We start from the raw sequence: 226432 nt of genomic DNA, 5'->3' as shown, positions 1-226432 counted from the left end.
TCGGGATCGACGACGAGCTTGCCGTCCACCGCCTTCAGCCGATGATGGGTGACGACCGCCATCTCCTTGGCGAAGCCTTCGACATGGCTCGCCTCCTGAGCGATGAAGCTCATGGGGATGAACAGCGGAAAATAGCAATTGTCGTGGCCGGTCTCTTTGATGCGCCGGTCGAGCGCGCCCTGGATCAGCTCCCAGACGCCGTAGCCCCAGGGCTTGACGATCATGCAGCCGCGCACCGGGCTCGTCTCGGCCATATCGGCCTCGGCGACGATGGCCTGATACCATTGCGCGAAATTTTCTTCTCTCGTGACCGACAGAGCGCGTTTCATCTTTGCCCTTGGGGATTCGATTCCGGTGTTCGAGCGCAGAGATAGCCCAAGCCCGCCGTCATGGCGAGCGAGGCCGCGCTTTTCCGCCTATTCCGGCGCTGGACGCGGGCGGGGCCGTTGCCTTGCGCCGGCGTTCCGGTCGAAACTCCGCGCCGCGGACAAGGGTCCGGGGAGGGCGCTTTGGTCTATCCATTGGGCATGATCGGCATTGGGATCGGCCTCGCCTATCTCGCCGCCTTCGCAGCGGGCGGCCTCCTCCTTCGCTACGGCTTTCCGCTTTCTTCGTCGCCCGGGCGGATCGGCCGAATAGACGGGTTGCGAGGCCTGCTCGCGCTCTCGGTGATGATGCATCATTTCGTGATCTGGATGCAGGCGACGCGGCTCGGCGGGAGCTGGGAGCGGCCGACGGTCCTGTTTCTGGAAAATCTCGGCGGCGGCAGCGTGTCGATATTCTTCATGATCACAGGTTTTCTATTTCATCGCGTCGCGCTGGAAGGATTTCATATTTCCAGAATAGCGGCGCTATGGGTCGGCCGTTTCTTTCGGCTGACGCCGCTGGTCGCCGCCTCCGTCGCGGCGACATGTCTGATCATTCTGTGGACGCAGGATTATTCCATTCGGCCGGACACGGTTTTCACGCCGCTGCTGAGCTGGGTGGCGGCTCTGGGCCAACCTCCGCTTCTCGGCCATGCCGACAGCGGCCGCATCGACGCCTATGTGCTGTGGTCGCTGAAATATGAGTGGGCCTTCTATCTTTTCGGCCTTCCGCTGATGGCGATCGCCTACGACCTGTTCCGCGGCAAAGCGCCGAATGCGGCGCTTCCGTTGGCGCTCATCATCGGCAGCCTGGCGGCGACGCGTTTCGTCGCTTTCGATTGGCTCGCGTTTCCGCCATTGTTCGCGATGGGGATGCTGGCCAGCGAGGCGGCGAAGCTCGACGAGGCGCGGATCTGGTCTTCCTCGCGCGGTGGAATGTTCACGGCCACAATATGCCTGCTCGCGGCCTTGGCTTGCGCTCCCAAGCCTTATGGGACGCCATGGGATTTTCTGCTCGGACTCTTCTTCGCCTCTGTCGCCTGCGGCAATGATATCTTCGGCCTTTTGCGGAGACGGGCGCTTCTGGCGCTCGGAGAATGCTCCTATGGAATATATCTATTCCATGGCATTGTTCTCTTCATTCTTTTCTATTTCGGCGCGCCCTCGCTCGCGGCGCTGGACACGGCCAGCCTGCCGCTGCTTCTGCCATTGGTCGCGATCATCGTCGTGGCGCTGACGGCGACGACTTTCGTCACGATCGAGAAGCCGGGGGGCGCTTACGGTCGTGCGATCGTCGCTCGATTTTCTTCTGCGCCCTCGGCGCCGTCCGAGGATAAAGTGGTCGGATGAAGCTTCGCCGAAGCTCAGCCGCCGGCGCGAGGCTTCAGCGCTTGCAGCTTCGAATGGAGGTCCAAGATCAGCTTCTCATTGTTTTGAACGAATTCCGGCGAGAGCATCAGCTGCTCCCGCAATGAGCGAGGCTCCACAAAACGGCTTGCGCTGTCCAAATTCACTTCCTTTTCCGGGTCGCGGTCGAGAATGAGACGATAACCCCAAAGCAAGTGATCTTTTGTCAATGACATGCGCGGCCTCCGACTTATTCTATCCGACCTTTCTTAGATTTGTGCAGCGCACAAGGTCAACTGCTTTTTCCCTATGGCGGCCCGCGGTCCGGGCGCGCCTTTCGCCCGTGGCGACGCGCGCATCCTCCGATCATGCGATGAATTCGCCGCGCCAAGCCTTTAGGTATATAGTTCCCCCCGCGTCCCTTTCGGGCCTTCGAGGGCGCGAAGAGGGAGTTTGGGCGCGACGTGATCGACAAGCTGGAATTCTTCATCACCGTCGCCAAGGAGCGCAGCTTTTCCCGCGCGGCGGAGCTCTGCGGCGTGACGCAGCCGACGCTCTCGGCCGGAATCAAGCAGCTCGAGGACAGTCTCGGCGTCCTACTCGTCAATCGCTCCTCCCGCTTCCACAGCCTCACCGCCGAGGGCGAGCGCGTGCTGGAATGGGCCAAGCGCATCGTCGCCGATGCGCGCGCCATGCGGCAGGAGGTGCGCACGCTGAAGGAGGGGCTCGGCGGCCAGCTCAAGATCGCCGCCATTCCCACGGCGCTGACCATGATTCCCGCGCTGACCACGCCGTTTCGCGAGAAGCATCCCGGCGTGCGCTTCACCATTCTCACCAGCTCCTCGACCGAGATTTTGTCCATGCTGGACAATCTCGAGATCGACGCCGGCCTCACCTATCTCGACAATGAGCCGCTGGGGCGGGTGCGGACAGTGCCGCTCTTTTCCGAGCGCTATCGGCTGCTGACCGCGGCCGACAATCCGCTCGGCAATCGGGACAAGGTGACTTGGGCCGACGTCGGCCGCATCCCGCTCTGCCTGCTGACGCCGGACATGCAGAATCGCCGCATCGTCGAGCGGCTGATCCGCGACGCCGGCGGCGAGCCCGAGCCCGCGCTCGAATCGAATTCGGTCATCGTCCTCTTCGCCCATGTGAAGACAGGACGTTGGGCCACCATCCTACCCGAAAAGCTGGTCGACTCGCTGCGAGTCGCCGCCCCCTTGCGCTCTATTCCCATCGTCGAGCCGGAGGCCGTCCACGAGATCGGATTGGTCGTTCCGCTGCGCGAGCCGACCATTCCGCAGGTCGCCGCGCTCGTCGCCGAGGCGAAGAAGCTCGCAAAGAATCCGATAGTTGGCGATCTATAGGATTCGCCTATCATGTAACCGTTCCAGATTATTGATCCCGCCGACTTTTTGGCGCACTGTTGGGGCAATTACCTAAAATGGGCGGCTGTCGCTCAGAAAGGCCCGCTCTTTAAGAACGGGCTCGCTCGATAAAACGGGGAAGAAATGTCTGGCGCTGTTCCGTGGAACGAAGCGCGGGCGCAGGAGATCATCGACGCCCATCTCGGGCTCGAGGGTCCTGCCCTGCCTATCTTGCATGCTATCCAGGAAGAATTCGGCTATGTGCCCGAGGCCGTCGTGCCACAATTGGCGCAATCGCTGAACATCTCCCGGGCCGAGATGCATGGCGTCGTCACTTTCTACCATGATTTCCGTCACGCGCCGGCCGGCCGCCATGTGCTGAAGCTGTGCCGGGCGGAGTCCTGCCAGTCCATGGGGTCGGAGAAGATCGCCAAGGACTTCCTCGAGCGCATCAAGCTCGAATGGGGCGGGACCGCCAATGACGGCTCGCTGACGGTCGAGGCGATCTATTGTCTCGGCCTCTGCGCCCACAGCCCCGGCGCTCTCTACGACGGCGAGCCGATCGGCCGCGTCGATGCGGAGATTCTGGACGAGCTGGCGTCGGAGGCGCAGAAATCATGACCAAGGTTTATGTGCCCCGCGATATGGCCGCGCTGGCCGTCGGCGCCAAGCGCGTCCTCGCCGCCATAGAGAAAGAGGCCGCCGCGCGCGGCGAGACCATTCAGATCATCCGCAACGGCTCGCGCGGCCTGCTCTGGCTCGAGCCTCTGGTCGAGGTCGAGACGCCGGAAGGCCGCATCGGCTACGGCAATGTGAAGCCCTCGGATGTTCCCTCGCTGTTCGATGCGGGATTCCTGAAGGGCGGGGCGCATCCGCTCTCCATCGGCAAGGTCGAGGATCATCCCTATTGGGCCAAGCAGACGCGCGTGACCTTCGAGCGCGTCGGAATCATCGATCCGGTGAATCTCGATGATTACGTCGCTCACGGCGGCGGGCAGGGCCTCGCCAAAGCCTTCGAGATCGGGCCGGCCAAGGTCATAGAGGAAGTCACCAAGTCCGGCCTGCGCGGCCGCGGCGGCGCGGGCTTCCCGGCCGGAATCAAATGGAAGACCGTCGCCGACGCTCCGGCCGACCGCCGCTATGTCGTCACCAACGCCGACGAAGGCGATTCGGGCACTTTCGCCGATCGCATGGTGATGGAGGGCGATCCCTTCGTCCTCATCGAGGGCATGACGATCTGCGGCTACGCCATCGGCGCGAGCAAGGGCTTCATCTATCTGCGCGCGGAATATCCGCAATGCGCCGAGGTGCTGACCGAGGCGCTGGAGGCCGCTCGCAAGGGCGGCTGGCTCGGTCCGAATGTGCGCGGCTCCGGCTTCGCCTTCGACATTGAGCTGCGCATCGGCGCCGGCGCCTATGTCTGCGGCGAGGAGACCTCGCTGCTGGAGAGCCTCGAAGGTCATCGCGGCATCGTGCGCGCCAAGCCGCCGCTGCCGGCGCATGTCGGCTTCATGGGCCGCCCCACGGTCGTCAACAATGTGCTGACGCTCGCCACGGCCCCGGCCATTCTCGCCAAGGGCGGCGAATATTACGCCTCTTTCGGCGTCGGCCGCTCGCGGGGCACCATGCCGCTGCAGATCGCCGGCAATGTGAAGTTCGGCGGCCTCTATGAGACGCCCTTCGGCCTGACGCTGGGCGAGATCGTCAACGACATCGGCGGCGGCACGCTCTCTGGTCGTCCGGTGCGCGCCGTGCAATGCGGCGGCCCGCTCGGCGCCTATGTGCCCCCGTCGCTGTTCGACACGCCCTTCGACTATGAGGCGTTCCAAAAGCACGACAGCCTCATCGGCCATGGCGGCCTCGTCGTTTTCGACGACACCGTGGACATGGCGCAAATGGCGCGCTTCGGCATGGAGTTCTGCGCCATAGAGAGCTGCGGCAAATGCACGCCCTGCCGCATCGGCTCCACCCGCGGCGTCGAGACGATCGACAAGATCGTCGAAGGCGTCGATGTGGAGGCGAATATCGAGCTGCTGTCCGACCTCTGCAACACGATGAAGTTCGGCTCCCTCTGCGCGCTCGGAGGTTTCGCCCCATATCCGGTCGAGAGCGCCCTTCGTCATTATCCAGAAGATTTCCGCAAAGCGACGCTTCCCGCCGCCGCCGAGTGAGGAGCAAAGCCATGAGCCTCGTCAAAGAAATCGATTACGGCACGCCCGCGTCGAAGTCCGAGAAAGAAGTCACTCTGACGATCGACGGCGTATCGGTCAGCGTGCCGGAAGGCACGTCCATCATGCGCGCCGCCATGGAGCTGGGGACGGAAATCCCCAAGCTCTGCGCCACCGACAGCCTGAAGGCCTTCGGCTCCTGCCGTCTCTGCGTCGTCGAGATCGACGGCCGCTTCGGCACGCCGGCCTCCTGCACCACGCCGGTGCTGCCGGGCATGAGCGTGCACACGCAGACGCCTCGCCTCAAGGCGATCCGCCGCGGCGTGATGGAGCTCTATATCTCCGACCATCCGCTCGACTGCCTGACTTGCGCCGCCAATGGCGATTGCGAGCTGCAGTCGATGGCGGGCGCGGTCGGCCTGCGCGACGTGCGCTACGGCTATGACGGCTCCAACCATGTGTTCGCCCGCAGCCGCGTCGACGGCAAGGCGAATTTCGATTGGATGCCGAAGGACGAGTCCAATCCCTATTTCACCTATGACCCGTCGAAATGCATCGTCTGCAATCGTTGCGTCCGCGCCTGCGAGGAGACTCAAGGCACTTTCGCGCTGACGATCGACGGCCGCGGCTTCGACAGCCGCGTCTCGCCCGGCATGGCCGAAGCCTTCATGGATTCGGAATGCGTCTCCTGCGGCGCCTGCGTGCAGGCCTGCCCGACCGCGACCTTGACCGAGAAGTCGGTGATCGCCGTGGGCCAGCCGGAGCATTCGGAAGTCACCACTTGCGCCTATTGCGGCGTCGGCTGCACCTTCAAGGCGGAAATGCGCGGCGAGGAGATCGTCCGCATGGTGCCGTGGAAGGACGGCAAGGCCAATCACGGCCACAGCTGCATCAAGGGCCGCTTCGCTTACGGCTATGCGCTGCACAAGGAGCGCGTCACCTCGCCGATGATCCGCGACAAGGCGACCGACCCCTGGCGCGTCGTGTCCTGGGACGAGGCCATCGCCTTCGCCGCCGATCGCTTCAAGAAGATCATCGAGAAGCATGGCAAGCGCTCGGTCGGCGTGATCACCTCCTCGCGTTGCTCGAATGAGGAGACCTATCTCGTCCAGAAGCTGACCCGCGCCGGCTTCGGCAACAACAACACCGACACTTGCGCGCGCGTCTGCCATTCGCCGACCGGCTATGGCCTCAACCAGGCTTTCGGCACCTCGGCCGGCACGCAGGACTTCGACTCGGTCGACGAATCGGACGTCATTCTCGTCATCGGCGCCAATCCGACCGACGCGCATCCTGTGTTCGGCTCGCGCATGAAGAAGCGCCTGCGCGAGGGCGCCAAGCTGATCGTCGTCGATCCGCGCCGCATCGATCTGGTGCGCTCGCCCCACATCTCGGCCGATCATCATCTGGCGCTGAAGCCCGGCACCAATGTCGCGATCGTCACCGCTCTGGCGCATGTGATCGTCAAGGAAGGCCTCGTCAATGAAGCCTTCGTGCGCGAGCGTTGCGATTGGGACGAGTTCCAGGATTGGGCGGCTTTCGTCTCCGACGATCGCAACAGCCCGGAAGAGGTCGAGAAGCTCTCGGGCGTCCCGGCGGAAGAGATTCGCGCCGCTGCGCGCCTCTACGCCACCGGCGGCCGCGCGGCCATCTATTACGGCCTCGGCGTCACCGAGCACAGCCAGGGCTCGACGACCGTCATGGCCATCGCCAATCTCGCAATGGCGACCGGCAATCTCGGCCGCCGCGGCGTCGGCGTGAACCCGCTGCGCGGACAGAACAATGTGCAGGGCTCCTGCGACATGGGCTCTTTCCCGCATGAGCTGCCGGGCTATCGCCACGTCTCCAACGACGAGGTGCGCCACGCCTTCGAGTCGGCCTGGGGCGTCGAGCTCGACAATGAGCCGGGCCTGCGCATCCCGAATATGTTCGACGCGGCGATCGCCGGCGAGTTCATGGGCCTCTATTGCCAGGGCGAGGACATTCTGCAGTCCGACCCGGACACCAAGCATGTCAGCCGGGCGCTCGAGGCGATGGAGTGCGTCATCGTGCAGGACCTTTTCCTGAACGAGACCGCGCATTACGCCCATGTGTTCCTGCCGGGCGCGAGCTTCCTAGAGAAGGACGGCACCTTCACCAACGCCGAGCGCCGCATTCAGCGCATCCGCAAGGTGATGAGCCCGAAGAACGGCTATGGCGATTGGGAGATCACCCAAATGCTCGCCAAGGCCTTTGGCCTCGATTGGAACTATTCGCATCCGAGCGAGATCATGGATGAGATCGCCGCTCTGACGCCGACCTTCAAGAATGTCTCTTACGAGAAGCTCGAGAAGGACGGCTCGGTGCAATGGCCGTGCAATGACGCGTCGCCGGAAGGCATGCCGATCATGCACATCGACGGCTTCACGCGCGGCAAGGGCAAGTTCGTCATCACCGAATATGTCCCCACCGATGAGAAGACCGGGCCGCGCTTCCCGCTGCTGCTGACGACGGGCCGCATCCTGTCGCAATACAATGTCGGCGCGCAGACCCGCCGCACCGAGAACAGCCGTTGGCACGAGGAGGACGTGCTCGAGATCCATCCGCATGACGCCGAGCTGCGCGGCGTGCGCGATGGGGATTGGGTGCGCATCGCGAGCCGCGCCGGCGAGATCACGCTTCACGCCAAGGTCACCGATCGTGTGGCGCCGGGCGTCGTCTACACCACCTTCCATCACCCGCTCTCGCAGGCGAATGTGGTCACCACCGATAATTCGGATTGGGCCACCAATTGCCCCGAATATAAGGTGACGGCGGTGCAGATCTCGCCCTCCAACGGTCCGACCGAGTGGCAGGAGCAATATCGCGAGCTCTCCGTGAACGCCCGTCGCATCGCGACGGCGGCGGAGTAGGGCAGGGCGGTATGGATGGGCGCGAATCCTTCTCCCGCTCGGCGGAAGAAGGTGGCCCCGCAAAGCGGGGTCGGATGAGGGCGCTCATCGTTTTGCGATTGTTTTGATCGGGCCGACGTCCAAATCGGCCGGTCATTTCCAGGGTCCCTCATCCGACCCGGCTGCGCCGGGCCACCTTCTCCCGCAAGCGGGAGAAGGGACGCGCGCTGGAGATAGATCTGGATGAACGAGGACCTCCCCGCCGCCGGCATTCGCGTTCCGTGCATCGCACGGCGCAATGACGCTCTGTCGGACAGCTCCCGCACCATCCCGGAAGAAACCCCCATCGCCTTCACCTATGGCGGCTCGACCCATGCGGTGATGATGGCGACGCCGGCCGATCTCGAGGATTTCTCCATCGGCTTCGCGCTCACCGAAGGCCTCATCGACTCGATCGACGAGGCCGGCGATTTCGAGATCGTCGCCTCCGAGGCCGGCATAGAGCTGCGCAGCTGGCTCGCCGGCGGACGGCAGGAGGTCTACGCCGCGCGCAAGCGCTCCATGGCCGGGCCGACCGGCTGCGGCCTCTGCGGCATAGAGAGCCTCGAGCAGGCGAGTCGGCCGCTGCCGGTTCTCGCCAATGCGCTGCGCGTCTCATCGACGGCGCTGATCGCCGCCATGGACCGCTTGCCCGGCGCGCAAACGCTCAATCGCGAGACGCGCGCCGTCCACGCCGCCGCCTTCTGGGCGCCGGAGTTGGACGCGCTGATCGTCCGCGAGGATGTCGGCCGGCACAATGCGCTGGACAAGCTCGCCGGCGCGCTGGCGCGCCAGGGCCTGCCCGCCTCGCAGGGCGTCGTGCTGATGACGAGCCGCATTTCCGTGGAACTCGTCCAAAAGGCCGCCCGCATCGGCGCGTCCATTATCGCCGCAGTCTCTGCGCCCACGGCTCTGGCCGTGCGCACCGCGGAGAAATGTGGCATGACCTTGGTGGCGGTCGTGCGCGGCCGCGACTTCGAAATCTTCACCCACCCCGAACGCATTCTGGAACAGGTCTCTACCCATGTCGCATAATTCGGCCGACCGGCTCGTCAAAATGGCCAATCAGATCGGCAAGTTCTTCGCCGCGCAGAGGCATTCCGACGCGGTGGCCGGCACGGCCGAGCATTTGAAGAAATTCTGGGATCCGCGCATGCGCGCCGGCATCATCGATCATGTCGCCCATGGCGGCTCTGGCCTCGACGAGGTGCCGCTGCAGGCGGTGCAGAAGCTCGCCGCGAAATAGAGCCGATCCGCGGGCTACCGCGTCTTTTCGGCGCGGAACTCTTCGGATCAGGCGCCGATATCTTCCGTCGGTCGACGCCAAGCGACGGCTTCGAGCTGCTGCGTGTTCGCTTGGCAGCGTCGAACGATCAGCCGAATGAGATAGAGCCCGAATTGCGGGTTCTGGAAATAGAGCTGCTCGAACTCCTCATAGGTGATCGACAGCAGCCGGCAATCGGTGAGCGCGCGCGCCGACGCCGTGCGCACGCCGTCCTCGGTGAAGAGCGCCATTTCGCCGAACAGCGTCCCCGGCGGCAGCCGGATTCCCACCTCCGGAAGCTCGATCTCGCCTTCGATCAGCATATAGGCGCGGTCGGCGTCCTCGCCTTTGCGAAACAAAAGCGCGTCGGCCTTCACTTTGCTTGGATGCATGAATGGCTTCAGCCATTCGACCTTCAGCTCGCCATCCGCCGCGCGCTTGACGCTGGCCACCAGCTTGCGCATCTCGCGCAGTCGCATGAGGTCGAGCGGAAACAGAATGAGGTGGCGCGCCAGCACCGCCATATTGCCGCTTGTCGCGCCGACGATGACGCCGAGAAAATTCGCGATCGTGGATGCGATCCGCAAGCGGATCATCGTCTTCGAATAGGCCGAAGCGACCGCGGCAACTGTTTGCATCCATGCGGCCGCGATCACCAGATACAGAATATGATCGCTCGTCACTCGAGATTCTCCAGGGAAGCGGAGCTTTTCTCGCCGATGACGAGCTGCTCGACGCCTCTTTGGCGTCACAGATAGCTCATTTCTCACGCTGAAGTCAGCAGCTACAGCGTTTCGCGCCCCATATCGCCGCTGCGGCTCAGCGGCGGAGCCGCTCCAGCACCTCCTTCGTCGCGAATCCATCCGCCGGCTGCACGCCTTCGCTCAGCTGAAAGGCGTGCACGGCGTTGCGGCTGGTGCGGCCCAGCTTGCCGTCTATGGCGCCGCGATAGAAGCCGCGCGCGGTGAGCAAGCGCTGCAGCTCCTTGCAGTCGGCGGTGGAGAGCGCGGCGGTCTTCTTTGGCCAGGGGACGACGGGCGCGCGCCGCCCGGCGATGCGGTCGGCGAGCAGGCCGATCGACAGCGCATAGGCGTCGGATGTGTTGTATTTGCGAATCACCTCGAAGTTGTCGGTGATGAGAAAAGCCGGGCCAGTTGCTCCGGCTGGCAGGTAGAGGCTCGCAGCCCCGCTCGCCGGCAGCGCTTCGCCATTCGCCGCGGCGACGCCTAGCGCCCGCCATTGCGCGAAGTCGAGATCGAAGTCGGCATAGTCGAAATTTTTGGGCAGGACGACCTCGACCGCCCAGGGCAGGCGCGGGTCCCAGCCCGAGAATTTCAGGAAATTGGCGATGGAGGCGAGCGAATCGAGCCGGTTCGTCCAAATGTCCGGCGCGGCGCCGCCCGCATAGCTCGCGGCGTATTTCAGATAGGCGGAGGGCAGGAATTGCGGCTGGCCCATCGCCCCCGCCCAGGAGCCGCGCAGCCGCGCGCGGGTGACGTCGCCCCTTTGCAGCATGACGAGCGCCGCGACGAATTCATCCGCGAAGATCGCGCCCCTATGACCGGCATAGGCCAGCGTCGCCAGCACGCGCAAAGTGTCGGCGGCGCCGGTCGCGGAACCGAAATTGCTTTCCACCCCGAGTATGGCGAGAGCGATCTCGGAAGGGACGCCGCTGCGCTCCTCGATCGTCGCCAGCGGCGTCGAGAGCTCGCTGGCGAGCGCGCGGCCCCTCGCGACTCGCGCTGCGCTCACCGCGCTTGCGACATAGGAGGGGATGGAAATGGTGAACTCGGCTTGAGCCTGTGGGCGCCGCAGCAATCCAGGCTCCGGCGTCAGGCCGGCGACCGCCGAATCGAAAATCTCGCGCGAGACGCCGGCGTCGCGCGCCCGTGGCCATAATTGCTGCAGGAAATGGTCGAGATCCTGGCCGGCTGCGCTTTCCTGCGCCAGCGCGCGAGGAATGAAAAAAGCCGTCAGGACAAACAGTAGGAAAATGACCGGCAATGTTTGGAACACATCGCGGCGATTGGCGCGAGCGTGGCCGAAAGCTTGTCGCAAAATTGCGCGCGAGCTTGGCCATTCTTTGGAATCTTTACACTTTTGGCCATTTTGTTTGACACTTCGCTGCGCTGCGTTTTCAATCAGCATGTCTCGACTTCCACAAGGAGCCGCGAGCAGGACAGGATCTGAGGCGAAACGGAAATGACGCATCACCCTATGATTACGAATTTTCGTGCGCCGATCCAACTCGGAAAAAAGGCGAGCACTCCCAAGGACGAGAATGAGCTGAAGGCGAAGCTGAGAGCCGCCGGCCTTCGTCCCACCTCGCAGCGCATATCGCTCAGCAAGCTGCTCTATGGCAATGGCGACCGCCATGTGAGCGCCGAGGCGCTCCACGCCGAAGCGCGCGAGGCCGGCCTGCAAATGTCGCTCTCGACCGTCTACAACACGCTCAACCAATTCGCCGACGTCGGCCTGCTGCGGGAGATCGCCGTGCAGGGACCGCGCACCTATTTCCACACACGAACCGCGCCGCACCACCATTTCATGGATGAGGTCAGCAAGCGCATGTTCGACGTGGTGGACGGCTCCATCGAATTCGCCAAGTTGCCCGCTCCGCCCGAGGGCATGGAGATCGTCGGCTGCGACGTCATCATCCGCCTGCGGCCGAAGAGGAAGGCGTGAGGCGGCTCGTCGGAGCGGCGTTTCGGCGCGATCATTGAAGACAGGCCGCCCGCCCGGGCGGCTTTTTTCATGCCTTTTTCCGCGCCTTTGCGCGCGCGCTGTCGCCCTCCCTGGCCTCTGCCTTCTTAAGCGATAGGCGCTGGCCTTCCGCGTCCAGCGCGCGGGTGGCGAGCGCGACGACGCGCGGAATCGGCTTCTCGCCCTGCTCGTAATAGGAGATCATCCGCCGGCCGATCCCGAGTGCGCGGGCGGCGGTGTCGAGCGTGTAGGCTCGCCGCTCGCGCCAGCTCTTGAACTCGCCGGCCGACATTGTGGCGCCGGCCTGCTCCTGCGCGAGCCGCCAAAGCGTATCCGCGCTCATATCGATCTCGTCGGACCAGACAATATCGCTCCCGAGGTCGCCGAGCCGAACCGCTTTGAACAATTCGGGATCTCGGCGAAGCGGCAGGTAGAGCTTGTAAGCGCCGATGTGGCCCGAAACGTCCACTCTGCTCGATTCGCCGTTGTTCCATTCGAGCCGAAGCGTCCACGGCCTGCGGCTATCGACCTTCACGTCTATGATGCGCGGCGGCGCCTTCCTCGGCATGTTCAACCCCGTTCGTTGAGCCGCGTCCATTCGGTTGCGAGCGTGTCCCCGTTCCGCTGCGCCCACTCCAGGGCCTCCGCGATCTGCGCGGGCTTCGCCCTGCCGGCAATGACTTCGAGGCCGTCCAGCGCGATCAGCACCTCGAAAGTGGTCGAGACAATGTGAAAATGCGGCGGGCTGTGATCGTCGGCGTACATTCGGATATAAACCGAACCGAATTGTTTCAGCGTCGGCACGGCGCAGCCTCGGAGCTTGGTGCAATAGTTGCACCGGCGAGCGCGGAAATCAAGGCGACAAAGGCGGCGCGGAAGAGGCGAGGCCGCCCTCTCCCGCGAAGCGTTGCGGGAGAGGGCCTTTCCGTTCAGCCGAGCAGCTTGGCGATCTCCGCCTTCAGCCCGTCGGCTATGTCGGGACGCGTCAGGCCGAAGGCGAGATTTGCGGCGAGGAAGCCGAGCTTCGATCCCGTGTCATAGGTCTTGCCGTCGAAGCGCACGCCATGGAAGGCCTGCGAAGCTGCGAGCGTCACCATGCCGTCGGTGAGCTGAATCTCCCCGCCCGCGCCCTTCTCGCCCTTGGCCAGAATGTCGAAAATCTCCGGCTGCAGAATATAGCGGCCCGAGATCATCAGATTGCTCGGCGCGGTTCCCTTCGGCGGCTTCTCCACCATTCCGGTGATCTCGAAAGCGGCGCCGAAATCCTTGCCGACCGAGACGATGCCATATTGATGCGTCTCCTCCGGCGGCACTTCCTCCACCGCGATCACATTGCCGCCATGGGCCTCATAGGCCTCCACCGCCTGGGCGAGGCAGCGGCTCTTCTTTGGGCCGTTGCCGAGCGTCACCATATCGGGCAGCAGCACGGCGAAGGGCTCGTCGCCGACGATCTCACGCGCGCACCAGACCGCATGGCCGAGGCCGAGCGGCGCCTGCTGGCGGGTGAAGCTGGCTGCGCCGGCCGGCGGCAGATCGGCGATCAGCGCGTCATATTCCTTGATCTTGCCGCGCTTCTTCAGCGTGTCCTCGAGCTCATAGGCGATGTCGAAATGATCCTCGATGACGCCTTTGTTGCGCCCGGTCACGAAAATGAAATGCTCGATCCCGGCCTCGCGCGCCTCGTCCACCACATGCTGGAGCACGGGACGATCGACGACGGTCAGCATCTCCTTCGGCACCGCTTTGGTCGCCGGGAGGAAGCGCGTGCCGAGGCCGGCCACGGGAAAAACAGCCTTGCGAATGCGTTTGCTCATGATTAGTCCATTTCGAGCGAGTGTGACCCGAGCGCGAGAGCGCGACGCCCGAGCAGGGTTTCGGAAAGAGCGCCAGCGCTTTTCCGAGAATATCCCGCAATGGCGAAAGACCAACGCCTAGTCCGAGCCGGGCCAGGATTCGTCCTTAACCATTGCCCGTTAATTTCCCGTGATGACGTCTTCAGCAGGAAGGGCGCGGAATGACCATCCTCGTGACCGGCGGCGCCGGCTATATCGGAAGCCATATGACGCTGAAGCTGCTCGACGCCGGCGAGAAGGTCGTCGTGCTCGACGATCTCTCCACGGGGTTTCGCTGGGCGGTTCCGCAAGAGGTTCCGCTCATCGTGGGCGATTTCGGCGACGCGGCGCTGCTGCGCGATATTTTCACGCGGCATGATATTCAGTCGATCATTCATTTCGCCGCCAAGATCGTGGTCCCCGAGTCCGTCGCCGATCCTCTCGGCTACTATTTGAACAATACGGCGAAAGCGCGGGCTCTGCTGGCGGCGGCGGTGGAAGCCGGCGTGAAGCGCTTCATCTTCTCCTCGACCGCGGCCGTCTATGGCGATCCCGAGCATAATCCGGTGACGGAGGACGAGAGCCTGAAGCCGGTCTCGCCCTATGGCCGCTCCAAGCTGATGGTCGAGTGGATGCTCGAGGATGTCTCGCGCGCGCATGATCTCTCCTATGTAGCGCTGCGCTACTTCAATGTCGCCGGCGCCGACCCTCTCGGCCGTTCCGGTCAATCGACGCCCAAGGCGACGCATCTCATCAAGGTGGCGGTGCAGGCGGCGCTGGGGCTGCGCCCCGGCATGCAGGTCTTCGGGACCGATTATCCGACGCCGGACGGCACCTGCCTGCGCGACTATATCCATGTCACCGATCTCGCCCGCGCCCATCTCGACGCGCTGCGCCATCTGCGCGGGGGCGGGGAGAGCCTCGTCTGCAATTGCGGCTATGCGCATGGCTTCTCGGTGCTCGAGGTGATCGAAACGGTCAATCGCGTCTCCGGCGTCGATTTCAAGGTGGATTTCGCCGCGCGCCGGCCGGGCGATCCCGCCGCCATCGTCGCCGCCAATGACCGCATTCGCTCGCGCCTCGGCTGGACGCCGCGTCACGACGATCTCGAGACGATCGTGCGTCAGGCGCTCGATTGGGAGCGCAAGCTCGCGGCCCGCAACGAAAGTGGAGCATAGCATATATATTATAGAAATATTCCGATACTCTTCGGATATAGGAAGAATGCGCCAGATTTTACAAGTATTTCCGCGCGATATAGTCTCTGGATGGCGAGCGTTGGTAAGTTTTGCGTAAGGCGGCGCGCGGACAGTCGCGCGCGTCCGCTCTCCTTCCAGGATACGCAGAATGTCCATATCGAGTCTGGCCTCCAGCGCGGTTCAAACCGCCTATCATCATCATTCCCGTCACACGAAAGACGTCGACGACACGACAGCGGCGACCGCCGCGAGCGCTTCGGCGACGACGAGTTCCACCTCCACGACGCAGACCAGCTCGGTCGATCCCAGCTCGGCGATCGATTTCCGCAGCGCGAGCTCCGGCCAGCTCGCTTCGCTGCTCTTCGCCAGCGATTCCAGCTCGACCAGCTCCAGCGACGATACCTCCTCGTCTTCGGATTCGAGTTTCGCCTCGACGGTCGCCAGTCTGCTGAAGGCGGTCGACTCCGGCGATACGGAGGCGGCCAAGACCGCCGCGTCGAGCCTTCAGAGCCTGTTGCAATCGTCGTCGACCTCGGACTCGTCGAGCTCATCGTCGTCCTCGTCGGACGGCCAATCCGGCTTCCTCTCCGATCTGCAGACGCTGGTCTCGGCGGTGCAGTCGGGCGACACGACGACCGCGCAATCGACGGCCAAGACGATCGAGAGCCATTTGCAGGCGCCGCCGCCTCCGCCGCCGCCTTCTTCCGCGTCCTCCTCCTCTTCCGACAGCTCGGATTCGACCGCTTCCACCTTCGTCTCCGATCTGGCGACGCTGCTGAGCGCGGTGCAATCGGGCGATACGACGACGCAGAAGAGTTCCGCCACGAGCCTCGAGAGCGATCTCGCTTCGCTCCTGTCCTCGTCCTCGACGGATTCCTCGTCATCGTCCTCGACGACGACAGATTCTTCCTCTTCCACTTCGACCATCGTCGACGATCTGAAGACGCTGATCACGGCCGCCAAGAGCGGCGATTCCAGCGCCGCGCAATCGAGCGTCGAGGCGCTGCTGAAGGATCTCGTCGCTCAGCAGGGCTCTCAGTCCTCGAGCGCTTCGCAGAACGCGTAAATGGGCAGGGGCGGCCTCACCAGACCACTTTGAGGCCGCCTCGTCCCGCATAGGATTGCGTGCGTCCACCATATTCGCCTTCGAAGGAGGCGAAGAGCGCGACAGAGGCGTTGACATCGAGGCGCAGGCCGCCTTTGACCTGCAGATAGTTCTCGTCGGGACGCGCGCCGGCGATGGTGAAAGCCGCCGAGGTCGTCGAGGCGAAGGAGGCGAGAAGCGCACGCGTCGGCTCGAATTCATGCACATAGGCGAGCGAGAGATCGGGCGTCAGCCGCCAGCCATTGTCGAGCGCGAAGCTGCGCTTGACGCGCGCGCCGAAATAGACGGGCAGGGACTCCGTCTCGCGCGCGGCGAAGGTCAGCGCGCCGAGGCCCGCAAAGCCGGGAAAAGCCGCCGTCGTCTCGGTGAATCCATCCGTCCAAATATGCGCCGTCTCGACAGCCGCGAAAGGCGTCGCGCGCAGCCCGAGCAGATCGACGTCGCGTCCGATCTCGACGCGCGCGCGCAGCACGCGGCTCCCGAAATTCGCATTGGCGGTCTCGCCGGTTCCGAGGCCGAAGACCGAGCGGCGAGAGTAATTGTCGAAATCGGAGAAGGCGAGCGAGGCGGAGAAATAATTGGGATCGAAGGTGAAGACGCTATAGCCGCCGATATGCCAGCCATGCGTGTCCACATGGGTCGAGCGCAGATCGGTCGAGGCTCCGCCGGCGCTATAGCCGCCCGCGAAGCCGAGCAGAAGATTGGGGAGCACGACCGCATCGAGACCGATGGCGCCGCCGCCGAGGCTGGTGCGCTGCGTCGCCGAGCCTTGCGCCGCATCGCCGCCTAGGCGCGCGCTCTGGCCGAAGCCCGAGATCCACAGCCGCCAGAGCCGCGCGGGCTCCTGCGTCGGGCGCAGGGCGATCGGACCCTTTTTCGATTCCAGCGACGCATAGCCGAGGGCCGGCGTCGTCGCGGAAATGGAGACGCCATTGGCGTCGCGCGTCTCGCCCGAGCGCCAGAATTGCCCCGCGTCTGCGAGCGTCCCGCCGAACAGGCGGTTCGATTCGAGGCCCGCATTCAGCGCGCCCGTGACGCCTTCGCCGGAGAGACCGTCGAAGGCCGCGCGCGCGCCGGCCGCCGATTTGCCGACGATGGACAGGAAGAGCGGGCTTGCCGTCGGCGTCGTGTCGAGCGCCGCGGCGACCGCGCGCTGATTGCGATTGGCCGCGACGTTCTGGAAGAACACGCCATTGCGCGAGAGCGTCAGATAGGCGTTGTTGGCGTTATAGGAGAGCGAGGGCGTCAAAAAGGCGAGATCGGTGGAGACCGAAGCGAAGGAGCCGCTGACGCCGCCCGCCGCCTGCACGATCGAATAGGTCGTGGCAGGCGCATAATTGCCGGAGGCGGCGGTCACTTGCACAGAGCCGGCGAGCGCCGCCGTTCCGCCGACGACGATCTTATCCGCCGCTCCGGCGGCGTTGGCGTCGATCTGATAGGCCGAGCCCGAGCGGAAAGAGGCGTTGCCGGCGATGGTGAGCGTGGAGATCGCGCCGGCCCCCGCGCCCGGCGAGACGACGCCCGACAGATCGAGCGCGCCCAGCGTGCCGGAGCCCGAGAGGCGGCCGCCGGCGGCGATGGCGACGAGATTGCCGATCGTGCCCGCGGCGACCAGCTCCGCGCTACTCGCGACGCTGACGCCGCTCGAATAGCTCTGCGTTCCGGTGAGCGTCCACAGGCCGTCATCGACGCTCAGCGTCTCGAAATTGATCGCCCCGGCGAAAGTCCCCATACCCGAGAGCGAGATGCGGTCGTTTCCGGCGCCGCCATCCACCGTTCCGTTGATGACGGAGCCGGTGCGAATGTTCAGTGTGTCGTCGCCGGAGCCGAAGACGATCGCCTGTCCGCCGCCGCCGGTGATGGTCCCGGAATTGGTGATCGTATTGTTCAGCGTGCTGTTGATATAGATTCCGTAGCGCGTCGTTCCCTCGATCGCGCCGGCGTTGGTGATCGTCACGGCGCCGAAGGCCGGCCCTTCCGAGCTGTTGTCGACGAGAATGCCGTCCGCCTGGCCGATGATGATCGCGCCGGCCTTATTGTCGATGACGCCGCCGCCGATGGCGACGCCCTGGCTGGTGTTGGTCTTTCCATCGGAGCCGACGCCCTTGGCGCCCGTCCCTTCGATCGTGCCGTAATTGGTGATGTTGCCGATGTAATCGATATCGACGCCATCGCCGTCGCCATTGGCGACGCCGGCTATGCTGTCGATGCGGCCGGAGATGAGGCCGTAATTGATCACGGTTCCGCCGACGTCGGAACCGAAGCCCGAGCCGTTGCGGCCGATGATCTGGCCGCCCGAGTAATTGGTGATGGTAATGGAGGAACTGGTCGTATTCGCCGTGGAATCATAGCTGATGTTGATTCCGTGGCGCCCGCCGGAGATCACGCCGCCGGCGTAATTATTGACCGTCCCGCCCGTGCTGGTTTGAAAGTCGATCGCGTCGGCGCCGGTGTTGGTCTGGAAATTATTGGAGATGATCTGGCCGTAATTATTGATCGTGGCGTTGGCGCCGGGGCGAACGCCGTCGGCGTCGGCGGTCTGCAGCACGCCCGTCGCGAAATTATTGATGGTGATCGACGCCGTGCCGGCGACGACATTGCCGAAGTCGATCGCCTGGCCATTGTTCGAGCCCGTGCCCGTCGCCTGGATCAGCCCGTAATTATTGACGGTGATGGTCCCGGATTTGACAGCGGTTCCGATCTGCAGCGCATCATTCTGCGATTGGATCGTCGCGCCCGCCTCATTGGTGAGCGTGAAGCTCATCGCGGTTCCGCTGTTGAAGCGGATCGCGCGCGTTCCCGTTCCGGTCGATTCGATCGTGCCGAAATTGTCGATGGAGACGCCGGTCGAGGTCGATGTCTGATTCAGCGTCGGATTGGCGGAGGAGGTCAGCTTGCCCCCGGCGCCGACGGTGATCTTATCGGTTCCGCCGAATGTTTTCTGGCCGGAGACGGTCGTATTGGCCGGGACATTTATGTCCGCTGCGACGGCCGCCGAGGAGAGCGAGAGAGAGGCGAGAAGCGCGAGAGGGCTGACGCGCGAGAGGAGAGGCGACATTGCGGTTCCGTTCCAGCTGGATCGGAACCCCTAATGGCGGCGGCGCATGACGGTTTGACGACGGCGCCGCAATGTCGCCTGCTTCTGTTCACCCCGTGTTGCGCAGGCCCGCGGCGACGCCATTGATGGACATCAAAATGCCCTGGCGGATGTCGTCGCCGGTCTGGCCGCCGCGAAAGCGGCGAATGAGTTCCACCTGCAGATAGTTGAGCGGCGCGATATAGGGGAAGCGATGATGCAGCGAGCGCGCCAGCGCCGGATTGTCGGCGAGCCGCTCGCTCGATCCGGTGAGATCGGCGAGCGCGGCGTTGGATCGGCTCCACTCCGCCTCTATCTCCCCATAAATGCGGTTGGCGAGCGCGTGATCCTGCACCAGCCCCGCATAGTGACGCGCGATCGAGAGATCGGTCTTCGACAGGATCATGTCGATGTTCGACAGCAGCGTGCGGAAGAAGGGCCATTCGCGATACATGCGTTTCAGCAGCTCGAGCTTGGAGCCGTCGTCGCCCTCGCGGAAGCGCGCGATCGCCGAGCCGAAGCCGTACCAGCCGGGCAGAGCGAGACGCGCCTGACCCCAGGAGAAGCTCCACGGGATGGCGCGCAAATCCTCGATCTTGCGCGACGGCTTGCGCGAGGCAGGGCGCGAGCCGATGTTGAGCGAGGCGATCTCGGAGATGGGCGTCGAGGCGAAGAAATAATCGACGAAGTCGGGCGTCTCGTAGACGAGGCCGCGATAGGCGTCCATGCCCCATTGCGCCAGTTGTTCCGCCACCTCGAGGAATTCCGGCGGCGGCGCCTTGCTGTGCGAGAGCAGCGTCGCCTCGAGCGTCGCTGCGACGAGCAGCTCGAGATTGATGCGGCCGATCTGCGGATTGGCGTATTTCGCCGCGATCACCTCGCCTTGCTCGGTGAGGCGGATTTGCCCGTTCACCGTGCCCGGCGGCTGCGCGAGAATGGCGTCATAGCTCGGTCCGCCGCCGCGTCCCACCGTGCCGCCGCGGCCGTGGAAGAGCCGCATGGCGATCGACGGCAGGCCCGAGAAGAAATCCGCGAGCGCGGTGGAGGCGCGATAAAGCTCCCAAATGCTGGCGAGAATGCCGCCGTCCTTGTTGCTGTCCGAATAGCCCAGCATGATGTCCTGCTGCGCGCCGGAATTGGTGACGAGCTTGACGATGCCGGGCAGCGCGTAGAATTCGCGCATGATGACGGCGGCGTTGCGCAGATCGCCGATCGTCTCGAACAAAGGCACGATGATGAGATCGGCGGCGACGATATTGGCGTCGCGCGGATCGAGCGTGCCGCGCATCATGCCGCATTCCTTCTGCAGCAGCAGCACCTCGAGCAGATCGCTCACCGTCTCCGTATGGCTGACGATGTAATGGCGGATCGACTCGTGGCCATAGGTCTTGCGCATCTCCGCCGCGCGCTCGAAGATCGCCAGCTCGCTCGCGACATCTTCCGAATAGGCGGCGTCGACGAGCCGCACCGGCCGCGGATCGCTCAGCAGCTTCAGCAGCAGCGCGCGCTTCTCCTCTTCCGTGAGGGCGGCGTAGTCGGGCGCGACGCGCGCCTCGCGCAGCAGCGCGGCGATGGTCTCCTCGTGACGGTCGGAGCTCTGGCGCAAATCCACGGTGGCGAGATGGAAGCCGAAGACTTCCGCCGCGCGGATCAGCGGCTCGAGACGCTGCGTCGCGATCACCTCGCTATGATGGCAGCGCAGCGAATCATCGACGATCTCGAGATCGGCGAGAAAGGCGCGCGGGCCGGAGTAGGGCGCGCCGGGCGCCCTCGCATGGCGCTGCGCCTGCTGGCCGGTCAGCTCCTCGAGCGTCGCGGCGAGGCGGGCGTAGACGCCGATCAGCGCGCGGCGATAGGGCTCGTCGTCGCGATGCGGATTGTCGTCGCCCGAGCGCGCGGCGAGCGCCTCCAGCGCCTGGCTGCAGCCGGCGTAGCGGCGCGAGATGGACAGCTCGGCGCCGAGCTCATGCACCTCGGTGAGATAGAAGCGCAGCGCCGTCTCGCTCTGCATGCGCAGCGCATTGGCGAGCGATTCGGCGCGCACATTGGGGTTGCCGTCGCGATCGCCGCCGACCCAAGTGCCCATGCGCAGAAAGGGCGGAATGCGCAAGCCGCCGAGACGCTCTTCGATGTCGGCGTAGAGCAGCGGAATCTGGCGCAGAAAGGTGCTGCGATAATAGCTCAGCGTGTTGGCGATCTCGTCGCGCACGGTGAGCCGCGCCTGCCGCAGCAGCTCCGTCTGCCACAGCTGCGAGACGCGGGCGCGCAATTGCAGCTCGTTGCGGGCGAGCTCGGCCTTGTTGCGCGCATGTGGGCGCGCTTGCAGCAGTGCGGAGATGGCGTGCTCGGCGTCGAGCAGGCTCTTGCGCCGCACCTCGGTCGGATGCGCGGTGAGCACGGGCGAGACCCAGCCATTGGAGAGCACTTGCGCCACCTTGCCGGGGCCGATCGAGGCCTTGCGCAAATGGGCGAATGTGTTGGCGAGGCTCGGCTCGCCGGAGGCCTCGTCGCCCTGCAGCGGATGCAGATCCTCGGCGATATTGGCGAGATGCGAGAAATAGCTGAAAGCGCGGATGACCGTCACCGCCTCGCTCGCCGAGAGCGAGCGCAGCAGCGCATCGAGCTTGTGATCGGCCTCCATGTCGCCATTGCGGCTGACGGCCACGGAGAGGCGGCGGATCGTCTCTATGCGCTCGAAGGCGGCGACGCCCTCCTGCTCGCGCACCGTGTCGCCCAGCAGGCGGCCGAGCAGGCGAATATCGGCGAGCAGCGACTGATCGTCGAGCAGAGCGGAGGAGCTGGAATTGGCGGCGTCTGTTTCGACTTGCATAGGGGGCGTCGATCCTCGAGCGGGGGCGCCACGCGGCGCGGTAGGTGTGGCGAGCTATAGCAGATTTTGGACCGGAGGCGATGTGGTGTGGATTCTCGGCGGAACGGCCGTGATGACCCGAGGGCCTCGGCGAATTCGACTTGCTCATCGGCGGTCGGTCCGACTATATATTCGAGTAGGCTGAAGCCACAGCCACGGCATAGAAGAGTGAGCCGGCTCATTCCGACAAGCGCATAAGCGTCGGCGTGAGCCTCGGGAGTGAGCCGGCTCCATCTAAGTCGGGATAATTTCTTTGTTTCAGCCGCTATATGCAATTTTGCTCGACGGCGGCTTCCTCACAAAAAAGCTATACGCCAAGCTGGAGCGACATCCGACGGCGGACGATATCGTGGCCGAATGCGAGCGGCTGCAAAATTTGCAGGCCGTGAAGAATTATGAATTGCTTCGGATCTATTATTACGACGCTCCGCCTTCGGCGGACTCGGTAACGAAACCCGTGTCTCGAACACGTATGAATCTCGCGACGACCGAGCGCTTTCGGTTGAGCCAATCGCTCTATGATCAATTGGTTCTGAAGCCGCATTTCGCGCTGCGCATGGGTGAGACGCGACTCTCGCCCGACAAATGGCGGATCAAGCCGCGAGTGGCGCGATCGCTCGTGTCCGAGCAGCGCGCGCTCGGCGATGACGATTTCGAGCTGGATTTGTCGCAGAAGGGAGTCGATATGCGTATCGGCCTCGACATGGCCCGTCTCGCTCTGCGCGAGACAGTGCGAGCCGTCGTCGTGGTCACCGGAGATTCGGACTTTGTTCCGGCGTTCAAATTCGCTCGTCGCGAGGGCGTCAAAGTCATTTTGGACCCGCTCGGACATAATGTTCGAACCGAATTGAGGGCTCATTCGGACGTCGTCGTGACGAATTGACCCCGAGCTTCTCGCCATCTCGGCGAGAAGACGATTGCTTCTCGCCGCTGGCCCCCTCCCTTGTCGCCTCCGCCGGTCCGACTTATAGACCTCGCTGCGGCCGTACCCTCAGTGAGCTCACGACCATGGAAGACGCGTCCTCGATTCTGATTCCCGCCGCCATCGGCGCGCTCATCGGCGTGGCTTTCGCCTTTTTCGCGCGCTGGTCGGAGCGTTATCCGCAGGCGGGCTCCCGCCGCGCGCTGGCCTATGGGCTCATCGCCACGGCCGCGCTCTATGTCGGCTTCGCCTTCGCCTCGGACAATGCAAAGGCCTGGTTCGGCATCGAGATGACCGGCCTCGCTATTTTCGGCTCCTTCGGGCTGCTGGGCCTCGTCGGCTCGCCCTGGTGGCTCGCCATCGGCTTCGCTCTGCATCCCTTCTGGCATTTGCAGTTCCATTATCTCGGCACGGGCTCGGAGTTCACGCCGGCGTGGTTCACGCTCGGCCTCACCGGTTTCGATCTGGCCGTCGCCGCTTATGTCGTCTATGCCATTCTGCGCGGCGCCGATCCGCAGCTCCAGCGTAAGCCGCGGCCCTCCGCGCCTTCCGCCGCCGCCGGCGGCGAGGAAGAGGAGCCGCAGCGTCCGCTCACGCGCAATGAGCGCCGCGCCGCCAAAAAGTCGCGCTGAAACCACGCCGCAGAGAGGCTCTGATCGATGAACGCTCCCGCCGATTTCACTCTCCGTCACGATTGGACGCTGGAGGAGATCGTCGCCATCCACGACGCGCCTCTGCTCGAGCTGATCGCGCGGGCGAGCGCGCTGCACAGCCGCTTCTTCGATCCCAATGACGTGCAGAAGGCGGCGCTGCTCAGCATCAAGACAGGCGGCTGCCCGGAGAACTGCTCTTATTGCTCGCAATCTGCGCATCACCGCGAGGTCAAGCTCGATCGCGTCGAGCTGCTGCAGGTGGACGAGGTTCTGGACGCCGCCGCGCGCGCGAAGGAGGCGGGGGCCGATCGTTTCTGCATGGGCGCGGCCTGGCGGCAGGCGCCCAAGGGCGAGCGTTTCGACTCCGTGCTGGACATGGTGCGCGGCGTGCGGGCTCTCGGCATGGAGGCCTGCGTCACGCTCGGCATGCTGGACGACGGCCAGGCCGAGCGCCTCGTGGAGGCGGGCCTCACCGCCTATAATCATAATCTCGACACGGGGCCGGAATTCTACGGCGAGATCGTCACCACCCGCACCTATGAGGATCGGCTGCAGACGCTCGCCGCGGTGCGCCGCGCCGGCATAGAAATGTGCTGCGGCGGCATTATCGGCATGGGCGAGAGCGTGCGCGACCGCGCGCATATGCTGCAGGTTCTGGCCTCCTTCGATCCGCATCCCGAGAGCGTGCCGATCAATGCGCTGGCCGCCATCGAGGGCACGCCGCTCGAGGGGCGCCCGCCGGTGGATTCGCTGGAATTGGTGCGCATGATCGCGACGACGCGCATCCTCATGCCGAAATCCCGCGTGCGCCTGTCCGCCGGCCGCTCCGGCCTCTCGCGCGAGGCGCAGATCTTGTGCCTCGTCGCCGGCGCCAACTCCATCTTCTATGGCGAGAAGCTGCTGACGGCCGGCAATCCCGGCCTCGACGCCGACGCCGCGCTCTTCTCCGCGCTTTCTGCGCAAGGGCAGGGGGCTTGCGCGGCGAAGCAATAGGCGCCGCGGGCGGGAGGAAAAGCGGGGAGAGACCGATGCATGGGCAGGACCGCTTTCTCCTCGCCGGCGTGATGGGCTGGCCGATCTCGCATTCGCGCTCGCCCAAAATCCACAATTACTGGCTCGCCCGCTATGGCCTCGCCGGCGCCTATGCGCCGCTCGCCATAGAGCCGGGGCGGCTCGCGGCGGCGCTGCGCGCTCTTCCGGCGCTGAATTTCTCGGGCTGCAATCTCACCATCCCGCATAAGGAGGCGGCGCTCGCCATCGTCGATGTTCTCGACGCGAGCGCGACGCGTATCGGCGCGGTCAATTGCGTGGTGGTGGAGGAGGACGGGGCGCTCGTCGGCCGCAATTATGACGGCTTCGGCTTCACCGCCTCGCTGCGCGCCGCCGCGCCCATGTGGCGGGCGGACGCCGGACCTGCGGTGGTGATCGGCGCCGGCGGCGCGGCGCGGGCGGTCATCGCCGGGCTCATCGATTCCGGGGCGGCGGAGGTGCGGCTGTTCAATCGCACGCTCGAGCGGGCGCAGAAGATCGCCGCGGATTTCGGCGCTCCGGTCACGGCGCATCGCTGGGAGGAGCGCGCCGAGGGCCTCGCCGGCGCCGGCCTGCTGGTGAACACGACGAATCAGGGAATGGTGGGCGAGCCGCCGCTCGATCTGCGATTGGATCGCCTGCCGACGGAAGCGCTCGTCTCCGATATCGTCTATGCGCCGCTGGAGACGCCGCTGCTGGCCGCGGCCCGCGCCCGCGGCAATGTCGCGGTCGATGGGCTCGGCATGCTGATTCATCAGGCGCGGCCGGCGTTCCGCGACTGGTTCGGCGTCATGCCCGAGGCGACGCCGGAGCTGCGCGCGCTGATCGAGGCGACGCTGTAGAAGATCAGCGCGCTCCGCCCGGCGCGTTCGGCCGGGCGAGGAGCATTTTCGCGGGGCTCACGCCACAAAGGCAGAGACGGCGAAGCGGAAGGGCGACCAGCGGCTCGACAATTCCACCAGCTCATTGGCGCGCTTGAGGAAAGTCGTGTAGCGCTCGCTCGCGAAGCGCGATTGCGCCTCCAGCGCGTCGCCCACCGAGCGCGCCTGGCCGAGGGCCAGCGCCAGATCGAGGACGGCGGCGGCGTTCTCATTCACGAGATCGAAAGTCTTCAGCGACCAGAGGCTCGGGTCGAGCGGCTCGGCCTTGGCGGGCGCGGCCTCGATTGTCGCGGCGATGATGGTCACAGGCGCGACCGGCGCTTCGGTGATCGGCTTCGCGACGACCTCGAGGACGGGCTCCGCAATTATCTCGAGGACAGGCTCCGCCACGGTCTCGAGCGCGGGCTCCGGCGCAACGTCGAAAACGGGCTCCGGCGCGGTCTCGGCTGGGGCCTCGATGGCGGCGGGCTCCGCCGGCGTCAGCGCCAGCTCGACAGGCTCCAGCGCCGCGGTCACGGCCTCGATCTCGGCGGCCTCCAGAGCGGCGGCGACAGCGTCGATCTCGACGGGCGGCGCAGCCTCCAGCGGGGCCGTCTCGGGCTCGTCGTCGTCCAGCGCGTCCTTGAGGGTGATCGGCGGCTCCTTCGGCGGCGCCGGGCGCTTGGAAGAACCTCTCGTATGGGTGGCCATCGCTTCGGGCTCCTTTCGTGCTGGTGTCGGCAGTTTGGTGTCGCGCCCGAATCGCCTTCGGCGCTCGAAGCTCCGCGGAAACGCCGCTCTACTCGACGCTGCCTCTACTCACGACGCGCCGCAGCGCGTTTCGTCGAGGCGCCGCGCGCCGAAGGCGCGGCGCCGTCGGTAAATCACTTGCCGGTCGTCGCTTTTTGCAGCGCGGCGCCGAGATCCTTGGCCTGGGTCTGAATCGCCTCGACCTGGCTCTTCACATACTCCGCTTGCAGCTGGAGCACCTCCTGGGGGTCTTTCGCGCGCAGCAGCTTTTGCGCGAGATCGAAGGCCGCGTTCACATTGGCTTCGGCGTAGCCGAGCGCCTTGGCGCTCACATCCTTGGCCCCGACCTGGAAGGTGGCGGTCGTCGTCTCGACGGAGCCGATCGCCTTTTGCGCGGCTCCGGCGAATCCCTCGAACGCCTTGCGCGCCTGCTCGACGCTCTTCTCGGCGAAGTCGCGGACTTCGTTCGGTATCTGGTAGATCGGTTCGCTCACGAATGCTTCCTTCTGGTCGGGTCGGCTGCGCCGCCCGTCGGCCGAAGAAGGGGCGCCGGCCGACCGCCTGCGGCCGTCCATCGCGCATCGCGATCGGGACAGGCGCCGCCGAGCCGAATATGGCTCAACTCATGTTGCATTGCAACATAATTATGGTCTAGGGGCGGCGCGTCCGTTCATCATGAATCGCCGAAGCTTGTTAAAATGTCCTTCGCCGCATAGACCAAGCCGTAACGAACCTTTAAGTTTCACTTAACCGATCTTTCACCTTCGATCGGCCGCGACGCGCGTTCCGCGCCGCTTTGTTCCGCGCCGCTTCCGGCGCTTGTCGCGTCTGAAGAGGCGCTGTCGATATGAGCGAGCACGACAGGATCGAGAGCGAGGCGTTCGCCGCGCAGATCGGCGCCGATCCGGCCTTCGCCGCGCTCGAGGCGTCCGGCGCGCCGATCGTCGCCGCCGCGGGCGAGCCGCTGGCGATCGTCCACGCCAATGAGTCGGCGATTTCCGTCTTTGGCGGCGATCTCGTCGCGCTCGGCGACCGGCTGTTCCGTGGGAGCGAGCCCGGCGCGCGCCGGCTGCGCGAGCTCGCCGCGGCCGAGAGTCACGCCGCCGCGCCGCGGCTCGAGCGGCTGCGCTTCTCCTTCGGTCCCATCGCGCAGACGGCGACCGTTCTGTGCCGCAGGCTCACGGCCGAGGAGACGGGGCCGATCTTTCTGGTCGCAATGCTCGGCATGCGGTCCGCCGCGAGTGAGACTCCGCTGGTTCGGCCAGAAGAAGCTTCTGTCTCCGCGGCCGTGATCGCCGCGCCGGAGGCTGTGGCCGAATCTCCGGCCGCTCCATCTCCGGCCATTCCTGCGATCGAGCCGCCGCCCGCCCGTCCGCCGCGGCCGGAGCGATTCCTCTGGCGCTCCGACGCGGAGGGGCGGGTGCTCGACGTCACCGCCGCGCTCGCCGATGTGGTCGGGCGCGAGAATGGCGACATCGCCGGACGCTCGTTTCTCGAGCTGGCGAGCCGGCTGCGGCTGGCGCCGGATGATCGTCTCGCCGACGCCTTCGCCTCGCGCCGCTCCTGGAGCGGGGTCGAGCTCGATTGGCCGCTCGACGGCGGCGGCGCGCGCGTCCCGGTGACGCTCGGCGCTCTGCCGATCTTCGACGACGGCCGCCATTTCGGCGGCTATCAGGGCTATGGCGTGCTGCATGTGGACCGGCTGCGCCACGAGCCCGAGTCCAATTCCGAGCCCGAGCCGGACATTGCTCCGCCGGCGGAGGAGCCCGCCGCCGCGCTGGAGCCGCCGGCCGAGGCCGCGCCCCTGGCCGAGGCGGAGCAGACGTCGGCGCTCATCGGCGCCAAGATCGTGCCGCTGCGGCCGCTGCCGCGCCTCGAGGAGGCCGCCGCCTCCATCGGCGAGTCGCTGTCGCCGAGCGAGCGCACCGCCTTCGACGAGATCGCCCGCGCGCTCGCCTCCGCCGCGCAAAAGCCGGCCAAGGGCTCGGTGCGCGATTTGTTCGAGACGATCGAGCAGGCGACTGGGCAGCAAGCTTCCGGCGGGCAATCCGCGGGGCAGGCGGCCGCCGTCTCGGCGGAGCCCGAAGCGGCGCCTTTCGAGGAGCATGAGCCCGCGCCAATCCACGATGCTCTGCCCTCCAATGAGAATAGCGCCTTTCCCGGCGACCTCTCGCGCGCCGCCGCTCTGCTCGATCGGCTGCCCATAGGCGTCATGGTCGCGCGCGGGGCGGAGGCGCTCTACGCCAATCGCACGCTGCTGGATTATCTCGGCTATGGCGACGCCGCCGCTTTGGCGGGCGATGGCGGCGCGACGCGGCTCTTCGCCGGCCGGCGCCCGCCCACCGCGGCGGATGGAACCGCGGCCGGCGTCGTCGAGGTGCTCGATTGCGACGGCGAGCCGCTGGAGGCGGATGTTCGGCTCGAGCCGATCCAATGGGACGGTCTGGCCGCCACTCTCGTCACGCTGCGCAGCGCGCAGCAATCTATCGCCGCGCCGGAGCGCGCGCGCGCCGGCGCCTTGCGCAAGGAGCTGGAGAGCCGCCGCCATGAGGCGGAGGAGCTGCGCGCGACGCTGGACGCAATGGGCGACGCCGTTGTGGTGGTCGACGCCGAGGGCAGGCTGCGCAGCGTCAACGCCGCGCTCGGCCGGCTCGTCGGCGGCGAGCCGCGCGCGCTGCTCGGCTCCGGCCTCGCCTCGCTGCTCTGTGACGCGGATCAAGGCGTGGTCGCTGATTTTCTCCGTCGCCCGACGAGCCGCGATCTCGGCGAGGGGCTGCCGGTGCAGGCGCGCGCGCGCAATGGTCAGCTTATCCCTGTGCTGCTGACGCTGGCGCCGCTCGGCCCGCCGCCGGAGCAGAGGCGCTGCGTCATTCTCCATGTGATCCGCCGCCGCAGCTCGGACGACGAGCTCGAGGCCGCCCGCCGCGAGGCCGAGCGCGCCAGCGCCGCCAAGACCGATTTTCTGGCCAAGGTCAGCCATGAGATTCGCACGCCGCTCAACGCCATCATCGGCTTCGCCGAGGTGATGATGGAGGAGCGCTTCGGCCCGCTCGGCAATGAGCGCTACAAGGAATATCTCAAGGACATCCACACATCGGGCGAGCATGTGCTGAGCCTCGTCAATGATCTGCTCGATCTCTCCAAGATCGAGGCGGGCAAGTTCGAGCTCGACGTCGAGCGCATAGACGCCAACGCCGTCATTTCCGAATGCGTGTCGATCATGCAGCCGCAGGCGAACCGCAGCCGTGTGGTGATCCGCCTGTCCTTGTGGCCGCGCTTGCCGCGCATCCTTGCCGACGGCAGGTCGCTGCGGCAGATATTGCTGAACCTTCTGTCCAATGCGGTGAAGTTCAACGAGGCGGGCGGACAGGTGATCGTGTCGAGCGCCTTGACCGACGCCGGATATGTGGTGATCCGCGTGAAGGACACAGGGATCGGCATGTCCGAGACCGAGATCGAGACGGCGCTCGAGCCCTTCCGCCAGATCGGCTCGTCGCGCGGCGGCACGGGCCTCGGCCTGCCGGTGACGAAAGCGCTGATCGAGGCCAATCGCGCCTCCTTCTCGATCAAGAGCCGAAAGAACCAAGGGACGCTGATCGAGGTCGCCTTTCCGCCGCCGCAGGTGCTCGCGGCGGAATAGCGAGGCCCCGCCGGCGCCGCGCCGGAAAGGGGATTTCGATGAGAGCGTCGGATATCGTCCGCATGGATGAGGCGTTTCGCTTGGCGAAGAAGAGCTTCGACGAGGGCGGCCTGCCGATCGGCTCCGTTCTCGCCGAAGGCGCGCGCATGCTCGGCCGCGGCCATAATCGGCGCGTGCAGCAGGGCGATCCTATTCTGCATGGCGAGATGGATTGCCTGCGCGACGCCGGACGCCGCGCCTCCTATCGCGAGACGACGCTCTACACGACGCTCTCGCCCTGCATGATGTGCGCGGGGACGATCGTGCAGTTCAAGATTCCGCGCGTCATCGTCGGCGAGAACAGGAATTTCGGCGGCAATGAGCAGTTTCTCCGCGACCATGGCGTCGAGGTGATCCTGCTCGACGATGCGCGCTGCCGCGAATTGATGCGAAACGATATCATGGCCAATCCGTCCGTCTGGAACGAGGATATCGCCGAGGACGCGCCGCGCGGGGGAGCCGGGGGACAGTGACAGTCGATCTCAACGCCGATCTCGGAGAAGGATTCGGAGCCTGGCGCATGGGCGACGACGAGGCCATGCTCGACCTCGTGACCTCCGCCAATGTCGCTTGCGGCTATCACGCCGGCGACCCCGACATAATGGCGCGCTGCTTCACGCTGGCGAAAGCGCGCGGCGTCGCCATTGGGGCGCATGTGTCCTTTCCCGATCTCGCGGGCTTCGGCCGCCGGCGCATTCCCTATTCCGCCGCCGAGGTGGAGCGTCTCGTCGCCTATCAGATCGGCGCGGCGCAGGCGCTCGCGCAGTACAGCGGCCATCGCCTCACTTATGTGAAATGCCATGGCGCGCTCGCCAATGTCGCGGAGGTCGAGCCGGAGATCGCGCTCGCCGTGGCGCAGGCGACGCGCGCCGTCGACGCCAGCCTCACTCTGCTGGCCATCGCCTGCAGCGAGCAGGTGGCGGCGGCCGAGCACGCCGGCGTCGCCACCGCGCATGAGGTGTTCGCCGATCGCGCCTATCTCGATGACGGACGGCTGAAGCCGCGCGGCCAGAAAGGCGCCGTGATCGAGGATCCGGACTGGGCCGCAGCGCGCGCGCTCAATATGTTGAACGAGCAGGCGATCGTCACCGAGAGCGGCAAGCGTCTGCCGACGCCGATCGACTCCATCTGCGTGCATGGCGACACGTCGCACGCCGTCGATATGACGCGGCGCCTGCGTGCGGCGCTGGAGCGCGCAGGCTATCAGCTCCTGCCTTTCGCGCCATCGGAGACATGAGGCGATGCGCTACGCCGCGCCGCGCTGTCTCGACGCCGGCGAGGCGGCGCTGGTGGTCGAGTTCGGCGACAGCGTCGATCCCGCGATCAGCGCCGAGGTGCTGGCGCTCGACGCCGCTCTGCGAGCCGCGCCGCTCACTGGAATCCTCGAGACGGTTCCGACCTATCGCTCGCTGATGATTCACTACGATCCGCTGGCGCTCGCCCGCGCCGTGCTCGTCGCTCATGTCGAGGCGCTGGAGAGAGCGGCGCAGGAGAGCGCTGCGCCGAACGTCCGCTGGATCATTCCCTGCTGCTACGCGCCGCCGCATGGCGAGGATTTGGCGGCGGCGGGCGAAGCCTTGTCGCTTTCGCCCGAGCGCATTGTGGAGCTTCATTCGGGCGCCGATTTTCGCGCCTATATGTATGGCTTCGCGCCGGGCTGGTGCTATCTCGGCGGCCTGCCTTCGGCGCTCGCCGTTCCGCGCCGCGCCTCCCCGCGCGGGCCGACGCCGCGCGGCGCGGTGCTCATCGGCGGCGGCCTCTCGCTCATCGGCGCCGATCCCATGCCGACCGGCTGGTATGTCCTCGGCCGCACGCCCGAGCGGCTCTTCGCGCCGAGTCGTGATCCCTCTTTTTTTGTCGAGGTCGGCGATGCGCTGCGTTTCGAGCCGATCGACGAAGCGACATTTCGCGCGCTCGAGGAGAAGAGCGCGCGCGGCGAGATGATCGCGCGGCGCGAGGCCTTCGCATGAGCGCGCGGCTGATCTTTCTCGCGGCGGGGCCGGGGGTGACGCTGCAGGACGCCGGGCGGCGCGGCAGCCTGCGCTTCGGCGTCACGCCGGCCGGCCCGATGGACGCCAGCGCCTTCGCCGCCGCCAATCTCGCGGCGGGCGTCGCCATGGGCGCAGCGGCGATCGAGGTCTCTCTCGGCGGAACGGAGCTGACGGCGGAAGGGGAGACAATCGGCCTCGCCATCGCCGGCGGCGAATTCGACATTCGCCTCGATGGCGCGCCGCTTCCCTTCGCCTGCGCGCTCTCGCTGGAGCCGGGCGCACGGCTCTCCATTCGCGCGGGGCGGAGCGGCGCCTGGTGCTATGTCGCCATCGCCGGCCGCATCGATCTGCCGCCGACGCTGGGCTCGCTCGCCACCCATGCGCGCTCTTTCACGGGCGGGCTCGAGGGGCGGGGCTTGCGCGCCGGCGATGTTCTGCCCCTCGCCGATCTCGCCCCGCCGCCGCGAGAATTGCAGGCGCTCGAGGCGCCGTGGTTCGCCTCTGGGGAAGAGCCGATCCGCGCCGTGCTCGGGCCGCAGGCGGATTATTTTTCAAAAGAGGCGATCGACAAATTTCTATCGGCGCGCTGGCGGGTGGGGCAGCGCAGCGACCGCATGGCCTATCGGCTGGAGGGCGCGCGCCTTTCCCATGCGAAAGGGCACGACATCGTCTCGGATGGCGTGGCGCTCGGCGCGATCCAGGTTCCGGGCGACGGCGCGCCGCTCGCGCTGATGGCCGATCGCCAGCCGACCGGCGGCTATCCGAAGATCGCCAATGTCATCGGCGCCGATATCGGCCGTCTCGCGCAGCGGCGGCCGGGGGATGCATTCTCCTTTGCCGCGGTATCGATCGAGCAGGCCGTCGCGGCGCGGCGGGCGCTGAGCGAGGCGATGGCCGCTGGCGTGCGGCTGCGCGCCGTGGGCGGGGAGATTTCGACGGAATTGCTGCTTTCGGCCAATCTCATCGGCGGCGTCACAGACGCTTATTTGTCGATGGAGAAAGAGTAGGGATTCCCATACCCTCCTTCGCTGCGCGCTATCGGATTCCTACACCCTCCTCGCCCCCGCGGCGTCCTGGCCGGGCTCGTCCCGGCCATCCACGCCACGACGCAGAAGCGTCTTTAAAAGTTTGGCGTGACGCGGAAGCTCCGGTGGCGCCCGCCATGGGGCGAATTTGTCGAAAGCGGGCGCGTTCCTTCGGTTTCTCAGCTGCTTGGCGTGGATGGCCGGGACAAGCCCGGCCATGACGGCCAGAGCGTCTCGCGAGGTGCGCATCCGATAGCCCGCTGCGCGGGAGAAGGTCGGAGAGGGGGCTCGTCCAGCGGCCGGCCTACTCTTGCAACGGCCCCCACGACGGATCGGACGCGTAGGACGGCGTCGGCACGGGGAATTCCGAGCGGCCGAAAATATCGACCATGAAAATCTTGGCGCCGCCGCTGCCGCCGGAATCGCGGAAGAACATCAGGAACAGCCCATTCGGCGCCCAGGTCGGGCCTTCGTTGTGAAAGCCCTCGGTGAGGATGCGCTCGCCGGAGCCGTCCGGCTTCATCACGCCAATGCCGAAGGAGCCGGAGGATTGCTTGGTGAAGGCGATGTAATCGCCTTTGGGCGACCACACCGGCGTCGAATAATGGCCTTGGCCGAAGGAGATGCGCCGCGCGCCGCCGCCGCCCGCGCCCATCACGTAAATCTGTTGCGAGCCGCCGCGATCGGATTCGAAGACGATCTCGCCGCCGCTCGGCGAATAGGAGGGCGAGGTGTCGATGGCGTTGGTGTCGGTGAGCCGCGTCGTCGTGCGCGAGCGCAGATCCATGGCGTAGAGATTGGTGGCGGCGCCCTGCGACAGCGACATGACGATCTTCTGCCCATCGGGCGAGAAGCGCGGCGAGAAGGTCATGCCCGGAAAATTGCCGACCACCTCGCGCTGGCCGCTTTCGATGTTCAGCAGCAGCACCTTCGGATCGGCGGAGCCGAAGGACATGTATGTGACGTCTTGCGAGGAGGGCGAGAAGCGCGGCGTGACGACGAGCTCCTCGCCACGGGTCAGATAGCGAATATTGGCGCCGTCCTGATCCATTATGGCGAGACGCTTGCGGCGATGCTCCTTCGGCCCGCTCTCGTCGACGAAGACCACGCGCGTGTCGAAGAACCCCTTCTCGCCGGTGATGCGCGTGAACACCGCGTCCGAGACGAGATGCGCGACGCGGCGCATATTGGCGGAATCGGTGACATATTGCTGGCCCGCGGCCTGCTCGCCGGTGGAGACGTCGAAGAGGCGGAACTCGGTCTTGAGCCGTCCGTCCGGGCTGCGCTGCGAGCGGCCGGTGACGACATATTGCGCATTGAGCGTGCGGAAGAGATCGAGATTGGGCGTGGCCTCGGAGCCGGCGGGCTCCGGGACGGCGCCGGGCTCGATGGGACGCAGAAAGACCGAGCGCTTGAAATTATTGACGACGACGCTCGTCACTATGCGCGCCGCCTCATCGCCGGAGAAATTCGTCACCGCGACGGAAACCGGCTGAAAGCCGCCGCCCGCGCGCAGATCGAGCACGCGCGCCGCGCGCGCCGGCGCGGCGAGGAAAGGCGAGAGGGTCGCCCCGGCGAGAATATGGACGGCCGAGCGGCGGTCGATGTGAAACGTCATGAGAGGGTGGTCCTGGGCGTTTTCGAATTTTCGAAGGCAAAGAGAATGACCGTCGCTACATATCCTCCCTCATGTCCAATTCCGTGACGCGCCAATAATCGTAATAGGGCGCAAAGGCGGCCGGAATCGGCATGGGGCTGCAACGGCGCACGGCGCCGAGCGCCTGCTCGCCGCGGCTGCGCTCGACGGGATCGGAGGAGGGGTTGAGCAGGCGCGGCGCGCCTTCGAGCGCGCCTTCCCGCGACAGGCGGAATTCCACACGCGGCACATAGGTCTGGGCGTTGATCGACAGCGACGCCTGCCAGCAGCGGCGATAGTGATCGACCGTATAGGCGTCGATCTGCGCCTGCAGAGTCGGCGACATGCGCGGCGCGCTCGCCGTCGGCGCGCCGAGCGAGGCGGTCTTGGTGAGATCGGCGCCGGTCGCGGCGCGGCGTTGCGGCGCCTCATGGCTCAAGAGATTGGCGATATTGGCCGCGTCGAATTTCGATTTGGGCGCGGCCTCGTCGCCGGATTTCGGCTTGGCCGGCGGCTTGTCGGATTTCTTCTTCTCGTCGGAGTCGCTCGGCGCGCCCTTTTCGGCGGCCTTCTTTTTCTCGAGGAGCTTGGCCACCTCATCGACCTTCAGTTGCTTGGTCGCCGGCTCCTTCGGCTTGGCCTCGTCCTTCTTGGCCTCTTCCTTCCTGGGCTCTTCCTTGGGCTTCGGCTTCTCGGGAGGCTGCGGCGTCTCCTTGGCCTCCTTCTCGGGCTTTGGACGCACGGGGGGCTTGGGCTTCACCACCTCGGCCTCTTCCGGCTCCTCGCGCTCGGGCGGCGTCGGCGCGGGCTTGGCGCGCTCGGGTTTCGGCGGCTCGGGCTTGGGAGGCTCCGCCATGGCCGGCTGCGGCTTCGGCGGCTCCGGCTTGGGCGGCTCGGCTTTGGGCGGAGTGGGACGGAGCGGCGGCTCCGGCGTCGGCGGCAGAGCGGCGAGACGCTTGGGCGGAGGCGGGGCCTCGGGCTTGTCCTCCGGCTCATCGAGCCGCGGCTTCAGCGGCGGGGGCGGGGCGGCGACGTCCTTCTTGGCCTCGGCGAGCGGCGGCAGCGGCCTGGTCTCGTGCTGCTCGGCGATTTTATCGGCGCGCTGGACAGGCTTGATCTCCTTTGCGGCCTTCTCGCCCTTCATCACCTGATTGATCTGCGCATCCGTGACGATATCGACCGGCACGGTCTCCTGCGCATCATCGAATTTCTTCGTGTCCGAAAAGGCGATGAGCGTCGCCAGCAGCAGTCCGGCATGGACGGCGGCCGATACGACGAGGCCAGGTTCGGAACGCGAGGGCTTCAACGCTTCCCCTCACTTCTTGTCCACTTCGGTCACGAGAGCGACCTTCTTGTAACCGGCGCTCGTCACCATCGACATGATCTCGGCGACGCGGCCGTAATTCACCGTCTTCGAAGCGCGCATATAGATGCGCTCGTCGAAGCCCGCTTTGGCGGTCTCCTTCAGACGGTCGAGCAGCTGGCCGATCTCGATCGGCTGATCCATCAGAAAGATCTGCCCCTTGTCGTCCACGGCGATGGACAGCGGCTTCTGATCGATATTGAGCGGCCCGGCCTTGGTCTGCGGCAGATCGACGGCGACGCCAGTGGCGAGCAAGGGCGCCGCGACCATGAAGATGATGAGCAGCACCAGCATGACGTCGATGAAGGGCGTCATATTGATCTCGGCCATGGCGCCATAGCGCGGCGTTCCGCGCCGGCGGCGTCCCGAGCCCTTGCGTCCTGCGGCGACCGACGCTCCCATTTTGCGTTTCTCCCGCTCAGGCCGCGCGATCGCGACCGGACTGGCCGGCGTGCTGATCGATCTGGCGCGACAGAATGGCGGAGAATTCGTCGGCGAAGCTCTCGAGCCGCGCCTGGGTGCGGGCGACGTCGCCCTGCAGCTTGTTATAGGCGACCAGCGCGGGAATGGCGGCGAAGAGGCCGATGGCGGTGGCGAGCAGCGCTTCCGCAATGCCCGGCGCGACCACGGCGAGCGAGGTGTTCTTGGAGGCGGCGATGGAGCGGAAGGAGGTCATAATGCCCCAGACCGTGCCGAACAGGCCGACGAAGGGGCCGGCCGAGGCGACCGTCGCCAGCACCAAAAGATTGGATTCGAGCTTCTCGACCTCGCGGGCGATGGAGACGTCCAGCACTTTGTCGATGCGCGCCTGCAAGCCCATGAAGGAGGCGCCGGCGTTCTGGAAGGAGCGCTTCCATTCGCGCATGGCGGCGATGAACAGGCTGCCCATGCCGGCGGCCGGGCGCTCCTGCAGCTTGGCGTAGAGATCCTCGAGCGAGGAGCCGGACCAGAACACTTCCTCGAAGCGGTCCATGGCGCGGCGCGTGCGCGAGAACAGCAGAACCTTGTTGACGATGATCGCCCAGCACCAGACCGAGGCCAGCAGCAGGCCGACCATCACCAGCTTGACGACGATATGCGCGCCCCAGAACATGCCCCAGATGGACACCTCGGCGGCTGCGCCGGAGAGCGGGGCGGCGATTTCGGCTGGATTCATGAAAGTCGTCCTCGGAAGTCGCGGGGTCGGCGGCGAAGCTGGATCGATCGCGGCGGAATCGTCGGCTCCCGCCCGCGCCGGGACTCACGTCGCGCTCGCTCCCGCAGCGCCGCGCCGAAGGCTGTGGAGCCCGAGCGGTATGGAGCGCGAATCCGCCGAGATTTTGTCCTGGATGCGCCGCACAATCGGAAAATATGAGTGGAAGGCTTAAGGGACCGTAAAGGTCACGCGCCGCGCGGGCTGGCGACGGAGAGGAACTTCGCCCGCACATCGGCCGGCATGCGGCGCGGCCGGCCGCCTTCCACCGCGGCGATTCTCACTTGCGCCGAAACCAGCGGCTCCTCGCCCCGCATGACGCGCTGGTCGAGATCGAAGGAGGCGCCGGACACTTCGCGGACGATCGTCTCGACGATGAGGGAATCGTCCATTTGCGCCGGCTTGCGGAAATCGATCGTCAAGGCGCGCACGACGAAGAACAGTCCGCCTTGCGCCTCCAGCAGCTCGCGCTGGCCGAGGCCGAGATCGCGCAGCAGCTCGGTGCGGCCGCGCTCCATGAAGCGCAGATAAGAGGCGTGGTAGACGAGACCGGAGAAATCCGTGTCCTCGTAATAGACGCGGACGGCGAGAGTGTGCGTATGGGTCATTTCGCGCGCGCAGGATCACTGGTGGCTCTGCTATACAGCAGGCCGCCGCGTCTCGCATCCCTTAGATCCCGAGAGATCGGCGCTGTGCGTGCGCTGCGGCAGGGCCGGTTGCACCGCAATATATAATTCTGATACATATCGATGCGTCGCAGGCGTGTCGAGGCTGAGAAGGGTCGATGAACAAAGAGCTTTGCATCCTCGTCTGCGGCGTCGGGGAAAGGGCCTCGGCGGTGGCGAGGCGTCTGATCGGCGAGGGCTACGCCACCGTGCTCCATCAGGAGCGGCCGCCGCGGGCGCTGCGGCGGCGCATGTGCTACGCCGACGCCTGGTTCGACGGCGTCGCCGCTCTGGGCGGCGTCGAGGCGCGCCGCGCCGACCGGCCGACGGAATTTCTCTGCGGCATGCAGACCCGGCAATTTCTGCCGCTTCTGCTGCGGCCTTTCGACGAGGTGGTGGAGCGCTGGCCCTGGGACGTCATCATCTCCGCGCCGGACCATGACGGCCGCCCGGCCCGATCTATCGCCAATGTGGCCGAGCTGACGATCGGCGTCGGCTCCGGCTTCGTCGCCGGCGCCGATTGCGATCTCGTCATCGCGACCGATGGTCTCGATCCGGGCGCCGTGCTGCGCGCCGGAGACGCGCCGCCGAGTCGCCGCGACGCGGATCGCCTCGCGCTCGACTATTGGGACGTGATCGCGATGGCGGAAGGCGCGCTCGCCGCGCGCAAGACGATCGGGGAGCGCGTCGAGGCGGAGGAAATTTTTGGCTTTATCGGCGAGGAGCCGGTGCGCGCCCCGGTCGCCGGCCGAATCAGCGGGCTGGCGCGGCCGGACCAGACGGCGCCGGCGGGCGCGCCGATCGCGGAGATCGCGACATCGGACCGCGCGCCCGTCGCCGGCGTTTCCGACCGCAACAAGCTGATCGCCCGCGGCGTCTCCTTCGCCGTGGAGATGGAGGCGGGCGGCTGGACGCCGGTCTCGATCGGCTCGCGCTGACGCCTTTCCTGTATTAATCTCCGGCGCATATTTTTTGGCGCCGGCGATCGACGTGGCGTTCAGCCGTCGAGAGACGGCGCGCCGCACGGAATTTTCGTCATGAGACCTTTTTTCTCGCTGACCTTGCTGGTCATCGTCACTCTCACGCTCGGCGGGGTCCCACGCCTGTGGAACTTCGCGCAGGCCGCTTTCAACGATCCGAAATGGCTGCCCGCGCTGGCCGCCGATTCGCCGGTGCATTTCGAGCCGGCGGCCGAGGGCTGCGCCACCATCGTCGGCCGCATGCTGCCGGAGGCGCTTCGCAGCGTCGAGGACGCGCATGGACGCCCTTTCGCGCAAGCGCCCATCGTCGGCGTCTATGGCTCCTACGATAATTACGCCAAGGCCAATGGCATGGGCGATCCGCGCATCGCCGCTGTCGCCTTGTCCGGCCGCGTCGTGCTCTCGCCGACCCTCTGCGGCGCGGAGAGCGCGCGCCTCGCGCCGGTGCTGACGCATGAGCTTTCGCATGCGCATTTCTTCGGCTGGCGGGGGCTATGGGCGGAGCGTCCGCCGAGCTGGTTCGTGGAAGGCCTCGCCGTCATGATCTCGGGCGGCGCCGGCGCGGAGGAGATGAGCGAGGAGGAGGCGCGGGCGCGCATTCGCGACGGCCATGCGCTCATCATGAGCGAGCAGGGCGTCTGGCGGGATTTTTCGTCCATCGCCTTCGCCGACGAGCGCGGCGGCGATTTTGCGCGATTCGATCTCGTCTATCGTCAGCGGCTGGCCTTTCGTCAGGCGGCCATGTTCGTGGCCTGGCTGAAGGCGCAGGACGAGGCGGGCTTCGCCGAGCTTTTGCGCCGGCTGGAGGAGGGGAAGGGATTCGCCGCGGCCTTTGCGGCGGCGTTCCGCGCCGATCTGCCGACGCTGTCACGAAACTATCTCGCCACCATCGGCGGATGAGGCTCGCACGGCGCGACATTCGCGGCGGCGGCCTCGCGTGGGCCGAGGCCATGGCGCGTCTCCGCCGCCAGAAGGTCCTGCCGCGTGTCGATATCGAGAAGCCGATCGGCGTCGCAATCGACAAAGCTCGCGTTGGCCAGCAGCGATCTCGCGCCGCCTTCGCCGGCGGGCGGCAAGCGCAGCAGCTCGTCGACGGGGAAAATGGCCGGAGGCCCGTGATAGGCGTCCGCCCGCGACGCGACGATCCCACCGCGCGCTTCCTTCGCGACCGAGATCAGACGCGCGAGATGATCGGTCCCGACGAAGGGCATATCCGCGAGGCAGACGAGCAGCTTCAGCCGATTCTCGACCGAGGACGCGCCGATTTTCAACGAGGCGAGCATGCCGCTTTCGGCGTCGTCATTGCGGAGGATGGAAAATCCATCGCGCGCAAAGGCGTCGCTCCAATGGGCGTCGCTCCAATGGGCGTCGCTTCTGCAAACGACGCGCTTTTGCGCGAAGGCGAACGGCCGCAGGGCGCAGAGAATATGATGCGCGACGGGCGCCCCTGCGAGCGGCGCGCTCAATTTGTCGCCGCCGCCGAAGCGAGAGCCGCGCCCCGCTGCGAGCACGAGGACGGCGATGGACGACGCATCATAGCGGCTCCGCCCGGTCACGGCGTCACCGACTTTCGCGATTCGAGGCAGGACAGAATTTCGGCGAGCACGGAGATGGCGATGGCGCGCGCGTCGCGCGCGGGGCCGAAAAGGCCGATCGGCGCGCGAATGCGGCCAATTTCCTGTTCCGTAAAGCCCTCTTGCCGAAGCCGCTCGACGCGGCGGATATGCGTCCGGCTGCTGCCGAGGCAGCCGACATAAAAGGCGTCGCTGCGCAGGGCCGCCTTCAACGTCGGCAATTCCTGATCGATATCGTGATGAAGCAGCACGACCGCGCTATCGGCGTCGGCGGACCAATCGACCGCGCCGCGCGCCGCCTCGATGACCTCGAGGCCCGCCGCCGCTGCGATGGCGGCCAATGAGCGGCTCTCCAATCCTCGCCCGGAGAGGAGAATTCGCGGCTCCGGCCGCAGCGCCGACAAAAAGGCGTCGTCTCGCCAACCCGTCGGCGCAGCGGCGACCACCGAGAGCTCGGAGCCTTTCGGGCGATAGACGAGGCCGATGGATCGGCGCTCCGTCATGGCGCGCAGAACGTCGTCGATCGGCGCCATGTCTCTCACGACATGGATCGCGAGCGAGACGCCGCCCCCACAGGGAAGCGCTATATCGAAATAGGGCGATCCCTCGCCATAGCGGCGCATGCGGTCGGCGCCCTCCCGGATCGCCTCGACGGCCTCCCGCGCGACCGCCGCCTCGACGCAGCCGCCCGAAACAAAGCCGCAATAGGCGCCATCGTCGCGAACCGCCATATGCGCGCCGAGCGCGCGCGCCGCGCCGCCGATGATCTCCACCAGAGTGACGAGCGCGCATCTCTGTCCGCTCGCCATCGCATCGCTGAGAAAGCGGAAGATGTCGACCGGCCGATCCGTCGAAAGGGCGGGCCGGATGTCGATCTCGCAGGAGAATTGATCGAGATTGCTTCGCATGCGACGCTTCGAGATTGGAGATTTCAGACCGCCCGCTCGATATGGAGCGGGATTTTGCCGCGCGTCTTCAACGGCGCGACGTCGTCGTCGAGGCGCCCGAGCCGGATCAGGCCTTTCGAATAAGGATAGCCGGCGTGGAAGAAGGCGAGATTGCCCCGGGGCGCATAATAGCAGAGATCGCCCGGCGCCTCACTCGAGAAAGGTCCCGCTCCCTCCGTGAGCTTGCGCGGGAGATAGGCGATCTTCTCATTGTCGGCTCGATGGTCGCTCCAGCGGCGGAAGCGACGCGAGGTCGCGAGCGGACGGATTGTCATAGAGCGATACGGTGAACACATGGTCGCCGAAGGCGCATCGCAGCTTCATGATCGTTTTCTCCGGCTGCGCGCGCGAGGGCGGGCCGAGGCGGCGCGACGATCGCGCGCGGCAGCTCGAGCAGCCTTCTGCGCGTCGGGCCTAGTGCTCCGAAGTGAAACGCCGTGTCCATCGTATAGGTCCTCCCTCGCGGCGCTCGTGTCCGGTACTATCCTATCCGATGTGACCAGATTACCTTCTGTCTCACGCTTCGATTAGGCGCTATAATCTGCACCTCAATATGAATGAGATTCATGAATGGCGCGGGACAATGTCAACGACCTGCTCGCCTTCCTCACCGTGGCGCGGGAACGCAGCTTCACGCGCCACGGCGGCCAAGATGTGTCCGTATCCGAGGCCGGGCGCCGACGACCAGGACCTGCCACCATCTCTGATACCCGCATCGCTGCGAATCCCCGCCCGCCTTCGCGCTATAGCTAGAGGCGCTGCGACACGAGGAGCGATATTTCTAGCCGAGTCCATGCATCGCCAAGGCATAGGCGATCCAGATAAATCCCACCGAGGACACGAGGAAGCTCAGCGCCGTATAGACCTTCCACAAAGGCTTGCTCCAGAAACTCGGATCGAAAGCCGCGATGGTGAATACGGTCGGATTGGAAAATCCGCCGATCGCCACGCACCAGCAAGCAATGACGGGAAGCTCGACGCCCGAACCATAGAATCCGACGCCGAACAGCGCCATCAACGCATAGTCGACATGGGCTCTGATCATCGTCTTATAGTCGATGACGAAGCTGTCGATGGCCTTGATCGGGAACCACTTCGCGAATGTCATCAGCCATGCCGTCGTAATGAGAGCCGTGATGCAGGCGGCGGAGCCGATCAGAAGGATTTTCATCCGAGTTCCTCGTGTGCTTTACGTGTGCAGAGGAAGCTTTTTCGTCCATCGGAGCTCCTCGCGTCTCGAGAAATTCGCCTAGGCGCCTTTAGGCAATTTTCCCGAGCGCGTGCGGCCACCGTCCTGCTCGGCTTGCGGAGCATTGTCGCGGCGCTCTGAAGTCGCGCTTCCCGGTCCCGGCGGTCTCGAGGCGCGGTTTCGGTCGTCGTGCGTGGCGGTCGTGCGCTCAGCGACGCCATGCACGATCGTGGCCGAACGCCTCGGCGCGGAATACTCGCCGACTGACGAGCTGGGGTGCGCGAGACCGAAATTCTGCGGTAACGCTCGCAGCTTCGCCTGTGAGGCGCTCGCGCCCGGCGCTGAGCGCACGCGCTATGCCACTGAAATCATGAGAAAACTTGGTCGGAGTGAGAGGATTCGAACCTCCGACCCCCTCGTCCCGAACGAGGTGCGCTACCAGGCTGCGCTACACTCCGATCTGGCGTCCGCGAAGCGGTCGCCGCTGGTCGAGGCGGTTTATAGCTTCAGGTTCTCCGACCTGCAACAGCTGTTTGCGCACTATCTGCAGCCGATCGGCCGCTCACCGGCGCTCGAGCCGAATATATTGGAAATCCGCCTCGTCCTCGGCCGTTCGCGGCGGGGTCTCGCGCGCCGTCTCGCGCCATTCCGCCGGATCGAGCGTCGGAAACAGCGCGTCGCCGGCGACGGTCAGCGCCACCTCGGTAAGGTGAATCACATCCGCCTGCGGCAGAAAGGCGGAATAGATCTCCGCGCCGCCGGCGACGATGATCTCCGGCGCTCGCATGGCTTCCGCCAGCTCCGCGGCGAGGCGTAGCGCCTCCTCGGGGTTGCGCGCCGCATGGGCGCCCTCGGGGCGAAATCGCGGGTCGCGCGACAAGGCCACGGTCTCGCGGCCGGGGAGGGGGCAGCCGATCGAATCGAATGTGCGTCGTCCCATGAGCAGCGGCTTGCCAAAGGTGATTTCGCGAAAGCGCGCGAGATCGCTCTTCAGCCGCCAGGGCGTGCGCTCTCGAGCGCCGATGACGCCATTGCGCGCCACGGCGGCGACGAAGACCAGTTTGGGCGTCACGGGCATCGACCTCCTCGAACCGAGCTTTGCGCTCGAACGCGAGCGTTCGAGAAAATTCGTTCTAAATGAAAAATTAGAAGAGTTTCCGACTACATGAGCGGCGGAAACCGATTCAGCCTTCCGGCCGCGCGGCCCTTTGCCGCAAGGTCGGAGCATTCCTATATAGATGGCGCCCGAGTGATTCCTCATCTCTGGGCGAACCGCTCGAGGATAGTCATGTCGACTTGGACATCGAACTCCAAATCTTTGCCGGCGCTCGCGCTCGCCCTGCTCATCGCCTTCGCCCCGGCGCTCGCCGAGGCCAAAATGGGCGGTGGCGCGAGCTCGGGAAGCCGCGGCTCGCGGAGCTTTTCCGCGCCGCCCGCGACGACGACGGCGCCGCGCCCGGCCGCGCCCATGGAGCGCAGCATCGCGCCGCAGCCCGCGCCGCAGCCGCAGGCGCAGCCCTCGCCGGCCGCGCCGCAGCGCCCGGCCGCCGCTCCCGCCGCCAGCCCGCTCGGCGGCTCCTTCGGCCGCGGATTGCTCGGCGGCCTCGCCGGCGGCCTGCTCGGCGCCGGCCTGTTCGGCCTTCTCTCGGGCAATGGCCTGATGGGCGGGCTCGGCGGCCTCGCCTCCATCATCGGCCTTCTGGTCCAGATCGCGATCATCGCCCTTCTGGCGCGGCTCGCCTTTCAATGGTTCGCCAATCGCCGCTTCGCCGGCGCGATGGGCGGCGCCGGCGGCGGCGCGCGCCCGGGCGCCTTCGCCTTCACCGGCGGCGGGACGGGCTTCGGCGGCGGCGGCGCGGCGCCGCGTCACCCGACGAGCGAACCTTTGAATCTGCGTCCGGAGGATTTCAGCGCCTTCGAGCGCGTGCTCGGCGACGCCCAAGCGGCCTATAGCCAGGAGGATATCGGCCGGCTGCACGATCTCGCGACGCCGGAGATGGTCTCTTATTTCTCCGACGACATTCGCGCCAATGCGCGCGAGGGCGTCATCAACCGCATCTCCGAGGTGAAGCTGCTGCAAGGCGATCTCTCCGAGGCCTGGCGCGAGGGCTCGGACGAATATGCGACCGTGGCGATGCGCTTCTCGCTGATCGATCTCTTCATCGATCGCGCGACCGGAAAGATCGTCTCGGGCGACGCGACCCAGCCGACGCAATCGACCGAAGTGTGGACCTTCCGCCGTCCCGCGGGCGAGGGACCGCAGGCCTGGAAGCTGTCGGCGATCCAGCAGACCGCGTAAATCGCGCCGCTGCGCGAATGAGAAAAAGAAAAGCGCCCCCTCGAAAGGGGCGCTTTTTTATGGGGCGCGCCTCGAATTCCACGGGCGAAGCCGTCTATCGAGCCGCACGGCATAGGTGTGGTCTCGAATTGAGACGCCGGCGCAATTTGCCAGACTTGACCGGGACATGACTTCGATGACAGAACGCTCGCGCGGCGTCGACTCTCTTTCCGAGAGGCGGCTACGCGGCGCGGGGCCGGCGGACATGCTTTCGACGGAGCCGAGTTTTTCCAAGCCGCTTCCGCGCTGATTTCCTATCGAAATGCTCGCGCCGTGAGAAGGCGGGCGTCACGCTCGCCATTCGACGTCGGGGTAGATGCGCGCTGCCAGGGTCACGCGATGAAGATACTGATTGATCTGCAATGCTGTCAGACCGAGGCGCAATCCCGAGGCATGGGGCGCTATTCTCTCTCTCTCGCGAAAGAAATCGTCAGAATTGGCCGTGAGCATGACTTCATGTTTCTGCTCAACCGGCATTATCTGGACAAGTCGGCCGATTTGATCTCGGAAATCGCGAAGATCGACGATCTCGGCAATGTGATTCTGCACGACTATCCCAGCGTGCAATTTGATTGGCGCGAGCGGCAGAGGCGCGAGCAGGTCGCCAATGTCCTGCGCAATGATCGCATCGAGACGGTCAGCCCGGATGTCTATCACATTTCGAGCGTCTTCGAAGGCGAGAGCGTCTATGGCGCGGCGGCGGCTTTTATCGATTTTCCCAAGCCGCCGATCATTCGATCCGCCACTCTCTATGATTTCATTCCGCTGCTCTATCCGGACAAATATCTCACCGAGCGCTTCGCAGAATAGCCGAGGTCTCGGCGTTTACGGTTTTTCGGCCGCAATCGACGGGCTTTGATGCGCCCGCGCGCCATCTGGCGCAATGCTCTGCGCCGTCAGCCGGTCATTTTTCGCATCCCTATCCGGTTCGAGACACACCTCTCCCCTCGCGGCGTCATGCCGCCGCTTCGAGAACCCGCGCCCGCTTCATGTTCATCGCCATGACGACGAACTGAAGATGACAATTGTTGCGCGCGAGGCTGCGGTAGCGTACTCGCGCCATCCCATACCAGTTCTTCATCGTCGCGTTGGCGCGCTCGACGCCGACGCGAACGCTCGACGCCGTCTTGTTGAACCATCTCTGCCAGTCCGGCTGTCGCGCTCCGCGCTTCGCCTTATAGGCGATCTTGTCGTCGATCTTCTTGTCGTTCAACGCCTTGCGTAGCGCTGCGCTATCATATGCCTTGTCGCCGTAATAGGCCTCTTCATCGCCCTGGATCATCGCCTCGCCGCGCTGGCTGTCGTGCAGATCGGCGCTCGTCATCTCCGCTTGGCGCACGATGCCGCTTTCTTCGTCGACCGCCAGATGCGCCTTGTAGCCGAAGTAGGTCTCGCCGTTCTTCTTGGTGAAGCTCGCGTCCGGGTCGCGCGGATTGACCTGCCCCTCGTCGTGGGGCGGCGGCTTCACGGCGGCCGCGATGATAGTGGCGTCGACCAGCGTGCCGCGCTTCACGATCAGCCCGCGCGCGTCGAGTTGTCGATTGACCTCGGCAAGTAGTTTCTCGTCGAGGCCGAGCTTGGCGAGCCGCTGACGAAACCGCCAGATCGATGAATGGTCCGGCGTCTCCTCGTCCAGCGGAACCCCGCAAAAGCGCCGAAACGACAGGCGATCGCGCACAGCCTCCTCGGCGGCGGGGTCGGACAGCCCATACCACTGCTGCAACAGCACGATCTTGAACATGGTCAGTGGCGGATAGGCCGGCGCGCCGTCGCTCGAAGAATGCAGCGGACGCAAAATAACGTCGAACGCGCTCCACTCGAACGTCTTGGCGATATCTTCCAGAAACCCACCAGGACGAGAATAGGCTTTCACGAATGCGTCGGCGAGCGAAGGTTGGCTGAAGTTGCGGCGTGACATCGGTGACTCACATCCCTCGGACGCCCCAGAGAATCACGGGTTCGCCGGTTTTGCAAAGCGCTCCTCACCGATTGGCCGGTCGCCCTCTGGTACAAGCGCACATCGAGCCTGATCCCGCAGCTCGATGTCGGCTTGGCCATATCGGATGCGACGAAGAAGGACGCCGAGCGGCTTTTTCATATGAAGCCGGAGCGCGTCGTCAATATTTTCGGCAGCGTCGCGGATCACTTCCGCATCCTCCCCGCCTCCGAGGCGCATCGCGGCGCCGTCTGGCGCCGCTTCGCTCCCGGGCAGAAATACATCCTCTATGTCGGCGGGCCGGACTTCCGCAAGAATCTCGATGGGACGCTCGAGGCTTTCGCCATCGCCAACAAGGAGCTGGCGGATAAATACAAGCTCCTGATCGTCTACGACATCAAAGGCGCCGAAGCGCTCGCTCTGCGCGAGAAGGCGGCGCGCCTCGGCGTTGCGCCGCTCGTCGTGACGACGGGCTTCGTGTCGGATGACGAGCTCGTCGAACTCTACAACGCCGCTTCGCTCTTCGTCTTCCCCCCTCTCTATGAGGGGCTCGGCCTGCCGGTGATCGAGGCGATGCGCTGCGGCGCGCCCGTGCTCGTCGGCGACAATTCCAGCCTGACGGAGATCGTCGACTCCGGCCTATCGTTTCGATGCGGAGAAGCCGGCGGATATGGCGAAATCAATGGCGCGCGCGCTCACTCGCGAGGGCGAGCTGCAGCGCATGCGCGCCTATTCTCGCGAGCGCGCCGCGCTCTTCACCTGGGAGAAGAGCGCCCGCCGCGCGCTCGACGCCTGGGAGGAGACCTTCGCCGCGCGCCGCGGGCGCAAGACGCCGAGCGCGGCGGCGCGCGTTCCGCGCATCGCCATGTTCACGCCGCTCCCCTCGGCGAAATCCGGGATCGCCGATTACAGCGCGGAGTTTCTTCCGGCGCTCTCCAAATTCGCGTCCTTCGAGATTTTCGTCGACGATGTGGCCGAGGTCGAAACCTATTTCGACGACATGCCGATCTGGCACCACTCGCAATTTCCATTCAAGGCGCATCTCTACGATGCGATCGTCTATCAGCTCGGCAATTCGCCGTTCCACCACTATATGCTCCCTTATATCGAGAGCTTTCCGGGCGTCGTCGTCATTCACGACGCCTATCTCGGCTATTTGTCCTATGACCCCGGCAATCCAGACGCCTTCATCCGTCGCATGATCCAGGAGCATGGAGGTCCGGCGCGCGCCATCGTGCTCGCCGGCGAGGGCGGCGACCGCACGGCGCGCGCGCTCGTCGACGCGCTTCCCTGCAGCGCCACGGCGACGCATCGCAGCCTCGGCGTCATCGTTCATTCGCGCTTCGCTCGCGATGTGCTGGTGAGCGCCGCTCGCCCGGGCGCCACGCCGCAAATCGCCGTGCTGCCGCAATATAGGGCGCGCCCGCCGCGGGAAACGACGCCGAGCAGGGCGCAGGCGCGCGAGACGCTCGCCATCTCGCCGGATTCTCTCGTCATCGTGTCGCTCGGCCATGTCGCTCACACAAAGGGCGTGCTCGAGCTGATCGAGGCCTTCACGCGCTCTACCGCGGCGAAATCGGGCATGGCGCAGCTGATCCTCGTCGGCGAGCTGGAAGGGGGCGCGAACCACGACTCGCCCTATGCGCGCGAGGTGCTGCGCGCCATCCGCGACAGGTCCGACATTCACATCACCGGCTATGTCGAGAAGGAGGATTACGACCTCTACATAGCCGCGGCCGATATCGGCGTTCAGTTGCGGACGCTCACGCGCGGCGAGACGTCGAGGGCGATCCTCGATCTGCTCACCAGCGGAACGCCGCTCGTCTATAATCGCATGGGGTCCTCGGCGGAGCTGCCGTCCGAGGTGGGCGTCGCGCTCGACGGCTATGCGCCCGCGGACATCGCCGATGCGCTCGATGCGCTGGCCGGCGATCCGCAGCTGCGCCAGACCTATAGAGAGGCCGCGCTGCGCTATTGCGACGAGACGCTGGACCCGGACAAGGTCGGCGCGCGCTTCGTTCAGACGGTCGTGGCGATGACCGTTCGCGCCGAGACCTGCGGGCCGAAGATCGTCAGCAAGACGATCGCGCGTCTGCTCCGCGACGCTCCGATCACCAGGGAGCTGGTGCAGGACATCGCCCGCGCCTATGTGCGCCAGGAGCGCTCCGAGATCGCGCCGCGCCTCTTGATCGACGTGACCCACATAAGGGAAGGCGACCTCGAGACGGGCGTGCAGCGCGTCGTGCGCGAGCTCACCCGCGCGGCCTATGGCTGGAGCGACGCGAAGGTGCGTCCACAGGCTTTCGCCTATACGGAGGCCGGGCTGATCTTCGCCGACGATTACGCGCAGCGCTGCGGCGCCCGCGCCGCGGTCGAGGCGGAGGACATGCGCTTCGGCGCCCTCGATTTTCGTCCCTTCGACAAGATTTTGATGGCCGATGGAACTTGGCATCTCGCCGATTGGATGCGCGAGCCGCTCGAGCGTCTCGGCGCCATCGGCGGAGAGGCGTACGGACTCGTTCACGACATTCTGCCACTGCAGCATCCCGAGCTGTTCGAGGACCATGTCACAATCTCCGTCACCAATTGGCTGACGCTGCTGCTGGAGAAAGGCTCCGGCCTGATCTGCACCTCGCAGAGCGGGGCCGATGGGCTCATCGACTGGATCACGAGCAGCAAAATAACGCCGCGGCCGGGGCTTCGGATCGGCTATGCGCGGCTCGGCGCCGATTTCACCTCGAGGGTCGACGCCGCCAAGCCAGTCACGGCGGCGACGGCCGATCTGGCGCAACGCGAGAATTTGTTTCTGGTGGTCGGCACCATAGAGCCGCGCAAGGGGCACGACTATGTGCTCGACGCTTTCGAGCGGCTATGGGCTTCGGGAGCCGATGCGACGCTCGTCTTCGTCGGCAAGGCGGGGTGGAGCGTGGACAGCCTGCTGCAGCGTTTCGAGAACCATGCGGAAAAGGGCAAGCGCTTCTTCTATCTCGGCTTCGCGCCGGAGGCGGATATGGCGTGGCTCTATCAGAGCGCTTCGGCGACCATCGTCGCCTCGATCGCGGAAGGCTTCGGCCTGCCGATCTATGAGGCGGCGCATTTCGGCTCGCCGCTGCTGCTCAGCGATCTTCCCGTTTTCCAGGAGCTCGGCGGCGAGCATGCGCGATATTTCGGGGCCGGCTCATCCAGCGAGCTCGCCGTGGCGGTGCGCGAGCAGCTCGCGCGCGGGCCTATTGCCTCGAAGGGCGTCTCGGCGCCGTCCTGGGCCGATTGCGCAGGCCGCATTTTCGAGTTCCTGGACGGGGAGCATGTCTATCGCCGGTTCTGACGGCCGCGCGCAAAATCTAACTCATTCGCCGAAAGCTATGGAGGGCGGCATGACACTGATCGAATGGCTGGGGCGCAAGATCGCCGTTCGGACTTTTCGCGACAAGGATATCGCTGCGCATAGCCTGAAATTCGGCGGCAGCGTCGCCGGCGTCGTCGATGAGGTGACGCAAAAGCGCGTCCGCGGCTGGATTTGCGACGCCAAGCGCGAAGGGCCGGTCGTGCTCGAAATCTTGCTCGACGACGAGGTGGTGCAGCGGACCAAGGCGAATCTCTATCGCGACGACATCGCCGAAAAGCTCGGCGACAATGGGCTGCATGGGTTCGACTGCGAGGTGGCCGCCTTCGCCACGCCCAGCGCGAAGACGCGCTCGGTGCGGCTGCGCGTCGCCGATCGCCCGGAATATGAGTTCGGCCCCTTCGATCTCGAGCCGAACCGATCGCCTTTGGAAATGCCGTCGCCGGACGTCCCCCAGGCGCTGCATGATCGGCTCCAGCATATTTTCAGCCATATCACGGCGACGCATGAGAACACGTTGCGCCGTTTCGACGCGATTCAGGCGTCCTTCGACCGGCTGCAGTCAACGCCACGCATCGCTGCGACAGGCGGCGGCGACGCCGACAGCGGCTCCTTGCTCTATCAATATCCGCGCAGCGCGATTTCCGGGGTGGGTCAGTTCCGTCTGCCGCTCACCGACGATGTCGAAACCACGCTGTTCCAAGCTCGGCTCGAGGTGGATTTGATGAAGGAGCGGCATTTTTCGTGAGGCGGGGGGACTCGCTCTTTTTTGCAAGCGCGCGTCCCCTCGATCATCATCTGAGGCGGCCTTCGGCAATTGCGTTATAAAGGCTTTCGGGGTCGCAGAGGTCGGCCGCTGGCAGCTGCAACATCACACCGAAGTGATGAGTATGCGTGTTGAATTCGCATCGATCGATCATCTCCGCTTGTTCCGCTGATTGCGCCAGCGTCATCAAATGGGGGTCATGCGGGACAAAGCGCGACCGTTTTTGCGAGTAGACGAATTCTCCGTACCAGGCGAACTCGTAAGGGGCGATTTGTATCAGGCCGACGAAACCATTCACGCCTCTGCTATGCGCGAATGCGTCGAGTTCGGCCGACAAATCGGAGTTGAACATGCCCGTACAAGATATATAGGCGTTCGTGCTCTCAGTGTGGTTCTCCATCACCGTACAAATTCTATTGAACGATTCTGAAATATTGACGATCGTGCCATCGAGCCAGCCGTCCTCATTGTTATTTCGAAGCTGATCAAAAAAATCAATTTTGGAGATCGGAGTCGCTGCAGTAAAGATTGAACCATCATACAAAAGAGACGAATGGTCGAATTTTTTCGTGAATAGCATTGTGCTATCCATCGTAAGATAGTTGGCGGCAATTTTTAGCTTTGAAAAGCACAGCTTTATCAGCTGCTGAATATGCCACCCGGACATTCCGGGGGAGGGTTCTATATTTGCGGACGCCAAGACCCACTCCTCAGAAAGAACATTGGGGAAGCGGGAAATCTGGCCGTTCTCCATCTCGGTGGTGAAAGCGTCGATGAATATAGATAGGTCGCTTTCCGGTACAACAATATAGAAGGGGTGCTTTATTTCTGTAAATCGGCACCAAGAGCGATAGAGCGTGACAGTCCATATCAAATCTTTTCTATACGACTTATTTAGTATAGAAAATTCGTGCATATACCTTGTTGGTTGAATTTCGATCGAGTCGATACGAATATTTGCGCCTTCGGACACGGATATGCAAATTTCTAAACCCTCCTCATATTCTGGGCTGGTATAGATGAACGAGGCAAGCGTTTTTTGATCGTGGCTGATTCCGGCTAGCAGAGACTGCTTGTATCGGCTGCGGCCGGCCGCATCGAAAATTTCAATAAAGCTGTCGTCGAGGCCGGACAGCCCGAAATTTTCACCTTGAATTTTAATGAGATGGACGCCTTTCGCTAAGCTCAATCTCGGACCGCGCGTCAGGCAACCGCTGCGGCGGGACGAAAAAATAAAATGGTCATAGGTCAGACCGGCTTCTGACCCAATCAGTTCGGTCCCGGCTCGGAAGCTCGCAACCGGGCTTTCCTGTCCGGCCTCATTCATGGACACGGATTGTCGCAAACAGACCTCCTCGTGACACGCGCTATCGTGTGCTTTTTTTGGTATTGCTACTATCGCCTTGAAGGCGGTCGCAAGAGCGACCAGCATTGAGGGAAAGACTGTCGGCAATTTCCCAGCATCGTTCATATGGCGTCCCGGAAGGGATTCGAACCCCTGACCTACGGTTTAGGAAACCGTTGCTCTATCCTGCTGAGCTACCGGGACTTCGCTAAGATATCTACAAGAGCGCGGGGCGTTTGAAAAGGCGGGGGCGTCGCTCACATGCGGCCGGCCGGCAATCCCTGCCAGCGTGCGAAGATGCGGTCGATCTTCGTCGCCATGATGACGTCGTTCTCGTGCAGGCCGCCGATCTTTTTCGTCTGCAAGGAGATCGTCGCATAGCCCCAGCCGAAGGCGATGTCCGGGTGGTGGCCTTCGGCCTCGGCCAATTCGCCGATCTGGCGCACGAATTCGGCCGCCTCGCGGAAATTGCCGAAGCGGAAGCCGCGCTCGATGCGGCGCGCCTCGTCCATCAGCGTCCAGTCCGGCGCCGCGGCGAGCAGCGCCTCGGCCTCGGCGCGTCCGAGCGGCGGAACGCCGCCGCGGCAGGGCGTGCAGCTCTTTTCTGCGAGGGGTGTCTTTTCTGCGAGGGTCGGCATTTTCATCCTCCTTCTCAGCGGTCGATTTCTCCGAAGACGATGTCCAGCGAGCCGACGATGGCGGCGACATCCGCGAGCATATGGCCGGTCGAGAGCCGGTCGGTCGCCGCGAGATGGGCGAAGGAGGGCGGGCGCAGCTTGCAGCGATAGGGCTTGTTGAGCCCATGGGAGACGAGATAGACGCCGAACTCGCCCTTGGGCGCCTCCACCGCCGCATAGACCTCGCCAGCGGGCACGTGGATTCCCTCGCTGTAGAGCTTGAACTGCTCGATCGTCGCCTCCATCGAGCGCTTCATCTGCTCGCGCCGCGGCGGCGTGATCTTGCCGTCGAGGACGGCGACGGCGCCCTGTCCGTCCGCGGCGCGCAGCTTCTGGACGCATTGCCGCATGATGCGGATCGATTGGCGCATCTCCTCCATGCGCACGCAATAGCGGTCGTAGCAATCGCCATGGCGTCCGACCGGAATGTCGAAATCCATCTCCTCGTAGCATTCATAGGGCTGCGCCTTGCGCAAATCCCATGGCGCGCCGCAAGCGCGCAGGAACACGCCGGAGAATCCGAGGCCCCAGGCCTGCTCGAGCGTCACCGCGCCGATATCGACATTGCGCTCCTTGAAGATGCGATTGTCGGTGAGCAATCCTTCGAGATCGTCGCAGGTCGCGAGGAAGGGATCGCAAAAGGCCTCTATGTCGTCGATCAGCGCCGCCGGCAAATCCTGATGCACGCCGCCGAAGCGGAAATAATTGGCGTGCATGCGCGCGCCGGACGCGCGCTCGTAGAAGACCATCAGCTTCTCGCGCTCCTCGAAGCCCCAGAGATTGGGCGTCAGCGCGCCGCAATCGGAGGCCCAGCTGGTGATGTTGAGGAGATGCGAGAGTAGCCGTCCGATCTCGCAATAGAGCACGCGGATGAGTTGCGCGCGCCGCGGCGGGATTAGGCCGAGCAGGCGCTCGGCGGCGAGGCAGAAGGCGTGCTCCTGATTGATCGGCGCGACATAATCGAGCCGGTCGAAATAGGGCAGGGCCTGCAGGTAGGTTTTGTCCTCTATGAGCTTTTCCGTGCCGCGATGCAGAAAGCCGATATGCGGATCGGCGTGGACGACGACCTCGCCGTCGAGCTCCAGCACGAGCCGCAGCACGCCATGCGCGGCCGGATGCACGGGGCCGAAATTCAGGGTGAAGCTGCGCTCCTCGCCGGGCCGGGGGCGGGGCTGCGTTCTCTGTCCGAGACTCAAATGCGCCTCCTTTCGGCGGGAAACCGGATCGGCGCGCCGGCGTTATCACCCATCATCCTCGGTTTCGGGAGAAAGAGATGAGCGATCTTCTGCGTTGGGCCGTCGTCTTTCTGGTGGTCGCGCTGATCGCGGCCTTCTTCGGCTTCGGCGGCGTCGCCGGCACGGCGATCGACGCCGCGCGCATATTGTTCTGGGTGGCGATCGTGCTCTTCATCGTCGCCCTCGTCGGCGGCGTGCTGCGGCGCGGCGTCTGAGCGAGCCGGCGGCGGCGCGGGAGCGTCGCCGCCGCTTCCCATCGTCAACGTGCCGCGGCGGTGAAAGTTGCCGCCTCGCGGATCGCGCGGCGCTATATTCCCTCGCGCGATGAGCGCGGGGAGCCGGCGCCTTGGACGATGTCGAGAAAGCCGTTTTCCAGCGCGCCCTCGGGCCGCTCGCCCCTTGGGCGGCGCGCCTGCCCGCGCTGCTGCGCGTCCCGCTCGACGCCTTCCTGCATTTCGTCGAGCGCGACGGCTTCGCCATTGCGAGCCATATTGCGCTCTCGACCTTGATGTCGCTGTTTCCCTTCCTCATCGTGGTGACGGCCTTCGCCGGCCTCATCGGCTCCAAGAGCCTTGCCGACGAGGCGGGGCGGCTGCTGCTCGACGCCTGGCCGCAGGAGGTCGCGGCGCCGATCGCACGAGAGATCAAGCGCGTCGCGACGGAGCCGCAGGGCGGCAATCTCACCTTCGGCGCGCTCTTCGCCGTCTATTTCGCCTCCAGCGGCCTCGAGAGCCTGCGCATCGGCCTCAATCGCGCCTATGAGGCGCAGGAGACGCGCAGCTGGTGGCTGCTGCGGCTCGAGTCGATCGTCTATGTCGTCGGCAGCGCGGCGGCTCTGCTGGCGCTCTCCGTTCTCGTCGTGCTCGGACCGCTCATCACCGACGCCGCGGCGCGCTATCTCGATTGGTTCGCGCCCTTCGAGCAGATGGTCACTCTGGCGCGCTATGGCGTCGCGACGCTCATTCTCGCGCTCACGCTCTTCGCCATACACGCCTGGCTGCCGGCGGGACGGCGGCGCTTTGTGGACATGCTTCCCGGCGTGCTGGCGACGCTGCTGCTGTGGCTCGTCGCGGGCGCTGCCTTCGGCCGCTATCTCGCGGCCTTCTCGGAGCGCTATGCGCTGACCTACGCCGGCCTCGCCTCGGCGATGATCGCGCTCGTCTTCCTCTATTTTTCGGGAGTCATCTTCATCTATGGCGGCGAGCTCAACGCCGCCATCGTCCGCGCGCGCCGCGGCGCTAGATGAGAGCGCGAACAGCAAAGGGTCCGACCTCATGGCTCCACGCGCGCGCGCTTATTGGCAAGGCTATCTGCGGCTTTCGCTCGTCTCCATCGGCGTCGAGCTCTATGCGGCGACATCGAGCGCCCAGGCGACGACGCTGCATCAGATCCACAAGCCATCGGGCAAGCGCGTGCGCTATGAGAAAGTCGTGCCCGGCGTCGGCCCGATCGATTCCGCCGATATCGTCAAAGGCTTCGAGATCGGCGACGATTCTTATGTCGTGCTGGAGCCGGACGAGCTGGACGAGATCAAGCTCGACAGCGGCAAGGCCATCGAGCTGGTGCAATTCGTCGGGCGCGAGGAGATCGATCCGCGTTACTTCGACCGGCCCTATTATCTCGCGCCGGAAGGCGACGTCTCGACCGAAGGCTATGCGGTGATCCGCGAGGCGCTGCGCCGCGCCGGCAAGATCGGCATCGGCCGGCTCACCATGCGCGGGCGCGAGAGCATTGTCGCGGTGACGCCGCTCGGCAAGGGCCTGCTCGTCGAGACCTTGCGCTACGCCAATGAGCTGCGCGCCTATGAGCCCTATTTCGCCGAGATCGGCGAAGGCGATAGCGACGCCGAGATGGTGGCGTTGGCGACCGAGCTGATCGAGCGTAAGAGCGCGCCTTTCGATCCGAAAGCGTTCAAGGATTCCTACGCCGAGGCGCTGCGCGATCTCGTCGAGCGCAAGCGCGAGGGACAGGCGATCGTCACCACGGGCGAGGAGGAGCGGCGCGGTCCCGGCAAGGTGATCGATCTCATCGAGGCGTTGAAGCGCAGCGTCGGCGAGAGCGCGGCGCGGCCGGCGCACAAGGCGCGCGCCGCCGAGCCGGCGAAGAAGGCGAGCCCGGCGAAGACGGCGTCGGCCAAGGCTACGGCGAAGACGGGGCCGGTCAAGAAGCGCGCGTGACCGCGAGAGGAGGAGCGCAAATTGGGTCCATCCACGCGCTCGTCATCGGCTCATCGCGCCGCAAGACCGCTCGCAGCGAAGGACGAGCGGCTCGCCGCCTATCGCGCCAAGCGCGATTTTCACCGCACCGCCGAGCCGGAAGGCGCCGCGCGCACGCGAGGGCAGGGCGCCTATGTCGTGCAGAAGCATCGCGCGCGTCGTCTGCATTTCGATCTGCGCCTCGAGCTGGACGGCGTGCTGAAGAGCTGGGCGGTCACGCGCGGCCCCAGCCTCGACCCGAGCGAGAAGCGTCTCGCCGTGCGCACAGAGGATCATCCGCTCGATTATGGAAGCTTCGAGGGAACCATCCCCAAAGGCCAATATGGCGGCGGCGAGGTGATGCTGTGGGATCGCGGCCGCTGGACGCCGAAGGGCGATCCGCGTCGCGGCCTCGACGACGGACGGCTCGAGTTCACGCTGGAAGGCGAGCGGCTGAGAGGCGGCTTCGCGCTGGTGCGCATGCCCCACCGCGCAAAAGAGCCCAAAGAAAATTGGCTGCTCGTCAAAACGAAGGACGAGCGGGCCGACGTCGATCTCGATCCGACGCGCGAATGGACGCGCAGCGTCACGACGGGCCGCAGCTTCGCGGAGATCGCCGAGGGCGAGACCCACGCGCCGCGCTTGCCGAAATTCCGTCCGCCGCAGCTCGCGACGCAGGCCGCCGAGCCGCCCGCCGGCGAGGATTGGCTGCATGAGATAAAATTCGACGGCTATCGCGCGCTCGTCGCGACGGCGGGCGGCGCGTGCCGCGTCTACACGCGCTCCGGCCTCGATTGGACCGCGAAATTCCCCGGCATAGCGGAAGCCGCCGCGCAATTGCCGATGACAAGCGCGCTCATCGATGGCGAGATCGTCGCGCTGGAGGAGAATGGCCGCAGCGATTTCGGCCTGCTGCAGAAGACGCTGGAGGCGCGCCCGCGCGCGCTCGTCTTCTACGCCTTCGATCTGCTGGAGCTCGATGGCGAGGATGTTTCCAAAGAGCCGTTGCTCGAACGCAAGAATCGTCTCGCCGCGCTGCTCGCCGAGCCGCCGGCGGCGATACGCTACAGCGGCCATGTGATCGGCGCCGGCGCGCGCTTTCTCGCCGAATGCCGACGCATGGGGCTCGAGGGCGTCGTCTCCAAGCGCGTCGATCGCCCCTATCTCTCGCGGCGCACGCGCGCTTGGATAAAGGTCAAATGCCTCGGCCGCGACGAGTTCGTCGTCGGCGGCTATCGTCCTTCGACGAAGAAGGGCCGCGACTTCGCCTCTCTGCTGCTCGGCGAATTCGTCGATGGCGAATTGCGCTATCGCGGCCGCGTCGGCGCCGGCTTTTCCGATCGCGATCTCGCGCAGATCGGCGCCGCTCTGCGCGCGCATGCGCGCAAGACCTCGCCCTTCACCGCTGTGCCGGCCGAGATCGCGCGTCATGCGCGCTATGTGGCGCCGCGGCTCGTCGTCGAGATCGATTATACGGAGCGCACCAAGGAGGGGCTGCTGCGCCATCCGACCTTCATCGGCCTGCGCGAGGACAAGCCGGCGAGTGAGGTGAGTTCTCCAACGCCCCGCGAGCAGAAGCGAGGCCGGCGATGATCCGCCTCACCAACCCGGACAAGCCGCTCTATCCGGCGGCGCTTCATGTCACCAAGCAGAGGCTGGTCGATTATTGGCGCCGCGTCGCGCCTTTCGCTCTGCCGCATATCGCCGGGCGGCCGCTGTCGCTGCTGCGCTGTCCAAATGGCGCGGCGCATGGCTGCTTCTTCCAGCGTCATCATCGGCGCGGCCTGCCCACGGGCCTCATCGCCGCCCCCATTACCGGGAGCGACGGCGAGACGGAAGAATTCCTTTTCCTCGACGATCTCTCCGGCCTCGAGGGCGCGGCGCAGATGGATGCGCTGGAGCTGCATATTTGGGGCGTGCGCTTCGATGCGCTGGAGCGCCCCGATCGTCTCGTCTTCGATCTCGATCCCGATCCGTCCGTGTCCTTCGAGGAGGTGAAGAGCGCCGCGCGCGATTTTCGCGCTCTGCTGGAGGCGGCGGGGCTCGCGAGCTTCGCGCTGCTCACCGGCGGCAAGGGGCTGCATGTCGTCGCGCCGCTGGATGACGCGCTCGACTGGCCGACCTTCACGGCCTTCGCCAGAGGCGTCGCCAGCCGTCTCGCGGCGGACGATTCGGCGCGCTTCACCGCAATGGCGACCAAGGCGCGGCGCCATGGCCGCATCTACATCGATTATCGACGCAATGATCGCGGCGCGAGCGCGGTCGCGCCTTTCTCGCCGCGTGCGCGGGAGACGCCTTCCGTGGCGACGCCCGTCTCCTGGGACGAGCTCGGCCGCATAGAGCGCGCCGACTTCTATTGCCTCGACAAGGTGGAGCGCCGCCTCGCCGCGCTGCGCGCCGATCCTTGGGCCGGCTATTTCGAACTGCGACAAGGCGTCTCGCCGGCGGCTCTGCGCATGTTCGCCGGAGCGCGAGTATAATTGTGAAGTTCCGCTATTCGGGAAGGCCGGCGCATGGAGACGACAGAATTGTTCCGCCGCCTGACGGTGGCGCTGGCGATCGGCCTTTTGATCGGCCTCGAGCGCGGCTGGCAGGCGCGCCAGGACGAGGAGGGCGAGCGCGCCGCGGGCTTTCGCACACATGCGCTGGCGGCTCTGCTCGGCGCCGTCTGGGGCGCCATCTGCAATCAGACCGGCATAGGCGGCGCCGTCTCGCTCGGCCTCGCCTTCATAGCTTTCGCCGGCGCGATCATGCTGTTTCGCTATCGCGAGATCGTCCATGACGAGACCTTCGGCGCGACCACGGTCGTCGCCGCCATGCTGGCCTTCGCGCTCGGCGCCTTCGCCGTCGTCGGCGATGTCGAGGCCGCGGCGGCGGCGGGCGTCGTCACGGCGGGGCTGCTGGCGCTGAAATCCGCGAGCCATGGCTGGTTGCGGCGCCTCAGCTGGGTGGAGCTGCGCTCCGGCCTGACGCTCGCCGCCATGACGGTCATTCTGCTGCCGCTGCTGCCGGACCGCGTCGTCGATCCGTGGAAGACGGTCAATCCGCATGAGATCTGGCTGCTGACCGTGCTGATCGCGGTCATCAACTTCCTCGGCTATGTGGCGATGAAGGCGGCCGGCGGCGCCGGCGGCGTGGCGCTGACGGGAATCGCCGGCGGCCTCGTCTCCTCCACCGCGACGACGATGACGTTGGCGCGCCTCTCGCGCGCGCAGCGGGATGCGGCGCCGCTCTTCGCCGCCGGCGCTCTTTTCGCCAACGCCACAATGGCGCTGCGCGTGCTGGCCGTCGTCGCGCTGATCGACATCGAGCTTCTCGGCGTTCTCGCGCCGCCTTTCGCAGCGGGCGGCGTCGTCATGCTCGCCTTCGCGCTCTTCTTCATGCGCCGCGCCGTCGCCTCTTCGAGCGATGTGAGCCATGCGTCGCAGAACCCTCTCGATCTCGGCGCGGTGCTCCAATTCGGCGCGCTGCTCACAGTCGTCGCGATACTGGCGCGTCTCGCCACCCGAATGGCGGGCGGGGCCGGCGCGCTGGCTGTCGCGGCGATCTCCGGCGTCGTCGATGTCGACGCCATAACTTTGTCCGTCGCGCGGCTCGATCGCGCGACGCTCGCGCTCGATATCGCTGCGGCGTCGATCGGCCTCGCCGTCGCCGTCAACACGCTCTCCAAGGCGGCGCTGACATGGTGGATCGGCGGCGCCGGCCTCGGCTTTCGCGTCATGGCCGCTTCCGCGCTCGCGCTCGCCTGCGGCCTCGCGGTCGCGCTGCTCGCGCGCTGAGCGCGGAACCTTCGCCGGCCCCGCAAGTTTCCAGGGAAAAGACGGAGTCGAACGATGAAGATCAAGGACATCATGACGCGCGAGGTCTGTCTCGTCGAGCCCGATCAGACGATCCGCGACGCCGCCAAACGAATGGCCGATCTCGACATCGGCCTGTTGCCGGTCGGCGAGAACGATCGTCTCGTCGGCATGATCAGCGATCGCGACATCGCCTTGCGCGCCATCGCGGCCGGCAAAAGCGCGGAGACGAAGATACGCGACGTCATGACCAGAGACGTTCGCTATTGCTATGAGGATCACGACGTCGAGGATGTCGCGCAGAACATGGCGGAGCAGCAGCTGCGTCGGCTGCCGGTGCTCGACCGCGGCAAGCGCCTCGTCGGCATCGTCTCGCTCGCCGATCTCGCCATGGATCGCGACGCCGGCCTCAGCGGCGCGACATTGCGCGGCGTCTCCCAGCCCGGCGGCCACCATTGCCAGAGCGCGCGCGCCGCCTGAGCGGCGAGAAAAGCAAGCCAGCCTATTGGTCGGCCGAGGTCGGGCGCAAGAGCAATGCGCTGGACCTCGAGCCCGACGTCTTCACGCAGGACGATCCCCGCGCCATCGCGCGCTCGCTGAAGCGCTCGGCGGAAAAGAGCGCGCGCCGCAAGAGCGCGCCCTTCCGCTCCGCAATGTCCATGCTGACCTTCTACATCAATCGCGCCGGCCGCGGCCTGCCGGCGGAGCGCCGCCGCATATTGGAAAAGGCCAAGACAGAGCTGCGCAAGCTCTTCGGGCGCGCCTGAAGCGTCGCCGCATTGTCGCCACGCCTTCGCTGTTAAACACATTGTAGAAAAACTTCATACACGAAACGGCAAAGTCATTGCTGGCCGAAGGGGCCGTCTCTAACCTGCCGGATCGAACGCAACAGCGTTGGAATTTGATCCATGACGGATATTCTCCAGAGCGCCGGCGACAGTCTCGCCTATCGCTCATCCGCGCAATCTCGCGCGCAATCGACGCGTCTGCGCCTGCGGGAACTCGATGGCTTGCGCGGCTGGGCGGCTTTCTCCGTTCTGCTGTTCCATTCCATCTGGCAGACCTTCGGCGAGAATTTCCCCATATTGCGCAATGGCTGGACGGCGGGGCTCATCGACGGCCCGCTCGACGTCAGCGTCTTCTTCGTCGTCTCCGGCGCTGCGCTCAGCGCGCCCTTTTTCTCGGGCGGCGGCGGCGACTATATTCTCTCGGCGGCGCTGCGCCGCTATATCCGCCTGACGACGCCGATCGTCGCGACCGTGCTCCTGCTCGTCGTCGCGGAGCGCCTCGGTCTGGCGCGGCTCGGCGAGGCCGCGCAATTCACGCCGGGCCTCACCGCCATCGCCGGCGAGACCGGGCTGAGCTTCGCTCAGGCGTTGAAATGGTCGCTCGGCAATGTCTACACCAAGCCCTCCGAATGGGGGCCGGTGCTGCCCTTTCTCTGGACGATGCCTTGGGAGATGGTCGGTTCGCTGGCGCTGTTCCTGCTGCTCGCCTGCTATCCGTCCATGAAGCGGCCGGAGCGCTCGATCGCCATCGGCGCGTCATTCCTGATGCTGCTGTTTCCCTATCTGGCGGCTTTTCTTTTCGGCGCGCTGATCGGCAAGGCGAAGCTTACCGGCGCGCTCACCGCGCCGGCGCCCGGGCGGCTGGCTCTGCTCGATTCGTCGCCGGTAAAAATAATCGCGGCCGCGGCGCTCTATGCGCTCGCCTGCTGGACGATGACGGCCGGCGCCGTGTCCCATGTCCACGTCATCCTCGCCGTGGCGATCGTCGCTCTGGCGCTGCGCTGGCGCGGGCCGTCGCGCTTCCTCGCCGAAAGCGCCGTCTCGCGCTTTCTCGCGAAAATCTCTTTTTCGCTCTATCTCGTCCATTATGTGGTGATCGTGACGGCGAGTTCCGCGGCGATCACGCTTATCGGCGACAGGCTCACGCTGCCGCTCGCTCTGGCGATCTCGGCGGCGACGATCCTGCTCTCGATCGTCGCGGCCATGCTCTTCGCGCCGGTCGAGCGCTTCGCCCATGCGGCGAGCCGGCGCTTCGCCGCGCTGGTTCTGGGGTGACGCGGCTCAGGCCGGAAACGGGCCGAGCGCGGCTCTGATCTTCTCCGCCTGCGCCTTCAGCTTCTCGCCATCGGCCATGGTTCCCGGCGGGCGCAGCGCGACGCCCTCGAAGCGCGGCAGAATATGGAAATGCAGGTGGAAGATCACCTGTCCGCCGGCGCTCTCGTTGAACTGCTGCAAGGTGAGGCCATCGGCGCCGAAGGCCTCCTTGGCCGCCTTGGCGACATGCTGAACGCGCGGAATGAGCGCCGCGAGCGTTGCAGAGTCGATGTCCAGCAGATTGCGCGCGGGAACCTTGGGGATCACCAGCACATGGCCCTCAGCGCGCGGCATGATGTCCATGATCGCGAGCGCCACATCGTCCTCATAGACCTTATGCGCCGGGATTTCTCCGCGCAGGATTTTGGCGAACACATTGTCATTGTCATAGGCTGCGGCCATAGGGCTTCTCCCGTCTGAAAATGTCCTGCTGTCCTACGGCTTTCAGGATGAGCCGTGCGGCTTCTCCTTCTCCACGCTCGCGGGGAGAGGGCCGGCTGAAATCGCGCGTCGCTAATCGCCATACTCGAAAGGACGCTTGTTCTCGAGGCGGAACCGATGCGCCGGATAGACGCCGATGATCTCCAGCTCCTTGGAGAAGAAGCGTAGCTCGTCGAGCGCGCGGGCGAGCGGCGGCTCCTCGGGATGGCCGTCGACATCGGCGAGGAAGCGCGTCGCCGCGAACTCGCCGTCGACCATATAGCTCTCGAGCTTGGTCATGTTCACGCCATTGGTGGCGAAGCCGCCGAGCGCCTTGTAGAGCGCCGCCGGAACATTGCGCACGCGGAAGACGAAGCTCGTCATCGTCGGGCCATTGCCCGGCGCCGCCCATTTCGCGGTTTTGGACAGAATGACGAAGCGCGTCGTGTTATGCGCGGCGTCCTCGACATTCTCGGCGAGAATGTCGAGCCCATATATGTCCGCGGCGAGGCGCGGCGCGAGAGCGGCTTTGCTCTTGTCGTTCCATTCGGCGACTTCCCGCGCGGCCCCGGCGGTGTCGCCCGCCGTATGGGCGGTGAGGCCGAGCTCGCGAATGATCCTGCGGCACTGGCCGAGCGCATGCACATGGCTGTAGACGCCGCGCAGCGTCTCGCGCGTCGCGCCGCGCGGCGCCATCAGCTGAAAATGGATCGGCAGAAAATATTCGCCGATGATGTACAGCCCGGCGTTGGGCAGGAAATGATGAATATCCGCCACGCGGCCGGCGATCGAATTCTCGATCGGGATCATGCCCAGCGCCGCGACGCCTTCGGTCACCGCCGCGAAAGCGTCCTCGAAGCTGGCGCAGGGCAGGGGCTCGCAGTCGGGATAGGCGTCCCGGCAGGCGATGTCGGAATTGGCGCCGGGCTCGCCCTGATAGGCGATTTTCGGCCGCTCGCTCATCGACGGCTCCGTTCGTCTTTGTCCTGCGCCGCGCGCAGTCGTTGCAGATCGGCGCTGGTATCCACCCCACGGGCGGCTTTGTCCAGAATCATGGCGTCGATGCGCATGCCGGCCTCGAGCGCCCTCAGCTGCTCCAGCCGCTCGCGCAGCTCGAGCGGGGAGGGCGGCAAGGCGATGAAGCGAGCCAGCGCCGCCCGGCGAAAAGCGTAGACGCCGATATGATGATAGTCCGGCCCCTCGCCATGCGGCGCCGGGGCGCGCGTGAAATAGAGCGCGCGCATCCGCCGCGGCGCGATCTCGGCGCCGATCAGCTTGACGACATTGGGGTCGTCGCGCTCGCCAGCCGCGGCCGGAGCCGCGAGCGTTGCGATATCGACCGAAGGGTCCGCCAGCGGCGCCAGCGCGGCCGCCAGCGCCGCCGGATCAATGTCGGGCTGGTCACCCTGCAGATTGACGATGACGTCATGCGCGCCCGCCGGATCGAGCCCGGCGAGCGCCTCGCCGATGCGGTCGCTGCCGCAGGCATGGTCTTCGGCGGTCATAACCGCGCGCCCGCCGGCCGCGGAGACGATGCGTGCGATCTCCTCCGAGTCCGTCGCCACCGCGACCGGGCCGATGGCGGCGGCGAGCGCCTTCCGCAGGACATGGAGGATCATCGGCCGGCCGGCGATCGGCGCCAGCGCCTTGCCCGGCAGGCGGGAGGAACCCATTCGGGCGGGGATGACGACGAGCGGACGGGCCATCATGAGGGGCGGCTCTCCTCGCGGTCGCGCCGCCGCTCGCGCGGACGGCTCAATAGGCGTTCTGGTCCTCGGCGACCCAGCCCTTTTCGGCGCGCACGAAATGCAGCGTGCCCTCGGCCTTCAGCACCTCGCCCTTCTGAAAGCTCTGGCTCTGAGTGAGGCCGAGATAGGCGCAGCGGCTGCGATCCGCGCAATCGGCCTCATAGGCCTCCGGGAACTGCACCTCGGCCTCGTACCACAGCTCATAGGCTTCGGCGTTCGGCGTCTTCAGCGCCCGTCCGTCGATCTTTTTGAAAGAGATCAGCTTGCCGCTGACGCCCTGCTTGGAGAGCAGATTGCGCAGCACCTTGGCGCCGACGGCGTCATTGGGCTCGCGGACGCCATTGCAGGCGGCGAGCGCCAACGCCGCCGCGCCGGCCAGCGCCAATCCGAGACCTCGAAGCTTCATCGATTTTCCTCCCGCGCCGCTGACGGCGCTCTTGCTTGGCGGCGGATGGCCCGGCTTTGGAAGGCCCCCGGCCGGGTGGGTTTGCCACAAAGCTCGATCCCGAGCAAAGGCGTCGTGGAAAACTCCGCTCACGCGTCGCTCGGTGACGGTTCGACGACATGGGGATTCTTTCGTAAGCGGCTGTTTTTAGCTGCGTATTTCGAAACTTGTAGAAAATCTTGCCAGATGGTTGCATTTTTATGCAGCTGAGCTAACCTCAGCCATGCCAAAACGTGGTGCGCGTCAGGCAGCGTCGGGGTAAGAAGAATAAAGAACCCAAGGCGTGCTTTTGCGTTGGATGCGTATCGGCAGACAACTTCGAATACCCTGCGGAGTGCTCAGGTCCGCCGCATCTCCTGGGTCCGTGGGGTTGGTCGGCTGGCGTTGGTTGGAGTGGCCTCCTTAAAGCCAGCGCCAGTCGGCCGCCTTCGTTTCGGGGGAAACGAAGGCGGCCGCAGCCGGCAGGCGTGACGATCGAGGAATAATCTTCTCTCCGCCTGAAACGAAACGAGCCCGGAACGGAGAAATCCGCTTCCGGGCTCGTTTCGTTTCAGGCGCCTTTGGTTGCGAAGGCGTCCGAGGGCGGCGAATGCCGGTCCGGCGCGTCGCCGGCGGCGGAAGAGGCGGGCTGGCCCGCCTCGCCTCACTTGATCTTGGTTTCCTTGAACTCGACATGCTTGCGCACGACGGGATCATATTTCTTGAACACGAGCTTCTCGGTCTTGGTGCGGGCGTTCTTCTTCGTCACATAGAAGGTGCCCGTGTCGGCCGTCGACAGAAGCTTGATCTTGATCATGGCGGATTTGGCCATTGCCGTCAGTCCTGAACTTGTGAGGGGACACTCTCGCTCCGGTCCCGATCCTCACGAACCCGGCGGCGAATTGGCCGGCACCATAAGGACGCGGGCGCCTTTGTCAAGGCGGGCGGCGGCGCGCGATCTCGCCAAATTCACTCGTTATGGGGCATTTCGGTTCATATTCGGCGATAATTTCGGCGTCGGAGACGCAAATGCCCGACATTTTGATTTCGACCGAAGCGCTGGACAAGCTCTTCCGAACCTTCGACGCGCTGGTCGGGATCGGGCGCGCCGATTCCGGCGGCGCCATTCCCGCCCTTCTTTGGGCGAGTCGCTGCTATTCGACGACGGCCGCTGGCGAGACCATCGAGCATGGCGCCGGATTCTATATGCATTGCGCCGAGTCGGATGATGATCGGATGGTGTTCGTCGAAACCGTGCAGGGGCGTGTCGGCGTCGGTCCGGCGCGCCTGTTCGGACAGGGCGTCCATCACATTTTCTTCATCGATGGGCGCTTCGGATGGCTTTCGGAATAATCACCGCCCCGGACAGTTGCCGCCCGCGCGCCAGCGTCTCAGGCAGGCGCTGTCCTGCCGCTGCGTGAGCGGGACGAACCATTGCGCCTGCTCGCCGGCGATCAGCTGGCTTTGATCGATCCAGGTCCCGACCGCCGGAATCTCCGTCTGATGGCGCACATCCGCAGCGCCCGGCGCGGCGGTGAGCGTCGGCGTGGAGACGACGGGCTCCGGCCCGTAGATTCCTGCGGCCGTGGCGTCGCCGGCGCGGCGGCCGCCGCTCACCAGCCACAGCTGATTCTGCTTCGCGGAGGCATAGGGGAAGAAATCCGCGCGGCTGGTCGGCGGGTCGGCGACGCCGAACAGCGCCGAATCGATCTCGACCTTCAGCGGCGAGGGCGCGCCGGCCGGGGCGGCGAGAATGTCTGTCCGCTGGACGGCGTAGAGCGCGCCCAGCTCCGGCGTCGCCAGCTCCTCCGCCGTGGCGAGGCCGATGCGGCCGAGCGGCGTCTCTATGACGGCGATCTCGTCGCCCGGCGTCGCCCAGCTGCGCGCTGCGTCCGGATGTGTCGCGCGGTAGCGGCCGAGAATGGCGCCGTCCGGTCCGGCGAGCGCGACCGTATGAAAGACGCGCTCGCCGGCGCGCTCGGGATAGCTCCCCGCCACATAGGCTTTGCGCGCGCGGGCGAGGGCGCCAAGAGCGCGCTCGAACGGGCCGTCTCGTTCTTCGGCGCGGGATTTTATCTCTTCGGGCGCGAGGCCAGAAGGAAGAGCGGACAGCTCGGGGAGAACCGTCAGCGCCCCTTTCGGCGGCTTGGTCCGCTCCATCAGCGACGGCCCCTCCGGCCATTGCGCGGCGACCAGCGCCGCCTTGCGCCGCGTCTTTGTGGCGTTGGCGTCGACGGGGCTGCGGTGCAGCGCCAGCCAGGGCGCGTAGAGCTGCGGCCGCCGCAGAGCGAGCCGCTCGGCGCGGGGCGCGTCGGCGTCGGCGGGCGTTATCTCTGTTGCGTAGACGCCGTGAAGCCCGGGCAGCAGCTCTTGCGGCGGAACGACGGGCGCTTGCGCGAGCTTATGGCCTTGCGGCGACCAAATGCTCGAGCCGCCATTGTAATAGAGCTGGCCGCCGGTGATCGGGTTGGTCTCGACGCCGCTGCGGGTAGCCGCGATGACGAAGACGCCGTTCTGCGCGCTCATATATTGGACGTTGGCGACGGTCGAGTGATCGCCCTTGGATTGCGCGGCGGGCGTTCCCGGCATCACGCGATCGGAGACGGAATGCCAGGCGATGATCTGCGCGCCCCGCAGCGCCGCGAGCCGCGCATATTGCCAATAAGTGTCGTCATAGCAGATCAGAAGCGCGATGCGGCCGATCGGCGTGTCGAAGACGGGAACGCCCGTATCGCCGGGCGCGAAGACTTTCTGATCCTGCGGATTGAGCCCGTTCTTGCGATATTTGCCGATTATGCCCTGCGGCCCCAGCAGCACGGCGGCGTTATAGGCGAGGCCGGTCTCGGCGTCGCGTTCTGCGATGCCGACGCTCATATAGAGTCCCGTTCTCGCCAGCACGGGAAGCAGCGCTTTCGTCGTGTCGCCGGGGATGGTGTCGAGATAGGGCGCGATCTGCGAGGGATCGCTGAACAAATAGCCGCTGACCGCGGTCTCGGGGAAAACCGCGAAGCCGACGCCCTGCCGCGCGACCTCCTCCGCCGCATCGGCGAGACGACGAATATTGGCGTCGAGCGAGCCCCAGGCGGGAATGAAATCCACCGCCGCGACTTTCACGGAACGCGCGGCCGTCTGCGCGGCGACGCCGCCCGCGCAGACGAGGGCCAAGAGAATAGCGACGAGAGCCTTCCACCTCATGCGCATCCCCGAAGATGCGACCGGCCGCTGCGGCCGGTCCTGCGCATGAGATATCGGGCGCTATCGGCTCACGACCGCGCTCGAGGCGAAACTTTCTCTACCGCGCCCGCTGGCTCATTTGCGGCGCTTCTGCTTCGCGCGCTCGACGCGGCCGCGGCCCGAGAGGCGGCCGCTCTTCATCGGCGCTCCGCGGCGCGAGCCGCTGGCCACCTCGAAGCGCAGGGCGCCGGCGATCGGCGTCGCCTCGACCAGCCGCGCCTCTATGATGTCGCCTAAACGAAAGCTCTCGCCCGAGCCGCTGGTCAGCGCATGGCCGGCCTCGTCATAGCGGAAATATTCGCGTCCCAGCGTCGCCGCCGGAATGAATCCGTCCGCGCCCGTGTCGAGAAGCCGCACGAAGAGTCCGGCGCGCGTCACGCCGGAAATGCGCGCCGGAAAGCGCGCGCCGATCTGCTCGGCGAGATGGGCGGCGATGAGACGATCGATGGTCTCGCGCTCCGCCGCCATGGCGCGCCGCTCGGCGCCGGAGATGCGCGCGGCGATCTCCGCCAGCTCGCCGGCGGAGATTTCGGGCATGGCGCCGGGGCCGAAGCCCAGCGCGCGAATGAGCGCGCGATGCACGACGAGATCGGCATAACGGCGAATGGGCGAGGTGAAATGCGCGTAGCGGCGCAGATTGAGGCCGAAATGGCCGTAATTCTCATGCGTATATTCGGCCTGCGCCTGCGTGCGCAGAATGATCTCATTGACGATATTCTCATGCTCCTTGCCGCGCACGCGCGCGAGGATGACGTTGAAATGCGAGGGCCGCAGCACCTGGCCCTTGGCGAGCTTCACGCCGATCGTCGCGAGAAACTCGGAGAGCGCCGCCACCTTCTCGCGCGAGGGCTCGTCATGGGCGCGATAGATGAGCTGCTGCCGGTTCTCCTCGAGGACTTCCGCCGCCGCCACATTGGCGAGAATCATGAATTCCTCGATCAAGCGGTGCGTCGAGAGGCGCGGCGGCACGACGATTCGATCGACCGTGCCGTCCGCTTTGAGCAGGATTTTGCGCTCGGGCAGCTCCAGCTCCAGCGGCGCGCGCAATTCGCGCGCCTGATCTGCTGATTTATAGGCGCGAAACAGCGGCTCCAGCACGCGTTCCATCAGCGGCGCGCATATCTCGTCCGGGCGTCCGTCGAGCGCCTCCTGCGCCTGCGCGTAATTGAGCTTGGCCTTGGAGCGCATCATCACGCGATGGAAGGAATGGGCCAGCTTATGGCCCTTGTCGCTGATGCGCATGCGCACGGCGAGCGCCGGCCGATCCTCGTTCGGCTTCAGCGAGCAGAGGTCGTTGGAGATGCGCTCGGGCAGCATGGGCACGACGCGATCCGGGAAATAGACCGAATTGCCGCGCTCCAGCGCATCCTTGTCGAGCGCCGAATGCGGGCGGACATAGTAAGCGACATCGGCGATGGCGACGGTGACGATGTGCCCGCCCGGATTGTCGGACGCGGTGTCCGGCTCGGCGAAGACGGCGTCGTCATGGTCCTTGGCGTCGGGCGGATCGATGGTGACGAGCGGCAGCTCGCGCCAATCCTCGCGATGCGCCTCGAGCCGCGCGGGCAGAGCGGCGGCGGCCTCGGCCACGGCCTCGGCGCGGAACTCGTCGGGAACGCCATGGACGCGTAGAGCGATCATGCTGATCGCCTTCTCGGTGGCGAGCGAGCCGAGCGTCTCGCGCACGCGGGCGCGCGGCGCGCCCAGCCGCGTCTTGCCGATGAGATCGACGGAGACGAGATCGCCGTCCTTGGCCTCGCCGCGGTCCTCGGCCGCTATGACCACCTCGCGGCCGGCCTGCTTCTTCTCGACGGGCTCGATATGCGCCACGCCATTGGCGGCGACGCGCAGCACGCCGACAATGCGCGCCCGCGCCTTGGACAAGAGCTTCACCACACGCCCGGCGTAGGGCGGATCATTCGGGCCGGCGTCGCGGTCCGGCTCGGCGCGCACCAGAGCGCGGTCGCCGACGCCGGGCAGCGGCTCGCCGGGCCTCGGCCGGCGCGGCGCGGAGATGCGGATGCGCGGCGGCGCGCCGAGCTCGTCGGAATCCCATTCCGCCGGCGCGGCGATCAGCTCGCCGTCGCGGTCGCGGCCCACTATGTCGGCCAGCACCACGGCGGGAAGCGCGCCCGGCTTGGCCAGCCTCTTGCCGCGCCGCTCCACCGCGCCCTCGGCTTCCAGCTCCGCCAATATGCGCTTGAGCCCGATTCGGTCGGCGCCTTTGACGCCGAAAGCGCGCGCGATCTCGCGCTTGCCGATTTTTCCCGCATTGCCGGCGCGGCTCATCGCCTCGCGCTCACGCGCGATGAAGGCGAGAATATCCTCGCGGGAGGGAAGGGCGGCGGGAGGCGAGACGAGCTCGCGGTTTTTCTTCGTCAAAGCGGATCTCGAAGGCCGCGGAATTGTCCGGGCGGCCGGCGCCGGCAAGTCGTCATATACACTCCAAAGGGCTCCGCGTCGCCGACAGCGTCTCGAGGCGCCGCCGCGGTCCATTCTGCTCCGTTTACGCTTTCTCGAGGTTATCGAACATCAATTGCAATCGTTCGGATCGGTTTAGAGCCGGATGAGAAATTTGCCGTAAGCGTAACCAATCTGATTTCCACATGAACCTCGAGAGTTTCAAATGCGGCCAACATGGACGTCGGGGCGGTCGGCGCTGTCCTTCGCGCGAGATCGGCGCGGCAATGTCGCCATCATACTTGGTCTGACCTTCGTGCCGGTGGTCATGATGATCGGCGCCGGCATCGATTATGGACGCATCGCCGCGGCGCGCGGCTCGCTGCAGCAGGCGGCGGATGCGGCCGTGCTGGCGGTCGCCAAGGGCATCGTCAGCACCACGACCGATCAGCAGGCGCGCAGCCAGGCGCAGGTCTATCTCACCACCAATTATCGCAACGCCACGGCGACGGTGACGTCGGCGTCCATCGCCACCGATCGGCTGTCGCTCTGCATCTCGGCGCAGGCGCAGGTCGCGACCACCATCATGCACATCACCGGGCAGGCCTCCATGTCGACGCAGGTGACGTCCTGCGCCGCGCTGCAAGGCGGCGTCAGCCCGACCGATACTTACGAGATATCGCTTGTGCTGGACAATTCCGGCTCGATGACTCGCAGCACCAGTGGCACGACGAAGATTCAAGCGCTGCAAACGGCCGCGACCAGCTTCGTCAACACAATGTTCACCAAGGCGCCGAACCGGGTGAAATTCGCCATCACCCCCTTCGCCGCGGCGGTCGTCGCCGTCGATCCGACGAGCCCCTCGACGCGCAATGTCGCCTGGGTCGACAAGAAAGGGGCCAATTCTCAGCATTGGATCGCCTTCGGCGGCCAGACGGCGGCCACGGCTGCAGGATTCAGCAGCCGCTTCGATATCTTCACCAAGCTCAAGGCGATCAGTTCGTATTGGGATTGGGGCGGATGCTTCGAGCAGCCGGTCTACCCGCTGAACGTCTTCGACACGACGCCCAATCCTTCGGATCCAGAGACGCTCTTCGTTCCCTATCTCGCGCCCGATGAGCCGGATGCGGGATATGACAACGATTATATCGACGACGACGGCTCGGTGACGACGACGACGCGAACCACCACCAGCAAGGGCAAGGGCAAGAAGACGACGACGACCACCACCACCTGCTCGGATGTGGCCAGCGGCGACTGGAACGAGCTCACGCATGTCTGCAAATATAAGGTGACAGCCGCCGCGGGAGGCGGCGATGGGCCGAACAGCTATTGCCCGGATTATTCGACGCAGACCATCATGCAGTTGACCTCGACGCAGTCCACCGTGACGTCGAAGATCAGCAACCTCGTCGCCAATGGCAACACCAATCTTCACGAAGGTTTCATGTGGGGCTGGCGCACGATATCGCCCAGCCAGCCTTTCGCCAGCGGACGCCCCTATTCCTCGCCCAATAATCACAAGGTCATCGTGTTCATGACCGACGGCTTCAACAATTGGGCGAGCGCGCCGGGAACCGTCACCGGCTCCGACTATGAGGCGGCGGGCTACTACAGCTACAATGGCGCGAAGAACAAGCGTTTCCCCGACGGCTCCGCTGGGGATAAGGTCGATTATCAGACCGCTCTCAACGCCGCTTCCGGCAGCTGGTCGAACTATCACGACAAATCGCGTGAGATGCAGGACGAGCTGACGCTCGAGGCCTGCGCCAACGCCAAGGCGGCGGGCATAGAGATCTTCACCATCGGCTTCTCGATCCCGAGCGATCCGATCGACGATCAGGGCCTGACGCTGTTGAAGAATTGCGCGACCAACAAGGATCATTATTTCGCGGCGACCGATGCGGCGAGCCTCAACCTCGCCTTCTCGACGATCGGCACGGGGCTCGGCTCGCTCAGGCTGACGCAGTGAGATCGGCGCGGCCGCCGTTTCGGCGGCCGCCTCCCGCTCACTTTCCCGAGGCCACCTTTTTCGCAGGCTTCTTGGCCGGCGCCTTGGCGGCGGCCGCTTTTTTCGCCGGCTTCGAATCCTCGAAGGGAACCTCGTCGCTCTCTTCAATGTCCTTCTTGGCGGCGGCTTTTTTCGCCGGAGCTTTGGAGGCGGGCGCTTTGGCCTTGGCGGCGGGGGCCTTTTTGGCCGGCGCCTTCTTGGCCTTCACCGGGCCGCCCTTCTCCTCGATCAGACGGATCGCCTCTTCCAGCGTCACATCTTCCGGGCTCATATTCTTCGGCAGAGTGGCGTTGACCTTGCCGAGATTCACATAAGGCCCATAGCGGCCGTCGCGCAGCGTGATCGCGCCGCCTTGCGGATGCTCGCCGAGCACGCGGCCGCCGCCCGCGGGCGCGCCATTGGCTTTGGCGGCCAAAAGATCGACCGCCTGCTGCACCGTCAGGCTCTCGGGATCGGTTCCCTTGGGAAGAGTGGCGTTGACCTTGCCCCAATTCACATAAGGTCCGAAGCGCCCGCTCTTCACCGAGATCGCGCCGCCCTGCGGATGGTCGCCGAGGGCGCGGCCGGGGTCGGAGGCGCGGCCGAAGCGCGAGCCGCCGCCACCGCTCTCCTTGGTGACGATGAGATCGATGGCGCGATTGCCGCCGATGGTCAGAATATCGTCGTCGCGGCCGATATTGGCGTAGGTCTTCCCGTGCTGGACATAAGGTCCAAAGCGGCCGATGCCGGCGACGATCGGCTCGCCGCTCTCGGGATGCTTGGCCACCTCGCGCGGCAGCGACAGCAGCCGGATCGCCTGCTCGAGGGTCAGCTCGTCGGGCTTTATGCTCTTGGGGATGGAGGAGCGCTTGGGCTTCTCGCCGTCCTCGGTCGCCTCGCCCTCTTGCACATAGTCGCCGAAGCGGCCGCCGCGCAGCGTGATCTCGGCGCCGCTCTCCGGGTCCTGGCCCAGCACCTTCACGCCCGGACGCGCGCCCTCGGCGGCCTCGCCGGTGGGCGGCGAGAGCGTGCGGGTGAAGCGGCATTCGGGATAGTTGGAGCAGCCGATGAAGGCGCCGTATTTGCCGAGCTTCAGCGACAATTGGCCGGCGCTGCAGGCGGGGCAGGCGCGCGGATCGGAGCCGTCGGGCTTGGCCGGGAAAATATGCGGCCCCAAGAGATCGTTGAGGCTGTCGAGCACCTGAGTGGTGCGCAGCTCCTTGGTGCCGTCGACAGCGCCGGAGAAATCGGCCCAGAAGTCGCGCAGCACCTCTTTCCAGTCGATCTCATTGTTGGAGACCTTGTCGAGCTTTTCCTCGAGGCCGGCGGTGAAGTCGAACTCCACATAGCGGGTGAAGAAGCTCTCCAGAAAGGCCGTCACGATGCGGCCCTTGTCCTCCGGCACGAGGCGCTTCTTGTCGAGACGCACATAGTCGCGCTCGCGCAGCACGGCCAGAGTCGAGGCGTAGGTGGAGGGGCGGCCGATGCCGAGCTCTTCCATGCGCTTGACCAGAGTGGCCTCCGTGTAGCGCGGCGGCGGCTCGGTGAAATGCTGGCTGGCCTCGATCTTCTCGCGCGTCGCCGGCTCGCCGGCGGCCATCGCCGGCAGGCGGCCGCCATCCTCGTCCTGATCGTCGTCGCGGCCTTCCTGATAGAGCTCGAGAAAGCCCGAGAAGCGCACCACCTGGCCGGTGGCGCGCAGCTCGAGGCTCCGCTTGCCGACGAGGGCGTCGATATCGACCGTGGTGCGCTCCAGCTCGGCGGATTCCATCTGGCTGGCGATGGTGCGCGTCCAGATCAGCTCATAGAGCTTGGCCTGCTCCGGCTCCAAATGCTTGGCGACATGCTTGGGCAGGCGCGAGAGGTCGGTCGGGCGGATCGCCTCATGCGCTTCCTGAGCGTTCTTGGCCTTCACCGTATATTTGCGCGGAACCTTCGGGACGAAGCGCTCGCCATATTCCTTGGCGATCACATTGCGCGCCGAGGCGATGGCCTCCGGCGCCATGTCGACGCCGTCGGTTCGCATATAGGTGATGAGGCCGGCGGTCTCGCCGCCTATGTCGACGCCCTCATAGAGGCGCTGGGCGATGCGCATGGTCTGCGCCGGTGCGAGGCCGAGCTTGCGCGAGGCCTCCTGCTGCAGCGTCGATGTGGTGAAGGGCGCGTAAGGGTGCCGCTTGACCGGCTTGGCCTCCACCGAGCGAATGGTGAAGGCGGCGGTCTCCAGCGCCTTTTTGAAATCCTCGGCCTCCTGGCCGGAGCCGATGTCGAGGCGGGTGATCTTCTTGCCGTCGGCGCCCGAGAGGCGGGCGGTGAAGGGCTCGCCGGCCTTGGTTTTCAGATGCGCGACCAGCGACCAATATTCGCGGGTGACGAATTTCTCGATCTCCAGCTCGCGGTCGCAGACGAGGCGCAGCGCCACCGATTGCACGCGGCCGGCCGAGCGCGCGCCCGGCAATTTGCGCCACAGCACCGGGGAGAGCGTGAAGCCGACGAGATAATCCAGCGCCCGGCGGGCGAGATAGGCGTCGACCAGCGCCTGGTCGATCTCGCGCGGATGCGCCATCGCGTGCTTGATCGCGTCCTTGGTGACGGCGTTGAAGACGACGCGCTCGACGCGCTTGCCGCCGAGCGCCTTCTTCTTCTTCAATATGTCGAGCAAATGCCAGGAGATGGCCTCGCCCTCGCGATCCGGGTCGGTCGCCAGAATGACCGTGTCGGCGCTCTTGACAGCTTCCGCTATGGCGGAGATGCGCTTGGCCGATTTGGCGTCGCTCTCCCATTTCATGGCGAAATCTTCGGCCGGATCGACGGAGCCATCCTTGGGAGGCAGGTCGCGCACATGGCCGTAGCAAGCGATCACATTGAAATCGCGGCCGAGATATTTGTTGATCGTCTGGGCCTTGGCGGCCGATTCGACGATGACGACATTCATCGAGCAGTCCTTCAGAAATCCGGTCGCGGGCCGCTCGCCTCATGGCTTCGCCGGGGGAGCCCGGCCCGCGTCGGGGCGCGAACATGGGCAAAAGGGGGGCGTCCTGTCAAATTGGGGCTGCGACGGCCATCCGGCTCGCCCTCCCGGCGGAGACGTGGGCTCCAGCATGCGGAAACGCACATTTTCGTCCCTTTCCAGGCGCTATGCAGGGGCGAATGCGGGGCGGAGCGGCTATAGTCGGGCGCGAGAAGGCGCGGCCGAGGTCGCGTTCGGCCCCGAATGATTTTCTCGGACGGAAAGAATTCGCCATGGCCCGATCGAAATTCACCACCGACGATCTCGGCGCGGCGCTGGAGGCCGGCGTCATCGACGCCGAAGCCCATCGGCGGCTCGCGCATTTCCTCGCCGAGCGCGGAAGCGCGGGGGAGGGGGCGCCGCGTTTCGATGTCGTCAATGTGCTCTGGTATATGGGCGCGCTCATCGTCATGGGCGCGATGAGCCTGTTCAGCACCACCGCCTTCGGCCTCTGGGGGCCGCGCGCGCTGATGATCACCTCGCTGGCCTATGGCGTCGGCTTCGCTACGGCGGGCGGCTGGCTGTGGCGTCGGCGCGGCCTGCGCACGCCCGCCGGCCTGCTGGTGACATGCGCCGTCTCCATGGCGCCGCTCTTCGTCTTCGCGCTCCAACTCCTCGGCGGTCATGATCCGACAGAAGCCGTCCCTTACCACGACTTTTATGTCTGGGTGCGCGCGGGCTGGCTGCCCATGGAGCTGGGGACGATCGCCGCGGCGCTGCTGGCGCTGGCGTTTTTTCCTTTTCCTTTCCTCACGATGATAATCGCCTTCACGCTGTGGTTCATGTCGATGGACCTGACGCCTTGGCTCGTCGGCCGGGAGTCTTTCACCTTCGAGCAGCGCGCCAATGTGAGCCTCGCTTTCGGCGCGGTCGTCATCGCCGTGGCCTGGCTCGTCGATCTCCAGCGCTGGCGGGGCGGGGACTTCGCCTTTTGGCTGCATCTTTCCGGGCTTCTCGCCTTTTGGGGCGGGCTGACCGCGCAGCACAGCGGCGACGAGATCGGCAAGGCGCTCTATTGCGCGATCAATCTGGGCCTTCTGCTGCTGTCGCTCGTGCTGATGCGCCGCGCCTACGCCGTCTTCGGCGCTTTCGGCGTGACGCTCTATCTCGGCCATCTGGCGTCCGAGGTGTTCAAGGACTCGATTCTCTTTCCCTTCGCCCTCTCGGGGATAGGCGTCGCCGTCATCGCCGCCGGACTGCTGTTTCATCGCCACGGGCCGCGGCTCGGCGCGGTGATCGGCGCCGCTCTGCCCGAATTTGTGAGGGGATTGCGGCCCGCCCATGCGCGGGAAAGCGCTCGATGACGCGAGGCCGGCATCGGCGATTGCGCTTCGCCGGCGGCCAGTCTATATGGAGGTCATCCCCCGCATGGTAATCCGTAAAAATCGCGGCTTCGGCCCCGCGGCGCGGGATCGGCTTATCTCGCGCATCTTAAGGAGAATCGATCGATGAGCACCGCTCCGCTCATGCCCAAGGCGACCGCCGTCTGGCTCGTCGAGAACACGTCGCTCGCCTTCGACCAGATCGCCGATTTCTGCAAGCTGCACCCGCTCGAGGTGAAGGGCATAGCCGATGGCGAGGTCGCGGCCGGCATTCGCGGGCTCGATCCCATCACCTCCGGCCAGCTCACTCGCGAGGAGATCGGCCGCGGCGAGCGCGACCCGGCCCATCGGCTGTCGCTGTCCGTCTCAAAGGTCAAGGTGCCGGAGGTCAAGCGCCAGCGCGGGCCGCGCTACACGCCGCTGTCGCGCCGCCAGGATCGGCCCAACGCCATTCTCTGGCTGGTGCGCAACCATCCCGAGCTGAAGGACGCGCAGGTCATGCGCCTCGTCGGCACCACCAAGAGCACGCTGAAGGCGGTGCGCGAGCGCACCCATTGGAATTCCGCGGCGCTCGCGCCGATGGATCCTGTGACTTTGGGCCTGTGCTCGCAGATCGATCTCGATTTCGAGGTCAATCGCGCCGCCAAGGATCGTCCCGCCGCGCTCGAGGAGCAGGGCCAGACGCTGCAGCCGGCCGAGATCACGACCGCGCCCCATCACGAGCCGACGACGACCGAGGACGTGTTCGGCAAGCGCCCGCCCGCGCCGCCCGTCGAGGAAGAAGATCATTTCGACGCCGATCGCGTCTTCGGCCGGATGAAGAACCTCGATTTCGACGATTGAGGGGGCGCGACAATCTGGCGCATTTACCGCAGGCGGCGCCCTGTGATTATGTGCCGACAGGTTCAGCCCCAGTCGGCTCGCGGATGAGCGTTCTGGAGGAGAGACCAAAAAAAGTAACGCCAGCGACTGGCGGTCACCGGCGTTACGTTTGGACGATTGGTCTGGGAACTCGCGGACAGAGACTCCCGGCTTTCTGCGTCCGATCAGGGGGATAAGTCGATCGGTTGGGCTTATTTGAAATAGAAGCCGAGAATGCCGCCCGCGAGGGCGCCGACGACGGCAGCGGAAAGCGTGTTTGCGACGCCGCCGAGGCCAGCAGCGCCGAGGCCGCCGAGCAGAAGGGCGCCGACGCCCGCGAAGATGTAGACGGTGGTGTTGAGCTCGAAGTCTTTTTCAGCCATCGATGTCACTCCTCTGGTTTCCAGAACGTCCCGCCTTATCGTTCGAGCGGTGGCGGGTACGCTCTTGCCCCTCTCTGCGGGGCTGTCTTTTCGACGATGGTCAGCCTAACATAACCTTGTCGACTGTCCAGCGCGCTCGGAGCGCGCATTTCCAGTTTTTGCGGCCTTTTTTCTCTCCTCGAGGCAAATCAAGCGCTTGGCGCGGGGCCTTCGGATACAGTCAAAATCTCGAAAAATGGCGTAGCGACGCGATGCGGCTTGGAATGTCCTCGCTCGCGCGCTTATATCCGCCCGCATGACAGCCGAATCTCCTTCACGCGACTTTCGCTCCCGGCTGCGCGCCTTCGACGCGCTGAAGCCGCTTTTTCCCTATGCCTATCGCTACAAGGGTCGAATCGCGCTCGCGCTGATCGCTCTCGGCGTGGCGGCGGTCTCCACGCTCACTCTGCCGCTCGCCGTGCGCGGCATGATCGATCACGGGTTTTCCTCCGATGACCCTTCCGCCGTGAACGCCTATTTCGGCGCGATGGTGGGCGTCGTCGCGATTCTCGCGCTCGCTTCGGGCACGCGCTATTATCTGGTGATGACGCTCGGCGAGCGAATCGTCGCCGATCTGCGCGACGATTTCTTTCGCCATCTCACATCGCTCGACGCCGGCTTCTACGACCGGACCAAGACCGGCGAGCTGACCTCTCGCCTCACCGCCGACACGACGCAGCTCAAATCCGTGTTCGGCTCCTCCGTGTCGATCGCCTTGCGCAATCTCTTCATGTTCGCCGGCGCAATCGTGATGATGGTGCTGACGAGCCCGAAGCTCACCGGCGTAGCGCTGGCGGCCATTCCCTGCATCGTGCTGCCGCTCATCGCCTCCGGGCGGGTGATGCGACGGCGCTCGCGCCATGCGCAGGACCGGCTGGCCGCGGCCAGCGCCTACGCCACGGAAAATCTCGCGGCGGTCCGCACCATGCAGGCCTGCAATGCGCAGCAAGTGGCGGCCGAGCGATTCGGCGCCGCCGCTGAGGGCGCCTATACGGCCGCGCGCGACGCCACGCAGACACGCGCAATCGTCACCTCGGTGACGATCTTCCTGGCCTTCGGCAGCGTCGTCGCAATGTTGTGGCTGGGCGCGCAGGATGTGCTGGCCGGCCGCATCACCACGGGCGTTCTCTCTCAATTCGTGCTCTACGCGGTGCTGGCGGCGAGCTCGCTCGGAGAATTGTCGCAGGTCTGGAGCGAGGTGTCCGCCGCGGCGGGCGCCGCCGGCCGCATCGGCGAGATTCTCGCGATAGCGCCCGCCGTCGCCGCGCCTTCCGTTCCTGTCCATCTGCCGAAGCCCGTTCGCGGCGGCATCGCCTTCGATGATGTCGGCTTCTCTTATCCTGCGGGCTCTGGACGGGCGGCCTTGGATGGGCTGAGCTTTTCCGTCGCGCCGGGCGAGCGCATCGCCATCGTCGGCCCATCCGGCGCCGGCAAATCGACCGTGTTTCAGCTGCTCGAGCGCTTCTATGATGTGTCGCGGGGGGCGATCACGATCGATGGCGTCGATCTTCGCGCGCTCGATCCGATCGAGCTGCGCAGCGCCATCGCGCTCGCGCCGCAGGACCCGATCGTCTTCGGCATGAGCGTCGCCGAGAACATCGCCTATGGCCGCGAGGGCGTCTCGCGCAGCGCGATCATCGAGGCGGCAAAGCGTGCGCAGGCGGCGCAATTCATCGAGGCGCTGCCGGAGGGCTATGACACGGAGATCGGCGAGCGCGGCGTCACGCTCTCCGGCGGCCAGCGCCAGCGCCTCGCCATAGCGCGCGCCATTCTCGCCGATGCGCCGATCCTGCTGCTCGACGAGGCGACTTCGGCGCTCGACGCCGAGAATGAGGCATTGGTGAAAGAGGCGCTGCATGACGTGATGCGCGGCCGCACCACGCTCGTCATCGCCCATCGGCTGGCCACAGTGCTCGAGGCCACCCGCATTCTGGTGATGAGCGAAGGCCGCATCGTGGAGCAGGGGACGCATGCGAGCCTCGTCGCCGCGGGCGGCCTCTATGCGCGGCTGGCGCGGCTGCAATTCGACACGGGCGCGGAAGCGGCGGCGCTGGAGATGGCCTGACTTTCCCGTCCGCGGGCGGCCTGGATAGAGTTTTCCACCGCGGGCGCTCGTCGATTTTGCCTTCCGTCATATTGGTGCTATGAGCACGCGCCAACCCGGAAGACGGCCCAAGTCGCCGTCTTTTCGTCGTCCGGCCTCGAGCATGGCCGGTTTTTGCGCCCCCGAGGGAGTTGGCTTCATGACATCATACGCACGACCGCCGTTGCACGAGGCTCTGACCTTCGACGATGTGTTGCTGCGTCCGAGCCATTCGCTGGTGATGCCGTCGCAGGTCGACATATCGACGCGGCTGACGCGCGACATAACTCTCAACCTGCCGATCATCTCCTCCGCCATGGACACGGTGACGGAGGCGCGCCTCGCCATCGCCATGGCGCAGGCCGGCGGATTGGGCGTCATCCACCAGAACCTCACCCCCGCCGCCCAGGCCGCCGAGGTGCGCAAGGTCAAGCGCTATGAGAGCGGCATGGTGGTCGATCCGATCACCATCTATCCCGACGAGACGCTCGCCGACGCTTTGTCGCTGATGGCGCGCTATGGCATTTCCGGCATTCCGGTGGTCGAGCGCGGCCATGGCGGGAGGCCCGGAAAGCTGGTCGGCATTCTCACCAATCGCGACGTGCGCTTCGCCGACAATATGCGCGAGCCGGTCGCCGAGCTGATGACCAAGCAGCTCATCACCGTGCGTGAGGGCGTCGATCAGGAAGAGGCGCGCCGCCTCCTGCATCATCACCGCATCGAGAAGCTGCTCGTCGTCGACGAGGATTATCATTGCGTCGGCCTCGTCACGGTGAAGGACATAGAGAAGGCGACGCTGCATCCCCATGCGGCCAAGGACGCCGAGGGGCGGCTGCGCGTCGCCGCCGCCGCCACGGTCGGCGATCGCGGCTATGAGCGCGCGCTGCAATTGATCGACGCCGGCGTCGATCTCATCGTCATCGACACGGCTCATGGCCATTCGCAGGCCGTGCTCGATCAGGTCGCCCGCATCAAGAAGATCACCAATAAGGTCTCCATCGTCGCCGGCAATATTGCGACCCGCGAGGCGACCAAGGCGCTGATCGACGCCGGCGCCGATGCGGTGAAGGTCGGCATCGGCCCCGGCTCCATCTGCACCACGCGAATCGTGGCGGGCGTCGGCGTGCCGCAGCTCACGGCGATCATGGACGCCGCCGAGGAGGCGTTCAAAGCCGGCGTGCCGGTTATCGCCGATGGCGGCGTCAAATATTCCGGCGATCTCGCCAAGGCCATCGCCGCCGGCGCTTCCGCCGTGATGATCGGCTCGCTGCTGGCGGGCGCGGAGGAGGCGCCCGGCGAGGTGTTCCTCTATCAGGGCCGCTCTTTCAAATCCTATCGCGGCATGGGCTCCGTCGGCGCGATGGAGGCGGGCTCGGCCGCCCGCTATTTCCAGCAGGATGTGAAAGAGAGCCTGAAGCTGGTGCCGGAGGGCATAGAAGGCCAGGTGCCGTATCGCGGGCCGGTCGGGCCGATCCTCTATCAGCTCGCCGGCGGATTGCGCGCCGCCATGGGCTATGTCGGCGCGCCGACGATCCCAGAGTTCCAGACCAAGGCGGAATTCGTGCGCATCACCAACGCCGGCCTACGCGAGAGCCATGTCCATGACGTGACGATCACGCGCGAGAGCCCGAACTATCCGACGGGCGGCGCCTGACATGCGTGCGCTCGTCCTCGGCGCGGGAGCCGTCGGCGGCTATTATGGCGGACGGCTCGTCGAGGCGGGCGCGGATGTGACTTTTTTCGTGCGCGAGGCGCGGGCGCGGCTCCTCGCCGAGCACGGGCTGCGGATCGAGAGCGCGCTCGGCGGCGCACGGCTCGATGTCAGAACGGTCTGTGATCCAAAGACGCTCGCGCCTTTCGATCTGGTGATCCTCTCCTGCAAGGCCTATGATCTCGACGATGCGCTGGAGACGATCGCCGGCGCCGTCGGACCGCAGACGGGCGTGCTGCCGCTGCTCAACGGGCTCGTCCATCTCGATCGCATCGCCGCGCGCTTTTCGCGGGCGACCGTCTTCGGCGGCGTGGCGCGCATCAGCGCGACGCTCGGCGGCGATGGAATCGTGCGGCATTTCGGCGTGCTGAACCGCGTGGATTTCGGCGCCCGCGACGGCGGCGCCGACGCCCGCCTCGAGGCGTTGCGCGACTTTTTCGCGCGGACGCCGGTCGATGCGCGGCTCTCCGGCGAGATAGAACAGGAGCTGTGGGACAAATTCGTGTTTCTGGCGACGCTCGCCGGAATTACCACGCTCATGCGCGCCAGCGTCGGGACCGTGCTGGCGACGCCCGCCGGCGAAACGCTGATCCTGCGCCTGCTCGCCGAATGCGAAGATATCGCGCGCGCCGAGGGCCATGCGCCGGCGCCGGAGAAATTCGCCGATTTCCGCGCCGAGCTGACGCGGCCGGGCTCGCCGCTCAAAGCCTCCATGCTGCGAGACATGGAGCGGGGCGGCCCGACCGAGGGCGAGCATATTCTCGGCGACATGCTGGCGCGAGCGCAGCGCGCCGGCGTCGCGGCCCCGGTGCTGGAGATCGCCGCGACCAATGTGCGCGCCTATGAGGCGAGCCGAGCGTCCGCCGGCTGACGGCACAAATTTCGCGTAAATCTCGGTCTCTTCGGCGAAAGGCGCCGCAGACCGGGGATTTGAGACAATGAGCGATCCGAGCGCGAGCCTCGCCAAGGCGGAAGAACAGGTGCTCGCCGCCGCGCGGCGCAATTTCGACAGCTTCTTCCGCTGGGTCGCCTTCCTCGATGAATCGATCAAAAAGGATATCGGGCCGAAATTCGGCGTCGAGCTGGCGCTGAAGGCGAGCGCCGTCGAGCAGAAGGTGATGGGCCTGCTCTTCGTCTCGCGCCCGCTGAAGGAGCCGCTGCCGCTGCCCTTCGAGATCGAGGGAAGCTCGATCCGCTTCGGCCATCCGAAATTCGAGCGCGACGACGAGGCCACCGGCGAGAAGACGACGCGCTACGACGTCTCCACCATAGATGATGTGAACCGTATTCTGGGCGATGTGGTGCAGGATTTCATCGGCTGAGCCGGACGCGTCTGGGCTGAGCCGGCCGGGGCATGGCATGTCGATTGCTATCTAATTCTGAGACAAGCAATCACGCGGGTCCTGGTCCTTTCAACGGGAACCCGGCCCTTTGTCGGAGATCGGACATGCTGCCGCAAGTCGTCCTGGTCGATGGCGTCCCCAGATGCGTTATTCGCCCGACCGATCAAAAAGCGCTCGACCGCTTCGTGCGCAATAGCAGGAAATGGCTCCAGGCCGGCAATGCCGAAGCCAAATGCACCTACCGCCCGGCCGATGACACGGAGCGGGCCGTGTGGACCGACGCGTTCGAGCTGCACAAGGCCGCCGGCTCGGATGAGGAGAGCTTTTTCGGCATTCCCCTCGTCGCCGCGGCGGCAATGGCGGCGGCGCCGTCCGAATAGCCGCCTCAGTCGACTTTGCAGCGGATCGGGGCCGGCGGTTGCGCCGGTCCGGTCGTCGCCTGCGCGGCTGCGGCCAGGGCCAGCGGACAATTGGCGCAATCGTGACCGGCGCAGCCCGCGCAAGGGGAGGGCGCGGCCGTCGCTTGAGCCGGGGTGGCGCCTGCCAAATTCTGCGCATCGGCGCCGGGCTGGTCGCTCGCGGCGGCCCAGGCGGAGCCGGCCATCAGCAGAGCGGGCAGGGCGAGAGCAAAGCTTTTTCGCATGGCGAATTTCCTAGTGCTGGCCGGGCGCGAGCTTCACGCCGCGCCGCTCGAAAGTGATGTAGGAGACGAGCGCCGTCATGCGCGGATCGTCGGGCGCGAGATTGGCGCCTTGCAACGGATTGCGAATGCACCAATTCGCCATTTCGAAAAGCTGCGCGACCTTGCCGAGCTGCTTCTGGAACTTGGGGTAGGTCTCGGGGTGCGTGTTGGCGGCGTTGGGGTGGCATTGCGCGCAGGCGACGCCATTGGTCCCGAGCGCGCCGCTCGTCCATAATTCGCGGCCCTTGGCGGCCACCTGCTCGAACTCTTTTTGATAGCGCTCGACGTCGGTCTTGGTGAATTCATCGGCGCGCGCCGTCGTCCCGCCGAAGGCGGCGAGACTGAATGCGAGGAGCAAGGTCGAGCGAAGCATGGCGAACTCCGATCAATAATGAGTCTGCGGCAGACGGCGCTGCGTCGGCTCCTGATAGGCGATATCGACCGGATGGCCGGCCTTGTGGTCGAAGGCGACGGTGCGCTGGTCATTGTCCCAGAGCTGATAGCGCGCGGTGACGCGGCCCGAGCCTATGTCGATCAGCTGCCATCCGGTGGCGTCGCGCTCGAAGAAAGGATCGGCGCGGTTCATCGGAATGGTGAGCACGGGCAGATGGCTCTCGGCCTGCGCATAGCTCTGCGGATAGGGCCAGGGCCACGCGGTGGCCATCACCGAATTGAAGCTGATGTTGCCGATCTGATTATATTGGATCTGATGGACATGGCCGTAGATGACGTTCACGCTGTCGAAAGGCGCGAGCAGCGCCTGCACATCCTCGGCGTCGTCGGTCCAGAAATTCCAGCCCTTGTAGATTTTCTGCAGCGGCGAATGGGAGAAGACGACGATCGGCGTCTTCTTGTCCAGCTTGGCGAGATCATTGGCGAGCCATTTGCGCTGCTTGTCGCCGACCATGAAGGGCGAGCCGTTGGGATTGTCGAGCCCCGCCATTTCCAGCATGCGCTGCTCGGCCGATGGCCAGCGATGGAAGGTCCATTGCTCGCTGGTCAAAATCGAGTTCAGCACGATGAAATGCACGCCCTTATGGTCGAAGCTGTAATAATGCGGGCCGTAGAGCTTGCTCCAATAATCGCCGAGATCGAGATAATAGTCGTGCTCGCCCATGACGGCGTGAAGCTTGCCCTTCAGCTTGGAGAGAATCTCGGCGCCGTGGTCCAGCTCCTCGCGCTTGCCGAGCTGGGCGAGATCGCCGCCGAAGATGACGAAATCCGATTCCGGCTTCACCAGATTGGCCTCGGCGACGGCGCGCTTCAGCCCCTGATCCCAATTGCGCACGAAGCTCGCGCCTTTGATCTGCTGGATATGCGCGTCGGAAATATAGGTGAAGGTGAAATCCTCGCGCGTGCCGCCGAAGGCGAGCGTGACCATGCTGATCGGCAGAGTGGTCAGCGCCGCGCCGGCGCCGGCTCCCGCAAGCACGCTGCGCCTGGTGATGAATTCGCTCATCTGCTCGGCTCCCTTGTCGTGACCGCGTGGCGCGGCGCGCTCATCTCGTTTTGGCGCCGAAATAGGCCGGCGTGGTGAGCGTTTCCATGAAGGCGACGAGATCGTCCATCTGCTGCTCGGAGAGATTGAGAGGACGAATGCCGCCGGAGAGATAGTCGTTGACCTGGGCCGGATCGCCCTCGCTGCGTCCGCCATTATTATAGTGCTTGACGACATCCTTCAGCGTCTTCAGCGAGCCGTCGTGCATATAGGGCGCTGTCACCGCCACATTGCGCAGGGTCGGCGTCTTGAAGGCGCCGATCACATCGAACTGATCGGTGACGGCGAAACGGCCGAGCTCGGAGGTTTTGGGATCGGTGAGCACGGCCTTGTCGACATCGACGCCTCTCGCCTTGGCGGTCAGAAATTCCGCCGAGAGGCGCGGAACCTCGAATTGCGCGCGATTGATGCCGACGCCGATATTGTGGAAGCGATTATCGGTGAACAGCGCCTGATCTTGCTCGATCACATGGCAGGAGACGCAGCGTCCCTGGCCGACGAAGACCTCGAAGCCGCGCTTGGCGGCCTCCGATATCGCATTCTCCTCATTGCCGAAGCGCCAGCGGTCGAAAGGCGAATCGCCGGAAATAATGGTGCGCTCATAGGCGGCGATGGCCTTCTTCACCTCCTCCATCGTCACGCCGTCGCCGGTCTTGCCGAAGGCCTTTTTGAACAGCTCGACATAGAAGGGGTCGGACCGCGCGATGAGCAGAATGGGCTCATGCGTCGGCAGTCCCATCTCGACCGGATTGAGGAAGGGATGCTGCGACTGATCCTCGAGCGTGGGCGAGCGGCCGTCCCAGAAAAAGGAGGTGAAATAGGCGGCGTTTATCACCGTCGGGGCGTTGCGCGTCCCGGTCTTCTTGCCGACGCCCTCGGATGTGCGCAGCGGACTGTCGGTGAAGGCGTGATCGTCCTTGTGGCAGGTGGCGCAGGCGACCGCGCCGTCCGAGGAGAAGCGTAGATCGTGGAACAGGCGATTGCCCAGCGCGATCTTGTCCGCCGTCTGCGGATTGTCCTGCGGGATCGTCACTGGGGGAAGCCCCAGCGGCTCGGCGACGCCGACTCCCGCGAAACCGAGCCCTGCGAAACCGAGCCCTGAAAGACTGAGCATTGCCGCGAGCGTCGTCGCGGCGCGCTTGCGCACGGCCATGTCTTCCTCCCCGTCGCGCCTGTCGGATAGGAGCCGCTTCTTTTCTCGGCGCGATGGCCATGATCCTGCCTGGAATTTCTCTCATCGGCAAGGCGTCATGCGGCCGAAGCCATGTTTTTGTCGCCAATGGCACGCTTTTTGTCTTGGCCTTCGCCAGTAACATCGGCTGTGCGGCGCAACAAATATTGCCCTTGCCGATTGTGAGAAAATTATCTGAGCGCCAGGGGGCGTCATCAATTCGACATGACCGGCAAAATCGTCGAGCTATAGTTGCAATTACATGATTTCTCCCATTTTGGCGCATTATCGCCTTTGCCCGTGAGCCCAGCTTGTGGTAGGCGGGCGACGGTTCGGGCCTCGGCTGTTCGCAGCGCAAGCTCGATCCCCATCGGAGGAGCCCTGGGAAAATGTCACGAGCATTCATCGCTGCGCTGAGCGCGCTGGCGCTGGTCCCTTTCGCCGCGGTCGCCGGCGATCTGCGGTCGGACGCCAACGCCGTTTTCAAGCCGATCACCCCGGCCGCGGCCACAAAGGCGGTCAAGAACAACGATGTCACACCTGCCAAGATCGAGCTCGGCAAGCAGCTGTTCTTCGATCCGCGCATATCCTCGAGCCAGCTCATCAGCTGCAACTCGTGCCATAATCTGAGCCTCGGCGGCGTCGACGCCGGCTCGACCTCCATCGGCCATGGCTGGCAGAAGGGTCCGCGCCGCGCGCCGACCGTTCTCAACGCCGTGTTCAACGCCGCCCAGTTCTGGGACGGCCGCGCCGAGGATCTGAAGGCGCAGGCCAAGGGTCCGGTGCAGGCCGGCGTGGAGATGAACAACACGCCCGCCAATGTCGAGGCGACGCTGAACAGCATTCCGGGCTATGTCGCTTCCTTCCAGAAGGCCTTCCCCGGCGACAACAAGGCCGCCAGCTTCGACAATTTCGCCAAGGCGATCGAGGCCTTCGAATCGACGCTGGTGACGCCCAATTCGCGCCTCGACAAATTCCTCGGCGGCGACGAGGCGGCGCTGGACGCGACGCAGAAGAAGGGCCTGCGCCTCTTCCTCGACAAGGGGTGTAGCGCCTGCCACGACGGCGTGAACGTCGGCGGCGGCAATTACACGCAATTCGGCGCGGTGTCGAAGCCCGCTGCGGCCATTCTGCCGGAAGCGGACAAGGGCCGTTTCAACGTCACCAAGAGCCCGGCGGACGTCTTCTCCTTCCGCGTCGCGCCGCTGCGCAATGTGGCGCTGCGCGCTCCCTACTTCCACACCGGCCAGGTGTGGACGCTGGAGGAGGCCGTCAATGTCATGGCGAAAACGCAGCTCGGCCTCGAGCTCGCGCCCGACGAGACCTCGGCCATCGTCGCCTTTCTCGGCGCGCTGACCGGCGATCAGCCCAAGGTCGAATATCCGGTCCTGCCGGGGCGCACCAATGCGACGCCTCAGCCGCAGCAGGAGATCGCCGCGAAGCACGCTCACTGAGCCGCTTCTCGCGCCGACCATCCCAGAGCCTCCGCGCATCACTGCGCGGAGGCTTTTTCTATGGCGCGCGACATTCTACCTTCGCCCATCTCGCCTTCGACGAGGCTATTGCGACTGGAGCCGCGCCATGGATCTCTCACCAATTTGGACAAACGCACGAATTTCGACCCGATCGCGCATTTTCGCCGGAGCGGCGCTCTTGCCGCTGCTCTTTAGCCTTTCCGGCCACGCGACCGCGGAGGCGCGGAACCCTTTCGCCGCCATCGGCCATATCGTCGTGATCTACACGGAAAACCGCAGCTTCGATAATGTCTTCGGCCTCTATCCCGGCGCCGATGGGCTCGGCATAGGCGCGGATCGCTTCGCCCAGGTCGATTTCGACGGCAAGCCTTTCGGCGAGCTGCCGCCGATCCGCGGCGATAAGGGCGTCGACGCCCGCTTTCCCGCCATTCTTCCCAATGCGCCTTTCGCGATTGACGCTTTTCTGCCCAATGCGGAGAAGACGCCCGATCTGACGCATGATTTCTTCCAGGAGAAGGAGCAGATCGATGGCGGGAAGATGGATCGTTTCGCCGCCGTTTCCAGCGCCGGCGGCCTGGTGATGGGCTATTACGACGGCCGCTCGCTGGCGCAATGGCGCCTCGCGCAGGAGTTCACGCTCGCCGATCATTTCTTCCACGGCTTCTTCGGCGGCTCCTTCGTCAATCACATGTTCCTCGTCTGCGCCTGCGCGCCGACCTTTCCTTCGGCGCCGCCGTCGCTGATCGCCGAGGTCGACGAGGCGACCGGCCTTCTCGCCCGCGCGGCCGACTCGCCGACGAGCGCTCGCGTCGGCCCGCCGCGCTACAAAAAGTCCGGGCCGGTGACCAGCGACGGCTTCGTGGTCAGCACGATGCAGCCGCCGACCCCGCTCTCGCCGCTCGAAGCGCCATCGGGCGTAGGCCTGCCGCCGCAGACGCAGCCGACGATCGGCGATCGCCTTTCCGAAAAGGGCGTCTCATGGGCGTGGTATGCGGGCGGCTGGAACGACATGCGGGCCGGGCGCATCCGCCAGCGCGAGGCGCCGGAATATTTCCAGACGCATCACCAGCCCTTCCTCTATTTCGCGAATTTCGCGCCTGGAACGCCGGCGCGCGAGCAGCATTTGAAGGACGCCGATGATTTCTTCGCGGCGGCGGAGGCGGGGACGCTGCCCGCGGTCTCGTTCTACAAGCCGGTCGGCAAATTCAACGAGCATCCCAATTACGCCGATCTGAAGACCGGCGACGCGCATCTCGCCGATGTCGTCGCGCGGTTGCGGCGCAGCCCCAATTGGAAGGACATGCTGGTCATCGTCACCGCCGATGAGAATGGCGGCGCCTGGGATCATGTCGCGCCGCCGCAAATCGACCGCTTCGGCCCCGGAACGCGCGTGCCCACGCTGATCCTTTCGCCCTTCGCGAAAAAGGGATTCGTCGATCACACGACCTATGACACAGCGGCGATTCTGGCGACGATCGAGACGCGCTTCGGATTGGAGCCGCTCACCGGGCGCGACAAGGGCGCCGCGGACCTGCGCAATGCGTTGGATACTGTGGCTCCGGAGCCGGCGAGAGCCGCCCGCTGACCGGCGCCGCGCCGCGGCTCAAGTCATTCTGTCACAGCCTAGGTGGGGAGGACTACCTGAGGCTGTGGCGCCTGATCTATGGGCGCTGTCGGAATTTTTAAGCAACTGAAGTAAGATGATTTATTAGTGAGGCATCGGGCGCCTGCGACAAATGCCGCGGGTGGGAGCGCCCGAAAGTGCGGCGCCACATAAACTGCCTGATAGCGTGCTGTATACCATTCTATAGATTATTTTGACCTACCCTATTGGATATTGTCATTACGAAGCGGAACGGAAATGGTTGCGGCTCGCCGAACGAGGGCGTTTTGGATGTTTTGGCGCTGGGAGGCGCCGGGGGGTCTGGGGCTTTCGTTTCGCGCGGCGGTTTCGAGAAAATTCGTCTCCGAGCAAAGAAGAAGAATGCCGTCGTCGGGTCCTTTTGAGAGGGGTCGTCGGGCGGTGAGAGCGGGAGGTCGGGACAGCGGCTCGTCGAGCACGAGGCCGCGGCTGCGACAATCAACCGTTGGAGACGAAGGCGCGTGCCGAGCAGGGAGGCGGGACGCGGCGAGATCGCTTCGAGAATCCCTGGGAGCACTTAGGAGGAATTGAGATGAGCGTAACGACAGAGACATCGGCCGGCGCAGCCGCCGGCTCAGATGCCATCGTGGACTTGAAGGGCCTGTGGATCGGCGTGTCCGTCCTCAATGTTTTCTACCTCTTCATCCGCATCTATGAGCAGATCTTCGGCTGGCGCGCGGGCCTCGACTCGTTCGCTCCGGAGTTCCAGACGTATTGGCTGACGATGCTGTGGACGGAAATTCCGCTGGAGCTCGTCGCCGGTCTCGGCCTCGCCGGCTATCTGTGGAAGACCCGCGACCGCAATGTCGACGCGGTTTCTCCGCGTGAGGAGCTTCGCCGTCACGTCGTGCTGCTGCAGTGGCTGACGGTCTACTCGGTGGCCATCTACTGGGGCGCCAGCTTCTTCACGGAGCAGGACGGCACCTGGCACATGACGGTGATTCGCGACACGGACTTCACGCCGTCGCACATCATCGAGTTCTATCTCAGCTACCCGATCTACTCGATCTTCGGCGTCGGCTCGTTCTTCTACGCCAAGACCCGCATTCCGTTCTTCGCGCACGGCTATTCGCTGGCGTTCCTGATCGTGGCCATCGGCCCGTTCATGATCATCCCGAACGTCGGCCTGAACGAGTGGGGCCACACCTTCTGGTTCATGGAAGAGCTGTTCGTCGCTCCGCTGCATTGGGGCTTCGTGTTCTTCGGCTGGATGGCTCTGGGCGTGTTCGGCGTCGTCCTGCAGATCCTGGCCGGCGTGAAGCGCCTGCTCGGCAAGGACGGCGTTGCGGCGCTGATCGGCTGATAGCGGCCTGAACTCTCGGCCGCCCGCTCTGGCGGACGGCCGCCTCCGGCGAATGAATTTTCCGAATGCTCTCGGAACGTGAGGCTTCGTCCGAGCGGCCGCCGGTCGGCGGCTCGGACGGGGTTTCGGAGAGCGGGCGGGAAGCGTGGCCGCCGGGGTGACGCATTCAAAGGACAATCCGGCGCGAGAGAGCCGGAGGCAGGTCTCGAGACGCCGGCGCGAAGACGCCGGGCGGACAGACACCAAGGAGAAGAGTGATGTCTACATCGAAGAGCGGGGGGGCTATCGGGCCTTTCCATTCTGTCGCGGAAGCGGCGGGATGCGTTAAGACCTCCGATTGGCTGATTCTGACGCTGCTGTTTCTGGCAGTGCTGGGCGGCTATCATATTCACTTCATGCTGACGGCGGGCGACTGGGACTTCTGGGTCGACTGGAAAGACCGTCGTATGTGGCCGACGGTCATCCCGATCCTGGGCGTGACCTTCGCGGCCGCCGCTCAGGCGTTCCTGTGGGAGAACTTCCGTCTCCCGTTCGGCGCGACCTTCGCGGTTCTGGGTCTGCTCATCGGCGAGTGGATCAACCGCTATGTGAACTTCTGGGGCTGGACCTACTTCCCGATCAGCCTGGTGTTCCCGTCGGCTCTGGTCGTTCCGGCCCTGTGGCTGGACATCATCCTGCTGCTGTCGGGCTCCTATGTGATCACGGCTGTGGTCGGCGCCCTGGGCTGGGGTCTGCTGTTCTACCCGAACAACTGGCCGGCGATCGCCGCCTTCCATCAGGCGACGGAGCAGCATGGTCAGCTGATGTCTCTGGCTGATCTGATCGGCCTCCACTTCGTCCGCACCTCGATGCCGGAATACATCCGCATGGTCGAGCGCGGCACGCTGCGCACCTTCGGTAAGGACGTCGTGCCGGTGGCCGCGTTCTTCTCGGGCTTCGTGTCGATGCTCGTGTACTTCCTGTGGTGGTTCGTCGGTAAGTGGTACTCCACCACGAAGGTGATCACCAAGATCTGATCGGCCGCAAGGCGACGGATCGCGATCCCTCACGCGAGGAGGGGCGGCTGCGAAGGGCTCCTTAGAAGAGAGTCCGGGAGAGCCGCTCCGGCAAGGACGACAGCGGACGATCGGCCCGACGGGCCGGTCCGCGAAGAGAAACTTGGGAGGTTGTTCCATGAAACTGTTGGAGAGAATGGCCGTGCTGGCGACGGGACGCGTCGCTCGGCTCTTCGGCCTGGGCATGGCGGCTGCGGTCGCTGCGACGATGGGCTCCGTCGCTCCGGCGTCGGCGCACGGCGAGAAGTCGCAGCAGGCGTTTCTGCGCATGCGCACGCTGAACTGGTATGACGTGAAGTGGTCGAAGACCTCGCTGAACGTCAACGAGTCGCTGGTGCTTTCGGGCAAGGTGCACGTGTTCTCGGCTTGGCCGCAGGCCGTGGCGAACCCGAAGTCGTCGTTCCTGAACGCCGGCGAGCCCGGCCCGGTTCTGGTTCGCACGGCTCAGTTCATCGGCGAGCAGTTCGCTCCGCGTTCGGTTTCGCTCGAGGTCGGCAAGGATTACGCCTTCTCGATCGAGCTGAAGGCGCGCCGCGCCGGCCGCTGGCACGTCCATGCGCAGATCAACGTCGAAGGCGGCGGCCCGATCATCGGACCCGGCCAGTGGATCGAGATCAAGGGCGACATGGCCGACTTCAAGGACCCGGTCACGCTGCTGGACGGCACGACCGTGGACCTCGAGACCTACGGCATCGACCGCATCTACGCTTGGCACTTCCCGTGGATGATCGCGGCTGCGGCCTGGATCCTCTACTGGTTCTTCAAGAAGGGCATCATCGCTTCCTACCTGCGCGTCAGCGAAGGCAAGGAAGACGAGCAGATCGGTGACGACGACCGTCGCGTCGGCGCTATCGTTCTGGCGGTGACGATCCTGGCGACGATCATCGGCTACGCTGTCACCAACAGCACCTTCCCGCGCACGATCCCGCTTCAGGCCGGCTTGCAGAAGCCGCTGACGCCGATCACCGAGGAAGGCACTGTGGGCGTCGGCACGAAGGTCGTGACGGCGGATCTCAAGGGCGGCGTCTACAAGGTGCCGGGCCGCGAGCTGACGGTTCAGGTGAAGATCACGAACAAGACGGACGAGCCGCTGAAGCTCGGCGAGTATACGGCGGCGGGTCTCCGCTTCCTGAACCCCGACGTGTTCACGACGAAGCCGGAGTTCCCCGACTATCTGCTGGCGGACCGTGGTCTGTCGACGGATCCGACGCCGATCGCGCCGGGTGAGACGAAGACGATCGAGATCAAGGTGCAGGACGCGCGTTGGGACATCGAGCGTCTCTCCGACCTCGCCTATGACACGGACAGCCAGATCGGCGGTCTGCTGTTCTTCTTCGGCCCGTCGGGCAAGCGCTACGCCACCGAAATCGGCGGCCCGGTCATTCCGAAGTTCGTCGCCGGCGACATGCCCTGATCGAGCTCTCTGAAGCCTGAAAATACCGCCGGCCGGGCCTCGCGCCCGGCCGGTTTCTTTTTGCGGAGCGGGGGGGCGGCTTCGTGTTCCGGAGCAAGAACGCCGCAGTTATATCGGAATGCGATATATGCGGCGTTTGGACGCAGGAGAAATTGTCGCGTCCGCGCCCGAACACGCATAGAATTTATCCATAGAGTCTCACGTTGGCGGTGATCTCGCAGGAGCGAGCTGCGCCGCGGCAAGTCGACGAAATAGCGATTTCAAATCGATTCCTTTTTGCACTAAGAAAAATCGGGACAAGCGAGGGCGAGGCGATCTCGCTCTCTCGAAGCTCGAAGCAAAAAAAGACGACGCGGCGACCCTCGAGGCGCGCGTGGTCGGGAGGAAGGAAAGCGATGATCGTCCGATCCGTGAGACCTTGTCTATTGGCGCTTGCGCTGTTCTTCGCGTCCTTCGCCGCTTCTCCGGCTCGCGCCGGCGGCGACGGACCGGAAGCGATGGTCATGGACAATATGTGCATGGTCATGTTCGGCTATGACATGATCCACATCACGGCCTATGAGGCCGAAGGCGCGCGCGATCAATATTGCGACCATATTCCGATCGTCGGCCGGATCATCTTCACTTTCGATATCGCCAATCCGGATTTTCGCGATCTGCCGCTCGAGCTGCGCATCATTCGCGATCCGCTGACGCCGATCTCGGCCGATGCGGATCTCGAGCCGCTCACCATCATTCATCTGCCGCCGAAGCGCTACAGGACCGGCACCTTCAATTTCGAGCACAAATTCACCGAAAAGGGTCATTTCATCGGCTATGTGACGCTCACCCGAGCGAATGGCGAGAAAGAGACCCAGCAGTTCAAATTCATGGTCGGCCAGACGCTTTGGTCCTTCGTGCCGCAGGCGCTCGGCGTCGTGCTGATCGCGCTGATGGTCGGCGCCTATTGGCGCCATAGCCACACCAAGCCGAAGGCGGCCGATCCTGCGGATGCGCTGAAGTCGTCGTGAAGGCCGCCGTCTTGAACGGATGCGGCCGACCGACCAGATCATGAGACGAAAAAGCGAATAATTTGGGAGGAGCGACGATGAAGATGAAGTTCGGAGCCGGCCTCGTGGCGGCGTTTCTATGCATGAGCGCCGGCGCGGCCTTCGCTCATTCCTTTCTGGTCGACGCCTCTCCGTCGGCCAAGGATCACGTCGCCGCTTCGCCGAAGCTCGTGAAGCTGCGTTTCGGCGGCGGCGTCGAGCCCAATTACTCGACGATCGCGATCCTCGACGCCAATGGCAAGACCGTCGTCGAAGGCGCGAAGGGCGCGCCCGACAAGCCGCGCGAGCTGACGCTCGACGCGCCAGATCTCGCGGCGGGCAAATATGTCGTGAAATATCGCGTTCTCTCCTCGGATGGCCACATCGTCGAGGGGAAATACGAGTTCACGGTGGACGCTCACTAAGTCTGGCTCAGAGCAGCTTCAAAAAATCTCGGGCGGCGCCGATCGGCGGGGCGCCGCGCCGTGCTCGCGAGCGTAACGGAAGTCGAAATCAATGGAATTGGCGACGCTTCGCTTCGTGGAGAGCGTTCTTTCCGCTCTCGCCGTCGGACTATTGCTGCTGCCGCGCCTCATAGAGGAGGACGGCGCGCGCTTCAAGAAGGTGATCGCGGGCGCCGCGGTCCTGCGCCTGCTGTTCGGCTTCGGCCTCATCGTGGCGACGGCGCGCGCCATCATCCCGGCGGGCCGTCCGGTCGATTCCGACGCGCTGCTGCAGTTCATTTCCGGCACGGTGATCGGCAAGGCCTGGGTGGCGACCCAGATTCTCGCGGCGGTCTTCACTGTCGCGACGCTGGCGCGCCTGCGGATCTCCAATGTCTGGCTCGATCGCGCGACGCTCGGGCTCGGGCTCGCCGTGCTCGCGGTCGTGTCTGTCACTGGCCATGCGGTGGACGACAGCCTGCCGATCTACACACAGCTGAGCTTTCCCTTCCACACGCTGGCGGGCCTCACCTGGATCGGCGGCCTGCTCGGCCTCGTCTATTGGATGTTCACCGGCCGCGGCAAGCCGCCGGAGGTCGCCTGGCGTCTCGCCGAGCGCTGGTCTATGATCGCCAAGGGCGCGATGCTGATCGTGCTGATCAGCGGCCTCATCCTGGCGTGGGAGACGGTCGGCAGCTTCGGCTTCATGCTGGCGACGCCCTACGGTCGGCTGCTCACGGTCAAATTGGCGCTGCTCTGCGCCGCTCTGATGCTCGCCCTTTCGCTCGCGCGCTATCTGACGCTCGCCGATTCCAAGAAGGGCTTCGATTTCGCCTGGTACGGCAAGATCGGCGGCGTCGAGGGCGCATGCGCGCTCGGCCTTTTGTTCATCGCCGGCTGGATCGCCACCATCACGCCGGCCGCGCATGAGAACAACGTTTATTGGCCGCTGCCCTTCCGCGTGACCTGGGCCGGCACCTGGGGCCTAAAGGTCACGCCCTGGATCGATCCCACTTGGCAATGGGGCGTCGCCGGAGCGGCTCTGGCGGTCGTCGCCGCCCTGGCCTGGTTCGCCCCGGCGCTCGTCGCGGCCGTGGGGTTCACGCCTTGGCCGCAGCTTCGCGATTGGCGAAAATATTCGACCTCGGCGCTGGCGCTGGCGGCGGCGGTCTGCGGCACGGTCTCACTGTCGGTGCAGGCCTATCCCGAGACCTACACCGACCCGCCCATCGCTTACACGGCCGCCTCGGTGAAGCGCGGCTTCGAGACTTACCAGGCCAATTGCATTCCGTGTCATGGCGTGACCGGCGAAGGCAATGGACCCATGGCCAAGGGTCTCAAGGTTCCGCCCGCCGATCTCACCGCCCCGCATGTCGCGACGCATACGCTCGGCGATATTTTTCACTGGCTGACCTATGGCGGACAGAGCGGCGTCATGCCGCCTTTCGCCGACGCCATCGGCGAGGACGAGCGCTGGGATCTCATCAACTATCTCACCGTTCTGTCCAACTCGAACCAGTCGCGCTTTCTGAGCCCCAAGGGTGTCATTCAATGGCTGGTCGCGCCCAATTTCGCGCTCGATGATCCCAAGGGCGAGTTCGTCGACGTCGAGAAGCTGCGCGGCGTGCCGACGCTGGTCTCCTTCGCGCGCTGCAAGCCGGAGGACGCTGATTTCGCCGATCGCGTCGCGAGCCTGAAAGCCGCCGCCGAGACGGCGAAGGCGATGGGCGCGCATCATGTCGCCGATTATTTCGGCGAATGCCCGAATGATCCGAGCGCGCTGAAGCCGAGCCATCCAGACGCCACAGAGCTCACCTATTCGATTATCAACCATTATCTCGACGAGCCGATCATCAATGAGATTCCGGAAGGACATTTTCTGATCGATCGCTCCGGCTATGTTCGAGCCCGCTTCCGCCATTTCGGGACCGACGACGGCAATCTCTCGCTGCTGAAGGCGCAGATCGCGCTGACCGCGAAGGAGCCGATCGTCTATGTCTCGCCGCATCAGCACTGAGCGGAGTTACGCGCAATTCGTCGCATTGGTCGCGATGCGGCGGAGCGGGGCCGTGAGAGCCTCGCCGAGAAAAGAGCGACGAATGCAGCCGACGAGCTTTCGTCGGGCAAGTGAGGGAGAACGCACATGATGATCAAGCGGCGTGATCTGTTGGCGGCTGGCGGCGCTCTATTGGGCGGCGCGGCGTGCGGCGTTTTGGCTCCGATGCGCGCGGCGCAGGCTCATGAATATGAGCTCGGCAAGCTGACGATCGAGCATCCCTGGGTGCGCGCGCCCAAGGACGGCGAGACCACGGCTTATTTCTACGCCTTCATCCACAATAAGGGCGGCGCGGACAAGCTCATCGCGGTGAAGTCGCCGAATATCGGCAAGGTGACTCTGCATTCGGACGCCAAGCACACCATCGCGGAAAGCGGCATCGCTATCGCAGCCGACAAGACGACGACGCTCTCGCCCGAAGGCGCGCATGTCGTGCTCGCCGAGGTCAAGAAGATCAACCCTGTCGGCTGGGGAATCGAGCTCGTTCTCGTCTTCGAGAAGGCGGGCGAGGTCACGGTCGATGCGGCTGTCGATGCGCCCGACGCGAAGCACGCCCATGACGCCGAGGCGTTGCAGCGCTGGGAAAAGGCTCATCCGGCAGGCGGCGAAGCCAAGCCGGGAGCCGAAGAGCACCACCACGATCATCATGATCACGATCATCATGATCACAAGGACGATCAAAAGAAGTGACCCTGAAGACGCGCGGTTCGGCCATTGCCGGGCCGCGCTTCTCTATGCTCAGTCGGCCGAATCCAAAGTGAGCAGGCGGCCGGAAAAATCGCTCGCGTCGGAGGAGACGGCGGGCGTCGGCGGCGAGCTGCGCGGGGCGTTGAGCGGCAGAGCGAAGCCCAGGATAAAGGCGGCGAGCGCCATTGCCGCGACCAGGAAAAGAGAAACCCTGAACTGACGCCGCGCCGATTCCGGATCGAAGCTATGCGTAAAAGCCGGCTCCATACGGTTTTCGAACTTGTCCACCAACGACATGACGCACCCTCTCCGGGACGCTCCCCCGAACGTCCGACGCGTCGCGATCGCTCCCACGACCGCTCGGCGAAGAATAAACGGCGGCGCCGCTCAAAAAGTTTCACGTCTCGAGCAGCAGGCGCCGATTTTTTTCTCGAAGTGAACTTTTTGTGTTCGTCAGGCCGTCGATCGTAGCGACGCAGTGGCGCCTGCGTGGCGAAAACATGCCTCGCGCGAATTTGAGAGAATTATCGCGAACAACGCCGCCATCGTGACCGCGCCGAGAGGCAGTGACGCCGCCGTCGCGACGGGGCGCGCCGCGAGAGGAATGATGAAAGCCGCGGCGAGAGCGCTCTTCATATAGGGGCTGAAGCCGCGTTCGAGCCCAAAGGAGACGAGCAGCGCGAAGGCGGGCGCGAGCGCCGTCATATCGTAGTCGAGACAATAGGGCGTGGTGAGGAATGTCGCGACGGTCGCGCCAGCGGCCTTGGCGCGATAATCGGCGCCGCTGCGCCACAGCCAGACGAGCGCGGCGAGAGTCGTCGCCGTGGCCAGAGTCTGTGCGCCATAGGCCATCGCTATATCGGCGCCGAGCAGGCGCGCCGCTGCGAAGACGCTCTGGATTTTCGGAAAGCCGGCCGCGCCGCGCTCGACGACGAGATCGCGCGTGACGTCGAGATTTTGCGCGAAGGCGATCCAGCTCTCCGGCCCGAAGAAGAAGAGGCTGGCGAGGGTCATCACGAGGAGCGAGGCCGCGGCCGAAGCCAGCGCGCGCCAATGCCCGCCGACGATGAGCGCGACCGGCAACGCGAGCGCGAATTGGGGCTTATAGGCGAGCAGCGCGAAGCAGAGGCCGGCGAGCGCCGGGCGGCGCGGCAGAGCCAGAAAGCCGAAGCCGAGCAGGGCCGCGGTCAAAAAGCCGTTTTGCCCATGGCCGAGATTGACGAGCGTCGCCGGAAAGGCGAGCGCCAGCAGCGCGACGCGCCAGGGCGGCGCGGCGGAGCCGCGCATCAGCGCGAGCACGGCGAGGAGATAGAGGGCGAGCGTCGCCATCTGCCAGACGGCGAGCGCCTGGAGATAGGGCAGATGCGCGAGCGCCGCCGCCGGCGCGAGGAAAAAGGGCGGGTAGTGCCAGCCATAGACGTCGCTGTCGGCGCCGAATTCGGCGCGTTGCGCGGCGATGTGGCTTGCAAGATCGAAGGGCTGTTCCGGATGGCCGCGCAAGGTCTCGAGGCCGGCGACCCACACTTGGCTGAAATCCGTGCCCAGCGGATGGCCATTGGCGTCGAAGCGGCCCTGCGCCGTCATCAGCACTGCGGCGATGCAGCCGGCCGAGAGCAGCAGCAGCATGAGCGGATAGACGCGCAGACGCTCCGCGTCGAGCCAATCGCCGCTGCGCAGCTTCTCCCACATGTCGCGCTCTCCCTGGCCCCGGCGCAAGCGGGGCGGGGCGACTCTAGAAGGGAGAGGTTAATCGCTTCGTTTCGACGCGGGCGCGGAGGCGGATTTTCGATTGCCCGGCGCCGCCGCGGCGTCTATCTTCGAGACTGCGATTGTGCAGCGCACACATGCCCAGAGGAGTTCCCCAAATGGCCTTTATCGCCGACGCTTTGTCACGCGTGAAACCTTCCGCCACGATCGCCGTGACGCAGAAGGCGCGTGACCTCAAAGCGCAGGGCAGGGAGGTCATCTCGCTCTCGGTGGGCGAGCCGGATTTCGACACGCCGACGCATATTTGCGACGCCGCCGTCGAGGCGATCCGCCGCGGCGAGACGCGCTATCCGCCGGTGCTCGGCATTCCGCAGCTGCGCGAGGCCGTGGCCAAGAAGTTCAAGCGCGAGAACGGCCTCGACTACAAGGCTTCGGACGTGATCGTCGCCACCGGCGGCAAGCACATTCTCTTCAACGCCTTTCTGGCGACGATCAATCCCGGCGACGAGGTGATCGTCCCGGCGCCCTATTGGGTCAGCTATCCCGAGATGGTCGCCATTTGCGGTGGAACCACCGTCTTCGTCGACACGACGATGGAGCATGGCTTCAAGCTGCAGGCGGCGGACCTCGAGCGCGCCATCACGCCGCGCACCAAATGGCTGGTGCTGAACTCGCCCTCCAACCCGTCCGGCGCCGCTTATACGCATGACGAGCTGAAACAGGTCGCCGAAGTGCTGCTGCGCCATCCGCAGGTGCATATTCTCACCGACGACATCTATGAGCATCTCGTCTATGGCGATTTCAAATTCGCCACCGTCGCGCAGGTGGAGCCAGGCCTCTTCGACCGCACGCTGACGATGAACGGCGTCTCCAAAGCCTATGCGATGACCGGCTGGCGCATCGGCTTCGCCGCCGGCCCGGCCGCGCTCATCAAGGCGATGGACATGCTGCAGGGCCAGCAGACCTCGGGCGCCTGCTCCATCGCGCAATGGGCGGCGCTCGCGGCGCTGGAAGGTCCGCAAGACCATCTCGCCGTGTTCCGCAAGGCGTTCCAGGAGCGGCGCGATCTCGTCGTCTCCATGCTCGGCCAGGCGAAATATCTGCAATGCCCGTCGCCCGAGGGCGCGTTCTACGTCTTCCCCTCCTGCAAGGAGGCGATCGGCCGCAAGACGCCCGAAGGCAAGGTGATCGAGAGCGACGTGGATTTCGTGACCGCTCTCTTGGAGGCGGAGGGCGTCGCCGTGGTGCAGGGCTCGGCCTTCGGCACGGGACCGAATTTCCGCGTGTCCTATGCGGCGTCCAATGCGACGCTGGAGGACGCCTGCACGAAGATTCAGAGGTTCTGCGCGAGCCTCACCTGAATTGTAGGCGTCATTTTTGAGCGCAGCGAAGCAATTCAGAGCCAAGCTCACGGCTCTGAATTGTTTCGTCGTTACGCTCTCGCGATGATGGCGTCTCGCAAAGCGGCGTGGTCCACGCTATCTTGGAAAAGAGACCTTTTCCGCCATTAGGAGCTGTAACGGTGAGCATCGCATTCGACACGCTGAAATTCGTCGAAAAGCTCGAGGCGGGTGGCTTTACGCATGAGCAGGCGAAAGCGGCGGCCGAAGCCTTCGCCGAGGCGACGAGTCAGGAACTCGCGACAAAAGCCGATTTGCGCGAGCTCGAACTGCGCATGACGGTCAAGCTCGGCGGGTTGACGATCGTTGCGACGGGCGTTCTTCTCGCGGCGATGCGGTATTTTGTCGGCGCGCATTGAGACGAGCGGCGCCATAATTCTTGAGCGAAAGCTCCCTTCGTAGCGGAGGCATCAATGGCCGACCAGGAAGCGGTTTGGCATGTGATAATTGACAATAAAGAATATGGCCCACTGACGAAGGCTCAGGTTCTCGAATATTTCAGAAATGATCAGCTCACTGGGAACGCTCTGATCTGGCGCACGGGCTTCCCTGACTGGAGGCCAGCCAGAGACGTTAGCGAGTTCTGGCAACCGCCAAAAAGAACATCCTTGGAAGCAATAGAAAGCTCGCTTCAGTCGCACCTTCCCGATCAGAACTATGGCCAAGATATAGCTACGGTCCCTTCAGCCAGCGAAGGTTGGAGCTTATGGAAGAGCGCAAACATTGGCCTTTTCGTCAGCGCGCTCATGCTGTTATTTCAGATTCTCAACGGGCGAGGTTTTGAACTTGCCAACTATGCTCACACTGCTAGCGCGGCAACAATCAGCGGTTTGCTTGGCCAAATCCTCGCTGCGCCGCTGATTTTCGTTTGGATAGCAGTTGTCCGGAATATTTTGAAAAGGCGCGAGGCGAAATCGAGAGCGAATGCATTTCGAGGAGCCATTACATTCCTGGGCTCGCTCGGGTCGATTATGGGGCTTCTATTGATCTATGGAGAGGTTTTATTTTCTCGTAATGCGATCATCTCTGGCGAAGCTCGAAAAGCAGTGATAACAGACATGATACATTCATGCGTTCAAAAACAACGTGCGCTCGGCCATAATGTCTTCCAAGGCGAGATTGAAAGGTATTGCGCATGCGTAAGCGAGAAGATAGCGGATCTTACGACCTATAAGCAATTGGGGGCGGCACCGGATGCGAGCGCGCTCGCCGATCTCAAGCAACGCGTCGAGGCGGCGGCCTTCGCGTGCCGTTAAAGTTATTTTGAGCTTCGAATGAGCGCGACTGATTGATTCCAGCCCAAAATAGAAGTTCACGGCGGCGACGCACCTCGCGCCACCGCCGTATGCAAGGCAATCAGAAAGTGGCGTCTTACTTCGTCGCGGCCTCGTAGAGCTCCTCGACATATTCCCAATTCACGAGATGCTCGAGGAAGGCCTTGAGGAAGTCGGCGCGACGATTGCGGTAGTCGATGTAATAGGCGTGCTCCCACACATCGGCGACCAGCAGCGGCTTGGCGCCGAACACCAGCGGGTTCTCGGCGTTCGGGGTCTTGCGCACGGCGAGCTTGCCGTCCTTGATCTCGAGCCACACCCAGCCCGAGCCGAACTGGCCGAGACCCTGGGTCTGGAACTCTTCCTTGAACTTGTCGACCGAGCCGAAGGACTCGACGATCGCCTTCTCGACCTTGGCGGGAATCGCGCCGCCGCCATTGGGCTTCAGCCACTTCCAATATTCGGAGTGGTTGTAGATCTGCGCCACATTGTTGAAGATCGGCACGTTCTTGCCGTAGGAGGCGACAATGATCTCCTCGATCGGCTTGCCCTCGAACTCGGTGCCTTTGATCAGATTATTGGCGTTGGTGACATAGGTCGCATGATGCTTGTCGTGGTGATACTCGAAGGATTCCTTCGACAAATAAGGCTGCAGCGCATCATAAGCGTAGGGAAGGTCGGGAAGGGTGAAGGTCATAATCCTTGCTCCTGACTGGGGTTCGCGAGCGCAGCATTCTCCGCTCGCCTCTACCTAGAACCCGGCAGGGCTCCAAGCAATCTCGCACGGCCGCAGTCTAACAATTTTCGTGCAAAGCTCGGACGACAAGCGCATTCCGGGCGCGAAAAAACCCGCCCGATCGGATCGGGCGGGCGGGAAGCCTGCTATTCGGCCTGGTGCAGCGCGGCGCCGTGCGCTGGCTCCGTCGGCCGTCGTCGCCAGGCGATCAGCCACAGGCCGGCGGAAAGCCCGAGGAAGCCGATCCCATAGAGAACATATTCGATCGTGTTCCACAGGCTGAGCACGCCGACGCGGAAGGGAAAGCGCGAGCTCCATTCATGCCCGTCGCGATCGGCGACGGTGATGATGGCCACATAATTTCCCGCCTCCTTGAAGTCGTGCTCGAAGGTCATGGTCGAGTTGTTGTGAATCTTCGGCGGCGCGTAGAATTGCGTCGCCGCCTCTCTATCGGCTCCTTCGCCGCCCTCCCTGACGATGCGCACGCCGATGGCGATGTCGCGCACATCCACGGCCGGGGCGGGCGGCGCGGAAGACGGCGCCTGATTCTGCGCCATGTAGGAATCGGGCTGACGACCCAATTCTATGGCGGTCAGCGCGATCACCGTCGGACCTGTCTGGGCGATGTCGTCGCAGAATTCCTCCGGCTCGCCCTTTCTCTGATAGCCGATGAAATGCACTTTCACCGGTCCGACCGTCGTCACGCATTCGTCCTGCTCGAGCTTTACTCCTCCATGAGCGAAGGCATTTCCCGCCATCGCCGAAGCGAGGAGAAAGGTGAGCATAAATAAGCTACGCCTCGAAGAGCGCGTATCCATGGTTTCGACTCCCCTGAATTAGGCGGATCGTCGCCGCTTTCCGTCCGAGAGACGTTTGTCTCTACTTTTGATGTTTGTATTCATATCGTCGAATTCCATGTGGCGTTACGACGCATATATGTTGTTTTCTACGGGCTTGAATATTATGTGCAGGCGCCGGTCGACGAAGGGCGTCGCGCGCCTCCACAATCGCGCCGGAATTGTCGCGCCGAATGCAGCGCGAAAACCGTCGGAGCGGCGCGCGAGCCGGCGTGCTAACAAGCGTCCGGCGGCGTGATCCTTGTCGCCATGTGAGATCGAAGAGGCGGAACATGCGGAGCGTCTGGTTCTTTCGGCTGACGCGTTGGGGCGTTTTCGGGCTCGGCGCGGCGCTCGCGGCGTGGGGCGTCGCGGCCATGTTCGAGGGCTGGGACAAAATCCAGATCGAGCGCGGCTGGAGCCTGTTCATCGCGGGCGCGGTGGCGCTCTCCGGCGGCGTGGTGACTGTGGCGATCGCCGCCGCTCTGTCGCGTCTCGACCATGCGCTCGCGACATTCTCTCTGCAGGCGCCGCGCGTCGACGCTCCGGCGCCCGCTCCCGTGATATCACAGCCGGCCCCGGCGCCGGAGATCGAGCCGCCGGAGACGGCTCCGCCGACCGCCATGGCGCCGCCGCCGGGCTTCGAAGCCTATGCGCCCAAGCGCTATGTCGAGGCGGAGCCTGTCGAGGTCGACCGCTATGAGAATGGCGGCGCGCTCTATGTGATGTTTTCCGACGGCTCGGTCGAGATTCGCGGCGAGGGCCGCGTGCGGCGCTTCGCCTCGCTCTCCGAGCTGCGGGCGCAGGTCAACGCCTGATACGGTTTCCGGCTGATTGACTCGGCGAGGGGATTCCCGGGACGAATCGAAGCAGTTAAGCTGTGTCGCTATGAACGCTGGAGGCGGGTCATGGCGACGATAGCTGCGCATTTGAGCGTCGATGCGTTGCGTGAACGGTATGTTTCGAGTTCGAACGCGCGCGAGGCGCGGCATTTCCATGCCATCTGGCTGCTCGCCAAGGGCCACACGCTCGGCGAAGTCGCCGAGATGACGTCGTTTGCGCAGCGCTGGATCGAGCAGCTCGCGGCGCGCTACAACGCAGAAGGGCCGGAGGCTCTCGGCGATTTACGCCGGGGCAACGGCTCGACGGCGACGGTGTTGAAGCCCGATCTGCTCGACGAGCTGCGCGTTCGGCTCAAGGAGCCGCCCGACGACGGAGGCTTGTGGACGAGCGCGAAAGTCGCGGCTTTTCTCGCGCGCGAATTGGGACTGGAGAAAGTTGCGGTTCAGCGCGGCTGGGAAGCGCTGAAAGCCTGCGGCATGTCGATCCAGGCTCCACGCCCCAAAAATCCGAAGTCGGCTTCGCCCGAGGAGGCGGCGGCGTTTAAAAAAACCTCGAAGAGGCCGTCGCGGAGGAAGCCGCGAAGCATCCGGAGCGATCGGTCGATGTCTTCGCCAGCGACGAGCACAGGCTCGGCCTGAAACCGGTCACGCGGCGCGTCTGGGCGCCGGTCGGCGAGCGACCGATCGCGCATGGCCATCATCGCTTCGACTGGCTCTACGTGACCGCCTTCGTCTCGCCGGCGAGCGGCGAGACCTTCTGGTATATGCACGACGGCGTCTCGAAGCCGTTTTTCGCAGCGCTGCTCGAGACATTCGCGCGTGAAGCCAAGGCCGGCGTCGATCGCACGATCGTGCTCGTCATCGACAACGCCGGCTGGCACGGCGAGGCCGGTCTGAGCGTGCCGGATGGCGTGCGACTGGTTTTTCTGCCGCCCTATACGCCGGAGCTGCAACCCGCCGAGACCTTATGGGCTCTCGTCGACGAGCCCATCGTCAACAAGCACGTCGGAACGATAGAGGAACTCGACGCGATCATCAGCGAAAGATGCGCCGCGCTCACGTGCGAGCGCGACATCATCAAAAGCCGCGCCGGCTTCCATTGGTGGCCGAAAATCGCCAAGCCGAAGTAATCAGCCGGAAACCGTATGACTCGTTTCAGACCGCCAGCGAGATCGTCACCGGCACATGGTCCGAGGGGCGCGTCCAATTGCGCGCCTCGCGCAGCACATGCATCTGCTGCAGCGTCTCGGAGAGCGCCTCGCTCGCCCAAATATGATCGAGCCGGCGGCCGCGGTCGGATTTCTCCCAATCCGAGGCGCGATAGCTCCACCACGTATAGAGCTTCTCCTCCTTGGGCACGAAGCGGCGCATCGCGTCGATCCAGCGTCCCGCGTCGATGACGCGGCCGAGCTTCTCCACCTCGATCGCCGTGTGGCTCACCACTTGGAGCAGCGCCTTATGGCTCCAGACGTCCTGCTCCAGCGGCGCGATATTGAGGTCGCCGACCAGCACCACGCGGCCCTCGGTCACGCGGTCGCGCTGAATCCATTCCGCCATCTCGTCCAGAAAATCGAGCTTATGGGCGAATTTCGGATTGATCTCGCGATTGGGCTCGTCGCCGCCGGCCGGCACGTAGAAATTATGGATCGTGACCGGCGTTCCGCCATTGGGGACGCCGACCGACACATGGCGGGCGTCGCCTTTCTCGCAGAAATCGCGCGTCTCCAGCAGCTCCAGCGGCTGCTTCGAGACGATGGCGACGCCGTGATAGCCCTTCTGGCCATTGATGGCGAAATGCTCATAGCCGAGCGCGCGAAAATCCGAATAGGGAAATTCGGCGTTGCGGCACTTGGTCTCCTGCAGGCAGATGACGTCCGGCGCGTGCTCCTTCAAGAATTGCGCGACGATCGGCATGCGCAGGCGCACGGAATTGATGTTCCAGGTGGTGATCTTCATCCGTTTGTCTTCTCGAGAGGGAAAATCCGCGCCGCCATATCGTCAGCCGCCGCCGCCACGGTCGCCGAACAAGAAAGGCGCCACATCGGCGACGCCGGGAGCCTTTTCGGCGCTGAAGGGCATGGGCCGGCAGACCGCCATGGCCGAGAGGCCGACGCGCGCGGTCAATAGGCCGTTGAGCACGCCCTCGCCGAGCTTGGCGGATAGCTTCGCGGCGATGCCATGGCCGACGACCTGCTGCAGAAGGGAATCGCCGATGGCGAGCCCGCCGGTGATGGCGAGATGCGCGCCGACCGAGCGCGCGAGCTTGAAAAAGCCCAGCATTCCCGGCCGGCCGCCATAGATTTCCGCGATGCGGCGCATCAGCCTAATCGCCTGCGCGGCGACGAACAGAACGTCGAGCAGAGCGCGCGGGCTGACCGTGGTGACGATGGAGACGCGCTTGGAGGCGTCGGCGATCTCGCGCCGCGCCTGCGCGTCCAGCGGATGCGCGATATGGCGCTCGGCGAGATCGACGAGATCGCGCCCATCGATGATCTGCTGCGAGAACTCCAGCACCAGCGCCCGCGCGCGGCCGGTCTCGGGGCGATCCTCATAGAGCTTGCACAGCTCCTTCACATGCTCGCGCGCGGCTTTGATGTCGTCGCGAAACCGCGCCTCGGCGAGGGCGATATGCAGCTTGGCGATGCGATTCTGCCGCGCGATGGCGGCGATCTCCTTGGCCAGCATCGCCGCCGCGGCGACGAGCGCCAGGCCGGCGAGCGCGAGCCCGGCGGTTCCGAGCAGCGCCGAATGCGCGAAAAGGTCCTCGACCAGATTGGTGAGCCACATGCAGCCGGCCAGCGACAGCAGCCCGGCCACGGCGGAGACGAACAATCCGCCCCAGGAGACCAGCATGCTGCGCAGCACGCCGCGCTTCTGCGCGGCCTCGATCGCCTTCTCCTCCTCGACGAAACCGCGCGGCGCCGCCTCGGCCTCGAGCGCGAAGACGTCGATCTGCGCCTCGAAGACGCTGGGCTGGACTCGCTCCGCCTCCAGCGGCTTCGCGCTCTTGGGGGGAACGATCTGCTCGCCGTCGAGGCGGAAGGCGCGCGGGCGCGGTCTGCGTTCTGGTTCCGTCATCTCTGTCGCTTCGATGGCGCTTTCGCCCCGCAGCTTTCTAGCGCATGGGGGGCGGCTCCGCCCGTAAAAATTGCCGCCCGCGCGCAGCTCTCGACAGAAATCATCGGAGGCGGGGCGTCTCGCCCCGCCGGCCGTCCGCAGAGGCGGGAGGTCTCAGGCGGGAGCCCAGGCCTGCCGCGCAGCGAGCTTCTCGTTCTGCTCGAGCGCGCGCAGCCTCGCCGGGCGATTCTCGAGGCCTGCCCAATAGGCCTCGAATTCCGGCCGCTTCTCCAGCACGCCGAAGCGCATGCCGAAGCCGATCATCGAGCCGAGATAGACATCGGCCGCGCTGAAGGCGTCGCCGGCGATATAGCGCCGTCCCGCCAGCGCTTTCGCCAGAGTGTCCAGCACGGCGGCGTAGGAGCCGTAGCCGAAGCTCTGCTGCCGGTCCGCGGCCGGGTCCCAGCCGACGGAATGATTGCTCATCGCCGGCTCCACGCAGCCGGCGGCGAAGAACAGCCAGCGATAATAGGCGCTGCGCTCGGCCGTCGGCGGCGCGAGGCCGGCTTGGGGAAAAGCGTCGGCGAGATAGGCGCAAATGGCCGCCGCCTCCGTCACCACCTTGTCGCCGTGGCGGATCGCCGGCACCTTGCCCATCGGATTGATGGCGAGGAACTCGGGCGATTTGATCGTGGTCCTAAATTCCTCGATCTCGATGGAATAGGGCGCGCCGATCTCCTCGAGCAGCCAATGCACGATCATGCCGCGCGATTGCGGATTGGTGTAGAAGACGATCTCGGACATGGAATTTCCTTTTGTGGTCGAGGACGCGACACGTCCATAAGCCGTCATGCTGTCAGATTCTGTCAGCATGGAGCGCCGCCACTCCTTTTGCAGCGTCTGGCGTCGGCGCGGCGGGCGCTCCTCCAGCATTTCCGCCGCCTCTATGCGATCCGCGCGGAAATGGCGAAAATCGCCTCTCAGCTCGCACCAGGCGACGAGCACGCGGGCCGATTCGAAAAAGCCGAGCGCCACCGGCCAGACGACGCGCCTCGTGCGCGCGCCTTTGCCATCGGCGTAGGAGATGGCGAGCTTGCGCTCCTCGCGCAGCGCGCGGCGCAGCAGCTTCAGCTCGGCGACATGCGCGCGCGACCAAGGCGGGCCGACGATCAGCGCATCGTCCGACGCGCGCGACCGCCCTTGCGGGAGCACGGCGGAAATTTTCGCCATCGCGCTCTGCGCGGCGCGGGACAGTCCGTCGTCGGTGCGCTGCGCCACCCATTTGGCGCCGAGCTCCAGCGCCTCGATCTCTTCCTCCGAGAACATCAGCGGCGGCAGCAGAAAGCCGGGCCGCAGGACATAGCCGACGCCGGGCTCGCCCTCGATCTCCGCGCCCATGGCCTGCAGCGCGGCGATGTCGCGATAGAGCGTGCGCAAGGAGACGCCGGCGGCGCGCGCGAGCTCGGCGCCGCTGACCGGGCGTCGGCGCCCGCGCAGGAGCTGCAAGAGTTCGAAGAGGCGGCCGGCGCGCGACATGGGGCGGGAAGCTAGCACGGGACGCAGAGCGGATCGCGGCTCTATTCTTTCCGCTGATAGGGCGGCTTGAGCTGGCTCGCCAGCAGAGCGACGAGGCTGGACTGCCGGCCGACGCCGGTCTTGGCGAAGACGCTCTTGAGCTGGCTGCGAACGGTCGCGGGCGTGGTGCCTTGACGACGGGCGATCTGTTCCAGCGACAGGCCCGAGACGATTCCGCTGGCGACGCAAGCCTCGGCGGCGGTGAGATCGAACAGGCCGCGGATCACCGCGGCGTCGGGCGCATGTTGGAGCGCGACGGGCGCGACCACCAGAAGCGCGCAGCCGCCGTCGAAGAGATCGCGCGATTCGCCCGCCATCGGAATGAGATGGACAACGGCGGCGTCGCCGTCGCGGCCGCGGGCCGGAAAGGAGCGCGCCGTCGTCGCCGCGAGGCTCGACACATCGGCGAGCGCGCGCCGCAGCATGCCATTGGCGGCGGAATCGGAGAGCGCGACGCGGTCGTCCGGCAGCCAAAGGACATGGGGCGTCATCGTCTCGATGAGCGAATTGGCGGCCAGGGCGCGGCCGCGCGCGTCGAGAGCGGCGGCCGGGAGGCCGATCAGCGCGAGCGCCTCGGTGGCGGCGCGCAGCCGCTCGAGCCGCCAGCGCGCCGCCAGAAATCCGGCGCGCGCGAGATGCGGACGAAACGCGTCGAGACGCGCGATATCGGCGGCCGCGAAGGCCTGCTGGCCGACGCTACGGCTGATATGGACCACCACGAAATCCCCTGTGGGCATGGGCATGGCCGTGGCGGCCGCGTGGCGCAACCCATTGGGCGTTCCCCAATGCGTCATCACTGGATCGGCGAGCCATTCCTCCGGCGTGAACACGGTCTCGGCGTCGAGGAAGCCCGCATGGTCGGCGGCGAGCAGTCGAACAGGCGCCTGGCTGCGCGCGCCGTCCGGCGACCGCAGATAATCGTCGACGCCAACCATTGCGGGGGAATGTCGCCAGCCGACCCAGGCGTCGCTGCGCCGCGTGAGAATGATTCCGCCGGCGGAGTCCGCCGAGGCGGCGAGCTCGTGCATCGCGCGCGGCCAGAGATCGGGATCGGTGGCGGCGCGATAGATGAGCTCGACGAGGCTTTCGAAATCGATCATGGCCGGGCTCGAATATGAATTTTCGAAATGAGAAAACCAAGCTTGGGCGGACGTCGAAGCAGCTTTCGCGCCAGCGCGAGGCGTCTCGCTTTTCGGCGCCGCTTCGCGCTCGGCTTGCGGCGCGCGTCGGGCTCGACTAGTTTGCGCGCCGCGTTCGGCGAATGGCGCCGGCCGCGCGGCGCGGGTCTTTCTCCTTGGCGTTTTCTTCTTTTCCAGAGCTCGGCGCGCTGGCGGTCGGCTATCTGCTCGGCTCGATCCCCTTCGGCCTTCTGCTGACGCGGCTCGCGGGGACGACCGACATTCGCTCGATCGGCTCGGGCAATATAGGCGCGACCAATGTTCTGCGCACCGGCCGCAAGGATCTCGCCGCCGCCACTCTGCTGCTCGACGCGCTCAAAGGCGTCGCCGCCGCGCTTCTCGGCGCGCAGATATCGCCGGACGGCGCCGTCATCGCCGCGGCGGCCGCCTTTGTCGGCCATATAGCGCCCGTCTGGCTGCGCTTTCGCGGCGGCAAGGGCGTCGCGACATTTTTGGGCGCGCTGTTCGGCATCAGCTGGCCGGCGGGCCTCGGCTTCGCGGCGGTGTGGCTGTCGATGGCGGCGCTGTTCCGCTACTCCTCGCTCTCCGCGCTGGCGGCGAGCCTCGCTTCGCCGCTCGTTCTCGCGGCGATGGGCCATGGTCGCGAGGCCGTCGTCTTCGCCGTCATGGCGGCGCTGCTGTGGTGGAAGCATCGCGACAATATCCGCCGGCTTCTCTCCGGCAATGAGAGCCGCATCGGGCAGAAGGCATGAGCGCTTCCTCCTCCGCGACGCGATTGACGGAGGAGCAGCTCTTTCATTGGCTGCGGCTCATTCGTTCCGAGAATGTCGGGCCGCGCACCTTTCGCCAGCTCGTCAACAAATTCGGCGGCGCGCAGGCGGCGCTGGAGGCGCTGCCCGATCTGCTCGCGCGCTCCGCCCATGGGCGCATGATCCGCATCGCCGAGCCGGACGACGTGCGCGGCGAGATGGAGCGCTCGGCGAAGCTCGGCGTGCGTTTCGTCTCGCTCGGCGACGCCGATTATCCGCAGCCGCTGCGCGCGATAGAGGCGGCGCCGCCATTGCTGGCGCTGCGCGGCTCGGCGGAAATTCTGTCGCGTCCTTGCGTCGCCATCGTCGGCTCGCGCAACGCGTCTGCAGCGGGGCTCACCTTCGCCGAGCGTCTGGCGCAGGGCCTCGCGCGGGAAAATTACGTCATCGTCTCCGGCCTCGCGCGCGGCGTCGATCTCTCCGCCCATCGCGCGAGCCTCGCGGCGGGGACCATCGCCGTGCTCGCCGGCGGCCATGCGCGACCCTATCCCAATGAGCATCGCCCCTTGATCGAGGAGATCATCGCGCGCGGCGGCGCCGTGGTGACGGAAATGCCGCTCGAATGGGAGCCGCGCGGGCGCGATTTTCCACGCCGCAATCGCATTGTCTCCGGCCTGTCGCGCGGCGTCGTGGTCGTGGAGGCGGCGCGCCGCTCCGGCTCGCTCATTACCGCGCGCTTCGCCATGGAGCAGGGCCGCGAGGTGTTCGCCGTTCCCGGCTCGCCGCTCGATCCGCGCGCCGAAGGAACCAATGATCTCCTGCGCCAGGGCGCCACTCTCTGCGCCGGGGCGGAGGATGTCACCCGCGCGCTCGCCGCCGGCGGCGGCAGGCAGGGCGATCTCTTCGGCGAAGGGGAGGGCGCGCCCGAGGAGGAGCCGTTCTGGGAAGAGATCGACGATCTCTTCTCGCTGCAGGAGCGGGCGCCGAATTTCATGCATGAGCGCGTCGCTCCCATCGCGGCGCAGGCGGAGAGCGCGCCGATCGACGCAGCGCCGGCGCGAGAGGCGGAGACGGTCGATCCGCTCGCGCGCGTCCTGACGCTGCTCGGCCCGGCGCCGGTCGCCATCGACGATCTCGTGCGCGCCGCGGGTCTCCCCGCGCGCGAGGTCAACGCCGCGCTGCTGGAACTCGATCTCGCCGGACGGCTCGCACGCCACGGCGCCAATCTCGTCTCGCTGGCATGATTTGACGCTTTACGCGCCGCCGCGCGAGTCGGCGGCGTGCTCGCGCGATTTCGCCTCGGCCTCGACGCGCGCCAGATTGAGGAAATAGGCGAGCATGGTGAGCTCGGACCGGTCCGCCATCGTCGCCAGCTCGCCCGCCATTTGCGCGATATAGACGGCGAGAGAAGCCGTCGACGCTTCATGCGCGTCCATCTCTGCAGGGGCTGCTTTCGCGCTCTTCGACATCGGCTCCTCGCATCGGCGCAATGGATGACGGCGGCGATTTGGAAGTTCAACTTACGGTCGTAAAATGCCTCGTCATCGACGGCTTGTCAACGTGACCGCAACTATGTCGTCGCGATTTTTTGCCTTGAACGCCACGCCTATAGAGGCAATTACGGACGCCTTCGCAAAGCTGCGCAATACAACTAAAAGTTTTCATATCGATGACCCTCCGGCGCGGCGGGAGCGTTAACGGAGGGTTTTTTTTGACGCTCGATGGTCTGGACGGCCGGTAAGCGCGCCTTAGTTCCCCTTCACCTGGGCCGCGCTTCTCTCAGAGGAGCGACGGCATGAACGGGAATTTTTCAAAGAGGCGCGAGTTGAGCGACCGATGAGTTGGGGGACTGATATGTGCGTTGGCTTCTCTTCACCGACCGCGCTCCTCCCTGCGCATCTGGTCGTCTGCGCCGTCGCGTCTGCCGTAACTGAATGAACGTCTGCGCCGGCGCGGATCGCGCCGTGACGAAAGGTTCCGGTCGCCCGCTGCGGGCGGCGGGAAAGGGGGGCGAGAGCCACGAGGAGGCTTGAGTCATGAGCAAGGTTGTGAAGTTGTCTCTGCTGGGCGCCGCTGGCGCCGTGATCGGCATCGCCGCGCCGGGCGTCGCTCTGGCCGGACCGGTCGGAATGGCGAATGTGGCGTCCGTGTCGCTTCCGGCGGCGACGGACGAGGTCCACTATCGTCGCATTCATGCGGGCCGTTCCGCCCATTATTGCCCGCCGCGCCGCATCGAGCACCGCACGGTCTATGTGCGTCGCATCATCGAGCGTCGCACCGCCTACTATCCGCTGTATGAGCGTCGCACCGCCTATGTCGCGGCTCCGGTGGCGACGGCTGTCGCCGTGCCGGTCGTCGCGGCCAGCTACGCCTATCCCTCCTATGGATATGGCTATGGCTATGGCGGCCCGGGCATCATCGGCGCCGGCGCCGGTCTTCTCGGCGGCGCGCTGAACATCGGCTTCGGCGGCGGCGGCTGGGGCGGCGGCTGGGGCTGGCGTCGCGGCTGGTGGTGAGCCGGCTCGTCTAGCCTCCCGTAGCGAGGCGCCCCAGCCTGTCTAGGGCGCCTTGCAGAATATAGGCCGCGGCCATTCTGTCCACGACCTCGGCCCGCTTTGCGCGCGAGACGTCCTGCGCCAGCAGCTCTCTGGTGACGGCGGCGGTGGAAAGCCGCTCGTCCCAGAAGGCGAAGGGCGTTCGGCGCATCGCGTCGAAATTGCGCATGAAGGCCCGCGTCGCTTGCGCCCGCGGGCCTTCGGACCCGTCCATGTTGAGCGGCAGGCCGACGATCAGCGCGGCGATTTCATGCTGCGCGATCAAGGCGACGAGCCGCTCGGCGTCCTTGGTGAATTTCACGCGGCGGATCGTCTCGAGCGGCGTCGCGAGGCGGCGCTCGACGTCCGACAGCGCGAGCCCCACGGTCTTCGTTCCGACATCGAGCCCGATCAGCCTGCTTTTTTGCGGCAGCAGAGCGGCGAGCTCCTCGAGCGTCTTTTGTCCGGCGGTCATGCCGATTGGCCTAGCACGACGCGCGGCTTTCTGGAAATCCGGCGCGCTCGTTGCATGACGGGCGGACGCGCGCATTGCGCCCTCGAAGCCGCGAGTGGTATAGCGCGCGGGACGAAGTCGGAACGGAGCTCCATAAAATGTCCGTCGATCAGGCGACTGTCCGCCGCATCGCCCATCTCGCGCGCATCGCCGTCGAGGACCAAGAGGTCGAGCGCCTCGGCGCGGAGCTCAACGCAATATTGGATTTCGTCGCCGAGCTGTCGAGCGTCGACGTCGAAGGCGTCGAGCCTTTGACCTCTGTTCTGCCCATGCAAATGAAAAAGCGGCAGGACGTCGTCACCGACGGCGGCTTCGCCGACGCCATTCTGGCCAATGCGCCGGAAAAGGACGACCATTATTTCGTCGTGCCCAAGGTCGTGGAATAAGCGCCTTCCGCAAAGACGAGCGACGCCCGCCACATGCGGGCCTTTGAATAAGACACGAACGAGCGAAACGCATTCATGTCCGATCCTACGCATTTGTCCCTCGCCGAGGCGCGTGACGCGCTCGTTGCGAAGAAGCTGTCGGCGACGGAGCTGACCAAGGCCCATATAGAGGCGATCGAGAAAGCGCGCGCGCTCAACGCTTTCCTCACCGAGACGCCCGAGCTCGCGCTCGCGGCCGCGCAGGACAGCGACGCGCGCATCGCGCGTGGCGAGGCGCGTCCGCTCGAGGGCCTGCCGCTCGGCATAAAGGACCTCTATTGCACCAAAGGCGTGCGCACCACGGCGGCGAGCCGCATCCTCGACGACTTCACGCCCACATATGAATCGACCGTCTCCGCCAATCTGTGGCGCGACGGCGCGCTGATGCTGGGCAAGCTCAATCTCGACGAATTCGCCATGGGCTCCTCCAATGAGACCAGCGCCTTCGGCCCTGTCGTCTCGCCCTGGCGCCGCAAGAAGGGCGAAGGGTTCGACGACGCCAAGATCGTTCCCGGCGGCTCGTCGGGCGGCTCGTCCGCCGCGGTCGCCGCGCGTCTCGCGCTCGGCGCCACGGCGACGGACACGGGCGGCTCCATTCGCCAGCCGGCGGCTTTTACCGGCACTGTGGGCATAAAGCCGACCTATGGCCGCTGCTCACGCTGGGGCATTGTCGCTTTCGCCTCCTCGCTCGATCAGGCGGGGCCGATCACGCGCACGGTGCGCGATGCGGCCATCATGCTGCGATCCATGGCCGGCCATGATCCCAAGGACACGACCAGCGTCGATGCGCCGGTTCCCGATTACGAGGCGGCGATCGGCGCCTCGGTGAAGGGACGGCGCATCGGCATTCCCAAGGAATATCGCATCGGCGGGGGCGCCGAGATCAATGCGCTCTGGGATCAGGGCGTCGCCTGGCTGCGCGACGCGGGCGCCGAGATCGTCGAGATTTCCCTGCCGCATACGCGTTTCGCGCTGCCGGCCTATTACATTATCGCGCCGGCGGAGGCCTCCTCCAATCTCGCGCGCTATGACGGCGTGCGCTACGGCCTGCGCGAGAAGGGCCGCGACATCGCCGACATGTATGAGAAGACGCGCGCCAAAGGCTTCGGGGCCGAGGTGCGCCGCCGCGTGATGATCGGCGCCTATGTGCTCTCGCATGGCTATTACGACGCCTATTATGTGCGCGCGCAGAAGATCCGCAGTCTCATCAAGCGCGATTTCGACGAGGCTTTCGCAGCCGGGGTCGACGCCGTGCTGACGCCGGCGACGCCTTCCACCGCCTTCGCGCAAGGCGAGAAGGGCGCGGCCGATCCCGTCGAAATGTATCTGAACGACATTTTCACCGTGACGGTGAACATGGCCGGCCTGCCGGGCATTGCGGTGCCGGGCGGCCTCGGCGCCGACGGATTGCCGCTCGGCCTGCAGCTCATCGGCCGCCCTTTCGACGAGGCGACCCTGTTCTCGCTCGCCGCGGCGCTGGAGAGCGCTGCGCCGAAGATCGATTTCCCGCAGCCCTGGTGGACAGAGGCGAAATGACGCGCAGAGCAGAGGCCGCAAAGCGCGAACCGCGCGACGAAATGTCGGACGTGCGCGCCACCATAGACGCGCTCGACGACGAGCTCGTCGCTCTGCTCGCCCGCCGCCAGCGCCAGATCGAGCGCGCCGCGGCGGTGAAACCCTCGCTCGGGATTCCCGCGCGCGTGCCCGAGCGCGTCGACGAAGTGCTGGCGCGCGTCGCTGCGGCGTCGCAGCGCGAGGGGCTCGAGACCGAGCTGGGCCAAGCGCTGTGGCGCGCGCTGATCGAATGGTCGATCGGCTATGAAGAGCGGCTGATGGGCGATCGCGAGCAAAGCGAGACGCCGTCCGGCGCCTGAGCCGTCATTGCTGGGAGCGGAGCGGCGACGCGCGATCGAGGGGCCATCGGCCCCTGGATTGCTTCGCCCTCGGCTCGCAATGACGAGCGTCGATCTTAGATGTAAGCTTCCCTCAACGATAGACACGGTTCGAGGACGAAAGACATGAACACGCGCGAGACGCAGCCGAGCAAGCTCCTCAAAGGCGCGACCGGCGACTGGGAAGTCGTCGTCGGCATGGAGATACACGCCCAGGTGACGAGCAAGGCCAAGCTCTTCTCCGGCGCTTCCGCGGAATATGGCGGCGAGCCCAATAATCATGTCTCGCTCGTCGACGCGGCCATGCCGGGCATGCTGCCGGTCATCAATGAGGAGTGCGTCAAACAGGCCATTCGCACCGGGCTCGGCCTGCAGGCGCAGATCAATCTGCGTTCCGTGTTCGATCGGAAAAATTATTTCTATCCCGATCTGCCGCAGGGCTATCAGATTTCCCAGTACAAGCATCCGATCGTCGGCGAGGGCGAGGTCATCGTCGATGTGACGCCCAGCGAGCGCATCACCGTCGGCATAGAGCGTCTGCATCTCGAGCAGGACGCCGGCAAGTCCATCCATGATCTCTCCGCCACCGAGAGCCATGTGGACCTCAACCGCTCCGGCGTCGCGCTGATGGAGATCGTCTCCAAGCCGGACATTCGCTCGGCGGAGGAGGCGCGCGCCTATGTCTCCAAGCTGCGCACCATTCTGCGCTATATCGGCTCCTGCGACGGCAATATGGAGCAGGGCTCGCTGCGCGCCGACGTGAACGTTTCCGTGCGCAAGCCCGGCGCGCCCTTCGGCACGCGCTGCGAGATCAAGAACGTCAACTCCATCCGCTTCATCGGCCAGGCGGTCGAGGTGGAGGCGCGCCGCCAGATCGGCATTCTCGAGGATGGCGGCGTCATCGCTCAGGAGACGCGCCTCTTCGATCCCGGCAAGGGCGAGACGCGCTCCATGCGCTCCAAGGAGGAGGCGCACGACTACCGCTATTTCCCGGACCCCGATCTGCTGCCGCTGGAATTCGATCAGGCCTATGTCGACGCGCTGAAGGTCGAACTGCCGGAGCTGCCGGACGAGAAGCGCGCGCGCTTCGTCGCCGATTACGGCCTGCCGCCCTATGACGCGGGCGTGCTCGTCGCCGAGCGCGCGAGCGCGGACTTCTTCGAGGAGGCGGCGAAGGGCCGCGACGCCAAGCTCGTCGCCAATTGGGTGATCAACGAGCTGTTCGGCCGCCTCAACAAGGAGGGGCTCGACATTACGCGCTCGCCCGTGTCCGCGCAGGCGATCGGCGCCATTGTCGATCTCATCTCCACCGGCGTCATCTCGGGCAAGATCGGCAAGGATCTGTTCGAGATCGTCTGGCAGGAGGGCGGCGATCCGCGCGAGATCGTCGAGACGCGCGGCTTGAAGCAGGTGACGGACACGGGCGCGATCGAGAAGGCGATCGATGAGATCATCGCCGCCAATCCCGACAAGGTCGCGCAAGCCAAGGCGAAGCCGACCATGCTCGGCTGGTTCGTCGGCCAGGTGATGAAGGCGACTGGCGGCAAAGCCAATCCGCAAGCCGTCAATGACTTGCTGAAGAGCCGTCTCGGCGTCTGAGACGCTTTGGGCAGAGCCGAAACTCGAATCACCGGCGGCGTCGATTCGATCGAATCGACGCCGCGTCATGGCCGCAGCGCGGCTATCGCGAGACGCGGCGCGCGCGCTGCGCACAATTTTTTTTTCACATGGTCGGCAGCGCCGCGAGAGCGCGCACGACGACATTCGCAGAGGCGGCGCCGGCGTCGTCGCGAGTGGGTCGAGACATGCGAAGCGATCGTCTTCGAGCGTCGGCGACAGCGTGAAATGCAAGCGCGAAATCTCTCATCGTCATGCGCACGGCTTCTCGCCGATGCGTTGCGCGCAATTGCGCGCATCTCCTAGTCATTGAAGGAAAACAATAGATTGAATGCTCTCGTCGAGGGTCGCGCAGTCTGCGCCGACATCTCGGCGCGGCGGCGTTCGCGATGCGAGACGCGTCCTTCGAGCGCCGCTGAAATCGCATTCGACATGCGTCTTCCGCGCTGCCTCACGCGTCGTTTTCGACATGCGTTTTTCTGTTCATCGGCGCGCGCATTCGTCGCCGTCGCGCGCTATGCGACATCGCATTCGCGAGCAATTCGTGAAAGCGCCACTTGAACGACTATTTAACCACGTTACGCTATTGCGGCCTATTGTCGGTCATAGCGACATTCCGACGATATGGATCAAGGGGACTGAAGATGGCGAAACCAACGACGAAGCGTAAGCCTGCGAAAAAGGCGACCGCGAAGAAGGGTGCTCGTAAGACTGCGACCAAGAAGGCGGCGACCAAGAAGGCCGCGACCAAGAAGGCCACCGCCAAGAAGGCTACGCGCAAGGCTGCTTCGAAGAAGGTCGCCCGCAAGACCACGCGCAAGACGGCGACGAAGAAGCGCGTTGCGACGAAGAAGCGCGTCGCTACGAAGAAGCGCGTCGCGACGAAGAAGCGCACTGCGACGAAGAAGACCGCGACGAAGAAGGCCGTGCGCAAGGCGCCCGTCAAGCGTCGCGCTCCGCGCAAGGCCAAGGAAACTCCTCCGGCTCCCGAAAGCTCGGAAGCGGTCTGACGAAAGACCCGCGGCCCGAAACGCGTTCGCCATGCGCAGCCGATCCACCTCGCATCGTGAACGCGTTTCGCAGCATTTCTCGCCCGGGCCGGCTCGGCCCGCGCTCCTTGCTCCCGCTGATCGGCTTTCTTTCTCTCGCGCTTTTCCGGCCGACCTCGACGCGAGGTCCGCGACGGCGGGCGAGACCGCTCCGTCAGGCCGTCAACGGGTGAGACATCTGGTCGCGAAATCGCGCCAGCTCGTTCCCGCCGTTCGACCTTCCTGCCTGATCTTCATCCATTGTGTGGCGCATTGGCGCATGCGCTCGCGCGAGGCGCGCGGCAGCGAGGGCGGCGGCGTCGATGTGTCGAGCGGCGGCAGCTCCTGCGGCGTCACGGGCGGCGTCTCCACTGCCGGCGGCTGCGGCGCGCGCTGCTCCGGCGGCCGCCTCGGCGGCGCAGGCGCGCGCGGCGCGCGTCGCGCGGCCGCGTGCGGCGGACGTTCGCTGGCAGACTGTGGCTGAGGCGCTGCGACGACAGCGGTCGCGCAGAGCGAGGCGACGATCGCGGCAAAGGCGCTCCGCGATGAAGAGAGAGCGCCGGAGTTCACGCGTTCCGCCATCGGCTCCCATTGCTCGTCGCGGGGCGTCCGCGGATGCGAGCGCGGCCTCGGAGGTGACGACGGCTCTAGACCGGAAGGCGGCAGGGCGTCAATGTTGGGACGTTTCGCAGTCTTCCCATTGCGGCGAGCGCCATGCTAGGCACGCTCCGCCGCCGCGTGCGCCTTTCTCGCCGCGGCCGCGCTGGAGGTCGCGCCAATGGATTCTCCCGTAAGCAAGCTCACCGCGGCGTCTGCGCGGCTCGCGCTCACCGCGCGCCCGCGCCGCAATCGCAAGAGCGATTGGGCGCGCCGCCTCGTGCGCGAGACGCGGCTCTCCGCCGACGATCTCATCTGGCCGCTGTTTCTGCTCGATGGGGCAGGGCGCTGCGAGCCGATCGCCTCCATGCCGGGCGTCTATCGCTATTCGATCGACACGGCGCTGGAGGCGATAGAGGAGGCAGCCTCGCTCGGCGTGCCGGCGGTGGCGCTGTTTCCCAACACTGATCCGGCGCTGCGCGATCCGCATGGCTCGGCCGCGCTCGATCCCGAAAATCTCGTCTGCCTCGCTTGCGGCGCGATCAAGAAGGCGGTTCCGGGCATAGGCATCATCACCGATGTCGCGCTCGATCCCTATACGAGCCATGGTCATGACGGGCTGCTCGTCGGCGATGAGATCGTCAATGACGAGACCGTCGCCGTGTTGACGGCGCAGGCGGTCAATCAAGCGCGCGCCGGCGCCGATGTCATCGCGCCCTCGGATATGATGGATGGCCGCATCGGCGCGATCCGCGCCGCGCTCGACGCCGAGGGCTTCGAGAATGTTCAGATCATGAGCTACGCGGCCAAATACGCCTCGGCCTTCTACGGACCGTTCCGCGACGCCATCGGCACCAATAAGACTCTGCGCGGCGACAAGCGCACCTATCAGATGGACCCCGCCAATAGCGACGAGGCGCTGCGCGAGGTGGCGCTCGATCTCGAGCAGGGCGCCGATATGGTGATGGTCAAGCCGGGCATGCCCTATCTCGACATCGTGCGGCGCGTCGTCGACGCTTTTCATGCGCCGACCTTCGCCTATCAGGTGTCGGGCGAATATGCGATGATCGAGGCCGCCGCCGCCAATGGCTGGCTCGACGGCGAGCGCGCGATGATGGAGAGCCTCACCGCCTTCAAGCGCGCGGGCGCGGCGGGCGTTCTCACCTATTACGCGCCGCGCGCCGCCGCCTTCCTGCGCCGCGGCTGAGGCCGCGGCGCCTTCCGGCTCTCACCATTCGGCTTTCACGAGCGGCAGCTTCTGCTTCAGACGCGTGAGAAGATCATTCAGGCTCTGGCGATTGGCCTTGTCGCAGAGCTGAGCGTCGAGATCGGCCTGCACCGATTGCGACAGCCACCAGCTCATCGACACTTTCGACATGGACAAGGTCTGGCCCTTGAAGCGCGCGCAGGTCGCGTCGAGCAGCGGATCGTCGCCGCCGTCTGCGACCAGCACGGGCGCGACGCGCACGCCGATCTGGAAGAAGCTCGCCGTCATATCGCCGGCGTAGCGGTCGGTGTCGGCGTTCATCTCGACGAGGCTGCGCTGCGCCAGCGCCGCCTGCTCGGCCGCATGGCCGGCGCGCGTCGCCAGCAGAGCGTCCACGGGCGCGGCGACGAGGCCGAAGAGATCAGAGACGAAGCTCACCCCCGGCGCGCCCAGCCGCGGCGTACCGGCCGCGCGTGGCGGCAGCGTATCGTCGGTGAGCGCGCCGACGGGATCATTCTGCACCCACAGGATCAGCGGCGTGATCCCCTGGCCCTTCAGCGCGCGCGCCACATCGAGCGCAGAGGCGAGGCCGGCATTGTCGAAATAGCCGCCGTCGACGATGCGGTCGCCATGGGAGGCGTCGTCCTTGGCGCGCAGCGTTCCCGCCGGCGAGATGACGGGGAAGCGCGCGCTGAGCAGCGCCGCGGTGGAGAGAAGAATGTCCGGCCCGTCGCGCAACGCCGCGACATCCCTATCGCCCTGCGCCGCGGCCGGGCACATGTCGCCCTGCGGCGTCTTGCAGGGCGTCGAGATCATCTCGAAGAAATCATAGGCGGCGGGATAGAGCGGCGCGCGCGAATTGGTCGCGGGCGCCGGGCGCGTCGAGATCAGATCGGTTCCGATGATGCGCGTTCCGCTGTCCACCGACGTGCCGTTGAGCAGCAGCAGCGGCGCCCATTTGCCCGCCGGCGTCGCGCGCGCATAGCCGAGGCGGCGGCACATGCCGGTCGCGGCGCCGCTCGCGCAGGGCTCGCCGGTCTGGATCAGCTCGCCGGTCCAATAGTCTTTCTTATAGGCGGGGTTGGTCACGAAGTCGTAATGACGCTCCCAGGATTTCTCGAGCAGAGCGGCGCGATCCTCCATCCAGCTCTCCTCGCCGAAGAAAAATTTGCGCGGCGAGAAATTGTCGCGAAAGCCGAGGCCGACGAAGGCCGGCGAGAGATAATCGCCGGCGACCAGCAATTGCAGGCAATCGCGCCAGCTCTTGGTCGGGTCGCGATGCTCATGCGCGCCGATCCAGACGCGCGCTGAATTGACGCAGGGCGGCGTCGGCGCATCCTTCTCCGCCGCGTCGGCGAGAGCGGCGCGGAAGATCGCCGAGCCGAAGGCGCCGCCGGAGACGCCCGAGAAGGCGAAGATGCGGCGGCCGGGCGAGCCGAGCTGCGGCGCATCGTGGAGGTCGCCGTCGCGATCGATCAAATGGCCGATGACCGTGGCCGCCATATAGGCCGCGCGGCTGGCGCCGCCTTCGGCCGCGACGATCAGCGCCGGCGGACATTCGGTCTCGGTGCAGCCATTGGCCGTCTTCCAATTGCGCACCGCCTCGGTGATGTCGATCTGCCGATCCGCCTTCGAGGGCGCGCCGGAAGCCGCGGGCAGGGCGCGCACGTCGTCGAGATGCGTGTTCGCCGCCGTTATGCCGGCCGCGAAGAGAATGGCGATCAGCAGCAGCGGGCGGCCGGTCTCATAGCCCTTGCGCACCAGCCAGCTCGCGCCGAGCACGAGGCTGCCGAGCAGGAAGGGAACCAGCAGCGCGCGCGGCGCATGGTCGGATAAGAAGAAGGGCCAGATCAGCGCCGAGACGAACACCGCCATTGTGGCGTGCAGCGAGGCGAAGGTGAGCCAGCGCAAATCCATGCTCGCGCCGATGAATTTGGCGATGCGCTGGCGCTTGGCGACGAAATAGACGAAAGCGACGGCCGTCGCCGCGTCGATCGCCAGCAGCGCATAGATCTGGTCGCGCGTCGCCGTCGCCTCGGGGAGAATGGCGGCGTTCTCGATCGATGCCTGCGCGCCCCAGAGGCCGAGCGCCACTGCGACGAAAGGGATCAGTCCGAGGAGGCGCGGCGTCCATAATATGACATGTCCGAAGCGTCGGCGCACATGGTCGCGGACCGAGCGAATGTCGTTGTCGCGCATCTCGACACGCAGCAGATAGGGGATCATCCAGGCCGAATCGGCGTCCTCGAGCACGCGGCGCGCGCCGTAATGGATGGGGAAGGCCCAGACCAGGAAGATCGCGGCGAAGACGCTGAGCCAATAATGCGCTCCGAAGAGCAGCGCGTCGAAGGAGCGATCCGCGAACAGATTCTGCGCCTGATCGACGAGGCCGAAGAGGAGAAGGCCGGCGAGGGCGCTGACGACGCTCACGCGGCAGGCCCAGAGAATGCGCAATATCCAGTAGAAGTCCGTCTTCCACTGTGGCGCGGGCGCCGTCACCTCCGCGTGAATTTCCGCTTTCGTCTCGAGCAATTGCGACATGATGCTCTCCATTGAAAAGGGCGTGTCCGGACCGTCGCGGCCCGGCGGGAAAAGCTGTCTCGAAGTTTACGCTAGGTCACGACAGTGACAAGACGGCCACGCCCGCGGCCAGATTGCGCGGCGCGAGGCGTCGTCGGGGTGGACAAAGCGGCCGTCCCGTGGTTTGGCTGTGCATCGCCGCTTCGGGCCGCCGGTCCGCGGCGCCGCTCTTCGACCCTCTCGCGACTGTTCCGCCCATGCCCGGCCGCATGACACGCTTTGTGATTATTTCGTGTTGTCTTTGCGTTATATCCGGCGCTCAAGCGGATTTTCGCCTATGCAACAACACGACGAACAGGGTGAGCGTGTCCTTGGCCTATACGGACGGACGCAATTGGCTGTCGGAAGGGTGGTGGAATTTGCGCGCCTCCGCCTGCGAGACGCTGTTGCGCGGACCGCTCGCGGCGCAGTACTACTACGTATATGCGATGGACGAGCGCGGCGGAGAGTGGAAGGGCAAGGCGTTCATGTGCACGCGCGATCGCGAGTTCCGCATCGATGGGCGAGAGGACTGCTTCGCGCGCGGCTTCGACCGCACGGGCTTCTTCGAGATCGACACGGGGCGCGACGCCAAGAACTGGACGGTGCAGCTCACAGATCCGACGCCGTCGTCGACTCAGTGACGAAGACGGCCGCGCGGCTCTGACAAAGAAGGATTGGGCGAGAAAATGAGAAGGTTGCGGCGCGTGAAGATCATCGCGACGCTCGGTCCCGCGAGCGTCGAGAAGACCGTCGTGGCCGGCCTGTCCACGGCCGGCGCCGATGTGTTTCGGATCAATATGAGCCACACCGATCATGCCGGGCTCGCCGCCTATGTGCGCATGATCCGCGAGATCGAGGCCGAGACCGGCCGCGCCATCGGCATATTGGTCGATCTGCAGGGGCCGAAGCTCCGCATCGGCGCCTTCGCCGACGGGCCGGTGCATCTGCGCAAGGGCGATCATTTCGTCCTCGACGCCGATCCGACGCCGGGCGACGCCGTCCGCGTGCAGCTTCCGCATCCCGAGATTCTGCAGGCGCTGAAGATCGGCGACGCCATTCTGATCGATGACGGCAAGGTGCGGCTGCATGTGGTCGAGACCTCGGACGACATGGCCCGCGCCGTCGTCGACATCGGCGGCCGCGTCTCCAACCGCAAGGGCGTCAGCCTGCCGGACACGGATATTCCGATCACCTCCATGACGCCCAAGGACCGCGCCGATCTCGACGCGGCGCTGATCGAGGGCGTCGATTGGGTGGCGATCTCCTTCGTGCAGCGCGCGGAGGACGTGCTCGAGGTCAAGCGCGTCGTCGGCCCGCGCGCGCTGGTCATGGCCAAGATCGAGAAGCCGCAGGCCATCGCCCGGCTGGACGAGATCATCGAGCATGCCGATGCGCTGATGGTGGCGCGCGGCGATCTCGGCGTCGAGGTGCCGCTCGAGAAGGTGCCGAGCCTGCAAAAGCGCATCACCCGCGCCGCGCGCCGGCTGGGCAAGCCGGTCGTCGTGGCGACGCAAATGCTGGAATCGATGATTCTCGCCCCGCTCCCCACCCGCGCCGAAGTGTCGGACGTCGCCACCGCCGTCTATGAGGGCGCCGACGCCGTCATGCTCTCCGCGGAGAGCGCCGCCGGCCAGTTCCCGATCGAGGCGGTCGCCACGATGAGCCGCATCGCCGAGGAGGTGGAGACCGACGGCGTCTATCGCTCCATCCTCAACGCTCAGCGCAATGCGCCGCCCAATCCCACCGCCGCCGACGCTATCGCCGTCGCCGCGCGCGACGTCGCCGAGACGCTGGACTCCATGGCCATTTGCGCCTGGACGGCCTCCGGCGCCACGGCGCTGCGCATCGCCCGCGAGCGGCCGCGTCCGCCGATTTTGGCGCTGACGCCCAATCGCGACACGGCGCGCCGGCTGGCGCTGGTCTGGGGCGTCCATGCGCTGGAGACTCAGGACGCGCGCGATGTCGAGGATATGGTCGATCGCGCCAGCGTGAATTCGCTGGGCGAGGGCTTCGCCGCGCCGGGCGACCGCATCATCATCGTCGCCGGCATGCCCTTCGGCTCGCCGGGCGCGACCAATATGGTCCGGCTCGCGCTGGTCGGCGAGAAGAGCGGCGCCTGATGTTCGGCTCGGCCTCCGCGCGGCTCAGGCCGGCGCGGTTGCCGACGACCATTCCATTATCAGCGTCGGCCGGCCCGCGAGGCTCGGCCGGCCTTCGCCGACTCTCACGAAGCCTTCCCGCTCATAAAAGGCGATCGCGCGCTCATTGTCCTGATTGACGTCGAGCCGCAGCCGCGCGGGCGAGAGGCTGCGCGCCGCCTCGATCAGCGCCTCCGCCGCGCCGGAGCCGAAACGCTCAGGATGCACGCAGAGCTGATCGAGCCAATGCGACGCCGGATCGACGGTGACGAAGCCGACGAGAATCCGCCCGGCGCCCTCGAGCAGCAGCAAAGTGCGCGCGCCGCCATGCTCCAGCTGAACGATATGATTCTTCAGCCAGTCGCGGCGCGCCTCGAAATCAATGTCCGCATAGGTCCGCCGCCAAGCCGCGACCCAGAGGTCGGTGAGCGCGGCCCAGTCCGAATCGCGGCGCGCGACGATGCGCGGGCCGGTTATCGGGCGGCCGTCTGTCACGCGCGCGCCTTGCGCACTGTGTCGAGCAGGAGGCGATGTATGGTCTCATTGCCGGCGCAGATCGCGCCCTTGGGCAGCATGTCGCCGCCGCCGTCGAGATCGCTGACGAAGCCGCCGGCCTCCCGCACCAGAACAATTCCGGCGGCGATGTCCCAGGGCTTGATGCCGCGCTCCCAATAGGCGTCGTATCGACCGGCGGCGACGCCGGCGAGATCGAGCGCGGCGGCCCCCATGCGGCGGATATTGCCGGTCTTGGCCATGACGGCGGTCAGCTCCGTCTGGAAGAGCGCGTGGCGGTCTACTGCGGCGAGAGGGGGAATTCCGCAGGCGATGAGCGAGTCGCCGAGCGACTTGCGCGAGGCGACGCGCATGCGCCGGTTGTTATGATAGGCGCCCTGGCCCTTCTCGGCGACGAACATATCGTCGGTCGCCGGATTATAGACGACGCCGGCGACCAGCTGGCCCTCCCGCTCGAGCCCGATGGACACGGCGAAAATCGGGATTCCGTGCAGGAAGTTGGAGGTGCCGTCGAGCGGATCGATATGCCAGGTGTGGGTCTTGTCGCTGCCCTCGACGGCGCCGCTCTCCTCCATGAGAAAGCCATAGCCGGGACGGGCGCGCGACAATTCCTCGAACACGACCTTTTCCGCGCGGCGGTCGGCGGCGGAGACGAAATCGCCAGGGCCTTTTACGGACACCTGCAAATTCTCGACCTCGCCGAAGTCGCGCTTCAGGCTGCGCCCGGCCTTTATGGCGGCGGCAGTCATGACGTTCATCAATGCGGATCGGATCATGGAGTCCTGAAGAATGGCGCGTGTGGGGGGAGGTGGGGCGAGGCCTCAAATGACAGGCCGGCGGCGGGCGCGTCAAGCATTCACTGACGTCCCGTCCGCATTCGCAGCGCCGCCGCCGCTCAGGCGTTAACCAGAGATAAACCCTGACGGCGGCGTCCGTCGCGGCCTTCACCGTTTCGAAAGCGCCATTTGGCCAGAGTGAGGCCCTCGGCCCCTTCGTTGGAGATCAGTCCCGTGCCGTTCGATCCTGTGGAAATCGTCGAGACGAGAGGCGGCCGGCCCGCCTTGACGCTTCGCCGGAGCGACGCTGCGCCGAAAAGCGGTCGCTCGCTCGCGGTCTCCAACCGGCCGGCGGCGCCCGACGGCGGGCAGTTGCTCCGCGTCGGACTGCTGCTGGCGATCGCCGCGCTCTGCGCCGGCGCTCTGAAGGCGGGCCTCGGCCGCTCGGTCGTCGGCGCCGAGCGCACCGCCGGAATAGAGCTTCAGCGGAACATCAAGAGCTGAGCCTAAGCAGTTTAGCTGGAACGATATTCTGCGCATCCGTGCGTCTCGGCGGCGGAATTTTTCGGCATTCTTCGAGCGATGGTTAAAGCAGACCGATAAAAGGCGGTATTTCATTTGCTTAAAGCCGATCGCTAATGCGCTGCATCAGCATTGGCCGGGCAGGGAGAGGCGAGCGCGGACCCGCGCGGCGGCGGCTCCCGAGCCGTGACCTCGGGCGTAATACGTACGGATTCAAAGATTAAGGTTAAGCAAAACCTAATAAGGCGCGCCCCGCAAATTTGCGTTACATAGGTCTCATCGGAACGGCGCGGATCGAGCGCGGCGTTCGAGCGTTCGAGAGCGTCGTATGATGGGGCAAGCGTCCGATTCGGTGGAAAGCATTCAGACTCCGGTCTCTTTCGTGGAGAAGCTGGCGGGGTCGGAAGCGTTCGGGGCCATGTTTCGCGAGGGCATGGCGCTGGTGGAGGAGGCGGCGGCCTATCTCGACGGCGATGGCCGGGATGACGCCAAATCGCTGCCGCGATCCGAGGCTCTGGCCTATGCGGCCGAGAGCATGAGGCTGACGACTCGGCTAATGCAGATCGCCTCCTGGCTGCTGCTGCAGCGGGCGGTCAATCAGGGCGAGATCACGCGCGCGCAGGCCGCCAGCGACAAGCACAAGGTGCGGCTGTCGCAGCAGGAGCTGGCGTCCAATCCAGACGTTTTCGCGCATCTGCCGCAAAAGCTGCGCGATCTCGCCATTCACTCGCTGCGCTTGCAGGCGCGGGTGATGCACCTCGATCAGCTGATCTATGGCTCGGAAGCCGGCTATCGGCAGATTCAGGCCGAGAGCCCGGTCGAGGCCCAGCTGCAGAGGCTGCGCAACGCTTTCGCCCCTGGGCTCTGAGGCGCCGGCTAGACGAGAGAAACCAAAAAAGCCGCGCTCTCGAGCGCGGCTTTTTTTGGCGCCGGTAAGGGACGCGCTTACTTCTTGCCGAAGGACAGATTGCCGAAGCGCGAGTTGAAGCGCGACAGGCGGCCGCCACGGTCGAGCAGCTGAGCGGAGCCGCCGGTCCAGGCCGGATGCGTCTTGGGGTCGATGTCGAGGTTGAGCGTGTCGCCCTCGGCGCCCCAGGTCGAGCGCGTGAAATACTCCGATCCGTCGGTCATCACGACCCTGATCGTGTGATAGTCGGGATGGATTTCCTTCTTCATCGTCATTCCTCGAAAAGAGAGCCGCGCCGACGCCGGCGTTTGGCGGCGCTCATAGCGCATGGCGCGCAAAGGAGCAAGGTCGCCCGAGCGGCGCCGCAACTCTAAACCGCGTCGCGCCGCTCTGGTCAGGCGGCGAGCAGGCGCTGCACCTCATTGACGAGGTCCTTGAGGTGGAAAGGCTTGGAGAGGATTTTCGCCTGCCGCGGGGCCTGATTGTCGGGATTGAGGGCGACCGCCGCAAAGCCCGTGATGAACATCACCTTTATGTCGGGATCGAGCTCCGTCGCGCGGCGCGCCAGCTCTATGCCGTCCATCTCCGGCATCACGATATCGGTGAGCAGCAGCTCGAAAGGCTCGACGCGGAGCTGGTCATAGGCGGAGAGCCCGTTGTCGAAGGAGGTGACGGCGAAACCGGCCGTCTGCAGCGCGCGCACCAGAAAGCGGCGCATGTCGGTATCATCCTCCGCCAGCAGGATTTTCGCGGCAATCTTGTCGGTCATATCGCTCCTCGCATGTTCTAGGACATAAGGGCGCAGTTTGGTAAAAATCGGGTGAAAATAAGGACCCGCTCACGCCCGCTCGTGAAATTCTGGCCCTTGTTTCGCATGAACCGAAATTTTCGGGAATATGCCCGCCGAAAGAGTCTATGCTGCCCCTCCGCGATATTCTCTCGAGGGGGCGATAGGAGAGTGAGAGCGATGAGGCGTCGACGATGATGGACGAGGAGCGGGCCGCGAGCCCGACGCCCGCCGATCCCGAGCTCCATGTTCCGTTCGAGCTGGTCGAGCCCGCCGAGTTCTCCTCGCCGCTCGTCTTCTCGTCTCCGCATTCGGGCGACGTCTATCCGGCCAGCTTTCTCGCCAGCTCGCGGCTCGACATCGCCAATCTGCGCCGGTCCGAAGATGCGCATGTCCACGAGCTCTTCGCTCTCGCGCCGGCGATCGGCGCGCCGCTGCTCAAGGCGCATTTCCCGCGCGCTTTTCTCGACGTGAATCGCGAGCCCTATGAGCTCGACCCGCGCATGTTCGAGGATGCGCTGCCGGAATTCGCCAACACGCGCTCGCTGCGGGTGGCGGCCGGCCTCGGCACCATTCCGCGCGTCGTGGCCGACGCCCGCGAGATCTATTCCGGCCGGCTGCGCGTCGCCGAGGCGCTGCATCGCATAGAGAGCCTGCACAAGCCCTATCACGCCGCTCTGCGCGCGCTGATGGAGCGCGCGCGCCGCAAGTTCGGCGTCGCCCTGCTGGTCGATTGCCATTCCATGCCCTCCAGCGTCGCCAAGGAGAGCGCGACCGGCCGCGGCGACAAGCGCAAGCCGGATTTCGTGCTCGGCGATCGTTTCGGCGCGAGCTGCTCGGGCGACGTCGTCGAGGCCATAGAGGCGCGGCTGCGGCAATGGGGCTATCATGTGCAGCGCAATCGCCCCTACGCCGGCGGCTATATCACCGAGCATTACGGCAGGCCGGGCGCCGGCTGGCATGCGGTGCAGATCGAAATTTCACGAAATCTCTATATGAACGAGGCCGATCTGCGTCGCAGCGTCGATTTCGATCTGCTGGCCTCCCGGCTCGGCGAGATCGTGCGGCTGCTGACGCAAATCGTCGGCCCGCGCGAGCAGCGCGCCGCGGCCGAGTGATCCAGCGCGTTTCCAGCCGAAGCCCGGAGAGGCAATGACCGCCGTCGATTTCGAGAAATTCGTCGAACGCCTCGCCGACGCCTCCGGCGAGGCGATCCTGCCCTTCTTCCGCACCAGCCTCGCGGCGGAGGACAAGGCCCCGGGCGGCGCCTTCGATCCGGTGACGGAGGCCGATCGCGCCGCCGAGATCGCCATGCGAAGGCTCATAGAGGCGACCTTTCCGAGCCATGGAATCATCGGCGAGGAATTCGGCAATCTCCGCGCCGACGCCGAATATGTCTGGGTGCTCGATCCGATCGACGGGACCAAGAGCTTCATCTGTGGCCTGCCGCTATGGGGCACGCTCATCGGCCTCCAGCATCGCGGGCGGCCCTGCTATGGGCTGATGCATCAGCCCTTCACGCGCGAGCGCTTCTCCGGCGACGGCGAGGCCGCCTATTGGCGCGGGCCGGCGCGGCATCACCATCCGCAGCCGGGCTGGAAGGCCCAGCCGGCGCCGACAGAGGAGCGTCGCAAGCTGCAGACGCGCTCCTGCGCCACGCTCGCCGAGGCGACATTGATGACCACCTCGCCGCGGCTCATCGACGAGCGCCTGCGCGACGATTTTTTCCGCGTCGAGGCGCAGACGCGGCTCTCGCGCTATGGCGGCGATTGCTACGCCTATTGCGCGCTCGCCGCCGGCCATGTCGATTTGGTCATAGAGACCAATCTCAACCCTTACGACATTGTCGCTCTGATCCCGATCGTCGAAGGCGCGGGCGGAATCGTCACCACTTGGGACGGCGGCCCGGCCGCGCAGGGCGGCGCGATCATCGCGGCAGGGGATAAGCGCGTGCATGAGGCGGCGATGCGGGCGCTCGCTGCGGGATGACCGCAGCCTCCGGCGCTCGACCGCGCCTCGCCGAGACGCTACCCTCGCAGCGTTCTTATGCGAGGCCTCGTCATGCGGAATATTTTGCGCCTTTGCCTTCTCGCCTTCCTGTCCGTCTTCGCCGCCGCCGCGCTGGCGCAGGCGCCTGCGACCTCCATCGCCAAGGCGGGCAAGAGCGCGCCCGCCAAGCAGCAGCCGGCGACGCCGGCGCAGGAATCTCCCAAGGAGCCGCCCGCCAAGGAGCAGCCCGCCAAGGAGGCCGCGCCGAAGCCGGCGGAGCTTCTCGACATAAACTCCGCGAGCAAGGAAGAGCTGGACGCGCTGCCCGGCATAGGCGAGGCGCGCTCCGTGGCGATCATCAAGGGGAGGCCCTATAAGGGCAAGGACGAGCTCTATCAAAAGAACATCCTCCCCAAAGGCGTCTATGAGAAGATCAAGGACAAGATCATCGCCAAGCAGAAGTGAGCGCGCCCCGCGCGTGAGAGCGTGGGCGCATCCTTGATCGCATTCGCCGACCGTCTGCCGATCGACGAGGTTCTGCCGCGCGTGACGGCGGCGCTCGCCGAAAAGCGCAATCTCGTCGTCGTGGCGCCGCCCGGCGCCGGCAAGACGACGCGCATTCCGCTCGCTCTGCTGGACGCCGATTGGGCGACGGGCGGCAAGATCATTCTGCTGGAGCCGCGCCGTCTCGCCGCGCGCGCCGCCGCCGCGCGCATGGCCGCGAGCCTGCGCGAATCCGTCGGCGAGACGATCGGCCTGCGCATGCGGCTCGAGTCGAAAATCTCCGCGAAGACGCGCGTCGAGGTCGTCACCGAAGGCGTTTTCGCGCGCATGATCCTCGACGATCCCATGCTCGAGGGCGTCGTCGCCGTGCTCTTCGACGAGTTTCACGAGCGCTCGCTCGACGCCGATGTCGGCCTCGCTCTGGCGCTCGACGCGCAAGCGGGGCTGCGCGACGATCTGCGCCTCGTCGCAATGTCGGCGACGCTCGATGGCGCGCGCGTCGCCGGCCTCATGGGCGGCGCGGAAATCGTCGAGAGCGAGGGCCGCGCCTTTCCTGTGGAGACGCGCTATCTCGGGCGCGACTCCAATGAGCGCCTGGAAGAGGCCGTCATCCGCGCGGTGACGCGCGCGCTGGCGGAGGAGAGGGGCTCGATCCTGGTCTTCCTGCCGGGGCAGGGAGAGATTCAGCGCGTCGCCAATTTTCTCGGCGAGCGGCGCCTTCCTGCGGATGTCGATATCGCGCCGCTGTTCGGCGCGATGGATCGCAAGGAGCAGGACCTCGCCGTCGCGCCCGCCGCGCCTGGGCGCCGCAAGGTGACGCTCGCCACGTCCATCGCCGAGACCTCGCTGACCATTGAAGGCGTCCGCGTCGTCATCGACAGCGGTCTCTCGCGTGTCGCCGTCTTCGAGCCCGATCTCGGCCTCACGCGGCTCGAGACCGTGCGCGCCGCGCGCGCCAGCGTCGATCAGCGACGGGGCAGGGCGGGGCGCACGGAGGCGGGCGTCTGCTATCGCCTGTGGGACGAGGCCGCGACCGTCTCGCTGCCGGCTTTCGCCGCGCCGGAAATCCTCGCCGCCGATCTCTCCGGCCTCGCCCTCGATCTGCGCTCCTGGGGGCTCGACGATCCGAATAAGCTCGCCTGGCTCGATCCGCCGCCGGCGCCGGCCTGGAAGGAGGCCGTCGCTCTGCTGCGCGCGCTCGGCGCTCTCGATGAAACAGGCGCGCTCACCGCGACCGGCCGCGCGATCCGCTCGCTGCCGCTGGCGCCGCGCCTCGCGCGCATGATCTTGGAAGCCGCCCGCCATGGCGAGGCCGAACGCGCCGCCGATCTCGCTCTGCTGCTCTCCGAGCGCGGACTCGGGGGAACGTCCAGCGATCTCTCCGATCGCCTCGATCGTTTCCGCTCCGACGGCTCGCGCCGCGCTCGCGACGCGCAGCGGCTTTCGGCGAGCTGGGCGAGCCAAGCGAAAGCCGCCGTCCGGCGCGAGGCGGAAGCCGATCTCTCCGATGGCGCGCTCATTTCCATGGCCTATCCCGATCGCATCGCCAAGGCGCGCGGCGCGGGCGGCGAGTTTCTGATGGCCAATGGCCGCGCCGCCGCCACGCCGCCGCATGACGTTCTCGCTAAGGCGTCTTTCCTCGCCATTGCAGAAATCACCGGCCGCGCCGCGCAGGCGCGCATTCTCGCCGCTTGCGCGCTCTCGGCCGAAGAGGTGGAGCGCATCGCCGCCGATCGCATCGAGACGCGCGACGAAACGATTTTCGACGCGCCGAGCGCGAGCTTGCGGCGACGACGGTTTCGCAGGCTCGGCGCGATCCGTCTCGCCGAGCAGAATCTCTCGGTCGAGGCCAGCGAGGAGAATGCGCGCATTCTCGCGCGCGGCGTCGCCGGGCTCGGCGTCGCGCGTCTGCCTTGGAGCAAGGCGCAGGAGCAATTGCGCGACCGCATCGCCTTTCTGCGCCGCGCCGAGGGCGACGATTGGCCGGACGTCAGCGACGAAGGCCTCGCGCAGAACGTCGAAGATTGGCTCGCGCCTTTCATCCTCGGCCGCGCCAGCGTCGTCGCCATAACGGCCGACGATCTCGGCGCCGCGCTTTCGGCGCTGCTTCCCTATGAGCTGACGCGGCGGCTCGATCAGGAGGCGCCCGCCTTTTTCGAGACGCCCGCCGGCTCTCGCCATGCGCTCGATTACGCCGCCGCCAATGGGCCGCTCTTATCTGTGCGCGTGCAGGAGCTGTTCGGTCTCTCCACGCATCCGACGCTCGCCAAGGGCCGCGTTCCCTTGACGCTGGAGCTCTTGTCGCCGGCGCATCGGCCCATTCAGACGACGCGCGATCTGCCGGGATTCTGGGCCGGCTCCTGGAGCGAGGTGAAGCGCGAGATGAAGGGCCGCTATCCGCGCCATCCATGGCCCGACGATCCCGCCGGCGCCGCGCCGACGACGCGGGCGAAGCCGCGAGGGACGTGAGCGAAGACGGCTTGATGCCGCCGGCCGGCGCGCCAGATGTACCAGCCTGCAAGGAATCTCGCCAATGACCGAGGTTCAGACGCTCGCGGAATTCGTCGATCGGGCGCGGCTCGAGGAGATGAGCGAGGCCGCGCTCGGCCAATTGAAAATCCGCGTTCTCGACACGATCGGCGTCGCCTTGGGCGCGCTCGGCGCGGCGCCGATAGAGGCGATCCGCGAGATGACTTTTGCGCTCGGCGGCGCGCCGATTTCGACGCTCATCGGCGGAGGGAAGACCGCGCCCGATCGCGCCGCCTTCTACAATGGCGCGCTGTCGCGCTATCTCGATTTCATGGACAGCTATCTCGCGCCGGGGGAGACGTGCCATCCTTCCGACAATCTCGGCGCCGTTCTCGCGGCGGCGGAAATGCGCGACGCCAGCGGCGCGGAATTTTTAGCGGCGCTCGCCGTCGCCTATCAAGTGCAGACGCGATTGAGCGATGTCGCGCCAGTGCGGGCGCGCGGCTTCGACCATACGGTGCAGGGCGCCTATGCGGCCGCCGCCGGCGTCGCCAAGGCGCTGCGTCTCTCGCCCGAACAGATCGCCAACGCCATCGCCATCAGCGGCACGGCGAACAACGCCTTGCGCGTGACGCGCACCGGCGCGCTCTCGAATTGGAAGGGGCTGGCCTATCCCAATACCGCAATGGCGGCGACGCATGCGGCGCTGCTCGCCGCGCATGGGATCACCGGGCCGCGGCAAGTCTTCGAAGGCAATAAGGGCTTTGAGGAGACGATCGCCGGACATTTCGAGATCGACTGGTCGCGCGAGGATTTGGAGAGCGTCAAGCGCACGATTCTCAAGAAGCACAATGCCGAGATTCATTCGCAATCGGCGATCGACGCGGCGCTCGACATTCGCGCGCGGCCGGGGTTTTCCGCGGCGGCCGTGCGCGAGGCGCGGCTCGAGACTTTCGCCGTGGCCTTTCAGATCATCGGCGGCGGCGAGGAGGGCGACAAGCGCCTGGTGCGCAATAAGGAGGAGGCCGATCACAGCCTTCCCTATATGCTCGCCGTCGCGCTCATCGACGGCGAGGTGCAGCCGGAACAATATGCGCCGCAGCGCATTCTCGCTGATGATGCGCAGACGCTGCTACGCAAGGTGACGATCGACCCTTCGCCGGAGCTGACCGCTCTGTTTCCGAAATTTCTGCCGGCGCGGCTCGCGATCGAGCTCGAGGATGGCCGTCTGCTCGCCTGCGCGCGCGACGATTATCACGGCTTCTATACCGATCCCTTCGATTGGGAGGCGGCGCGGCGCAAATTCGATCGCGTCACGCGCGAGAAGACGAGCGAGATCGAGCGCGACGCCATCGCCAATGTGATCGAAACGCTCGAGCGGCGGCGCGTCGCGGAACTGACGGGACTGCTCGGACGCATCGGTGGATCGACGCAGGGAGAACGACGAATGCGAGCCTGAAGGCTCGCGGTCCAGGGACTCGCACTCGAGCACGCGAGGTGAACGCCATGGCCGAGACCACATTCTCCTTCATTCCCCGCGCCGCGCGCACGGCCAAGCCGCGCCAGCGCGGGCTCACCGAAATTCGTGGGCCTTATTACAGCGCCTACGGAAAACGCCATCTCGCCGATCTCTTCGAGACCATGGGCGCATGGATCGACGGCGTGAAATATGCCGGCGGCTCCTTTGCGCTGATGCCGCCCGAGGCGGTGCGGAGCTTCAACAAGACTGCGCATGACCATGGCGCCTATATCTCGACCGGCGGCTGGCTCGAGAATGTGATGCGCTTCGGTCCCGACGCCATCGGCCGCTATATCGAGGAAGTGAAATCGCTCGGCTTCGATGTGGTGGAAATATCGGCGGGCTTCGTCAGCCTGCCGACCGACAGCCTGCTGCGGCTGGTGCGTATGGTGAAGAAGGCGGGACTGAAGGCCAAGCCCGAGGTCGGCATTCAATTCGGCGCCGGCGGCGATACGGCGGCGGCGGAATTGGAGGCGGAGGGAACGCGCGATGTTTCCTGGCTCATCGCGCAGGCCGAGCGCGCGCTCGACGCCGGCGCCGACATCATCATGATCGAGAGCGAAGGGATCACCGAGAATGTGACGCGCTGGCGCACCGATGTCGCCGCGCGCGTGATCGACAGCCTCGGGCTCGAGAAAGTGATGTTCGAGGCCGCCGATCCGCCGGTCTTCGAATGGTACGTCAAGAATTACGGCAATGAGGTCAATCTCTTCGTCGACCACTCGCAAATCGTGCAATTGGAGGCGCTGCGCCAGGGCATATGGGGCACCAAGAGCACATGGGGCCGCATTCAGAACATTGGCGGATGAGGAGGGGCCACGGCGCGGCGGAGGCGACGTAAGAGCTGCAACGGATTGATCGATTGCAACTTGCGGTTTATGAAAAGATTGAAATGAAGCTATATTTCGATTGTCGCATTTAATTCGAGGTTACGGTCGAGATAAAACTCAAAAATGCTTCGAGTTTGCAGCCGTTTTGTGTAGTGTTGTTGGCATAGTGATCAAAATTTGCGCTTATGCAGTAAATTATACAATTCCCGCGAATTTCGCTCGATCATCCGCAGCTCGCCGAATCCTTCCATCCAGAGGAGGCGGGCGATCATCGCCCTTGGCGCTGGACGCAGGGCGAGGGTCTCGCGCTGCCGCGGTCGCTCTTCTCGCAATTGAACGGCGCGCAGATCATGCTGATCGTCGCTTATAATTGCGATCAGCTGCGCGGCTGGACGCCGCCGCTGTCGCGCCGCGGCGCCTGCGCCATGGACGCGGAGCGCCGTGAGGCGGCCTGACGAGAACGGCGCCGGGCGGGTCGCTCAGGCCGGCCCGGCGCGGAAGGTCCACAGGCGATTGCCGAGAAAGGACCAGAAGAAGACGATTCCCGTGGTGACGATCTGCGCCGGCAGATAGGGCGCGCCCATGCTCTCCACGAAGAGGCGCATGAAGCCAAAGGTGAGGCAGAAGCCGACGAAGGCGACGAGGGCGAAGCGCCATGTCGTCTCCTCATGCGGCCGCACGCTCTCGAAAGTGTGTCGGCGGTTGAGGATATAGGAGACGACTCCGCCGGAGAGATAGCCGGCGAGCGCGCCGGGCACGGGCGTCCAGGCGGCGAACTCGACGAGGCCGACGAGCACCGCATAATGGAGCGCTGTCGCGATGACGCCCACCAGGGCGAAGACGGAGAGCTGGCGGGGGAGCGACATGCGCCGACAATCGCATGTTTCCCGCTCCCGCGCGAGAGGGCCGAGCCTGCGGACGTGGCCAGACGCCTACTGACGCAGAACCAGCTTTCCGTTTCCCGCCTCGATACGGGACAGACGCGACAGAAAGGTCATGCCCAGCAGGCTCGCTCCCAGAGCATTGCGCTCGGCGACATAGGCGTCGACGTCGCGCAGCGCCACCTGGCCGAGACGCGCCTCGCGCAGCTTCACGCGCGCCATGCGGGTGACGCCATTGGCGGTCTGGGCGGGATATTTGAAATCGGCGGGCGCCGGCAAATAGCCGATCGCGGCGGCGTCCTCATAGGACAGCACGACCGTGCTCGCGCCCGTGTCCACCAGCATGCGGATGCGCTGGCCCTCGATCTCGACATTGGCGGAATATTGGCCGAGCCGATCGGCGGCGATGGTCGCTTCGCCGGGCGCTGCGAGCGGCGCCGCCGGCGCGACAGGCGCGAAGGCCCGCATCGGAGCGGCGTAATCGGCCTGCTGGCGGTAGGGCGAGGTCTTGGCCTGCACCTGGGTGAGAATATGAACGAGCGACTGAGATGCGACGAGCGTGATGAACGCCCCGCCAATGGCGGTGCGGAGGATGGAGCTGGACATCGACATGGTCCCTTAATGCCGGCGACACACCGCCGGCTACGGAAGGCAGAGTAGCGAGGGGACCCTGATCAATACTTAAGGCGTTTCCTTAAACTCGGGCGTGTCAGCGCTTTTTGGAGAGGCTGCGCTGCTCCTGGGCGACATTCGGCTCGGGCGCCGGCTCGCGGACGATCGGCGCCGAGCCGAAGCCGGCGCTCACCACATGCACCAGCGCGGTCCGCACGTCCCAGCCATGATCCGTCAGCGTGATGTCGTAGCAGGCGCGCGGCTCGCCTATGTCGGATTTCTTACCCGCCTTCGCCTGCTGGGCGATCACTCTCGCCTTGATCTGCGGATTCTCGACGAGAGACGCGAGACCGCGATCCTGCAGATGATGATCGGTGCTGAAATCGTCGATCATGGAGGTCGTCGGCTTGTCGAACTCGCAGAGATTGGCCAGCAGGCCGACCTGCAGCAGCCGCAGCGCCATGCGTGGCTCCAGCGCGTTCAAATCGCGGGCGACGCGCCGACGGTCCTTGGCGTCGAGCCGCTCGAAGAGCATGGGCGGCACGCGCTGCTCGATCGTCGCCTCGCCGAAATCCAGCTTGACGCCGGCGATCTCCGCTCCGCGCAGCCCGCCGAAGCGATCCGCGAGAGCCGCGAGGCCGTCGCCGATCGCATTGGCGTTGACGATGGCGAAGCCGATCGCCAGAACGAGGCCGACAGTCGCGATCAGGCTTTTCAGCGCCGCGAGCGCCTCCTGCATCCCTTTGATGTCCATTTCGCCTCCGAAACCGCTCGCAATATTTCGCGATGATAGCGGAGGAGGGCGGGCTTCGCCATTCGGGGAGGCGGCGCGGAGGCGCTCAGGGCTCCGAATCCGGGTGAACGGGCTGAAGCCGCCCTCCATCCGGCGATTTTTCTGCGGAGGCTGATGCTCGTGTGTCTGGGCTTGGTCGCCTTTCGTTGTGGCTTCATCGGCGGCGGGCGCTCGGGCTCGGGGGCGATGCGAATGAGATTCACCGCGAAATGCCTGACGACGGCCATGTTCCGCGCGCCGTGGCCCTTGCGCATCGGCTGATTGGCTTTGACCGCGAGCAGATAATCGGCGCCCTTGTCCACGATCGCCTGCGCGATCTTGGCGTTGGCGGCGATGGCGTCGATGGAGACGAGCGCGCCTTTCAGCCCGCCGTCGTCCGACAGGCGATCGAGCAGGACGGGAATGGCGGACAGCTCGTTGCTCTTGCCTTCCACCGCCTCCTGGCCGAGCACGAGACGGCTGGCGGTGGCGAAGGCGGAGACGAGATGCAGCGGGGCCTTGTCGTCGGCGCGATCATGGCTGCGGCGCGAGGTCTTCCCGTCTATGGCGATGAGCTCGGGTCGCTCCGGCCAGGTCTCGCGCACAAAGGCGGTGAAGGCGGCCGAGAACAGCGCCGGATCGACGCGGTTCATGAGCAGGGTGAGCCAGCGCCCCGCCCGGCGCGCCGTGCTCATAGGGCAAATAGCGGCGCAGGAAGCCGATGTTCTTCTTGCCCCAGGCGGCGATGGCGTCGAAATGATCGCAATCGGCCATGGAGGCGCAGACGACGAGCAGCAACACCTCGCGCAATGGATGCGCGACGCGCCAGGGCTCGCGGGGGTCGTCGATGATCGAGAAATGGTCGAGAAGCGCCTTCAGACGCGACTTCTCTTTGAAAACGGCGAAGGCGAGGCTCATGACGGCGGCTCCAGAATCACTCCGCCGATAGGGAATCGCGCCGCGCGCAATCCGTTAACCGCCGTTAACCCGAATTCGGAGCCCTGGCATATGCGTGACTTGCATTGACAGAAAATTAAGCTAGATTACTTCCGAATATTTTCGGGGTTGACTAGTATGTGGTTGGATTTCTGCGACTCGCGGGACGTCGTGTGGTCCCGCAGATCGACTCGCAAGTCGAAACGAATTTCGCTCCATAATTTTTCCGCCGGATTTGCCGCCTTCGACATTTTCACTCTGATCGTCGCGGGCTTCGCATGTGTCGGGCTTCCCGGCGGATCGGCAGGGGCCTCGCCGCAGGAGTGGCAAATCTGGGCGATTTTCTTCGCCGCCTCCCTGCAGTTTGGATTGGCGCATATTTTCGAGGTCTATCGGACCTCGAGCGTGCTCGATCGCCGACATGTGCTGCGGCGCGCCACTCTGTCCTTCCTCGCCACTTTCGCCTTGATGATCTGCATCGCCGCGGCGACGAAATCGGCGGAGAGCTATTCGCGCCTCTGGTTCTTTTCCTGGGCGGGGACGAGCACGGCGATCGCGATCGCGGCGCGCGCTCTGATCTTGCGACGCATTCGCGAGGCGCTGGCGGAGAGCGCCTTCGTCCATCGCGCGCTTTCGGTCGGCGTGTTCTGCGATCCGTTGCATCCACGCGAGATCGAGGGCGAGACCCGCAATGAGGAGGTCGTCGTCGGCTACGCCACATACGCCGATCTCGCCGAGCTCGCGGATTTGTCGGATCGCATCGTCCAGGACGAGATCGACCATGTCTATCTCGCGGCGCCCTGGGCCGAGATTCCGAATGTTCTGCGCCATCTCGACATGCTGCGGCACCTCTCCACGCGCGTCTTCGTCCTGCCGGCGGATCGGCGCGTGATGGCGGATGTCGTCAACGTCGCGAAATTCGGCGACCGCATCTCCTTTTGCGGCATGGAGGAGCCGATCCACGGCTGGAGCCTCTGGTTCAAGCGCGTCGAGGACATCGCGCTCGCCTCCTGCGCCCTCATTCTGCTGTCGCCGCTGATGGTGGCGACCGCCCTGGCGATCCGGATCGACTCCCCGGGTCCGATCTTCTTCCGGCAGCAGCGCGTCGGCTTCAACGGCCGCATTTTCGAATTGTGGAAGTTCCGTTCCATGTTCGCCGAGAAGACCGATGCGCACGCCACGGTGCAGACGAGCCGCGGCGACCCCCGCGTCACGCGCGTCGGGCGTGTCATCCGACGCTCGAGCATCGATGAGCTGCCGCAGCTGATCAATGTGATCCTCGGCGATATGTCGATCGTCGGCCCGCGCCCGCATGCGCTGGCCACTAAGACGGACGGTCGCAACCTCGAGGAGCTGGTCGAATATTACGCCGTGCGTCACAGGGTGAAGCCGGGCATGACCGGCTGGGCGCAAGTCAAAGGCTTCCGCGGCGAGCTGGACACTTTGGATAAGCTACGCAACCGCGTGGACTGCGACCTCTATTATATCGACAATTGGACGCTGCTGCTCGACGTCGGCATCATATTCCGCACCATGATGATGGTGCTGCGCGATTCGCGCGCTTATTGAGAGAGGCGGCGCGGCGTCTGCTCGCCGAGCCTAGGGCTGCTGCGACGAGGGCCGCGCCACGGCCGGCCCTCGGACAATTCCGTGCGCTTCCCCTGCGCTTTCATATCGGCCGCGCTTGTCTCACCACTCCCGATTCGCGTCATTGATGATGACGACGCCAATCGCCTTATCGGCGTCCATGCCGCTCGACAGCCGATGCGGGCCGAGATTGTCCCTGCTGTCGGGATATCGATTGAGCATCACCAGCTCGATCATGGGCGCGCCGCAGTCATAGAGGCTGTCGTCCTCGCCGTGGACCAGGACGCGCGCGGCCGCGGGCAGCTTCTGCAAGGCCTCGATCAGCTCGCCGACCGTCTTGGGGCGCTCGCGGGTGAATTTCGGTTCCTCGGCCAAGTCGACCTCCTCTTACGCATCAGCCCTCGCCTGCGGCGCAGGGTCGTCCATGCAGAGACGCCCATGCAAGAAACGGCGCGCGAGGCCGGCCGGGCTTCATCCTGCCGGCGCAAAAAAAGCCGCCCCGCAATGGGGCGGCTCGAAAAAGGCTCAGGAGAAGGTCGAGAGAGGAATTCCACACTCTGCCGCTGTGGCTGGTCTGAGAGACGGGGGCCGGTGAGCGACCTGCTCACAATGGCCCGCGCCGGATCGCGGCGATGTGCGTGAACGCACGGGCCGGCGGCGCGGCGGCGTAGCCGCGCCCGCATATTGAAGCACGGGCGCGCGGCGATATCTGACGGTTTCGGCGCTTTGCCGAACTCCAGCCGGACGTCGCAAATGACAGCGCTGTTTTCGCTCGATCAGCTCTTGACGAGAACCATCGCAGCAGGCTCGCTGACGCTCGTCGGGCCGGACGCCGGCGTGCGCCGCTTCGGGCGCGGCGCGCCCGAGGTAACGGTCGAGATCAAGGATCGCAATCTCGCGCAAGAGCTGGCGCTGGCGCCCGATATCGCTCTCGGCGAAGCCTATATGGACGGCTCCTTCGTCATAGAGAGCGGCGATATCTATGATTTTTTCGACTTGTGCTTCGCTAATTTCGGTCATGGCTACGGCCATTGGCTGTGGCGCGCCGGCGCCATGGCGCGCCGCATGCAGAAACGTCTCGCGCGCAGCAATTCGCTGAGCGCCGCGCCGGACGAGATCAGCGCGCACTATGATCTCTCCGACGAGCTCTATGCGCTGTTTCTCGATTCCGAGCGTCAATATTCCTGCGCCTATTATCTGACGCGGGAGGACTTGGCCGAGCAGGCGCAGGAGCACAAGCTCGCCCATATCGCCGCCAAGCTGCTGCTGCGACGCGGCCAGCGCGTGCTCGATATCGGATGCGGCTGGGGCGGGCTCGCGCTCTATCTCGCGCGCGTCGCCGATTTCGAGGTGACGGGCCTCACTCTCTCGCAGGCGCAATGCGACTATGCGCAAAAGCGCGCGCGCGAGACGGGCCTCGACAATCGCGTTCGGTTCGCTGTGCGGGACTATCGCAAGGAGGCCGAGCGCTACGACCGGATCATATCGGTCGGCATGTTCGAGCATGTCGGATATGGCCGCTATAGCGAATATTTCGAGAAGCTGCGCGCGCTTCTCGTCGAGGATGGCGTCGCGCTCGTCGGCGCCACGGGTAGCGCCGCCGGGCCGGGCGCTGGCAGCCCATGGATCGAGAAATACATTTTTCCCGGCGGCCAGGCGCCTGCTCTCTCGGAGATCAGCGCGGCGGTCGAGCGCGTCGGCCTCTATGCGACCGACATAGAGATTCTTCGGCTCCATTACGCCGACACGCTGCGCATGTGGCGACGGCGCTTCAAGGACAATTGGTCGCGCATAGCGCAGATTTACGACGATCGCTTCTGCCGCATGTGGGAATTCTATCTCGCGAGCTGCGAGGCGGGGGGCCGGCATTCCGGCCTCGTGGACTTTCACATCCAGCTGGCGCGGCGCATCGACGCCGTGCCGCTCACCCGCGACGATCTGTATCGCACGAGCATATGAGGAGACAGTCATGGCGTCCGGCGAGGAGACCAGCCAAGTTCGCGAGGCGGTCGGCGTGTTCGACACGGCCGATACGCTTCAAGAGGCGATCGACGAATTGCAGACGTCCGGCTTCGATCGCGCCGACATCAGCCTCATGGCCGGCGAGCAGACCGTCGACGCCAAGCTCGGCCACGCCTATGAGAAGGCGACGGATGTGGCGGACGACGCCGATGTTCCGCGCAGCGCCTATATCTCGCCAGAGTCGATCGGCGAGGCGCAAGGCGCGCTGGTCGGCGGACTCGGCTATATCGGCGCCATTGGAGCTGCGGGGCTGATTTTCGCGAGCGGCGGAACGATGGCGGCCGCGCTCGCGGCGGCGGCTATCGCCGGCGGCGGCGGCGGGCTGGTCGGCGCGCTCTTCGCCAAGCTGATCGGTGAGAATCACGCGCAATATCTGCAAGAGCAGCTGGATCGCGGCGGCATATTGCTATGGGTGCGCACGCGCGACGCCGCGCATGAGAAAAGCGCCGTCGATATTCTCAACAAGCATTCCGGCCGCGACGTCCATGTGCATGGCGTGCCGGACGCGCCTATGTGAGCGGCGCGCGGCTTTCATGGCGTCGGCGGCGAATGCGAAGATTCGCCGCCGTTTCATATGTCGTCAGTCAGTCAGTTGTTGTCAGAAGAATACGCGCGGCTCAGCTGCACCCAGTCGTACTTCCGCAGGTCTCGCATTTCAGGCAGGTGCCATTGCGGACGAGCGTGAAATTCGCGCATTCCGGGCAGGCCTCGCCGACATAGCCCTTCATCCGCGCTTCGGCGCGCTTGTCGGCGACGCTCTCCACCGGGCGCGTCGGCGCCGTCCAGCCGAGCTCGGACAAAGGCTGCTCGACCTCTTCCGCGACGTTCTCGCGCAGCGCCGTCGCGCCGCCGCGCACCAGCATCAGCCGATCCGTCTTGGAGCGCAGCAGGCCTTTCGAGACGACCGACGATGCGCTCTCGGGCGCCTTGCCCTCATGCTCGCCCTTGCCGAGCACGTCATGGCCGATGTCGTCCGGTGACACATGGGCGAGATCATTGCGGCCGAGATAGGAGATCGCCAGCTCGCGGAACACATAGTCCAGAATGGACGTCGCATTCTTGATCGCGTCATTGCCCTGCACGAAGCCCGCGGGCTCGAAGCGCGTGAAGGTGAAGGCGTCGACATATTCCTCGAGCGGCACGCCATATTGCAGGCCGAGCGAGATGGCGATGGCGAAATTATTCATCAAGCTGCGGAAGGCGGCGCCTTCCTTGTGCATGTCGATGAAGATCTCGCCGAGGCGCCCGTCCACATATTCGCCCGTGCGCAGATAGACCTTATGGCCGCCGACGGCCGCCTTCTGCGTATAGCCTTTGCGCCGATCCGGCAGCTTCTCGCGCTCGCGCACCACTTGATGCACCACGCGCTCGACGATGCGCTCGGCGATGGCCGCCGCGCGCGCCGGCGCATTGGCGGAGATGATCTCCTCGGCGACTTCCTCCGCCTCGTCGTCGGCGTCGGAGACGAGCTGCGAGGAGAGCGGCTGCGACAGCTTGGAGCCGTCGCGATAGAGGGCGTTGGCCTTCAGCGCCAGCTTCCAGGAGAGGAGATAGGCCGCCTCGCAATCCTCGATCGTGGCGTCATTGGGCATGTTGATCGTCTTGGAGATCGCGCCCGAGATGAAGGGCTGCGCCGCCGCCATCATGCGAATATGGCTCTCGACCGAGAGATAGCGCTTGCCCGTGCGCCCGCAGGGATTGGCGCAATCGAAGACGGGATAATGCTCCGCCTTCAAATGCGGCGCGCCTTCCAGAGTCATGGCGCCGCAGATGTGGACATTGGCGGCCTCTATCTCCTGGCGCGAGAAGCCGAGATGGGTGAGCAGATCGAAGCTCGCATCTTCCAGCGCCGCCGCCGGAACCTTCAGCGCGCCGGTGAGGAAATCCGCGCCGAGCGTCCATTTGTTGAAGACGAATTTGATGTCGAAGGCGGAGGCGAGCGCCTTTTCCACCGTCTCGATCTTCTCGTCGGTGAAGCCGCGCGCACGCAGCGACGTGGTGTTGATCGCCGGGGCGTTGGAGAGCGAGGCGTGGCCGACGGCGTAGGCCTCGATCTCGGCGATCTCGGATTCTCGATAGCCGAGGGCGCGCAGCGCTTCCGGCGCGGCGCGATTGACGATCTTCAAATAGCCGCCGCCGGCGAGCTTCTTGAATTTCACCAGAGCGAAATCCGGTTCTATGCCGGTGGTGTCGCAATCCATGACGAGGCCGATCGTGCCGGTCGGCGCGACGACGGAGACTTGCGCATTGCGATAGCCATGCTCCTCGCCGAGCGCGAGCGCCTCGTCCCAGGCGCGGGTCGCGCGGGCGATGAGCGCCGCATCGGGGCAGGCGGCGTGGTCGAGCGGCACGGGCGCGGTCGCGAGGCCCTCATAGCCGGCGCGCTGGCCATGGGCGGCGCGGCGGTGATTGCGAATGACGCGCAGCATGGCTTCGCGATTGGCCTCGAAGCCCGAGAAGGGGCCGCGCTCCTTGGCCATTTCCGCCGAGGCGCGATAGGCGACGCCGGTCATGATGGCGGAGAGCGCGCCGCAGAGCGCGCGGCCGGCTTCGCTGTCATAGGCGATGCCCGAAGACATGAGCAGGCCGCCGACATTGGCGTAGCCGAGGCCGAGCGTGCGATATTCGTATGAGAGCTGCGCGATCTCCCGCGAGGGGAATTGCGCCATCAGCACGGAGATTTCCAGCACGACGGTCCATAGCCGGACGGCGTGCTCGTAAGAATCGACGTCGATGCGCTTCGTCTGCGCGTCGCGGAACTGCAGCAGGTTCAGCGAGGCGAGATTGCAGGCCGTGTCGTCGAGGAACATATATTCCGAGCACGGATTGGAGGCGCGAATGGCGCCGCCGGCCGGGCAGGTGTGCCAATCATTGATCGTCGTGTGGAACTGAATGCCGGGATCGGCGGAAGCCCAGGCGGCGTAGCCGATCTTCTCCCACAATTCGCGAGCCTTCAGCGTCTTCGACGGCTTGCCGTCGAGCCGGCGCGTCAGCGTCCAATCGCCGTCGCTCTCCACCGACTTCAGGAATTCGTCGGTGACGCGCACGGTGTTGTTGGAGTTCTGGCCGGAGACGGTGAGATAGGCCTCGCTATCCCAATCCGTGTCATAGGTGTCGAAGGAAATGTCCTTATAGCCCTGACGCGCGAATTGAATGACGCGCTTGATGTAATTGTCCGGCACCTCGGCGCGGCGCGCGGCTCTGATCTCGCGCTTCAGCGCCGGATTCTTCTCCGGGTCGAAACAGTCGAAGCCCGGCCCCTCGCAATTGACGCAGGCGCGCAGCACGGCTTTCAGATGCTTCTTGACGATCTTGGAGCCGGCGACGAGCGAGGCGACCTTCTCCTCCTCCTTCACCTTCCAATCGATGAAGGCCTCTATGTCGGGATGGTCGACGTCGACCACCACCATTTTGGCGGCGCGGCGCGTCGTGCCGCCGGATTTGATCGCGCCCGCCGCGCGGTCGCCGATCTTGAGGAAGGACATGAGGCCGGAGGAGGAGCCGCCGCCCGAGAGCTTCTCCTTCTCGCCGCGCAGCTTGGAGAAATTGGAGCCGGTGCCGGAGCCGTATTTGAACAGGCGCGCCTCGCGCACCCAGAGATCCATTATGCCGCCGTCATTGACGAGATCGTCCTCCACCGACTGGATGAAGCAGGCGTGCGGCTGCGGATGCTCATAGGCGGTCTTGGACTTGGTCAGCTTGCCGGTCTGATAATCGACGTAGAAATGGCCCTGGCTGGGGCCGTCGACGCCATAGGCCCAATGCAGGCCGGTGTTGAACCATTGCGGCGAATTGGGCGCCGCCATCTGGCGGGCCAGCATGTAGCGCAGCTCGTCCTGGAAGGCGGAGGCGTCCTCCTCCGTGTCGAAATAGCCGCCCTTCCAGCCCCAATAGGCCCAGGCGCCGGCGAGACGGTCGAACACCTCGCGCGCCGAGGTCTCGGAGGAATAGCGCTCCGCCTTGGGCAGAAGGGCGAGCGCCTCCGAATCGGGAACAGAGCGCCACAGGAAGCTCGGAACCTCATGCTCCTCGACGCGCTTCAGCCGCGCCGGCACGCCGGCCTTGCGGAAATATTTCTGCGCCAGCACGTCGATGGCGACCTGGCTCCAATCGGCCGGCGCGTCGATATTCTCGAGCGAGAACACGACCGAGCCGTCGGGGTTGCGGATCTCGCTACGCGCCGCGCGAAACTCGATATCCGCATAAGGAGACTGGCCGGCTGTCGTGTGGCGTCGCTCGATCTTCATCGTATTTCGATCCTCGAAAAATGCGCGCGGTGAATCGATCGCGGCCGATGGATCGGTCGCGACAAGCTCGTTCTGGAAGGGACTCTACGTCGGCAGGAAACGCAGATACGGGGGTCGGGCCGCGGCGCGGCGGAAAGCCGCTGCGACGAGCCGCAGCTTTGGCTGCCGAAAAGCGTCGCGCCGCCCGCCGGGGGCGCGCGAGAAACAGCTTTTTCGTTCATCCGCCGCTGCGTCATGAGACACCCGCACAGTGCGTCACTCTTCCGACGGCGTCAAGATATAGTGTGAGGAATAAATAATTGGACAATATCTTGCAAAATACCGTGGATAATGGGGAAAGCCGAGTCGCGCTCTGGACAGCGGGCTCGACGTGAGCCGCACTTTACGTAAGGGCCTCGAAAGCGCGATTCTCGAGCAGGCCCGAGGAGCGGCGCCTCATTTCTGCGACGAAAGCTTCAGGAACTTTGCCGCAGCGCAGCGGGATTTTCCGCCCGCAGAGATCGGGAGTCTTGACGCCGCAGGGCGCGGAGGAGTTAGTTGCGCGCCGGCGGCGCCGGGGCAATAGGCGCCTAAATGCCCTTCAGGAGGTAGTCATGTCATTCGTCGTCGCGCGCCGGGGGTTCCTGGCCGCCTTGTCGCTCGCGGCTCTCGCCTCGTCGGCCGCGCTCGCCCACGGCCCCTCGCGCCAGAAGGTGACGGAGACGATCGAGATCGCGGCTCCGGCCGAGAAGGTCTGGGAAATCGTCGGCAATTTCCAGGATTTGAGCTGGCTGCCCCCCGTCGCCAAGACGGAAGGAACGGGCGGCAATGCGGAGAAGGCCACGCGCCATATCACGCTGAAGAATGGCGGCGAGATCGATGAGGCGCTCACCAAATATGACGCCAAGGACTTCTCGCTCGCCTATCGCATCGAGAAGGTCGATGTGAAGATCCTGCCGGTGAACAATTATTCCTCGACGCTGACGGTGAAGCCGCAGGGCGACAAGAGCGTCGTCGAATGGCGCGGCGCCTTCTATCGCGGCTTCCCCAACAATGATCCGCCGCCGGAACTCTCCGACGAGGCGGCGCTCAAGGCGATCACCGATCTCTACAAGGCCGGCCTCGCCTCGCTGAAGGCCAAGGTCGAAGGCAAGTGATCTCTGCATCCTGGGGCAGGGCGGCGCGCGCCGCCCTTCTCGGGCTCGCTCTCGCTTCGCCCGCGGGGGCGGACGAGGCTTTCGTCACCAATCAGGGCAGCGGCGATCTCACCATCGTCGATCTTTCGACCATGGCGCCCGTCGCGACTCTGCCGATCGGCGGCAAGCCGGCCGGCGTCGCCGTTTCGGCGGATGGCGCGCGCGCCTATGTGACGAGCCCTGAAGGCAAATATCTCTCCGTCGTCGACACGCGCGAGCGTCGCGTCCTGCGCAAGATCCCGCTGGAGGGCGGTCCGCTCGGCCTCGCCGTCGCGCCGGACGGCAAGCGCGTCTATGTCGCCGACATGTATGAGCAGCGGCTCTTTGCGGTCGATCCGGAAGCCGGCGTCGTCGCCACGGCGCAGGTCGGCGTCACACCCTCCGGTGTCGCAGTGACGCCGGATGGCAAGACGATCCTCGTGGCGATTCGCGACGCCAATAAAATCGCCTTCGTCGATGCGGCGTCCTTCGAGAAGCTCGGCGAGCTCGATGTCGGCCGCCATCCTTTCGGCATCACCATCGACGCCAAGGGCGAGCGCGCCTACACGGCCAATGTCGAATCGGACGACGTCAGCGTCATCGATCTTTCGAGCCGGCGCGTCATCGCCACGGTGAAGGTCGGCAAGCGGCCCTATTGCGTGGCGCTGGCGCAGGGCAGGGGCTTCGTCACCGACCAATATGCCGAATCGGTCAGCGTCTTCGATCTCTCGACATTCGCGCCGGTGGCGCAGGTGAAGGTCGGCGAATATCCAGAAGGCATAGGCGCGAGCCGCGACGGCAAGACCGTCTATGTCGCCAATTGGTTCACCAATGAGTTCTGGTCGATCGCCGCCGACAGCCTGAAAGTGATCGCCAAGGCCAAGACCGGCGACGGGCCGCGCGCCTTCGGGGCTTTTATCCGCGCGATGAATTGACATGCTCCGGCCGCACGCCGAGGCCGATCAGCCGCGCCGGAATCTGCCGTAGCACCGGGAAGACGTCCAGAAGCCGCAGCGCCAATGGCGGCTCGAAAGGCTTGTCCGCCGCGAGCACATTGCGGATCACGCGGTTCTGAAGGAAGAGCTGCAGCCGCTGCGTCACTCGTGCGGGAAACTCGCGGCGCTTCTGCACGGCGCCGACGTCCTCGTCGCGCAGCGTCCCGTCCCGCAGCTTTTCGGCCAGCAGATTGGCGGTCGCCACAGCGTCCTGAATCGCCAGATTGATTCCGACGCCGCCGATCGGCGACATCGCATGGGCCGCGTCGCCGATGCAGAGCAGGCCCGGCCGGCTCCAATTCTTCAGCCGATCGACCTGCACGGTCAGCAGATTCACATCCTCCCAATCGCGCAAATCCTCGACGCGATCCTCGAGAAAGGGAACGCTGTCGGCGAGGGCGCGGCGAAACGCGTCGATCGGCCGGCTCCGCAGCGCCTGCGCGCCGCCTTTGGGAATCACATAGCCGATCTGCCAATAGGAGCCGCGCTCGATCATCGCCACCATGCGGCCCGGCGCGATGCGGCCGAAGGTCTCGTCGGGGTCATCCGCCTTGCGCCGCAGTTCCAGCCACAGCACATCCATGGGCGCGCCGAAATCCTCCACCGCGAGGCCCGCCGATTCGCGCATTCGCGAGGTCCGCCCATCCGCGGCGATGGTGAGATCGGCCCGGATCTCGAGCGGCCCCTCCGGCCCCTCGGCGCGCAGGCCGACGATGCGGCCGTTCTCCTCGATCACGCTCTCTGCGGCGGTCTTCATCAGCAGGCGGAAATTCGGCAGCTTCTTCGCCTCGCCGGCGATGAAGTCGAGAAAATCCCATTGCGGCATGAAGGCGACGAATTTGCACAAGGTCGGCAGGCTGCGGAAATCGGCGACGACGAATTTTCGCTCCCCCAGATCCGCCGAGACCTGAAACGCCTTGCGATGCGGCAGCTTCAGAAAATCCTCGAGCAGGCCGAGCTCGAACATCAGCTGAAGCGTCGAAGGGTGGATCGTGTCGCCGCGGAAGTCGCGCAGGAAATCGGCGTGCTTTTCGAGGACGATGGTCTCGACGCCGGCGCGAGCGAGCAGAAAACCCGCCATCAGCCCCGCCGGGCCGCCGCCGACCACGCAGCATCTCGTGGAGATCGTCTGCGTCATCGGCCGCTCCTGTGCGAATCGGCCGTGTGCGGCCGCTGCCGATCTTTATGGTCAGTTCAGCAGCGGTTTTCCATTCGCATCCTTCACATTGGCCGCCCAGCTCTTGCGGATCAGCGTGACCACAGAGGCGGGCATGGGCTCGAAATCCAGCTCCTGCGCCGCCGCCGCGCCTTTCGAGAAGGCCCAGTCGAAGAATTTCAGCGCTTCCAGCGCCGCCGCGGCGTCCTGCGGCTGCTTGGGCAGCAGAATGAAGGTCGCCGCCGCGATCGGCCAGGAGGCGGCGCCCGGCTGCTCGGTCAGCAGATGGAAAAAGCCCGGCGCGCCGGCCCAATCGGCATTGGCGGCGGCGGCCTCGAAGCTCTCCTTGCCCGGCGCAACGATCTTGCCGTCGCGATTGACCAGGCTGACGGCGGCGAGCTTGTTCTGCTTTGCGTAGGCGTATTCGACATAGCCGATCGCGCCTTTGGAGTTGGCGACATTATTGGCGACGCCCTCATTGCCCTTGGCGCCGAGGCCGAGCGGCCATTCCACGGCGACGTTCTCGCCCACCTTCTCTTTCCAATCGGCGGAGACGCGGGAGAGATAATCGGTGAAGCAGAAGGTCGTGCCCGAGCCGTCGGAGCGGTGGACGACGACGATCGACGTCGCCGGAAGCGCGATCTTCGGGTTCAGCGCGCGGATCGCCGGATCGTTCCAGAGCTTGATCTCGCCGAGAAAAATGCGCGCGAGAGTCGCGCCGTCGAGGACCAGCTCAGCGGAGGCGACGCCGTCCAGATTGACGACGGGCGTGACGCCGCCGACAACCTGCGGCCATTGGATGAGCCCGGCGGCGTCGAGCTCTTTGGCGGTCAGCGGCTGGTCCGAGGCGCCGAAAGTCACCGTCCGCGCCTTGATCTGGCGGATGCCGCCGCCCGAGCCGATCGATTGATAATTGACGCGATTGCCCGTCTCTTTCGAATAGCTCTGCGCCCATTTGGCGTAGATGGGCAGGGGAAAAGTCGCGCCGGCGCCGGAAATATCGAGGGCGCGGGCGCTCCCCACGGAAAGGATCGCCGCCAGAGCGGCGTGAAGAATGAGCCTCGAGGCTTTGGAAATCATGCGGCCTTTCCCTGGAATTTCGACGCGGCGCTCTTGTCCGCGAGAGCTGTAGCCCAATGGTTTTCAGCTCTCTGCGGCGCGCCTTGGCGGCGCGGCGGCTGTCGTCTTTCTGTCACATGCCTCCTTTTCCACGACTTCGCGCCAAAAGCAAAGCTCATGACGCGGGAGTGGCGCGCCCGACTGGACATTGCGCTGTCTTGACGCAATAAGGGGCCACGCAAACTTTCTTGGACGCTTCCGACATGTCCTACATCATTCGCTTCTTCACCTGGTGGAACCGGGCGACGCTCAGCACGGGCCTGTGGACGCTGCTCTATGGCGAGCGCGTCGGGACGGATGAGTTCGGCAACGTCTATTACCGCCGTCGCGGCGGCAAGAAGGACAAGGCGCTCGGCTTCGAGCGCCGCTGGGTCATCTATAAGGGCTATGCCGAGGGCTCGGCGACGCCGCCCGGCTGGTATGGCTGGCTGCACCACACGGTCGACACGCCGCCGACGCAGGAGAAATACGAGCCGAAGGAATGGGAGCTGACCTATCGCCCCAATCTGACCGGCACCTCCGCCGCCTATCACCCGCCGGGCTCGATCCTGGCCGAGGGCCGCCGCGCTCCCGCCGGCGGCGACTATCAGGCCTGGTCCCCCGAGGCTTGAGGCGAGGCGGTCGCGGCGTGGTCCGCGACCATCGATCCGCCACGCTCTTCCTATTCAACGACGGCGCATGAGGCGCGGGCGGCCAGCCCGAGCCAGAGATCGGAAACGAGAGCCGATATGATCTCCCGCTGCTTCCGCCTGCGTTTCGCTCTTTCTGGGGCCGCCTTGCTCGTCGGCCTCGGCGCGGCGGCCGCCGATCCCATCCGCAATCCCACCGCCATTTTCGCCGGGCTCGACAAGACCACGGGCCGAATCATCAATTTCGACGTCGCCATAGACGAGACCGTGCAATTCGGCTCGCTTCAGGTGACGCCGCGCGTCTGCAACACGCGCCCGCAAACCGAGGCGCCGCAGACGACGAGCTTCGTCGAGGTCGACGAGCAGGACACGGGGAAGAACGACGCCAAGCGGATTTTCTCCGGCTGGATGTTCGCCGCGAGTCCGGGCCTGCATGGCGTCGAGCACCCGGTCTATGACGTTTGGCTGGTCGATTGCCGCGGCGGCAAGGAAATCGTCCAGGCGCCGGCGGTCGATCCTGCGGCGGCGGCCCCCGCAGCCCCCGCGCCGGAGAAGAAGCGCTCCCGCTCTCGCAAGGTCGAGCCGGTCGCGCCCGTCCCGGTGGAGGCCGCGCCGATCGGCCCGCGCGATTCGGTTCCGCCGGAGGCCGCGAAGGCCCCGGAGAGCGCGGAGCCGGCGGGTGCGGCTCCGGCCGAAAAGTCCAAGAAGAAGAAGAAAAAGAAGCAGCCGGCGCAGGCTCCGGCCCCCGCTACGGCGCCTTCGCCTTTTCCGTTCTGAGCGTCGGCTCCGGCCGCAGAATGGCGACGATCTCGCGGCCGGGGACGGGCGCCTCGTCCGGCCAGGCGGCGAAGCGGCCCGAGACCGACAAAGCCTGCTCCAGCAGCGCGTGATAGGCGTCGCGGCTGACCTCGACCGCGCCGAGCGAAGCGAGATGCGTGGTCATGAATTGCGTGTCGAGCAGGCGGAAGCCGCCTTTGACGAGCCGCGCCACGAGATGCGCCAGCGCCACTTTCGAGGCGTCGGTCTCGGTGTGGAACATGCTCTCGCCGAAAAAGGCGGCGCGCATCGACACGCCATAGAGGCCGCCGACCAGCCGTCCCTCCCGCCAGCATTCGACCGTATGGGCGAAGCCCATGTCGAACAGCTTGCGATAGAGCCGCTTGATCTCGGAATTGATCCAAGTGTTCTCGCGCTTGGGCGCCGAGGCGGCGCAAGCCGCGATCACGGCGTCGAAATCCGTATCGACCCGCACCTCGAAACGATCCGAGCGGATCGTCTTGGCGAGCGAATGCGAGACCTTGAACGCATCCAGCGGGAAAATGGCGCGCTCCTGGGGATCGACCCAGAAGAGCTGCTCCTCTTCGGCGCTCTCCGCCATAGGGAAAAGCCCGATGGAATAGGCGCGCAGCAAAATCTGCGGCGTGATGGCGTAATCTGCGTGTGAAGGGCGCGACATTCCACAGATTGTAGCGCAATGCGCGCCGGAATCGAGAGCGTTCGTCGCCCGGGCGTGGCTCGAACGCCGAAAGGGTCGAACGGGGCGGGGCGCGCCGCGTGAGAGTGGAAACACGTAATACAGAGCGCCTTCGGCGCTCGGGAGGGAGAGCTCCTCGCGTCTCACCCCACCCCGGCTGGCTATCGCCGGCCGAGAATATCCAGCGCCATGCGGCGGATTGCCCCTATACTCATCGGCGATTCCCCTGCCTCGAGGGGGAGGTGGAAACGCCTCGTCCGGCGCGCATCTCGCTTGCTCGATCGTCCAGCAAATCCGGCCGCCGCGCGCGCGTCAGCTCGAGCGCGCGCTCATGGCGCCAGCGCGCGATCTTGGCGTGATCGCCGCAGAGCAGAATGTCGGGAATCGCACGGCCCTCGAAATCGCGCGGCCGCGTATATTGCGGATATTCGAGCAGACCGCTCTCGAAGCTCTCCTCCTCGCCCGAGGCAGTCTCTCCCATAATGCCCGGCAACAGCCGCACGCAGGCGTCGACGAGCGCCATGGCCGCAATCTCGCCGCCCGAGAGCACATAATCGCCGATCGAGACCTCCTCCAGCGCGCGCGCTTCGATGATGCGCTCGTCCACGCCCTCGAAGCGTCCGCAGAGGATGACGGCGCCCTCGCCTGCGACCAGCGCGCGCACGCGGCTCTGCGTGAGCGGCGCGCCGCGCGGGCTCATCAACAGACGCGGGCGCGCGTCGCCATCCGGCGCCGCGGCGTCGATCGCTGCGGCGAGAACATCGGCGCGCATCACCATGCCCGGACCGCCGCCGGCCGGCGTATCGTCGACGGCGCGATGACGGCCGAGGCCGTGCTCGCGAATATTGCGCGCCTCCAGCGACCAGAGCCCGCGCGCAAGCCCGTCGCCCGCGAGCGACAGGCCGAGCGGGCCGGGGAACATTTCCGGGAAGAGTGTGAGGATCGTCGCGCGCCACATGGGGCGGGTTATGGCATGGAGGCGCGGGGCGGGAAAGGCGGCGCGCTTTCGCGAGCGATGGTTACGAGCTAGAGTTCTCCCGTGGGCGCTCACCGCCGCGAAAGGCCGAGATGTCGCCGACGCTCTTTCGTCAACGAGGATATCGCTTCTATTTCTTCTCGCGTGAAGAGCCGAGAGCGCATGTTCACGTCTACCATCCAGACGGCGAAGCCAAGTTCTGGATGGAGCCGGAAATCGTGGTGGCGCGCAATCAGGGGCTGTCGGCTCAGGCCTTGCTGGAGATCGAGATCATGATCCGAGAGCATGAAAAGGAGATCAGGGATGCCTGGCGTCGACACTTCCCCGGTTGAAGTCTCGGGCGTGACGAAGCTCGGCGTCTGGCTGCGGCTGGACGATGAGCAGCTCTTCATGCCTTTCGACCAGTTTCCGTGGTTCCGCACGGCCGCGGTCTCGCAGATATTCGAGGTGGAACGGCTAAATCCGCATCATCTCTATTGGCCGGAGCTGGATGTCGATCTGCATGTCGACTCCATTCGCCACCCCGAAAATTTTCCGCTCGTGGCGCAGCCGTTGCGATAAGGGCGGCTATCCCTCTTCCCCTGACGGCGCATCGCCTTCGATCTCGAGCGGCGGCTCCACCACCACGCGGCCGCCGGCCACATCGACGATGGGGACCACGGCCTTGGTGAAGGGGAAGAGCAGCGTCTCGCCGCCGGCGGGCGGGCGCACTTCCAACAGATCGCTCGCGCCGAAATTGCGCACGGCGATCACAACGCCGAGCGTCTCGCCGGCGGGCGTTTCCGCGCGCAGCCCTTCGAGATCGGCGAGATAGAATTCATCTTCCTCCGGCTCCGGCAGCGCCGCGCGTGGAAGATAGAGCTCGACGCCGGTCAGCGCCGCCGCCGCCTCGCGGTCGCGCACGCCCTCGAGACGCGCGACGAACATGTCCTTGCCGATCGGCCGCAGCGAAGCGATGACGAAACGGCGCGCGCCGCCGGCGTCGAACAAGGGACCGTAGGTGGAGATCGCCGAAGGATCGGCGGTGAAGCTCTGCAGGCGGATTTCGCCGCGCACGCCATGCGCGGCGCCGAGCCGGCCGAGGAGAACGGCGTTTTTCATGCGCGGACGAGAGCGAGCCTGAAGGCTCGCGGTCCAAGACACGCAGAGGACCGCGAGCCTTCAGGCTCGCATCGCGAAATCGGCGAAGCGCTCCAGAGGCCGCCGCGCGGCCCCCGATCGCTTCGCTTCGCTCGCAGGGACGGCGTCATCAGGCCGAGGCGGCCTCGGCGGCGGCGGCCGCAGCGGCGGCGCGCTCCTGCGCCTTCTTCTTCGGCTGAGCCTTCTGCGGATTGCTGCGCGCCTCACGCTTGCCGACGCCGACGCTCTCGAGCAGGCGGGCGACGCGATCGGTCGCCTGCGCGCCCTTGGCGATCCACTCCTTCGCCTTCTCGGCGTCGAGCACCAGACGATCGGCGGCGTCCTTCGGCTTCAGCGGATCGAAAGTGCCGAGACGCTCGATGAAGCGGCCATCGCGGGGCGAGCGCGAATCGGCGACGACGACGCGATAGAAAGGACGCTTCTTGGCGCCGCCGCGGGAGAGTCTGATCTTCAGGGACATTTGGTTCTTCCTTTGTGTGAGCGAGTAGCGAGTAGCGAATAGAGAGAGCGAACTATTCGCTACTCGCTGTTTCATTTCTTCTTCCCGAACGGATTCAATCCGCTCAGGAAACCTCCGCCGCCGCCGAGGCCCGGAAGCGTCGGCTTGGCGGAGAATGCGGAAGCCGGCGGCGCAGCGGGAATGCTGGGGCCGGCGCCGGGCGGCAGGGCGCCGCCCATTTTCTTCTGCAATTGCGCGAGCTGCTCGGGCGAAGGCGCCTGCATGCCGCCCATGCCCATCATCTGCGCGGCCTTGGCCATCATGCCGCCGCCCTTGCCGCCGCCCATGGCTTTCATCATGTCGGCCATCTGGCGGTGCTGCTTCAAGAGCTTGTTGACCTCCTCCACCTTCGCGCCGGAGCCCGCCGCGATGCGGCGCTTGCGCGAGGCTTTGAGAATGTCGGGATTGCGCCGCTCCTTGGGCGTCATCGACAGAATGATGGCGCGCTGGCGCTTGAACATCTTGTCGTCGATGTTGGCGGAGGCGATCTGCTCCTTCATCTTGGCGACGCCGGGCAGCAGCCCCATTATGCCGCCGAAGCCGCCGACCTTCTCCATCATCGACAGCTGATCGGCCAAATCCTGCAGATCGAACTTGCCTTTCGCCATGCGCTCGGCGGCGCGCTGCGCTTGTTCCTGATCGACGGCGGAGGCGGCTTTCTCCACCAGCGCGACGATATCGCCCATGCCGAGAATGCGATTGGCGATGCGCTGCGGCGAGAATTCGTCGAGCGCATCCATCTTCTCGCCGGTGGCGATCAGCTTGATCGGCTTGCCGGTGACGGCGCGCATGGAGAGCGCCGCGCCGCCGCGGCCATCGCCGTCGACGCGCGTCAGCACAATGCCGGTGAGGCCGACGCGATCGTCGAAATTCTTGGCGAGATTGACCGCGTCCTGGCCGGTCAGCGCATCGACGACGAGCAATATCTCATGCGGCTTGGAGACGGCCTTGATCTGCGCCATCTCCTCCATCAGCGGCTCGTCGATGTGCGTGCGGCCCGCAGTGTCGAGCAGCACCACGTCATAGCCTTCGCGCCGCGCGGTCTCCTCGGCGCGCTTGGCGATCTTCACCGGGTCCTGGCCCGGCACGATCGACAGAGTGTCGACCTCCACCTGCCGGCCGAGAATGGCGAGCTGCTCCTGCGCGGCCGGGCGCTTCACGTCCAGCGAGGCCATCAGCACGCGCTTGCCATGGCGCTCTTTCAGGCGCTTGGCGATCTTGGCGGCGGTGGTCGTCTTGCCGGCGCCCTGCAGGCCGACCAGCATGATGGCGACCGGCGGGGCGGCGTCGAGATCGATCGGCTGCGCGGTCGAGCCCAGAGTCTCGACCATGACGTCATTGACGATCTTGACGACCATCTGGCCGGGCGAGACCGACTTCACCACATTGGCGCCGACGGCCTTGGCCTGCACGCTGTCGGTGAATGTGCGCACGACATCGAGCGCGACATCCGCCTCGAGCAGAGCGCGGCGCACCTCGCGCAGAGCCTCGGCGACATCGGCGTCCGAAAGGGCGCCGCGCCGCGTGAGCTTGTCGAATATGCCGGAGAGCTTGTCGGAAAGGCCCTCGAACATGCGGTTCTCCTGCGCTAGGAGCAGACGTCGCTCCAAAGCAAAGCGCGCCCGGGGGCGCATGGCGCTGCCGGGCGTTGGCCCTACGCCTCTGGGGCGAATGGGCGGGTCAAACGGTCATCTCTGACGAGATTGGCGCGTTTTTAGGCGTTGGGGGCCGGGAAGTCAACGCGGAGCGTGGAGAGTGAGCGGGGGAACGATATCCGTCGCCGCAAGAGGCGTTTCCACCTCCCCCTTCAGGGTCCCCCTGAAGGGGGAGCGTAGATAGGCCGCTCAGCCTTCGCCGATCACCTCGAGGAAGCTGTGCGCGTCCTCCTTGCGCTCGAAGACATGTGGAGCGATGCCGCGCTTGCTCAGCGCTTCCTTGAGCTTCAAGCGCAGGAAGGCGCTGGTCGTGTAGCGCGTCGTCGTCACATAATAATTCTCGAGCATATATTGGATCATCTCCGCATAGTAATCGTAGAGATGCTCGCTGATGCGGAAGTTGTCGAGATTGACGACCTGATTGACGCGCTTGCCGATCTTCTGGCAGGCGTCGATCAGCATCTTGCGCAGATCGTCGATGTCGCGCTTGGAGCGCGCGCTCCAGCCCTCGAGATTGAGGAACTGAATATTGCGATCGGCGTCATAGCTCACGCGATCCTGCAGATCGAGATTGAGCAGATCGGAGATCAGCCCCATCGGCTCGTCGATGAAGATGCGCTTGTCCATCAATATCGGATGCTTGACGATGGGCTTGAAGTCCATATGCGGGAGAATATCCCGCTCTATGTCTATGCCCGGCGCGATCTCGATCAGCTCGAGACCTTCTTTCGTCAGCTGGAAGACGCAGCGCTCGGTGACATAGATCACCGGCTGCTCGCGCTTTTGCGCATATTTGCCGCTGAACGTCACCTGCTCGACGAATTTCAGGAATTTGCGCGCGCGGCCTTCCTTGAGGATTTTCACCTCGCCGTCTTGAATCGCAATGTCGAGCCCGCCGGCGGTGAAGGTGCCGGCGAAGACGACGCTGCGCGCGTTCTGGCTGATGTTGATGAAGCCGCCGCAGCCGTTGAGGCGTCCGCCGAAACGGCTGGTGTTGACATTGCCCTGCTCGTCGCATTCGGCCATGCCGAGGCAGGTCATGTCGAGACCGCCGCCGTCATAAAAGTCGAATTGCGTGTTCTGATCGATGATCGAATCGGCGTTGGTGGCCGAGCCGAAGGAGGAGCCCGAGGCGAGCACGCCGCCTATGGCGCCGGCTTCCGTCGTCAGCGTGATGAAGGGGGTGAGCTTCTCTTCATTGGCGACGGCGGCTATGCCCTCCGGCGCGCCGACGCCGAGATTGACGACGCCATTGGGCGGCAGCTCGAAGGCGGCGCGGCGCGCGATGATCTTGCGCGCGTCGAGCGGCATTTTCGCCATGCTCTCGACCGGCACGCGAATCTCGCCGGCCAACGCCGGATTATACATCACGCCGTAGTTCATCCGGTGCAGCTCGGGCTGATCGGCGACGACGACGCAATCGACCAGAATGCCCGGAACCTTCACGTCCTTGGGACGAATCGAGCCGGCCTCGACGATGCGCTCGACCTGCGCGATGACAATGCCGCCATTATTATGCGCGGCCATCGCCTGGGCGAGCACGTCGAGCGTCAGCGCCTCCTTCTCCATGCTGATATTGCCGGAAGGATCGGCGCTGGTGCCACGGATGAAGGCCACGTCGATCTTGGTCGCCGTGTAGAACAGCCATTCTTCCTCGTCGATGACGACATGCTTGACGATCTCTTCCGTCGTCACTTCGTTGACGCGGCCGCCGCCGAAGCGCGGATCGACATAAGTATAGAGGCCGACCTTGGAGAAGAGGCCGGGCTGGCCGGCGGCGCAGGCGCGATAGAGCTGCGAGATGACGCCCTGCGGCAGGTTGTATCCGAGAATCTTGTTCTCCGCGGCGGCCTGGGCGACCTTGGGCATGCGGCCGAAATTGCCGGCGATGACCCGGCGCAGCAGGCCTTCATGATGCAGGCGGCCGGTGCCGAGCCCTTTGCTGTCGCCGGCGCCGGCGGTCATGATGAGCGTGAGGCCGCGCGGTCCGCCCGTCTCGACGAAGCGCTTCTCCAGCGCGGCGTGCAGCGCCTCGGGAATGCAGCTCTGGACGAAGCCGGTGGTGGTCAGAACGTCATTTTCGCTGATCAGCGCAATCGCTTCGTCGGCTGTAATGACCTTGTTGTTCTTGTTGTTCATTTCCCTCGGGTTTCCTCTTCGCCGCCCGGCAGGGCGAAGGCTGCGGGCGTTGTCATTCCCGCGTTCCGCAATCATAGGGCGCCGGGTTCGAACCGGCCTCGACACTAGAGTTTGCGACAGGGTTTCGCAATAGCGCCAGGAAATTGCCGCAGAGCCGCGACCGCGCAAAACGCTGCGGCTCCGCGTCGCAGCTCGGCGAGCGCGCTGCGGCGCCGCGCGGGCGCGATGCGACGCTCATTCGCATATTTATCTTATAGGCTTTAGCGACTATGCTGCGCTCATGGTCGGCGAGACGCGGCCGAACTGCGATATTTTACGACGGCGTCCATAGAGCAAACCATGACCAAGCTCAGATTTCTCCTCGCGGGCGCCGCAGCGACGGCGGTTCTCGGCCAGACCCTGCCCATTGGCGCGGAGCCGGAAAAGAGTTTCGTCTACAAGCCCGCCGACGAGGTTCAGTTCAAGAGCCCGCTCGGCGTCGGCCCCGCCCAGGCGGTGCTGTTCGGCGATCCGTCCAAGCCCGGCGTCTATGTGGTGCGCGTGCGCTTCCCGCCCGGCCATCATTCCAATCCGCATTTTCATTCGAAGGATCGCCACGCGGTGGTGGTCTCGGGCACATGGTGGAACGGCGTCGGCGAGGAGCTGGATTTCAAGAAGGCGCGGCCGGTGACGGCGGGCTCCTATGTGCTGCATCCGGCCGGCGGCGTGCATTGGGACGGCGCGGGCGAGGAGGAGGTCGTCATTCAGATCACCGGGGAAGGGCCGGTGGAGACGACCCCGGTCGGGGCGCCGGGCGCGCCGCAGGGCTATTGGCCGAAGCCGAAGTGAGGGCGGCCCATCTCCAGTGACGCGATGGCGCGCGGCTCCATCGCGTCCATGGCGTGGGCGGCCGCGTCCGAGAGCGCCGCGACCGCCATCAGCAGAAGCCCGGCCAGCGCGGCCGATGCGAGAATGCGCTGCGCCGGCGGCAGCGGCTCGTCTGCGGCCGGCCGCGGGGCCACGACGACGAGCCGGCGCGGCGCCATTATGCGCGGCGGGGCCGAGGCCGAGGCGTCCGCGCTCTCCGATCGCAGCACGCGCAGCGAGGCGCGCAGCTCTTGTCTGCGCGCTGCGTCTCCTGGGCGAAGGTCCGATTCCATCTGATCCCTCATGCGGAAATGCGTTCTTCGGATGGGGTGATCGCCAAAGGCTCCGGCGCCGTCTCCCGTCGCTGCGGCGCGCGCAGCCGGGCGAAGATCGGCGGCGGCGCGAATTCCTCCGGGACGCCGCAGAGCCCCGCCTGCGTGAACCAGGCGCCGAGACGCGGCCAAGCGCTGGCGAGCGCGAAGGGAAATGCGGCGACATAGCCGAAGGTCAGCGGCGTCGACCACAAGGCCAGCGACGGCGCGGAAAGTCCGGCGATGGCGACGACGAATGCGCCGAAAGCGAAGGCCGGCCAGAGCGCGCGCGCCGTCTCCCATGCGCCGAGGCCATGCGCGTCGCGCGCCTGTCCGCTCCAGCCCGCATCGCGCTCGAAGGGGAGTCGCGCGAGCAGCAGAGTGACGCCGAATGTCGTGACGGCGCCGATGATGAAGGAGAAGACGATCTCGAGCGCCGCGCCCGCGAGCAGGCGGACCGCGCCGCCATAGCGCCGAACGCCGCCCGGCGTCAGCGCTATATCCGCATAGCCGGCGAGCTTGGGCGCGAGATAAAAGCCGAGAAACAGCAAATAGAACGCCGCCGCCGAGCCGGACGGAAAGCGCGACACGTCCTCGACCAGCGGCAGCAGCGCGCCGAGCAAGATGATCGCTGTCCAGGCCGGCGCGCCGATGAACATGCTGATCGCCCAGACGAGCTGAAAGCGGCTCATCGGCAGCAGCCCCGGCAGAGAGAGCAACTCGACATATTGCATATTGCCGCGGCACCAGCGCAAGTCGCGGCGCATGAATTCCAGCAGCGTCGGCGGATTTTCCTCATAGCTGCCGCTCTCTATCGGCAGCACGCGCACCTCATAGCCCGCGCGTCGCATCAGCGCCGCCTCGATCTGGTCATGCGAGAGAATATGCCGTCCGCCGGACAGGCGCGGCAGCGCGCAATGCCGCGCGAAAGGCGCGATGCGCACCAGCGCATTATGGCCCCAGAAGGGTCCGCAATCGGCGCCCCACCAAGCGGCGCCCATCGTGTAGCTGCGCATTCCGGCGCGCATGCCGAATTGAAAGGCGCGCGCGAAGGCCGAGCGCGACGGCGCGCCGACCACGAGGCTCTGAATAATGCCGATGCGCGGATAGGCTTCGCCGATGCGAACGAGGCGCAGAATCGTTGCGCCATCCATCAGGCTGTCGGCGTCGAGCGGAATCATGAATTCATAGGCGCCGCCGAAACGCTCGCAGAAATCGCGGATGTTGCCGGCCTTGTATCCGATATTGTCGGAGCGTCGGCGGTAATGCAGCCGTGACGCCTCGGCGCCTTCGGCCGCGCGCCAGCGGGCGAATTCGGTCTCTTCCTGCACGGCGATGCGCGGATCGGTGGTGTCGCTCAGCACGAACCAATCGAAGAGGGCGCCTTCGCCGGTCGCGTCGAGATCGGCCTTCATGGCGGCGAGCCGCGTCAGCGCGCGGGCGGCGTCCTCATTGCGAATCGTCAGCGTGACGGCCGTGCGCGCGCGGATGCGGCGGCGCGTGTCGCCGGCGCGGGCGAAGGGCGCGACGCTGTCGAGCGGGCGCGGATGAAAATGCAGGAGCCAGAAGCCGAGAACGGCGTTGCTGACTCCGAGCACGCTCCAGGGCGCGGCGACGGCGAAGCTAAGGAGAATCGCGGCGTCGATGACGCTCCAGCCGTCTTGCCCCAGAATATCGGCGAGCCAGATCAGCAAAGCGAGATAGACGGCGGCGTCGATCGCGGCGACCAGCAGGCGTCGCCGGAAGAGTTCGGCGCGGCTCTGGAGGCCGGCGGGGGCGGCGGCGGACATTCGCGTCGTTTCCTATGCAGGGCGCAGGAAAATCGGCTGGCGCGCATCGCCGCCGTGCTCTAGCAATATCCGCGAAGCACGAGGTTTGTAAATTGGGCGAATCGGAAAAATCCTACTTTAATGGTATGAAAGAGGCGCGGTCCCTGTGGATCGAGGCGCCGCGGAGCGCGGCGTTGCGCGCTTCGCGTCTCGCGACGCCGGGGACGGAAGAGGCGCTGGTGCGGACGCTGTGGAGCGCGGTCAGCCGCGGCACGGAGCGGCTCGTCTTCGAAGGCCGCGCGCCGCGCTCGGAATGGGAGCGCATGCGCGCGCCGTTTCAGGAAGGCGCTTTCTCCTTTCCGGTGAAATACGGCTATTGCGCCGTCGGCCGTGTGGAGGAGGGGCCGGCCGATCTTCTCGGGCGCGACGTGTTCTGCCTCCATCCGCATCAGGAATTTTTCGTCGCGCCCGTCGCCATGCTGCGGCCGATTCCGCAGGAGACGCCGGCGCGCCGCGCGCCGCTCGCCGCCAATATGGAGACGGCGCTGAACGGGCTCTGGGATTCGGGCGCCGGGCCGGGCGACCGCATCGCCGTCATCGGCGCCGGCGTTCTCGGCCTGCTGGTCGCCGCGCTCGCCGCGCGCCTGCCGGGCGCCGAGGTGCTGATCCATGATCGCGAGGAGTCTCGCGCGCAGATCGCCGAGAGTCTCGGCGCGCGATTCGTCGGCGCCGACGCGCTGGAGGGGCTGGGCGCGGATGTCGTCTTCCACGCCAGCGCCTCCTCCGAAGGGCTGGCGCTGTCGCTCGCCGCGGCGGGGCTGGAGGCGACGATCGTCGAATTGAGCTGGTATGGCGAGGGGCAGGTCTCCGCGCCGCTCGGCGGCGGCTTTCACGCCAATCGGCTGCGGCTCGTCTCCTCGCAAGTGGGGCAGGTCGCGCCCTCGCGGCGGCCGCGCTGGAGCTACGCCCGCCGGCTCGACAAGGCGTTGGAGCTGCTCGCCGATCCGCGGCTCGACGCGCTCATCACCGAGGAAATTCCCTTCGCCGACGCGCCGCGGGAGCTGGAGCGCATTCTCGCGCCCGGGGCGAGCGGTCTCGCCACATTGTTTCGCTATTGAACGGAGAAGAAAATGTACGCAGTCGAAGTCCGCGACCACATCATGATCGCCCATAGCTTCAAGGGCGAGCTGTTCGGCCCGGCGCAGCGCCTTCACGGCGCGACCTTCGTCGTCGATGTGGCGTTTTTTCGCGAGACGCTGACCGTCGACGAGGTGGTGGTCGACATCGGCCGCGCCCATGACGCGCTGAAGGCGACGCTGGCGCCGCTGAACTACCAGAATCTCGACGAGATCGAGCAGTTCAAGGGCCGGCAGACGACGACCGAATTTCTCTCGCGGCATATTTTCGACGCCATGGCCGCCGCCGCCCGCACGGGCGCGCTCGGGCCGGGCGGCGAGGGCATCTCGCGCATTCGCGTGACGCTGCACGAGTCCCATGTCGCCCGCGCCTGGTTCGAGGGCGCCGTGTGAGGCGCATCGTCTTCGCCATTCCGGGAGACATAGAGGCGAGGACCGGCGGCTATGGCTATGACCGCCGCGTCCTCGCGGAATTGGCGCGGCAGCGCGTCGCGGCGGTCCATCTCGCTCTGCCGGGCGGCTTTCCGCATCCGACGGCCGCGGAGGAGCGCGCCGTCGCCGCTGCTTTCGACGGTGAATTGACGGCGGAGGACGTCGCGCTCATCGACGGCCTCGCCTATGGCGCGCTCTCCGAGACGGCGATCGCAGCCATTGCGGCGCCGATCGTGGCGCTCTGCCATCATCCGCTCTGGCTCGAGGCGGGGCTGTCACCCGCCCGCGCGGCGGCTTTGCGCGAGAACGAGCGACGGGCGCTGGCCCGTGCCGCTCATGTGATCGCCACCAGCGCGCATACGGGCGAGACGCTGATCCGCGATTTCGGCGCGTCCGAGCGCAAGCTGACCATCGCGCCGCCGGGAACCGATCCGGCGCCGCGAGCGGTGGGCTCTGGCGGCGCGCCGGCGCTGCTCACTGTGGGCTCGATCATTCCGCGCAAGGCGTTTCATCTTCTGGTCGAGGCGCTGAGCGACCTTTGCGATCTCGACTGGCGCCTCGCCATCGTGGGCGGCGCCCATCATTCTCCACAGACGGCGGCCGATCTCGCTCGGCTCATCGAGGCGAGTGGGCTCGGCGGGCGCATCGCTCTGCGCGGCGAGCTTTCCGGCGAGGCGCTGGACATGGCCTATCATGGCGCGGACGTCTTCGTCTCCGCATCGCTCCACGAGGGCTACGGCATGGCGCTCGCCGAGGCGCTGGCGCGCGGGCTGCCCATTGTCGCGACGACGGGAGGCGCCGCGGGCGACACCATCCCCGATAGCGCCGCGCTAAAAATTCCGCCGGGGGACGTCGCCGCGCTGCGCGACGCTCTGCGCGCGATCATTGCGGATTCGGCCCTGCGGGCGCGGCTCGGCGAGGCCTCCTGGCGCGCGGGGCAGGCGTTGCCGCGCTGGGAAGAGACGGCGCGCATCATCGCCGATGTGACGAGGGGGCTGACATGAGCGGTTTCTCGGCCGAATGGCTCGATCTGCGCGAGAGCGCCGACCACGCAGCGCGCAATCCCATCCTGCGCGCGAGCGTCGCGCGGGCCTTCGCGGATCGCGAATCTCTGACCGTGGTCGATCTCGCCTGCGGGGCCGGCTCCAATCTGCGCGGCCTCGCCGAATTTCTGCCGGCGCGTCAGAAATGGCTTCTCATCGATCATGATCCGGCGCTGCTCGCCGCCGCGAGAACGCGTCTCATCGCCTGGGCCGACGCCGCGGAGGAGGGCGAGACGCTGTTGCTCTCCAAGGGCGCGCGGCGCCTCGATGTCGAGTTTCTGACCGCCGATCTCTCCGGCGGGGCAGGGGCGGCGCTCGCGGGAAAGATCGATCTCGTGACCTCGGCGGCATTTTTCGATCTCGTCTCGGCGCAATGGCTCGAGGCCTTCGCGGAGCAGATCGCGGCGCGTCGCCTGCCGCTCTATGCGATATTGAGCTATTCGGGCGAGGAGCGCTGGACGCCCCGGCATGCCGACGATGGGCGAATGCTCGCCGCCTTTCACCGCCATCAGGCGCGCGACAAGGGTTTTGGACCCGCCGCCGGGCCGCGCGCGGCGGAACTGCTGGCGCGCGCGCTGGAGAGGCTCGGCTATAGCGTCGAGACGGCGTCGAGCCCCTGGCGGCTCGGCGCGGCGGAAACGGCGCTGATCGCCGCTCTGGCCGAGGGCTCGGCGGCGGCCGTGGCCGAGACTGGCGAGGTTTCGGCAGAGACGATCGAGGATTGGCGTCGCGCCCGTCGGATGGCCGAAGGGTGCGAGATCGGGCATTCGGATCTATTCGCCCGGTGGGCGGCTGGCTGAAGCGCCTATGGCGCCATCTGTGCTAGAACCAAAACGGTTCCCGACATGGGGCAATCGGGCGGAGAGTCCGCTTCGGTCTCTCGCGTCAACTCTCACCTTTCACCCGGAGCCCAGCATGGCCGCCCCCAATGACACAATGCTCGCGCTCGTCCTCTCGAAGGATGGGCTGCTTCCCGAGGGGGAGGCGCTCGGCGCCGCGATCCGGCGGCATTTCCCGCAGGCGCAGACGCCGGACAAGGAAATCCCCGGCGGAACCAGCGTGTTTCTCGCTGATGGCGCCATGGTGGCCATTGGCGGCGTGGCGGCGCCGGCGCCCATCGCCGAGGATGATCCTTGCGTCGCCTACGCTTGGCATTGGAAGGACGTCTGGCCGGCGATCGAAGGCCATGCCGGCCATTTGGTAGTGGCCGTGACCGGCGGCTCCGACGCCAAGACCCGCTCGCTCCTGCTCGGCCGCGCCATCACGGCGGTCATCGAGGCGACGCCCGCCGCTTGCGCCGTGCATTTCGCCGGCTCCGACGCTCTTTGGCCGGCCGCGCTGGTCGCCGAGGTGGTGTCGAAAAGCGGCGACCAGCCGCCCATTCCCTTCTTCGTCGCGGTGGCGCTCGGTCGCGACCCGGACGGCGGCGTTTCGGCCATCACCAAGGGGCTCACGGCTTTCGGCCTGATGGAGATCGAGACCCGAGGCTTCAAGGACGATCCCAGCGAGCTGAACGGCTTTCTGATCGATATCGCCGCTTATCTCGTCGACGCCGGCGCCGTGCTCGGCGATGGCGAGACCATCGGCCCGGACGCCGACACGAAGATCATCGTGCGGCACGAGGAATCGGTCGTGGCGCCGGGGCAGAAAGTCTACCGGCTGTATTTCCCGACGCAGGGCCACGCCTGAGGGCGCGATCGGCGGGGACGCATCGCGCGTCCCCGCGATTCACTATTTGCGCCAAGCCTCTGGAAGCATGCGCCAGACGACCTCGTCGCCGGCGATGCGATGGCGGATGACGCCGGCGATATGCAGCGCGATCAGCGCGAGCAGGACCCAGCCGAGAATCTCATGCAGCTCGAAGAGCTGTTTCGATAGCGGCTCGTCCTTGCCGAGGAGGGCCGGGAGATGGCCGAGCCAGAAGAAGCTCGGCCCGAGGCCATAGGCCGACAGCGCCAGCCAGCCGACGATCGGCGTCGCGATCAGCAGCAGATAGAGCCCGAGATGCGTCGCTTTCGAGACGAGACGCTCGGCCGGCGTCAGATCGGCGCCAGAGCCCGGCCGACGGCGCAGCCGCGCGAGAAGGCGGGGAACCATCAGAGCCAGCAAGATGACGCCGATCGATTCGTGCAGCACGAACAGATTGTCCTGCAGCGGCCCTTTATCGAGATCGGCCATCACCACGCCGGTCGGCAGGGACGTCAGCGCCAGAGCGGCGATGATCCAATGCAGCGCCTTGGCGAGAGGCGAATAGGGCTGTCGCTCGACCATGCGAATCCTCCATGCCAGTGCGGCGGCGATGATCGCCCAGCCGTCCCGAATGCGCAATCCGCCTCAGAAACAGTATTTAAATCCTATAGGAATAGTTGACTATAACGGCGGCTAGGCCTATAGCTGAACTGCGCTCCGATCTCCCCGAAAAGAGCTTTGACTCTCCCGAGTCATCGAGAGCTAGCTGGGCGCATCCCCCATGTGCGCGCCGGCGGTCGGCGCGGCGAACCACGTTGGTTCGCCGCGCTTTTTCGTCTGAGCCGCCGCGGTCGCATTGCCGCGCGACCGGCGCCCGCCGAAGACGAAGAGCGGCGACAAAGATTATTTTCGATATTTTTCCCCTCGCCGACGTAAAACCGTCACATGCCGGCGAATGCTTTTTAATCCACATGAAAATCCGCAGAATTCGTCGTCGGCCATTGCACGGCAGATGTCGCTCATCTGTGCGCCTCGACCGATTCTTTGGGTCCAAAAGGATCGGAAACCGGCGTAAAGCATCCGATATCTCGATCGATCCGCCGGCGCCGGACGGCGGATCGCGGGGAGGGGGACGTCCCATGGTTTGGCGCGGCGGCGTTTTTCCCTTATGTCCTTGCCTACCGAGGTTCGTCCTTTAGGAGATGCGATGTTTCCGACCCCCGTTTCCGATCTCGCCCCGAACACCTACGCCTATGAGACGACGCCACTCGTGAAGCCGACGGGGTTTCGCGAATATGACGCGCGCTGGCTGTTCGAGAAGGAGCTCAACCTCATGGGGGTGCAGGCGCTCGGCCTCGGATTGGGCACGCTGCTCCATGAGATGGGCGTGCCGCTCGAGCTCGCCACCGGCCACGACTATCGCGCTTATTCCGCCTCCATAAAGCTGGCGCTGATCTCCGGCCTGATGGCAGCGGGCGTGCGCGTGCACGATATCGGCCTCGCGCTTTCGCCCATGGCCTATTTCGCGCAATTCGCGCTCGATGTTCCCGCCGTCGCTATGGTCACGGCTTCGCACAATGACAATGGCTGGACCGGCGTAAAGATGGGCGCGCAGCGTCCCGTCACCTTCGGCCCCGTGGAGATGACGCGCCTCAAGGAGATCGTGCTCGCCGGCGCCTTCCGCTTCGCCGAGGGCGGTTCCTATCGCTATGTCGATAATTTCGGCGCCCGTTATCTCGACGATCTCGCCTCGGGCGTAAAGCTCACCCGCAAGCTGAAGGTCGTCGCCGCCTGTGGCAATGGCACGGCCGGGGCCTTCGCGCCCCAGTTGCTGGAGCGCATCGGCTGCGAGGTCGTGCCGCTCGACACCGAGCTCGATTATAATTTCCCGCATTACAATCCCAACCCCGAAGACCTCCATATGCTGCACGCCATGGCCGACAAGGTGCGCGAGAGCGGCGCCGATGTCGGTCTCGGCTTCGACGGCGACGGCGATCGCTGCGGCGTCGTCGACAATACGGGCGAGGAAATTTTCGCCGATAAGATCGGCGTGATGCTGGCGCGCGATCTCTCAAAGCTGCATCCCGGCGCGACCTTCGTCGTCGATGTGAAATCGACGGGATTGTTCGCGACCGATCCGGAGCTGCTCTCGCGCAATGTGAAGGCCGATTATTGGAAGACCGGCCATTCCTATATCAAGCGCCGCGTCACCGAGCTGAAGGCGCTCGCCGGCTTCGAAAAGTCCGGGCACTTCTTCTTCAACGCGCCGGTCGGCCGCGGCTATGACGACGGCCTGCTGACGGCGGTGCATGTGCTGCAGATGCTCGATCGCAATCCGGGCAAGTCCATGTCCGAGCTCTATGCCGCGCTGCCCAAGACCTGGGGCTCGCCCACTATGTCGCCGCATTGCGCCGACGAGACGAAATATGGCGTCGTCGACAAGGTGATCGCGCGCTTCCAGAAGATGGAGGCCGATGGCGTCGCCTTCACCGGACAGAAGATTCGCGATCTCGTCACCGTGAATGGCGTGCGCGTGACGACCGCCGACGGCACATGGGGCCTGGTGCGGGCCTCATCCAACAAGCCGGAGCTGGTCGTCGTCGTCGAGAGCCCGGTGTCGGAGGCGCGCATGCGCGAGATGTTCCATGCGGTGGACGCCGTGCTGCGCGAGAATCCGGAAGTCGGCGCATATAATCAGACGATCTGATCGCGCTTCATGGCGAGGTGGAGCAATTGGTTCCGCTCGTCATGTAATATTGCACATGATTGGGGCTGTAGGTGTTGCGCACCGGCGAATAGCTGGTGCGCGACATCAGCGGCGCCGCCGTCCTCAGCCAGGTGATCGTGCGGCTGAAGGAGGGCTGATAGCTGTAGGTCACATCGGCGACGATGATCGAGCCGATGGTCGGCGTCACACTGGTCGTCGTCGTGCCTCCGCTGGCGTTGGACAGCGTCACCGATTTCGCGCTCGTATAGCTCGTCGGCATGGAATTGGGATCGACAGGCGCGACATCGGCCGCGTTGAGCTTGGCGACATTATTGATCTTGCACGGGCGCAGCGTGCCGGAGTTCTTGGCGATGGTCCAATTCACGCTCGCCTTGAAGCCGCTCGTCTGCGTCGCGTCGGCGCTGACCGTGACCTCCGAGATCGTCATTTTCAGATTGGTGGTCGGCAGCGGCGACATCAGCGTCGTCGCGGCGGAAAAAATCGCCTGAATCGTATCCTCGTCCATTCCGGCCTGGCCGGAATTGGAGCCGCCTTTCAATTGCTGCGCGGCGAGATCGGAGAGCGTATGCGCGACGAGATCGAGCCTCTGGCTCGCGCGCTGCCCGAGCGCCAGCTCCGCGAGGCCGAGATAGATCACCAGCACCAGCGGCAGCATGAGCGCGAATTCCACCGCCGCGAAGGCGCGCTCCTCGCGCAGCAGGGCGCGCGCATCGCGGCGCTCGGCCGACGAAGCGCTCATGTCGGCTCCACGCGAAAAGCGGCGACGCCGAACAGCAGATGCGTCCATCGGCTGTTATATGTGACCTCTCCGCTCGTCGTCTTGCCAAGCGTTATGCCGGTCAAAATGCCGCCGGTGAGAATCGCCGTCACCGCCGGCATAGGATAGACGATGCGCACGACGGCGACATGGCCGGAGGCCGGCATCGTGATCGTCGAGCTCGCCGCCGGAGGATTGGAATAGAAGGAATTGGAGGTCGACGCGCTCGACCAGTCCTTGCCATTGCCGACATCGGCGATATCGACCAGAATCTTCGAGCAGTCGAAGGATGTGCTCAACGTGCCGGCCGCGACGACGCCGCTGGCCTGCCAAGTGCAGACATATTTGTCGATGAAATTCTGATAGGTCATGTTGGCGAGGCTGTGCGTCAGCACGGCGCGGCTCGCATGAATGGTGGCCACCTGCAGCTGCTGGCTCTTGAAATAGACGATTCCCGTCTCGAAAATCGCGCCGAGCAGCCCGAGCATCGGAACGAGCACCATGGCGAACTCGACCGCGAGCGCCCCGTTCCCGTCGCGCCCGAAGCGAATCACGCTCGCGGCGAATCGGCGCGTCGGCTGTCGCGACAAATTTTCGTCTCCGCTCATGTCTCGAACTCATGGCCCGAAAGGGCGTTTCGCAGCCGCCCCTTTTGATCTCCCATGCGCGCCTTCGGCGACGTCCGTCACCGCTTGGGCGAGGACGAGCCCTCGTGCTGCTTCACCGCCTCGAGAACGCGCGCCGTATAGTCCTTGTCGTCGCCGAGATCGACTGCGGGCGCGCAATCGGGCGAGCAGGCGTAGGACTCGCGTCGCGAGCCGCGCAGCACGACGAGCTTGTCCATCGGCTGGGTGACGGTGATGATCTCCTCCCCGACCTGATTGCCGGTCGGATCGAGAAGGATGAGATTGGTCGATCCGAAGCTTTTTCCGGTGACGACCATGAGACGATTGGTCTTCAGCATCGTCACATCGGCGATGAGCGGATTTCCGATGATCAGCGTTTGCGCGCCTTCCGGCATGCGCACCACGCGAGCGCGGTCCACGTCCACGAAAACGCCGCGTCTCTCGCCCTCGCGCGCCATAGCGACGCCGGCGGTGACGGTCGCGCCGACCAATAATGCCAAATATCCATGGAAACGCGTCGAGCGCATCACGCACCTCTGAACAATCATCGCCTTTGCGAGGCTTCGCGTCGAACAAAACCACGTAATAGTGAATCATTGCTGAAAATGAGATGGAGTCTCGCTCGCGTCCTGAATTTCATAGGTCGATGATGCGATTAACGCGTTTGCAAGAAGTTCTACGTAGGGTCTCGTCCTGTCCGGCGAACGGGCTCGATCGAGCGACGCCGCCGAACGCAGTCAATAGAGCGAGGAGCACGAGTATGAAGAGCTTGATTTCGCGGTTCGTTAAGGACGAGTCCGGCGCGACCGCCATCGAATACGGCCTGATCGGCGCGCTGATCTCCGTCATCATCATCACCGCAGTGAGGCTCGTCGGCAGCAACCTGTCCGAGACCTTCAACAAGATCGCTCAGAATCTGAGCTGAGGTCTGGCGGGCGCTGATCTCGCCGCCCGCGCGTCGAGATCATTTCAGTGCATGCATTCCCGCCGAAGGCCGGCTCGTGAACGGGGCCTGCCGGCTCGGCGCATGGGCGGCGAATCGCGACGCCCTACATCAGGAGAAGGCGATGAAATCGTCGGTTATGAAATTCCTGGACAATGAGTCCGGCGCCACGGCCATCGAATACGGTCTCATCGGCGCTTTGATTTCTATTATTATTATTACCGCTGTGAGGCTCGTCGGCAGCAATCTGTCGGAGACCTTCAACAAGATCGCTCAGAACCTCAGCTGAACGATCGCCCGAATCGTGCGCGCGCGTCGGCTCCTCGCCGCGCGACGCGCGAATCGCGCGCTCATCCGAGCGCGCCGAAACGACTTCGAGAGGCGCCTTTGTCGCAAACGAGAGAGGCGCGGCGACAGGAACGACACGGATGATCGCAGCCGCCGCCGCGCTAATTCTTTTTCCGGCCTTGATGGCGTTTTCGGCCTTCGCCGATCTTCTCACCATGACGATTCCCAATCGCGTCTCCTTGGCGCTCATTGCGCTGTTCGCGGTTCTCGCCGCATGGCTCGGCATGCCGCTCGACGCCGTGGCCTCACATGTCGCCTGCGGCACGGCGGTGCTCGTCGCGACCTTCCTGATGTTCAATCGCGGCTGGATGGGCGGCGGCGACGCCAAGCTCGCTTCCGCGACGGCGTTGTGGCTCGGCTTCGAGCAGCTCGCCGATTATGCGCTCGTCGCCTCTCTGGCGGGCGGCGCACTGACCATAGCGATTCTCGCGCTGCGGCGATTCGAGCCGCGCTTCGTCGCCCAATCGCCGCGCCTCGCGCATCTTTGCGACGCCGCCGAGGGCGTGCCTTACGGCATAGCGCTCGCGATCGCCGGAATCGCCGTCTATCCCAATTCGCAGCTCTGGGCGCTGCTCACCGCCGCGTGACGCTATTGTCCGACTCTTCTGCGAGCGCTGCGAGGTCTCTTCGCTTCGCAATTCGAAAGAGCTCGCCGTCTTACCGGCGATTAACCATAATTTGACGTTTTTCCGCTTTCATTCGGAAGGCTCCGCTCCAGGTGGGGCGATCGGACTGGAAGCAGATGAACAAGGCGCAGATCGTGGTTCTCGGCGTCGCCGTCGTGGCGGGCGGCGGGGCCTTCCTGATGATGAACGGATCGCCGCCCGAGGCGCCGAAGATCGTTCAGATGATCCCCACGCCGCCGCAGACCGACAAGGTTCTCGTGGCGACGCGCGATCTCTCCTATGGAACCGCGCTCGGCGAGCCGGACACCAATTGGATCGATTGGCCGATCGGCGCGGTGCCGCAAGGCGTGCTGCGCAAGAGCGAGGCGCCGAACGCCAAGGAAGATCTGCAGGGCTCCTATGTCCGCAATCCGATCTCCAATGGCGAGCCGGTGCGGCGTGAGCGTCTGGTCAAAGGCCCGACCGCGGGCTTGATGTCCACTCTGCTTCCCGCCGGCCATCGCGCGGTCGCGATCGACATCTCACCCAACACGACGGCGGGCGGCTTCATTCTCCCGAATGATCATGTCGATGTGATGCGCACCTATCGCGACAATGATCGCGGCCGAGAAGGCGGCGCCGCCGATCTCTCATCGGAAGTCATTCTCACCAATGTGCGCGTGATGGCGATCGGTCCGATCGTCGAGACGAAGAACGGCGAGTCTGTCGTGACCGGCGCGACCGCCACGCTCGATCTCGAGCCGCGGCAGGCCGAGCTCATCATTCTCGCTCAGCGAACCGGCCAATTGGCGCTCATGCTGCGCTCGATGGCGGATGCGCATGAGGACGACAAGCGCGCTTCGGTGGCGGACGATTCTTTGACGGTCGTGCGCTTCGGCTTCCCATCAACCATGCGCACGCGCTGAGGCGATGCGGCTCATCGAAGGACGGCGCCACATGGCGAAAATCGAACGCGGAACGACGGAAATGGGCAGGTCGGCGCGCCGGCTGCCGGGGGCGGCGGCGCTCGCGCTCCTCGCGCTCGCCGGCGCTTCGCTCGGAGCCATTCCGGCGTCCGCCCAGGAAAAATGGGGCGTCCAGTCGAGCGCGGAGGCGATGATGTCGCGACGCATCGCCATGGGCGTCGGCAAGTCGATCATCGTCGATCTTCCGGCGGAGGCCTCGGAGATCGTCGTCGGCAATCCCAAGGTCGCGAATGCGGTCGCCCGCTCGGCGCGCAAGCTCTACATAATGGGCGCGGAAACGGGCCAGACGACGATCTTCGCGCTCGATCGCGCTGGGCGGCAGATCGCCAACCTCGAGATCAGCATCGGCCGCGACGTCGGCGAGCTCGGTCCGCTGCTGCGCGTCGCGCTGCCCAAATCGAACATCACCGCGCGCACGGTCAATGACACGATCATTTTGACCGGCACGGTCGAATCTGCCTCGGAGGCGCAGCGCGCCGTCGACATCGCCAAAGGCTTCGCCGCGCGTTCGGCGTCCGCGCATGGCAATGGCGCCGGCGGCGAAGGCCTCGTCGTCAATGCGCTCACCATCAGCACACAAGATCAGGTGATGCTGAAGGTCACGGTCGCCGAGGTCCAGCGCCGTGTGATCAAGCAGCTGGGCGTCTCCGCCAAATCCGGCGGCGAGGCGATCTTGTCCGGCGGCTGGGGCAAGCTCGTTCAGGAGAATCCCTTCGCCATCAATTCCGGCCTCACTTCCAGCGCATTGAGCCTCAATGGCCCCAACAGCACGTCCGCGACGCTGCAAGCATATGAGCGCTACGGCGTCTCGCGCATTCTTGCCGAGCCGACCGTCACCGCGATCTCCGGCGAGTCGGCGAAATTCACCGTCGGCGGCGAGGTTGCTGTGCCGGGCAATGGCAATTGTATCAGCGGCTCGATCCTCTGCACCGTCGGCATCACGTTCAAGCAATATGGCGTTTCGCTGAACTTCACGCCTGTTGTGCTCGCCGAAGGCCGCATTCTTCTGCATCTCGCGACAGAAGTGACCGAGGTCGATTACCAGGGCGCGCAGACCTATAATGGCGTGACCGTTCCCGGCTTCAAGACGCGCAAGAACGAGACGAGCGTCGAGCTGCCGTCCGGCGGCTCCATCGCCACGGCGGGCCTGCTGCAGCAGAAATCCGATCAGGCCATCAACGGCCTGCCCGGCCTCATCAATCTGCCGGTGCTCGGAACGCTGTTCCGCTCGCGCGACTATCTGCGTAACGAGACCGAGCTGCTCATCATCGTCACGCCCTTCATCGCGCGCTCGATCCAGGCGCGCGATGTGGCGCGGCCCGACGACGGCTTCGCGGACGCCAGCGATCCGCAGGCGTGGCTGCTCGGCCGCGTCAATCGGCTCTACGCCAATCCCCAACATCCGCAAGCGGTTCCTCGCCTGAAGGGCCGCGTCGGCTTCATTCAGGACTGAGCGCGCGAGGAGCGGCTAAAGATGTCTATCCGACTGAACAGCGCGAAACTCAAAGCCTTCGGAACGAGGCTCGCTTGCCTCGCCGCGATGGCGCCTCTCGCCGGCTGCGGCGTGAACAGAACGCTGCCGGCGCCCGCCGTCGCGCAAGACTATCGCGACCGTCATCCGGTCGTGCTCGCGGACGCCAGCACCTCCATCGACGTGTTGCCGTCGCAGCGCCTCGACTATGCGACCACGGGCCGCATTCATGATTTCGTGCTGCGCTATCGCCGTTTCGGCCATGGCCAGATCACGCTTCTCGCGCCGACCGGAGCGAAAGATCAGCTCGCCGTGCGCGGCGGCGTCGATGCGGTGAAGCGCATATTGGCGGAGAGCGGCGTCTCCGGCGCCGTCTATGTCGCCTCCTATCCGGTGACAGATCCCAATCTGGCGGCGCCTGTGCGTCTGTCCTTCCAGGGCGTTCGCGCGAAAGTCGCGGGACGCTGCGGCCAATGGCCTGCCGATCTCGCTTCTGCGAGCTCGCTGGAGGGGTGGGACAACACCACCTATTGGAATTACGGCTGCGCGAGCCAGACGACATTCGCGGCGCAGATCGATGATCCGCGTGATCTCGTCACGCCGCGCGGCGAGACGCCCGCCGACATCGAATCGCGCATGCGCGCCATCGGAAATGTGCGCAAGGGCATCGATCCGGCGACGAAATGGAACGTCAAGGGCACGAATATCAGCTCGGTTGGAGGCGATTGATGAAAGAGCAGTCGGCAGTAGCGGATAGCGACGCGGCCGCGCAGATCGCTCCCTTGCCGCGCATTTCCGTGCAAGCGTTCTGCGAGACGCCGGACGCCGTGGCGGTGGTGAATTCCGCCGCCGTGGACCGCCGCATGGACAAGGCGCATGTCAAGGTTCACATGGGCGGCGTCGCGGCCGCGATCGAGGCGTTCCGATCGGCGCCGACGCCGAATTTGATCGTGCTCGAGGCGATCGGCGAGCGTGAGACGCTCATCGGTCAGCTGGAGACGCTGGCGGAGTCCTGCGACTCCGGCACCAAGGTCGTCGTGCTCGGCCATGTCAACGACATATCGCTCTATCGTGCGCTCATAGCGCGCGGCGTCAGCGACTACATTGTTGCGCCGATCGATGTGCTCGGCTTCATCGCCCGCGTCTCCGATCTCTACAATAATAGCGCCGAGGCGCTGGGCCGCATCGTCGCCGTTGCCGGCGCCAAGGGCGGCGTCGGCTCCTCCTGCATCGCGCATAATCTCGCCTGGTCGATCGCGCGCGCGCTGCAGATGCAGACGGTCGTCGCCGATCTCGATCTGCCCTTCGGCACTGCGGGGCTGGATTTCAATCAGGATCCGCCGCAAGGCGTCGCGGAGGCCGTGTTCGCGCCGGATCGCGTCGACGCCAATCTCATCGACCGTCTGCTCTCCAAATGCAGCGAGCAGCTCAGCCTGCTCGCCGCGCCCGCGACGGTCGATCGTCTCTATGATCTGCCGGAGACAGCTTTCGACGCGATCGTGGACACGCTGCGCGCCACCGCGCCCTGCACCGTGCTCGACGTTCCGCATCAATGGTCGGCCTGGACGAAGCGCATGCTGATCGGCGCCGATGAGGTGGCGATCGTGGCGGCGCCCGATCTCGCCAATCTGCGCAACGCCAAGACGCTCATCGATCAGCTGCGCGTCGCGCGCCAGAACGACTCGCCGCCCAAGCTCGTCTTGAATTTCGTCGGCGTGCCGAAGCGTCCGGAGATAGCGGTGGCGGATTTCGCCAAGGCGATCGAGATGGAGCCGTCGGCGATCATTCCCTTCGATCCGAAGCTGTTCGGCTCCGCGTCCAACAATGGCCAGATGATCGCCGAGGTCGACCCCGGCGCCAAGATCATCGAGCAATTCGACGCGCTCGGCCGGGAGGTGACGGGGCGCGCCGTGAGCCGCAAGGTCAAGAGCGGATTATTCGCGCCGCTGCTCGATCGTTTGTCACGAAAGCTGGCCGGCTGACGAGCGGCGACGGAGCGTAACGAGGAGATCGCATGTTCGGAAAGCGGACGAACGTCGGAACGGCGCAGACTGCGACAGCGCGTTCGACACAGCAGGCGGCGCCGGCGAGCAAGGCGCCGACGCCCGCCGCTGCGCCCGAGGCCACGAGCGTGACGATCGCGGCTCCTCCCGAGCAGAAGCGCTCGGAACAATATTACGTGACGAAGAGCATGATCTTCGGCGCGCTCATCGAGGCGATCGATCTCGCGCAGCTCTCCAAGCTGGAGCCCGAGAGCGCGCGCGACGAGATCCGAGACATTGTCAATGAGATCGTCGCGATCAAGAATGTCGTGATGTCGATCGCCGAGCAGGAAGAGCTGCTCGAGGACATCTGCAACGACGTGCTCGGCTATGGTCCGCTGGAGCCGCTGCTCATGCGCGACGATATCGCCGACATAATGGTGAATGGCGCGGCCAAGACCTATATAGAAGTCGGCGGCAAGATTCAGCTCACCAATATCCGCTTCCGCGACAATTCCCAGCTGATGAATATTTGTCAGCGCATCGTCAGCCAGGTCGGCCGCCGCGTCGACGAATCCTCGCCGATCTGCGATGCGCGCCTGCTCGACGGTTCTCGCGTCAACGTCATCGCGCCGCCGCTGGCTATCGACGGCCCCGCGCTCACCATTCGTAAGTTCCGCAAGGACAAGCTCACTCTCGATCAGCTCATCCGCTATGCATCCATCTCGCCCGAAGGCGGCGAGGTGCTGAAGATCATCGGTCGCGTGCGCTGCAATGTGCTGATCTCCGGCGGCACGGGTTCCGGCAAGACGACGCTGCTCAACTGCCTCACCAATTCCATCGACACCGACGAGCGCGTCATCACCTGCGAGGACGCGGCGGAATTGCAGCTTCAGCAGCCGCATGTGGTGCGTTTGGAGACGCGCCCGCCAAATCTCGAGGGGCAGGGCGCGGTGACAATGCGCGATCTCGTCAAGAACTGCCTGCGTATGCGTCCCGAGCGCATCATCGTCGGCGAGGTTCGCGGACCGGAGGCCTTCGATCTTCTGCAGGCGATGAACACGGGCCATGACGGCTCGATGGGCACGCTGCACGCCAACTCGCCGCGCGAGGCGCTCGGCCGTCTCGAATCGATGATCACCATGGGCGGCTTCTCGCTGCCGGCAAAGACGATCCGCGACATGATCGTCTCGTCGATCGACATTATCGTGCAGGCTGCGCGCCTGCGCGACGGCTCGCGCCGCATCACGCATATCACCGAGGTGCTCGGCCAGGAGGCGGATGTCGTCACGCTGCAGGATCTCTTCGTCTATGAGATCGTCGGCGAGGACGCCAATGGCCGCATCATCGGTCGGCATCGCTCCACCGGCGTCGGTCGGCCGCGCTTTTGGGAGCGCGCGCGCTACTACGGCGAGGAGAATCGGCTCGCCGCTGCGCTCGACGCCGCCACTGTCATCGACGACGAAAATTAGTTTCGAGGGCGAGAAAATGGATCGGCAATCGCTCCTTTCGGCGCTTCTGGTCGCCTTCGCCGTCGGCGGAGTGATGTACGCTTTCGTCTATCCCTATCTCTCCGGCGAGATTCAGGCGCAGAAGCGGACGGCCGTGCTGATGTCCTCTTCCGACCGTCGTCGCGACGCGCGGAACGGCGATCCGGCCAAGCGGCGCAAGCTGATTCAGGAGAGCCTGAAGGACGTCGAGACCAAGAAGAAAGCCAAGGTGACGCTCGAGCAGCGCATCGCTCAAGCGGGGCTGACGACGACGCGCCCGATTTTTCTTGCCGCATCGGCGGCTTTCGGCCTGCTCATCGCTTTCCTCGTCTTCGTCTTCAACTCCGATCCGCTGGTGGCGCTCGGCGCGGGCGTCGTCGCCGGCGTCGGCGCGCCGCATTGGCTGCTGGGCTTTCTGGCGCGGCGGCGCATCGCGAAATTCATCGCCGAATTTCCCGGCGCCGTCGATATCATCATTCGTGGCGTGAAGGCCGGACTGCCGGTCGCCGACTGCTTTCGCATGATCGCGGGCGAGGCCGCGGAGCCGGTGCGCAGCGAATTTCGCCAGATCGTCGAATCGCAGACGATAGGACTGTCCATCGCCGAGGCGACGGAGCGTTTCGCCGATCGCGTGCCGGTGGCGGAGGCGTCATTTTTCTCGATCGTCATCAGCCTTCAGCAAAAGGCGGGCGGCAATCTCTCCGAGGCGCTCACCAATCTCGCCGCCGTGCTGCGCGAGCGCAAGAAAATGAAGGCCAAGGTGAGAGCCATGTCCGCGGAAGCCAAGGCGTCGGCGGGCATTATCGGCAGCCTGCCGTTTCTCGTCGGCCTCGTCGTCTGGTTCACCAATCCGGCCTATATCGCCGTGCTTTTCAACACGACGATCGGAAACATCATCATCGGAGCCAGCCTGCTCTGGATGGCGATCGGCGTCTTCATCATGCAGAAGATGATCGACTTCGATATTTGAGCGTATGCGCCGCGTCGAGCGAGGGGTCACTGAAGTCATGGAGCAGATCGTCAAGCTGGCGACCAATGGGCGGCTGATGTTCAGCCTCATCGTCGCAACGGCGGTCATCGCCACCATATGGTCGCTGGGCGCGACCTTCCTGCAGAGCGACACATTGGCCAAGCGCATGAAGAGCGTCGCCAATGAGCGCGAGCGCATCAGAGCGCGCGAGCGCGCGACGGCGAAGGCGGACGGCGGCGGACTGCGCTACCAGCCCAAGCAATATATGAAGAATGTCGTCGATCGCTTCTCCTTGACGACATGGCTCAACACAGACGACGCCAAGCTGCGTCTCGCCTCGGCCGGCTATCGCGGGCCGCAGGCGGAAGTGACCTTTTTGTTCTTTCGGCTGGTGACGCCGATCGCCTTCGCGCTCTTCGCGGTCTTCTATCTCGTCGTGCTCGACGATTCCGATTGGCCCATGCTCACCAAGGCGGGCATTGTGATCTTCGCGACCTATCTGGGGGTGAAGACGCCGGAGCTGTTCATCAGCAACACCATCGCCAAGCGGCAGCAGAGCATGCGCATTGCGTTTCCCGATGCGCTCGATCTGATGCTGATCTGCGTCGAATCGGGCATGTCGGTCGATCACGCCTTTCGCAAGGTGGGGCAGGAGATCGGCGTGCGCTCGGCGGCGCTCGCCGAGGAATTCGCGCTGGCGACGGCGGAGCTCTCCTATCTGCCGGATCGTCGTCAGGCCTATCAGAATCTGACAGCGCGCACTGGCCTCGACAGCGTGAAGCAGATTTCGACCGTGCTCATTCAGGCGGAGAAATACGGCACGCCGCTCGGCCGCGCGCTGCGCGTCACGGCGCAGGAGAGCCGCGACATGCGCATGGCGGAGGCCGAGCGTAAGGCGGCGGCGCTGCCGCCCAAGCTCACCGTGCCGATGATCGTCTTCTTTTTGCCGGTGCTGATGGTCGTCGTGATGGCGCCGGCGATTATTCAGGTGATGGCGCAGAGCTGGTGAGCGCGCCGAGCTTTGCGCGCGGAGCGGGCGCTTCGGCGCTCTTTCGCTTGGTCTTCTCGCTATAGCTCTGTATCTCGCGCCAGCTGTTGGATTGCGCGATCATCTGGCGAATCGAGGCGACATTGGCCGCGGCGTCGATCGGCGAGAGATCATGGCGCGACCAATTCTCCGCCTCGTCGAACTTGCCCTGCAGCGCCAGCACGAGCGCGAGATTCTGGCGCACGCGCATGTCGGCCGTCGGCTGCGAGGCGGCGGTCAGCAATGTGCTCTCGGCCTGCGGCAGCTGCTTGGAGAGCGCATAGGAGAGCCCGAGATTAGAGAGAACCTTCGGGTCGTTGGGCTTGATCTTCAACGCGGTCTGATAATATTCGCGCGCTTCTTCGTGATTGCCGAGCTGATCGGCGATCGAGCCTTGCGCGGAGAGCACGGTCCAATCGGGCCGCTCCGGCGTATGGGCGCGCGACAAGACATCGGCGGCGTCGCGCAGGCGTCCGGCGTCGGCGAGCGATTTGCCATAGGCGCCGAGCACGGAGAGATCGTCTGGATAGCGAATGGCGAGGCCTTGCAGCACGGCGACGGCCTGGGCGTTGCGATCCAGCGCATGCAGCGCCTTGGCGTAGGTGAGCGCGACGGATTTGTTCTTGGGGTCGGCGTCGAAGCGACGACCCCATTCGTCGGCGAAGCGGCGTAGCTCGGCGTCGTCGGTCGGCAACTCGGCGCGTCGCGTCGCGCCGATCGAGCCGGTCACGTCGGTGAGCGGCTGCGCGCAGCCGCCGAGCGCGACCAGGGCGCAAATCACGAGCGCGCTCGGCGCGCCTTTGCGGCGCGTCGCGACGAAATGGGACGGGAACATCGGGCGACCCCTCTCTTGCGGTTGAACCGTCAGGGTCGAGCAATAAATCGTTAACCTTGCCGCTTCCTTAACGGGCGCGCTCGGCGATCCGGCGGTCGAGATCGTCGAGATCGCCGCGCCATTGCTCGAGCGCGAAGCCGAGCGCGAAGACATGCTCCACCTGCTCCACCGGAAGGCTGCGGAGGATTCCTTCTTCTCGGAGCGCCGAGATCTCGCGCGAATAAGCGTCGAAGGCGGCGTCCAACGTCTTGCTCGCGACTGGCGCGCGCGCGCCGGTCAGCGCGGCGCCGCTCTCGAGAAGCTGGGCGGCGGCCTCGTCGGCGATCGTCGCGAGCAAAGTCTCGAGGCGCGGACGCAGCCGCTCCGGCAAAGGCGTGACTGCGGCGCGGCCGATCATCACCAGATCATGACGCATGCGCAGCAGGGCGCGCAGCAGCGGCGCGAGATCGGGCTCGGCCTCGAGGAAGACGATGCGCTCATGACGCGCCTCCTGCTCCATCTTGTCGAGACGGGCGAAGGCGTCGCCGACGCCGCGCTGGAGATCGCGAATCGCTTCCGGGTCCTGCGCCTGCGCGAAGCCCGAGAAGAGCCGAGGCAGCGCCTCGGCCATGACGGCGAGCATTTCGGCGCCGGCCTCTAGCGCGAGAATGCGGGCGCGGGCGGGAAAGACGAGATGCGACACGACGAGGGCGACGCCGCCGCCGAGAGCCACCTCGAGCACGCGATCATAGGCCGAATGAAAGGCGGTCGCATGGGTGATCGTCGGCGCGAGCACGACGATGACGCCGGTCGCCGGCGCGACGGAAAAGCGCGGCGTGAGGGCCGAGAGTAGGGCGAGCGGCGCTATAGCGAGAGCGAGCAGAAGCAGTAACGTCAGCTCATTCGCGCCGGCCACGTAATTGGAGACGAGGCCGGCGTAGATCGCGCCGCCCAGCGTGCCGAAGGAATAGTCGATCGTCGCCTTGACCGAGCGGCCGACGCTCATCTGCGTGAGGATGACGGCCGTCAGCACGGCCCATAAGATCATCGGCGTGCCGAGGAGATGGCCGATTCCGAGCGTCGCGACTGCGGCGATCGTGATCCTTGCGCCGAGCGCGAGCTGGGCGCGATAGCGGGAGAGTGGACCGATTTCCATGGGCCGAGTCCTATAACGTCTTCGTGTCCTTCCTGTCTTGGTGCTAAAAAGCCGCAAAGACAGGAACGAACTCGAAAAGAGGGCGATATGAGCCGATTGGAGGAGTGGACGGCGGAGGCGACGCCGATCGATTTCGTCGATAAGGAGAGCTGGCCGATTCTCGCCGAGACCCTGCCGCCGCCGATCGCCGCCTTCGCGCGCGCTTGCGGTTTCGACGGCAAGGTCGGCGCGCATCTGCTCGCGCCGGGGCCGGATGGCGCGCCGGCGGTGGTTCTCTTCGGCGTCGAGGCGGCAGGGGCGCGCCATCGCGATCCTTTTCTTCCCGGCAAGCTCGCGACCTCGTTGCCGCCGGGCCTCTATCGTCTGCGCGAAGGCGTATCCGATTCCTATTCGGCCGCGCTCGCCTTTTTGCTCGGCGGCTATTCTTTCTCGCGCTATGTCGCGCCCAAGAAGGAGCGTCCGCGCCTTTGCGCGCCGCAGGACGCCGATCGCGCGCGCATAGAGCGCGTCGCCGCCGCGCTCTGCTTCGGTCGCGATCTCGTCAACACGCCGGCCAATGATCTGGGGCCGGAGGCACTGGCGGAGGCCGCGCTGGCGCTCGCCGTGCGGCATGGAGCGGAGGCGCGCGTCATCGCCGGCGATGCGCTGCTCTCGGAAAATTTCCCGCTCGTTCACGCGGTCGGCCGCGCGGCGGCGCAGGCGCCGCGGCTCGTCGACATCAGCTTCGGGCCGGAAGAGGCGATGAAGGTGACGCTGGTGGGGAAGGGCGTATGTTTCGACAGCGGCGGCCTCGACATCAAGCCGAGCAGCGCCATGCTGCTGATGAAGAAGGATATGGGCGGCGCCGCCACGGCGCTGGCGCTGGCCGATATTCTAATGGGCTCTTCCGCGCGTCTGCGCCTGCGCGTGCTGCTGCCGATCGTCGAGAACGCCATTTCGGCGGACGCCATGCGGCCGGGCGATATTTATCCGAGTCGCAAGGGCCTCTCGGTCGAGATCGGCAACACGGATGCGGAAGGGCGTCTCATTCTCGCGGACGCTCTGGCGCTCGCCGCCGAGGAGGACCCCGATCTGCTGCTCGATTTTGCGACGCTCACCGGCGCGGCGCGCGTCGCGCTCGGCCCGGAGCTCCCCGCCTTCTACACGGGAGACGATTCTCTGGCGCTGGAGATCGAGACCTATGGCCGCAAGCTCGGCGATCCGGTGTGGCGGCTGCCCTTGTGGGAGCCTTATGATTCGCAGCTCGACGGCAAAGCGTCCAACATTGTGAATGTGTCGTCGAGCGGACATGCAGGCTCGATCACGGCGGCGCTGTTTCTGCGCCGCTTCGTGACCAAGCCGGAGAAATGGGCTCATTTCGATCTCTTCGCCTGGACTCCTTTCGCCAAGCCGGGCCGGCCGGAGGGCGGCGAGATTCAGACGGCGCGGCTGCTCGCCGAGCTGATCGAGGAGCGCGCCGCCCGTTGGAGCGTGAAGACATGAGCGAGAGCTTCGACAAAAGGCTGACGCCTGCGCGGCCCGATCTCGCCGCGCGCCATCTCGAGGGCAAGGTCGAGGCGGCGCGCTTCGTCGATGGGCGGCGGATGCAGGTGAGGGAAGGCGTCGCCGATCTGAAGCGCGAGCCGCGGCCCGATGCGCGGCTCGACACGCAGGCGCTCTATGGCGAGACGGTCATCGTCTATGACGATGAGGAGGGCTGGTCCTGGGCGCAGCTCGAGCGCGATGGCTATGTCGGCTGGATCGCCGCCAATGTGCTCTGGAGCCGCATAGAAACGCCGACGCATCGCGTCAGCGTTCCCCGCACCTTTGTTTTTCCGCGAGCGGAGATCAAGGACCCGCCCTTGCTCGCTCTGCCGCTCGGCGCCGAAGTGGAGATTATCGGCGAGCGCGACAAATTCCTCATCGAGGCCGGCGGCGGCTTTATCTATCGCACGCATCTGATGCCGCGCGCGGCGCACGTCGCGGATTTCGTCGCCGTGGCGGAGAGCCTCATCGGCGCGCCTTATCTTTGGGGCGGCAAGAGCTGGCTCGGCATCGACTGTTCGGGCTTAGTGCAGACGTCTCTCGCCCTCGCCGGGATAGAGGCGCCGCGCGATACGGATATGCAGGAGAAATCGCTCGGCCGCCCGCTCGCGGAAGGCGAGCCGATGCGGTGCGGCGATCTCGTCTTTTGGAAGGGCCATGTCGGCATAATGCAGAACGAAGAGCGCCTGCTGCACGCCAACGCCTTTCATCTGCAGGTCGCCAGCGAGCCCTTCGCGCCGGCGCGAGAGCGGATCGCCGCCTCCGGCTCGGCGGTGACGAGCGTGCGGCGGCTGGAGTTTTGACAGTAAGGTATTTTTGCCTTACTTTTTCGGCTCCAGGCTCGGGAGGAGAGCGTATATGGGCGCGCTGACCGTCACCGCCAAAGGGCAGGTCACTTTGCGTAAAGATCTGATGAAGCATCTGGGCGTGCGGCCCGGCGAGCAGATCGAGGTGGAGACGCTTCCAGACGGGCGCGTCGAGCTTCGCGCTGCGAGGCCGGGCGGCAAGATTTCCGATGTATTCGGCTTGCTGAAGCGAAAGGACGCGCCGTCCTTGTCGATCGAGGAGATGAACGAAATCGCCGCGCGCGGCTGGGCCGGAAAGAGATGAGGATCACGGCGGACACGAATCTGCTCGTCCGCGCGCTCACCGGCGATGACGAGCGGCAGAGCGCTCTCGCGCGTGAGGAGCTCGAAGGCGCGGCGATCGTGGCTGTGACGTTGCCGGCTCTGTGCGAATTGGTCTGGGTGCTGTCGCGGGGTTATGAAATTCCCTCGGCGGAAATTGCGGAGGCGATACGCCGGCTCATGAATACGACGACAGTGGCGGTGAATCGACCGGCGGCCGAAGCAGGTCTCGCCATTCTCGAAGCCGGCGGCGATTTCGCCGATGGCGTTATCGCTTTCGAGGGACGCTGGCTCGGGGCGGAGTTCTTCTCGTCATTCGACAAAAAGGCGACGAAGCTGCTGAAAGAGCGCGGCGAGAAGGTCCGCCTTCTATCGTGAAGCAGAGAGCTAGCGAGTGACGACAATGCCCGAGCCGCTCTATCTCGAGGATATCTTCGTCGATCAGCGCTTTCGTGGCGGGCCGCTCGAGGTCACGACGGAGGAGATCAAAGCCTTCGCCGCCAAATTCGACCCGCAGCCCTTTCATCTCGACGAGACGGCGGCGAAGGACAGCCTGTTCGGCGGGCTGGTGGCCAGCGGCTGGCACACGGCCTCGCTCACCATGCGGCTGCTGACCCAATGCGCGTCATTTTCCGGCGGGCTGATCGGAGTCGGCGGCGAGGTCGAGTGGCTGAGGCCTGTGCTGCCGGGCGATCTTCTGAGTGTCGAGGCGACCATCCTGCGCATTGCGCCGTCGAAGTCGCGCGACGATCGCGGAATGGTGAAGATGCGCGTCGTGACGTCCAATCAGCGCGGCAAAACTGTGCAGCTGCTCGACGCCAGCGTCCTCGCCTTCCGACGGCCGGCAGGGCCGTGACGCCGCGCTCGGCCGCGTGCGGCGCATGCCTCGGCTCTATTTTGCCTTTTGATAGGCGCGCAGCAGACGTCGCAGGGCGATGACGCCGGAGGCGCGGCTCGGATCATAGGTCGGATTACCGCCGGCAAAGCCCGTCGCATAATCCGAGATGACCGCCATGGCCGCGAAAGGCAGAGCGAAACGCTTGGCGAGTATCGCCTCCGGCGCGATCGACACGCCGAGCGCGTCTGCGCCGAGCAGGCGGGCCATTTTGGCTTCCGCCGGCGTCTCATAGCTCGGGCCGGAGAACCACATGAAGACGCCTTCATGCAGCGTCACCCCGGCGCCGGCGCTAGCCTGCTTGAGGCGTCGTAGCAGCCTTTTGTCATAGGCGCCGTTCATATTCACGAAATTCTGACCCGCTGCGCCGATGAGCGGATTGAGGCCGCTGAAATTGATGTGATCGGTCACGGAGAGAATGGAGGAGGGCTGAAAATCGGCGTTGGTGGAGGTGGCGAAGCCAGTGGAGAGCAGAGCCCGCACGTTCAAAAGCGTCAATGTCTCGATCGGCGAGGACATCAGGCTCGGATCGCCGCTCTCATAGAATTCCGAGCGGCCCTTGAGGAACAGCATGGGCGCGCCTTCGACGAGGCCGATCAGAAGCTCGCCGCCCTCGATCTCGGGAAATCCCGGAAGCTCGGAATAGGGTATGGCGACCGCCTGCTCCCCGATATCGGCGGCGGTGAGAAATTCGCGTCCGAGCACGACCGCGGTTTCGATCGGCCCCAGAGGATTGCGCGCGCCGATGATATCGGCGGCGTCCCTTGCGCGCGTGCTCATGAATAGCCTCGAAAGGATTCGAATCGTCGCCGCCGAGTGTGACGAAGCGGCGGCTTCGCCGCAAGTGCGCGCGGGGCTTTTGCGCGCGCGGCTCTCATCGGCTCAATCGCCCTGATGCGGCTCGGCCTCTATGCGGAAGGCGGCGGCGAAGAGGGCGCGCGTGTAATCGCTCTTGGGCGCGGCGAAGACGTCTACCGCCGGGCCTTCCTCCACCACTTTGCCGTGACGCATGACGATGAGATGCGCCGCCAGCGACTTCACCACTTTGAGATCATGGCTGATGAAGAGATAGGCGAGGCGGTGCTTGGCTTGCAGCTCGCGCAGCAGATCGACGATCTGCGCCTGCACGGACATGTCGAGCGCCGAGGTCGGCTCGTCGAGCACGATGAATTTCGGCTTCAGCACAATGGCGCGCGCGATGGCGATGCGCTGGCGCTGGCCGCCCGAGAATTCATGCGGATAGCGGTCCATCATGGCGGGGTCGAGACCCGTCTCGGCCAGAGCCTTGGCGACGATCTCGCGCGTCTCCTCGAAGGAGAGTCCCTTCATCTGCACGCCGAGGCCCTCGGCGACGATTTCCGCGATCGACATGCGCGGCGACAGCGAGCCGTAAGGGTCCTGGAAGACGATCTGCATGTCGCGGCGCAGCGGGCGCATTTCTGCGACCGATTTCGCGTCGATGCGCTCGCCCAGATAGAGGATCGGCCCCTCCGAGCGGATGAGCCGCAGCAGCGCGAGGCCGAGCGTCGTCTTGCCGGAGCCCGATTCGCCGACGACGCCGACCGTCGAGCCGCGGCGGACCGCGAGCGTGACTCCGTCCACCGCCTTGATATGGCCGACGGTGCGGCGCAGGAAGCCGCGCTTGATCGGAAACCAGACCTTGAGATCATTGGCGGCGACGAGCACCGGCTCGTCCTCGTCCTCCACCGGCGGCGAGCCCTTGGGCTCGGCGGCGAGGAGCGCCTTGGTGTAGGGATGCTCCGGCGTGGAGAAGACTTTCTCGACATCGCCCTTCTCGACGATGCGGCCGTGCTGCATCACGCAGACATCGTCGGCGAAGCGCCGCACCAGGCCGAGATCATGGGTGATGAAGAGCATGGCCATGCCATAGGTCTTCTGCACGCGCTCCAGCAGAGCGAGAATCTGCGCTTGCACGGTCACGTCGAGCGCCGTCGTCGGCTCGTCGGCGATGAGCAGGTCCGGCCGATTGGCGAGCGCCATCGCGATCATCACGCGCTGGCGCTGGCCGCCTGACAATTGATGCGGAAAGGCGGTGAGACGCTCGGATGGATTGGGAATGCCGACCTCGCCGAGCAGCTCCACGACTCGCGCGCGGATTTTTTCCGCGCCGCGCGCGCCATGCAGCTCGAGGATTTCGCCGATCTGCTGCTCGATCGTCTGCAGCGGATTGAGCGAGGTCATCGGCTCTTGGAAGACCATGGTGATCTTCGCGCCGCGAATGGCGCGCAGCTTGGCGTCCGAGAGCTTCAGAATATCCTCGCCGGAAAAGTCGATGCTTCCCGACGGATGAATCGCCGACGGCGGCAGCAGCCGCACGATGGAGAGCGCGGTGATGGATTTGCCGGAGCCGGATTCGCCGACGAGCGCCAGCGTGCGCCCACGCTCTACGGAGAAGGAGACTTTATCGACCGCGAGCGTCTCCTTGCCGCCTTGCGCGAAGGCGATAGAGAGATCGCGGACGTCGAGGAGGGGGGCACTGGTCATGAGCGGCGGCTCGTCGCATGTGTCATTGGGAAATCGCTCGCAGCAATTCATCGACGCCCGCGCGATCGGTTCGGGCTTGGCGGAGGCCGTCCGGCAGGCGCTTTATTCTGATGTCGTTCGAGACGAAATAGGCGCAACCTGCTTCCGTCGCCGTGACGATGTGAATGGCGTCTGGCAGCTTGCAGCCGATGATGCTTCGCAGCTCGGCGGTCTTGACGAGGACTTGCCGTGAGACGGGCGTCAAATCGACCGCGAGGCTTTTTTCCAGCACATTGGAATAGAGACGACGGCGCTCGCCGACGGACAAGGCGTGGAGCCGCTGGATCGGAGCGATCAGCTCTGCGAGCGTGAGCTCGCTGGTCACGGCCGCGCCATTGCGGCTCGCGAGCGCGAGCAGCAGCTCTTGCGCAGGGCCAGCCTCGTCGGCGCATGTCTCGAATGCGGCGACGAACACATTCGCGTCGAGATAGAGGAGCGGCGACGGCACTGGATCAGTTGTCCCACTCGTCGCGGAGCGAGCGAATATGCCGCGCCGCTTCCTCCGCCGAAGAGAAGACATCGCGTCTCAGGGAGAACAGCTCGGCGAGGCTCATTCTGTCGATCGGCGAGGTCTCGGTCTCGATGGTGACGGTCACGCTCGCCTTCGGGTCGAGACCTTCGCGCAGCTCCGGCGGGAGCTTTTCCGCGGGAAAGTTTTCTCGAATGATCTTGTTCATTTCGATCGAGACTTTCTGAGCCGATGGTTCAGGCTCGGCTCATTCGGCGCGCTCGCGTCGACGCTTCCGCGAGCAGATTCTATCACTTCCGCGCCGCAAAGTCTTCCCGGCCGCCGGCGCCTCACCGGAAGGTCTTTCGCGGATCGAAGGCGTCGCGCACGGCTTCGCCGATGAACACCAGAAGCGAGAGCATCAGCGCGATGATGACGAAGCCGGTGAGGCCGAGCCAAGGCGCCTGGAGATTGGATTTGCCTTGCAGCAGAAGCTCGCCGAGCGACGGCGAGCCCGGAGGCAGGCCGAAGCCCAAAAAGTCGAGCGATGTCAGCGTCGTGATCGAGGAATTGAGCACGAAGGGCAGGAAGGTCAAGGTCGCGACCGTGGCGTTGGGCAGAAGATGGCGCGTGATGATGCGGAAATTGGAGAGGCCGAGCGCGCGCGCGGCGTTCACATATTCGAAATTGCGCGCGCGCAGAAATTCCGCGCGCACCACATGCACCAGCGACACCCAGGAGAACAGCAGCAATATGCCGAGCAGCACGAAGAAGCCCGGCGCCAGGAAGGAGGAGACGATGATGAGCAGATAGAGCTGCGGCAGCGAGGACCACACTTCGATGAAGCGCTGAAACACGAGATCGACGCGTCCGCCGAAAAAGCCCTGCACGGCGCCTGCTGCGACGCCGACGACGGAGGAGACGCCGGCCAGAATGAGGCCGAACAGCACCGAGATGCGGAAGCCATAGAGCAGGCGCGCGACGACGTCGCGGCCTTGGTCGTCGGTGCCGAGCCAGTTCCATTCGATCGCCGAGCAGCCGAGATGCGCTTTGTCGGGCCCGAGCTTTTTTGCCGCTGCGGCCTCGCATTGCGCCTTGGTGAGCAGCCATGTCGGCGGCGAGGGCGCCGGCGTCGGCAGATCGAGATTATGCGTGTCGTAGGAATAGTGTATCGGCGGCCAGATCATCCAGCCATTGGCGTCGATCTCTTTCTCGATCGTCGGATCGCGATAGTCCGTGCGCGCGAGAAAGCCGCCGAATTTCTCTTCCGGGTAATCTTTGAAGATCGGGAAGAGCAGCTCGCCCTTGTAATAGGCGAGCACGGGCTTGTCATTGGCGATGAAGTTGGACGCCAGCGAAAGCAGAAAAAGCGCCATGAATATCCAGAAGGACCAATAGCCCCTGGTATTGGCCTTGAAATTCTGCAGCCGGCGGCGATCGATCGGCCGCAGGCGCAAGAGGCCGCCGCCGGGAATTTCCGGCGCGAGCTTCGTCGTCGGGGCGGGGGCGCTGGTCTCGTTCATGGCGTCAGACCTCGCGCGTCTCGAAATCGATGCGCGGATCGATCCATGTGTAGGTGAGGTCCGAGAGCAGATTCACCACGAGGCCCAGCAGCGCGAAAATATAGAGATTGGCGAACACCACCGGATAATCGCGATTGACGATGGATTCGTAGGAGAGATAGCCGAGCCCGTCGAGCGAGAAGATCGTCTCTATGAGCACGGAGCCGGTCAGGAACGCATGCACGAAGGCGCCCGGAAAGCCGGAGACGACGATGAGCATGGCGTTGCGGAACACATGGCCGTAGAGCACGCGGTTCTCGGTGAGGCCCTTCATGCGCGCCGTCTGCACATATTGCTTGCGGATTTCGTCCAAGAAGGAGTTCTTGGTCAGAAAGGTCTGCGTCGCGAAGGCGCCGAGCGTCATGGCGAGCACGGGCAGGCAGATGTGCCAGAGATAATCGCCGACCTTGGCCGGCAGCGACAGCTCGGAGAAATTCTCCGAGACGAGGCCGCGCAATGGAAAAATCTGCCAGAAGGAGCCGCCGGCGAAGAGCACGATGAGCAGCATTGCGAAGAGGAAGCTCGGAATCGCATAGCCGATGATGATGAGATTGGACGTCCAAGAATCGAAACGCTCGCCGTCGCGCACCGCTTTGGCGATGCCGAGCGGGATGGAGACGGAATAGGAGATGAGCGTCATCCATAGGCCGAGCGACATTGACACGGGCAGCTTCTCGCCGATGAGCTTCAGCACGCTCTCGTCGCGAAAATAGCTGCGGCCGAAGTCGAAGACGGCGTAATTCTTCACCATCAGCAGGAAGCGTTCCCAGGCCGGCTTGTCGAAGCCGAACTGCTTTTCCAGCTCGGCGATGAATTTGGGATCGAGCCCCTGCGCGCCGCGATATTTGGAGGCGCCTTCCGCGCCGGCGCCGGGAGTCGCCGCGCCGCCGCGGCCGACATCGCCGCCGCCGCCGGAAAAGCGCGAGGTCGCGCCCATGTCATAGCCCTGCAGCTGCGCGATGACGCGCTCGACGGGACCGCCGGGGGCGAATTGCACAATGGCGAAGGAGATGAGCATGATGCCGAGGATCGTCGGGATCATCAGCAGCAAGCGTCGCAGAATGTAAGCCGCCATAGTGGTTCAGCGCCCCGCGTAATTGATCTTGCGCGCCTTGGCGTCGTCCCACCACCATGTCGCGGCTATGCCCGTGTCGAAGCGCGGATAGCGCTCCGGGCGGCCGAACACGTCCCAATGGGCGATCCAATGCGTCGGCTTGTAGTAATGCGGAATCCAATATTGGCCGGCGATCAGCACGCGGTCCAGCGCGCGGCAGATGGCGGCCAGCTCCTCGCGCGAATTGGCGACCAGCGCTTTCTCGATGAGCGCGTCGACGACGGGATCGGCGACGCCGATGACATTTTGCGAGCCCTTGGTGCGCGCCGCCTCGGAGCCGAACATGATGCGCAGCTCCTCGCCCGGCGAATAGGCGATGCGCACGCGCTCCATGATGACGTCGTAATCATGATCGTCGATGCGGGATTTGTATTGCGCCGCGTCCACGATGCGCATGCGGGCGTTGACGCCGATCAGCTTCAGATTCTTGATGAAGGGCTGCGTGTGCCGCTCGAACATGCTGGTGTTGTAGAGGAACTCGAACTCGAGCGGCTTGCCGTCGGGCAGGCGCAGCAGGCCGTCCTTGCGCGTGCAGCCGGCCTCGGTCAAAAGATCGACGGCCTTGCGCAAGAGATTGCGATCCTGTCCCGAGCCGTCCGACACCGGCGGCTGGAACGGCGCCTCGAAGACGTCCTTAGGCAGACGATCGCGGAATGGCTCGAGCAGAGCGAGTTCGGCAGGCGTCGGAACGCCGACGGCCTCGAGATCGGAATTCTCGAAATAGGAGCTCGTGCGCTTATACGAGTCATACATCAGATTATGATTGGTCCATTCGAAATCGAATGCGTAGCCGAGCGCCTTGCGCACGCGCGGATCGGCGAACACCGGCCGGCGTATGTTCATGAACCAGCCCTGCGTTCCCGATATGTTGTAATCGGGAATTTCCTCGCGCTTCACGCGCCCGTCGCGAAAGGCGGGGAAGTCGTAGCCCGTCGCCCATATTGCCGAGGTGAATTCCTCATGCACGGTGAAGGCGCCGGCCTTGAAGGCCTCGAAAGCGACATTGCGGTCGCCGTAATAATCGAAGCGTATCGTGTCGAAATTGGCCTGGCCGACATTGACCGGCAAATCCTTCGCCCAATAGTCCGGCACGCGCTGGAAGGAGATGAAGCGGCCCGGATCGATCGCGCCGATCTTATAGGAGGAGGAGCCGAGCGGCGGCTCGAGCGTCGTCTCGTTGAACTTGTGCTTGGTGTAATAGGCCTTGGAGAAGATCGGCTGGCTGGCGACGATGATCGGCAGATCGCGGGCGCGGCCGGGCGCCAGCTTCACCACCAGAACATCGTCGGCCTCGGCCTTGGCGCTGACGAGATCGCGCAGCGATTGCGAGATCATCGGATGGCCTTCGGCCTTCAGCAGGTCGAGCGAGAAGGCGACGTCATGCGCGGTGAGCGGCGAGCCGTCGTGAAAGCGCGCCTCCTTGCGCAGGAAGAATGTATAGGTGAGCTTGTCGGCGGAGATGCGCACCTTTTTGGCCACCAGACCATAGAGCGCATCGCGCTCGTCGAGGCTGCCGGCCAGCAGCGTGTCATAGATGAGCCCGACGCCCGCCGCCGGATTGCCGCGCAAAATATAAGGATTCAGCGAATCATAGCTGTTCTTCTCGGGCGGCGGCGGCTCCATCACCAATGTTCCACCCTTAGGCGCCTTGGGGTTCACATAGGCGAAATGCGGAAAGTCCGCCGGCTCGGCGAGCTCGCCGAAAATGGAGAGCCCATGGCTCTCGGTCTCGCCCGGCGCGGCTTCGGCGAAGGCGGGGCGCACGGCCCATCCCGGCAGGGCGACCCCGGCGAGGCTCGAGAGGGCGGCGAGCGCCCGGCGGCGCGTCACAGGAAGAAAATTGCGTGTTTCAGCCAAGGTGATCTCGCTTTCGGGGCGTCAGGGCTGGCGTGAGCGCGGCGGCTCACGCGAATCCCGCGATTATGTCGGATTTTCGGGATGAAGCCATATGAGATTGCAGTCGCTTCCCATATGACGCGCGAGCCGGGGCCGCGGTTCCGCCTTCCGCGGGAGGGCGCCGGATACGCGAGGAAAGCGCCGCTTTTCGGGCAGCGGGACCGCTGGCGAGCCGGCCCCGCGAGATTTGCGGAAGCTAAATGTTGTGTCCGCTGGCCAAGGCGCCGTATTCGATGGCCCCTTTCGTATCGCGTCGGGAGCGCAGCCGAGATGACCAGAGAGCCCCGCCCGTTCCGCCACCAGGCCTTCATCGACGGCGCCTTCGTCGCCGCCGACAATGGCGCGACCTTCGCCGTTCGCGATCCGGCCACGGGCGCGGTATTGGCCGAGGTCCCGGACCTGGGCGCGGCGGAGACGCGCCGCGCGATCGAGGCCGCCGAGCGCGCTTTGCCCGGCTGGCGCGGCAAGCTCGCCAAGGAGCGGGCGCAAATATTGCGGCGCCTGCATGATCTGCTGCTCGCCGATCAGGAGCGCCTCGCGCAGATCATCACCGCGGAGCAGGGCAAGCCGATCGCCGAGGCGCGCGGCGAGATCGCCTATGCCGCCGCCTATTTCGACTGGTTCGCGGAGGAGGGCCGCCGCGTCTATGGCGATGTGATTCCGCAGCAGGCGCGCGAGAAGCGCATTCTCGTGTTCAAGCAGGCGATCGGCGTCACCGCCGCGATCACGCCCTGGAACTTCCCTTCGGCCATGATCGCGCGCAAGGCCGGCGCAGCGCTCGCCGCCGGCTGCACGATGGTGGTGAAGCCGGCCGAGCTGACGCCGCTCTCGGCGATAGCGATGGCCGAGATCGCGCAGCGCGCCGGCGTGCCGGACGGCGTGCTCAATGTGGTGACGACCAACGACCCCGCCAGCGTCGGCGCCGAGCTCACCTCCAATCCGACCGTGCGCAAGATCAGCTTCACCGGCTCGACCGAGGTGGGGAAGATTCTTCTGCGCCAGGCGGCGGAGAATGTGCAGAAATGCTCGATGGAGCTCGGCGGCAATGCGCCTTTCATCGTCTTCGCCGACGCCGATCTCGACCTCGCGGTGAAGGGCGCGCTCGCGACCAAATATCGCAACAGCGGCCAGACCTGCGTCTGCGCCAATCGCTTCCTCGTGCAGAAAGACGTCGCCGAGGCCTTCGGCGCCAAGCTCGCCGAGGCGGCCTCCAGGCTGAAGGTCGGGCGCGGCGTCGAGCCCGGCGTCGTCATCGGCCCGCTGATCGAAGAGGCGGCGGTCGAGAAGGTCGAGCGTCTCGTCGCCGACGCCCGCGCGCGCGGCGCGAGAGTGCTGACCGGCGGCGGACGGCATGAGCTCGGCGGCAATTTCTATTCGCCGACCGTGCTCTTCGATACGCGGCCGGACATGCAGATTTTCGTGGAGGAGATCTTCGGCCCCGTCGCCGCGATCACCACTTTCGAGGATGAAGCGGAGGCGCTTCGCCTCGCCAATTCGACGCATTATGGCCTCGCCGCTTATTTCTACAGCCGCGACATAGCGCGCGTGTTCCGCGTCGCCGAGCAGCTGGAGTTCGGCATGGTCGGCGTCAACGAGTCGCTGATGTCGAGCGAGGCGGCGCCGTTCGGCGGCGTGAAGCAATCGGGCATGGGACGCGAGGGCTCCAAATACGGAATAGAGAGCTATCTCGAGATCAAATATGTCTGTCTCGGCAATATGTGAGGCGCTCAGCCTGCGCGGTTCGGCGTGCCCAGCACATGCACGTCGGGCGCGATCATCACATTGTCGAAACGCTGCGTGAACATCGGCGCCGCGAAGAAGGCGACGGCGCGCAGCGTTTCCTCGCCCGTGTTGACGAGATCATGCCTCAGCGGCGTCGGAATGACGAAGACATCGCCCGGCCGCACGTGATGGACGACGCCGCCTTCTGCGCGCAATTCGCCGCAGCCGCCGAGAATATATTGCGTCTCCTCGGTGGCGTCCGTGTGCCAGCCGAGCCGTCCGCCGGGCTCGATCTCATAGACGATGGTCGAGGATTGCGTCGCGCCATGCTCGCCGCAGGAGGCGAAGGCGCCCGCCCAGCGCACGCTCGGATCGTCCACGCCGCCAACTTGCGCGCGCGGGAGGTCATTGGTGGCGACGAGGTGAATGGCGCTCATTGATCTTCTCCGAAATTCTAATCGAATTTTCCATGGCGCGAGTTCCGGGCGCGAGTTCCGGGCGCGAGTTCCTGGGACGAGTCCCGCCGCAGTCCCAACGCGCTGCGCGCGGCTTCGTTCCGCGTGCTTGACAGGGGAGCGCTGTGCGGCTCTATTGAAAGACGATGGTTCCCTCTCGAGGGATCAAAAGGGAATGCGGTGAGCGCTGGCGACGGCGCGAAGCCGCGGCTGCCCCCGCAACTGTGAGCGGCGAGCCGAGGATCAAACGAGCCACTGGAGCAGACGCTCCGGGAAGGCGATCCGAAGGCGCTGACCCGCGAGCCAGGAGACCTGCCATCAGTCGTGGTCACGCGCGATAGCGTCGGGCGGGGTGCACCGAGGCGGCCGAGACCCTTTCGCAGAGCGCGAGAGGGTCGCGACCTTTCGCAGTGACGGCCCACGTCTGCTGCGAGTCTTCCGGCAATGTCCTCCCTGTCCCATCGGGCCGCCCTCACGGGCGCTGCTTCTCATATTGCGTTTCTTTCCGCATCGCTTCTCCTTCTCGCTTCCGCCGCAGGGCAGGAGGCGCTGCCCACGGTCGAGATCGGCGCGGCGACCATCGTCTCCGCCGATCGCGTCGAAGAGCGCGTCGACAAATCCTCCTCGGCCGTCACCGTGATCCCGTCCGCGCAGATCGAGAAGCGCGGCGCGACCGGGCTCACCGAGGCGCTGCGCGGCGCGCCGGGCCTCGATCTCTATGAGACGGGCGGTCCCGGCGCGCAGACATCCGTGTTTCTACGCGGCGCGACGCCCGGCCAGACGCTCGTCCTCGTCGATGGCGTGCGCATCGGCGATCCGTCCTCCACCGATGGCTCTGTCGATCTCGGCGGCCTCGTCGCCACGGACATAGAGCGCATAGAGGTGCTGCGCGGCCCGCAATCGGCGCTCTATGGCTCTGATGCGATGGGCGGCGTCATTCACATCGTCACGCGCAAAGGCGAGGGGCGGCCGCGCGCGTCTCTTCTGGTCGAGGGCGGCTCCTACGGAACCGGACATTTGCGCGCGCGCGTCTCGGGAAGCGAGGATCGCTTGTGGTACGCATTCGCGATCGATGCGCTCACAGTCGACGGTCATCCGCGCTATGGCTATCGCATCGCGCGTCCGCTGACGATCGGCGACGGCAAGACGCCTTTGCCGCCTCTGCCGCCCAATGATCCGACCAGAAAAGGCGGCGCCAGCGCGCGCCTCGGCTATCGCGTGAATGAGGATATCGCGGTCGAGGCCGCATTCTTCGGCTATGACAGCGCGATCCGCTTCGACAATCCTTATTCCTTCTCGGCGATCGACGTCTACGATCCGCAGAACCATCAGCACGCGACATTCGCGCAATTCTATGCGCGCGTCGACGCCGACATGTTCGATCGCGCATTGCACAATCGCTTCACTCTGTTCGGCAATGTGACGAACCGCGACGTTTGGCAGGCGCGCTCCTGCTATGATGCGAGCTTCGACGCCTATAATTGCCGGCGCGGCTATCGTGGAACGCGGCGCGGCTTCGAATATCAGGGCGATCTCACGCTCGGCGGATTCGGCCTGCTGACCTTCGGCGCCCGCAATGAGACGGAGTCTGTCCGCACGTCGCAGGATCCGGTTCCGCCGACCACATTCACGCCGATCGACGCTGCGCAGACGACGCATTCGGGCTTCGCTCAGCATAAGCTCACAATGCTCGAGCGCGTCGATCTCTCCTATGGCGGCCGCATCGACGCCGTCGATCAGAACCGCACCTTCGCGACATGGCGCGCCACCGCCGCTTATCGCCTCGAGGAGACGGGGACCAAATTGCGCGGCAGCGCCGGCACGGGCGCGCGCGTCGCCTCGCTCTATCAGCGCTTCAGCCAATATGGCGATCCGACGCTCGCGCCGGAGACGAGCGTCGGCTATGACGTCGGCGTCGATCAATCCTTGTTCGGCGAGCGTCTCTACGCCTCCGTGTCGCTGTTCGAAAATCGCTTTCGCGACCTCATCGAATTCGGCCGCGCGCCGAGCTGCGCTGCGACACAGGCTTTCGGCTGCTATTACAATGTCGGCCGCGCGCGCACGAAAGGCGTCGAATTCTCCGGCGAGGCGATCGTCGTTCCCGGCGAATGGCGCTTGCGCGCCAGCTACACGCATCTCGCCGCGGAAAATCTGACGACGCATCGTAGCTTGTACCGTCGGCCGCGCGACAAGGCGACGGGCTCCCTCATCTACACGGGAATCGCAGGGCTTGAGCTCGATGCGCGCCTCAGCTACGTCGGTCCCAATCCCGACTATGACTATATTTTCTCGCAGCGCGTGACGCTCGCGCCTTACGCCAAGCTCGATCTCTTCGCCGATTACAAGATCGACGAATGCATGTCTGTGTTCGCGCGGATCGAGAACGTCAATGATGCGCGCTACGAGGAAGTCTTCAACTACGGAACGGCGGGACGCTCCATCTATGGCGGCGTGAAATTCAGCTGGTGATGAAGCTTCAGGGAGAATGAACCAATGACGAATGCGACGCCGCAACGGCGCCTGGAGCCGGATGGAACGCCGGTCGATGTCTTCGCTCTGCCGACCGACGCGCAGAGCCTCGAAGCGCTGCTGCGCGATCTTTTTCAAAATCATTGGCGCGAGATCGTGTTCGGGCCGATCATTCAAGGCGCGGCCTTCGAGATTCATGTCGATCATGCGCCGACGCATATCGGTCTTCTCGACGGCTATCTCACCATCGCTTTCGGGCAGACGCATTTTCATGTCTGCATCGGCGAGACGAAAGGACCGCGCAGCCGGCCGACGCCGCCGGAACTCGCACGGCATAGGCGCACGGCGCGCGCGGAGCTGCATCGGCGCTTCTCAGGCACATGCGTTCCCATGTCCTGGAGCCTGCAATTGTTCAATGGCGCGGATGAGCAGCAGCTCGCCGTGCTCTTGCCCAATCCGTTTCTGCATCCAGAAACGGAGAAAGTCCTGCGTGAGCCCGATTGGTCGCGGCTTTCATTGTGGGATGCGCTGCGGGCGCGCTGGCTCGGGCTCGTCGAGGCCGATCCGCTCGATCGGGCAGCGCATTGATCTTCGGCATTGATCTTCGGCAGAGCAGGGCGTCCGCCCCGCTCGTAAATAAGGAGCATCGCATGACAAGGCTTTCACTTCCCATCATCGAAGAACGCAACCTGCTGTGGAGCGGCGCGTTCATTCTCGTCGGCGCCTTCTTCTCGCTGGCTTTCGCTTGCGCGGCGCCGCTCGCGGGCTTCGCCGCCATTGCGGCGCTTACGAGCACGCGGCGCAATGCGCTGGCGCTGACGGCGGCGATCTGGTTCGCCAATCAGCTCGTCGGCTTCACCATGCTGCATTATCCATTGGATTTCGAGACGCTCGCCTGGGGCGGCGCGCTCGGACTCATCGCGCTCATCTGCTGCGAGACCGCGCGCTTTGCGGCGCGCATGTCGATCGGCGCCGGCGCGCCCTTCGCTGCGCTCGCCGCGAGCTTTCTCGTCTATGAGGGCGCGCTCTTCGCGATCACCCGCGCGGTGGGCGGCGATGTCTCGCATTATGCGCTCGCCAGCGTCGCGCGCATCTTCGCCATCAACGCCGGCGCTTTCTTCGGGCTCTGGGCCTTTGGCATCGTCTGTGCGGCCATTGGCGCTGGGCGGCGGGTCGCGTCGCTGCGCGTTTGAAGCATGTCATTGGCGCGCGTCATTCTCTCCATGGGGAGAATGACGCGAACGTCGGTGTCCGCGTCAGATGGATCGACGTGTCTCGAGAAGCGAGCCTGAAGGCTCGCGGTCCAAGCGCGGCTGTTCGAGCGCTCTCCTGGACCGCGAGCCTTCAGGCTCGCTCTTTTAAAACCGTTCAGCTTCGAAAACGCTGGCGCCTATTTCGGCGCGTGCACCAGCAGCCGCGCGACGCGGCGCGGATCGGCTTCGACGATCTCGAACTCCCAGCCCTCGACCGGCGCCGGCACGATCTCGCCGCGCATCGGCACATGGCCGGCGAGCGATGCGACGAGCCCGCCGAGCGTCGTCACTTCGGCGCCGTCGTCCTCGGGCGTGAAATCGACGCCGAGCCGCTGCGAGACTTCCTCGAGATCGGCCTTGGCGTCGATGAGATAGACGCCGTCGGATACGGTCTCTATGCGCGGCTCCTCGTCGACGTCATGCTCGTCCTCTATGTCGCCGACGATCATCTCGACGATGTCCTCCATCGTGACGAGACCATGCGTGCCGCCATATTCGTCGATGACGAGCGCGAGATGCGTGCGCGTCGCCTGCATCTTCACCAGGAGATCGAGCGCCGGCATGGAGGGCGGCACATAGAGCACCGGCTTCAGCACGGTGACGGTGGAGAGTTCCTCGGAAAAATCGATCGCGGCGAGCGAGACGGTCGGCGCATGCTCGCTCGGCGCCGGCGCTTCCGCCGTCACGGGCTCGGCGCGCTCGGCGAGCGAGGCGAGATAATCGACGAAATCGCGAATATGGATCATGCCGCGCGGATCATCGAGCGTGTCGCCATAGACGGGCAGGCGCGAGTGGCCGGCGTTGCGGAACAGCGCCAGCGTTTCGCCGAGCGTGGCGTCCTGCGCGACGGCGACAATGTCGGCGCGCGGGATCATCGCGTCGGCGACGCGCAGATCATGCAGGGCCAGCACATTTCTCAGCAGCACGCGCTCATGCGGCGTCACATCGCCGGCGGCGCCTTCCAGCGCCTCCTCTATGTCCTCGCGCACCGAAGGCGAGCCGAGCCCGATGAGCGCGCGCAGCCGATCGACGATGCCGCTTCGCTGCTCGCGCCTCGAGGCCGCGTGCTCGCCATTATCCGTCCTAGACATCGCCGTTCGATTTTCCTTTGGATGAAGCCTCCGCCACGGGCTCGGAACCTTCGTAAGGATCATTGAGGCCGAGCGCCGCCGCTATGCGGCGCTCCAGAGCCTCCATCTCTTCGGCCTCCCGTGGAGATTGATGGTCGTAGCCGATCAGATGCAGAAATCCATGAATGAGCAAATGCGTGAGATGCGCTTCGAAGCTCTTGTCCTGCTCCGCCGCCTCGCGCGCGACCGTCTCATGCGCGATGACGATATCGCCGAGCGCCATGCGGCGCGCGAGCGGGCCGGGCGTCTCGAAGGAGAGAACATTGGTGGGCTTGTCCATGCCGCGCCATTGCGCGTTCAATTCGCGGATGGTGGCGTCATCGGTGAAGTTGACGCTCAGCTCGCAGCCCGGCGCGAGCGGCGCCGCCGTCTGGGCGACGCACTCGCGCACGGTACTCTGCGTCAGCTCGTCGAGGCCCGCCTGCTGATCCCAGCAGGGCGCGGTGACGATTATATCGATCGCGACGCTCATGGCTCTCGAAGCTTCGCCTTCTCCCGTCCGGCAGCCTCATAGGCGCCGACGATTTGCCGCACGAGGTCGTGGCGCACCACATCGCCCTCGGCGAATTTCACCCTTCCGACGCCCTCTATATTGGAAAGCAGCGCGATCGCCTCGCTCAGCCCGGATTTCTGGCCGGGCGGGAGATCGGTCTGCGAGGGGTCGCCATTGATGATCATACGCGATCCGTCGCCGAGACGGGTGAGAAACATTTTCATCTGCATGGAAGTGGCGTTCTGCGCTTCGTCTAGCAAAACGCAGGCCTTGGTGAGCGTGCGCCCGCGCATGAAGGCGAGCGGCGCCACTTCTATCATGCCGGTCTGAATGCCGCGCTCCACCATGCGCGGGTCCATGAAATCATGGAGGCCGTCATAGATGGGTCTGAGATAGGGATCGACCTTCTCGCGCATGTCGCCGGGCAGGAAGCCCAAGCGCTCGCCCGCCTCCACCGCCGGGCGCGAGAGAATGATGCGCTCGACCACGCCCTGCTCGAGCAGCGAGACGGCATGGCCGACGGCGAGCCAGGTCTTGCCCGTGCCGGCCGGCCCTTCGGCGAAGACCAGCTCATGGCGCTTCAGCGCCCGCAGATAGAGATCCTGGGCGAGGTTTCGCGCCCGCACCGGCCCGCGGCGGCGCGTCGAAATCTGCTCGAAGACCGCGCGGCCGGGCTCCGCCTCGGGAAAGAGGCTGCCCTGGCGGGCCGATTCCTGTATGGCGCCATCCACGTCGCCCAATCCCACCTTCTGGCCGAGCTGCACGCGGCCGTAGAGAATTTCCAGCACGCGGCGAGCCTGCTCGCAGGCCTCGGCGCGGCCCTTCAGCGTGACATGATTTCCATTGGCGAAGCAGGAGACGGCGAGGCGCCGCTCGATTTTGGCGAGATGCTGGTCATAGAGGCCGAAAACCAGCGAGGCGTAACGATTATCCTCGAAGGCGAGCGTGATCTCCGCCTCCGGCTCGCCCGAACGCGGCGCGTCCGGCTGTTCGAAGACCCGTCTCTCGCGGTCGAGCGTCACAGGGCGGCCTCCCTCGCAGCTTCAAGGCTCGTTCGGCCGACGATGCCGCCGGCCAGCGAATTGGAGCCGGCGGCGACGATCGTCACCGGCAGAGTCTTTCCGATGAGCTCCAGGCCGCCCATCGCATGGACGGGCTGCATATAGGGACTCTTGCCGGCGATCTGACCCTCGTGCCGGCCGGCCTTCTCGAACAAGACCTCCACCGTGCGGCCGACAGTGGCGGCGTTGAACGCCTGCCGCTGCTCCTCGACCAGCGCCTGCAGAATGGCGAGCCGCTCGGATTTGACGCTCTCGTCGACCTGATCCTCGCGCTCGGCGCCGGGCGTGCCGGGGCGCGGCGAATATTTGAACGAAAAAGTGGAAGCAAATCCGACGGCGCGAATGAGCTCCAGCGTCGCCTCGAAATCCGCGTTGGTCTCGCCGGGAAAGCCGACGATGAAATCGGAGGACAGCGCGATATCCGGCCGCGCCGCGCGCAGCCGCGCGACAATGTCCAGATAAAAGCGCGCGTCATGGCGTCGGTTCATCGCTTTCAAAATGCGATCCGAGCCGGATTGCACCGGAAGGTGCACGAAGGGCGCCAGAGTCGGCAGCTCGGCATGGGCGTCGATCAGCTCCTGCGTCATATCGATCGGATGGCTGGTGGTGTAGCGCAGCCGCGTGACGCCTTCGATACGCTCCAGCCGCGCCAGCAGGCGGGGCAGGGACCAGGGCGCGCCATTCTCGTCCGAGCCGCTATAGGCGTTGACGTTCTGGCCGATGATGGTCAGCTCGCGCACGCCGGCCGCGGCCAGCGCCTCCGCCTCCTCGACGATCTCTTCCGGGCGACGCGATATTTCGGCGCCGCGCGTGTAGGGCACCACGCAGAAGGAGCAGAATTTGTCGCATCCTTCCTGCGCCGTGACGAAGGCCGTGACGTCGCGCACGCGCTTGCCTGCGGCCGCCGCGCGGCGAAGCGCCTCGAACTTGTCGGCGACGGCGAAATCCGTCTCGGCGACGCGCTCGCCGGCCTCGGCCCGGGTCAATAGATCAGAGAGGCGGTGATAGCTCTGAGGCCCGACGACGAGATCGACCGCGCGCTGGCGGCGCAGCACTTCCTCTCCCTCCGCCTGGGCGACGCAGCCGGCGACGACGATTCGGTAGTCCCGTCCTTCGGCGCTGCGCTCGCTCTTCAGCTTGGCGAGGCGGCCGAGCTCGGAATAGACCTTTTCCGTCGCCTTCTCGCGAATATGGCAGGTGTTCAGCACGACGAGATCGGCGTCGTCCTCATCGGCGGCCTCCGCATAGCCGCGCGCCGTGAGCAGATCGGCCATGCGCGTCGCGTCATAGACGTTCATCTGGCAGCCATATGATTTCACATAGGCTTTCGCGGATCCCACGGCTCCCGGCGCTTGCTCGAGGGGCAAGGCGGGCGCAGGCTTCGATGCGGCGTCGGAAATCTCGGTTTCTCCTCAACGGGCGGCGGGGTCTCGCGCCGGGGCGATATTACTCTCGCTTTCCCGGCCCGCAACGTCCGTCGCCAGAAGTTCTCGCACGCGCGCCTCGGTGGCGGCGGCGAGAGCCTTGCGGTCGCCGGAGCCGGGGTCCACGGCCTCGCCCCACAATATATGGCATTTTGCGCCGCCGCGCTTCATCAGACTCCATAAATGTGGGAGGAAAGTCATATCCCCGTACCAGCCGACGTCCAGCCGGCCGCCGGGCGCGCTTTTTCGCTCCGTGTAGAGAATGGCGGCCGGGGCGAGCGTGGGCGCGGCCGCATTGGCGGCGGCGAGATCGCTCAGCATGGCGAAATGCGAGGCGTTGAATTTCAGCACGCCGGCGCCGTCGCTCGACGTGCCTTCCGCAAAGACGACGATATCGTCACCCTGTCGCAGTCGCTCCGCCAGAGCCGCATTGACGATGGGGATGGCCCGTCGATTGCCGCGCTCGACGAAGACGGTGCCCTGCAGCCGCGCCAGAAAGCCCAGCACAGGCCAGGCGGAGACCTCGGACTTCGCCAGAAAAACCAGCGGATAGCGGCTGGCGAGGGCGATGATGTCGGTCCAGGAGACATGATTGGCCACGACGAATCGGGGACTCGTTCCTGCGAGCCGGCCCTGCTCGCGCACATCTATGCCGATGATGGCGCACATCACGCGGCAAAAGCCTGTCTGAATATTGTGGCGCAGCTCCCAGCGCCGTCTCCGCGCCAGCCATTGGATGGGGACGAAGACGACGAAGGCCCCGGTCATCGCCAGGACGAAAGCGATCGCGCGCAGATAAGGCATGGCCCTGTCTCTAACGCGCGAACGACGGTTTCGTGACATGGTACGATTATTATCGGTCGATAAATTGCACCACTACTGGTTTGACGTAGGTTGACTGGCTGAGAATCAGTTACTGTAGCCTTTACGATTCTAAAAAATGATCGGAATGTGGATTGGCAATGAACGACCTACTAACGGACTGGCCCCACGCAAGTGTAGCAAAACTAATCGATGAGCGCCACTCACAGGAGTTGGTGATCGCTCTTGTGGGGCCTGTTGGGTCAGAGGTGTCGACGGCGGCGCAATACATTTCCGATATTCTCACTCACGATTTCAAATATAAGGTCTGTGATACTATCAAGCTTAGCAATATAATTAAAGATGAGGCGTGGCGTGTCGGTGTTCAAAAAATTCCAGATTTTACCTCTAATGATTACCTTATAGTAATGCAGGAGGCTGGAAATTCGCTACGAAAAAGATTTGGTGGCGACTATATTGTGCAGAAGGCAATACAAAAGATTGTAGATTTTCGTCGGGCGAATGGTGGGTATGCAGATGGAGGAACGCAACAGCCGCGTCGTTTTGCGTATATCCTAGACTCTTTAAAAAATATTGAGGAATTGCAGCTTCTAAGAACTTTATACGGAGAAAGCTTGTGTGTATTTGGTATTTTTGCACCAGATACGACTCGTAAAGACAGGTTGATAAATAGCGGTGCGCCAGAAAGTGCGATAGACAAAATAATGGACAGAGATCAGGGGGAGGTCGCGACATTTGGACAAAAGACAAGAAAGCTATTTGTTGATTCAGATTTTTTTATTTGTAATGATCGAAAAAAGGAGGAGTTAAGAAGTAGGGTCGATAGATTCTTAGAAATTATTTTTGATGTAAAAATTCATACACCTACAAGAGCGGAATCTGCAATGTATGAGGCTGTCGCGGCATCAGTAAATTCTGCTTGTATGTCTCGACAGGTTGGTGCTGCGATTGTTTCGCAAGATGGCGAACTTATATCAGTTGGATGGAACGATGTGCCAAAATTTGGTGGCGGCCTTTATCGAGAAGATGATCAAAACATTGTCGACACAGATAAGTCAACGTTTTCGGATAAAGATAGTAGATGCTTCAACTGGGGTGGAGCGGTTTGCCATAACGAGTTAAAGAAATCAGCAATTATCGAGAAGATGGCGAAAAATATAAAAGATGCAAATATTGTAAAGAAAAATATAAATATACAAAAAGTTAAAGATTTGCTTGGCGGTACTGATATCGATTCTATAATTGAATTCTCACGAGCAATCCATGCTGAGATGGAAGCGATATTGGCTGTAGCGAGAGAGGGAAGGCATTCTTTGTCTCGTGCAACTCTATATACGAGCACTTATCCTTGTCATAATTGTGCGCGACATATAGTTGCCTCTGGGATTGCAAAGGTCGTTTACATTGAGCCTTATTTAAAAAGTCGCGCTATTGAATTACATTGCGATGCAATAACTGAAGATCCAGATGATAGAACGCACGTCGTTTTCCGCCAATACGACGGCGTCGCGCCGAAAAACTATTTGAAACTTTTTCGTCCATTGGTCCAACGAAAATCAGACGGGCGTTTGTCACCACGGCATAAAAAGTCGGCAGTGCCTGTGATGCGTGTGCCATTGGACTCACAAACGGAGCATGAGGAAAAAGTGATGGCAGACCTCAGGCATAAGGAGGGGAGCTAAGTCTCGCTTGCCTCACAGCTCGCAGCGCATCGTCAGCGCCGCCTGACGCTCGCCATTGGGCCGCTGATAATAATTCTCGCGCCGGCCGATCGTCTTGAAGCCCAGCTTCTCATAGACTTTCAGCGCCGCGGCATTGTCCTCGCCTACCTCGAGGAAGACGAGGCGCGCCCCGCCGCGCTCGAGATTGCCGAGATGCGCCGCGAGCAGCGCCCTTCCGAGTCCGGCGCCGCGGCGGGCGGGATCGACCGCGAAGGTCAGAATCTCGGCGTCCGGCGGCAGCAGCCGGGACAGCGCCATGCCGCCCACCTCGTCCTTCAGCAGCCGCTCGTTCATCGCGCCGTCGGCCAGCACTGTGCGGTCGGTCAAAAGGCTCTCGAAATCGATCTTCGACCAGGGGAAGGCGAAGGAGCCCGCGTGAATCTTGGCGCAATCATAGGCGTGATCGGCGCCGATTGGGCGGATCACATAATGGGGCTTTGGAAAGAAGGTCGAAAACAAGCTCATGACGCTGGAGCTCATGCGCCCGCCGGGGCGTCTTGCAGCGGTCGCTCTTGCGGCTTGGCGTCCGGGGCCTTCAAATAGAGCGGACGCGCCGGCGCGGTCGCCGGATCGGCGACGAGGCCGAGCCGGGCCACAAAGGCGATATCGGGCGCCGGCGCGCGGCTGGCGACCTCCGCCTCGAGGCCGGCGAGGCGGGCCTCCTCGGCCAGCAGCGGCGCGCCGGAGCCGATCAGCCGCAGCGGGCCGGAGCCGAGCGCGCGCAGCGCCTCGTGGGCGCCGACGCGGCGCGGCGAGAGCAGTGTGCGGCCGTCCGGCCCATAGGCGGTCACATAGACTTGGCCATGGCGCGCGTCGATCGCCGCCGCCACCACGCCGTCATAGGGCAGCAGAACATAAGGCGCCGCCAACGCCGCCAGAGTGGAGACGCCGACGATGGGCGCCTTCACGGCGAGGGCGATGGCCTGTCCGGCCGCGAGACCGATTCGGATGCCGGTGAAGGAGCCCGGCCCGACCGTGACCGCCACCCGACCGATGGAGCCGAAGCCGCCGCCCGCCGCGGCGACGACGCGCTCGATGAGCGGCAGCAATTCCTCGGCGTGGCCGCGCTCCATCGGCGCCGTCTCGACGGCGAGCGGATCGGCGGCGCCCAGATCGAGCACACAGGCGGAGACGGCGGGGAGCGCCGTGTCGATGGCGAGGATTCTCATTGCCGGCGGATTATGACGGGTTTCGCGCGGCTTTCAAAGCGGCCTCTCAAACCTGCTGCACCGACGTGACCTGGGGCACGAAATGGCGCAACATATTTTCTATGCCGTTCTTGAGCGTCGCAGTGGAGGAGGGGCAGCCGGAGCAGGACCCCTTCATCGCCACATAGACGGTTCCGTCGCGAAAGCCGCGGAAGGTGATGTCGCCGCCGTCATTGGCGACCGCCGGACGCACGCGCGTCACGATCAGCTCCTTGATCTGCGCCACCGTCTCTGCGTCGGCGGGGTCGAAGAATTCCGCCGGGGCGGTCTCGGCGCCCTCGATGACGATCGGCTGGCCGGAACTGAAATGCTCCATGATCGTGCCGAGAATGGCCGGCTTCAGATGCGCCCATTCGGCGTCGGTCTTGGTGACGGAGACGAAATCGGGGCCGAACATCACTGCCTCCACTCCGTCGATGGAGAGCAGCGCGCCGGCGAGCGGCGAGGCGGCGGCGGCTTCCGGCGTGCGGAACTCGCGCGCGCCCTCGGCGAGGACCGGGCGGCCGGGCAGGAACTTCAGCGTGGAGGGATTGGGCGTGGATTCGGTCTGAATGAACATTGGTCTTCTCCGCGGCGTCCGGTTCAAGGCCGGCGTGGCGATGTTTGCGGAGCTTATGTAGCACGTAATCCGCCGCGCCGCAGCAATCGCCTCAACCGCCGCGACGGCCGGCGCGGGCGTGGGCGCGCAAAATATCGAGCAGTGTCGCGGCATGGTCCGAGCGCCGCGCGCGCGCTTCGCCGATGGGCTCGAAATCGGAGAGGTCGGGAACGAATTTGCTGGAGCCTTTGAACATCAGCAGGCCCGTGGCCGTGACCACAATGTCGCCGCGCCGCAATGTGGGGTCGTCGAGATGCGCGTCCTCGCGTTCCGCGCGACTGACGGCCATGCGGTCGAGATCGGCGACCATGAGCGATGCGAAAGCGTCATAGCGCTGGCGCGCTTCGGCGATCTGCTGCAGCCATTGCGCGCGCGCGTCATCATCGGCGCGCGGGACCTCTTGCGCTCGGGCTCCGTGCAGAGTCGCGGCCGTGATGCATGCGAGGAAGATGCGTCTCGTCGTCGCCATGGCGTGCGGAAAAGCCGCGGCGCGCGGCGCTGCATGAATAATGATCGAACATGCGTTCGTGATTCGCACCTGCGCGTTTCCCGAGTACGTGCATTCCCCAGTTTGTCAATCTCTGTAGCGCCCGAATAATGATTATAGCGCGGGTCACGCCGATCGAAAGTCGGCGCATGGGTCGAGCACAGAGCTTTTTCGCGGTTGGTTATTCCGAGGTTCTTGATGATGATCTGTCCGCCGCCACGCGATGCGCAACGATGCTTCGCGTTTCCTGCGCCGGCGCGCGAATGCGCCGCCTTTTTCTCTCGAGACGAGCGATGCACATGGTCCAGCCGCCGCTGACGAGTCCGCTCGTCGACGATATGTCTCGGCGGATGTGCTCTATTCCGCAGGAGAGGACGAGTCGAGACGCCACGATCCATATCGTCGACGATGACGACGCCGTTCGTGATTCTCTCAGCCTTCTGCTGTCGACGGACGGCTTTCGGGTCCGCCCGCATGAGAGCGCCAGCCATCTTCTGGCGTCGGTGGAGCCGGGCGACACCGGCTGCGTGGTGACGGATGCGCGCATGCCGGAGATGACCGGCATAGAGCTGCTGGAGGCGATGAAGGCGCGGCGCTTGTCCTTGCCGGTCGTCGTCATCACCGCTTACGCCGATGTGACGCTCGCCGTGCAGGCGATGAAGCAGGGCGCTTTCGACTTTCTGGAGAAGCCCTTCGACAATGAGGCGCTGATCGCCTGCGTGCGTCTCGCGCTCGCCTATGAGCGCGAGGAGCAGTTCCGCGCCGCGGAGACGCAGACCATAGAGGCGCGGCTGCAGACTCTCACCGCGCGCGAGAGCGAGGTGCTCGAGCGCCTGCTGCACGGCATGCCGAACAAGGTCATCGGCCGCGAGCTCGGCATCAGCGTCCGCACGGTGGAGGTCCACCGCGCCAATGTGATGCTGAAGATGAACGCCGGCAGCCTCTCCGAGCTGGTGCGCATGTCGCTCGCCGCCGAGCAGGCGCGCGGCAAGGGCTGACGAGCCGGCGCGCTGTCGCGTCTCACGCTCTTCTCATCAGGACGCTCCTGACCTCCGGAGCGTCCTTTTTGTTAACCATAGGCTGTAGCGAACGGGTCACAGCTGCGCGATAAAGAGCCGGCGCGGCGCGTCGGGCCTTGTCTTCGCCAAAGAGACGGGGTCATTTGGGCGCGCGGCGAAGCTTCGGGAGCGGCTCGGAGCATTGGTCGGGGGCGGCGTGGTTTTGAAGACGCTTCGTATTTTCGGGCTTGTGTCGGTTTCGGCGGCCCTGCTTTCGGGCTGCAGCCTGCTTCCGGGCAGCGGCCCTTCGGGCGATGCGGTGATGACCGCGGGCGTGCCGAGCGAATCGCAGCCGGAGACGGCTTTCGCCCTCGTCGAGATCGACGGCCAGGTGGTGGCGGCGCTGGCCAAGCATGGCGCGCCCGGCCTGCGCGGCTCCTTCGGCGATTATCGTCCGCCGGCCTCTCAGCCGATCGGCGTCGGCGACACGCTGCAGATCACTCTTTGGGAGGCGGCCGCGGGCGGCCTGTTCTCCTCGCCGGCGACGGATCGAACCAGTCCGGGCTCGCGCTCGGCGGCGATTCCCGATCAGACGGTCGGGCGCGACGGCTCGGTGACGGTTCCCTACGCCGGGCGCATACAGGTCGCCGGCCGCACCCAGCAGGAGGTGGAGGCGGTCATCATCGAGCGGCTGCGCGGCAAGGCGATCGAGCCGCAGGCGCTGGTCAATGTGTCGCGCAACATCAGCAATACGGCGACGGTGACGGGCGAGGTGACGCAGGGCGCGCGCGTGCCGCTGACGCTGCGCGGCGACCGCGTGATGGACGTCATCGCCCAGGCCGGCGGCTTTCGCTCGCCGGTGCACGAGACCTTCGTCAGCCTGACGCGCGGCGACCGCACAGCGCGCGCGCCGATCCAGGCGCTGCTCGCCAATCCGCGCGAGAATATTTTCGTGCGTCCGGGCGATGTGCTGACGGTGGAGCGCACGCCGCAGACCTTCACGGTCGCCGGCGCGACCGGCGCCAACGCCGTCGTGCCTTTCGACGCGCGGGGAATCACTCTGGAGGAGGCGATCGGCAAGGCCGGCGGCCTCTCCGATCAGCGCGCCGATCCGAGCGGCTTGTTCGTGCTGCGTTACGAGCCGACGGCGGTGATCGCCGATTACCCGACCGTGTCGCCGCTGCTGGCCTCGCAACGGCTGATTCCGGTCGCCTATCATCTCGACATGCGCAATCCGGCGTCGCTGTTCACGGCGCGGCGATTCGCGATGCGGGACAAGGATATATTGTATGTGTCCAATGCGCCTGTGACCGAGATCGCCAAGGCGTTCCAGCTCGTCTCCATGCTGACGCAGCCGGCGATTCAGGGTGCGGCGGTCGGCGCTGCGGTGAAGTGACCACTTATGCGCGAAGCCATTACTGGACCGTCCGAAATTCGGCTGGAGGCGCGGTGATAGCGATTGACGCGAAGGCCCGCCGCGGGCAAGCTGACGGTTGAGGATATTGCGGTGCAATAAGACGCGCGGCCCCGGGTGAGACTGTGTCACCGGCGCTCTGGGCTGCGAGGGCGGGCTTGGTTTTCGAGGGGGTTTCTTGGCGAACCGATTGAACACGAGCCTTTTGGCGATCGGCGAGCGGCGCGTGCTGCAGGCGCTGGCGCCGCGGCTCCCCGCCTGGACCACGCCGGATCATCTGACGGCGGCTGGGCTGGTCGGCGCGGCGATGACGGCGGCGGGCTTCGCGCTCAGCCATTGGTCGGCCGGCTTCCTCGCATTGGTGGTGGCGGGCCTGTTCCTGAACTGGTTCGGCGATTCGCTCGACGGAACGCTGGCTCGTTATCGCGGGATCGAGCGTCCGCGCTACGGCTTCCTGCTCGATCATTCGAGCGATCTGATCGCGCAGAGCCTGATCGTCGTGGGGCTCGGCGTCTCGCCCTATTTCACGCTTCCCTCGGCGCTGTTCGTGCTGTCGCTCTATCTGCTGATGAGCTCCTACACCTATCTGCGCGTGGCGACGGCGGGCGTGCATCGCCTGTCCTATGGCGGCATGGGCGCGACCGAGTTCCGCATTCTGGTCGCGGCCTGGAGCCTCTTCGCCTGCTGGCTCGGCCCGCAGGTGGTGGAGGCGCGGCTGTGGCGCTTCTCCATTCTCGACGTGACGATCGGAACGATGTCGGCCATCGCCTTCGCGCTCTTCGTTCTGATGGTGCGTCAGGATCTGTCGCGGATGGACCGCGACGACGAGCATGAATCGGCGACCATCCACCGCCTGCCGACGCGCCGCTCCGCGGCCGAGCCGGCTCCGGCCGAGCCCGCGCGCGAGCTTCCCGGCGTCTCGGCCGGCTAACGGCGACGGAACAGGACGGCAGGCTCGGTTTTGACGGCGCATCGGATTTTCCAAGGTGGCGATATTTGCCGGGGTGACGACCTGCGGCGCGAGCGCGAGCTTGCCGCCGGACTTGCTTTGGCGGGCGCGCGCCCCAAATGCCTCGTGAGAGCGGCGCCTCCGGCGCCGGCGCAACGGAGCCTGTCGACGTTTTGGCCATGACGAGCGACATGCGTGATATCGCCCTCGTCACCGGGGCGAGCGGATTCATCGGAGGGGCCGTCGCCGCCCTGCTGCACGAGCAGGGCTTTCGCGTGCGCGCTTTCGTCCGGCCGACGAGCCCGCGCGCCAATCTCCGCTCGCAATACGAGATTTTCGAAGGCGATGTGACCGAGCGCGAGAGCCTGCGCGCCGCGCTCACGGGCGTGCGCTATCTCTTCCATGTCGCCGCCGACTATCGCCTCTGGGCGCCCGATCCCCGCGTCGTCATGCGCACCAATCTCGAGGGGACGCGCATCGTCATGGAGGAGGCTCTGCGCGCCGGCGTCGAGCGAATTGTCCATACGAGCAGCGTCGCGACGCTCGCGCCCGACGCCTCCGGCCTCTGCGACGAGACGCGTCGGCTCGAGGCCTGCGACCGGCTCGGCGCCTATAAGCGCAGCAAGCTCCTCTCGGAGCGGCTGGTCGAGGATATGGTGGAGCGGCTGCAGCTGCCGGCCATTATCGTGAATCCCTCCGCGCCGCTCGGCCCCGGCGACGTCCGCCCGACGCCGACCGGCCGCATCGTCCTCGAGGCGATGCGCGGCAATATGCCGGCCTATGTCGACACCGGCCTCGCCGTGGTGCATGTGGCGGATGTCGCCGCCGGCCATCTCGCGGCTCTGCGCCAGGGCCGAATTGGCGAGCGCTATATTCTCGGCGGCGAGAATGTGGAGCTCTCCGAGCTGCTCGCCGAGGTGGCGACTCTCATCGGCGGCCGTCCTCCGCGCGTGCGGCTGCCGCGCTGGCCGCTGCTGCCGCTCGCTCACGCCAATGAGGCGTTGGCGCGCCTCACCGGCCGCGAGCCTTTCCTCAATGTCGAGAGCCTGCGCCTTTCGGCGACGACCATGTTCTTCGACGATTCCAAGGCGCGCCGCGAGCTCGGCTATCGTTCGCGCCCCTATCGGCAGGCCCTCGCCGACGCGGTGGAATGGTTCGGCGCGCGCGCCGCCGAGACGCGCGAGGCGCCGTCCGGCGCCCGCCGCGCGCCGGGTGGAGCGCCCGGCGAATAGGCGCTTGCGCGCGGCCGCGCGACGGGGCAATTCTCCGCGCGTGACAGTTTTCATGACGAGCGTCGGATGATCATCGATCGGCGTCCGCCCGAGCGCGGCGCGGGACGGCGCCTGCTGTTCCTCATGCGCCTCGCCGCATCGGCGGCGGCGCTCTCATTTCCCGAGGCGGCTTTCGCTCAGGCGGCTCCCGGCTTCAATCTCTGCGTGCAGCCGGGCGCGCCCCCTTGCGTCTTCATGCCCGGCCGGCCGGCCGAAGCCTGCGGGGCCGAGGTCCAGGCCTATATCGCCTCCGTCTTCCATTATCGCGAATGTCTCGCCAAGGAGAGCGAGCGCGTGATTCGCGAATCGAACGACATCATCGACCATTGGCGATGCCGCGAGCGCGGCGAGCGATGCCGCCAATGAAGCGGCCCGTGGTCTATGACGTCACGCGACTCGTCACGCGCGCGCTCAATCCGACGCCCAATGGCATAGATCGGGTCGATTTCGCTCTGGCGCGGCATTTTCTCGCCGCCGGCGACAGCGTTGCGCTGGCCACTGCGGCGCCGGGGCCACGGCTCGCCACTGCGAAAGAGGCGCTGCAGACACTCACCGACATAGAGACCTATTGGAACGAGTTTCTCGATCCGCGCGAGGACGCGGCGTTCGAGCGGCTCGTCGCGACGCTCGGCGAGGCGCCTTCCACCCAGCTCGGCGCGGCGCGGATTCGGCGGCGCGGATGGGGCGTCGTCCCGGAAAATTGGCGCGCTATGCGCCGCTGGGCCTTTCGCCTTGGTCGCCCGCCCTCCGAGGCGCCGAGGGACGCCATCTATGTGAACGCCAGCCAGTTCCCGGTCGACAAGAATTGGCATTTGCGCTGGCTCGAGTCACGGCCGGACGTGAAGCCTGTGTTCTTCGTGCATGATCTGCTGCCGCTCGAGGCGCCGGAGCTTTTTCGCCCGGCGGAGCGCGACAAGCATCGCGCCGCCATGGGCAATATCTCCCGGCTCGCGGCGGGGGTCGTCGTCGGCTCGCAGACGGTCGGGCGCCGCGTCGCCGATTTCGCACGCGGGCAGGGCAGGGACGATCTGCCGATCTGCCTCGCCGGCCTGCCGGTCGCGCCCACCTTCGAAACAAAGACGGCCGTCGATTCGCGTCTCGCCGACAAGACCTATTTCGTGCTCTGCGGGACGATCGAGCCGCGCAAGAATCACATGCTGCTGCTCAATGTCTGGCGCGAGCTCGCCGAGCACGAGGGGGATGCGACGCCCAAGCTCGTCCTCGTCGGCAAGCGCGGCTGGCACAATGAGAATGTGCTCGACATGCTGGAGCGCTGCACGGCGCTGCGGCCGCATGTGATCGAAGTCTCCGGCCTGTCGACGCCGGCGATGCGGCGGCTGCTGGCCGGCGCGCGGGCTGCGCTCGCACCCTCTTTCGCGGAAGGATTCGGACTGCCCATCGCCGAGGCAGCGGCCTGCGGCGCGCCGATCATCGCCTCCGACATAGAGATTTTTCGCGAGATCGCCGACGATACGCTCGATTATATCGATCCGCTCGACGGTCTCGGCTGGCGCGACGCCATTCTCGACTATAGCGCCCACGATTCCCCGCGCCGCGCCGCGGCCTCGCGTCGAATCATGGGGTTCCCACGCCGCGACGCCGCTTCTTTTTTCGAGACGATCGACGAATTCCTCCGCGCTTTGTGACCGCCGCCGCTCCTACGGCGCAGCGCGCCTTGCCGGAGCGGCGGCGGTTTCCTATTAAGGTCGAACAAAGGCCCACCAGCGAAAGAGAGGCGTCGATGACGGACCCTTCGAGCCCGCCGAAATGGAAGCGGGTCGTCGTCAAGCTCTCGGGCGAGGCGCTGATGGGCGACGCCCCGCATGGCCTGCACGCGCCGACATTGGAGCGCATCGCCAAGGATCTCGCCGCTTCCGCCGCTCTCGGCGCGCAGATCGCGGTCGTCGTCGGCGGCGGCAATTTCTTTCGCGGCATTCAAGGCGCCGACAAGGGCATAGAGCGCGCTCGCGCCGATTCGATCGGCATGCTGGCGACGGTGATGAACGGGCTCGCGCTCGAGCAGGCGATAGAGGCGCAGGGCCGCCAGGCGCGCGCGCTCTCGGCCGTGCCCATGCCCTCGCTCTGCGAATCCTATTCGCGGCGGGCGGCGCTGCATCATCTCGACAAGGGCCGCGTCGTCATCGCCGCCGGCGGCACCGGCCTGCCTTTCTTCACCACCGACACGCCCGCCGTGGTGCGCGCCGCGGAGCTTTCGGCCGACGCCGTGCTGAAGGCGACTCAGGTCGATGGCGTCTATACCGCCGATCCCAAGCGCGACCCTTCGGCGCGGCGCTATGAGCAGCTGACCCATGACGAAGCCATCGCGAAAAGCCTCGCCGTGATGGACACCGCCGCCTTCGCTCTTGCTCGCGAGAACAAGATTCCCATAATCGTCTTCTCCATCGCCGAGGCGGGCGCGATCCGCGCGGTGCTGGAAGGACGAGGGCGGGCCACCGATGTCGTTCCTTAGAGGACGACGCCCTCGGAATGCGGCGGCGATTTCCGCCTCGGCGGATTATGTTCTATGAAACGCTCCGACCCCTGAGCCGGCGCGGCCCGCTCGTTCGAACCGACAGACTTCACGAATAGGCAAAGTTTCCTATGGCTCAGACTTTCGATCTGCCCGAACTGAAACGCCGCATGCAGGGCGCGCTGGCGACGCTCAAGCACGAGCTCGGCGGGCTTCGCACCGGACGCGCCTCCGCGAGCCTGCTGGAGCCGATCCACGTCGAGGCCTATGGCCAGGCGACGCCGCTCAACCAGGTGGCCACGATCAGCGTGCCGGAGTCGCGCATGCTGGCCGTGCAGGTGTGGGACAAGGGCCTCGTCGGCGCCGTCGACAAGGCGATTCGCGATTCCAATCTCGGGCTCTCGCCGACCATCGAGGGTCAGGTGCTGCGCATTCGCACGCCCGAGCTCAATGAGCAGCGCCGCAAGGAGCTGGTGAAGGTCGCGCACAAATATGCCGAGGACGCGCGGGTCGCGGTGCGCCACGTTCGACGCGATGGCATCGACATATTGAAGAAGCTTCTGAAAGATCACGCTCTTCCCGAGGACGACTCCAAACGTCACGAGGCCGAGGTGCAAAAGGCGACCGACGAGTCGGTGCGCGAGATCGACGCCATGCTCGCGCAAAAAGAAAAAGAGATCATGCAGGTTTGATTTGTCTTTTCGATTTTCACGAGACGCCGGCCGATCCGGTCCGAGCTCTCGAGTAGGCGCGGAACAAAAAAATGGGAGATGGTGGGATATTGGAGCTGGGAGCGCCGGCCTTGGCGCCGAGATCCGCGCCGCGTCATGTCGCTTTGATCATGGACGGCAACGGTCGCTGGGCGGCCGCGCGAGGCCTGCCGCGATTCGAGGGTCATAGGCGTGGCGTCGACGCCCTGCGCAAGACAGTGCGCGCGGCGATCGAGCTCGGAGTGGATTATCTGACGGTCTATTCCTTCTCTGTGGAAAATTGGTCGCGTCCGCCCGAGGAGGTGCAGAGCCTGCTCGCGCTGCTGCATCGATTCATCCGTAACGACCTCGCAGAGCTGCAGGGCAATAATGTCCGCGTGAAGGTGATCGGCGCGCGCGAGGATCTCGCGGCCGAGATCGCTGCGCTCTTGCGCGAGGCCGAGCAGACGACCGCCGCCAACACCGGCCTCACCCTCGTCGTCGCCTTCAACTATGGCGCGCGGCAGGAGATCGCCGCGGCGGCGCGCGCTCTCGCCGAGGAGGTCGCCGCCGGCCGGCTGCGCCCGCAGGACATAGACGCCGAGGCGATCGCCCGGCGCCTCGACACGGCGGACATGCCCGATCCTGACCTCATCATCCGCACCAGCGGCGAGCAGCGCCTGTCCAATTTCATGCTGTGGCAGGCCGCCTATGCGGAATTGCTGTTCGTGCCCGTCCATTGGCCGGACTTCAGCCGGGCGGATTTCGAGGCGGCGATCGACGAATATGCGCAGCGCGATCGGCGTTTCGGGGGCCTCGCGCCGGTCGACTGCAGAGCGAAGACCGCTTCATGAGCGAGTCTTCCGAGCCGCCCGCCGCCAAAGCCGGCGCGAAGGGCGGGCAATTCTCCGATCTCGGCCCCCGCATCGGCTCGGCGGCGGCGCTGATCGTGACCGCGGTGGTCGCGCTCTATGTCGGCGGCGACGCCTTCGCGCTGTTCTGGCTGCTCGCCGGCTTCGCCGTCTCCTGGGAGTGGCAGAGCATCGTCGGCGGCAAGATGGCGCTCGCGCGCTTCGCGCTCGGCGGCGCCTCTCTCGCCGGAGCGACGGCTTTCGCCGCCCATGGCAACGGCCCGGCCGCGCTCGCCTCGCTCGTCTTCTTTTCGGCGATTCTCTCGATGCTGGCGGGGCCGGGGCGCAGGCTGTGGGCTCCGGCCGGGCTGCTCTACGCCGGCTCGCTGATCGTTTCCACCAATGTGCTGCGCCATTCGTCCGATTATGGCGCGCTCTCCATCGCCTGGCTGTTCGCCGTGGTCTGGGGCACGGATGTGATGGCCTATTTCGGCGGCCGCCTGATCGGCGGGCCGAAGCTGTGGCCGCGCGTCTCGCCCGGCAAGACTTGGTCGGGATCGCTGGTCGGCGTCGCCAGCGGCGCGCTGGCGGGCGTCGGCGTCGTCTATCTCAGCCGCTGGAGCGCGGCGGCGACCCTGCCTTTGTTTTTCGTCGGCATTGTCGCGGCGGCGCTGGCGCAGGCGGGAGATCTCTTCGAATCCTGGATCAAGCGCCGTTTCGGCGTGAAGGATTCGAGCCGGCTCATCCCCGGCCATGGCGGCGTGATGGATCGCGTCGACGGCTTCATCTTCGCCAGCGCCTTCGTGGCCTTGCTCGGCGGTTTGCGCGGTCAGGAGTCCCTGGCCGCCGGCATTTTCATCTGGTAGGCGGCGTCACATGGCGACAGGGACAGGATCTGATCAGCTCGGGACGGGATCGCGCGGCCGGCCGCCGAAGCGAATCGCGCTGCTCGGCGCGACCGGGTCGATCGGGCGCTCCACCGTCGATCTGCTGATGCGCGACCCGGAAGGCTATTCCGTTGCGGCGATCGCGGGCGGGCGCGACCATGCCGCTTTGGCGCGGACCGCGCTGGCGTTGAAGGCGGAATTCGTCGCCATTCGCGACGAGGACGCCTATGCGTCGCTGAAGGAGGCGCTTTCCGGCACCAATATTCAAGTCGCGGCCGGACGCGAGGCCGTGATCGAGGCCGCGACGCGCGAGGCCGATCTCGTCGTGTCGGCCATCGTCGGCGCCGCCGGAGTCGAGCCGACCCATGCGGCGCTCACGCTCGGCCGCGTCGTCGCCCTCGCCAATAAGGAGTGCCTCGTTTGCGCCGGCGCGCCCTTCATGCGCACGGCGCATGAGCGAAAGGCGCGGCTGCTGCCCATCGACAGCGAGCATAACGCCATTTTCCAGGCGCTCGGCGGCGAGGACGTCTCGCGAATCGAGAAAATGACCATAACCGCCTCGGGCGGCCCGTTCCGCACCTGGAGCCGGGAGGCGATCGAGGCCGCGACGGTGGAGCAGGCGCTCAACCATCCCAATTGGGCGATGGGGCCGAAGAACACGATCGATTCGGCCAGCCTGATGAACAAGGGCCTCGAGCTGATCGAGGCGCATCATATTTTCGCCGTGCCGGCGGAAAAGCTCGACGTCATCGTGCATCCGCAATCCATCGTGCATGGGCTCGTCAGCTTTTCCGACGGCTCGGTCACGGCCGGGCTCGCCCGCCCGGACATGCGCGTGCCGATCGCCCATTGCCTCGCCTATCCCGAGCGAATCGAGACGCCGGCGCCGCGGCTCGATCTCATCGCGCTCGGCGCGCTCACTTTCGAGAAGCCGGATCTAGAGCGTTTTCCAGCGCTCGGCCTCGCGCTCGACGCACTGCGCGAGGGCGGGGGCCTGCCCACAGTGCTCAACGCCGCCAATGAGATCGCTGTCGAGGCGTTCCTCTCCGGCCGCATCGGCTTCTCCGGAATCGCCCGCGAGGTCGAGAAGGCGCTGGAGGCCGCGCTCAAGGACGGCACGGCGCGTGAGCCGGCCACCGTTGAGGACGCCCTCGATATTGACCATATTGTGAGAGAAAGATCGCGCGGCGCCTTGGCGATGAACCAGGCTTCGGGCATGTTAACGCTTCAGTAACCAAGAGAGCGAGGCCGCGTGGCGGACTCTTGGTGCGTAGCGTTTGCCAGGAGTATCGCTTTGCTGGACTTGCTCATGACGATCCTCATCTATGTCGTCCCCTTCGTCTTTGTGCTGACGATGGTGGTCTTCTTCCACGAGCTCGGCCATTTCCTCGTCGGCCGCTGGTGCGGGGTCAAGATCGACGCTTTCTCGATCGGCTTCGGGCCAGAGCTCTGGGCCTTCCATGATCGCTATGGCACGCGCTGGCGCGTGGCGGCGATTCCGCTCGGCGGCTATGTGAAGTTCCACGGCGACGCCAATGGCGCCAGCGTGCCCGATCCGGAGCGCATCGAAGCCATGCCGGAGGAGGAGCGCAAGGTCACTTTCTTCGGCCAGCCGGTATGGAAGCGCGCCGCGATCGTGGTGGCCGGGCCGCTCGCCAATTTCTTGCTGGCGATCGTCATCTTCACCCTTCTCTACGCCTCCTTCGGCCGCAATGTGCTGCTGCCCAAGGTCGCCGCCGTGCAGGCGGGCGGCGCGGCCGAGCAGGCCGGCTTCCAGAAGGGCGATCTCGTCCTCACCATAGACGGCGAGCCGATCGACAGCTTCGGCAAGATGCAGGAGATCGTCTCCGCCTCCACCGGCAAGCCGCTCAGCATCGTCGTGCGCCGCGGCGGCGAGGATGTGCCGCTGCAGGCGACCCCGCAATTGCGGGAGATCGAGACCGCGCTCGGCAAGACCAAGATCGGCATGATCGGCCTGCAGGCGAGCTCGGACCCCGCCGACCTGCGCGAGGAGCGTTTCGGCGTCGGCCAGTCCTTCGTCCTCGCAGTCAATGAGACCTGGACGATCATCGGGCGCACCGCCTCCTATCTCGGCGGCCTCGTCGTCGGCCGCGAGGCGACCGACCAATTGTCCGGCCCGATCGGGATTGCGCAGGTCTCCGGCCAAATGGCCAAGGCGATCGACAAGGTGGGCGTCGGCCCGCTGTTCAATCTCATCGCGATCCTGTCGATCTCGATCGGCCTGCTCAATCTCGCGCCGGTGCCGCTCCTCGACGGCGGACATCTGCTCTTCTATCTGATCGAGGCGGCGCGCGGCCGCGCGCTGGCGGAACGTACGCAAGAATACGCGTTCCGAGTCGGGCTCGCCATGGTGTGCACCTTGATGGTGTTCTCCACCTATAATGACCTCGCCAGGTTGTTGCGCCGCTTCACCGGCGCAGGGGTCGACTGACCGGCTTCGTGTCTCGTCCTTTTCTCCCCACTGAAATTCGGGGCGAATTGGTCGAGACCAGCGGTTATGACCGCTTTTCGCCATCATTCTGGGCAGGATCGCCTCATGGGACTCGCGGCCTCACGCCGCGGGTTCCCGACGTTAACGCGACGCTGACCATAAAAAGCGGCTTCGCGGCGATGGGCCGGGCAAAACGGGAAAACTCGCGGCGTTCGGCATTTGCAGTAAACGGTAAACCTTGTAGAAGGTGAACATCGGATCGGACGGCGTGCGGTAGCGTGCGTGCGTTGTCCCAGTTCGTGAGCCGCGCCGCTTTCGGCGGGCGACGGCGCGACGAGGACTTAGGATTGACAATGCGGTCCATCGAGGCTTTTCGGAATCGTTCCTATCTCTTGGCAGCCGTGGTATCGGCGGTCCTCGGCTTCTCTCTTCCTTCCTTTGCTCAGGATATCGTCGTCGTCGGCAACGCCCGCGGCGATTCCGACGTGATCCGCTCCTATTTCTCCGGCACCAGCCCGGAGGAGGTCGAAAAGGGACTAGAGGCGCTGCGCAACAGCGGCCGCTTCGCCAATGTGAGCGCCACCCGCGAGAAGGGAAACGTGGTCATCCGTGTGTCGGAGACCAATCTCATCAATCGCGTCGTCTTCGAGGGCAACAGCAAGGTCAAGACCGACACGCTGACCTCGGAAGTGCGCACGCGCGCGCATGGCTCGTTCAATCAGGCCATCGTGCAGCAGGACATCGCGCGCCTGCTCGAGATCTACAAGCGCTCCGGCCGCGCCGCCGCCAAGATCACCTATCGCACCGTGCAACTGCCCAATGGCCGCATCGATGTGGTGTTCACGGTGGAGGAGGGCGACAAGACCGGCGTCAAGGAAATCAAGTTCGTCGGCAACACCGTCTTCTCGACCGGCCGTCTCGTCGATCTGATGGAAACGACGGAGATGAACTTCCTGTCGTTCATCAAGACGAGCGACGTCTATGATCCCGACCGCATCGCCTCCGATCTCGAATTGGTGCGCCGCTTCTATCTGAAGAACGGCTACGCCGATTTCCATGTCGTCAGCTCCGACGCCGTGTTCGATCCCGCCCAGGGCGGCTATGTCATCACGGTCGTCGTGGAGGAGGGGCCGCAGTATCGTGTCTCCAATGTCGACGTCGAATCGCATCTGCCCGATATCGATCCGGCCTCTCTGCAGCCGTATCTGCGTCTTTCCGCCGGCGACGTCTATAATGGCGACGCGGTGGAGAAGACGGTCGAATCGCTGACCCGCGAGATCGCCAAGAAGGGCTACGCCTTCTCGCAGGCGCGCCCACGCGGCGAACGCAATCCCGCCGCTCAGACGGTGGCGATCCGCTTCGTCGTCGACGAGGGTCCGCGCGTCTATATCGAGCGCATCAATATTCGCGGCAACACGCGCACGCGCGATTACGTCATTCGCCGCGAGTTCGAGATCGGCGAGGGCGACGCCTATAATCGCGTGCTGATCGATCGCGCCGAACGTCGTCTCAACGGCCTCGGCTTCTTCAAGAAGGTCCGCGTCACCAACGAGCCGGGCTCGGCTGCCGATCGCGTCGTCGTCAATGTGGACGTCGAGGATCAGGCGACCGGCAATTTCGGCGTGTCGGGCGGCTATTCGACGACGGAAGGCTTCATCGGCGAAGTTTCCGTGTCGGAGAGCAACTTCCTCGGCCGCGGCCAGGCGACGCGCCTCTCGGTGCAGGCCGGCCAGCGCGCCCGCGGCGTGTCCTTCAGCTTCACCGAGCCCTACTTCCTCGACCAGCGCTTCTCGGCGGGCTTCGATCTCTTCGCGAAGAAGTCGGACGCTTATAATTACTCCTATTATTCGACCACCTCGATCGGCGGCACGCTGCGCTTCGGCATTCCGATCACCGAGGAGATCAGCCTCTCGCCGCGCTATTCGATCTACAACACGACGATCTCCATCCCCAACGACAGCAATCGTCCCTACAACGACTGTCAGACGCCGCTGCCGGGATATACGCCGGGCTTCGGCTATATCTTCGCGCCGACGCCGGCCGATCTCAGCGTGCTGTATAATTGTCAGTCCAATGGCGAGGCCTCGCTGGCCATCAAGGAGTCGCAGGGCTCCCGCCTCACCTCGCTCGTCGGCTACACGCTGTCGTACAATTCGCTCGATAATTTCCGCAATCCGAAGAACGGCATCCATTCGCAGCTGTCGCAGGATATCGCCGGCCTCGGCGGAAACAGCCGCTACGTGCGCACGACCGGCGACCTCCGCTACTTCCACGAGATTCCTTTCGTGGACGATGTGGTCGGCATCGCGCGCGTGCAGGGCGGCAATATGTTCGCGCTCGGCGACTATCAGTTCCGGGTGATGGACAATTTCAACCTCGGCCCGACGCTGGTGCGCGGCTTTGCGCCGGGCGGCCTCGGCCCACGCGACATTTCCAACTGGACCAGCTCGCGCGGCAACTCGCTCGGCGGCTCCAATTACATCGGCGGATCGCTCGAGGTGCAGTTCCCGATCTGGGGCCTGCCGAAGGACATCGGTCTGCGCGGCGCGCTCTTCGCCGACGCCGGCACGCTCTGGGGCTATAAGGGCGCCACCAACTTCAGCAACAAGCTCTATGGCGTCACTCTGCCCTGCGTCTATCCCTATTCGGCGCCGACCTTCGGCCAGGGCACCTGTATCGTCGTCTCGGGCGACGCCGCGCAGATTCGCTCCTCGGTCGGCGCTTCGGCGCTGTGGCAATCGCCGCTCGGGCCGATCCGCTTCGACTATGCGGTGGTGCTGTCCAAGGCCTATGGCGACATCACGCAGCGCTTCCGCTTCTCCGGCGGCACCAATTTCTGAGCGCGTCGCGCTGGCGCGCGACCGACACAGCGACTAGAATTTGCGATCCCCGAGCGGCGAGACCCGCCTCTCGGGGATTGTTTTCGTCGAGGGCGCCGGATGGCCTCGGGCCGACCGGCGTTCTCTGTTGCGTTTTTCGTCCCGGCCGCGGCCGGGCGCGACGGGGAGGAGCGGGGCATGGGCGCCGCTGGTTTTTTCCGCCTCGACCGGCCGCTGACGCCGGCGGAGGTCGCCGAGATCGCGGGCGCGCGCCTTCACGAGGCCGGATCGGGTGTGCAGGAAATCATCGTCGGCGTCGCGCCGCTCGATCTGGCGCGTCCGGGCGAGCTCGCCTTCTATGACCGTCGACGTTATGCGCAGGCTCTTCGCCTCTGCCGCGCCACCGCCTGCCTGCTGCGCGCGCGCGATCTCGATTCGCTGCCGAGCGGCGTCATTCCGCTGGTGACGCCCGAGCCCCACAAGGCCATGGCGAGGGTGATGGCGCGGCTGTTTCCCGATTCGCTGCGGCCGCAGTCGCTATTTTCCGCGAGCGGCGTCTCGCCCGGCGCGATCATCCACCCGACGGCGCGGCTGGAGCCGGGCGTCTTAGTCGATCCCGGCGCCGTCGTCGGGCCGCGCGCGGAGATCGGCTCGGGCAGCGTCATCGGCCCGCAAGCCGTGATCGGCCCGGATGTCCGCATCGGGCGCGACTGCTCCATCGGCGCCAATGTCAGCGTGATTTGCGCGCTCATCGGCGACCGCGTCATCCTTCATTCTGGCGCGCGGCTCGGTCAGGATGGCTTTGGCTTCGCGCTTTCGCCGGAGGGTCATGTGAAGGCGCCGCAGATCGGCCGCGTCATCGTTCAGGACGATGTCGAGATCGGCGCCAATACGACGATCGACCGCGGCGCGACGCGCGACACCATCATCGGGGAAGGGACCAAGATCGACAATCTGGTCCAGATCGGCCACAACGTGGTGATCGGCCGCGGCTGCGTCATCGTCGCGCAATCAGGACTCGCCGGCTCTTGTGAGCTCGGCGACTTCGTCGCTCTGGGCGGCCAATCGGCGGTCGGCGGCCATATCACCATCGGCGAGGGCGCGCAGATCGCCGCCAAATCCGGCGTGACCCGCGATGTGCCGGCCGGCGCGCGCTGGAGCGGCGCGCCGGCGCGCCCGGTGCGGCGCCATTTGCGCGGCGAGCTTCTGCTCGATCGTCAATCCCGCCGTGAGGCGAGGTAAAACCGGCGCCGGACGCCGGAGGAATGAGAGACGGGCCGGCGGGAGAGAGACGCCCGGACCCGGAGGGGAGAAAAGAAAATGAACGAAGAAACAACGGCCGATGCGCCGGAAACCCTCGGCGTCCATCAGATTTTGGAGCTGCTGCCGCATCGTTATCCGTTTCTGCTCGTCGATCGCATCATCGATATTCGCGGCGACGAGAGCGGCGTCGGGCTGAAGAACGTCACCTTCAACGAGCCGCAGTTTCAGGGCCATTTCCCCGAAAATCCGGTGTTTCCGGGCGTGCTGATGGTGGAGGCCATGGCGCAGACGGCGGGCGCCATCGCCGCTCACATGCTGCCGAAGGGCTCGAATCGCAAGGTCTTCTTCACGACGATCGACAAGGCGAAATTCCGCCGTCCGGTGACGCCGGGCGATCGTCTCGAGTTTCATGTCGTCAAAAAGGCCCGCAGACGCGATATTTATTGGTACGCTTGCCGGGCGCTGGTCGATGGCGCGCTGGTCTGCGAGGCGGAGCTGAGCGTGATGATCGGCGCCTGAGCGCCGCCGCATCGCCCGGAAGGGCCTCATGACATCGAGCGCGCGCATCCATCCTTCCGCTGTCGTCGAGGTCGGCGCGCGCCTCGGCGAGGGCGTCGTCATCGGGCCATTCTGCCATATCGGCGCCGAGGTCGAGCTCGGCGCCGGGGCGCGCCTCCTCTCGCATGTGGTTCTGGCGGGGCGCACGCGCATTGGCCCGGATGCGGAAATCCACCCTTTCGCAGCGCTCGGCGCCGCGGCGCAGGATTTGAAATCCCGCGGCCTGCCGGGGGCGCTCGTCATCGGCCGCGGCTGCCTCGCGCGCGAGGGCGTCAC

The 226432-nt window shown here is 65.3% G+C and carries 223 protein-coding genes, 2 tRNA genes, 3 pseudogenes and 1 riboswitch (2 of these 229 only partly in view); of the genes and pseudogenes, 133 read left to right on the top strand and 95 right to left on the bottom strand.

What is annotated here, in order from left to right:
- Positions 1-329: the beginning of a proline--tRNA ligase gene (gene proS / locus K369_RS10735; RefSeq protein WP_036291046.1), read on the bottom strand. The gene continues 1219 nt to the left of window position 1, outside the view; 329 of the gene's 1548 nt are visible here — the first part of the coding sequence; the start codon lies at positions 327-329; its stop codon lies off the left edge, out of view.
- A gap of 180 nt (positions 330-509) precedes the next feature.
- Here proS and K369_RS10730 point away from each other — a divergent pair, with 180 nt between their 5' ends.
- Positions 510-1715 carry an acyltransferase gene (locus K369_RS10730; RefSeq protein ID WP_198033099.1) on the top strand — a complete coding sequence of 402 codons (1206 nt, stop codon included), beginning with the start codon at positions 510-512 and terminating at the stop codon, positions 1713-1715.
- Between the two features lie 14 nt (positions 1716-1729).
- On the opposite strand, the gene K369_RS10725 is transcribed toward K369_RS10730, so the two are convergent.
- On the bottom strand, positions 1730-1948 hold the full coding sequence (locus K369_RS10725) for a hypothetical protein (RefSeq protein WP_156967847.1): 219 nt from the start codon (positions 1946-1948) through the stop codon (positions 1730-1732).
- A gap of 228 nt (positions 1949-2176) precedes the next feature.
- Here K369_RS10725 and K369_RS10720 point away from each other — a divergent pair, with 228 nt between their 5' ends.
- The 6 genes from K369_RS10720 (at position 2177) to K369_RS10695 (ending at position 9402) form a co-directional block, all read left to right on the top strand.
- Entirely contained in the window at positions 2177-3079 is a 903-nt protein-coding gene (locus tag K369_RS10720) for a LysR family transcriptional regulator (protein ID WP_018265616.1), read from the top strand.
- A 144-nt stretch (positions 3080-3223) separates the two neighbouring features.
- A complete protein-coding gene (locus K369_RS10715) occupies positions 3224-3700 on the top strand; it encodes a formate dehydrogenase subunit gamma (protein ID WP_018265615.1) in 477 nt (158 codons plus the stop codon).
- Positions 3697-5250: an NADH-quinone oxidoreductase subunit NuoF gene (locus K369_RS10710; RefSeq protein WP_036291040.1), complete on the top strand. Its 1554-nt coding sequence runs from the start codon at positions 3697-3699 to the stop codon at positions 5248-5250. Before K369_RS10715 ends, K369_RS10710 begins: the two co-directional genes overlap by 4 nt.
- Before the next feature lie 11 nt (positions 5251-5261).
- A complete protein-coding gene (fdhF, locus tag K369_RS10705; RefSeq protein WP_036291039.1) occupies positions 5262-8138 on the top strand; it encodes a formate dehydrogenase subunit alpha in 2877 nt (958 codons plus the stop codon).
- A 222-nt stretch (positions 8139-8360) separates the two neighbouring features.
- The gene (gene fdhD / locus K369_RS10700; protein ID WP_036291037.1) at positions 8361-9191 is read left to right on the top strand and encodes a formate dehydrogenase accessory sulfurtransferase FdhD; all 831 of its coding nucleotides are present in this window, start codon (positions 8361-8363) and stop codon (positions 9189-9191) included.
- Positions 9181-9402, top strand: coding sequence for a formate dehydrogenase subunit delta (locus tag K369_RS10695; RefSeq protein ID WP_018265611.1), 222 nt, complete (start codon positions 9181-9183; stop codon positions 9400-9402). Before fdhD ends, K369_RS10695 begins: the two co-directional genes overlap by 11 nt.
- Before the next feature lie 47 nt (positions 9403-9449).
- On the opposite strand, the gene K369_RS10690 is transcribed toward K369_RS10695, so the two are convergent.
- Both K369_RS10690 and K369_RS10685 read right to left on the bottom strand, forming a co-directional pair.
- Positions 9450-10103, bottom strand: coding sequence for a Crp/Fnr family transcriptional regulator (locus K369_RS10690; RefSeq protein ID WP_036291034.1), 654 nt, complete (start codon positions 10101-10103; stop codon positions 9450-9452).
- 136 nt (positions 10104-10239) lie between these two features.
- A complete protein-coding gene (locus tag K369_RS10685; RefSeq protein ID WP_245278173.1) occupies positions 10240-11478 on the bottom strand; it encodes a lytic murein transglycosylase in 1239 nt (412 codons plus the stop codon).
- Between the two features lie 144 nt (positions 11479-11622).
- Here K369_RS10685 and irrA point away from each other — a divergent pair, with 144 nt between their 5' ends.
- A complete protein-coding gene (irrA, locus tag K369_RS10680; protein WP_036291030.1) occupies positions 11623-12105 on the top strand; it encodes an iron response transcriptional regulator IrrA in 483 nt (160 codons plus the stop codon).
- Between the two features lie 67 nt (positions 12106-12172).
- Here the strand turns inward: irrA and K369_RS10675 are convergent, their stop codons facing one another.
- The 3 genes from K369_RS10675 to K369_RS10665 form a co-directional block, all read right to left on the bottom strand.
- Entirely contained in the window at positions 12173-12691 is a 519-nt protein-coding gene (locus K369_RS10675) for a helix-turn-helix domain-containing protein (protein WP_051949205.1), read from the bottom strand.
- Positions 12692-12693: 2 nt separating this feature from the next.
- Complete coding sequence (locus K369_RS10670; protein WP_245278172.1) at positions 12694-12927, bottom strand: DUF4160 domain-containing protein; 234 nt, start codon at positions 12925-12927, stop codon at positions 12694-12696.
- 125 nt (positions 12928-13052) lie between these two features.
- Positions 13053-13937, bottom strand: a complete 885-nt coding sequence (locus tag K369_RS10665) for a UTP--glucose-1-phosphate uridylyltransferase (RefSeq protein WP_036291025.1) — start codon at positions 13935-13937, stop codon at positions 13053-13055.
- Between the two features lie 200 nt (positions 13938-14137).
- Here K369_RS10665 and galE point away from each other — a divergent pair, with 200 nt between their 5' ends.
- Together galE and K369_RS10655 are read left to right on the top strand one after the other, a co-directional pair.
- Positions 14138-15133, top strand: a complete 996-nt coding sequence (galE, locus tag K369_RS10660; protein ID WP_036291023.1) for a UDP-glucose 4-epimerase GalE — start codon at positions 14138-14140, stop codon at positions 15131-15133.
- 169 nt (positions 15134-15302) lie between these two features.
- Positions 15303-16220 (top strand): hypothetical protein, encoded by a 918-nt coding sequence (locus tag K369_RS10655; protein ID WP_036291020.1) that lies wholly within the window; start codon positions 15303-15305, stop codon positions 16218-16220.
- Between the two features lie 16 nt (positions 16221-16236).
- On the opposite strand, the gene K369_RS10650 is transcribed toward K369_RS10655, so the two are convergent.
- Both K369_RS10650 and ppc read right to left on the bottom strand, forming a co-directional pair.
- Positions 16237-19317, bottom strand: a complete 3081-nt coding sequence (locus K369_RS10650) for an autotransporter domain-containing protein (RefSeq protein WP_036291018.1) — start codon at positions 19315-19317, stop codon at positions 16237-16239.
- A gap of 88 nt (positions 19318-19405) precedes the next feature.
- A complete protein-coding gene (ppc, locus tag K369_RS10645) occupies positions 19406-22165 on the bottom strand; it encodes a phosphoenolpyruvate carboxylase (RefSeq protein WP_051949204.1) in 2760 nt (919 codons plus the stop codon).
- Between the two features lie 292 nt (positions 22166-22457).
- On the opposite strand from ppc, the gene K369_RS10640 reads away from it, so the two are divergent.
- The 4 genes from K369_RS10640 to K369_RS10625 all read left to right on the top strand — a co-directional run bounded on the left by K369_RS10640 (position 22458) and on the right by K369_RS10625 (position 25650).
- Positions 22458-23087 (top strand): NYN domain-containing protein, encoded by a 630-nt coding sequence (locus K369_RS10640; RefSeq protein ID WP_084570637.1) that lies wholly within the window; start codon positions 22458-22460, stop codon positions 23085-23087.
- A gap of 125 nt (positions 23088-23212) precedes the next feature.
- Positions 23213-23758, top strand: a complete 546-nt coding sequence (locus tag K369_RS10635; protein WP_036291015.1) for a hypothetical protein — start codon at positions 23213-23215, stop codon at positions 23756-23758.
- Positions 23759-23785: 27 nt separating this feature from the next.
- A complete protein-coding gene (bioB, locus tag K369_RS10630) occupies positions 23786-24772 on the top strand; it encodes a biotin synthase BioB (protein WP_036291013.1) in 987 nt (328 codons plus the stop codon).
- Between the two features lie 35 nt (positions 24773-24807).
- Positions 24808-25650: a shikimate dehydrogenase gene (locus K369_RS10625; RefSeq protein WP_036291010.1), complete on the top strand. Its 843-nt coding sequence runs from the start codon at positions 24808-24810 to the stop codon at positions 25648-25650.
- A gap of 57 nt (positions 25651-25707) precedes the next feature.
- Here the strand turns inward: K369_RS10625 and K369_RS10620 are convergent, their stop codons facing one another.
- Together K369_RS10620 and K369_RS10615 are read right to left on the bottom strand one after the other, a co-directional pair.
- Positions 25708-26379: a phasin family protein gene (locus tag K369_RS10620; protein ID WP_036291008.1), complete on the bottom strand. Its 672-nt coding sequence runs from the start codon at positions 26377-26379 to the stop codon at positions 25708-25710.
- Between the two features lie 173 nt (positions 26380-26552).
- Entirely contained in the window at positions 26553-26912 is a 360-nt protein-coding gene (locus tag K369_RS10615) for a phasin (protein WP_036294812.1), read from the bottom strand.
- Positions 26913-27265: 353 nt separating this feature from the next.
- Here K369_RS10615 and K369_RS10610 point away from each other — a divergent pair, with 353 nt between their 5' ends.
- Genes K369_RS10610 through K369_RS10590 form a run of 5 tightly spaced genes read left to right on the top strand, consistent with a single transcriptional unit; the run spans position 27266 to position 33095 of the window.
- Entirely contained in the window at positions 27266-30058 is a 2793-nt protein-coding gene (locus K369_RS10610) for a histidine kinase dimerization/phospho-acceptor domain-containing protein (protein WP_036291006.1), read from the top strand.
- Positions 30059-30096: 38 nt separating this feature from the next.
- A complete protein-coding gene (locus K369_RS10605; RefSeq protein ID WP_036291003.1) occupies positions 30097-30570 on the top strand; it encodes a nucleoside deaminase in 474 nt (157 codons plus the stop codon).
- Positions 30567-31334 carry a LamB/YcsF family protein gene (locus K369_RS10600; protein WP_036291000.1) on the top strand — a complete coding sequence of 256 codons (768 nt, stop codon included), beginning with the start codon at positions 30567-30569 and terminating at the stop codon, positions 31332-31334. The genes K369_RS10605 and K369_RS10600 overlap by 4 nt, the downstream gene beginning before the upstream one ends.
- A gap of 4 nt (positions 31335-31338) precedes the next feature.
- Complete coding sequence (locus K369_RS10595; protein ID WP_036290999.1) at positions 31339-32067, top strand: allophanate hydrolase subunit 1; 729 nt, start codon at positions 31339-31341, stop codon at positions 32065-32067.
- Positions 32064-33095, top strand: coding sequence for a biotin-dependent carboxyltransferase family protein (locus tag K369_RS10590; protein WP_036290997.1), 1032 nt, complete (start codon positions 32064-32066; stop codon positions 33093-33095). Before K369_RS10595 ends, K369_RS10590 begins: the two co-directional genes overlap by 4 nt.
- Positions 33096-33417: 322 nt before the next feature.
- On the opposite strand, the gene tolB is transcribed toward K369_RS10590, so the two are convergent.
- From tolB to ybgC, 5 genes are all read right to left on the bottom strand, one after another.
- Positions 33418-34731: a Tol-Pal system beta propeller repeat protein TolB gene (tolB, locus tag K369_RS10580; protein WP_036290992.1), complete on the bottom strand. Its 1314-nt coding sequence runs from the start codon at positions 34729-34731 to the stop codon at positions 33418-33420.
- A 55-nt stretch (positions 34732-34786) separates the two neighbouring features.
- The gene (locus tag K369_RS10575; protein ID WP_036290990.1) at positions 34787-36055 is read right to left on the bottom strand and encodes a hypothetical protein; all 1269 of its coding nucleotides are present in this window, start codon (positions 36053-36055) and stop codon (positions 34787-34789) included.
- 9 nt (positions 36056-36064) lie between these two features.
- Positions 36065-36514 (bottom strand): biopolymer transporter ExbD, encoded by a 450-nt coding sequence (locus tag K369_RS10570; protein WP_018265586.1) that lies wholly within the window; start codon positions 36512-36514, stop codon positions 36065-36067.
- 16 nt (positions 36515-36530) lie between these two features.
- The gene (gene tolQ, locus K369_RS10565) at positions 36531-37268 is read right to left on the bottom strand and encodes a protein TolQ (protein ID WP_018265585.1); all 738 of its coding nucleotides are present in this window, start codon (positions 37266-37268) and stop codon (positions 36531-36533) included.
- Between the two features lie 224 nt (positions 37269-37492).
- On the bottom strand, positions 37493-37912 hold the full coding sequence (gene ybgC, locus K369_RS10555) for a tol-pal system-associated acyl-CoA thioesterase (protein WP_018265583.1): 420 nt from the start codon (positions 37910-37912) through the stop codon (positions 37493-37495).
- A 176-nt stretch (positions 37913-38088) separates the two neighbouring features.
- Here ybgC and K369_RS10550 point away from each other — a divergent pair, with 176 nt between their 5' ends.
- Together K369_RS10550 and K369_RS10545 are read left to right on the top strand one after the other, a co-directional pair.
- Positions 38089-38907 carry a hypothetical protein gene (locus K369_RS10550; protein WP_036290984.1) on the top strand — a complete coding sequence of 273 codons (819 nt, stop codon included), beginning with the start codon at positions 38089-38091 and terminating at the stop codon, positions 38905-38907.
- 99 nt (positions 38908-39006) lie between these two features.
- Positions 39007-39849, top strand: coding sequence for a hypothetical protein (locus tag K369_RS10545; protein WP_051949202.1), 843 nt, complete (start codon positions 39007-39009; stop codon positions 39847-39849).
- On the opposite strand, the gene K369_RS10540 is transcribed toward K369_RS10545, so the two are convergent.
- The 6 genes from K369_RS10540 to K369_RS10515 form a co-directional block, all read right to left on the bottom strand.
- On the bottom strand, positions 39825-40505 hold the full coding sequence (locus K369_RS10540; RefSeq protein ID WP_036290982.1) for an NTP transferase domain-containing protein: 681 nt from the start codon (positions 40503-40505) through the stop codon (positions 39825-39827). The genes K369_RS10545 and K369_RS10540 overlap by 25 nt on opposite strands.
- Positions 40502-41431: an XdhC family protein gene (locus tag K369_RS10535; protein WP_051949201.1), complete on the bottom strand. Its 930-nt coding sequence runs from the start codon at positions 41429-41431 to the stop codon at positions 40502-40504. Before K369_RS10535 ends, K369_RS10540 begins: the two co-directional genes overlap by 4 nt.
- 23 nt (positions 41432-41454) lie before the next feature.
- Positions 41455-41745 carry a cyclophilin-like fold protein gene (locus tag K369_RS10530; RefSeq protein ID WP_245278171.1) on the bottom strand — a complete coding sequence of 97 codons (291 nt, stop codon included), beginning with the start codon at positions 41743-41745 and terminating at the stop codon, positions 41455-41457.
- A 506-nt stretch (positions 41746-42251) separates the two neighbouring features.
- Positions 42252-42641: a hypothetical protein gene (locus tag K369_RS10525; RefSeq protein ID WP_036290980.1), complete on the bottom strand. Its 390-nt coding sequence runs from the start codon at positions 42639-42641 to the stop codon at positions 42252-42254.
- A 399-nt stretch (positions 42642-43040) separates the two neighbouring features.
- A tRNA-Pro gene (locus K369_RS10520) sits at positions 43041-43117 on the bottom strand.
- A gap of 104 nt (positions 43118-43221) precedes the next feature.
- Positions 43222-43737 carry a dihydrofolate reductase gene (locus K369_RS10515; protein ID WP_036290978.1) on the bottom strand — a complete coding sequence of 172 codons (516 nt, stop codon included), beginning with the start codon at positions 43735-43737 and terminating at the stop codon, positions 43222-43224.
- 210 nt (positions 43738-43947) lie between these two features.
- Here K369_RS10515 and K369_RS10510 point away from each other — a divergent pair, with 210 nt between their 5' ends.
- Together K369_RS10510 and K369_RS10505 are read left to right on the top strand one after the other, a co-directional pair.
- Positions 43948-44958 carry a Tim44 domain-containing protein gene (locus tag K369_RS10510; RefSeq protein ID WP_036290975.1) on the top strand — a complete coding sequence of 337 codons (1011 nt, stop codon included), beginning with the start codon at positions 43948-43950 and terminating at the stop codon, positions 44956-44958.
- A 378-nt stretch (positions 44959-45336) separates the two neighbouring features.
- A complete protein-coding gene (locus tag K369_RS10505; RefSeq protein ID WP_036290974.1) occupies positions 45337-45807 on the top strand; it encodes a hypothetical protein in 471 nt (156 codons plus the stop codon).
- Positions 45808-45952: 145 nt separating this feature from the next.
- Here K369_RS10505 and K369_RS10500 read toward each other — a convergent pair whose 3' ends face one another.
- Together K369_RS10500 and K369_RS10495 are read right to left on the bottom strand one after the other, a co-directional pair.
- A complete protein-coding gene (locus tag K369_RS10500) occupies positions 45953-46915 on the bottom strand; it encodes an IS5 family transposase (RefSeq protein ID WP_051948759.1) in 963 nt (320 codons plus the stop codon).
- Positions 46916-46948: 33 nt separating this feature from the next.
- Positions 46949-47143 carry a hypothetical protein gene (locus tag K369_RS10495; RefSeq protein WP_156967846.1) on the bottom strand — a complete coding sequence of 65 codons (195 nt, stop codon included), beginning with the start codon at positions 47141-47143 and terminating at the stop codon, positions 46949-46951.
- Between K369_RS10495 and K369_RS28255 the strand changes: the two are divergent.
- From K369_RS28255 to K369_RS10485, 3 genes and pseudogenes are all read left to right on the top strand, one after another.
- A pseudogene (locus K369_RS28255) lies at positions 47096-47572 on the top strand (glycosyltransferase); the annotation flags it as partial. The gene K369_RS10495 and the pseudogene K369_RS28255 overlap by 48 nt on opposite strands.
- Before the next feature lie 31 nt (positions 47573-47603).
- Complete coding sequence (locus tag K369_RS10490; protein WP_084570635.1) at positions 47604-50258, top strand: glycosyltransferase; 2655 nt, start codon at positions 47604-47606, stop codon at positions 50256-50258.
- Positions 50259-50307: 49 nt separating this feature from the next.
- On the top strand, positions 50308-51024 hold the full coding sequence (locus K369_RS10485) for a hypothetical protein (protein ID WP_156967845.1): 717 nt from the start codon (positions 50308-50310) through the stop codon (positions 51022-51024).
- A 46-nt stretch (positions 51025-51070) separates the two neighbouring features.
- Here the strand turns inward: K369_RS10485 and K369_RS10480 are convergent, their stop codons facing one another.
- The 4 genes from K369_RS10480 to K369_RS10465 all read right to left on the bottom strand — a co-directional run bounded on the left by K369_RS10480 (position 51071) and on the right by K369_RS10465 (position 54260).
- The gene (locus K369_RS10480) at positions 51071-52513 is read right to left on the bottom strand and encodes a DUF6492 family protein (RefSeq protein ID WP_084570634.1); all 1443 of its coding nucleotides are present in this window, start codon (positions 52511-52513) and stop codon (positions 51071-51073) included.
- Position 52514: 1 nt separating this feature from the next.
- A tRNA-Arg gene (locus tag K369_RS10475) sits at positions 52515-52591 on the bottom strand.
- Between the two features lie 53 nt (positions 52592-52644).
- Positions 52645-53031 (bottom strand): 4a-hydroxytetrahydrobiopterin dehydratase, encoded by a 387-nt coding sequence (locus K369_RS10470; protein ID WP_036290963.1) that lies wholly within the window; start codon positions 53029-53031, stop codon positions 52645-52647.
- An 8-nt stretch (positions 53032-53039) separates the two neighbouring features.
- Complete coding sequence (locus K369_RS10465) at positions 53040-54260, bottom strand: NADH-quinone oxidoreductase subunit D (protein ID WP_036290960.1); 1221 nt, start codon at positions 54258-54260, stop codon at positions 53040-53042.
- 77 nt (positions 54261-54337) lie between these two features.
- On the opposite strand from K369_RS10465, the gene K369_RS25550 reads away from it, so the two are divergent.
- The 9 genes from K369_RS25550 (at position 54338) to K369_RS10420 (ending at position 62354) form a co-directional block, all read left to right on the top strand.
- Positions 54338-54514, top strand: a complete 177-nt coding sequence (locus tag K369_RS25550; protein ID WP_018265491.1) for a DUF1328 domain-containing protein — start codon at positions 54338-54340, stop codon at positions 54512-54514.
- Positions 54515-54645: 131 nt separating this feature from the next.
- Complete coding sequence (locus tag K369_RS10455; RefSeq protein ID WP_245278170.1) at positions 54646-55545, top strand: YihY/virulence factor BrkB family protein; 900 nt, start codon at positions 54646-54648, stop codon at positions 55543-55545.
- 28 nt (positions 55546-55573) lie between these two features.
- Complete coding sequence (locus tag K369_RS10450; protein WP_036294801.1) at positions 55574-56476, top strand: Ku protein; 903 nt, start codon at positions 55574-55576, stop codon at positions 56474-56476.
- A gap of 21 nt (positions 56477-56497) precedes the next feature.
- On the top strand, positions 56498-58087 hold the full coding sequence (gene ligD / locus K369_RS28250; RefSeq protein ID WP_084570632.1) for a non-homologous end-joining DNA ligase: 1590 nt from the start codon (positions 56498-56500) through the stop codon (positions 58085-58087).
- Entirely contained in the window at positions 58084-58974 is an 891-nt protein-coding gene (gene ligD, locus K369_RS28245) for a non-homologous end-joining DNA ligase (protein ID WP_036290958.1), read from the top strand. The genes ligD (K369_RS28250) and ligD (K369_RS28245) overlap by 4 nt, the downstream gene beginning before the upstream one ends.
- Before the next feature lie 33 nt (positions 58975-59007).
- Positions 59008-60273, top strand: a complete 1266-nt coding sequence (locus K369_RS10435) for an MgtC/SapB family protein (protein ID WP_036290957.1) — start codon at positions 59008-59010, stop codon at positions 60271-60273.
- 54 nt (positions 60274-60327) lie between these two features.
- Positions 60328-60771 carry a CBS domain-containing protein gene (locus K369_RS10430; RefSeq protein WP_018265485.1) on the top strand — a complete coding sequence of 148 codons (444 nt, stop codon included), beginning with the start codon at positions 60328-60330 and terminating at the stop codon, positions 60769-60771.
- The gene (locus K369_RS10425; protein WP_051949200.1) at positions 60747-61058 is read left to right on the top strand and encodes a DUF3175 domain-containing protein; all 312 of its coding nucleotides are present in this window, start codon (positions 60747-60749) and stop codon (positions 61056-61058) included. Before K369_RS10430 ends, K369_RS10425 begins: the two co-directional genes overlap by 25 nt.
- Before the next feature lie 141 nt (positions 61059-61199).
- Entirely contained in the window at positions 61200-62354 is a 1155-nt protein-coding gene (locus K369_RS10420) for an acyltransferase (protein WP_036290955.1), read from the top strand.
- 6 nt (positions 62355-62360) lie between these two features.
- Here the strand turns inward: K369_RS10420 and K369_RS10415 are convergent, their stop codons facing one another.
- The 5 genes from K369_RS10415 to rpmG form a co-directional block, all read right to left on the bottom strand.
- A complete protein-coding gene (locus K369_RS10415; protein ID WP_036290953.1) occupies positions 62361-62795 on the bottom strand; it encodes an HIT family protein in 435 nt (144 codons plus the stop codon).
- Positions 62796-62906: 111 nt separating this feature from the next.
- Positions 62907-63776 carry a prephenate dehydratase gene (locus K369_RS10410; RefSeq protein ID WP_036290951.1) on the bottom strand — a complete coding sequence of 290 codons (870 nt, stop codon included), beginning with the start codon at positions 63774-63776 and terminating at the stop codon, positions 62907-62909.
- Positions 63773-64519, bottom strand: coding sequence for a 3-deoxy-manno-octulosonate cytidylyltransferase (locus K369_RS10405; protein ID WP_036294793.1), 747 nt, complete (start codon positions 64517-64519; stop codon positions 63773-63775). The genes K369_RS10410 and K369_RS10405 overlap by 4 nt, the downstream gene beginning before the upstream one ends.
- Positions 64520-64568: 49 nt before the next feature.
- Positions 64569-64967, bottom strand: a complete 399-nt coding sequence (locus K369_RS10400) for a hypothetical protein (protein ID WP_036290949.1) — start codon at positions 64965-64967, stop codon at positions 64569-64571.
- 682 nt (positions 64968-65649) lie between these two features.
- Positions 65650-65817, bottom strand: a complete 168-nt coding sequence (gene rpmG, locus K369_RS10395) for a 50S ribosomal protein L33 (protein ID WP_003612885.1) — start codon at positions 65815-65817, stop codon at positions 65650-65652.
- Positions 65818-66014: 197 nt separating this feature from the next.
- Here rpmG and K369_RS10390 point away from each other — a divergent pair, with 197 nt between their 5' ends.
- The gene (locus K369_RS10390) at positions 66015-66338 is read left to right on the top strand and encodes a hypothetical protein (protein WP_156967844.1); all 324 of its coding nucleotides are present in this window, start codon (positions 66015-66017) and stop codon (positions 66336-66338) included.
- Here the strand turns inward: K369_RS10390 and K369_RS10385 are convergent, their stop codons facing one another.
- Together K369_RS10385 and rnr are read right to left on the bottom strand one after the other, a co-directional pair.
- The gene (locus tag K369_RS10385) at positions 66339-68180 is read right to left on the bottom strand and encodes a nitrilase-related carbon-nitrogen hydrolase (RefSeq protein WP_245278169.1); all 1842 of its coding nucleotides are present in this window, start codon (positions 68178-68180) and stop codon (positions 66339-66341) included.
- Positions 68181-68294: 114 nt separating this feature from the next.
- Positions 68295-70601 (bottom strand): ribonuclease R, encoded by a 2307-nt coding sequence (rnr, locus tag K369_RS10380; protein WP_036290942.1) that lies wholly within the window; start codon positions 70599-70601, stop codon positions 68295-68297.
- Positions 70602-70845: 244 nt separating this feature from the next.
- Between rnr and K369_RS10375 the strand changes: the two genes are divergently transcribed.
- Positions 70846-72591: a TadE/TadG family type IV pilus assembly protein gene (locus K369_RS10375; RefSeq protein ID WP_036290939.1), complete on the top strand. Its 1746-nt coding sequence runs from the start codon at positions 70846-70848 to the stop codon at positions 72589-72591.
- A 37-nt stretch (positions 72592-72628) separates the two neighbouring features.
- Here the strand turns inward: K369_RS10375 and topA are convergent, their stop codons facing one another.
- Positions 72629-75544, bottom strand: coding sequence for a type I DNA topoisomerase (gene topA / locus K369_RS10370; protein ID WP_036290936.1), 2916 nt, complete (start codon positions 75542-75544; stop codon positions 72629-72631).
- 308 nt (positions 75545-75852) lie between these two features.
- Between topA and K369_RS10365 the strand changes: the two genes are divergently transcribed.
- Together K369_RS10365 and K369_RS10360 are read left to right on the top strand one after the other, a co-directional pair.
- Complete coding sequence (locus tag K369_RS10365; RefSeq protein ID WP_036294790.1) at positions 75853-76923, top strand: hypothetical protein; 1071 nt, start codon at positions 75853-75855, stop codon at positions 76921-76923.
- A gap of 144 nt (positions 76924-77067) precedes the next feature.
- Positions 77068-77784, top strand: coding sequence for a DUF1013 domain-containing protein (locus K369_RS10360; RefSeq protein WP_036290934.1), 717 nt, complete (start codon positions 77068-77070; stop codon positions 77782-77784).
- Positions 77785-78014: 230 nt separating this feature from the next.
- Here the strand turns inward: K369_RS10360 and K369_RS27135 are convergent, their stop codons facing one another.
- Positions 78015-78185, bottom strand: coding sequence for a hypothetical protein (locus K369_RS27135; RefSeq protein WP_198033097.1), 171 nt, complete (start codon positions 78183-78185; stop codon positions 78015-78017).
- Positions 78186-78480: 295 nt separating this feature from the next.
- Between K369_RS27135 and K369_RS10350 the strand changes: the two genes are divergently transcribed.
- The 5 genes from K369_RS10350 to K369_RS10330 all read left to right on the top strand — a co-directional run bounded on the left by K369_RS10350 (position 78481) and on the right by K369_RS10330 (position 83741).
- Positions 78481-80289, top strand: a complete 1809-nt coding sequence (locus tag K369_RS10350; protein ID WP_036290931.1) for an ABC transporter transmembrane domain-containing protein — start codon at positions 78481-78483, stop codon at positions 80287-80289.
- Positions 80290-80467: 178 nt separating this feature from the next.
- Complete coding sequence (gene guaB / locus K369_RS10345) at positions 80468-81961, top strand: IMP dehydrogenase (protein ID WP_036290928.1); 1494 nt, start codon at positions 80468-80470, stop codon at positions 81959-81961.
- Position 81962: 1 nt separating this feature from the next.
- Positions 81963-82889: a 2-dehydropantoate 2-reductase gene (gene panE, locus K369_RS10340; protein WP_036290926.1), complete on the top strand. Its 927-nt coding sequence runs from the start codon at positions 81963-81965 to the stop codon at positions 82887-82889.
- Positions 82890-82956: 67 nt separating this feature from the next.
- Entirely contained in the window at positions 82957-83340 is a 384-nt protein-coding gene (locus tag K369_RS10335; protein ID WP_036290924.1) for a hypothetical protein, read from the top strand.
- A gap of 125 nt (positions 83341-83465) precedes the next feature.
- Positions 83466-83741 carry a hypothetical protein gene (locus K369_RS10330; protein ID WP_024880178.1) on the top strand — a complete coding sequence of 92 codons (276 nt, stop codon included), beginning with the start codon at positions 83466-83468 and terminating at the stop codon, positions 83739-83741.
- Positions 83742-83746: 5 nt separating this feature from the next.
- On the opposite strand, the gene K369_RS10325 is transcribed toward K369_RS10330, so the two are convergent.
- The 4 genes from K369_RS10325 to K369_RS10310 are packed head-to-tail and all read right to left on the bottom strand — an operon-like array spanning position 83747 to position 86694.
- Positions 83747-84004, bottom strand: coding sequence for a hypothetical protein (locus K369_RS10325; RefSeq protein ID WP_036290921.1), 258 nt, complete (start codon positions 84002-84004; stop codon positions 83747-83749).
- A 10-nt stretch (positions 84005-84014) separates the two neighbouring features.
- On the bottom strand, positions 84015-84416 hold the full coding sequence (locus tag K369_RS10320; RefSeq protein ID WP_036290919.1) for a cytochrome c: 402 nt from the start codon (positions 84414-84416) through the stop codon (positions 84015-84017).
- A 12-nt stretch (positions 84417-84428) separates the two neighbouring features.
- Positions 84429-85502: a metallophosphoesterase gene (locus K369_RS10315; protein ID WP_036290917.1), complete on the bottom strand. Its 1074-nt coding sequence runs from the start codon at positions 85500-85502 to the stop codon at positions 84429-84431.
- 40 nt (positions 85503-85542) lie between these two features.
- Entirely contained in the window at positions 85543-86694 is a 1152-nt protein-coding gene (locus K369_RS10310) for a cytochrome-c peroxidase (RefSeq protein WP_036290915.1), read from the bottom strand.
- Between the two features lie 53 nt (positions 86695-86747).
- Between K369_RS10310 and K369_RS26430 the strand changes: the two genes are divergently transcribed.
- The 10 genes from K369_RS26430 to K369_RS10265 all read left to right on the top strand — a co-directional run bounded on the left by K369_RS26430 (position 86748) and on the right by K369_RS10265 (position 97818).
- The gene (locus K369_RS26430; protein WP_198033096.1) at positions 86748-86978 is read left to right on the top strand and encodes a hypothetical protein; all 231 of its coding nucleotides are present in this window, start codon (positions 86748-86750) and stop codon (positions 86976-86978) included.
- 123 nt (positions 86979-87101) lie between these two features.
- Entirely contained in the window at positions 87102-88166 is a 1065-nt protein-coding gene (locus K369_RS10305) for a cytochrome-c peroxidase (RefSeq protein ID WP_036290913.1), read from the top strand.
- A 127-nt stretch (positions 88167-88293) separates the two neighbouring features.
- The gene (gene acpA, locus K369_RS10300; protein WP_036290911.1) at positions 88294-89772 is read left to right on the top strand and encodes an acid phosphatase; all 1479 of its coding nucleotides are present in this window, start codon (positions 88294-88296) and stop codon (positions 89770-89772) included.
- A gap of 589 nt (positions 89773-90361) precedes the next feature.
- A complete protein-coding gene (gene amoC / locus K369_RS10295) occupies positions 90362-91132 on the top strand; it encodes a bacterial ammonia monooxygenase, subunit AmoC (protein ID WP_084570631.1) in 771 nt (256 codons plus the stop codon).
- A 257-nt stretch (positions 91133-91389) separates the two neighbouring features.
- Positions 91390-92148, top strand: coding sequence for a bacterial ammonia monooxygenase, subunit AmoA (amoA, locus tag K369_RS10290; RefSeq protein WP_018265152.1), 759 nt, complete (start codon positions 91390-91392; stop codon positions 92146-92148).
- Positions 92149-92305: 157 nt separating this feature from the next.
- On the top strand, positions 92306-93601 hold the full coding sequence (gene amoB / locus K369_RS10285) for a bacterial ammonia monooxygenase, subunit AmoB (RefSeq protein WP_036290909.1): 1296 nt from the start codon (positions 92306-92308) through the stop codon (positions 93599-93601).
- A 395-nt stretch (positions 93602-93996) separates the two neighbouring features.
- Positions 93997-94611 carry a hypothetical protein gene (locus K369_RS10280; protein WP_036290907.1) on the top strand — a complete coding sequence of 205 codons (615 nt, stop codon included), beginning with the start codon at positions 93997-93999 and terminating at the stop codon, positions 94609-94611.
- 77 nt (positions 94612-94688) lie between these two features.
- Complete coding sequence (locus tag K369_RS10275) at positions 94689-95054, top strand: copper resistance CopC family protein (protein WP_036290905.1); 366 nt, start codon at positions 94689-94691, stop codon at positions 95052-95054.
- A 91-nt stretch (positions 95055-95145) separates the two neighbouring features.
- Positions 95146-97089 carry a c-type cytochrome gene (locus K369_RS10270; protein ID WP_036290903.1) on the top strand — a complete coding sequence of 648 codons (1944 nt, stop codon included), beginning with the start codon at positions 95146-95148 and terminating at the stop codon, positions 97087-97089.
- Positions 97090-97215: 126 nt separating this feature from the next.
- Complete coding sequence (locus tag K369_RS10265) at positions 97216-97818, top strand: copper chaperone PCu(A)C (RefSeq protein WP_036290899.1); 603 nt, start codon at positions 97216-97218, stop codon at positions 97816-97818.
- A gap of 48 nt (positions 97819-97866) precedes the next feature.
- Here the strand turns inward: K369_RS10265 and K369_RS10260 are convergent, their stop codons facing one another.
- Both K369_RS10260 and K369_RS10255 read right to left on the bottom strand, forming a co-directional pair.
- The gene (locus K369_RS10260) at positions 97867-98112 is read right to left on the bottom strand and encodes a hypothetical protein (protein WP_036290897.1); all 246 of its coding nucleotides are present in this window, start codon (positions 98110-98112) and stop codon (positions 97867-97869) included.
- 156 nt (positions 98113-98268) lie between these two features.
- Complete coding sequence (locus K369_RS10255) at positions 98269-99504, bottom strand: glycosyltransferase family 87 protein (RefSeq protein ID WP_036290895.1); 1236 nt, start codon at positions 99502-99504, stop codon at positions 98269-98271.
- A gap of 176 nt (positions 99505-99680) precedes the next feature.
- Between K369_RS10255 and K369_RS10250 the strand changes: the two genes are divergently transcribed.
- From K369_RS10250 to K369_RS10240, 3 genes are all read left to right on the top strand, one after another.
- Positions 99681-100883 carry a pyridoxal phosphate-dependent aminotransferase gene (locus K369_RS10250; RefSeq protein ID WP_036290893.1) on the top strand — a complete coding sequence of 401 codons (1203 nt, stop codon included), beginning with the start codon at positions 99681-99683 and terminating at the stop codon, positions 100881-100883.
- A 161-nt stretch (positions 100884-101044) separates the two neighbouring features.
- The gene (locus K369_RS10245) at positions 101045-101281 is read left to right on the top strand and encodes a DUF1640 domain-containing protein (protein WP_036290892.1); all 237 of its coding nucleotides are present in this window, start codon (positions 101045-101047) and stop codon (positions 101279-101281) included.
- Between the two features lie 54 nt (positions 101282-101335).
- Positions 101336-102178 carry a DUF4339 domain-containing protein gene (locus tag K369_RS10240; protein ID WP_036290889.1) on the top strand — a complete coding sequence of 281 codons (843 nt, stop codon included), beginning with the start codon at positions 101336-101338 and terminating at the stop codon, positions 102176-102178.
- 115 nt (positions 102179-102293) lie between these two features.
- On the opposite strand, the gene K369_RS10235 is transcribed toward K369_RS10240, so the two are convergent.
- Both K369_RS10235 and K369_RS10230 read right to left on the bottom strand, forming a co-directional pair.
- A complete protein-coding gene (locus tag K369_RS10235; protein ID WP_036290886.1) occupies positions 102294-102893 on the bottom strand; it encodes a superoxide dismutase in 600 nt (199 codons plus the stop codon).
- A 185-nt stretch (positions 102894-103078) separates the two neighbouring features.
- On the bottom strand, positions 103079-103717 hold the full coding sequence (locus K369_RS10230) for a hypothetical protein (protein WP_036290884.1): 639 nt from the start codon (positions 103715-103717) through the stop codon (positions 103079-103081).
- Between the two features lie 344 nt (positions 103718-104061).
- Here K369_RS10230 and K369_RS10225 point away from each other — a divergent pair, with 344 nt between their 5' ends.
- From K369_RS10225 to K369_RS10215, 3 genes and pseudogenes are all read left to right on the top strand, one after another.
- Positions 104062-104586 (top strand): hypothetical protein, encoded by a 525-nt coding sequence (locus K369_RS10225; protein WP_036290881.1) that lies wholly within the window; start codon positions 104062-104064, stop codon positions 104584-104586.
- A gap of 90 nt (positions 104587-104676) precedes the next feature.
- Entirely contained in the window at positions 104677-105249 is a 573-nt protein-coding gene (locus tag K369_RS10220) for a winged helix-turn-helix domain-containing protein (RefSeq protein ID WP_051949199.1), read from the top strand.
- Positions 105225-105740, top strand: a pseudogene (locus tag K369_RS10215) (IS630 family transposase); the annotation flags it as partial. The gene K369_RS10220 and the pseudogene K369_RS10215, both read left to right, overlap by 25 nt.
- A 25-nt stretch (positions 105741-105765) precedes the next feature.
- Here the strand turns inward: K369_RS10215 and xth are convergent.
- The 4 genes from xth to K369_RS10195 form a co-directional block, all read right to left on the bottom strand.
- Positions 105766-106566 (bottom strand): exodeoxyribonuclease III, encoded by an 801-nt coding sequence (gene xth / locus K369_RS10210; protein WP_036290876.1) that lies wholly within the window; start codon positions 106564-106566, stop codon positions 105766-105768.
- 42 nt (positions 106567-106608) lie between these two features.
- Positions 106609-107688 carry a YcjF family protein gene (locus K369_RS10205; protein ID WP_036290873.1) on the bottom strand — a complete coding sequence of 360 codons (1080 nt, stop codon included), beginning with the start codon at positions 107686-107688 and terminating at the stop codon, positions 106609-106611.
- Between the two features lie 153 nt (positions 107689-107841).
- Positions 107842-109203 (bottom strand): WYL domain-containing protein, encoded by a 1362-nt coding sequence (locus K369_RS10200; protein ID WP_036290870.1) that lies wholly within the window; start codon positions 109201-109203, stop codon positions 107842-107844.
- A 41-nt stretch (positions 109204-109244) separates the two neighbouring features.
- Complete coding sequence (locus K369_RS10195) at positions 109245-110342, bottom strand: helix-turn-helix transcriptional regulator (RefSeq protein ID WP_036290867.1); 1098 nt, start codon at positions 110340-110342, stop codon at positions 109245-109247.
- A 161-nt stretch (positions 110343-110503) separates the two neighbouring features.
- On the opposite strand from K369_RS10195, the gene plsY reads away from it, so the two are divergent.
- A complete protein-coding gene (gene plsY, locus K369_RS10190) occupies positions 110504-111133 on the top strand; it encodes a glycerol-3-phosphate 1-O-acyltransferase PlsY (RefSeq protein ID WP_051949198.1) in 630 nt (209 codons plus the stop codon).
- Positions 111130-112374, top strand: a complete 1245-nt coding sequence (gene dprA, locus K369_RS10185; RefSeq protein ID WP_036290864.1) for a DNA-processing protein DprA — start codon at positions 111130-111132, stop codon at positions 112372-112374. The genes plsY and dprA overlap by 4 nt, the downstream gene beginning before the upstream one ends.
- Before the next feature lie 9 nt (positions 112375-112383).
- On the opposite strand, the gene K369_RS10180 is transcribed toward dprA, so the two are convergent.
- Complete coding sequence (locus K369_RS10180) at positions 112384-112599, bottom strand: hypothetical protein (protein WP_084570630.1); 216 nt, start codon at positions 112597-112599, stop codon at positions 112384-112386.
- Positions 112600-113166: 567 nt separating this feature from the next.
- Here K369_RS10180 and K369_RS10175 point away from each other — a divergent pair.
- On the top strand, positions 113167-113646 hold the full coding sequence (locus K369_RS10175) for a hypothetical protein (protein WP_036290858.1): 480 nt from the start codon (positions 113167-113169) through the stop codon (positions 113644-113646).
- A 10-nt stretch (positions 113647-113656) separates the two neighbouring features.
- Here K369_RS10175 and ruvX read toward each other — a convergent pair whose 3' ends face one another.
- Entirely contained in the window at positions 113657-114139 is a 483-nt protein-coding gene (ruvX, locus tag K369_RS10170) for a Holliday junction resolvase RuvX (protein WP_036294778.1), read from the bottom strand.
- Positions 114140-114276: 137 nt separating this feature from the next.
- On the opposite strand from ruvX, the gene gatC reads away from it, so the two are divergent.
- The 7 genes from gatC (at position 114277) to hemB (ending at position 120944) form a co-directional block, all read left to right on the top strand.
- Positions 114277-114564, top strand: a complete 288-nt coding sequence (gatC, locus tag K369_RS10165) for an Asp-tRNA(Asn)/Glu-tRNA(Gln) amidotransferase subunit GatC (protein WP_026598791.1) — start codon at positions 114277-114279, stop codon at positions 114562-114564.
- A gap of 75 nt (positions 114565-114639) precedes the next feature.
- Positions 114640-116139: an Asp-tRNA(Asn)/Glu-tRNA(Gln) amidotransferase subunit GatA gene (gatA, locus tag K369_RS10160; RefSeq protein WP_036290812.1), complete on the top strand. Its 1500-nt coding sequence runs from the start codon at positions 114640-114642 to the stop codon at positions 116137-116139.
- Positions 116136-116477, top strand: a complete 342-nt coding sequence (locus tag K369_RS10155) for a chorismate mutase (RefSeq protein ID WP_051949196.1) — start codon at positions 116136-116138, stop codon at positions 116475-116477. The genes gatA and K369_RS10155 overlap by 4 nt, the downstream gene beginning before the upstream one ends.
- 144 nt (positions 116478-116621) lie before the next feature.
- A complete protein-coding gene (gatB, locus tag K369_RS10150; RefSeq protein ID WP_036290810.1) occupies positions 116622-118094 on the top strand; it encodes an Asp-tRNA(Asn)/Glu-tRNA(Gln) amidotransferase subunit GatB in 1473 nt (490 codons plus the stop codon).
- A gap of 662 nt (positions 118095-118756) precedes the next feature.
- Complete coding sequence (locus tag K369_RS10140) at positions 118757-119122, top strand: hypothetical protein (protein ID WP_036290806.1); 366 nt, start codon at positions 118757-118759, stop codon at positions 119120-119122.
- A 208-nt stretch (positions 119123-119330) separates the two neighbouring features.
- A complete protein-coding gene (locus K369_RS26425; RefSeq protein WP_156967841.1) occupies positions 119331-119624 on the top strand; it encodes a hypothetical protein in 294 nt (97 codons plus the stop codon).
- 294 nt (positions 119625-119918) lie between these two features.
- Positions 119919-120944 (top strand): porphobilinogen synthase, encoded by a 1026-nt coding sequence (gene hemB / locus K369_RS10130; RefSeq protein ID WP_036290801.1) that lies wholly within the window; start codon positions 119919-119921, stop codon positions 120942-120944.
- 21 nt (positions 120945-120965) lie between these two features.
- On the opposite strand, the gene K369_RS10125 is transcribed toward hemB, so the two are convergent.
- Positions 120966-123485, bottom strand: coding sequence for a patatin-like phospholipase family protein (locus tag K369_RS10125; RefSeq protein ID WP_156967840.1), 2520 nt, complete (start codon positions 123483-123485; stop codon positions 120966-120968).
- A gap of 236 nt (positions 123486-123721) precedes the next feature.
- On the opposite strand from K369_RS10125, the gene K369_RS10120 reads away from it, so the two are divergent.
- Together K369_RS10120 and pyk are read left to right on the top strand one after the other, a co-directional pair.
- Positions 123722-124147: a DUF1036 domain-containing protein gene (locus K369_RS10120; RefSeq protein WP_245278167.1), complete on the top strand. Its 426-nt coding sequence runs from the start codon at positions 123722-123724 to the stop codon at positions 124145-124147.
- 45 nt (positions 124148-124192) lie between these two features.
- Positions 124193-125626 (top strand): pyruvate kinase, encoded by a 1434-nt coding sequence (gene pyk / locus K369_RS10115; RefSeq protein ID WP_036294770.1) that lies wholly within the window; start codon positions 124193-124195, stop codon positions 125624-125626.
- Positions 125627-125650: 24 nt separating this feature from the next.
- On the opposite strand, the gene K369_RS10110 is transcribed toward pyk, so the two are convergent.
- Positions 125651-126139, bottom strand: coding sequence for a GNAT family N-acetyltransferase (locus K369_RS10110; RefSeq protein WP_051949195.1), 489 nt, complete (start codon positions 126137-126139; stop codon positions 125651-125653).
- Entirely contained in the window at positions 126136-126933 is a 798-nt protein-coding gene (locus K369_RS10105) for an inositol monophosphatase family protein (protein WP_026191276.1), read from the bottom strand. Before K369_RS10105 ends, K369_RS10110 begins: the two co-directional genes overlap by 4 nt.
- Positions 126934-127167: 234 nt before the next feature.
- Here K369_RS10105 and K369_RS10100 point away from each other — a divergent pair, with 234 nt between their 5' ends.
- Positions 127168-127437, top strand: coding sequence for a hypothetical protein (locus tag K369_RS10100; RefSeq protein ID WP_156967839.1), 270 nt, complete (start codon positions 127168-127170; stop codon positions 127435-127437).
- Positions 127438-127786: 349 nt separating this feature from the next.
- A complete protein-coding gene (locus K369_RS10095; protein ID WP_036290794.1) occupies positions 127787-128323 on the top strand; it encodes a DUF1465 family protein in 537 nt (178 codons plus the stop codon).
- Between the two features lie 77 nt (positions 128324-128400).
- Here the strand turns inward: K369_RS10095 and rpmE are convergent, their stop codons facing one another.
- Positions 128401-128631: a 50S ribosomal protein L31 gene (gene rpmE / locus K369_RS10090; RefSeq protein ID WP_024880132.1), complete on the bottom strand. Its 231-nt coding sequence runs from the start codon at positions 128629-128631 to the stop codon at positions 128401-128403.
- A 125-nt stretch (positions 128632-128756) separates the two neighbouring features.
- The gene (gene cpdR / locus K369_RS10085; protein WP_018265194.1) at positions 128757-129131 is read right to left on the bottom strand and encodes a cell cycle two-component system response regulator CpdR; all 375 of its coding nucleotides are present in this window, start codon (positions 129129-129131) and stop codon (positions 128757-128759) included.
- A gap of 215 nt (positions 129132-129346) precedes the next feature.
- Here cpdR and K369_RS10080 point away from each other — a divergent pair, with 215 nt between their 5' ends.
- From K369_RS10080 to K369_RS10055, 6 genes are all read left to right on the top strand, one after another.
- Entirely contained in the window at positions 129347-130267 is a 921-nt protein-coding gene (locus K369_RS10080; protein ID WP_156968035.1) for an N-formylglutamate amidohydrolase, read from the top strand.
- A gap of 34 nt (positions 130268-130301) precedes the next feature.
- Positions 130302-131138: a histidinol-phosphatase gene (hisN, locus tag K369_RS10075; RefSeq protein WP_036290791.1), complete on the top strand. Its 837-nt coding sequence runs from the start codon at positions 130302-130304 to the stop codon at positions 131136-131138.
- A gap of 72 nt (positions 131139-131210) precedes the next feature.
- Entirely contained in the window at positions 131211-131603 is a 393-nt protein-coding gene (locus K369_RS10070) for a helix-hairpin-helix domain-containing protein (RefSeq protein WP_036294763.1), read from the top strand.
- 33 nt (positions 131604-131636) lie between these two features.
- Positions 131637-134111, top strand: coding sequence for an ATP-dependent helicase HrpB (gene hrpB, locus K369_RS10065; protein WP_371033314.1), 2475 nt, complete (start codon positions 131637-131639; stop codon positions 134109-134111).
- Positions 134112-134175: 64 nt separating this feature from the next.
- Entirely contained in the window at positions 134176-135570 is a 1395-nt protein-coding gene (locus tag K369_RS10060) for an MmgE/PrpD family protein (protein ID WP_036290788.1), read from the top strand.
- Between the two features lie 47 nt (positions 135571-135617).
- Complete coding sequence (locus tag K369_RS10055; protein WP_036290785.1) at positions 135618-136439, top strand: phosphosulfolactate synthase; 822 nt, start codon at positions 135618-135620, stop codon at positions 136437-136439.
- 500 nt (positions 136440-136939) lie between these two features.
- On the opposite strand, the gene K369_RS10050 is transcribed toward K369_RS10055, so the two are convergent.
- The 4 genes and pseudogenes from K369_RS10050 to K369_RS24630 form a co-directional block, all read right to left on the bottom strand.
- Entirely contained in the window at positions 136940-137326 is a 387-nt protein-coding gene (locus tag K369_RS10050; RefSeq protein WP_036290784.1) for a GtrA family protein, read from the bottom strand.
- Positions 137327-137392: 66 nt separating this feature from the next.
- Complete coding sequence (locus tag K369_RS10045; protein WP_245278166.1) at positions 137393-137947, bottom strand: TIGR02281 family clan AA aspartic protease; 555 nt, start codon at positions 137945-137947, stop codon at positions 137393-137395.
- Positions 137948-138050: 103 nt separating this feature from the next.
- Entirely contained in the window at positions 138051-138707 is a 657-nt protein-coding gene (locus K369_RS10040; protein WP_156967838.1) for a hypothetical protein, read from the bottom strand.
- A gap of 293 nt (positions 138708-139000) precedes the next feature.
- Positions 139001-139574 (bottom strand): annotated as a pseudogene (locus tag K369_RS24630) (ISAs1 family transposase); the annotation flags it as partial.
- Here K369_RS24630 and K369_RS27665 point away from each other — a divergent pair.
- Together K369_RS27665 and K369_RS10030 are read left to right on the top strand one after the other, a co-directional pair.
- Positions 139482-139751: a hypothetical protein gene (locus K369_RS27665; protein WP_051949193.1), complete on the top strand. Its 270-nt coding sequence runs from the start codon at positions 139482-139484 to the stop codon at positions 139749-139751. The pseudogene K369_RS24630 and the gene K369_RS27665 overlap by 93 nt on opposite strands.
- An 81-nt stretch (positions 139752-139832) precedes the next feature.
- On the top strand, positions 139833-141230 hold the full coding sequence (locus K369_RS10030; RefSeq protein ID WP_245278165.1) for an exopolysaccharide biosynthesis polyprenyl glycosylphosphotransferase: 1398 nt from the start codon (positions 139833-139835) through the stop codon (positions 141228-141230).
- A gap of 120 nt (positions 141231-141350) precedes the next feature.
- On the opposite strand, the gene K369_RS10025 is transcribed toward K369_RS10030, so the two are convergent.
- On the bottom strand, positions 141351-141623 hold the full coding sequence (locus tag K369_RS10025) for a hypothetical protein (RefSeq protein WP_036290780.1): 273 nt from the start codon (positions 141621-141623) through the stop codon (positions 141351-141353).
- Positions 141624-142001: 378 nt separating this feature from the next.
- On the opposite strand from K369_RS10025, the gene K369_RS10020 reads away from it, so the two are divergent.
- The gene (locus tag K369_RS10020; protein WP_036290779.1) at positions 142002-143207 is read left to right on the top strand and encodes a cyclopropane-fatty-acyl-phospholipid synthase family protein; all 1206 of its coding nucleotides are present in this window, start codon (positions 142002-142004) and stop codon (positions 143205-143207) included.
- A gap of 10 nt (positions 143208-143217) precedes the next feature.
- Positions 143218-143787: a hypothetical protein gene (locus K369_RS10015; RefSeq protein ID WP_036290778.1), complete on the top strand. Its 570-nt coding sequence runs from the start codon at positions 143218-143220 to the stop codon at positions 143785-143787.
- A 100-nt stretch (positions 143788-143887) separates the two neighbouring features.
- Here K369_RS10015 and K369_RS10010 read toward each other — a convergent pair whose 3' ends face one another.
- On the bottom strand, positions 143888-147517 hold the full coding sequence (locus K369_RS10010; protein WP_036290777.1) for a vitamin B12-dependent ribonucleotide reductase: 3630 nt from the start codon (positions 147515-147517) through the stop codon (positions 143888-143890).
- 593 nt (positions 147518-148110) lie between these two features.
- Here K369_RS10010 and K369_RS10005 point away from each other — a divergent pair.
- On the top strand, positions 148111-148653 hold the full coding sequence (locus tag K369_RS10005; protein WP_036290776.1) for an SRPBCC family protein: 543 nt from the start codon (positions 148111-148113) through the stop codon (positions 148651-148653).
- Positions 148650-149606 carry a hypothetical protein gene (locus K369_RS10000; RefSeq protein WP_036290775.1) on the top strand — a complete coding sequence of 319 codons (957 nt, stop codon included), beginning with the start codon at positions 148650-148652 and terminating at the stop codon, positions 149604-149606. The genes K369_RS10005 and K369_RS10000 overlap by 4 nt, the downstream gene beginning before the upstream one ends.
- On the opposite strand, the gene K369_RS09995 is transcribed toward K369_RS10000, so the two are convergent.
- The gene (locus tag K369_RS09995) at positions 149587-150804 is read right to left on the bottom strand and encodes an FAD-dependent oxidoreductase (RefSeq protein ID WP_036290773.1); all 1218 of its coding nucleotides are present in this window, start codon (positions 150802-150804) and stop codon (positions 149587-149589) included. The two genes, K369_RS10000 and K369_RS09995, sit on opposite strands and share 20 nt — an antisense overlap.
- A 51-nt stretch (positions 150805-150855) precedes the next feature.
- Positions 150856-151902 carry a phosphate ABC transporter substrate-binding protein PstS gene (gene pstS, locus K369_RS09990; RefSeq protein WP_036290772.1) on the bottom strand — a complete coding sequence of 349 codons (1047 nt, stop codon included), beginning with the start codon at positions 151900-151902 and terminating at the stop codon, positions 150856-150858.
- Between the two features lie 242 nt (positions 151903-152144).
- Between pstS and K369_RS09985 the strand changes: the two genes are divergently transcribed.
- Both K369_RS09985 and K369_RS09980 read left to right on the top strand, forming a co-directional pair.
- On the top strand, positions 152145-152552 hold the full coding sequence (locus K369_RS09985) for an NADH:ubiquinone oxidoreductase subunit NDUFA12 (RefSeq protein ID WP_026191357.1): 408 nt from the start codon (positions 152145-152147) through the stop codon (positions 152550-152552).
- A gap of 117 nt (positions 152553-152669) precedes the next feature.
- A complete protein-coding gene (locus K369_RS09980) occupies positions 152670-153347 on the top strand; it encodes a DUF2155 domain-containing protein (RefSeq protein ID WP_051949192.1) in 678 nt (225 codons plus the stop codon).
- Here K369_RS09980 and aat read toward each other — a convergent pair.
- Together aat and trmD are read right to left on the bottom strand one after the other, a co-directional pair.
- Positions 153319-154026 (bottom strand): leucyl/phenylalanyl-tRNA--protein transferase, encoded by a 708-nt coding sequence (aat, locus tag K369_RS09975; RefSeq protein ID WP_036290771.1) that lies wholly within the window; start codon positions 154024-154026, stop codon positions 153319-153321. The genes K369_RS09980 and aat overlap by 29 nt on opposite strands.
- A 229-nt stretch (positions 154027-154255) precedes the next feature.
- A complete protein-coding gene (trmD, locus tag K369_RS09970) occupies positions 154256-155002 on the bottom strand; it encodes a tRNA (guanosine(37)-N1)-methyltransferase TrmD (RefSeq protein WP_051949191.1) in 747 nt (248 codons plus the stop codon).
- A 110-nt stretch (positions 155003-155112) separates the two neighbouring features.
- On the opposite strand from trmD, the gene K369_RS09965 reads away from it, so the two are divergent.
- Together K369_RS09965 and K369_RS09960 are read left to right on the top strand one after the other, a co-directional pair.
- The gene (locus tag K369_RS09965) at positions 155113-155352 is read left to right on the top strand and encodes a DUF4160 domain-containing protein (RefSeq protein ID WP_036290770.1); all 240 of its coding nucleotides are present in this window, start codon (positions 155113-155115) and stop codon (positions 155350-155352) included.
- Positions 155324-155581: a DUF2442 domain-containing protein gene (locus tag K369_RS09960; protein ID WP_036290769.1), complete on the top strand. Its 258-nt coding sequence runs from the start codon at positions 155324-155326 to the stop codon at positions 155579-155581. The genes K369_RS09965 and K369_RS09960 overlap by 29 nt, the downstream gene beginning before the upstream one ends.
- Before the next feature lie 6 nt (positions 155582-155587).
- Here the strand turns inward: K369_RS09960 and rimM are convergent, their stop codons facing one another.
- The 4 genes from rimM to K369_RS09940 all read right to left on the bottom strand — a co-directional run bounded on the left by rimM (position 155588) and on the right by K369_RS09940 (position 160453).
- Positions 155588-156121 (bottom strand): ribosome maturation factor RimM, encoded by a 534-nt coding sequence (gene rimM / locus K369_RS09955; protein ID WP_036290768.1) that lies wholly within the window; start codon positions 156119-156121, stop codon positions 155588-155590.
- Positions 156122-156269: 148 nt separating this feature from the next.
- Positions 156270-156620, bottom strand: a complete 351-nt coding sequence (rpsP, locus tag K369_RS09950) for a 30S ribosomal protein S16 (protein ID WP_018267770.1) — start codon at positions 156618-156620, stop codon at positions 156270-156272.
- Between the two features lie 71 nt (positions 156621-156691).
- Positions 156692-158233, bottom strand: a complete 1542-nt coding sequence (ffh, locus tag K369_RS09945; protein ID WP_036290767.1) for a signal recognition particle protein — start codon at positions 158231-158233, stop codon at positions 156692-156694.
- A 270-nt stretch (positions 158234-158503) separates the two neighbouring features.
- On the bottom strand, positions 158504-160453 hold the full coding sequence (locus tag K369_RS09940; RefSeq protein ID WP_036290766.1) for an acyl CoA:acetate/3-ketoacid CoA transferase: 1950 nt from the start codon (positions 160451-160453) through the stop codon (positions 158504-158506).
- 339 nt (positions 160454-160792) lie between these two features.
- Here K369_RS09940 and K369_RS09935 point away from each other — a divergent pair, with 339 nt between their 5' ends.
- Positions 160793-161281 (top strand): cupin domain-containing protein, encoded by a 489-nt coding sequence (locus K369_RS09935; RefSeq protein ID WP_036290764.1) that lies wholly within the window; start codon positions 160793-160795, stop codon positions 161279-161281.
- On the opposite strand, the gene K369_RS09930 is transcribed toward K369_RS09935, so the two are convergent.
- Both K369_RS09930 and mdoH read right to left on the bottom strand, forming a co-directional pair.
- Positions 161260-161592 carry a hypothetical protein gene (locus K369_RS09930; RefSeq protein WP_036290762.1) on the bottom strand — a complete coding sequence of 111 codons (333 nt, stop codon included), beginning with the start codon at positions 161590-161592 and terminating at the stop codon, positions 161260-161262. The genes K369_RS09935 and K369_RS09930 overlap by 22 nt on opposite strands.
- Positions 161593-161600: 8 nt before the next feature.
- Positions 161601-163400 (bottom strand): glucans biosynthesis glucosyltransferase MdoH, encoded by a 1800-nt coding sequence (gene mdoH / locus K369_RS09925; protein ID WP_036290761.1) that lies wholly within the window; start codon positions 163398-163400, stop codon positions 161601-161603.
- Between the two features lie 125 nt (positions 163401-163525).
- Between mdoH and K369_RS09920 the strand changes: the two genes are divergently transcribed.
- From K369_RS09920 to K369_RS09900, 5 genes are all read left to right on the top strand, one after another.
- Positions 163526-164497, top strand: coding sequence for a zinc-binding alcohol dehydrogenase (locus K369_RS09920; RefSeq protein ID WP_084570627.1), 972 nt, complete (start codon positions 163526-163528; stop codon positions 164495-164497).
- A 12-nt stretch (positions 164498-164509) separates the two neighbouring features.
- On the top strand, positions 164510-164908 hold the full coding sequence (locus K369_RS09915) for a 6-carboxytetrahydropterin synthase (protein ID WP_036290759.1): 399 nt from the start codon (positions 164510-164512) through the stop codon (positions 164906-164908).
- On the top strand, positions 164905-165951 hold the full coding sequence (locus tag K369_RS09910) for a glycosyltransferase family 4 protein (protein ID WP_036290756.1): 1047 nt from the start codon (positions 164905-164907) through the stop codon (positions 165949-165951). The genes K369_RS09915 and K369_RS09910 overlap by 4 nt, the downstream gene beginning before the upstream one ends.
- Complete coding sequence (locus K369_RS09905; RefSeq protein ID WP_036290754.1) at positions 165948-166790, top strand: class I SAM-dependent methyltransferase; 843 nt, start codon at positions 165948-165950, stop codon at positions 166788-166790. The genes K369_RS09910 and K369_RS09905 overlap by 4 nt, the downstream gene beginning before the upstream one ends.
- Positions 166791-166905: 115 nt before the next feature.
- Positions 166906-167679, top strand: a complete 774-nt coding sequence (locus K369_RS09900) for a DUF4261 domain-containing protein (RefSeq protein WP_036290752.1) — start codon at positions 166906-166908, stop codon at positions 167677-167679.
- Between the two features lie 42 nt (positions 167680-167721).
- On the opposite strand, the gene K369_RS09895 is transcribed toward K369_RS09900, so the two are convergent.
- Positions 167722-168261: a cytochrome b gene (locus K369_RS09895; RefSeq protein ID WP_036290749.1), complete on the bottom strand. Its 540-nt coding sequence runs from the start codon at positions 168259-168261 to the stop codon at positions 167722-167724.
- 625 nt (positions 168262-168886) lie between these two features.
- Here K369_RS09895 and K369_RS09890 point away from each other — a divergent pair.
- Complete coding sequence (locus K369_RS09890; RefSeq protein WP_036290748.1) at positions 168887-170386, top strand: phosphomannomutase/phosphoglucomutase; 1500 nt, start codon at positions 168887-168889, stop codon at positions 170384-170386.
- Between the two features lie 7 nt (positions 170387-170393).
- Here K369_RS09890 and K369_RS09885 read toward each other — a convergent pair whose 3' ends face one another.
- The 3 genes from K369_RS09885 to K369_RS09875 all read right to left on the bottom strand — a co-directional run bounded on the left by K369_RS09885 (position 170394) and on the right by K369_RS09875 (position 172290).
- On the bottom strand, positions 170394-171146 hold the full coding sequence (locus K369_RS09885) for a TadE/TadG family type IV pilus assembly protein (protein ID WP_036290746.1): 753 nt from the start codon (positions 171144-171146) through the stop codon (positions 170394-170396).
- The gene (locus tag K369_RS09880) at positions 171143-171772 is read right to left on the bottom strand and encodes a TadE/TadG family type IV pilus assembly protein (RefSeq protein ID WP_036290745.1); all 630 of its coding nucleotides are present in this window, start codon (positions 171770-171772) and stop codon (positions 171143-171145) included. The genes K369_RS09885 and K369_RS09880 overlap by 4 nt, the downstream gene beginning before the upstream one ends.
- 77 nt (positions 171773-171849) lie before the next feature.
- Entirely contained in the window at positions 171850-172290 is a 441-nt protein-coding gene (locus K369_RS09875) for a pilus assembly protein N-terminal domain-containing protein (protein ID WP_245278164.1), read from the bottom strand.
- Positions 172291-172550: 260 nt separating this feature from the next.
- Between K369_RS09875 and K369_RS09870 the strand changes: the two genes are divergently transcribed.
- The 10 genes from K369_RS09870 to K369_RS09825 all read left to right on the top strand — a co-directional run bounded on the left by K369_RS09870 (position 172551) and on the right by K369_RS09825 (position 181594).
- On the top strand, positions 172551-172715 hold the full coding sequence (locus K369_RS09870) for a Flp family type IVb pilin (protein ID WP_036290741.1): 165 nt from the start codon (positions 172551-172553) through the stop codon (positions 172713-172715).
- A gap of 142 nt (positions 172716-172857) precedes the next feature.
- Complete coding sequence (locus tag K369_RS09865) at positions 172858-173022, top strand: Flp family type IVb pilin (RefSeq protein ID WP_036290739.1); 165 nt, start codon at positions 172858-172860, stop codon at positions 173020-173022.
- Between the two features lie 139 nt (positions 173023-173161).
- Positions 173162-173668 carry a prepilin peptidase gene (locus K369_RS09860; RefSeq protein WP_036290737.1) on the top strand — a complete coding sequence of 169 codons (507 nt, stop codon included), beginning with the start codon at positions 173162-173164 and terminating at the stop codon, positions 173666-173668.
- A 155-nt stretch (positions 173669-173823) separates the two neighbouring features.
- Entirely contained in the window at positions 173824-174612 is a 789-nt protein-coding gene (gene cpaB, locus K369_RS09855) for a Flp pilus assembly protein CpaB (RefSeq protein ID WP_036290735.1), read from the top strand.
- A gap of 31 nt (positions 174613-174643) precedes the next feature.
- Positions 174644-176125, top strand: a complete 1482-nt coding sequence (locus K369_RS09850) for a type II and III secretion system protein family protein (RefSeq protein ID WP_245278163.1) — start codon at positions 174644-174646, stop codon at positions 176123-176125.
- A gap of 21 nt (positions 176126-176146) precedes the next feature.
- Positions 176147-176872 carry a CpaD family pilus assembly protein gene (locus K369_RS09845; protein ID WP_084570626.1) on the top strand — a complete coding sequence of 242 codons (726 nt, stop codon included), beginning with the start codon at positions 176147-176149 and terminating at the stop codon, positions 176870-176872.
- Positions 176872-178125, top strand: a complete 1254-nt coding sequence (locus K369_RS09840; RefSeq protein WP_036290733.1) for a hypothetical protein — start codon at positions 176872-176874, stop codon at positions 178123-178125. The genes K369_RS09845 and K369_RS09840 overlap by 1 nt, the downstream gene beginning before the upstream one ends.
- 32 nt (positions 178126-178157) lie before the next feature.
- Positions 178158-179597: a CpaF family protein gene (locus K369_RS09835; protein WP_036290730.1), complete on the top strand. Its 1440-nt coding sequence runs from the start codon at positions 178158-178160 to the stop codon at positions 179595-179597.
- Positions 179598-179613: 16 nt separating this feature from the next.
- Positions 179614-180585, top strand: coding sequence for a type II secretion system F family protein (locus K369_RS09830; protein WP_036290727.1), 972 nt, complete (start codon positions 179614-179616; stop codon positions 180583-180585).
- A 37-nt stretch (positions 180586-180622) separates the two neighbouring features.
- Positions 180623-181594, top strand: coding sequence for a type II secretion system F family protein (locus tag K369_RS09825; RefSeq protein WP_036290725.1), 972 nt, complete (start codon positions 180623-180625; stop codon positions 181592-181594).
- On the opposite strand, the gene K369_RS09820 is transcribed toward K369_RS09825, so the two are convergent.
- Together K369_RS09820 and K369_RS09815 are read right to left on the bottom strand one after the other, a co-directional pair.
- Entirely contained in the window at positions 181566-182447 is an 882-nt protein-coding gene (locus K369_RS09820; protein ID WP_036290723.1) for a tetratricopeptide repeat protein, read from the bottom strand. The two genes, K369_RS09825 and K369_RS09820, sit on opposite strands and share 29 nt — an antisense overlap.
- A gap of 67 nt (positions 182448-182514) precedes the next feature.
- Positions 182515-183582 carry an FUSC family protein gene (locus K369_RS09815; RefSeq protein ID WP_036290722.1) on the bottom strand — a complete coding sequence of 356 codons (1068 nt, stop codon included), beginning with the start codon at positions 183580-183582 and terminating at the stop codon, positions 182515-182517.
- Between the two features lie 87 nt (positions 183583-183669).
- On the opposite strand from K369_RS09815, the gene K369_RS09810 reads away from it, so the two are divergent.
- The 5 genes from K369_RS09810 to K369_RS09790 are packed head-to-tail and all read left to right on the top strand — an operon-like array spanning position 183670 to position 187089.
- The gene (locus K369_RS09810) at positions 183670-185064 is read left to right on the top strand and encodes a M17 family metallopeptidase (RefSeq protein ID WP_036290720.1); all 1395 of its coding nucleotides are present in this window, start codon (positions 183670-183672) and stop codon (positions 185062-185064) included.
- A complete protein-coding gene (locus K369_RS09805; RefSeq protein ID WP_036290718.1) occupies positions 185061-185909 on the top strand; it encodes an NlpC/P60 family protein in 849 nt (282 codons plus the stop codon). The genes K369_RS09810 and K369_RS09805 overlap by 4 nt, the downstream gene beginning before the upstream one ends.
- A 55-nt stretch (positions 185910-185964) precedes the next feature.
- Positions 185965-186216, top strand: coding sequence for an AbrB/MazE/SpoVT family DNA-binding domain-containing protein (locus tag K369_RS09800; protein WP_036290715.1), 252 nt, complete (start codon positions 185965-185967; stop codon positions 186214-186216).
- Positions 186213-186611, top strand: a complete 399-nt coding sequence (locus tag K369_RS09795) for a type II toxin-antitoxin system VapC family toxin (RefSeq protein WP_036290712.1) — start codon at positions 186213-186215, stop codon at positions 186609-186611. The genes K369_RS09800 and K369_RS09795 overlap by 4 nt, the downstream gene beginning before the upstream one ends.
- A gap of 25 nt (positions 186612-186636) precedes the next feature.
- Positions 186637-187089, top strand: coding sequence for a MaoC family dehydratase (locus K369_RS09790; protein ID WP_036290709.1), 453 nt, complete (start codon positions 186637-186639; stop codon positions 187087-187089).
- 36 nt (positions 187090-187125) lie between these two features.
- Here the strand turns inward: K369_RS09790 and K369_RS09785 are convergent, their stop codons facing one another.
- From K369_RS09785 to K369_RS09755, 7 genes are all read right to left on the bottom strand, one after another.
- Positions 187126-187908, bottom strand: a complete 783-nt coding sequence (locus K369_RS09785; protein ID WP_036290706.1) for a purine-nucleoside phosphorylase — start codon at positions 187906-187908, stop codon at positions 187126-187128.
- A gap of 102 nt (positions 187909-188010) precedes the next feature.
- Positions 188011-189633 (bottom strand): ABC transporter ATP-binding protein, encoded by a 1623-nt coding sequence (locus tag K369_RS09780; protein WP_036294745.1) that lies wholly within the window; start codon positions 189631-189633, stop codon positions 188011-188013.
- A gap of 22 nt (positions 189634-189655) precedes the next feature.
- On the bottom strand, positions 189656-190120 hold the full coding sequence (locus K369_RS09775) for a type II toxin-antitoxin system VapC family toxin (RefSeq protein WP_036290703.1): 465 nt from the start codon (positions 190118-190120) through the stop codon (positions 189656-189658).
- A 4-nt stretch (positions 190121-190124) separates the two neighbouring features.
- Positions 190125-190349: a hypothetical protein gene (locus K369_RS09770; RefSeq protein ID WP_036290700.1), complete on the bottom strand. Its 225-nt coding sequence runs from the start codon at positions 190347-190349 to the stop codon at positions 190125-190127.
- A 121-nt stretch (positions 190350-190470) separates the two neighbouring features.
- Positions 190471-191643, bottom strand: coding sequence for an ABC transporter permease (locus tag K369_RS09765; RefSeq protein ID WP_018265732.1), 1173 nt, complete (start codon positions 191641-191643; stop codon positions 190471-190473).
- Between the two features lie 4 nt (positions 191644-191647).
- Positions 191648-192757: a microcin C ABC transporter permease YejB gene (locus K369_RS09760; protein WP_036290698.1), complete on the bottom strand. Its 1110-nt coding sequence runs from the start codon at positions 192755-192757 to the stop codon at positions 191648-191650.
- Positions 192758-192763: 6 nt separating this feature from the next.
- Positions 192764-194653 carry an extracellular solute-binding protein gene (locus K369_RS09755; protein WP_198033095.1) on the bottom strand — a complete coding sequence of 630 codons (1890 nt, stop codon included), beginning with the start codon at positions 194651-194653 and terminating at the stop codon, positions 192764-192766.
- Between the two features lie 309 nt (positions 194654-194962).
- Here K369_RS09755 and K369_RS09750 point away from each other — a divergent pair, with 309 nt between their 5' ends.
- Positions 194963-196414, top strand: coding sequence for an NAD-dependent succinate-semialdehyde dehydrogenase (locus K369_RS09750; protein ID WP_036290695.1), 1452 nt, complete (start codon positions 194963-194965; stop codon positions 196412-196414).
- A 5-nt stretch (positions 196415-196419) separates the two neighbouring features.
- On the opposite strand, the gene K369_RS09745 is transcribed toward K369_RS09750, so the two are convergent.
- Entirely contained in the window at positions 196420-196851 is a 432-nt protein-coding gene (locus K369_RS09745) for a cupin domain-containing protein (RefSeq protein ID WP_036290693.1), read from the bottom strand.
- A gap of 148 nt (positions 196852-196999) precedes the next feature.
- Positions 197000-197204: riboswitch (cobalamin riboswitch) on the top strand.
- A gap of 109 nt (positions 197205-197313) precedes the next feature.
- Here K369_RS09745 and K369_RS09740 point away from each other — a divergent pair.
- The 3 genes from K369_RS09740 (at position 197314) to K369_RS09730 (ending at position 200531) form a co-directional block, all read left to right on the top strand.
- Positions 197314-199338 carry a TonB-dependent siderophore receptor gene (locus K369_RS09740; protein WP_036290690.1) on the top strand — a complete coding sequence of 675 codons (2025 nt, stop codon included), beginning with the start codon at positions 197314-197316 and terminating at the stop codon, positions 199336-199338.
- 24 nt (positions 199339-199362) lie between these two features.
- On the top strand, positions 199363-199926 hold the full coding sequence (locus tag K369_RS09735) for a hypothetical protein (RefSeq protein WP_051949189.1): 564 nt from the start codon (positions 199363-199365) through the stop codon (positions 199924-199926).
- A 62-nt stretch (positions 199927-199988) separates the two neighbouring features.
- On the top strand, positions 199989-200531 hold the full coding sequence (locus tag K369_RS09730) for a hypothetical protein (protein ID WP_036294739.1): 543 nt from the start codon (positions 199989-199991) through the stop codon (positions 200529-200531).
- Between the two features lie 197 nt (positions 200532-200728).
- Here the strand turns inward: K369_RS09730 and K369_RS09725 are convergent, their stop codons facing one another.
- The 5 genes from K369_RS09725 to K369_RS09705 are packed head-to-tail and all read right to left on the bottom strand — an operon-like array spanning position 200729 to position 205503.
- Entirely contained in the window at positions 200729-201682 is a 954-nt protein-coding gene (locus tag K369_RS09725; protein WP_036290687.1) for a hemolysin family protein, read from the bottom strand.
- On the bottom strand, positions 201675-202193 hold the full coding sequence (ybeY, locus tag K369_RS09720) for an rRNA maturation RNase YbeY (protein WP_036290683.1): 519 nt from the start codon (positions 202191-202193) through the stop codon (positions 201675-201677). Before ybeY ends, K369_RS09725 begins: the two co-directional genes overlap by 8 nt.
- Positions 202190-203236 (bottom strand): PhoH family protein, encoded by a 1047-nt coding sequence (locus K369_RS09715; protein WP_036290680.1) that lies wholly within the window; start codon positions 203234-203236, stop codon positions 202190-202192. Before K369_RS09715 ends, ybeY begins: the two co-directional genes overlap by 4 nt.
- Complete coding sequence (gene miaB / locus K369_RS09710) at positions 203233-204675, bottom strand: tRNA (N6-isopentenyl adenosine(37)-C2)-methylthiotransferase MiaB (protein WP_084570624.1); 1443 nt, start codon at positions 204673-204675, stop codon at positions 203233-203235. Before miaB ends, K369_RS09715 begins: the two co-directional genes overlap by 4 nt.
- A 12-nt stretch (positions 204676-204687) precedes the next feature.
- On the bottom strand, positions 204688-205503 hold the full coding sequence (locus K369_RS09705; RefSeq protein WP_036290677.1) for a lysophospholipid acyltransferase family protein: 816 nt from the start codon (positions 205501-205503) through the stop codon (positions 204688-204690).
- A 158-nt stretch (positions 205504-205661) separates the two neighbouring features.
- Between K369_RS09705 and K369_RS25545 the strand changes: the two genes are divergently transcribed.
- A complete protein-coding gene (locus tag K369_RS25545; RefSeq protein ID WP_084570623.1) occupies positions 205662-207203 on the top strand; it encodes an anti-phage dCTP deaminase in 1542 nt (513 codons plus the stop codon).
- Positions 207204-207215: 12 nt separating this feature from the next.
- On the opposite strand, the gene K369_RS09695 is transcribed toward K369_RS25545, so the two are convergent.
- From K369_RS09695 to K369_RS09680, 4 genes are all read right to left on the bottom strand, one after another.
- Positions 207216-207707 carry a GNAT family N-acetyltransferase gene (locus K369_RS09695; protein ID WP_036294734.1) on the bottom strand — a complete coding sequence of 164 codons (492 nt, stop codon included), beginning with the start codon at positions 207705-207707 and terminating at the stop codon, positions 207216-207218.
- Between the two features lie 11 nt (positions 207708-207718).
- Entirely contained in the window at positions 207719-208411 is a 693-nt protein-coding gene (gene tsaB, locus K369_RS09690; protein ID WP_036290670.1) for a tRNA (adenosine(37)-N6)-threonylcarbamoyltransferase complex dimerization subunit type 1 TsaB, read from the bottom strand.
- 46 nt (positions 208412-208457) lie between these two features.
- Positions 208458-209009 (bottom strand): NifU family protein, encoded by a 552-nt coding sequence (locus K369_RS09685; protein WP_036290667.1) that lies wholly within the window; start codon positions 209007-209009, stop codon positions 208458-208460.
- Positions 209010-209100: 91 nt separating this feature from the next.
- Complete coding sequence (locus K369_RS09680) at positions 209101-209517, bottom strand: hypothetical protein (protein WP_156967835.1); 417 nt, start codon at positions 209515-209517, stop codon at positions 209101-209103.
- Between the two features lie 317 nt (positions 209518-209834).
- On the opposite strand from K369_RS09680, the gene fixJ reads away from it, so the two are divergent.
- From fixJ to lpxA, 16 genes are all read left to right on the top strand, one after another.
- Positions 209835-210533 carry a response regulator FixJ gene (gene fixJ / locus K369_RS09675; RefSeq protein WP_084570797.1) on the top strand — a complete coding sequence of 233 codons (699 nt, stop codon included), beginning with the start codon at positions 209835-209837 and terminating at the stop codon, positions 210531-210533.
- Between the two features lie 322 nt (positions 210534-210855).
- On the top strand, positions 210856-211929 hold the full coding sequence (locus tag K369_RS09670) for a polysaccharide biosynthesis/export family protein (protein WP_245278162.1): 1074 nt from the start codon (positions 210856-210858) through the stop codon (positions 211927-211929).
- A gap of 196 nt (positions 211930-212125) precedes the next feature.
- A complete protein-coding gene (locus K369_RS09665; protein ID WP_036290660.1) occupies positions 212126-212878 on the top strand; it encodes a CDP-alcohol phosphatidyltransferase family protein in 753 nt (250 codons plus the stop codon).
- Between the two features lie 209 nt (positions 212879-213087).
- Positions 213088-214128, top strand: coding sequence for a hopanoid-associated sugar epimerase (gene hpnA / locus K369_RS09660; protein WP_245278161.1), 1041 nt, complete (start codon positions 213088-213090; stop codon positions 214126-214128).
- Positions 214129-214194: 66 nt separating this feature from the next.
- Positions 214195-214533, top strand: coding sequence for a hypothetical protein (locus tag K369_RS09655; protein WP_036290656.1), 339 nt, complete (start codon positions 214195-214197; stop codon positions 214531-214533).
- A complete protein-coding gene (locus tag K369_RS09650) occupies positions 214530-215813 on the top strand; it encodes a glycosyltransferase (protein ID WP_036290654.1) in 1284 nt (427 codons plus the stop codon). The genes K369_RS09655 and K369_RS09650 overlap by 4 nt, the downstream gene beginning before the upstream one ends.
- 95 nt (positions 215814-215908) lie before the next feature.
- Complete coding sequence (pyrH, locus tag K369_RS09645; protein ID WP_036290651.1) at positions 215909-216637, top strand: UMP kinase; 729 nt, start codon at positions 215909-215911, stop codon at positions 216635-216637.
- Between the two features lie 131 nt (positions 216638-216768).
- The gene (gene frr / locus K369_RS09640) at positions 216769-217329 is read left to right on the top strand and encodes a ribosome recycling factor (RefSeq protein ID WP_036290647.1); all 561 of its coding nucleotides are present in this window, start codon (positions 216769-216771) and stop codon (positions 217327-217329) included.
- Positions 217330-217400: 71 nt separating this feature from the next.
- Complete coding sequence (locus K369_RS09635) at positions 217401-218180, top strand: isoprenyl transferase (RefSeq protein WP_036290645.1); 780 nt, start codon at positions 217401-217403, stop codon at positions 218178-218180.
- Positions 218177-219043 (top strand): CDP-archaeol synthase, encoded by an 867-nt coding sequence (locus K369_RS09630; RefSeq protein ID WP_156967834.1) that lies wholly within the window; start codon positions 218177-218179, stop codon positions 219041-219043. Before K369_RS09635 ends, K369_RS09630 begins: the two co-directional genes overlap by 4 nt.
- 10 nt (positions 219044-219053) lie before the next feature.
- Positions 219054-220298, top strand: coding sequence for a 1-deoxy-D-xylulose-5-phosphate reductoisomerase (gene dxr, locus K369_RS09625; protein ID WP_051949188.1), 1245 nt, complete (start codon positions 219054-219056; stop codon positions 220296-220298).
- Positions 220299-220373: 75 nt separating this feature from the next.
- Positions 220374-221516, top strand: coding sequence for an RIP metalloprotease RseP (gene rseP / locus K369_RS09620; protein WP_198033188.1), 1143 nt, complete (start codon positions 220374-220376; stop codon positions 221514-221516).
- A 353-nt stretch (positions 221517-221869) separates the two neighbouring features.
- On the top strand, positions 221870-224356 hold the full coding sequence (gene bamA, locus K369_RS09615) for an outer membrane protein assembly factor BamA (RefSeq protein ID WP_036290639.1): 2487 nt from the start codon (positions 221870-221872) through the stop codon (positions 224354-224356).
- A 177-nt stretch (positions 224357-224533) separates the two neighbouring features.
- Positions 224534-225577 carry a UDP-3-O-(3-hydroxymyristoyl)glucosamine N-acyltransferase gene (lpxD, locus tag K369_RS09610; RefSeq protein ID WP_036294717.1) on the top strand — a complete coding sequence of 348 codons (1044 nt, stop codon included), beginning with the start codon at positions 224534-224536 and terminating at the stop codon, positions 225575-225577.
- 78 nt (positions 225578-225655) lie between these two features.
- Positions 225656-226117, top strand: coding sequence for a 3-hydroxyacyl-ACP dehydratase FabZ (gene fabZ / locus K369_RS09605; protein ID WP_036290637.1), 462 nt, complete (start codon positions 225656-225658; stop codon positions 226115-226117).
- A 28-nt stretch (positions 226118-226145) separates the two neighbouring features.
- A protein-coding gene (gene lpxA, locus K369_RS09600; RefSeq protein ID WP_036290635.1) for an acyl-ACP--UDP-N-acetylglucosamine O-acyltransferase crosses the window boundary here: on the top strand, positions 226146-226432 show its beginning. 529 nt of this gene lie beyond the right edge of the window; 287 of the gene's 816 nt are visible here — the first part of the coding sequence; the start codon lies at positions 226146-226148; its stop codon lies beyond the right edge, outside the window.

This window comes from Methylosinus sp. PW1, from assembly GCF_000745215.1.
GTDB lineage: Bacteria > Pseudomonadota > Alphaproteobacteria > Rhizobiales > Beijerinckiaceae > Methylosinus.
The sequence above is the reverse complement of the archived record's forward strand: the minus strand, read 5'-3'. Positions and strand labels throughout refer to the sequence as shown.

Coding starts and splice junctions, on each gene's coding strand:
- K369_RS10725 (WP_156967847.1), bottom strand. CDS start 1,948: ATGTCATTGACAAAAGATCACTTGCTTTGGGGTTATCGTCTCATTCTC.
- K369_RS10715 (WP_018265615.1), top strand. CDS start 3,224: ATGTCTGGCGCTGTTCCGTGGAACGAAGCGCGGGCGCAGGAGATCATC.
- K369_RS10710 (WP_036291040.1), top strand. CDS start 3,697: ATGACCAAGGTTTATGTGCCCCGCGATATGGCCGCGCTGGCCGTCGGC.
- fdhF (WP_036291039.1), top strand. CDS start 5,262: ATGAGCCTCGTCAAAGAAATCGATTACGGCACGCCCGCGTCGAAGTCC.
- fdhD (WP_036291037.1), top strand. CDS start 8,361: ATGAACGAGGACCTCCCCGCCGCCGGCATTCGCGTTCCGTGCATCGCA.
- K369_RS10695 (WP_018265611.1), top strand. CDS start 9,181: ATGTCGCATAATTCGGCCGACCGGCTCGTCAAAATGGCCAATCAGATC.
- irrA (WP_036291030.1), top strand. CDS start 11,623: ATGACGCATCACCCTATGATTACGAATTTTCGTGCGCCGATCCAACTC.
- K369_RS10675 (WP_051949205.1), bottom strand. CDS start 12,691: ATGCCGAGGAAGGCGCCGCCGCGCATCATAGACGTGAAGGTCGATAGC.
- K369_RS10665 (WP_036291025.1), bottom strand. CDS start 13,937: ATGAGCAAACGCATTCGCAAGGCTGTTTTTCCCGTGGCCGGCCTCGGC.
- galE (WP_036291023.1), top strand. CDS start 14,138: ATGACCATCCTCGTGACCGGCGGCGCCGGCTATATCGGAAGCCATATG.
- K369_RS10655 (WP_036291020.1), top strand. CDS start 15,303: ATGTCCATATCGAGTCTGGCCTCCAGCGCGGTTCAAACCGCCTATCAT.
- K369_RS10650 (WP_036291018.1), bottom strand. CDS start 19,317: ATGTCGCCTCTCCTCTCGCGCGTCAGCCCTCTCGCGCTTCTCGCCTCT.
- ppc (WP_051949204.1), bottom strand. CDS start 22,165: ATGCAAGTCGAAACAGACGCCGCCAATTCCAGCTCCTCCGCTCTGCTC.
- K369_RS10635 (WP_036291015.1), top strand. CDS start 23,213: ATGGAAGACGCGTCCTCGATTCTGATTCCCGCCGCCATCGGCGCGCTC.
- bioB (WP_036291013.1), top strand. CDS start 23,786: ATGAACGCTCCCGCCGATTTCACTCTCCGTCACGATTGGACGCTGGAG.
- K369_RS10625 (WP_036291010.1), top strand. CDS start 24,808: ATGCATGGGCAGGACCGCTTTCTCCTCGCCGGCGTGATGGGCTGGCCG.
- K369_RS10620 (WP_036291008.1), bottom strand. CDS start 26,379: ATGGCCACCCATACGAGAGGTTCTTCCAAGCGCCCGGCGCCGCCGAAG.
- K369_RS10610 (WP_036291006.1), top strand. CDS start 27,266: ATGAGCGAGCACGACAGGATCGAGAGCGAGGCGTTCGCCGCGCAGATC.
- K369_RS10605 (WP_036291003.1), top strand. CDS start 30,097: ATGAGAGCGTCGGATATCGTCCGCATGGATGAGGCGTTTCGCTTGGCG.
- K369_RS10595 (WP_036290999.1), top strand. CDS start 31,339: ATGCGCTACGCCGCGCCGCGCTGTCTCGACGCCGGCGAGGCGGCGCTG.
- K369_RS10590 (WP_036290997.1), top strand. CDS start 32,064: ATGAGCGCGCGGCTGATCTTTCTCGCGGCGGGGCCGGGGGTGACGCTG.
- tolB (WP_036290992.1), bottom strand. CDS start 34,731: ATGACGTTTCACATCGACCGCCGCTCGGCCGTCCATATTCTCGCCGGG.
- K369_RS10570 (WP_018265586.1), bottom strand. CDS start 36,514: ATGGGAGCGTCGGTCGCCGCAGGACGCAAGGGCTCGGGACGCCGCCGG.
- tolQ (WP_018265585.1), bottom strand. CDS start 37,268: ATGAATCCAGCCGAAATCGCCGCCCCGCTCTCCGGCGCAGCCGCCGAG.
- ybgC (WP_018265583.1), bottom strand. CDS start 37,912: ATGACCCATACGCACACTCTCGCCGTCCGCGTCTATTACGAGGACACG.
- K369_RS10550 (WP_036290984.1), top strand. CDS start 38,089: ATGAACAAAGAGCTTTGCATCCTCGTCTGCGGCGTCGGGGAAAGGGCC.
- K369_RS10545 (WP_051949202.1), top strand. CDS start 39,007: ATGAGACCTTTTTTCTCGCTGACCTTGCTGGTCATCGTCACTCTCACG.
- K369_RS10535 (WP_051949201.1), bottom strand. CDS start 41,431: ATGCGAAGCAATCTCGATCAATTCTCCTGCGAGATCGACATCCGGCCC.
- K369_RS10530 (WP_245278171.1), bottom strand. CDS start 41,745: ATGACAATCCGTCCGCTCGCGACCTCGCGTCGCTTCCGCCGCTGGAGC.
- K369_RS10525 (WP_036290980.1), bottom strand. CDS start 42,641: ATGAAAATCCTTCTGATCGGCTCCGCCGCCTGCATCACGGCTCTCATT.
- K369_RS10515 (WP_036290978.1), bottom strand. CDS start 43,737: ATGCCCGTGACGCCCAAACTGGTCTTCGTCGCCGCCGTGGCGCGCAAT.
- K369_RS10510 (WP_036290975.1), top strand. CDS start 43,948: ATGTCGACTTGGACATCGAACTCCAAATCTTTGCCGGCGCTCGCGCTC.
- K369_RS10505 (WP_036290974.1), top strand. CDS start 45,337: ATGAAGATACTGATTGATCTGCAATGCTGTCAGACCGAGGCGCAATCC.
- K369_RS10500 (WP_051948759.1), bottom strand. CDS start 46,915: ATGTCACGCCGCAACTTCAGCCAACCTTCGCTCGCCGACGCATTCGTG.
- K369_RS10490 (WP_084570635.1), top strand. CDS start 47,604: ATGGCGAAATCAATGGCGCGCGCGCTCACTCGCGAGGGCGAGCTGCAG.
- K369_RS10485 (WP_156967845.1), top strand. CDS start 50,308: ATGACACTGATCGAATGGCTGGGGCGCAAGATCGCCGTTCGGACTTTT.
- K369_RS10480 (WP_084570634.1), bottom strand. CDS start 52,513: ATGAACGATGCTGGGAAATTGCCGACAGTCTTTCCCTCAATGCTGGTC.
- K369_RS10470 (WP_036290963.1), bottom strand. CDS start 53,031: ATGAAAATGCCGACCCTCGCAGAAAAGACACCCCTCGCAGAAAAGAGC.
- K369_RS25550 (WP_018265491.1), top strand. CDS start 54,338: ATGAGCGATCTTCTGCGTTGGGCCGTCGTCTTTCTGGTGGTCGCGCTG.
- K369_RS10450 (WP_036294801.1), top strand. CDS start 55,574: ATGGCTCCACGCGCGCGCGCTTATTGGCAAGGCTATCTGCGGCTTTCG.
- ligD (WP_036290958.1), top strand. CDS start 58,084: ATGATCCGCCTCACCAACCCGGACAAGCCGCTCTATCCGGCGGCGCTT.
- K369_RS10435 (WP_036290957.1), top strand. CDS start 59,008: ATGGAGACGACAGAATTGTTCCGCCGCCTGACGGTGGCGCTGGCGATC.
- K369_RS10430 (WP_018265485.1), top strand. CDS start 60,328: ATGAAGATCAAGGACATCATGACGCGCGAGGTCTGTCTCGTCGAGCCC.
- K369_RS10420 (WP_036290955.1), top strand. CDS start 61,200: ATGACGGATATTCTCCAGAGCGCCGGCGACAGTCTCGCCTATCGCTCA.
- K369_RS10415 (WP_036290953.1), bottom strand. CDS start 62,795: ATGGCCGCAGCCTATGACAATGACAATGTGTTCGCCAAAATCCTGCGC.
- K369_RS10410 (WP_036290951.1), bottom strand. CDS start 63,776: ATGAGCGAGCGGCCGAAAATCGCCTATCAGGGCGAGCCCGGCGCCAAT.
- K369_RS10405 (WP_036294793.1), bottom strand. CDS start 64,519: ATGGCCCGTCCGCTCGTCGTCATCCCCGCCCGAATGGGTTCCTCCCGC.
- K369_RS10400 (WP_036290949.1), bottom strand. CDS start 64,967: ATGAAGCTTCGAGGTCTCGGATTGGCGCTGGCCGGCGCGGCGGCGTTG.
- rpmG (WP_003612885.1), bottom strand. CDS start 65,817: ATGGCCAAATCCGCCATGATCAAGATCAAGCTTCTGTCGACGGCCGAC.
- K369_RS10390 (WP_156967844.1), top strand. CDS start 66,015: ATGCCCGACATTTTGATTTCGACCGAAGCGCTGGACAAGCTCTTCCGA.
- K369_RS10385 (WP_245278169.1), bottom strand. CDS start 68,180: ATGAGGTGGAAGGCTCTCGTCGCTATTCTCTTGGCCCTCGTCTGCGCG.
- K369_RS10375 (WP_036290939.1), top strand. CDS start 70,846: ATGCGGCCAACATGGACGTCGGGGCGGTCGGCGCTGTCCTTCGCGCGA.
- topA (WP_036290936.1), bottom strand. CDS start 75,544: ATGAATGTCGTCATCGTCGAATCGGCCGCCAAGGCCCAGACGATCAAC.
- K369_RS10365 (WP_036294790.1), top strand. CDS start 75,853: ATGGCCCGATCGAAATTCACCACCGACGATCTCGGCGCGGCGCTGGAG.
- K369_RS10360 (WP_036290934.1), top strand. CDS start 77,068: ATGAGCACCGCTCCGCTCATGCCCAAGGCGACCGCCGTCTGGCTCGTC.
- K369_RS27135 (WP_198033097.1), bottom strand. CDS start 78,185: ATGGCTGAAAAAGACTTCGAGCTCAACACCACCGTCTACATCTTCGCG.
- K369_RS10350 (WP_036290931.1), top strand. CDS start 78,481: ATGACAGCCGAATCTCCTTCACGCGACTTTCGCTCCCGGCTGCGCGCC.
- guaB (WP_036290928.1), top strand. CDS start 80,468: ATGACATCATACGCACGACCGCCGTTGCACGAGGCTCTGACCTTCGAC.
- panE (WP_036290926.1), top strand. CDS start 81,963: ATGCGTGCGCTCGTCCTCGGCGCGGGAGCCGTCGGCGGCTATTATGGC.
- K369_RS10335 (WP_036290924.1), top strand. CDS start 82,957: ATGAGCGATCCGAGCGCGAGCCTCGCCAAGGCGGAAGAACAGGTGCTC.
- K369_RS10330 (WP_024880178.1), top strand. CDS start 83,466: ATGCTGCCGCAAGTCGTCCTGGTCGATGGCGTCCCCAGATGCGTTATT.
- K369_RS10325 (WP_036290921.1), bottom strand. CDS start 84,004: ATGCGAAAAAGCTTTGCTCTCGCCCTGCCCGCTCTGCTGATGGCCGGC.
- K369_RS10320 (WP_036290919.1), bottom strand. CDS start 84,416: ATGCTTCGCTCGACCTTGCTCCTCGCATTCAGTCTCGCCGCCTTCGGC.
- K369_RS10315 (WP_036290917.1), bottom strand. CDS start 85,502: ATGAGCGAATTCATCACCAGGCGCAGCGTGCTTGCGGGAGCCGGCGCC.
- K369_RS10310 (WP_036290915.1), bottom strand. CDS start 86,694: ATGGCCGTGCGCAAGCGCGCCGCGACGACGCTCGCGGCAATGCTCAGT.
- K369_RS26430 (WP_198033096.1), top strand. CDS start 86,748: ATGGCCATGATCCTGCCTGGAATTTCTCTCATCGGCAAGGCGTCATGC.
- K369_RS10305 (WP_036290913.1), top strand. CDS start 87,102: ATGTCACGAGCATTCATCGCTGCGCTGAGCGCGCTGGCGCTGGTCCCT.
- acpA (WP_036290911.1), top strand. CDS start 88,294: ATGGATCTCTCACCAATTTGGACAAACGCACGAATTTCGACCCGATCG.
- amoC (WP_084570631.1), top strand. CDS start 90,362: ATGAGCGTAACGACAGAGACATCGGCCGGCGCAGCCGCCGGCTCAGAT.
- amoA (WP_018265152.1), top strand. CDS start 91,390: ATGTCTACATCGAAGAGCGGGGGGGCTATCGGGCCTTTCCATTCTGTC.
- amoB (WP_036290909.1), top strand. CDS start 92,306: ATGAAACTGTTGGAGAGAATGGCCGTGCTGGCGACGGGACGCGTCGCT.
- K369_RS10280 (WP_036290907.1), top strand. CDS start 93,997: ATGATCGTCCGATCCGTGAGACCTTGTCTATTGGCGCTTGCGCTGTTC.
- K369_RS10275 (WP_036290905.1), top strand. CDS start 94,689: ATGAAGATGAAGTTCGGAGCCGGCCTCGTGGCGGCGTTTCTATGCATG.
- K369_RS10270 (WP_036290903.1), top strand. CDS start 95,146: ATGGAATTGGCGACGCTTCGCTTCGTGGAGAGCGTTCTTTCCGCTCTC.
- K369_RS10265 (WP_036290899.1), top strand. CDS start 97,216: ATGATGATCAAGCGGCGTGATCTGTTGGCGGCTGGCGGCGCTCTATTG.
- K369_RS10260 (WP_036290897.1), bottom strand. CDS start 98,112: ATGTCGTTGGTGGACAAGTTCGAAAACCGTATGGAGCCGGCTTTTACG.
- K369_RS10255 (WP_036290895.1), bottom strand. CDS start 99,504: ATGTGGGAGAAGCTGCGCAGCGGCGATTGGCTCGACGCGGAGCGTCTG.
- K369_RS10250 (WP_036290893.1), top strand. CDS start 99,681: ATGGCCTTTATCGCCGACGCTTTGTCACGCGTGAAACCTTCCGCCACG.
- K369_RS10240 (WP_036290889.1), top strand. CDS start 101,336: ATGGCCGACCAGGAAGCGGTTTGGCATGTGATAATTGACAATAAAGAA.
- K369_RS10235 (WP_036290886.1), bottom strand. CDS start 102,893: ATGACCTTCACCCTTCCCGACCTTCCCTACGCTTATGATGCGCTGCAG.
- K369_RS10230 (WP_036290884.1), bottom strand. CDS start 103,717: ATGCTCACCTTTCTCCTCGCTTCGGCGATGGCGGGAAATGCCTTCGCT.
- K369_RS10225 (WP_036290881.1), top strand. CDS start 104,062: ATGCGGAGCGTCTGGTTCTTTCGGCTGACGCGTTGGGGCGTTTTCGGG.
- K369_RS10220 (WP_051949199.1), top strand. CDS start 104,677: ATGGCGACGATAGCTGCGCATTTGAGCGTCGATGCGTTGCGTGAACGG.
- xth (WP_036290876.1), bottom strand. CDS start 106,566: ATGAAGATCACCACCTGGAACATCAATTCCGTGCGCCTGCGCATGCCG.
- K369_RS10205 (WP_036290873.1), bottom strand. CDS start 107,688: ATGACGGAACCAGAACGCAGACCGCGCCCGCGCGCCTTCCGCCTCGAC.
- K369_RS10200 (WP_036290870.1), bottom strand. CDS start 109,203: ATGTCGCGCGCCGGCCGCCTCTTCGAACTCTTGCAGCTCCTGCGCGGG.
- K369_RS10195 (WP_036290867.1), bottom strand. CDS start 110,342: ATGATCGATTTCGAAAGCCTCGTCGAGCTCATCTATCGCGCCGCCACC.
- plsY (WP_051949198.1), top strand. CDS start 110,504: ATGGCGCCGGCCGCGCGGCGCGGGTCTTTCTCCTTGGCGTTTTCTTCT.
- dprA (WP_036290864.1), top strand. CDS start 111,130: ATGAGCGCTTCCTCCTCCGCGACGCGATTGACGGAGGAGCAGCTCTTT.
- K369_RS10180 (WP_084570630.1), bottom strand. CDS start 112,599: ATGTCGAAGAGCGCGAAAGCAGCCCCTGCAGAGATGGACGCGCATGAA.
- K369_RS10175 (WP_036290858.1), top strand. CDS start 113,167: ATGAGCAAGGTTGTGAAGTTGTCTCTGCTGGGCGCCGCTGGCGCCGTG.
- ruvX (WP_036294778.1), bottom strand. CDS start 114,139: ATGACCGCCGGACAAAAGACGCTCGAGGAGCTCGCCGCTCTGCTGCCG.
- gatC (WP_026598791.1), top strand. CDS start 114,277: ATGTCCGTCGATCAGGCGACTGTCCGCCGCATCGCCCATCTCGCGCGC.
- gatA (WP_036290812.1), top strand. CDS start 114,640: ATGTCCGATCCTACGCATTTGTCCCTCGCCGAGGCGCGTGACGCGCTC.
- K369_RS10155 (WP_051949196.1), top strand. CDS start 116,136: ATGACGCGCAGAGCAGAGGCCGCAAAGCGCGAACCGCGCGACGAAATG.
- gatB (WP_036290810.1), top strand. CDS start 116,622: ATGAACACGCGCGAGACGCAGCCGAGCAAGCTCCTCAAAGGCGCGACC.
- K369_RS10140 (WP_036290806.1), top strand. CDS start 118,757: ATGGCGAAACCAACGACGAAGCGTAAGCCTGCGAAAAAGGCGACCGCG.
- hemB (WP_036290801.1), top strand. CDS start 119,919: ATGGATTCTCCCGTAAGCAAGCTCACCGCGGCGTCTGCGCGGCTCGCG.
- K369_RS10125 (WP_156967840.1), bottom strand. CDS start 123,485: ATGTCGCAATTGCTCGAGACGAAAGCGGAAATTCACGCGGAGGTGACG.
- K369_RS10120 (WP_245278167.1), top strand. CDS start 123,722: ATGCCCGGCCGCATGACACGCTTTGTGATTATTTCGTGTTGTCTTTGC.
- pyk (WP_036294770.1), top strand. CDS start 124,193: ATGAGAAGGTTGCGGCGCGTGAAGATCATCGCGACGCTCGGTCCCGCG.
- K369_RS10105 (WP_026191276.1), bottom strand. CDS start 126,933: ATGATCCGATCCGCATTGATGAACGTCATGACTGCCGCCGCCATAAAG.
- K369_RS10095 (WP_036290794.1), top strand. CDS start 127,787: ATGGGGCAAGCGTCCGATTCGGTGGAAAGCATTCAGACTCCGGTCTCT.
- rpmE (WP_024880132.1), bottom strand. CDS start 128,631: ATGAAGAAGGAAATCCATCCCGACTATCACACGATCAGGGTCGTGATG.
- cpdR (WP_018265194.1), bottom strand. CDS start 129,131: ATGACCGACAAGATTGCCGCGAAAATCCTGCTGGCGGAGGATGATACC.
- K369_RS10080 (WP_156968035.1), top strand. CDS start 129,347: ATGGACGAGGAGCGGGCCGCGAGCCCGACGCCCGCCGATCCCGAGCTC.
- hisN (WP_036290791.1), top strand. CDS start 130,302: ATGACCGCCGTCGATTTCGAGAAATTCGTCGAACGCCTCGCCGACGCC.
- K369_RS10070 (WP_036294763.1), top strand. CDS start 131,211: ATGCGGAATATTTTGCGCCTTTGCCTTCTCGCCTTCCTGTCCGTCTTC.
- K369_RS10060 (WP_036290788.1), top strand. CDS start 134,176: ATGACCGAGGTTCAGACGCTCGCGGAATTCGTCGATCGGGCGCGGCTC.
- K369_RS10055 (WP_036290785.1), top strand. CDS start 135,618: ATGGCCGAGACCACATTCTCCTTCATTCCCCGCGCCGCGCGCACGGCC.
- K369_RS10050 (WP_036290784.1), bottom strand. CDS start 137,326: ATGTCGCTCCCCCGCCAGCTCTCCGTCTTCGCCCTGGTGGGCGTCATC.
- K369_RS10045 (WP_245278166.1), bottom strand. CDS start 137,947: ATGTCCAGCTCCATCCTCCGCACCGCCATTGGCGGGGCGTTCATCACG.
- K369_RS10040 (WP_156967838.1), bottom strand. CDS start 138,707: ATGGACATCAAAGGGATGCAGGAGGCGCTCGCGGCGCTGAAAAGCCTG.
- K369_RS27665 (WP_051949193.1), top strand. CDS start 139,482: ATGATCGCAATCGGCCATGGAGGCGCAGACGACGAGCAGCAACACCTC.
- K369_RS10020 (WP_036290779.1), top strand. CDS start 142,002: ATGACAGCGCTGTTTTCGCTCGATCAGCTCTTGACGAGAACCATCGCA.
- K369_RS10015 (WP_036290778.1), top strand. CDS start 143,218: ATGGCGTCCGGCGAGGAGACCAGCCAAGTTCGCGAGGCGGTCGGCGTG.
- K369_RS10010 (WP_036290777.1), bottom strand. CDS start 147,517: ATGAAGATCGAGCGACGCCACACGACAGCCGGCCAGTCTCCTTATGCG.
- K369_RS10005 (WP_036290776.1), top strand. CDS start 148,111: ATGTCATTCGTCGTCGCGCGCCGGGGGTTCCTGGCCGCCTTGTCGCTC.
- K369_RS09995 (WP_036290773.1), bottom strand. CDS start 150,804: ATGACGCAGACGATCTCCACGAGATGCTGCGTGGTCGGCGGCGGCCCG.
- pstS (WP_036290772.1), bottom strand. CDS start 151,902: ATGATTTCCAAAGCCTCGAGGCTCATTCTTCACGCCGCTCTGGCGGCG.
- K369_RS09985 (WP_026191357.1), top strand. CDS start 152,145: ATGTCCTACATCATTCGCTTCTTCACCTGGTGGAACCGGGCGACGCTC.
- K369_RS09980 (WP_051949192.1), top strand. CDS start 152,670: ATGATCTCCCGCTGCTTCCGCCTGCGTTTCGCTCTTTCTGGGGCCGCC.
- aat (WP_036290771.1), bottom strand. CDS start 154,026: ATGTCGCGCCCTTCACACGCAGATTACGCCATCACGCCGCAGATTTTG.
- trmD (WP_051949191.1), bottom strand. CDS start 155,002: ATGTGGCGCGCGACGATCCTCACACTCTTCCCGGAAATGTTCCCCGGC.
- K369_RS09965 (WP_036290770.1), top strand. CDS start 155,113: ATGTCGCCGACGCTCTTTCGTCAACGAGGATATCGCTTCTATTTCTTC.
- K369_RS09960 (WP_036290769.1), top strand. CDS start 155,324: ATGCCTGGCGTCGACACTTCCCCGGTTGAAGTCTCGGGCGTGACGAAG.
- rimM (WP_036290768.1), bottom strand. CDS start 156,121: ATGAAAAACGCCGTTCTCCTCGGCCGGCTCGGCGCCGCGCATGGCGTG.
- rpsP (WP_018267770.1), bottom strand. CDS start 156,620: ATGTCCCTGAAGATCAGACTCTCCCGCGGCGGCGCCAAGAAGCGTCCT.
- ffh (WP_036290767.1), bottom strand. CDS start 158,233: ATGTTCGAGGGCCTTTCCGACAAGCTCTCCGGCATATTCGACAAGCTC.
- K369_RS09940 (WP_036290766.1), bottom strand. CDS start 160,453: ATGAACAACAAGAACAACAAGGTCATTACAGCCGACGAAGCGATTGCG.
- K369_RS09935 (WP_036290764.1), top strand. CDS start 160,793: ATGACCAAGCTCAGATTTCTCCTCGCGGGCGCCGCAGCGACGGCGGTT.
- K369_RS09930 (WP_036290762.1), bottom strand. CDS start 161,592: ATGGAATCGGACCTTCGCCCAGGAGACGCAGCGCGCAGACAAGAGCTG.
- mdoH (WP_036290761.1), bottom strand. CDS start 163,400: ATGTCCGCCGCCGCCCCCGCCGGCCTCCAGAGCCGCGCCGAACTCTTC.
- K369_RS09920 (WP_084570627.1), top strand. CDS start 163,526: ATGAAAGAGGCGCGGTCCCTGTGGATCGAGGCGCCGCGGAGCGCGGCG.
- K369_RS09915 (WP_036290759.1), top strand. CDS start 164,510: ATGTACGCAGTCGAAGTCCGCGACCACATCATGATCGCCCATAGCTTC.
- K369_RS09905 (WP_036290754.1), top strand. CDS start 165,948: ATGAGCGGTTTCTCGGCCGAATGGCTCGATCTGCGCGAGAGCGCCGAC.
- K369_RS09900 (WP_036290752.1), top strand. CDS start 166,906: ATGGCCGCCCCCAATGACACAATGCTCGCGCTCGTCCTCTCGAAGGAT.
- K369_RS09895 (WP_036290749.1), bottom strand. CDS start 168,261: ATGGTCGAGCGACAGCCCTATTCGCCTCTCGCCAAGGCGCTGCATTGG.
- K369_RS09890 (WP_036290748.1), top strand. CDS start 168,887: ATGTTTCCGACCCCCGTTTCCGATCTCGCCCCGAACACCTACGCCTAT.
- K369_RS09885 (WP_036290746.1), bottom strand. CDS start 171,146: ATGAGCGCTTCGTCGGCCGAGCGCCGCGATGCGCGCGCCCTGCTGCGC.
- K369_RS09880 (WP_036290745.1), bottom strand. CDS start 171,772: ATGAGCGGAGACGAAAATTTGTCGCGACAGCCGACGCGCCGATTCGCC.
- K369_RS09870 (WP_036290741.1), top strand. CDS start 172,551: ATGAAGAGCTTGATTTCGCGGTTCGTTAAGGACGAGTCCGGCGCGACC.
- K369_RS09865 (WP_036290739.1), top strand. CDS start 172,858: ATGAAATCGTCGGTTATGAAATTCCTGGACAATGAGTCCGGCGCCACG.
- K369_RS09860 (WP_036290737.1), top strand. CDS start 173,162: ATGATCGCAGCCGCCGCCGCGCTAATTCTTTTTCCGGCCTTGATGGCG.
- cpaB (WP_036290735.1), top strand. CDS start 173,824: ATGAACAAGGCGCAGATCGTGGTTCTCGGCGTCGCCGTCGTGGCGGGC.
- K369_RS09850 (WP_245278163.1), top strand. CDS start 174,644: ATGGCGAAAATCGAACGCGGAACGACGGAAATGGGCAGGTCGGCGCGC.
- K369_RS09845 (WP_084570626.1), top strand. CDS start 176,147: ATGTCTATCCGACTGAACAGCGCGAAACTCAAAGCCTTCGGAACGAGG.
- K369_RS09840 (WP_036290733.1), top strand. CDS start 176,872: ATGAAAGAGCAGTCGGCAGTAGCGGATAGCGACGCGGCCGCGCAGATC.
- K369_RS09835 (WP_036290730.1), top strand. CDS start 178,158: ATGTTCGGAAAGCGGACGAACGTCGGAACGGCGCAGACTGCGACAGCG.
- K369_RS09830 (WP_036290727.1), top strand. CDS start 179,614: ATGGATCGGCAATCGCTCCTTTCGGCGCTTCTGGTCGCCTTCGCCGTC.
- K369_RS09825 (WP_036290725.1), top strand. CDS start 180,623: ATGGAGCAGATCGTCAAGCTGGCGACCAATGGGCGGCTGATGTTCAGC.
- K369_RS09820 (WP_036290723.1), bottom strand. CDS start 182,447: ATGTTCCCGTCCCATTTCGTCGCGACGCGCCGCAAAGGCGCGCCGAGC.
- K369_RS09815 (WP_036290722.1), bottom strand. CDS start 183,582: ATGGAAATCGGTCCACTCTCCCGCTATCGCGCCCAGCTCGCGCTCGGC.
- K369_RS09810 (WP_036290720.1), top strand. CDS start 183,670: ATGAGCCGATTGGAGGAGTGGACGGCGGAGGCGACGCCGATCGATTTC.
- K369_RS09805 (WP_036290718.1), top strand. CDS start 185,061: ATGAGCGAGAGCTTCGACAAAAGGCTGACGCCTGCGCGGCCCGATCTC.
- K369_RS09800 (WP_036290715.1), top strand. CDS start 185,965: ATGGGCGCGCTGACCGTCACCGCCAAAGGGCAGGTCACTTTGCGTAAA.
- K369_RS09795 (WP_036290712.1), top strand. CDS start 186,213: ATGAGGATCACGGCGGACACGAATCTGCTCGTCCGCGCGCTCACCGGC.
- K369_RS09790 (WP_036290709.1), top strand. CDS start 186,637: ATGCCCGAGCCGCTCTATCTCGAGGATATCTTCGTCGATCAGCGCTTT.
- K369_RS09785 (WP_036290706.1), bottom strand. CDS start 187,908: ATGAGCACGCGCGCAAGGGACGCCGCCGATATCATCGGCGCGCGCAAT.
- K369_RS09780 (WP_036294745.1), bottom strand. CDS start 189,633: ATGACCAGTGCCCCCCTCCTCGACGTCCGCGATCTCTCTATCGCCTTC.
- K369_RS09770 (WP_036290700.1), bottom strand. CDS start 190,349: ATGAACAAGATCATTCGAGAAAACTTTCCCGCGGAAAAGCTCCCGCCG.
- K369_RS09765 (WP_018265732.1), bottom strand. CDS start 191,643: ATGAACGAGACCAGCGCCCCCGCCCCGACGACGAAGCTCGCGCCGGAA.
- K369_RS09760 (WP_036290698.1), bottom strand. CDS start 192,757: ATGGCGGCTTACATTCTGCGACGCTTGCTGCTGATGATCCCGACGATC.
- K369_RS09750 (WP_036290695.1), top strand. CDS start 194,963: ATGACCAGAGAGCCCCGCCCGTTCCGCCACCAGGCCTTCATCGACGGC.
- K369_RS09745 (WP_036290693.1), bottom strand. CDS start 196,851: ATGAGCGCCATTCACCTCGTCGCCACCAATGACCTCCCGCGCGCGCAA.
- K369_RS09740 (WP_036290690.1), top strand. CDS start 197,314: ATGTCCTCCCTGTCCCATCGGGCCGCCCTCACGGGCGCTGCTTCTCAT.
- K369_RS09735 (WP_051949189.1), top strand. CDS start 199,363: ATGACGAATGCGACGCCGCAACGGCGCCTGGAGCCGGATGGAACGCCG.
- K369_RS09730 (WP_036294739.1), top strand. CDS start 199,989: ATGACAAGGCTTTCACTTCCCATCATCGAAGAACGCAACCTGCTGTGG.
- K369_RS09725 (WP_036290687.1), bottom strand. CDS start 201,682: ATGTCTAGGACGGATAATGGCGAGCACGCGGCCTCGAGGCGCGAGCAG.
- ybeY (WP_036290683.1), bottom strand. CDS start 202,193: ATGAGCGTCGCGATCGATATAATCGTCACCGCGCCCTGCTGGGATCAG.
- K369_RS09705 (WP_036290677.1), bottom strand. CDS start 205,503: ATGCCTTATCTGCGCGCGATCGCTTTCGTCCTGGCGATGACCGGGGCC.
- K369_RS25545 (WP_084570623.1), top strand. CDS start 205,662: ATGAACGACCTACTAACGGACTGGCCCCACGCAAGTGTAGCAAAACTA.
- K369_RS09695 (WP_036294734.1), bottom strand. CDS start 207,707: ATGAGCTTGTTTTCGACCTTCTTTCCAAAGCCCCATTATGTGATCCGC.
- tsaB (WP_036290670.1), bottom strand. CDS start 208,411: ATGAGAATCCTCGCCATCGACACGGCGCTCCCCGCCGTCTCCGCCTGT.
- K369_RS09685 (WP_036290667.1), bottom strand. CDS start 209,009: ATGTTCATTCAGACCGAATCCACGCCCAATCCCTCCACGCTGAAGTTC.
- K369_RS09680 (WP_156967835.1), bottom strand. CDS start 209,517: ATGGCGACGACGAGACGCATCTTCCTCGCATGCATCACGGCCGCGACT.
- fixJ (WP_084570797.1), top strand. CDS start 209,835: ATGGTCCAGCCGCCGCTGACGAGTCCGCTCGTCGACGATATGTCTCGG.
- K369_RS09670 (WP_245278162.1), top strand. CDS start 210,856: ATGACCGCGGGCGTGCCGAGCGAATCGCAGCCGGAGACGGCTTTCGCC.
- hpnA (WP_245278161.1), top strand. CDS start 213,088: ATGCGTGATATCGCCCTCGTCACCGGGGCGAGCGGATTCATCGGAGGG.
- K369_RS09655 (WP_036290656.1), top strand. CDS start 214,195: ATGATCATCGATCGGCGTCCGCCCGAGCGCGGCGCGGGACGGCGCCTG.
- K369_RS09650 (WP_036290654.1), top strand. CDS start 214,530: ATGAAGCGGCCCGTGGTCTATGACGTCACGCGACTCGTCACGCGCGCG.
- pyrH (WP_036290651.1), top strand. CDS start 215,909: ATGACGGACCCTTCGAGCCCGCCGAAATGGAAGCGGGTCGTCGTCAAG.
- frr (WP_036290647.1), top strand. CDS start 216,769: ATGGCTCAGACTTTCGATCTGCCCGAACTGAAACGCCGCATGCAGGGC.
- K369_RS09635 (WP_036290645.1), top strand. CDS start 217,401: ATGGGAGATGGTGGGATATTGGAGCTGGGAGCGCCGGCCTTGGCGCCG.
- K369_RS09630 (WP_156967834.1), top strand. CDS start 218,177: ATGAGCGAGTCTTCCGAGCCGCCCGCCGCCAAAGCCGGCGCGAAGGGC.
- dxr (WP_051949188.1), top strand. CDS start 219,054: ATGGCGACAGGGACAGGATCTGATCAGCTCGGGACGGGATCGCGCGGC.
- rseP (WP_198033188.1), top strand. CDS start 220,374: ATGACGATCCTCATCTATGTCGTCCCCTTCGTCTTTGTGCTGACGATG.
- bamA (WP_036290639.1), top strand. CDS start 221,870: ATGCGGTCCATCGAGGCTTTTCGGAATCGTTCCTATCTCTTGGCAGCC.
- lpxD (WP_036294717.1), top strand. CDS start 224,534: ATGGGCGCCGCTGGTTTTTTCCGCCTCGACCGGCCGCTGACGCCGGCG.
- fabZ (WP_036290637.1), top strand. CDS start 225,656: ATGAACGAAGAAACAACGGCCGATGCGCCGGAAACCCTCGGCGTCCAT.